Below are 222,776 nucleotides of genomic sequence, written 5' to 3'. Positions count from 1 at the left end.
ACCTCAACAACCAAAGCCGCGGCCGCATCCCGACGCCGGGCTGGATCGCGGCAAACCGCTGGCAGGGGCGTCTGCCCTATTCCGACAACCCCGAATTCGTGGCCCCCGCCGGCGGCGTTCTGGGCAACACCAACAACAAGATCATCGACCGGCCCTTCCCCCTGCATGTGTCCTATGAATGGGGCGATACGCAGCGCGTCCATCGCTGGGAATTCCTGATGCAATCCCGCGAGGTGCACACCCGCGACAGCTTCATCGAGGCGCAGCTGGACACGGTCAGCTTCACCGCGCGGTCGCTGCTACCGTTGATCGGGGCCGACCTGTGGTTCACCGGCGAGGCCGCGCCCGAAGGCACCCCCGAACGCCAGCGCCAGATCGCCCTGACCCTGCTGGCCGAATGGAACGGCGAGATGAACGAGCACCTGCCCGAGCCGCTGATCTACGCGGCCTGGGTCCGCGCGCTGCAAAAACGCCTGATCGCCGATGACCTCGGGCCGCTGGCCAAGGAATTCAAGCATGTCGAGCCCCTGTTCATCGAACGCGTCTTCCGCGACATCGACGGGGCCTCGGCCTGGTGCGACGTCCGGCAGAGCGCACCGGTGGAAACCTGCACCGACATGGCCCGGCTGGCCCTGGACGATGCGCTGGTCTGGATCTCCGAACGTTATGGCAGCCAACTGGAATCCCTGCGCTGGGGCGATGCCCACCAAGCCACCCATGACCACCCGGTGCTGGGCGAGGTTCCGGTGCTGCGCTATTTCGTCAACATCCGCCAATCGACCAGCGGCGGCGACAACACCCTGCAGCGCGGACGCACCTCGGGCGAAGGGCCGGACCCGTTCCAGAACGTGCACGGCGCGGGCTATCGCGGGGTCTATGACTTTGCCGACCCCGACAGTTCGGTCTTCATCACGGCCACCGGGCAATCGGGCCACTTCCTGTCGCGCTATTATGACGATCAGGCGCAACTGTGGCGCCGGGGTGAGTACATTCCCATGTCGCTGGACCTGGATCTGGCCCGCGCCGCCGCCGTCGGGACCACCCATCTGATGCCGCAATAGGCAGGTTTTCGGCGGACCCCCGCCCCTTTTTTGCCGCCCCGTGGACGCGGCCCCGTGGCTTGGCCTACCATTCCGATGCGCCCGGACTGCAGCGCGAGGGGGAAAATCATGGCCAGTTTGCGCGATACCCTGAACAATCTAGCCCGCGACTATGCCATCGCCTGGAGCTCGGGTGACGCCGATGCCGTGGCCGAATTCTTTACGTCGGACGGGCAGATCACGATCAATCGCGGCGACCCCATTGTCGGGCGGGCAGCCATCGCCGACATGGCGCGCGGGTTTCATACCGACTTTCCCGATCTTGAGGTGCGCTGCGACATGCTGCGATGGGCCGGTCCCCACGCCATTTTCGTGTGGACCCTTGAAGGGCACCACGCCCGGACCGGCAATGCGGTGATCACGCGCGGCTGGGAAGAATGGGAGCTGGATGCAGAGTACAAAATCCGGTCGTCGTTGGGCTGGTTCGATGCCGACGACCATCAGCGCCAGATCGAAGGGGCCTGACCGTCAGAGACCCGCGAACTGATTGGCCTGCTTGTCGGTCCACAGAACGGTGATTTCGAACCCGTCCTCGGTCTGTTTTTCGCCGCGCACCACGTCCTGCCGGAATAGCCAGGCGCGTTTGTTGCCGTCGGCAAACCCCAGTTTCAGAATCTCCTCCCGGCGCACGCCCCGCAGGGTCGTGGCGATCTCGGTCAGCAGCAGATCGATGCCCTCACCGGTCACGGCCGAGATCGGGAACACCGCCGGATCGCGCTCGGCCCGGGCCTGCACGGCCTGCCGGTCTTCGTCGGACAGCAGGTCGATCTTGTTCCAGACTTCAAGCTGAGGGCGGGTATCGTCCACACCCAGCGAGGCCATGATCGTGCGCACATCCTCGGCCTGCTCTTCGGTCTCGGCATGACTGATGTCGCGCACATGCACGATCAGGTCGGCGGCCAGAACCTCTTCAAGCGTGGCGCGGAAGGCCGCGACCAGTTCGGTCGGCAGGTTCGAGATGAACCCCACCGTGTCCGACAGGATCACTTCGGGTCCGTCGGGCAGTTCGATCCGGCGCATGGTCGGATCCAGCGTGGCAAACAGCATGTCCTTGGCCATGACTTCAGCCCCGGTCAGGCGATTGAACAGCGTAGATTTGCCCGCGTTGGTGTAGCCGACCAGCGCCACGATCGGATAGGGCACCTTGGCCCGCGCGGCCCGGTGGAGCGTCCGTGTCTTCACGACCTTCTGCAGTTGGCGGCGCAGTCGCACCAGTTGATCGTCGATGGCGCGGCGGTCGGCCTCGATCTGAGTTTCCCCGGGACCGCCGACAAATCCAAGCCCGCCGCGCTGGCGTTCAAGGTGGGTCCAGGCACGCACCAGCCGCGTGCGCTGATAGCTCAGCGCGGCCATCTCGACCTGCAGCACACCCTCGCGCGTGCGGGCGCGGTCCGAGAAGATCTCCAGAATCAACCCCGTCCGGTCGAGGATCTTTACCTTCCAGGCCTTTTCCAGGTTGCGCTGCTGAACCGGGGTGACCGGCCCGTCAATCAATACCAGCTCGATCTCGTTTTCGGCAAAACGCGCGCCCAGTTCCTCGATCTTGCCGCTGCCGAACAGCAGGCCGGGCTGCGCCCGCGGCAGGCGCACGATCTCGGACCCGACCACATCCAGATCGGGCAAGGCGGCAGCCAATGCCACCGCCTCTTCCAACGCCGGAACGGGGTCGCGGCGTTGATCATCTGACTTGATATCGGGATGCAGCACCCAAGCCCGGGTGCGCCTCCGGTCATGTTCCATCAAGAGGCGTCTTCGCCCTCATACAGGTTGATCGGCTGCGACGGCATGATGGTCGAGATCGCGTGCTTGTAGACAAGCTGCGACTGTCCGTCGCGGCGCAACAATACGCAGAAATTGTCGAACCAGGTGATGACACCCTGCAATTTCACGCCGTTGATCAGGAAAATTGTAACGGGAACCTTTGCTTTCCGTACATTGTTCAGGAAGGCATCCTGAAGATTCTGTCTGTCCGAAGCCATATTTTGTTATCTCGCCGTTGTTCTTGCTTACGCGCTGCGGACCAACGCGCTCCCTCCGCGCGAGTATGGAGTGACGCGCAGAGATATTCCAGATGAAAAATCAGGCAGTAACGTGAAGGCCCGAATTGGCGGTTCAATCCCGCCACAGGGCCGGAGTGATCAACGCGATGATCGCCAGAGTCTCCAGCCGGCCGATCACCATGCCGGCGCACATGGTCAGCTTGGCTCCGGCCGACAGATCGATCAGACGGATCGGCAGATCGGTGGCCAGTTCGATCAACGGACCGGTCGTGCTCAGCACCGCGACGCTCAGCACCATGGCGCGTTCGAACCCAACCCCTTCGGCAGCGAGAACGACATCAAGCAACGCAAGCGTCAGCGCGAACATCATCAGAAAGACCCACGCGATGAACGCGCCCTGGCTCTGGATGCGGCGGTTGCCACCGCCTGCCCCGCTTACCGATGACGGGTGGATCAGCCTGTCCAGTTCACGCGCGCCATTCAGGTACAAGGCATAGACCCGCAACAGCTTGACCCCGCCGGCGGTGGTGGCGACCCCGCCCCCGATAAGCGCAAGCCCCATCAACACAAGCCCCGGTGTTCCCAGGCCGGACAACTGTTGCGCGTCGTTCCAATAAGCGCTTTCGAACCCGGCCGTCGTCAGGAACGACATCACCGTGAACAACATGCCCCAGATGACGTTCAGCGTTTGCAGGCCCGTCACCTGCCCGCCGATCTCGGCAACCCCCGCCAGCACTCGGAAGACCAACAGTGCCGCCACGCCGACGACGATCATCAGGCCGATCCGGAATTCTGGATCGTGGTCCAGCCGGGAATAGCCCGTTGTTGCGGTGTCCTTTGAAAACGTCAGGCGGGACAAGGCAAAGAACAGGAACAGAAACAGGATGGCCTCGCCGGTGATCCCGGCGGTGGATCCTTCCAACCCGCCCACTGGCGATATGCCGGACGTGGCCATCACCGACATTGCGTGGCAAATGGCCGTCAGGCCCTTTTCTCCGGCGATCAACAGCAAGACCCAGATTACCGCTGTGAGGCTGGCATAAACCGGGGTCAATGTCGCCGTCACACGGAGCAGTCGCCCCCGCGGGTCGACCCTTTCGCTCTGGGCTACGCCAGAAACCGGGCGGCCCGGTTGTCCGCGCGCGGTAATCTCGAACCCGCCCAACGACAGAGGCGCCAGGATCGCAGCCGCCGAGATCCACATCAGCAGCCCACCCATCCAGCCGACGAGTGCCCGCCACAGGTGAACCGGCGCCGACAGGCGCTCGGGGTCGGGAAACAGGTCCGCTCCGGTGGTGGTGATGGCGCTGACCATGTCAAAATAGGCGTTCAGAAAGGTCGTGTTCCCCAACGCGTCATGGACCGGAACGGCCAGAAACAGCGGCAATACCGTCAACGAGCCCAGCAGGACAGCCAACTGCCCCAAGGTTCCGCGCCGCGGTTGCCGGCTGGCCGTCGCCAGACCTACGATCGTGACCAGAAACAGCCCAACCAAACCCGAATAAAAGAACGACCGCGACGTTGGATGGTCATCCAAGGCAAGGGCGTAGATCGCCGGGACCCACATCGCCAAGGACACAACCGCCGTGATCAACAGAAACAGCGGCAGCCGCCGAATTACGCTGATTTTGGGTGCGCGGGCGACAGCCATCAGAAAAAGTCGATCGAAACCTGCATCAGGCGTTCGACCTCGGGTACATCATTGGCCATTGCGAAAATCGCAACCACGTCCTTTTCGTCAATCCGCAGACTGCCAGTGGGCCGCAGGACCTCGTCGCCCTTGCGCACGGCGCCGACCAAGACGCCTTCGGGAAAGTCGATGTCGCGCAGTTTCTGCCCGGCCATTGGCGAGGTCGACAGCACTTCGGCCTCGATCACTTCGGCCTCGGCATCGCCGATCGAATAGACCTGTCGCACCCGGCCATGCCGGATATGGCGAAGGATCGAACTGACGGTCGTGGCCCGCGGGTTGATATAGGCGTCAATCCCCAATGGCCCCATCAAGGCCACCATGCTGGGGTCGTTGATCAGCGCAATCGCCAGCGGACAACCTTCGGCCTTGGCCCGTACCGCAGCCAGCATGTTGGTCCGATCGTCATCGGTGACGGCCAGCATCGCGTCCGCGCGCTCGATCCCCGCTTCGCTCAACAGCGCGGAATCCAGGCCGTCGCCGTTCAGAACGATCGTACGCTCCAGCGACTCGGCAGCCAGTTCCGCACAGCGCCGGTCACGTTCGATAACCTTTGCACGGATGCGGCCCTCGCGTTCTTCCAGCGTCCGGGCGACTTCAAGGCCGACGTTTCCGCCGCCCACAATTACCACGCGATCCTGCTTCTTCTGTGATTTACCAAAGACCTCCATCGTACGATCAACGTCTTGGACACTGGTAAAGACATAGCATTCGTCACCGACGAACAATTGGTCCTCGGATTCCGGCGCGAACAGCGTTCCGTCCCGGCGAATACCCACCACGATGGCGCTGAGCGTTGAAAACAGGTCTGTCAGTTGGCGCAAGGGCGTGTTGACGATCGGGCAATCCTCGGCGATCCGAATGCCCAGAAGCTGCGCCTTGCCATCCATGAACAGTTCTGTGTCAAAAGCCGCAGGCGCCGACAGGCGGCGCATGGCTGCGGCGGCCACTTCACGTTCGGGGCTGATCACCACGTCGATCGGAAGATGGTCGCGGCGGTACAGGTCGCGATGGATCGCTTCGAGGTAGGATTTCGACCGCAACCGCGCGATCTTGCGCTGGATCGAGAACACCGAATGCGCCATCTGGCAGGTGACCATGTTCACCTCGTCAGAATGGGTCGCGGCGATGATCATGTCGGCGTCACGGGCTCCGGCCCGCTCGAGCACGTCGGGATAGCTGGCAAAGCCGGCGATGCCCTGAACGTCCAGCGTCTCGGTCGCCCGGCGTACCAGGTCAGGGTTGTTGTCCACAACGGTGACGTCATTCAACTCGCCCGAAAGGTGCCGAGCAATCTGCCAGCCCACCTGGCCGGCGCCACAAATGATGACCTTCATGCCTTTGGCCTTTCTGCCTGAGCGTTTTGAATGACAGATGCCCACAGAGCGGTCAATCGAATTGTCATGACGGCCTGTGTGATGCAAGATAAGCGAATGAAAACAGTGCTTCGATTGCTTGTTCCCCTTGCCCTGCTGGCCGGATGCGGGCCGTTGTCGATGTATTATCGCGAAGGCGAAAGCGTCTCGCGGATGCAGGCAGAAACGACCGAATGCCAAGTGCAGGCGCTGAAGGATGCACCGGTTGCAAACCAGGTGCGCCAAAGCCCGCCCACCTATTGGCCGGGCCGCACCTATTGCGACGGGCGCGGGCGATGCTACCGCACCGGAGGATGGTGGGAGCCGGGCCGCGTTTACACCGTAGATGTAAATCAGGGGCTGCGAAACACGGTCGAGGCGCAGTGCATGGCCAAGAAGGGCTACCGCCCCATCAGCCTGCCGCCCTGCAAACAGTCGGTCAAGTCGGGCGTTCCACCGACCCGAACAACCGTACTGCCGCCATTGGGCACGGCCTCTTGTTTCGTCAAATTCGACGACGGCTCATTCCAGATCATCACGCCGGGGTTGCCGGGATGACCGGCTGACTTCAGGCCAGATCGCCAGGCGACGATCGCCGGCGGAGTGACAGGAACAGATGTGCTGCGATGGCGGCTGCATAGAATACAAGTACGGCCACGAACATCGAGCTCTCTCCGGCGCGCCAAAGGATAGCAAGCAGAACAGGTGTGCCCAGCAGGTTGCCCGCATTTCCCATCTGCGCCATCGCCCCATAGCTCAGCGCCTGATCCCGGACCGAGCCATTCAGTTGAGGAACCGCCGCGAAACTGCCGCCCTGTACCAGGCCCAACACCGCAAACAGCGCAATGCCGACAACGGGCAGAGGCGCTCCGAAAAACAGCAGGGCAAGGGCAGCCATCCCGGCCGCAAAACCAAGATTTACAACCGTGACCGCGGTCAGGAAAGTCAAGAGCACGGGCACCGCGACCCACGACAGCACGATTCCTGCCAGCGGCATCAGACTGGCTACAAGAACCGACTGATCCTCGGGCATACGGCCGGGCAGGATCGCCAGCAACGACACGAAGGTCAGAGTGTAGAAGAACCATCCGATCGCCGGTGCTGCCATGCGGGGCGAGCGGTAGGTTTCAAGATGCGTCTTCAGGATGGACCCCAGCCCCCACCCCTGCCGTTCCGTCGCGATGGGCGGAACCTTTGGCGGAAACACGGCGACCAGTCCTGCAATCAGCGCCATCAGGAACCCGTGGCCCATGAAGAAATCCGCCAATCCAAAACGCTGGATCATCGGCAGACCGAACCAAGCGTTCAGCGCAAAGGCAACTCCAAAGAAAGAACTCCACAAAACCATGGCGGCATTGCGCGCGGCTCCGCGTGTGATCTGTGCGATCAGCGTCGGAGCGGCAACCACGATCGCCAGATGCGAAACGCCCTCGATGATCCGGCTGGCCAGCATCACTTGAAAGCTAGGCACGGTGGACTGGAACACCGATACAACGCCGCCCAGCAGCAAACCGAACACCAGCAGGCGGACCGGTCCGAACTGCGCGGTAATGGCGCCTGACATGGCCCCCAGAACGGCGCCCATCAAACTGATGATCGACAACAACCAGCCGATCGAATCCCCATAGCCTGGGTACAATGCACCGACCGCGTCGAAGGCAACGGCGATCTTGGCGAACTGCGTGGCCGCGCCCAGTCCAGCCACCCATAACAGGATCACCTGCAGGAATATGCGAAAAGATTGAGTCACACCCGCGTTCTACCCTCGGCCTCTGGCGAGGTGAACGCATATATTATGCGGCGCGTACGCGCGTGCCGCTGACAAGGCGCACTGGGGTTCCATCGGCCAGATACAGCCGCTCCCATACAATTTGGCCTGCGCTGATGGTGATCTGGTCGTGCACGGCCTGAGAAGTAATGAAAGCCTTGGGATTTGGCACTTGCAGGTCCCACCAACCCTCGTCCGTCAGCTCCATTTCGGCCTGGCGGATCTCGTCGGTCGCAAACTGCCACAGCGACACCCCCAACAACGAGTGCTGGCTGGCTGACCAATCCCGTGCGCGGCTGGGTGAATAGGCCAGACAAACATGGCTCGCTTCGTCCACCAGATGGAGACAGGCTTGCGAACTGCCGACAAGCCGCTTCAGTGCTGCATCGTCGGCGCGGTGATACGAAAGCGCCGTGAAAACCGCAGCTTGTTGTTCAGGGCTTGGGGTCTGGACCCCGTTTTCCCAGCGCGACACCGTGGCCTGATCGACCCGCATCACATGTGCAAGCGCCGACTGCTTCATCCCGGTGGCCCGCCGAAGCCGTTTGACACGACGACCAAAGGCGGGAAATCCCTGCTGGATCATCGATAGCGTCATAGCCGGGCGCCTCCCGTTGACCTGCCCCGGCCCCTATTCCGCCGGTTCAGGCTCGTCTAGTTGCGCCACCCGCGCGCCCGACTTGTTCGACGTGACTACACCCAGCGATTTCAGCTTGCGGTGCAGGGCGCTGCGTTCCATTCCAACGAAACTGGCCGTGCGGCTGATATTGCCGCCAAAGCGATTGATCTGGGTCAGCAGATACTCACGCTCGAACGCCTCTCGTGCCTCGCGGAGTGGCAGCGTTGCCAAAGCGCCCGACAGCACGACCCGGCCGGAATCGTCGGCCTTTTCCTCTTCATTCGGCAATTCCCGCGCTTCGATCGGTCCGGTGCCATCACCAAGGATCAAAACCCGCTCGACCAGGTTCTTCAACTGGCGCACGTTGCCGGGCCAACTCATGGTCTGCAGCAGAGCGACGGCCTCTTCCGACAACTCGCGCACGGGGAGGCCTTGGGTTTCGTTGCACATCTCGATGAAATGCTTGGCGAGGACAGGAATATCCTCGCGCCGTTCTTCCAAAGACGGCACCGCAATCGGGACGACGTTGAGGCGGTGATACAGCTCTTCGCGGAACCGGTCCGCGGCAATCTCGGTTTCAAGGTCGCGGTTAGTGGAAGAGATCACACGCAGATCGACACGGACGTTGTCCGAGCCACCCACCCGCTGAAACTGCTGATCGACGAGGACACGCAGGATCTTGGACTGCGTGCCCAACGGCATGTCGGCAACCTCGTCGAAATAGACCACACCGCCATGGGCCTGTTCGAGCAGACCGGACTCAACGCCACGCTCGGCGGATTCACGGCCGAACAGCACTTCTTCCATGCGTTCGGGCTCGACCCCTGCGCAGTTGACCGTGACAAAGGGCGCGTTCGCCCGGTTCGAGTGCGCATGAATGTAGCGCGCGGCGATTTCCTTGCCCGATCCAGCAGGACCACGCAGCATCACCCGACCGTTGGATTTGGTCACCTTGTCCAACTGGCTCAGCATCGCGCGGAACGCAGCCGACTTGCCGATCATGTCGGAATTGCTGACTTCCTTGCGCTTGAGCGAGGCATTCTCGCGACGAAGGCGCGAAGTTTCCATCGCGCGGCGGATCACCACCATCAACTGGTCGATGTTGAAGGGCTTCTCGATGAAATCATATGCCCCCTGCTTGATCGCCGCGACGGCGATTTCGATATTTCCGTGCCCCGATATGATCACCACCGGAACATCCGGATTGTCGCGTTTGACCGCCTTCAGAATGTCGATTCCATCCATGCGGCTGTCCTTGAGCCAAATATCCAGGATCAGCAGCCCGGGTGGTTCTGCGTTGATCGCGGCCATGCACTCGTCCGAGTTGCCGGCCAGCCGGGTGGAATATCCTTCGTCCTCCAGAATGTCGGACACCAGTTCGCGAATATCGCGCTCGTCATCTACGATCAGAATGTCACTCATCTTTGGCCTGCTTTCAGTGTTTTGGTTTTAATTGCCTGCTTTTGCGGCGCTGCGACCGGGGCCGTGTTGGCCTTCGGCAACCGGATCACGGCCATTGCGCCAAAATGGTCCTGTCCGTCGAACACGGGCGCATCCTCAAGGGTCAGCGTACCGCCGTGTTCTTCAATGATTTTCTTGACGATGGGCAGGCCCAGGCCAGTCCCTTCGTCGCGCGTGGTCACATATGGCTCGAACAGCCGCGCCCGGTCTTCGGGCAGCCCGATGCCGTTGTCCGCGATGGTAATCAGTGTTCCGTCGTCATCCGTGGACAGGCGCACCTTTATCTGCGGGCTGAGGTTGTCGGGCGGACCCTTCTTTTTCAGGGTTTCGATGGCTTCGCCGGCGTTCTTGATCAGATTTGTGAGCGCCTGGTTCAGCATCGTCGCGTCCACATCGGCCAATACTGGCTGGTCCGGGATCTCCGCGTCGATCTGAACGTCTGGCTGACCGGCCTGCTGCAGCAGAACCGCCTCGCGCACCAGGCCCGCGATATCTTCCTCGTGCCGGTCGGGCTCGGGCATTCGGGCAAACTTCGAGAATTCGTCGACGATCCGGCGCAGATCGCTGGTCTGGCGAACGATCACGTCGGTCATGGATTCAAGGCTGGCGCTGTCCTCTTCATCCAGTTTCCGCGCGAACTTCCGCCGGATGCGTTCGGCGCTCAGCTGAATGGGGGTCAGCGGGTTCTTGATCTCATGCGCGATGCGGCGGGCCACATCACCCCATGCCGCCATACGCTGGGCGCTGACCAGATCGGTCACGTCGTCAAAGGCGACCACGTAACCTTCCAGCCTGCCGTCCTCGCCGCGCCGGGTTGCCATCCGGACCAGCAGGTTTTCCAGCTGTCCCTTGCGGGTGACCTTGATTTCGTCCTGAATTGCTTCCTGGTTGCCTTCTTTCAGCGCTTCGAACAAAGGCAGGAACTCGGGCACGGCGATGCCGATTGCCAATTGTTGCTCATGGCCCTTCCAGTCCAGCAAGCGCTCGGCCGATCGGTTGACGAATGTCACCTGACCATCCGGATCCACCCCGACAACGCCAGAAGTCACCGAGCTGAGCACCGAGTCGAACAGTCGGCGGCGGCTTTCGATCTGGCGGGTGTTTTCAAGCAGCGTACCCCGCTGCGCCTTCAATTGCCGGGTCATCTGGTTGAAATAGCGCCCCAGCATGGCGATTTCGTCGTCGCTGGCCTCCTCGATGACCTGCACGTCCAGATCACCGGCCCCGACCCGCTGCGCGGCGGTGGTCAGACGACCAACCGGGCGCGAGAGCCGCTCGGCGAACCACATACCCAGCGAAACGGCCGCCAAGATGAGGATTACCGCAAACCCCAGATACAGCAGCCCGAACTCGAACAGCACCCTGCCCCGTTCGTTTTCCAACTGTTGATAGAACTGCGCGGTTTCCTTGGTGTCATCCAAAAGGGTCAACAACTGGCCATCTACGGCGCGACTGACATACAGGTATCGGTCCAGATAGGCGCGCAGCGGCACCAGAGCGCGAAATTCGTTGTTGGGCCAGTCCGCGATGATCAACAGACCCTCTTCTCGGGCCTGCTCCAACTGCTCGGGTGTCGGCGGTTCGTAGTTGAACAGATAAGACCTGTCTCCGCGGGCCCGGATTTCACCACTGCCGTCAATCACGTAGGCTTCGCGCAGTCCGCGCTGAATCTGTGCCTGCCCCTGGGCCAGCACCTCGCGCAGCTCGGCATCCGAGATGTAGAAGTCCAGCTTGCGTGCATTGTCAAGAAACCGCGCAAGAACCGTGGCATCCTGCGTCAGACCCTGTTCGTGCTCTTGTTCATAGGCCTCGGCGGCCGTCAGCGAAGATCCGACCACCTGCCTGACCCGGTCCGAGAACCATCCCTCAAGCCCGATATTCACGGTCAGACCGGCAAAAATCGCAACCGTCACCGTGGGCACCAGCGCCAACAGCGTGAACGCACCGATCAGCCTCAGGTGTAGGCGAGAGCCCGCCGATTTGGCCCGGCGCGCCGCAATAAGATTGCCCAACTGCCCCAGAACCAGGGCCGCCACGACCAGAATGTAGACAAGGTCTGCCAGCAGAATCAGCCGAAGCGTGGGGGCATTCGCACCCAGGTCAAACGGCCCGATTACAAGGTAGGTCGCAAGGGTCAGGACCGGCCCCAACACAACCAGCCCCAAGGTGCCGAAATTGCGCAGTTTCCGGGACTTACGCCACCGATTCAGGGATAATGCCGGCCGTTTCTGTGCCCGGGATACCACCGTCTGCCCTCATCCTGATGTGCCGCTTTCGCGGCGTACCGCCATATGTCGTGGTCTTTTCCGGGGCTGTGCCCGGATGCCACGGTTTGTGTGGCGAGATTACATCAGTTTGCGCCGACGTGTCACCTGAATATCGAGATCAGTGATTTTTTTGCGCAGCGTATTCCGATTTATCCCCAGCAAATCGGCACATTTTGCCTGATTTCCTCCGGTCGCATCCAGCGCGATTTCGATCAGCGGAGCCTCGACCTCGCGCAGAATGCGCTGGTACAGACCCGGTGGCGGCAGCATGTTTCCATGAAGGTCGAAGTAACGACGTAGATGCCGCGCAACCGACGAAGACAGCTTCTCTCGTTCGCTCCCGCTCAGCAGTGGTTCGGCCTCGGGCTGACTGCCCAAGACGGCCTCGACCTCGGACTTGGTGATTTCGTCGGATCGGCTGGTCAGGCTCAGCCGCCGGATAGCGTTTTCCAGTTGCCGCACGTTGCCGGGCCAGGAATACCGGCGCACAAGTTCGATCGCGTCAGGGCCCAACCGCCGCTTTGTGCCGTTTTCGCGTTCTTCGCGGGCCAGAAAATGCTCGGCCAGCAACAGGATGTCGTCGACCCGCTCGCGTAGGGCTGGCACATGGATGGTGGCACCGCAGAGGCGGTAGTAAAGGTCCTGCCGCACCCGCCCGCTTTCCATCGCCTCGGTCAAGTCCGACTGGCTGGTCGCCATGAAGCGCGGAACGTGGTCGCCGGGCGTGTCCATCATCCGCACGATCCGAGCCTGGATTTCATCGTCCAGGTCTGCAATTTCGTCGATCAGCAACGTACCGCCGCGCACCCGTGCCATGACCCGGGCCGGACCCTCCAGGTCGCGCAGGTCTGCTGCAGTAGCAGTCACAAAGGGCAGTGTCCGCCGGTCTGAGAAATCGTGAATTGCCCGCGCAATCAGAGACTTGCCCGTTCCACTTTCACCTGAAATCATTACCGAAAGATCGGTGTTCATGACCCGGGCGACCAATCTGTACAGGGCTTGCATCACCGGGGTCCGGCCGACCAATGGCAGCTCGTCGGGGCGGTCTTCGGATGTGTCCGCGGGTTCGATCTGAACACGTTGCTTGCGGTCCAGAGCCCGGGCGGTGCGCTTCATCAGATCCGGCAGGTCGAACGGCTTGGGCAGATAGTCATAGGCATCCGCCTCGGCCGCCTGGATCGCCGTCATGATCGTGTTCTGGGCCGAGATCACGATCACCGGCAGGCCCGGCCGGTCCTGCGCGATTTTGGGCAGCATTTCCAACCCGTTGCCATCGGGCATGACCACGTCCGAAATCACCACGTCGCCCTTGCCCTCGCCGACCCAACGCATCAGCGTCGTCAGGGACGAGGTCGCATGCACCTTGCAGCCCGCCCGCGTCAGGGCTTGGGTCAGAACCGTCCGGATCGTTCTGTCATCATCTGCAACCAGTACCGTGCCATCCATCTGGTGTTCTCCTTGATTATTCTTTGTCCTGCCCTGCCTCGCGCGGCGCGCGGCGCAGCGACAGCCGGAAGACTGTCCGCCCCGGTACCGACTCGGCCGTGATCCAACCGTCGTGGTCGGACACGATTTTGCTGACCAGCGCCAAGCCAAGGCCGGTGCCGTTTTCCTTGCCGGAAACGAATGGGTCGAAAATATCGCCGCGGATATCCTCGGGCAGGCCCGGGCCATCGTCGATGATCTCGATCTGCAGCGGCAACGAGTGGCCCGAACCGTCACTGCGCCGCAGACGGAAGGAATGTTCAAAATAGGTGTGCAGGCGGATCGTTCCGCCCTCGGGGCCAGCGGCCTCGGACGCGTTCTTGAGCAGGTTCAGAACCACCTGCAACAGCTGATCCGGGTCACCATAGGCCAGTGGCAGCGAGGGGTCGTAATCCTCGATGATGGTCATGTCCGCGCCAAAGCCCAGCAGAGCCGAGCGGCGCGCACGGTCCAGAACATCGTGGATGTTGACCGGCTTGAACTCGGGCCGCGAGAGGTTCCCGAACTGCTCGACCTGCTCGAGCAGCTTCACGATCCGGCGGCTTTCGGCCACGATAAGATCTGTCAACTCAAGGTCTTGCGGGCCGATATTCATGCTCAGCAACTGCGCGGCACCGGTGATCCCGGCCAGCGGGTTCTTGATTTCATGCGCCAGCATCTCGGCCATGCCGATCGCCGATTGCGCCGCCGATTTGACCGTGTTGCCGCGGGTCATGCGGCTGGCCAGTTCGCGCGGCGAGACGATCATGATCATCGACCCCGGATGCCCCAGCAGCGGCGCGATCTGCAGCGCGCATTGCAGCGGCGCGCGATTGCCCGAGCCCACGTCCACGTCATTAACGAACAGCGGCGTTCCCTGCTCGCGGGCGCGCGTGAACGCCTCTTCCAACGGCGCGTCCACGGCGATCTGGTCCCAGACCGGATGCCCGACCACCGATTTGCGTGAGGCGTTCAGGAACCCCTCACCCGAGGAATTGACGTCGGCGATGCGATCCTCGGGGTCGATGATGAAGGCGGGAACCGGTAGCGATGCCCAGATGACCTGATCCGAAATCATGCTGCCACCTCGGCATTTTCCGTCAAAGCGTCGCCGATCAGCCGCAGAACTTCGGCCGGATCGCGCGAGGTCAGGACAGCGCGGCGCAGCGACGCAGGCGTTCCGGCCTCGTCCATGTACCAGCCCAGATGCTTGCGTGCGACACGCAGCCCCAGATCGGTGCCATAGAACCCCAGCATCGCTTCGTAATGCGCCCGCACCATGTCGGCCAGATCGTCGCCCTCGGGAACCTCCGGCGCTGGCGTCCCCCACAGCTCGTGCGCGATCTGCGCAAGCAGCCACGGTTTGCCCTGCGCGCCGCGGCCCACCATGACGCCTTCCGCGCCCGACTGCTCCAGCGCTGTCTGCGCACGCCCGGGGCTGGTGATGTCGCCATTGGCCACGACCGGAATGCTGACGGCATCCTTGACGGCGCGGATCGCGGCCCAGTCCGCCTCGCCCTTGTAGAACTGACAGCGCGTGCGCCCGTGGATCGTCACCATCTGAATGCCGGCCTCCTGCGCCCGCCGCGCCACGTCCGGCGCGTTCAGCAGCGTGTCGTCCCACCCCAGCCGGGTCTTGAGCGTCACCGGCACCTCCACCGCGTCCACGACCGCCTCGATCAGGGTGAGGGCGTGATCGGGCGTCTTCAGCAGGGCCGAGCCGGAATAACCGTTCGTCACCTTCTTGGCCGGGCAGCCCATGTTGATGTCGATCACCCGCGCGCCCCGGTCGGCAACCTGCCGCGCGGCCTCGGCCATCCAATAGGCGTCGCGCCCGGCCAGTTGTACGGCGGTGTTTTCCACATCCGCCGACAGCTCGGCCCGTTCGCGCACGCCGGGCTTGGCCTGCACCATTTCCTGGCTGGCGACCATCTCGCTGACCACCATCCCGGCGCCGAACCGCATGACGAGGTCACGAAAGGGTCGGTCGGTGATTCCGGCCATCGGCGCCAGCAGAACCGGCGGGGTCAAAGTTTTCTCGGCAATGCGCAGCGTCAACGTGCCTAATCCTTGAGCAATTGCGGTTTTCATATCGAATCCGGGGCATATGAACAACAAATCCGCGACCAACAAGCCCGCAAAATCATCATATGCCTATTTTTTAATCAGCTTACCGCGAGTGATTGCCTCTGCTTTCACCGCCGCCTAAACACGGAAGCCAAACGAAGGTCGGAAATTCAAACATGACAACCGCCGCCATCATCGTCGCCGCCGGGCGCGGCCTGCGCGCCGGAGGGGGCCAGCCCAAGCAGTGGCGCCCCTTGGCCGGGCGGCGTGTGGCCGACTGGACGATCGAGCGGATCAAGGCGCAGGTGCCACTGGTTGTGCTGGTCCTGTCCCCCGACGACCCCGAGGCTTGGGCGGAATTCGCCGACAGCGGCCTGATTCTTGCGCCCGGCGGCGCCGACCGCGCAGAGTCCGTGCGCAACGGGCTGCAGGCGCTGGCCGATCGCGGCGTCAGCAAGGTTGTGATCCATGACGTGGCTCGGCCCTGTGTCAGCGCGCGGATCATTGGTGACGTGCTGGCGGCCCTCGACACCCACGCCGCCGCGGCGCCGGGGCTGCCGGTCACCGATGCGCTGTGGACCGGGGCCGAGGATCGGGTAACCGGCACCCGAGATCGCGCGGGCCTGTTTGCCGCGCAGACGCCGCAGGGGTTCCGCTATGACGCCATCGTCGCCGCGCATGCGGCGCATCCCGGCGGGGCCGCCGATGATGTCGAGGTTGCGCGCGCCGCCGGACTTGACGTGGCCATCGTGCCGGGCGACGCGGACAATCTGAAAATCACACGGCCCGAGGATTTTGTCCGGGCCGAAAGGATATTGAGGTCAGACATGGATGTAAGGCTGGGCAACGGATATGACGTGCACCGGTTCGGGCCGGGCGATCACGTGATCCTGTGCGGCGTCGAGGTCCCGCATGATCGGGGGCTGCAGGGCCATTCCGACGCGGATGTGGGCATGCACGCCGTCACCGACGCGATCTATGGCGCGCTGGCGCAGGGCGATATCGGTCAGCACTTCCCCCCGTCCGACCCGCAGTGGAAAGGCGCCACCAGCGAGATCTTTTTGCGCCATGCGGTGGATCTGGCCGCGCGCATGGGCTTTCGCATCTCGAACGTCGACTGCACGCTGGTCTGCGAGTACCCCAAGATCGGCCCGCACGCTGCGGCGATGCGGCAGAAAATGAGCGAAATCATGGGGCTGGAGGCCGACCGCGTGTCGATCAAGGCCACCACGTCCGAACGTCTGGGCTTTACCGGCCGCAAGGAAGGCATCGCCGCTATCGCGACCGCCTGCTTGGTGAAACCATGACCCTGGCGCGCCTGATCGGAACCGTCGGCGGGGTCGGATATCTGCGCCCTGCCCCCGGCACTTGGGGTTCGCTGGCCGCACTGCCTTTGGCCTTGGTGCTGCACCTGCTGGGCGGCTTCCCGCTGCTGGCCGTCGCAACCGTCGCCGTATTTGCGGCCGGCACTTGGGCCACGGGCGTCATGACTGCCGGGCAGGACGATCACGACCCTTCAGAGATCGTCATCGACGAGGTCGCGGGCCAATTCATCGCTATCTGGGCCGTGTCTTATCCGGCCTGGGCGCATGACATCGCGGTCACCGCCCTGTGGCCGGGCTGGATCGCCGGGTTTTTGCTGTTCCGCTTGTTCGACATCTCCAAGCCAGGCCCCGTCGGCTGGGCCGACCGTCGTGGCGACCCCTTGGGCGTGATGCTGGATGACGTGATCGCGGGCTTGTTCGCGGCCGTGGGCGTTCTGATCCTGGCCGGGATCTCACATGGAGTACTGGGCTTATGACCGTCGCCGAACTGCTCGACCGCGCCAAGGCGCTGAACGTCATGATCGCCACAGCAGAAAGTTGCACGGGCGGCATGGTCGCCGCCGCGCTGACCGACATTCCCGGCAGCTCGGCCGTGGTTGACCGAGGCTTCGTCACCTATACCAACGCCGCCAAGCAGGACATGCTGGGCGTGCGTGCCGAGACGCTGGAGGCCCATGGTGCCGTTTCTGAAGAGGTCGCCCGCGAAATGGCCGAGGGTGCGCTGGCGCATTCCCAGGCGCAGCTAGCGGTCTCGATCACCGGCATCGCGGGGCCCGGCGGGTCCGAGTTCAAGCCCGAGGGCCGGGTCTGTTTCGGCCTCGCCGTCACAGGCCACCCCACCCTGACCGAAACCGTCGAGTTCGGCGCCGCGGGCCGCGCCAACGTCCGACGCGCGGCGCGGGATCATGCGCTGAAACTGCTGGAAAACGGCCTTTCCGAACTCGCCTAAATTTTTGGCAACCGCCCGGATACGGCGCACTTTTTGTCACCAATTGGAAAAAGGACGCCAAAACAGGCACCTTTTTCGCACCCTGCCTCTTTTTTCCTCGGCCGCCGTTCAGTTGAACCCTCGGCACGTCACTCACACCGCGCCCCTTGGCGCAGCTTCAGGAAAGAGGAGAACGGCCCAATGAACGGAGCCGATACCGCCTGGATCATCGTCGCGACGGCGCTGGTCCTGTTCATGACCTTGCCGGGCTTGGCCCTGTTCTATGGCGGGCTGGTGCGCGCCCGCAACGTGCTGAGCGTTTTCATGCACTGCTTCGCGATCGCCTGTCTGATGAGCATCCTGTGGCTGGTCGCCGGGTATTCGATCGCCTTCGGTGACGGCGGTTCCGGCCTGTGGGGCGGGTTGGGCAAGGCGTTTTTGAACGGCGTCGATGTCGACAGTCTGTCGGGCACCCTGCCCGAGGTGCTGTTCTTTGCCTTCCAGATGACCTTTGCCATCATCACCCCGGCCCTGATCGTCGGCGCCTATGTGGAACGCGTGGGCTTTGGTTTCGTGCTGGTCTTCTCGGGCCTTTGGATGCTGCTGTGCTATGCGCCGGTGGTACATTGGATCTGGGGCGGCGGCATCCTGACCGATGGCGGCATCCTGGGCGAGGTTGGCGTGCGCGACTTTGCCGGTGGCATCGTGGTGCATGAAACCGCCGGTCTGGCCGCTCTGATCATCGCGTGGGTCCTGGGGCCGCGCAAGAACCGCACCACCCCGCCGCACAACCCCGGATACGTCATGATCGGGGCCGCGATGCTGTGGGTCGGCTGGTTCGGCTTCAACGGCGGCTCGCAGCTGGCCGCGGATGGCGGCGCGGCCATGGCGCTGACGGTCACGCATATCTCGGCCGCCACCGCATCGCTCAGCTGGGCGCTGTGGGAGCGGATCAAATACGGCAAGGCCTCGCTGGTCGGTCTGGTCACCGGGACCATCGCGGGTCTGGCCTCGATCACGCCGGCCTCGGGCTATGTCGATCCGGTTCAGGCGCTGATCATCGGCGCGGTTGCCGGCATCCTGTGCCAGGAGGCGGTGAACGTGGTCCGCAACGTGCTGAACATCGACGATACGCTGGACGTGTTCGCCGTGCATGGCGTGGGCGGCATTTTCGGCACCATCATGATCGCCGTCTTCGGCTTGGGCGCCTGGACCACGCAGTTGGGCGGGCTGGTGATCGTGGGTGTCTTTACGTCAGTTGTCACGTTTGTGCTGATCAAGGTGGTTGCGCTTGTCACCCCGCTTCGCGTAGACGCCGAGACCGAAACGAACGGGCTCGACCTGTCGGTCCACGGCGAACGGGCCTATGACATGAGCAGCTAAGCCCACCTTGGCTGGCTCGACTGCCCATCCGGGCATCAAGCGGACCTCTTGGGAGGTCCGCTTTTCTTTTGCGCCAACCCCTCTCGACATCGGGCCGGTCGGCAGGCTATCAGCCCGCAACGTCATTTCAGCACCGAGGTCCCGCCATGATCCCCAGTTCCTTTCCCGACAGCACGGAAATCGCCCGCCTGACCGCGCGGATGCTGCTGGAGATCAAGGCGGTGCATTTCAACGCGCGCGAGCCGTTCACGCTGGCCAGTGGCCTGCCCAGCCCCACCTATATCGATTGCCGCAGGCTGATCTCGTACCCGCGCATCCGGTCGACCCTTATGGACTTCCTGACGGTCACCGTCATGCGGAATGCCGGGTTCGAAGCCTTCGACAACATCGCCGGTGGTGAGACCGCGGGCATCCCCTTCGCCGCTATGGTGGCCGAGCGCATGGCCCTGCCGATGACCTATGTGCGCAAAAAACCCAAGGGCTATGGCCGCAACGCCCGGATCGAAGGGGCCATGACCGAAGGCCAGCGCGTGCTGCTGATCGAGGACCTGACCACCGACGGCGGCTCGAAACTGTCCTTCGTGGACGCGATCCGCGAAACGGGCGCCACCTGCGGACATACGGCGGTGATCTTCTATTATGGCATCTTCCCCGAAACCGAAAAGACGCTGGGCGATCATGGCGTGCAGTTGCACCACCTGTGCACCTGGTGGGACGTTCTGGCCGAGGCCAAGGCACAGGGCACGTTCGACGCCGAAACGCTGGACGGGGTCGAGGCCTTCCTGAACGACCCGCGCGGCTGGCAGGACGCCAACAAGAGCTGACTGTCGAGCCATTGTTGCCGGCCAGGAAACACTGGCCGTCAGCCTTGCTACCTATCCACAAGATGTTGACGAATGACCGATCCCTGCGGCAAGATGCAGGAGCGGAAGATATGCACAGCATATCCCCAGAAAACATACAATTTGCCCCGACTCACGGGGCCGCGATATGACCTTTGTCCCATGGGGACAGCGAGAGCAGCAATGAACGAGATCAGCAGTATCGAGCAGGCAGCGGCGCAGATTCAGAACGCCGAGACCATGCCGCATTCCATCGAAGCCGAACAGCAGCTTCTGGGCGCGATCCTGACCAACAACGACCTGTATGACCGGGTCGCCTCGATCATCGGGCCCGAGCATTTCTATGACCCGGTCCATGCCCGCATCTACGAGGTCGCCGCCGCGCGCATCGCCAAGAACGCGCTGGCATCGCCGGTGACGCTGAAATCCTTCATGGCCGAGGACGAGGGTTTGAAGGAACTCGGCGGCCCGGCCTATCTGGTCAAGCTGGCCGGGGCCTCGATCAGCGCCTTCGCCGTGCATGACTATGCCCAGATGATCTATGATCTGGCGATCCGGCGCGAACTGATCCGGCTTGGTCGCGACATCTCGGACAAGGCCGCGCGGGTCGAAGTGGCCAGTGAGCCCAAGGAACAGATCGTCGAGGCCGAGCAAAAGCTCTACAAGCTGTCCGAACAGGGCCAGACCGAACAGGGGTTCAAATCCTTCCTCAAGGCCGTGACCGAGGCGGTGAATGTCACCAACGAGGCCTATCAGCGCGGCGGCGGCATGGCCGGGATTTCGACCGGGCTGGTCGATCTGGACAAACAGCTGGGCGGGTTGCACCCGTCGGACCTGATCATCCTTGCCGGGCGTCCGTCGATGGGTAAGACCTCGCTGGCGACCAACATCGCGTTCAACGTGGCCAAAGCCTATAAGCGGGGTCAGCGCGCCGATGGCACCGAGGGTGCGGTGGACGGCGGCGTCGTCGGATTCTTCTCGCTGGAAATGAGCGCCGAGCAGCTGGCCGGACGGGTTCTGGCCGAGGCGTCCGAAATTTCCAGCCACAAGATCCGTCAAGGCGACATGACCGAGGACGAGTTCCGCCGTTTCGTCGATGCGGCCAAAGCGCTGGAAGCCTGTCCGCTTTACATCGACGACACACCGGCTCTACCGATCTCACAATTGGCGGCCCGGGCGCGGCGGCTCAAGCGGACGCATGGGCTGGACCTGCTGGTCATCGACTATCTGCAGCTGTGCCGCGGCATGTCCGACAACCGCGTGAACGAGATCGCCGAGATCTCGATGGGCATGAAGGCCATCGCGAAAGAGCTGAATATTCCCGTCATCGCCCTGTCGCAGTTGTCGCGTCAGGTGGAAAACCGCGACGATAAGCGCCCGCAGCTGTCCGACCTGCGCGAATCCGGCTCGATCGAGCAGGACGCCGACGTGGTGATGTTCGTGTTCCGCGAGGAATACTACAAAGAGCGCGAAAAGCCCGGCGATCACGAGTTGGAGAAGATGGAAGAGTGGAAGCAGGCGATGGAGCGCCTGCACGGCAAGGCCGAAGTCATCGTCGGCAAGCAGCGCCACGGCCCCATCGGCACGGTCGAACTGTCCTTCGAGGCGCAGTTCACCCGATTTGGCAACCTTGTCAAACCCTGGCAGCAGGGTGGCCAGATCGAAGGCTACTAAGCCCATCAGGCCCGAATCCATGTGCCGCGGCCCAATGCGCCGGATGAACGATCTGGATCAGCCAACGGTTTTGGCCCGGATATTCGGACAATGCTGGCAGGCTGTCTTGCCCGCGTTCAAGCCCGCACGGACCTGCGCAACCCGGCTACAAGCCGCCCATGGCAAGGACTTTACGCGCGTTTGCAGCGCATTCCCCCTTGACCTCGTGCGGCGCAATGTCATGAACGGGTCATGAGTACTGCACGTTTGACGATCAACCTTCATGCGCTGGCCAGTAACTGGCGGGCGCTGGACGCAAAAACCGATGTCGAGACCGGAGCCGTGGTCAAGGCCGACGCCTATGGTCTGGGCGCCGGACCAGTTGCCAACACGCTGGCCGAAGAAGGCGTCCGCAAGTTCTTTGTCGCCGTTGCCGAGGAAGGTGCAGCCGTCCGTCAGGCGATTGGCCCCGGCCCGCTGATCTGCGTCTTTTCAGGCCATATGGAGGGCGACGCCGACCTGTTGCGCGATCACGACCTTGTGCCGCTGATCAACTCGCCCGAGCAATTCCAACGCCACCTGCAGGCGCTGCCGGTCCATCCGTTCGGGATTCAGTTGGACAGTGGCATGAACCGCCTCGGGCTGGAGCCTTCCGACTGGGCCGCTCTGCGCAGCCGGACCGAGGCGCTGAACCCTGTCGTGGTCATGTCGCACCTAGCCTGTTCGGACGAACCGGACCATCCCATGAACCGGCAACAGCTGAAAACCTTCCGCGAGATGACCGATGGCGTATCGGCTCCGCGTTCGTTGGCGGCCACCGGTGGCCTGCTGCTGGGGCCGGAATTCCACTTTGATTTCTGTCGGCCCGGCATCGGCCTGTATGGCGGCTTGCCCTTTGCGGGCGCCAAACCTGTGGTCACCGTCGATCTGCCGGTGATACAGGTGCGCGACCTAGCAGTCGGAGAAACCGTCGGCTACGGCAACACGTGGAAAGCCCGGCGCCCCTCGCGGATCGCAACCGTGGCCGCGGGTTATGCCGACGGGCTGCACCGCGCCATCGGTGGCGGCATCGACACCTTCGCCGGCGACCTGCCCTGCCCCGTCGTCGGACGTATCTCGATGGATCTGATCACCGTCGACGTCACCGACCTACCGCACACGCCCGAACGTCTGCGAATTCTGAACGGCCATCAGACGGTGGACGACCTGGCCGAGGCCGCAGGCACCATCGGGTACGAGATCCTGACCTCACTCGGCAGCCGCTACTCGCGGGGCTATGTCGAATGAATCCACTCGCATGGCTTGGCGAACTGGGCCGCGCGGTCCTGAACCTGCTGGCGGCGTTCGGCCGCGTGGCGCTGTTTGCATTGGATGCTCTGTCACACATCTTTCGACCGCCGTTCTACCCGCGTGAACTGGGCATGGCTCTGCTGAACATCGGCTGGCTGTCGTTGCCGGTGGTGGGGCTGACCACCATTTTCACCGGCGGGGCGCTGGCGCTTCAGATCTACGCCGGCGGCGCGCGTTTCAACGCCGAGGCCGTGGTGCCCCAGATCGTCGCCATCGGCATGGTGCGCGAGCTGGGTCCCGTCATGGTTGGCCTGATGATCGCAGCCCGCGTCACCTCGTCGATCGCGGCTGAAATCGCCACCATGAAAGTGACCGAGCAGATCGACGCGCTGGTCACCCTGTCGACCCACCCGATGAAATACCTGGCGGCCCCGCGCGTTCTGGCCGCATTGATCACCGTCCCTGTTCTGGTTGCCGTGGGCGACATCATCGGCATCGCGGGCGGCTACGCCGTGGCGACGCAGAACCTCGGCTTCAACCCGGCAGCCTATCTGAAAAACACGGTCGATTTCCTCGAGCCGCTCGACATCCTGTCCTCGCTGGTCAAAGGAGCGGCGTTCGGCATGATCGCGGCCATCATGGGCTGCTATTTCGGCATGCATTCGGGGCGCGGCGCGCAAGGCGTGGGCCGCGCAACCAAGGGCTCGGTCGAGGCCGCCGCTGTCCTGATCCTTGCCGCCAACTTCGTTCTTACAGGGGTGTTCTTCTCGCTATGATCCGGATGGAGAACGTACACAAGGCCTTCGGCGACAACCACGTGCTCAGGGGCATGAACCTCGAGATTGCAAAAGGCACGTCCATGGTGATCATCGGTGGCTCGGGCACCGGAAAATCCGTGGCGCTGAAATGCATCCTTGGCCTGATCAAACCCGACAGCGGCAAGATTTTTGTCGATGGGCAGGACGCCCAGACCGGTGACCGAGACGCCTTTCTGGCCAGGTTCGGGATGCTGTTTCAAGGCGCGGCCCTGTTTGACTCGTTGCCCGTCTGGCAGAACGTGGCCTTCCGCCTGCTGCGCGGCTCGCTGAAACGACCGACGGACGAGGCACGTGAAATCGCGATCGAGAAACTACGCCGCGTGGGCCTGCGCGCCAAGGTGGCAGATCTCTACCCGTCCGAACTGTCGGGCGGCATGCAGAAACGCGTAGGTCTGGCCCGCGCCATCGCCGCCGAACCCGAGATCATTTTCTTCGACGAACCCACTACGGGGCTGGACCCGATCATGTCCGGCGTCATCAATGACCTGATCCGCGAGATCGTGACCGAAATGGGCGCCACCGCGATGACCATCACGCACGACATGAGCTCGGTCCGCGCGATTGCCGACAATGTGGCGATGCTGCATGACGGGGTGATCCAGTGGACCGGGCCCGTCAGCCAGATGGATTCCTCGGGTGATCCCTATGTGGAGCAGTTCATCAGTGGGAGTGCGGAAGGGCCGATTGAGGCGGTGCGGTGAACCAACCTTTCTTAAGTTACACAATTCTTTACGGATGGCCTGCTTTTTGGTTGTACGCGTTGTGTTTGATTATCGTTTGCTTCAAGAAAATGCCCGTGCACTCTGTAAGCATAATTCTGGCTGGCTTAACGATATTTGTTTCCCTGCTCGCACAGTCGGCAATAGTCTTTTTTCTAGGCAACGTTTGGGCGTTGGTGTCTGTCGTAATCATCGCGAGCTTTCCAACAGTCAAAAGTGAATTGCCCGGTTGGGCGCGGGTACTCGGTTTTGCCTTTGTTCCGGTAGCGTTAGTAACTGGAATTGGTTTCTATCAGGTGCTCCAAGCATTCGGATATTGATTTTTGGGCTGCTTTTGACTTCGCTTTTTTCTGCAAGGCTCAACGATTTCTACAATGAAAGAAGATATCTGATAGTTTTGGGAACTCATGACCCTACGCCTCGCCACGTTGTCCCTACTGATCCTTTACCCCATCGCGTGGTTCGCCCCGTTGATGCGCGCTGGCCTGCTGCCGATCTTCGGCCTCAGCGAGATCAGCGTCATCACCGGCCTCCAATCCCTCTGGAAATCCGACATCTTCCTCGCGCTGGTCGTCACCGTCTTTGCCCTGTTCGCCCCATACATCAAAACCATCGGCACCGCGCTGGTCCAATGGGACCTGCTGGACCCGCGTGTCCAACCCGCGCTGAACATCATGGGCAAGCTGGCCATGGCAGATATCTTCCTCATCGCGCTCTACATCACTTTGGCCAAGGGTATCTCATACGCAACGATCGAAACAGCGTGGGGCCTGTACCTTTTCACCGGCTGCATCCTTGCGTCGATCGCGCTGGGATACGTTACCGAAGTGAAACTTGGTTCACGAAACCTCCGGACCTGATTGATTGAAAACGCATTTCTGGCTATGATGGCCAGTATTCGAGCAGCCAAGTCATTTTTGTTTCAGGGTCCGACGCGGACCGTCTTGCACGTTTGATGGATACTCCGCCCGGGCCCGGTATTGCCGGTTTCCAAAGGAGTAGGACTGTCATGGCCGCCCTCCATTCGATTTCAATTCATTTCCAGAACGTATTCCTGCGACTGACTTTTTTCCTGATCTGTGCCGCCGCCCTGTTTGCCGTATCCGCCACCCTGCTTGCCGCCGTGAATGTCTGGCCCTGGCTGACGATGCAGGCTGGATTGGGCGGGCAGGACATCCCGAACGCAGGCATCTACATCCAGATCGGTCTGACCGCTCTGGTTCTGATGCTCGCCTTCTATCTGCCCTCCAGCGCGCGCATGATGGCGTTGGAAAACGCACATCGGAAGTTCTCGCTGCAGATGCAGGACGTGGTCGATGCCTACCAGATCGCCCATGCGTCCGACCGCAGCGGCGTGTTCGCGCTGGCCTCGGAGTTTGACGCGGTCAAGGAGCGCATGGCCTTCCTCCGCGATCACCCCGACCTGCAATCGCTGGAGCCCGAGATCCTTGAACTGGCCGCGCAGATGAGCCAGGTCAGCCACGAACTGGCCGAGACCTACGGCGCGGCCAAAGTTGCCCGAGCGCGGGCGTTCCTGCAACAGCGGCAGGAAGAGGTCGAACTATTCCAGCAACGGATCGAAGACGCCCAGACCATACAGCATGAATTGCGCCAGTGGACCCGCGACATCGAGATCGAAGAGTCCATCGCCAAGGCGCAACTGGCCCGCCTGCGCGAAGAATTGTTCGAGCTCTTGCCCGAGCTTTCCGCCCAGTTGCAGACACCGCCGGACGACAGCGACCCGACCGCGTCGAGCGTCATCGCCATGCCACCGCCCCGCGCCGCCGAATAGCCACTCACTCACCAGGTGCGCCAGCACCCGCCGCGAAGGATGGCCCGCCCGGGCCTGACGCCGCGGCCCGTCAGTCCGGATTGAACACCGGAAGGGCTTGAAGAACAGCGCAAGCTCGGGCACGAATTGCGCCATGGCAAAGACGACGACTTTCACCTGCTCGGCCTGTGGCGCCTCGCATTCCCGCTGGTCCGGCCGCTGCGATGGCTGTGGCGAGTGGAACACCATAGTTCAAGAGGCCCCGTTGTCGGCGGGCCCAGCCAAGAAATCACTGGGCGGCAAACGCGGCCAGGCCGTCACCTTGACTGACCTCTCCACCGAGGAGGCCCCGCCCCCCCGCACAGTCTGCGGTGTCGAGGAACTGGACCGTGTCCTAGGCGGCGGGCTGGTCCCGGCCTCGGCCCTGCTGGTGGGCGGCGATCCGGGCATCGGCAAATCCACCCTACTGTTGCAGGCCGCCGCGCGGTTTGCCCGGTCGGGCCTGAAAACCATCTATATCTCGGGCGAGGAAGCCAGCGCCCAGGTTCGCATGCGCGCGCGCCGGCTGGGGCTCGAGGACGCGCCGGTGCAACTGGCGGCCGAGACCAACCTGCGCGACATTCTCACCACGCTCGAGGCCGAGAAACCCGGCCTGGCCATCATCGACTCGATCCAGACCATGTGGGCGGACAATGTCGACAGCGCACCGGGATCAGTCAGTCAGGTCCGCGCCGCCGCGCACGAGCTCACCAGCTTTGCCAAGCGCCACGGCGTATCCATCATCATGGTGGGTCACGTCACCAAGGAAGGCCAGATCGCCGGCCCCCGCGTGGTCGAACACATGGTCGATACCGTCCTCTATTTCGAGGGCGAGCGCGGCCACCAGTTTCGCATCCTGCGCGCGGTCAAGAACCGCTTTGGCCCCGCCGACGAGATCGGCGTGTTCGAGATGACCGGTAAAGGTCTGGCGCAGGTCACCAACCCCTCGGCCCTGTTCCTTTCGGAACGCGGCAAACCCAGCCCCGGCTCGGCCGTTTTCGCAGGCATCGAGGGCACGCGGCCCGTGCTGGTCGAACTGCAGGCGCTGGTCGCGCCCTCGCCCCACTCACAGCCCCGCCGCACGGTCGTCGGGTGGGACAGCGGGCGGCTGGCGATGATCCTCGCCGTGCTCGAAGCGCGCTGCGGCATCCCCTTTGCAGGGCTCGACGTCTATCTGAACGTGGCCGGAGGCCTGAAGATCAGCGAACCCGCAGCCGACCTTGCCGTGGCCGCCGCTCTGCTGAGCGCGCGCGAGGACACCGCCCTGCCCGCCGACACCGTGGTTTTCGGAGAAATCTCGCTATCCGGGGCACTTAGACCAGCGCCGCAGACCGAAAACAGGTTGAAAGAAGCGCAAAAACTTGGTTTCACAGCAGCAATTGCTCCGGCAGGCGGCAAAACCGGTACTGTGGCAGGTCTGACACTCACCCGACCCTCTGATTTGGTTGGGTTTGTTGGCGAAACCTTCGGAGCAGGTTAAAGTCGCGCCTCGAGGGGCAGAAAAAGAACAGGCGAGGACCATGGAAGGTTTTACAATAATTGACGGGCTCGTTGCCCTGATCATCGTGCTGTCGGGGATTCTGGCCTATTCGCGCGGCTTCATGCGCGAGGTCATGGCCATTGCAGGTTGGGTCGCCGCCGCAGTCTTGGCCTTCATCTTTGCTCCGCAAGCCGTGCCGCTGGTCAAGGAAATCCCTGTGGTCGGAGACTTCTTGCGTGACAGCTGCGAATTGTCAGTGGTTACGGGCTTTGCCGCAGTGTTTGCCATTGCGCTCATCGTGGTCAGCATCTTCACCCCGTTGTTCTCGTCCCTGGTACAGCGCTCGGCGCTGGGTGGGCTGGATCAGGCGCTGGGTTTCTTCTTCGGCATTGCCCGCGGCATTCTGCTGGTTGCCATCGCCTTCTTTGTCTACGACACCGTGATGACCGGCCAGTCCTACACGATCGTCGACGAAAGCCGATCGGCCAAGGTATTCGAGCAGTTCAGCGACAGGATCGAAGAACAGAACCCCGAGGCTGCCCTGGGTTGGGTGACCACCCAGTACGAAGAGCTTGTTGCATCCTGCACAGCGGATTCTCAGGGCCAGTAACAGCTACCAGCCAAGCAAAACGAACCAGCCCGGCTGCCAGCCGGGCTTTTCTTTTGTCAGAGGGTCAGACGAACCCTTCGCCCCCACAAACCGAGCAGCGGTTGGTTTTCAGGCCAAAGCATCCGTCACACCGGCTGAACTGGGGCTTGCCCAAGTGGTCTCGGCCCTTCAGGACTTCGCCCTTCCCGTTGCATATCTGGCAAGGGGCACGCCCCATTCCGCGGCACCGATGGCACCGGCGTTTGACGTGCTCGTCTTTTTTCTGGCCCGGTCGTCCCTGCCACATACCTGTTTTGCCCTCGGTCAAATGCTGCCGGCATCATTCCACGCAGCGCCTTCAAAACACGGGAAACACTCATGTTCGCGGCCCCATAAAACCAGAAACCCAGCCTGCGGCAAAACGAATTATGATCCTTTGGTGACATGGGGGGCATTAGGCATTATGTGAGGGCCAACTCGCCATGGAATCGGAGCTGCCTGTCTTGCATAGCCCGCAGATGCCCCCCGCCCACCCGTTCGATGATGACAAGCTCCGCGAGGAATGCGGGATTTTCGGGGTCGTCGGCGTCAAGGATGCCGCCAATTTCGTTGCTCTTGGTCTGCATGCCCTGCAGCACCGCGGGCAGGAAGCGGGCGGGATCGTCACCCATGATCCCGAACTCGGTTTCAACTCGGCCCGTCGATTTGGCTATGTGCGCGACAATTTCACCTCGTCCGACGTGATGGAAAGCCTGCCCGGACCGATCGGGATCGGCCATGTGCGCTATTCCACGGCCGGGTCCAAGGGCCAAACCGCCATCCGTGACGTCCAGCCGTTTTTTGGCGAGTTTTCGATGGGCGGGGCCGCGATTGCGCACAATGGCAACATCACGAACGCCAATGCTCTGCGGCGCGAGCTGATCGAGCGCGGCTCGATCTTCCAAAGCTCGTCCGACAGCGAATGCATCATCCACCTGATGGCACGCTCGCTACAACGCAACATCCCGGAACGGATGGAGGACGCGCTGCGCCGGGTCGAGGGCGCCTTCTCGGTGGTCGCCATGACCCGTACCAAGCTGATCGGCGTCCGCGACCCGTTGGGCGTACGCCCGCTGGTCTTGGGCAAAATCGGCGATGGCTGGTGCCTGGCCTCGGAAACTTGTGCCCTGGACATCATCGGTGCCGAATTCCTGCGCGAGATCGAGCCCGGCGAAATGGTGGTGATCAATGCCAAGAACGGTGTTGAAAGCCACTTCCCGTTCCGCCGACAACCCAGCAAATTCTGTATCTTCGAGCATGTCTACTTCTCGCGCCCCGACTCGATTCTGGGTGGACGCTCGGTCTATGAGACACGCGAAGCCATCGGGCGCGAGTTGGCCAAGGAAAGCCCCGTCGAGGCGGATCTGGTCTGCCCCGTGCCCGACAGCGGCACGCCCGCGGCGATTGGGTACTCGCTGGAGTCGGGCATCCCCTATGCGATGGGGATAATCCGCAACCAATACATGGGCCGCACCTTCATCGAACCCACCGAACAGATCCGCAACATGGGCGTGCGGCTCAAGCTGAACGTGAACCGTGCCCTGATCGAGGGCAAGCGGGTGATATTGGTTGACGACTCGGTGGTGCGCGGTACGACCAGCCGCAAGATCAAGGAAATGATCCTGGATGCCGGCGCGAAAGAGGTGCATTTCCGCATCGCCTCGCCGCCCACGGCCTGGCCTTGTTTCTACGGCGTGGACACGCCACAGCGCGAAAAGCTGCTGGCCGCCACGATGACCGAGGAAGAAATGACCAAGCATCTGGCGGTCGACAGCCTCAAGTTCATCTCGCTGGACGGGCTGTACCGGGCGGTCGGCGAATCGCAGGGCCGCAGCAAGGACTGCCCGCAATACTGCGATGCATGCTTCTCGGGCGAGTATCCCGTCACTCCGGCGGACATGGTTGAACAAGGGTTCAAGATGCAACCGGCGGCCGAATAAGGCCGAAATTCAGAGACTTCGCAAAGGGGCCGCATGGCCCCTTTTTTCATGGTCCGGATCAGCGTGGCGAAACATGGCCGAAACCTGCTGCATCGGCTTTTCCTTCCCCTTTGGCTCTGCTAGCCAACCGGCTGCTCACTCACGCAATCACACGGAGGCCGGGCCACCGGGCCGGCCAGTTTACATGGCAAATCCCAGAGTCGACAGCGCGGCCACCCAAAAGGGCGCGCTCAGCAAGAATGGTACGACCGTCCTGGGCGTCTTTGGCCCGCAGAACGACATGCGCGCCCTGATGCGCTCATCGTCTGGACGGGTGAAAGAGGTCAAGACAGGCAGCCGCTTTGGTTCGGGCACGATCGTGGCCATCGACAAAGACGGCATCATGCTGCGACAAAGCGGCCGGACCCAGCGCATCGCCATCCCCGGAAGCTGATCCGGGCTTGACGGGCTGCGCGCTTGGGTTCAAACCCCGCGCATGACCGATCAGACCAAAATCGCACTTGTCACCGGCGCCTCACGCGGCCTTGGTGCCTCTCTGGCCGAGGCGCTGGCGCCCGAGTATCACATCGTCGCCGTTGCCCGTACCACCGGCGGGCTGGAAGACCTGGATGACCGCATCAAGACCAAAGGGGGCGCGGCCACCCTGGCGCCGATGGACATCGCCGACCCCAACGCCATGGCCACGCTGTGCCGCGGCATCCATGACCGCTGGGGCAAGCTGGATCTGTGGCTGCATACGGCCATCCACGCCGCACCGCTGACGCCCGCAAATTTCATCGACCCCAAGGATTGGCAGAAATCCGTGGACGTGAACGCCTCAGCAACTTCGGTGCTGATCCCCTATGTCGCGCCCTTGCTGGGTGAGGCTGGACAGGCCGTGTTCTTTGACGACCCGCGTGCCGGCGAGAAGTTCTGCGCCACCTACGGCGCAACCAAGGCCGCGCAGATCGCCATGGCGCGCAGCTGGGCCGCCGAAACCGTTCGCACCGGGCCGAAGGTTCATGTGTTGCATCCCAAGCCGATGGCCACAGCCCTGCGCGCGCGTTTCTTCCCCGGTGAGAACCGGTCGAAGCTGGCCAGTCCCTCGGACGAGGCAGCGCGCCTGCTGTCCATGCTGGGCTGAGACCTTTCGGTCAGATCGACGGGAAAGATGCTGCGGCGCCCCAAGCGAGCGCCGTTTTCATTCGATGTGAACGCCCTTTCGGCCCGCCAGATCGACAAAGAACTGCCACGCCACGCGGCCCGAACGCGCGCCGCGCGTGGCCTGCCATTCGATCGCCTCGGCCCGCAGAACGTCGGCATCGACGCTGACGCCATAAGCCGCGCAATACCGGTCGATCATCGCAAGGTATTCGTCCTGATCGCAGGGGTGGAACCCCAGCCACAGGCCGAACCGGTCGGACAGCGAAACCTTTTCCTCGACCGCCTCGGACGGGTTGATCGCGCTCGAGCGCTCGTTCTCGATCATGTCACGCGGCATCAGGTGGCGGCGGTTTGACGTGGCATAGAACACCACGTTTTCGGGCCGGCCCTCGATCCCGCCGTCCAGCACGGCCTTCAGCGATTTGTAGTGCTGGTCGTCATGGCTGAACGACAGGTCATCGCAGAACAGGATGAACCGGTACGGTGCGGCGCGCAGGTGGTTCAGCAGCCGCGCGACCGAGCCCATGTCCTCGCGCTGAAGTTCGACCAGCTTCAGGTCGGGAAACTCGGGCTGAAGGGTCCCATGCACCGCCTTGACCAGGCTGGACTTGCCCATGCCGCGGGCACCCCACAACAGCGCGTTGTTGGCCTTGTACCCGGCAGCGAAGCGGCGCGTGTTGTCCAGCAGCGTATCGCGCGACCGGTTGATGCCCACCAGCAGATCCAGATCGACGCGGTTGACATTGTGCACCGGCTCAAGCCGGTCGGGCCCGATGTGCCAGACAAAGGCGGGCGCGGCCGAGAAATCGGGCGCGGCCAACGGCGCCGGGGCCATGCGCTCCAAGGCGTCGGCGATGCGGTTCAGGGCTTGGTCGTCCATGGGTCCTCCGAAGTCTTGCGGCCGATTTCAACCACGTTCACGGGCCGCCAACAAGACCCGGATGAAGAAAGGGCGCACCCGCCAAGGCACGCCCTTCCCCATTTACTGCTCAAGTTTATTTGCCGTCTTCTGCGTCAAACTCGTCCATCATCGCATCATCGGCGGCTTCTTCATCGTCATAGTAGCCTTCGGCCCGCAGCTGTTCTTCACGCTTTCTCTCGACCCGGGCCACTAGGAAGATCGAGATCTCGTACAGGCCATAGACCACGACGAACAGGATGATCTGGGTGATCACGTCCGGCGGGGTCACGATGGCGGCCAGAACCAGAATGCCCACCACGGCATATTTGCGCACCGCGCCCAAGCCTTCGGCGCTGACCAGCCCGGCCTTGCCCATCAGGGTCAACAGAACCGGCAGCTGGAAACACAGGCCAAAGGCCACGATGAACTTGATCGTCAGGTTCAGGTATTCCTGTGCCGAACCTTGGAAAACCACGCTCAGCGGCGCAGTGGCACCATCCGCTAAGGCCTCACCCTCGGCCCCGAATTGCTGGAACCCAAGGAAGAAGTCATAGGCCAGCGGCGTGACCACGTAAAAGGCAAAGCTCGCGCCCAGCAGGAACATGAAGGGCGAGGCCAGCAGGAACGGCAGGAAGGCGTTCTTCTCGGATCGATAGAGCCCCGGCGCCACGAACCGCCACATCTGCATACCGATATACGGAAAGGCCAGAATGAACCCACCCAAGAGCGAGACCTTGATCGCCACGAAGAAGCCCTCCTGCGGCGAAATGAAGATCAGGTCGCAGTCCTGTCCCCGCTCGGACAGAACATCGCACAGGGGCTGGGTCAGAAAGTTGAAGATCGGCGTGGCTACCGTGAAACAGATGATCATACCGATCAAAAATGCCACGACGCTGTGGATCAGCCGCGTGCGCAGCTCGGCCAGATGCTCGATCAGGGGGGCCGAGGTATCTTCGATCTCGTCGGTATTGCTCATGACTTGCCTTCGGTTTTCAGCGCGGCTTCGGCCTCTTCGGCCTTGGCCAGGGCCTCGGCGGCTTCTTTCGCTTTGCGCTCGGCGGCGGCACGGGCGGTTGAGGCCTGGATCTTCTTGGCCTGCTCGGCCCGCTCAGCGGCCAGTTTGCCGGTTTCGCTGTCGGGGTCGAACTTGGTCGGGTCCATGCTCTTGGCCATGTCCTGGGCCGCCTGCTTGACGCCGTCCATCGCACTGCCCACCGGGTTGGTGGCCGCGTCCAGACCTTTCTTGATGTCGTTCACGCCCGCCTGGTCGGCCGCCTCGTTCATGGCGCTTGAGAACTCGCGCGCCATACCGCGGGCCTTGCCGACGAACCGTCCGACATTGCGGAACAGAACCGGCAGGTCCTTGGGCCCCACGACGATCAGGGCAACGATGCCGATGACCAGAAGTTCGGTCCAGCCCAGATCAAACATGGGCGATTAGACCTTGTCTTTGTCGGACTCGGGCGTGACATCCTTGGCCAGCTCGGACGCGTCTTGTTCGATCTCTTCGGTACCGTCCTTGACGCCTTTCTTGAATGCGGTGATGCCCTTGCCCACTTCACCCATCAACGAGCTGATCTTGCCGCGGCCGAACAGCACCAGCACCACGACGGCGATCAGCAGCAGGCCGGGAAGGCCGATATTGTTGAGCATGTCTCTTCTCCTTCTACGTCGGCGCGTCGCGCCGGGAATGTGATCTGGAAGCCTGTCTACGCCCACCGGGCAGCCGAAAAAAGTGACGCAAGTCAAATCCGCGTTCAAATCCGGGCCGCTCGGGCGCTTTTTGCGGGCTGGCAATTCTCTACTGACAGGTTTATGTCAGTTGCAGGCGACTAGGAACAGGGCATCGAAACCTGGTCAACGGAGACTCACATGACCCATGTTGCTGAAATCGTCACCTTCACCCTCGCCGATGGCACCACGCCGGAAGAGTTCGTCAGGCTCAGCCAGACGACCGAGGCGTTTGTGCGCGCGGCCCCGGGCTTTGCCCACCGACAGCTGAGCCAGGGCGAGGATGGCAGCTGGACTGATTATGTCATCTGGACCGACATGAAGGCCGCACAGGACGCCGCCGCGCAGTTCCCGCAGCAGGATTTTGCCGCCGGTCTGATGGCGGCCATCGACCCCGCCAGCATCCAGATGCGTCACGAGAAAGTGCTATGGAACATGACTGCCTGATGGCGGTCCGGACGGCGTGTCATGCGCCGCACTGACCGCCTGTTCGACATCATCCAGATCCTGCGCGACGGCAAACTGCACCGCGCGCAGGACATCGCGGACCGGCTCGAGGTTTCGGTTCGCACCATCTATCGCGACATGGACACGCTGGTGGCGTCGGGCATCCCGGTCGAGGGCGAACGCGGTGTCGGTTACATGGTGCGCGAGCAGATCACCCTGCCCCCGCTGAACCTCACCCCGGCCGAGCTTGAGGCCCTGAACCTCGGCATGGCGATCGTGGCCGAGGCCGCCGACCCCGACCTGAAAGCCGCCGCCGAGTCGCTGGCCGCCAAGATCGACGCGGTACTGCCCACCCAGGTGGTAGCCGAGGCGGATGCGTGGAAATTCGCCGTCTACCCCTTTGCCGATGCCGCGCGCGGGCTGGCGCATATGGCTCCGATCCGGGCGGCCATCAAATCGCGCCAGAAGCTGCGGCTGACCTACCGGCGAATCGACGGAACCCTGACCGAACGCACGATCCGCCCCCTGCACATGGAATACTGGGGCCGGGTCTGGACCCTGACCGCCTGGTGCGAGCTGCGCGACGCCTTCCGCGTGTTCCGCATCGACCTGATCGAAAGCGTCACACCGCTGCCCGAGATATTTGCGGACGAACCCGGAAAGCGGTTGGCTGACTACAACCCGACCGCCTGATCCCGTTTTTCGCGCAAGGCTACTTGGAACGGCGCTCAGACCCTCAGCGCAGATAGGTTTCGGGGTCGACGGACTCGAACCCTTTGCGTACCTCGAAGTGCACATAGGCGTTCTCACCCCCGCGCAACTTGGCAATGCTCTGGCCGCGGTTGACCCGGTCGCCCTTCTTGACCGAGATGTTCTCGACATTCGCGTAGACCGTCAGCAAATCGTTGGTGTGCTTGACGACGATGATCGGGATCTGATCCGCATCCGCCGTAATGGCCGCCACGGTACCGGCTTCGGCCGCCTTGACCGATGCACCGGGCGAACCGGCGATGTCGATCCCTTCGTTCTTACCCTTGGCATAAGGGCGAATGATCTTGCCAGTTACCGGCAGAGCCAAGGCTGACGAGCTGGAATTCGTCGGGGCCTCGGCCGTCACGTCCGGAGCGGGCGTCAACGGCGCAACTTTTTCGTCCGGCAACGGCTGCGTTGCACTGGGCGGCGTCGGGGTGGGCGATCCCTGCCCCGGTTCGGTGGTCGCCGTGGGCGCTGCGGCGGCAGCTTGGCGCGGTGCAGCCTGATTCTTGACGGGGATCAGCAGAAACTGCCCTTCGCGCACGGCGAAGTCCGAACCCAAACCGTTCCATTCAGCAAGCGCATCGACCGGAACCTGATACAGGCGCGAAATGGTATAGGCCGTCTCACCCCGCTTGACCTTGTGCCGGATCGGCTCGTCCGTCGAGGTGACGGGTGCCGGTTTGGCCGGCTCAAGGTTCGTGACCCGCACGCCGCCCGTGTCCGGCGCCTGATCAATCGCGGTCGTGGCAATCGAGGCGATATCGACGTTCCCCGCTCCGGCGCCGACGGACCGTGGCAAGGCCAGCACCTCGCCCTCGCGCAGCTGGTCGGTGGGCTTGAGACCGTTGAACCGGGCCAGCTCGGCCTCGGGCAGACCGACCCGCGCAGCCACGGCGGCGACGTTGTCACCCCGTTGCGCGACGGCAACCTGATATGTCGGATAGGTGATCACGCCACGGCTGTCCGGCGCCGGTCGGTTCGTGGTGGCTGATTGTGCGGCCGGAGTGGTCGAAAAACCGCCGACCTGACCGCGCAGGTCGTAATCCAGCGGGCCTTCGCAACCGGCAAGCACCAGCGCGGCAACCATCGCCGTTGTTCCACGACCCAAGACTGACTTGGAAACTGCTCTCATATCACTGTCCTCAACACCTGCCCCTGTTTGCCGGGGTTCTGGCGCCCAATTCCTAAACCTACGTTACGCCTCGTCCTTTCCAAGCCCTTCCAGCAAGGGCACGAACCGAACAGGCAACAGTTCGTCATATTCCAGCCCGGTCTCGGTTCTGGTGACCCGTATCAGGGTCTGAACCGCATCCGACTGCCCAACGGGCAAGACCATGATACCGCCGATTTTGAGCTGCGCCAAGAGCGGGCCCGGTGGGTCCTCGGCCGCGGCGGTGACGATGATGCGGTCAAAAGGAGCCTGTTCGGGCAACCCGAAAGATCCATCCGACAGCATCGCCGTGATATTCGTCAGACCCAACTCGCGAAACAGCTCACCGGTTTCGCGCACCAGACGCTTGTGGCGTTCCACGGTGTAGACCCGCCGCGCCAGCTTGGACAGCACTGCAGCCTGATACCCCGAACCCGTCCCCACCTCGAGCACCTTGTCGCGCGGCGTGACCTGCAGCGCCTGCGTCATCAGACCCACGACCGAGGGCTGGCTGATCGTCTGGCCGCATGCAATCGGCAGCGGCGTGTCCTCGTAGGCACGCTCGGCGAACAGGCCGCGCACGAACTTGCCGCGGTCGATCTGCTCCATCGCGTCCAGAACACGCGCATCCGTCACCCCGCGAGACCGCAGGGCGAACAGGAACTGCATCTTGGTTTCGGGGTCCAGTCCGGTCATTCGATCGTCTTCAACGCCTCCAGCGCATCATCGGCGGTCAGGTCGGCCCGCATCGGCGTGACCGAGATATAGCCGTCCAGATTCGCCGCCGCATCCGTTCCCGGAGCCGTCGGGTTGTGCTGATAGCCCCCCTTGATCCACAGGAAACGGCGGCCCGAGGGCGAGCTGTGCGGTTCCACCCCAAAATGCGTGTCGCGTCGGAATCCCTGACGCACGACGCGGGTACCAAGAACTTCATCGGCAGGCACCGGAGGGAAATTCACGTTGTAAAACAGGCGGTAGTCTTCCTGCGCGGGCGGATCGGCCTCAAGAATGCGTCGTACCAGGTCCGCTCCGAACCGCGTGGCGGCCTCGAACGGGTCTTCCAGCCCAAGATTGCGCGGGCCAAAGTACTGCGACAAGGCGATCGCCGGAATGCCCTGAAGTGCGGCCTCCATCGCGCCGCCGATCGTGCCTGAGTACAAAGTGTTCTCGGCCGAATTGTTGCCCCGGTTCACGCCTGAAAGAACCAGATCAGGTCGCGCGTCCTTCATCACGTCATGAAGCCCGGCCAGTACGCAGTCGGCCGGCGACCCTTCGGCCGCGAAACGACGCTCGCCCAGTTTGGCCACCATCATGGGATGGGTATAGCTGATGCAATGCCCGACCCCCGACTGTTCGAAAGCCGGAGCCACGATCCAGACCTCTCCATCCGGGCCGGCCACATCCGCGGCAATCGCCTCGAGCGCGATTAGGCCCGGGGCGTTGATCCCGTCGTCATTTGTCAGAAGTATGCGCATTGCCTGCCTGTGCCCCCGCGTTTCGCCCTTGATAGACGGCCCCAAAGGATGCGGCAAGCGATGCCCCGGCGCATTCTGCGGCATTCGCGCACCACTCGCCGGGAAATCGACCGGTTGCGGCGTCTAGGCTGGAAAAACGAAGCAGCGATCCCGCCGGATGGTCAACCACATCACCCGGCCCGGATTGGGCACGAACACGTTCGGGACGGTCGCCTTGAGGATCGAGCCGTCATAGTCCATCCGAAACTCGATCAGGCTTTCGTTGCCCAGAAAGCGAGCGCGCTCGACCACGCCGCGGGCCGCAACGCCATCGGTCGCCGTCGGCAGCGGTCCCTTGCCGTTGCGATCAAAGTCCAGCCGCACATGCTGAGGGCGGAAAACGATTTCGACGTCCGTGCCATCGGGAACGCCCGGCGCCAGGAATTGACCAAATGGCGTTTGCGCCAATGCTCCATTCACCTGGGATTGCAACACATTGACATCACTAAAAAATGCCACGGCAGCCTTGTCTACGGGTCGGGTGTAGACATTGTAGGGCGCGCCCTGCTGCACGATCTTGCCGCGGCGCATCAGTGCAATCTCGTCGGCCATGCGCATCGCTTCTTCGGGCTCGTGCGTGACCAGCAGCACGGCGGCGTCCTCTTCCTTGAGGATGGCGAGGGTCTCGTCGCGGATGCCGTCGCGCAGACGGTTGTCGAGGCCAGAAAACGGCTCGTCCATCAGCATGATCCGCGGACGCGGCGCCAACGCTCGGGCCAGCGCGACCCGCTGCTGCTCGCCCCCTGACAGTTGATGCGGAAACCCGTCGATATGGCGGATCAGGTCGACCTTTCTCAGCAACTCTTCGACACGTTCCCGTTTTTGCTCTTTGGCCCCCTTCAGGCCAAAAGCCACGTTGTCGGCCACGCTGAGGTGCGGAAACAAAGCGAAATCTTGGAACATCAGTCCGATCTCGCGACGTTCCGGCGGCACCCTGAACACCGTGTCACAGACCAGCTTGCCATCGACGTAGATTTCGCCCGAGTCCTGCATTTCGACGCCAGCAATCATCCGCAACGTCGTGGATTTGCCGCAGCCCGACGGGCCCAGCAGACAGGTCACCTGCCCCGCCTGAACGGTCAGCGAAACATCATCCACCACCGTGCGCCCGCCGAACCGGCAGACCAGATTGCGGATTTCCAATCGCGGAGGAGCTGTGTTGATTGCCACCGACGGACCCCAGTTGCCTTTTCCCGATCAAATTCATCGGGCTTGCGCCGGGATAACAACCCCGCCCATCGGGCGCAAGAGAGGCGCTAGGCCAGCAATTCGAACGGCACGCCCGCGCGGACCTTGCCGTTGACCTGAATCTCAAGCCGATGCGGCCCCGGCACCAACCGAAACGTCGTGGCGTCGCCCTTGAGTTTGTGCCGCTTGCTCAGCCGCAGGCAGCCATCTGAAAGATTGGCTTGCTTGAGCTTGTGAACCTTGGGTGAGATTTTCCCTCCAGGCCGCTGAAAATGCACAATATAGTCTATCAAGACCGGCTGATCATCGGGCCCTGAAACCGACACGGTGAACTCCAGAACCCCGCCGATGCGGGCCTCGCCAATCACCGCAACGTCCACCTCAAGCGGTGCGTCAGAGTCATAGCCCAGCAGCGCCATCGCCCCGCCATGGCCGGACTTGACCAGCCCGCGCAGCGCATGTGCGGTGATCCACCGCATCTCGTCGCTGTCTTGCGCGCCCGAGGCATGCCACGCCTTCAGGCGTTTCAATGCCAAGTCGGGGTCTTTCTTGGTGATGTCGTTGAGATGGTTCGCCACCGACCGCGTGACATAACGCGTCGGATCCGAGTGCAACCGATCCAGCAGCGGCAGCGGGTCCGTCAGGTCCAGCCCGACCGCCTGCCCCCAAGGCAGCCGTGGGCGCGTGCCTTCGGAGACCAGCCGCCGGACGTGATAGCTGGAATGCCCGCACCAGTCCTTCATCCGGTCCAGCACCAGATCGGGATGGCTGTTCAAAAATGGCCGGATCGCCCATTCCATCGAAAACCGCTGAGTGATCTCTGCAAGCACATCCAGCGCCAAGTCGGGGCGGTCCGCGCCGACCTGCGCCACCCACTCGCCCAATGGGGCAAAGATGAAGTCACCGAAATCGTCATCACTCAAGGACGGGTCCAGAGGCGGCGGCAAGGCCCGCAGGATCACCGGGGCCACATCGGGCAGCGCGCCGGGAAAGGCCGTCTGCAAACAATCGGCAAACCACGCGATCCGCTGCTTCAGCTCCAGCTCCGGCAGGCGCGACATGACCCGCGCTTGGAACGCCTCTCCGTCAAAACCGGCGTCGGCCTGCGCGAACAGGCCGGCTAGGTAACGGGTCTTTTCCGCGTTGAAAAGCTGATCCTTCAGCGAAAACCCCTGCGCCACGGTCACATCGTCAGGTTGGTCGCGCCGCCATCCAGCAGGATGTTCTGCCCAACGATGAACCCGGCATGTTGCGAGCACAGAAACGCACAGGTCGCGCCGAATTCCTGCCGCGTGCCATAGCGCCGCGCCGGGATCGTGGTTGCGCGCTCGGCCCGTGCCTCGTCCAACGAGATGCCCTTCTGCGCCGAAACTCCGGCATCCAGCGAGTCCGCCCGGTCGGTGGCATGAATGCCGGGCAACAGGTTGTTGATGGTCACGCCGTAGGGCGCCACCTGCCGCGCGGTTCCGGCGACATAGCCGGTCAGCCCGGTGCGCGCCGCGTTCGACAGGCCCAGTACCGCGATGGGCGCCCGCACGGATTGCGAGGTGATGTTCACCACCCGGCCCCAACCCTTGTCCATCATCGACGGCAACAGCGCCTTCATGAAGGCGATCGGCGTCAGCATGTTGGCATCCAGCGCCTTGATGAAATCCTCGCGGTCCCAGTCGGACCACAGACCCGGCGGCGGGCCACCGGCGTTTGTTATAAGGATATCAACGCCCTGCGCGACCTCGATCACCTGCGCTTGGCCTTCGGGCGTGGTCACGTCGCAAGCGACTGTCTGCACCTCGACACCGTAATCGGCGCGCAACCGGTCGGCCTGCGCCTCCAGCGCGTCAGGCCCACGTGCGTTCATCACCAAATCGACACCTTCGGCGGCCAGCGCCTCGGCGCAGCCCAGCCCCAAGCCCTTACTGCTGGCGCAAACCAGCGCGCGTTTTCCTTGTAGTCCCAGATCCATGTGATCCCCCCTGTCAGTTGTTACCCGCATGTCTAGCACCGGCCAGACAGGGAAGACCAGATTGGCGTCGGCAAATCAGTAGAAGAACTCTTCCCGCACGATCTTGCCGTTGACCACGTGATAGACTCCGACCTCGCGCATGTCGAAAGCTTCACCGCTTTCCTTCACCTTGCCCTGCACTTCAAAAATCACGGCAAAGCTGTTTTCACCATGCAGGAACGGGTCGCTGACCGACGCGCCCGAAACCTCGTGCGCGCTTTCCCACCAATCATGTTTGCCGCGGATGCCCTCGATGCCGTGGGTCTCGCGGCCCATGCCCTGCATGTCCATCGCCTCGACCGAGACGGCATCGGCTGCATACAACTTGTCCAGATTCTCCTTGGCGCGGTTTTCGCGGCAACCCGCCACCAGTTCCTGGGCGATTTCTTTCAAATTCATTGATCCACTCCATTATTTGTTCACTATATGTTCTTATTGGCATATCCACCTGATTCGAACCACCCCCTTTGTCTTGCCTCGGCAGGATTCCCCGCCTATACGCGCCTTCATGCTTGATACCGCCTCGAACCAACCCACCCTGCCGCCCGAGATCGCGCGGCGCCGGACCTTTGCCATCATCTCGCACCCGGATGCGGGCAAGACGACCCTGACCGAAAAGTTCCTTCTGTATGGGGGTGCTATCCAGATGGCCGGACAGGTGCGCGCCAAGGGCGAGGCACGGCGTACGCGCTCGGACTTCATGCAAATGGAAAAGGACCGAGGGATCTCGGTCTCGGCCTCGGCCATGTCGTTTGACTATGGCCCCTACCGGTTCAACCTGGTGGACACGCCCGGCCACTCGGACTTTTCCGAGGACACCTATCGCACGCTGACCGCCGTGGACGCGGCCGTCATGGTGATCGACGGGGCCAAAGGCGTGGAAAGCCAGACGCAGAAGCTGTTCGAGGTCTGCCGCCTGCGCGACCTGCCGATCCTGACCTTCTGTAACAAGATGGACCGTGAGAGCCGCGATACGTTCGAAATCATCGACGAGATCCAGGAAATGCTGGCCATCGACGTGACCCCGGCCAGCTGGCCCATCGGCGTGGGGCGCGATTTCATCGGCTGCTACGACATGCTGCGTGACCGGTTGGAACTCATGGACCGCGCCGACCGCAACAAGGTGGCCGAAAGCATCGAGATCAACGGGCTGGACGACCCCAAACTGGCCGAGCATGTGCCCGCAGAACTGCTGGACAAGCTTCTGGAAGAGGTCGAGATGGCGCGCGAATTGCTGCCTGCGCTGGACCCGCAGGCGGTGCTTGAAGGCCACATGACCCCGATCTGGTTCGGCTCGGCCATCAACTCGTTCGGCGTCAAGGAACTGATGGAAGGTATCGGTGCCTTTGGACCGCAACCGCAGGTGCAATCGGCCGAACCGCGCCAGATTTCGCCGGACGAGAAAAAGGTGGCGGGCTTTGTCTTCAAGGTGCAGGCCAACATGGACCCCAAGCACCGCGACCGGGTGGCCTTTGTCCGCATGGCCAGCGGCCACTTCAAGCGCGGCATGAAGCTGACCCATGTGCGCAGCAAGAAGCCCATGGCGATCACGAACCCGGTGCTGTTCCTTGCATCCGACCGCGAACTCGCCGACGAAGCCTGGGCCGGCGACATCATCGGCATCCCCAACCACGGCCAGCTGCGCATCGGCGACACCCTGACCGAGGGCGAGGCGATCCGCGTGACCGGCATCCCGTCCTTCGCGCCCGAACTGCTGCAGGGCGTGCGCGCGGGCGATCCGATGAAGGCCAAGCACCTGGAAAAAGCGCTGATGCAGTTTGCCGAGGAAGGTGCGGCCAAGGTGTTCAAACCTTCAATCGGCTCGGGCTTTATCGTCGGCGTGGTGGGCGCGCTGCAGTTCGAGGTTCTGGCCAGCCGGATCGAGTTGGAATACGGCCTGCCGGTGCGGTTCGAGGCCTCGCAATTCACCAGTGCGCGCTGGGTGTCGGGCGACAAGGCTGAGGTCGAGAAGTTCGTAAATGCGAACAAGCAGCACATTGCCCTCGATCACGATGGCGACATCGTCTATCTCACCCGCCTGCAATGGGACATCGACCGCGTGGTGCGCGATTATCCCAAACTGACGCTTACCGCGACCAAGGAAATGATGACCTGATGCTGACCCCGCCCCCCGCCAAAGCAACAGAGGCCGTCATCGCATGACCGCAGCCGGGCCGAGCTGGGGCATCGTCTCGACGGTGCGTGGATCGGCCCGCGACATTCTGAGTTTTGCGGCCTACCACCTGGATCTGGGCGCGGATCACCTCTACCTCTACCTTGATGAGCCCAACCGTCGGGCTTTTCGCCCCCTGCGCCGCCACCCCAAGGTGACCGTCCGCATCTGCGACGATGCGTTCTGGGCAGCGCGCAAACGGGACAAGCCCGAGCGCCACCAGGTCCGCCAGACCGTTCATGCGACCTTTACCTATCGCCACACCGATCTCGATTGGCTGGCGCATATAGATGTGGACGAGTTCCTGTGGCCCACGGCCCCCATCGCGGACTTGCTGGGCGAAGTGCCCGAAACGGTGCACGCGGTTCGGGTTCGTCCGATCGAGGCCCTGGCCTGCGGCAACGATCTCTACAAAGCGTTCATCCCCCAGGGCCCCGAACGCGAAGCGCTTGTCGAAACGATCTATCCAAACTACGGCGCCTTCGTTCTGGGCGGCTTTCTGAGTCACGTACAGGGCAAGCTGTTCGTGCGCACAGGGATGGAGAACCTCAATTACCGCATCCACAATCTGTTTCAGAACAAGGTCATCTTGCCCTGCAAGACCGAGATGCCGCAGATCGACCTGTGCCACCGCCACGCCCCGGATTGGGAGCATTGGTGGTCACACTATCGGTTTCGACTGGAACGCGGCTCGTACCAGCCCGGCATGGCTCCGAACGTACATCGCGATCGGGGCGGGTTGAACATGAACGAACTGCTCAGTTGGATCGAAGCCGAAGAAGGCGAGAAAGGTCTGCGCAAGTTCTTTGACGAACTCAGCGCCACCGACCCGCAGGTTCGCGCGCGCCTGCAGGAACGGGGCCTCATCAAGCACCGACCGCTTGATCTTGAGGAAAAGCTGAAGAAACACTTTCCCGGAAGCTGCTGAATTGTTGCACGAAATCGCCAGTGACGCGATGTAGCGGTATAGATGAAACTGTCTTCATTTGACCCTGCCACACCTTTTTGTTATGTCCGCATCCAAGCCGAAACGCGCATGGTGCGCATGGCCATCCGGGCCCGGCATTTTTCATACGCGCGGGCCAGGTCAGTGTCCGCATGAACCGGACATACATGACGAAATTCAACGATCTGAACCTGAACCCCAAGGTCCTCAAAGCTATTGAGGAAGCCGGCTACGAAACCCCGACCCCGATCCAGGAAGGCGCCATCCCACCGGCGCTGGAAGGGCGAGACGTTCTGGGCATCGCCCAGACCGGCACTGGCAAGACCGCCAGCTTTACCCTGCCGATGATCACTCTGCTGGCGCGCGGCCGCGCCCGGGCGCGGATGCCGCGTTCGCTGGTGTTGTGCCCGACGCGGGAACTGGCGGCGCAGGTGGCGGAAAACTTCGACACCTACACTAAGCATCTGAAGCTGACCAAAGCGCTGCTGATCGGCGGCGTCAGCTTCAAGGAACAAGAGGCCCTGATCGACCGCGGCGTCGACGTGCTGATCGCCACGCCCGGCCGTCTGCTGGACCATTTCGAACGTGGCAAGCTGCTGCTGACCGGCGTGCAGATCATGGTCGTGGACGAGGCTGACCGGATGCTGGACATGGGGTTCATTCCCGATATCGAACGCATCTTCTCGCTGACGCCCTTTACCCGGCAGACGCTATTCTTCTCGGCCACCATGGCGCCCGAAATCGAGCGGATCACCGACACGTTCCTGTCGGCCCCGGCCCGGATCGAAGTGGCCCGTCAGGCCACCGCGTCCGAGACCATCGAACAGGGCGTCGTAATGGTCAAAGGCGGCCGCCGTGACCGTGAGGGCAGCACCAAGCGCAAGGTCCTGCGCGCACTGATCGATGCCGAAGGTGACAAATGCACCAACGCCATCATCTTCTGCAACCGCAAAACCGACGTGGATATCACCGCGAAATCGCTGAAGAAATACGGCTATGACGCGGCCGCGATCCACGGCGATCTGGACCAGTCCGTGCGCACCAGGACCCTTGAGGGCTTCCGCGAAGGAACGCTGCGTTTCCTGGTGGCGTCCGATGTCGCCGCGCGGGGACTGGACGTTCCGTCGGTCAGCCATGTGTTCAACTTCGATGTGCCCAGCCACCCCGAGGATTACGTGCACCGCATCGGCCGTACCGGCCGCGCCGGGCGCGAAGGCAAGGCCATCACTCTGTGCACGGCCCGCGATGAAAAGGCGCTGGACGCGATCCAGAAGCTGATCCAGAAGGAAATCTCACGTCTGGACAACCCGGTTCAGGCCGAACCGGCCGGGGACGAGGACAAAAAGCCAGAGAAGAGATCGCGCGCGTCGACCCGCAAGGGCGAGGGCAAATCCGAGGCCAAGGACACCGGGAAGGACAAGCCCGCCAAGGACGCTACGCCCAGGGAAACAGCCCCCAAGGACAAGCCGGCACGAGAAAAGGGCCAACGGGGCAAAAGCCGTGGACGCCGCGAAGATGGCGGACCAGCCGTCGTCGGCATGGGCGATCACCTGCCCAGCTTTATCGCTCTCAGCTTTGACGAACGCCGCGCGGGCTGACCCGCCTGCATGGCAAAAAGATCAGAAGGCGCACGGACCTCCGCGCGCCTTTTTGCATCTCAGATCGCGGCGACCAGGATCAGGATCGAGAGACCCAGCAGGACCATCCCCATAATCTCGCGCCGCGTCACCGTCTCGCGGAAGACTAGGACCGAGGCCATGAGGCTGAAAATCAGCTCCACCTGCCCCAGCGCCTTGACGTAGGCCGCGTTCTGCAGGCTGAAGGCCCAGAACCAGCAGAACGACCCGCCCAGACTGGTCAGCCCGACGAAGACGCCGGTGCGCCGCGTGTCCCACACCGCGCGCAGCTCGGCCCGGTCGCGCCAAACCAGCCACAGCGCCATCGACAGGAACTGGATCGAGACCACGACCGCCAGCGTCACCAGCGCCCGAAACCAGGCCTCGCCATCGCCCAGTTGCAGCGACGCGCCGCGATAGCTGACCGCGGAAAAGGCGAACAAGACGCCCGATCCCAGCCCCAGTTGCGAGGCGCGGTTGGTCAGGTGACGCCACCACGCCCCACTGCCGCCCGGCGTCTTCGACAACAGCAGAACCGCCAGCAGCCCCAGCAGGATGGCCGCGAACGCACCGGTTGAAACCCGGTCACCCAGCACGACAAAGCCGACGATTGCGGTCTGGATCACCTCGGTTTTCTTGAAGGTGATGCCGACGGCAAAGTTGCGCTGCTTGAACAAAGCCACGACGCAGATCGTGGCAAGTATCTGGGACAGCCCTCCGATGGCGGCATAAAGCCAGAACAGAGGCGGCAGCGTCGGCAGCGGCAGACCGCTGAGACACATCGCCCCCACCAACCCCAACAACACCAGAGGCATCGAGTAGGCAAAGCGCGCAAAGGTCGCGCCGGTCGCCGACAGCTTCACGCTGCTCAGCGACTTCTGCAGCATGAAGCGCACCGTCTGAAAGGTGGCGGCGGCCAAGGTTACGGGAATCCACATACTCATGGATCCCCTTCTGTCGTCAAATCAGGGTTTTGGCCAGAGCGGATGCGCCACCGGATCCTTGGCACGCCAGAAATACTGCCGGAAAACCTGCCCGTACGAGCGATAGACATAGGCCTCGTTGCAGGCCAGATAGCGCTCTTTCCCTCGGCGATAGAGCGCGGGCAACCGATACCATGGCGCCGCCGGGTTCATGTGATGAACGACGTGCAAGTTGTTGTTCAGAAACAGAAAGGCAAGCGGCCCTCGTTCTTCGACAATCACCGTGCGGGCGCGCGACTCTTCGTGCGCGCGGTGTTCCAGAAAAGTGCGGATCTTGACCAGCGCCAGTCCCAGATAGGCCGAAAGGACAAAGGCCCAGACCGGCATCGCTGATTGCGCCGCGATCCACAGAACCACCGCCACGCCCGGCAGATGGAAAGCCCAGGCCAGCCAGATGTCGCGGTCCCCGCGCACCGCACCGCGCCAGTCGTCGCGCAGAAAAGCCAACTGGCCGATGATCGGACCCAGCGCCATGCGCCCCAACAGCGTGTTGTTCGCCTGATAGACCCACCGCTGCCACCGCGGCAGCCTGACCCAGACCGCCGGGTCCAGATAGTTGGTTTCCGGATCGTCATAGGGGTCGGTCAGGTTGGCATCCTGATGGTGCGCCAGATGCAGATCGCGAAAGCGGATGTAGGGGATGAACAGGGTCAGCGGCAGAGCCATCAGCGCCTCGTTCAACCACTTTGCACGGAACGGGTGGCCGTGCAGCGCTTCATGCGTCAGCGAAGAATGCAGCGCCGCGACGACACCCATCATCGGCACCGCCAGCCACAGCGACCACGCCGCGACGCCGAAAATTGCAATCAGCCAAAGGGCATAGCAGGCAATGATCAGGGCAAAGGTCGGCCATTCGGGAGATTTGGGGGTGGTCGCCTCAGCCATGTCGCCCCCAGGAGATTCCGGCCCAGATGCGTTCGTAAATCACGTAGAGCGTCAGCCCGATGGCCGTGTTCACCACCGCCAATGCGCCTCCGATAGCGGCCGAGCCGGTGGCGACCAGCCCCACCACGGTCATGACCGCAAGGCCCATCGCATTCCAAATGATTGCCTTCACGACAGATCTTCGCCGCGTTTCCATTCCGGTCCCCAGTCTTTTTTGCTTTTCAAACAAGCGTTACCTGCCGCCGGCCTTGTCGAGAATTCCGAATATGATTAACAAATCTTAGCGACCGTGATATTTATCATCACATGCAGGAAAATTTCGACAAGCGAGACCGCGCCGCGCAGTTCCGCCTGCGCCTGGCCCGTGCGATGGACCAACGGAAGATGAGCCAAAGCGCACTGGCGCGCACCATCGGGGTCGATCGCTCGACCGTGTCCCAGTTGCTGACCGATACGGGCGCGCGCCTACCCAACGCCCATGTGGTGGGCAGCTGCGCCTCGGCTCTGGGAGTGTCGGCGGATTGGCTGCTCAGCCTCTCGGATCGCCCCGAGAGCGCGGCCGAGCTGCTGGCCAGTTCGCTGACCATGACCGAGGCCCCCCGCGCGCTGGTCGACGAACGCATCTTTGAATGGCACCAGCAGGCCGCGGGCTACAAGATCCGCTATGTTCCGGCCACCCTGCCCGACATGCTGAAAACCCGCGCCGTGCTGGAATGGGAATACGCGCCGCATCTGGGCCGAACCGCCGACCAGGCCATCGGCGCCTCCGAGGACCGACTGACCTGGATGCGCGGTGCCCAGTCGGACTATGAAATCGCCATGCCGCTGTACGAGATTCACAGCTTTGCCCATGGCACCGGCTACTATGACGGGCTGCCCCTGCAGGTGCGGCTGGACCAGATCGAACACATGCTGGAGCTGTGCGAACAGCTGTATCCGCGCATGCGCATCTACCTGTTCGATGCCAAGCGACTCTATTCCGCGCCGGTCACCATCTTTGGGCCGCTGCTCTGCGTGTTCTATGCCGGCAGCCACTACATGGCCTTTCGCGACCGGGACCGGATCGAGGTTTTTACGCGCCATTTCGATACTTTGGTCCGCGAAGCTGATCTGACCGCCCGGCATTTCCCGACCCATCTGCGCCAGCTGCGCACGGCCATTTCGGTAGGGTGACATCAGCGCACGGGTGCAATTTCCCGCCCGATCGCCTATATTGAGTTGCGCGAAAATCCGAACGATCCGACCCAAAGGAGGATATCAGGAATGGACGCTCTCAAAACCGCTCAATACGCGCGCGCCCTGTATTCGGCGCATGGCGACAAGGCCGAGGCCGAAGCCGCCCAGAAAGCCCGCGAATTCGAAGCCGCAGGAAACGTGGAAGAGGCACAGAACTGGCAGGCCGTCCGCGCCTCGATCCGCCAGATGCGCGGCCCAAACCAGGGCTAAAGCTTGGGGTCGGGGTTAACGGTATGCCCATCGACGGCGATGACCTGCCCCGACACCAACCGTGCCGCATCCGAGGCCAGGAACACCGCCATGGCGGCAATGTCATGCGCTTCGACGAAGCGGCCCATTGAAGTACCCGCCGCATAGCCCCGATAGACCTGATCGCGGGTCATGCCCTTGGCGGCCGCTTCGCGCTGCAGCACGCCCTCCATCCGAGGGCCTTCCACCGCGCCGGGGCAGATGACGTTGCAGCGCACGCCGTGCGGCCCCAGCTCCATCGCCAGGGTCTTGCCCAACCCGATCACCGCCCATTTCGCCGCCGCATAGGGCGCGCGGTTGGGATAGCCGTACTGCCCGGCGGTCGAGGATGTGATCAGCACCACGCCGCGCCCCTGCCGTTTGAGCATCGGCGCCGCGTATTTCGCGCACAGAAACGCCCCGTCCAGATTGACGGAAATACATTTTTGCCAATCGCTTAGCGCCACATCTTCGACCAATGCGGTCGGCCCCGCGACCCCCGCATTCGCGCACAGAACGTCCAAACCGCCCCACTGCACCGCGATCTCGCCGAACAGCTCTGCGACGGCAGCCTCATCCGACACATCTACCTGCGACCACCCCCAGTGATCCGGGCAGGCCCGTAACGCCTCGGCGTCCACATCCGCCACCCAGACCTGCGCGCCGGCGGCGTCGAACGCTTCGGCCATCGCGCGCCCCACGCCCGAGGCCCCGGCGGTGATCAGAACCCGACCGGTCATGACGGTTTGCGGATCGCCGCCCCTGCGCCCTCGGGATAGGGCAACCCGGCCTGCGCTTCGGCGATGCGGGCCATTGCGGCTTCGATCTGCGGCGACGGCGCACAGGGCCGACGGGTTTCCAGGCTGACATGCAGCAGAAAGCTCTCGCCCGTGGCCAGCAGTTTGCCGCCCTCGTACATGCTGTGGAACAGGTGCAGCTTCTTGCCCTGCCCCAACAGCATCTGCGTGCGCACCTCGATTTTCGCCCCGGCATGGGCCTCGTCCAGATACCGGATGTGGTTTTCAGCCGTGAAATAGCTGCCGCCCGAGGCGATGTAGTCGGCATCGCAGCCGATGATCTCCATGAAACGGTCGGTCGCTGCGGCAAAGGCCTCGAGATACCGCGCCTCGTTCATGTGACCGTTGTAGTCGGTCCAGTCCAGCGGCACCGCGCGGGCCAGCGTCAGGATCGGCTGGCTCAGATCGGCCTGATCCAGCGTCGGCAGGGCACCCGGCTTCAGCAGCGCGTCATGCCGGTTCAGCACTGCGCCCGCGCCCCAGTCGCGCGCCTTCAACGCCCGCATCATGCCCACCAGATTGTTGTCGCGAATGCGCTCCAACTCGCGGATCGAGTGCATCCCCGATTGCGCGTCCGACTGGTCGGCGATCATGTCGACCAAATCGTCGGTGAAGTCAGGCACATCCATCAGCTTGGTCCAGGGCCATTTCAACGCCGGGCCGAACTGGGCCATGAAGTGCCGCATCCCGGCCTCGCCCCCGGCCACGCGATAGGTCTCGAACAGGCCCATCTGCGCCCAGCGGATGCCAAAGCCCATCCGGATCGCCTCGTCCACCTCCTCGGTCGTGGCCACGCCGTCCTTGACCAGCCACAGCGCCTCGCGCCAGACGGCCTCGAGGAACCGGTCGGCGATATGCGCGTCGATCTCCTTGCGGACCTGCAGCGGGAAAAAACCGACCGAGCGCAACACGTCCTTGGCCTGCCCGACCTGTTCAGGCGGGTTGACGGCCGAGGGCACCAATTCGACCAGCGGCAGCAGATAGACCGGGTTGAACGGGTGCGTCACCACGATCTGTTCGGGCCGCAGCGCGCCTTCCTGCAGCTCGGATGGTTTGAACCCGCTGGTCGAGGACCCGATGATCGCCCCCGAATCACAGGCCTCCTGTAGCCCCTTGTAGACCTTCCGCTTCAGATCCAGACGCTCGGGCACGCTCTCCTGTATCCAAGTGGCCCCCTGCACCGCGTCGGCCATGTCGCCATGAAAGCTCAGCGCGCCTTCGGGCGGCAGCGGCACATCGCTCAGCCCGGGCAACGACCGCCGCGCGTTGTCCAGGACCTCGCCGATCTTGCGCTCGGCCTCGGGGTCCGGGTCGAACACCCGCACGTTCCAACCATTCAGCAGAAACCGCGCGGCCCATCCGCCGCCGATCACGCCGCCACCGATGATCGCTGCCGTCTTCATCTTCTCTCCTTCGCCCCGAACGTTCACGCCGCACCGGGGGCCATCGTTGTTCGACAGAATTTCCGAGGGTCGCCCCGCCGTCAGGTCGCCACAGGCGCCCGTTTGACCAATCCCAGTTTATCGCGCACCTCAGCCGGCCCGATCACCCGCGCGCCCATGTTCTCGATGATCGTTCCGGCGCGTTCGACCAGTTGCCAGTTTTCGGCCAGCACCCCCTTGTCCAGCCATAGATTGTCCTCGAGCCCCACGCGCACGTTGCCGCCCGCCAGAACCGAGGCCGCCACATAGGCCATCTGATGCCGCCCCAGCGAGAACGCGCTGAAGGTCCAGTCGTCGGGCACGTTGTTCACCATCGCCATGAAGGTGTTCAGGTCGTCCGGCGCGCCCCACGGCACGCCCATGCACAGCTGCACCAGCGCATTCGGGGCCAGAACGCCCTCTTTCACCAGTTGCTTGGCAAACCACAGATGGCCAGTGTCAAAGGCCTCGATCTCGGGCTTCACGCCCAGATCGGTCATCATCTGCCCCATCGCCCGCAACGCGCCCGGCGTGTTGGTCATCACATAGTCGGCCTCGGCAAAGTTCATGGTGCCGCAATCCAGCGTGCAGATTTCGGGCAGACACTCGGCCACATGGGCCACGCGTTCCGAGGCACCGATCATGTCGGTCCCCTCGGCCACGGGAAAAGGGGCTTCGACTCCGCCGAACACGATGTCACCGCCCATGCCGGCGGTCAGGTTCAGAACCACGTCCACCTCGGCGTCGCGGATGCGGTCCGTCACCTCGCGATACAGGTCAAGACGGCGGCTGGGCGCGCCGGTTTCGGGGTCGCGCACATGGCAATGAACCACCGCCGCCCCGGCCTTGGCGGCCGCGATCGCACTGTCGGCGATCTGCTTGGGCGAACGCGGCACATGCGGGCTGCGATCCTGCGTCCCACCCGAGCCGGTCACGGCACAAGTGATGAATACTTCGCGGTTCATTTCCAAAGGCATGGTGTTATCCCCAAGTTATACACGGCTTCGCCATGGGTTTTCCCCAGGCTTCTCCCCGGATTCCGATTTGCGTCTGGCCCCGACTCTGGCGCAGCCTTGACCAGACAACTTGCCAGAATGCGAATCAGACTTGATGAAATCCGCAAAAAACATCCTCCAGCCCGAGCACCGCGCGCTGAAAACCGCCGTTCTGGTGCTGGACGAGTGCAACACGCTCAGCTTCGCCTCGGCGGTGGACCCGATGCGCGCCGCCAACCGGCTGGCCGACCGCCCGGCCTTCGACTGGGACTACGTGACCGCCACGCCCGAGCCGGCGATGCTGACCAGCGCGTTGCAAGTGCCGGGCATCCCGCTGGCGCGTCTCGACCACTGCGACCTGATGATCGTGATCGCGGGGTTCAACCTGGTGCGCCACGCCACCCCCAGCCTTCTGGCCGGGCTGCGCCGCATCGCCAATACCGGCGCCACGATGGCGGGCATCGACGGAGGCCCCTGGCTGTTGGCCGAAGCGGGGCTGCTTGACGGTCACGCCGCCACCACCCATTGGGAAGATCTCGAGACCTTCGCCAGCCGCTTCCCCGAAGTCGACGTGCGCCCCGACCGGTTCACCGTGTCGGGCAACCGCCTGACCTCGGGCGGCGCGATCCCCGCGGTCGAGATGATGCTGCAAATCATCGCGGCACGCCACGGCGCCGGCTTCGCGGCCCGTGTCTCGGGCCTGTTCCTCTACGAAGGCGCCCCCGAACCCGGCAGACCACAGAGCCGTACTGGGGCGCCACACCGCCACAGTGCCCTGACCGCCCGCGCCAACGTGATCATGCAGGCCGCGCTGGACGACCCGCTGCCCCTGGCCGAGATCGCAAAGGCCCTGGGAACCAGCCCGCGCACCCTGCAGCAGCAATTCCGCCTGCGGCTGAACACCACGCCACAGGACCACTACCTGCAACTGCGCCTGGCCGAGGCCCGCCGCCTGGTCACCGACACCGACATGCCGCTGATGGATGTGGCACTGGCCACGGGGTTCACGTCACAATCCAGCTTTGCGCGCGCTTTCCGTACGGCGCATGGACTATCCGCCCGCGACCTCAGGCAGGACCGCACCCAGCCCACCCATCACTGACGGGCGAGCTTGATTTGGTCATAGATTGGGGGAGTTGGCTGCGACGACGGGGGCAGCGCCCCCATCCCTCAATACGGCATCGGATGCGCGCGATGGGCCGCGTTGATCTCGGCCAAAATCTCATCCGACAGCACGACATCCCGCCCCTCCAGGATCCGCTCCAGCTGCGCCTGCGTGGTCGCGCCGAAGATGACCGAGGTCATGAACGGCCGCGTCTGGCACCAGGCCAGCGCCATGTGCACCGGGTCCAGCCCGTGTTCCGCGGCAATCGCCAGATAGGCCTCGACCGCGTCGAAAACCCGGTCGCCCTTGCGCCCGCCCATCTGCGGCACGATCGACATGCGCGATCCTTCGGGCACCGCCCCGCTCTGATACTTGCCGGTCAGAAATCCGGCGGCCAGCGGCGAGAAGGCCAGCAGACCCACATCCTCATAGGCGCTCAACTCGGCCATGTCGGTGTCATACAGGCGGCACAGCAGGGAATACTCGTTCTGGCCCGACGCCACCCGCGGCGCACCCATCTCTTCCGACAAGCGCAGCCACTGGGCAGTGCCCCAGGCGCTTTCGTTCGACAGGCCGAAGGCGCGGATATTGCCCTTGTCCACCTGCGACTGCAGCGCCTCGAGGCATTCGCGCATGTTGTCCAGAACCGCCTGCCTGTCGCCGCCCGACGGGTCGTAGTCCCAATTCTGTCGGAACATGTAACTGCCGCGGTTGGGCCAGTGAAACTGATACAGGTCGATGTAGTCGGTCTGCAGACGCCGCAACGATCCCTCGATGGCCCCGGGGATCGTGCTGGCCGAGATCGGTGCTCCGTCCCGCGCATGGGCAAAGCCGGCGCCCGAATGCTTGGTCGCCAGAACATAGCTGCCGCGGCGGGCCGGATGTGCCGCATTCCAGTTGCCGATGATCTGCTCGGTCTTGCCCACGGTCTCCTTGGTGATCGGGTTGACCGGATACATCTCGGCGGCATCGAGAAAATTGATCCCGGCCGCCAGCGCCGTGTCGATCTGACGATGCGCATCCGCCTCGGGGGTCTGCGTGCCGAATGTCATGGTTCCGAGGCACAGGTCCGAGACCTGGATGCCCGTGCGGCCCAACGGTTTCATTTTCATCAATCAATCTCCTGTCGCGCGGATCGCCACGCCTGCAATCTGATTTCGGTCCCGTGTCAGCCGGATTCGGCCTTTTTCTCCCAGCGGCCGGATTCCTCCGACCAATACTGCGCCGCGCAACCCGCCGCGGTCAGCGTCTTCCATTGACCACGCGCATGATCCACCGCGCTTGGATCGTTGCCGTCGAACAGGATGCAAACCCGCTCCGAGGCGGTCACCTCATCCGGCGTCACCTCGGCCCCGTCCACCGCCATCAGGCAAGACGGGTTGTTCGCAGCGTCAGCCTCGGTGGTCAGCAGAATCGGCTGAACCGCGTCATGCGGCCCACCTGCCTGCCCATGCGGCAGAAACGCGTCTTCGGGGCCCAGCCAAAGCCTTTCGTCCAGCCAGTCCATCCGCGCAGGGTCAGTGCCCCGCACCGCAATCCGCCACCCGGCCTGCCGTGCCTTGTCCAGCAACACCGGCAAGGTCTGCTCAAGTGGATGGCGGGTCAGGTGGTAGAAGTAGACGGCGCCCATCGACCTACTCGAAATTGTCCTGCACGAAACGGCTGAGCGCACGAACGCCCCAACCCGTGGCGCCCTTGGGCGCATAGGACGTTTCCGCCGCGACCGAGGCCACGCCCGCGATGTCCAGATGGATCCAGGGTGTTTCTTCCTTGACGAAACGCTGCAGAAACTGCGCTGCGGTGATCGAACCGGCCGGCCGGCCGCCTACGTTCTTCATGTCTGCGATGCGCGACTTCAGCAGATCGTCATAAGCCTGCCCCAGCGGCATACGCCACGCGCCTTCATCCTCGGCCCGGGCCGCCTTCAGGAACGCGTCACAGAAGGTGTCGTTGTTGGAAAACACGCCTGCGTTTTCATGCCCCAGCCCGATGATGATCGCGCCGGTCAAGGTGGCCAGATCGATCATGCCGACCGGATTGAACCGCTCCTGCGCGTACCACATGACGTCACACAGCACCAAACGTCCCTCGGCATCGGTGTTGATGATCTCGACCGTATCGCCCTTCATCGACTTGACGACGTCGCCCGGCCGCGTGGCACTGCCCGAGGGCATGTTCTCGACGAGCCCGACCAGGCCCACGACATTGGCCTTGGCCTTACGCTTGGCCAATGCACGCATGGTGCCCGCAACGACGCCTGCGCCGCCCATGTCCATGGTCATCTCTTCCATGCCCGCGGCCGGTTTGATCGAGATACCGCCAGTATCGAAAACGACCCCCTTGCCGACCAGAGCCAGCGGCGCGTCATCGGCATCGCCGCCATTCCACTGCATCACGACGACTTTCGAGGGGCTGTCCGAGCCTTGCCCGACGCTCAGCAGGGTCCTCATGCCCAACTCGGCCAGTTTGTCTTCGTCCAGCACCTCGACCTTCAGGCCCAACTCCTGCATCTCTTTCAGACGGTTGGCAAATTCGGTCGTCGTCAGGATGTTGGCCGGTTCGTTCGTCAGGTCGCGTGTCATGCGCACACCATCAGCAACCGCATAGAGCGGCACGAAGGCGGCCTCGGCGTCGTCGGGCTTGGCGTGGCAGATGGTCACCGCGCCCTTTGCGTCATCGTCCTTGGTTTTGTGCGCGTCGAAATCATAGCTGCGCAAGGCAATGCCCAGGGCCAGTTCCTCGGTCCGTACCTGGTTGCCCGCCATGACCAGCAGGTCCTTGCCACCTGCCAGCTTGGCCAGCGCGGCTCCGCCCTTGCGGGCTTCGTCCGGTTCGGGGCGGCGTGGCAGGACGAGAATGTCCAATGCCTCTGCCTCCATCCCGCCGGGCCAAGCCAACGAGATCACGTCGCCAGTCTTGACCTTGGCGAAACGGTCGCTTTCCACCAGCCGGGCCACGGCACCACGGGTCAGTCGGTTTGCGCGGCGCGCGGCGGGGTTCATCTTGCCATCAGCGGGAATGAGAATGGCCACCCGGCCTTGGGCCTGCGCCATCAGGTCCAGTTCGAAGGTTTGAAAACGGATCGGTACCAGACTGCTCATTTCTTGCTCCTGAAAAACTCTGCCCACAGACCTAGCCCGCGCCGCCGCCATTGACCAGATAGCAGTTTTCCCCGCCCGCCAATTGCATTAAGGTCGCGCCAAAATGACCGGCAGGCTCGGGGGAGAAAACTTGGCATCATTCGGCAGGCATAGGCCGTCGCGCATGTTTTTGTGCCTTGGCGATTCTGGCAACAGGCCTGCTGGACGCCCCGTACCGGGGATGCGGCCGTGATTCTGGACCGGTACTTCGCCCGCCGCTTTTTGCAGAGCTTTCTGGTGATTGGGGCCATCTTCTTGACACTGATGATCCTGATCGACCTGATCGAACAGGCCCGTCGGTTCAATGACGCCGACCTGTCATTTGGCCAGGTTCTGCAGCTGACGCTGTTGAACACACCCGCTGCGATCAGCGAGATGCTGCCGCTGTTGATGATCCTGTCGACCATTGCCCTGTTTGTCGGCCTCGCCCGCAGCTCGGAGTTGGTGGTGACCCGAGCGATCGGCCGCTCGGGTATCCGCGCGCTGGTGGCACCGGTCCTTCTGGCGCTGATAATCGGAACTCTGGCGGTGGCCCTGCTGAACCCGATTGCGGCGGCCACGTCCGAGCAGTACCGGCATTTCTCGGATCTATACAAAAACGGTGGCAGTTCCGCTCTCTCGATCAGCCGCGATGGGCTTTGGCTGCGTCAGGGCTCGCCGCAGGGCCAATCGGTGATCCATGCCCGCGCATCGACCAACGACGCCGAGCTTGAATTGATCGACGTGACCATCATCACGTTTTCGCCCGAAGGTCTACCGACCCGTCAAATCATCGCCGACGGCGCTCGCCTCGACGACGGGGCCTGGATCCTGCGCAACACCAAGGAATGGCCCCTGTCCAGCGACACCAACCCCGAGACCCACGCCGTCACGCATGAGACCCTGCGGCTGCCCACTTCGCTGACCCGTCAGCGCATCTTGGAAACCTTGGGTCAACAGGACAGCGTCTCGGTCTATGACCTGCCCCAACTGATCCGCGACCTGCGCGAGGCGGGCTTTTCAACCAAGCAATACGAGGTTTGGCTGCAGGTGCAGCTGGCGCGCCCATTCTTCTTGATTTCGATGGTGTTGATCGGCGCGGCCTTCACCATGCGGCACGTGCGGTTCGGCGGCACCGGCGTCGCCGTGCTGACTGCTGTTTTGCTGGGGTTCGGCGTATACTTCGTGCGCAATTTCGCTCAGATTTTGGGAGAGAACGGCCAATTGCCGATTGTGATTGCGGCCTGGGCACCACCGTTTGCGGCCATATTGCTGTCGCTCGGCCTTCTGCTGCACGCGGAGGACGGCTGATGCGGCGCCTTCTGCCCCTTCTTTTGTCCAGTGCCGTGTTCTTTTCCGGTCCGGGGCTGGCATTGGCCCAGACCTCGGAGACCAGTACGCCCGCGTCTGACACGGCACAACAACAGGATCAGCCTGCCCTGCTGGTCGCCGACAGGATCTTCATCACCCCGGATCGCAAACTGGTGGCCGAGGGCAACGTCGAAGCTTTTCAGGGCGACGTCAAACTGTCCGCACAGCGCGTGGTGTTCGACCGCGAGTCGGGCGAGCTGACGCTGGAAGGTCCGATCCGGATGGATCAGGGCGGACGCTCGACCGTCCTCGCGGACTCAGCGCAACTGGATGACGGCATCCAGAACGGGTTGCTGACCGGCGCACGGCTGGTGTTCGATCAGCAGGTACAGATCGCGTCGGTTCAGGCGACCCGTGCGGCAGGACGCTACACGCAGTTCAGCAAGGTCTCGGCCACGTCCTGCCATGTGTGCGCCGACGGTCGGCCGCCCCTCTGGCAGATCCGGGCGCGCAAGGTCACGCATGATCAGCTCGAACGGCAGTTGTATTTCGAGGGCGCCCAGTTCCGCATTCTGGATGTGCCGGTTTTCTACTTTCCAACCCTGCGGCTGCCGGACCCGACACTGGATCGGGCAACCGGATTTCTGGTGCCGTCAATCCGCACGACCTCTCAGTTGGGTACCGGCGTCAAGACGCCGTATTTCTTCAAACTGGGCGATCACAGGGATCTGACGCTGACCCCCTACCTGTCGTCCAAGACCACGACGCTTGGCTATCGCTACCGGCAGGCCTTCAAGAACGGCCGCATCCAGTTTGAAGGGGCCTATACCCGCGACGATGTCCAGCAGGAGCAGGATCGGGGCTATTTCTTTGCAAATGGCTGGTTCAATCTTCCGAACGACTTCCGGCTGACCTTCGACCTCCAGACCGCATCGGACGACTCATACCTGGCGGACTACGGGCTGCCTGACTATGACCGCTTGCGCAGCGAGATCGCACTCGAGCGCATCAAACGCGACACGGCGTTCCGGACCAGCTTCATTCACTACAAGACCCTGCGCGACAGCGAGGAACAGGATGAAATCCCGTCGCAGGTCTTCGATCTGTTCTACCAGAAACGCTATTTTCCCGCGTCCGCTGTCGGCGGCGAGGTTCGGTTGGGCTTCGTCACCCACACCCACACCCGGACCAGCGACGAGGATATCATCGGGCGCGATGTGGCCCGCGCCACATTCGACGCCCAGTGGCTGCGCAGCTGGACCTTTGCCTCCGGGCTGCGCGCGGATGCGGAACTGGGGGCTTCGGTCGACACGTTCGACATTCGCAACGACAGCGCCTACCCCGACCAGATCACCCGGTCGACCCCGCGTGCGGCTTTGACACTGCGCTATCCGATGACCCGGCGCGAAGCCTCTGGCGCGACCCAGTTTCTGGAGCCGATCGCGCAGTTTGGCTGGACCCATGTTTCGGACACCGATGTGCCCGATGACGAAAGCACCTTCCAGGAATTTGACCAGGGCAACCTGTTGTCCCTGTCGCGCTTTCCGGCCGAGGATCGACGCGAAGACGGCACGACGGCGGTCGTGGGCGTGAACTGGGCTCGGTATGCCCCGGGCGGTTGGCGGGCATTGGCCACGGTCGGCCAGGTCTTCCGCTCGACCGCCGATCCGAACTTCACCGCTACGTCCGGCCTGCAGGGAACTTCCTCCGACCTGCTGCTGGCAGGGCAGATCAAGACGAACAATGGCCTGACGCTGGCCGCACGTGGATTGATGGATGGCGATTTCAGCTTTACCAAGGCTGAATTGCGCGGAACCTGGGCCAACGAGGGGACCCAACTGGGCGGAAGCTATATCTGGCAGCAGCCGGACCCGGCCGAAAACCTTGACATGGAAACATCCGAGATACGGTTGACCGCACGTCAACGACTGGATGAAAACTGGAGAGCCAACGCCCTGGCCCGCTATGATCTGGCAGAATCCGAACCGCTGCGGCTGGGCTTGGGTGTGACGTATGAAAATGAATGTGTGCAGGTTAACATGTCCGTCAGCCGGCGATATACTTCGACATCAAGTATTGAGCCTTCGACGGAATTCGGCTTTACCGTTGCACTGACAGGATACGCCGTTGAAGGCGGGGGCAAGAAGTATAAAAGAAAATGCAGCTGATTTCAGGTTTTTCCAGGTTCTTTCGTTCCCGTTGGCTGACGGCATTTGCGCCCGGCCTCGCGGTCGCCATGCTGTCAGTTGCGCCTCAGCAAGCCCCTGCGCAAAGCTTGTTTTCACCGGCGATCCGCGTGAATCAGGACATCGTCACCTGGTACGAACTGGATCAGCGCCAGCGGTTTCTTGAGATTCTGGGTATCCCCGGCAGCTCGGAGGCCGAAGTCCGCAAGGCGCTGATCGACGAACGCCTGCGCAAACAGGCGATGCGCGAAGCCGGTATCCAGCCCACACCCGAAGACATTCAGGTTGCGATCGACGAATTCGCTTCGCGTGGTCAGCTGACCCCGGATCAATTCCTGAAGGCGCTGGCTGACGCGGGTATCGACCGGGAAACCGTGCGGGATTACGTATCCAGTCAGCTGGCATGGCGCGACTATGTCAGCGCCCGCTTTATCTCTCAGGCCCGTCCGACGGACGACGAAATTGACCGTGCAATGGGTCAGACCGGCGGTGGCGGTCTCCAGGTTTTGCTGTCCGAAATCATCATCCCCGTGAATGCGCAAACCTTGGCACAGGCCGAAGCCTTGGCCGACGAGATCGCCCGTGTCGAAACCATCGATGCATTTTCGGCCGCCGCCACGCAGTACTCGGCAGCGCCGACACGCGAAAATGGCGGACGCCTGGACTGGTTGAACGTCAGCAACCTGCCTCCGGCGCTGCAACCGGTTATCCTTGGCCTGAAGAATGGCGAGGTCACGGCCCCGCTGAGCCTGCCCAACGCCGTAGCCCTGTTCCAGATGCGCGGCCTGCGAGAAGTGGCCGCCAGCACGCCGCGGTTCTCCAAGATCGACTATGCGGCCTATTACCTGCCTGGCGGGCTCAGCCCCGAAACACTGCAAAGAGCCGCCGAACTGAAGGAAACGGTGGATACCTGCGACGACCTGTACGGCATCGCCAAGGGGCAACCGCCCGAGGCACTCGACCGGGTCTCGGCAAGTCCGTCCGAAATCCCGCGCGACATCGCGCTGGAACTCGCCAAGCTGGACCCAAACGAGGTGTCGACCTCTCTGACCCGAAACAACGGCCAGACGCTGGTGTTCCTCATGCTGTGCAATCGGACGCGCGATCTGGGTGAGGACACGTCGCGCGAGGACGTGGCCAACGCGCTGACGCAGCAACGCCTGCAGGCATTCGCCAACAGCCTCGTCGAACAGCTGCGCGCCGACGCCACCATCATCGAGCAATGACCGCGCCCATCGCGCTCAGCTGCGGAGAACCTTCGGGCATCGGTCCGGAGATCGCCGCCAAGGCTTGGACCGCATTGCGCGACAGCTGCCCATTCTTTTACATCGGCGACGCCGGTCACCTGCCCGACGACATCCCCACGACCGAGATCGTAGACCCCGCCCAGGTGGCTGACATCTGCGCAGGGGCGCTGCCGGTGTTGCCGCTGACCTTTCCGGCCCCGAACCTGCCCGGCCACCCCGATCCAGCCAATGCGCCTTCGGTGATAGACGCCATCGAAACCGGCGTGTCACTGGTGCAATCGGGCGCGGCCTCGGCCCTCTGCACGGCACCGATCCACAAGAAGGCCCTGATCGACGGCGCCGATTTCGCCTATCCTGGCCATACCGAATTTCTGGCGGCGCTGGCAGGCCGTTCCCGCGTGGTGATGATGCTAGCCAGCGAGCAACTCCGCGTGGTACCCGCCACGATCCACATCCCACTGTCGCAGGTGCCCTCGCGCCTCACGCCCGACCTGCTGCGCGACACGATCGCAATCACCGCCGACGGCCTGCGCCGCCAATTCGGCATCCCGCATCCTCGCATCGCGGTGGCCGGGCTCAACCCCCATGCCGGCGAGGGTGGCAAGATGGGCCGCGAGGAACTGGACTGGATTGCCCCTCTGCTGGCCGATCTCACCCCCGAGGGCTACACCGTCACCGGCCCGCATCCGGCAGACACGATGTTCCACGCCGCCGCACGCGCCCGATACGATGCCGCGATCGCCATGTATCACGATCAGGCGCTGATCCCGATCAAGACGCTCGATTTCGACCGTGGCGTGAACGTGACCCTGGGCCTGCCCTTCATCCGCACCTCTCCCGACCATGGCACCGCGCTCGACATCTCCGGGAAAGGCGTCGCCAACCCCACCAGCTTGATCGAGGCGCTGAAACTCGCCCAACGCATGGCACAAAGCACTTGATCCTTCATCTGGCGCCAAATATCCCCGCCGGAGGCAAAAATTCTCTGGCGCACCGCCTGCCCCTCGCGCCACGGTAACCGGATCATGAGCGCAATCGACACCCTCCCCCCGCTGCGCGAGGTCATCGCCAAGCACCAGCTCTCGGCGCGCAAGTCGCTGGGTCAGAACTTCCTGCTCGATCTCAACCTGACGGCCAAGATCGCCCGGCAGGCCGGCGACCTGAGCCAATGCGACGTGCTGGAGATCGGCCCCGGCCCCGGAGGCCTGACCCGCGGTTTGCTGGCCGAAGGTGCGCGCAAGGTGGTGGCGGTGGAAAAAGATACCCGCTGCATCGCCGCGCTTCAGGAAATCGCCGCTGCCTATCCCGGGCGGCTCGAGTTCATCAATGGCGACGCTCTTGAAATCGATCCGCTTGAACATCTGAACCCGCCCATCCGCGTGGCGGCCAATCTGCCCTACAATGTGGGCACGGAACTGCTGGTGCGCTGGCTGACCCCGCCGGAATGGCCACCCTTCTGGCAGAGCCTGACCCTGATGTTCCAGCGCGAGGTGGCCGAGCGCATCGTGGCGCAGCCCGGCACCAAGGCTTATGGGCGGCTGGCGATCCTGGCCCAGTGGCGGGCCGAGGCGCGCATCGCCATGTCCCTGCCCCCCGGTGCGTTCACGCCGCCGCCCAAGGTCAGCAGCGCCGTGGTCCACCTGACCGCCCTGCCCGAACCCCGCTTTCCGGCCGATGCCGGTATTCTGTCACGTGTCGTGGCCGCTGCGTTCAATCAACGCCGCAAGATGCTGCGCGCGTCGCTCAAGGGGATGGCCCCCGATATCGAGGACCGCCTGAACGCCGCCGACATCAAGCCCACCGACCGTGCCGAGCAGATATCACTCGAAGCGTTCTGCGCGCTGGCGCGTGAGATACAAAAAACCTGATCCCGAACGAAAACGGCCCCGGACATCTCTGACCGGGGCCTTTGAACTCTGTGCGCAACCGCTATGGCTTATTCGGCAGCCTCTGGTGCATCACCGCCGCCTTGGGGGGCCTGCTCTTCTACGGCCTTAGGCTTGCGTGCGCGCGGTCTCCGGGCAGGTTTGTCCTTGCGCTCGGCCGCTTCGGCCTTGGCGCCCGCGCTTTCGGGCGTCTCGACAAGCCCGGATTCAGGAGTATCCGAATCGGCGTTCAGATCAACGATGTCCGGCTGCGGAGCCTCCGCCGGGTCCGCCTGGCGTGCGGCTTCACGTTCCTGCCGTTCCGCCCGCTCCCGATCGCGCTCGGCCTGACGCTCGCGGTTCTGGCGTTCCTGCTCTTCCCGACGCGCTTCCATTTCGCGTTGCGCCTCGCTCAGCAGGCGCAGGTAATGCTCGGCATGTTGCTGAAAGTTTTCGGCAGCGACGCGATCATTGGCCAGCTGTGCATCGCGCGCCAGCTGGTTGTACTTGTCAATGATCTGCTGCGGCGTGCCGCGCACCTTGCCCTCGGGCCCCGAGCTGTCGAAAACCCGGTTAACGACGTTTCCACCAGAGGGACGATTGCGGTTGTTCTTTGCCCGCGAGCGGGATTTGGAGGATCTCATCTTACTGTACGTCAGCCTTGTCTTGCACTGTCGATCCACCCGTATTCTGCGCTGCTCTGTGGCCTGTGCCGTCACGGGATGTCGACTTTTTTGGGCTTGGCGTCAGGGGTGCGCCGAAGGGGCGTCAACCGCGCTGACTACTCTGAGTAAGCATGTCCTGACGGCGCAGACAAGGGGTTAATACACCAAATGCCGGGTTTTTTACCCCGACCGGCGTAAATCGGCCTCAGAATCCGCGGTTAGCCCGGCATTCTGGCGCCCACCACCCGGTCCCGCCCGTCCAGATCAGGAACGACACGGATATCCGCCAGCCCCGCCGCGTCGAACAACGCGCCGACCGCCTGCGCCTGTGTCGGACCGATTTCCACCAGAAGCCGTCCGTCGGGCACAAGGTGATCAGGGGCGCCGGCCGCAATCCGGCGATAGGCGTCCAGCCCGTCCGCTTCATCCGTCAAAGCCAGACGCGGCTCGTGCTCGCGCACTTCGGGCGACAGGCCATCCATCTCGTCGAGCGCGATATAGGGCGGATTGGAAACGATCAGGTCGAAATGGCCACCAATGTTCTCAAACCAGTCCGAGCGCTGGATTTCCGCCCGGTCCTGCACCCCATGGGCCACTGCATTCGCACTTGCCTGCAGACAGGCGGCCTCGCTCAGATCGACGCCCAGCCCGGTTGCGCTGGTGCGTTCTGCCAGCAGGGTGATCAGGATGCAGCCCGAACCGACGCCCAGGTCCAGCACGCGGTCGAACGGCTGGCTCAGGGCCGCTTCGATCAGCGCCTCGGTTTCGGGGCGCGGGTCCAGTACGTCGCGGCTGACGCGGAAGCGTCGGCCGTAGAATTCGCGCTCGCCCAGAAGATGGGAAACCGGCACCCGGATCGCGCGCAGCGACACCAGTTGCTCATACCGTTCGGCGATCTCGGGCGAGAGCTCTTCGGGCGCGATCAGGGTCACGCGGCTGGCCTCGATCCGGGCGGCATGGGCCAGCAGAACACGCGCGTCCCGCGCCGGGTCGTCCACACCTGCGGCCCGCAAGCGCGCGGTGGCGGCCACCATGGCCTGTGCCGCTGTCAGCGCCGCGATCATTGCGCCATCTCCGCCAACAGGCGCGCCTGATCATCGGCGGTCAGCGCGTCGATCACCTCGTCCAGATCGCCCTGCATGATCTGGTCGAGCTTGTAGAGCGTCAGGTTGATCCGGTGATCTGTCATCCGGCCCTGCGGGAAATTGTAGGTACGGATGCGCTCGGAGCGGTCGCCCGACCCCACCTGGCTGGCCCGGTCGGCCGAGCGCTCACTGTCGATCCGCTGACGTTCGAGGTCATAGAGACGCGTCTTGAGCACCTGCATCGCGATCTCGCGGTTGCGGTGCTGTGACTTCTCGGAACTGGTCACCACGATCCCCGTCGGCAGGTGGGTGATCCGTACCGCCGAGTCGGTGGTGTTCACGTGCTGCCCACCCGCGCCCGAGCTGCGCATCGTGTCGATGCGAATGTCATTCGGGTCGATCTGGATGTCCACGTCCTCGGCCTCGGGCAGAACCGCCACAGTCGCCGCCGAGGTGTGGATGCGCCCGCCGCTTTCGGTTTCGGGTACACGCTGCACGCGGTGCACGCCGGATTCGTATTTCAGCCGGGCAAAGACGTTGTCGCCCTTGATATGGGACACCACTTCCTTGATGCCGCCCAGTTCGGTCTGCTGTTCTTCGATGATCTCGAACTGCCAGCCGCGCGCCTCGGCATAGCGCTGATACATGCGCAGCAGGTCGCCCGCGAACAACGCCGCCTCGTCGCCGCCGGTGCCGGGGCGGATCTCCAGCATCGCCGGCCGCGCATCGGCCGCGTCCTTGGGCAGCAGCGCCAGTTGCAGCGCATGCTCGGCCTCGGGGATGCGCGCCTTGAGCTGCGGGATCTCCTCCTCGGCCAGCTCTTTCATGTCGGGGTCGTCCAGCATCGCCTCGGCCTCGGCCAGATCGGCCCGCAGCTGGCGCCAGGCTGCGATCTGTTCGACCACCGGCTTGAGGTCGGAATATTCCTTGGCCAAAGCCGCGATATCCCCGCCCGAGGCGCCATCGGACATGGCCGCTTCGAGGTACTGGAATCGCTGGGTGATCTGTTCAAGACGTTCTTCGGGGATCATTGGGGCGGTGTCTATCATCCGACGGCTTTGGTCAAGGCCCCGGCTTGTGCTAAGCTGCGTCCATGAAACGGATCATTGCCCTGCTGATCGTCTGCGCAACGCCCGGTCTGGCCGATGTCATCGGCCCCGGTGGGAAGGTGCAGGATTGCTATTGCACCGACACCTCCGGCGCGCGGGTGGAACTGGGCGAGATGGTCTGCCTGCAGGTCGATGGCCGCATGTTCATGGCCCAGTGCCAGATGTCGCTGAACGTGCCGATGTGGCGCGAGGTGTCCGAGGGGTGCCTGTCTTCAGGACTGCAGAGCCGCCAACCAACCGTCGACCCGGGTGCGGTTGACGTCGAAATCCCGTCGGCCAAATCGTAACCGTCCATAGATGCGCAACGAGTCGCCGTCCTGCTGGGCGGTGGTGTAGTCGGGAAAGCCGAACACCCGGCTGCGGGACACATAGGTGATCAGGCCCTCATCCACCGATCCGGCCAGCACCGTCGTACGCGGCGTCGCCCGCGCCATCTTGTCCAGCCGCGCGAGGCCGTCCGGCCCGGTCTGCACCACGCGGATCACGCCTCCGGGCAGGTCACGATCTGCCTCGGCCACGACTGGCACATGCCAGCGCGCGGGATCGGCCGGTGCCAGCCGCACATAGAGGCCAAGCCCGACAACCGCGGCGACGATCAACCAAAGAACCATGCGTTTCATTCCAATCAGACCTTCCGGCAGAACCCTAGCCGCCCGCCGGGACGGGGCAAGACCTGTCGGCCCCGCCTACCGTGGCGTCACACCGGGCAGGATGCACAGCAGCTCGAACAGAAGGTTGGCCGCCGTCAGCGCAGTGTTGCCCGACGGATCATAGGGCGGTGAGACCTCGACCAGGTCGCAGCCCACCACGTTCATGCCCCCAAGCGCGTGGATCAGCTGCAGCGCCTGCGGCGTGGTCAGTCCGCCGATCTCGGGCGTGCCGGTGCCGGGGGCATAGGCCGGGTCCAGGCTGTCGATGTCGTAGGTGACATAAACCGGATGCTTGCCGATTTCCTTGCGGATCAACGCCCCGATCTGGGTCAGGTTTTGTTGCCACAACTCCCACGCAGGAAACTGCCGGAACCCCCAACCCTTGGCCTCGGTGAAATCGCTGGCCGCATAGCCCGAGCCGCGGATACCGACCTGAAAAGTCTTGTCGGGCACGATCAGCCCCTCTTCATACGCGCGGCGGAAGACGGTTCCGTGGGTTTCGCGCTCGCCGAACATCTCATCATTGACGTCGGCATGGGCGTCCACATGCACCAGGGCAACGGGCCCGTGTTTCGCGGCAACCGCCCGCAGAATCGGCAGGGTGATCGAATGATCGCCCCCCATCGCCACCGGGATCACGCCCTGCGCCAGGATCGCGTCATAGCTTTCCTTGATGATCCGAAGGCTGTCGGCCAGCGAGAAGGTGTTGATCGCCAGATCTCCGATATCGGCGATCTGGAGGCTGTCGAAAGGCGCGGCGAAGGTGGCCATGTTGTAGGGCCGGATCATCGCGCTTTCGGCGCGGATCTGCTTGGGGCCGAACCGGGTACCCGACCGCCATGAGGTTCCGATGTCCATCGGCACGCCCAGCACCGCCACGTCCAGCCCCGCCAGCGTATCGGCCGCGGGCAACCGCATGAAGGTGTTCGGCCCGGAAAACCGCGCCAGATCATTGCCGCTGATGGGTTGGTTGTATTGGCTCATGGCGTGCGCGCCCCCTGTCCCGTTGGTTCACCTGATACCGGCCATAGCAAAACCATGGCTAACCAATGGTTAAAGCCGCCCGTCTTTCGCCAGCTTGGTCCATCCCAGCAGGCAGATGATCTGGGTCGCCACATGCGCCCCCGCGATCGCCGTTGCACCGGACGTATCATACGGCGGAGACACCTCGACCACGTCGCCGCCCTTGATGTTGATCCCGGAGATGTCGCGCAGGATGATCTGCGCCTGGATCGAGCTGAGTCCACCCCAGACCGGCGTGCCGGTGCCGGGGGCAAAGGCCGGGTCCAGCCCGTCGATGTCAAAGCTCAGATAGACAGGACTGTCGCCCAAAATGCCCTTGATCTTCTGCGCCACGGCGGCGGGGCCGGATTCATAGACCTCGCGCGCGTCGATGATGTTGACGCCCAGCGTGTCCTCGTTGGTGGTGCGGATCCCCACCTGGACAGAGCGTTTCGGATCCACGATCCCCGACTTCACCGCCTTGTAGAACATGGTGCCGTGGTCCACCCGGCTCATGTCGTCATCGGCCCAGGTGTCGGTATGGGCGTCGAACTGCAACAGCGACATCGGGCCGTATTTCTCAGCATAGGCCTTGAGGATCGGAAAGCTGATATAGTGGTCGCCCCCCAGCGTGACCGAGGCCACATCCGCCGCCAGAATGGTGCGGATATGATTGGTCAGCGTGTCGGGAAAGGCGGGAATGTTGGCATAATCATAGGCCATGTCGCCATAGTCGATGATCGCCAGCTCGCTGAGCGCATCGAAGGGCCAGCCATAGGGCGCATCGGGCGATTGCAGGGCGCTGGCCTCACGGATCGCGCGCGGGCCCAGACGGGTTCCGGGGCGGTTGGTCACCGCCTGATCGAACGGCACGCCGGTTACCGCGATATCGGCACCGGTCAGGTCCTTGGTGTACAGCCGCCGCAGAAAGGACGTGGCTCCGCCAAAGGTGTTTTCATAGCTCAACCCCTTCAGGTCGGGGTTGGTAAAGGCCTCATCGACCTGATTTTTTGCGTCTTCCAATGCCATTTTGGCCCGTTTCCTCCCTGATATCGACCGGACCGTCAGGTCAACGGCTGCGCCTTTTCGACGATGCGCGCAAAGAACGAGGCACCCACCGGTGCGATCTCGTCGTTGAAATTGTACTTGGGGTGATGCAGCCCCGGCCCGTCGCCCTGCCCCAGGAACAGATAGGCGCCCGGACGTTCCTGCAGCATGTACGAGAAATCTTCGGCCCCCATCTCGCGCCCGGCTTCGGCGATCACCCGATCGGCGCCCGAGACTTCGCGCGCCACCTCAGCGGCGAAACCGGTCTTGTCCGCATCGTTGACCGTGGCCGGATAGCCGACGACATAATCCAGCGTCGCCGTGACCCCGTAGGAAGCCGCCTGCCCCTGCACGATTTCCTCAAGCCGGGTCATCACCATCTTCTGCACCGCCGGATCGAAAGTGCGGACGGTGCCGTTCAGATAGGCGGTGTCGGGGATCACGTTGTTCACGGTCCCGGTGTGGATCTGGGTGACCGAGATCACCAGGTCGTCCAGCGCATAGTGGTTGCGGCTGACGATGGTCTGGATCGCCTGGGCGATTCCGCAGGCGGCCATGACCGGGTCGCGCGTCTCGTGCGGCATGGCGCCGTGGCCACCCACGCCCTGAATGTGGATGTCGAACGTATCGACCGCCGCCATGATCGGCCCGGGCGTGGTATAGAACGCGCCCTCGGCAAAGCCCGGCGCATTGTGCAGCGCATAGACTTCGGCGATGTCGAACCGGTCCATCACGCCCTCTTTGACCATGATATCGGCGCCGCCGCCCTCTTCCTCGGCGGGTTGGAACAGCAACGCCACCCGGCCGCGGAAATTCCGCGTCTCGGCCAGGTACCGCGCCGCGCCCAGCAGCATGGTCGTGTGCCCGTCATGCCCGCAGGCATGCATCATGCCGGGAGTTTTCGAGGCATAGTCCACACCCGTTTCCTCAGCGATCGGCAGCGCATCCATGTCGGCGCGCAGCCCGATCGTGGGGCCATCGCTCTGCCCGTTGATGATCGCCACGATCCCTGTCTGTGCGATGCCTTCGTGCAATTCGTCCACGCTGAACTCGCGCAGCCGCTCGGCCACGAAGGCGGCGGTCTGGTGGCAGTCGAACTCCAGTTCCGGGATCGTGTGCAGGTGCTGGCGCCATTCGGCCATGTCGGCGGCGTAGTCGGCGATACGGTTGACGACGGGCATCGGGGGTGGACTCCTGATCCAAGCTGCGGGATGGATGCATCTGACACCGGAACAAGGGGCTTCGCAATGGCTGAAAATCCACTGATCCACGATACCGACGCCGGAATCGAGCGGCTGCTGGAAATCATGCGCCGCCTGCGCGACCCGGAAACCGGCTGCCCGTGGGATATCGAACAGGATTTCGCCACCATTGCCCCCTACACGATCGAAGAGGCTTACGAGGTCGCCGACGCCATCGAACGTGAGGCTTGGGACGAGCTGAAGGGCGAGTTGGGAGACCTGCTGTTTCAATCCGTCTTTCACGCGCAAATGGCTGAAGAGGCTGGGCATTTCACCTTTCAGGACGTGGTGCGCACCATGTCGGACAAGATGGTCGACCGCCACCCGCATGTGTTCGGCGACGAGTCCCGCGACAAGTCCGCCGAACAGCAGACCCGCGACTGGGAAGCGATCAAGGCCGCCGAGCGCGCGGGCAAGGAACAGAAAGGCGCTCTGGACGGGGTGGCCGCCAACCTGCCCGCCCTGCTGCGCGCCTACAAGCTGCAGAAACGCGCCGCGCGGGTGGGCTTCGACTGGCCACATGCCGGCCATGTACTGGACAAGATCACCGAAGAAGCCGCCGAACTGACCGAGGCGCGCGACCAGATGGACGCCGACGCGCTCGAGGATGAATTCGGCGACCTGCTCTTCGTGATCGTCAATCTCGGTCGCCATCTGGGCGTCGAGCCCGAGGCCGCGCTGCGCCGCACCAACGCCAAGTTCACCCGCCGGTTCGAACAGGTCGAAGCCCGGCTGGCCGCTCGTGGCAAGACGCCGTCAGACAGCACGCTGGAAGAGATGGACGCCCTGTGGGACGCGGTGAAAACCGAAGAACACCGGGCAAATGGCAAACTCCCGCCGGGGGCCACCGGAACGGGGGCCTGAAACCGCTGGACAAGCCGGGCCGCGCTTGCCAGTGTCCGCCATTCAAGACCCCGGAGGCCCCATGACCGCGCGCAAGATCATCATCGACACCGACCCCGGACAGGACGACGCCGTCGCCATCCTGCTGGCGCTGGCCAGCCCAGACGAAATCGAGGTGCTGGGCATCACCGCCGTCGCCGGGAACGTGCCGCTGGAGCTGACTGCAAAGAATGCGCGCATCGTCTGCGAACTGGCCGGGCGCACCGACATTCCGGTCTTTGCCGGGTGCGACCGCCCGTTGAAACGTCCTCTGATCACCGCCGAGCACGTGCATGGCAAGACTGGGCTGGACGGCCCCATCCTGCCTGACCCGCAGATGCCGTTGGCCGAGGGGCATGGCGTCGATTTCATTATCGACACTCTGCGCGCGCAGGATCCCGGCACCGTAACACTCTGCCCGCTGGGGCCGCTGACAAACATCGCCACGGCCTTTCAGAAGGCGCCCGGCATCATCGGGCGCGTACAGGAAATCGTGCTGATGGGTGGCGCTTACTTCGAAGTCGGAAACATCACACCCACCGCCGAATTCAACATTCATGTCGACCCCGAGGCCGCTGATATCGTGTTCAAATCCGGCGTTCCGATCGTGGTGATGCCGCTGGACGTGACGCACAAGGCGCTGGTTACCAAACCGCGCAACGACGCCTTCCGCGCCCTTGGCACCAAGGTTGGAATCGCAGTGGCCGAGATGACCGATTTCTTCGAACGTTTTGACAAGGAAAAATACGGAAGCGAGGGCGCGCCCCTGCACGATCCCTGCGTGACCGCCTATCTGATCCGCCCCGAATTGTTCTCGGGCCGCCATGTGAACGTCGAGATCGAAACCCAGTCGGACCTCACGCTCGGCATGACCGTCGCCGACTGGTGGGGCGTCACCGACCGCAAGCCCAACGCGCTGTTCATCGGCGACGTGGACGCCGACGGGTTCTTTGCCTTGCTGACCGAACGGCTGGCGCGGCTATGAGTGCCGCTCTGCGCCTTGCCCGTCCCGAGGACCTTGATCGCCTGATGGGCCTGGTCGCCGCCTTTCACGCTGAGGCCGGGATCGAACAGGACCCCGACCAAAGGCGCGATGCGCTGACGCCGCTGCTGGAAGGCATCCCGCATGGCTGTATTTATCTGATCGGCCCGTCGCGCGCACCGTTGGGCTACATCATCCTGACCTTCGGTTGGTCGGTCGAGTTCGGGGGGATGGACGGGTTCGTCGATGAAATCTACATCCGGCCCGCCATTCGCGGCCGCGGAATCGCCACCGAGGTTCTATTGGACTTGCCCAAAGCGCTGGCGGGTGCCGGCCTGACGGCCCTGCATCTGGAAGTGGATCGAACCAACGAGGCCGCGCAGAAACTCTACCTTAGGACCGGTTTCAAACCGCGCGACCGTTACATGTTGATGAGCAAAAAGCTCTAGCGTGACTCACCGCGGAAGATCAGCCCGGGATTGTAGTACATCTCTTGCACCGGATCGTTCTGCGACACCGGCTCGCCGGTGATCGGGTAGGTGTCAGGCCCTGCGCAGGCCGCCAGAACCCCGACGGAAAGCACGGAAATAACGAGAAGGATTCTTGAAGCGGACATCACGTTCTCCTTTTCTGCTGTACCGTCAAGCTACGCCCGACAACGTCGCACTTGTAGGAACAAGTTCACACATAATCACATTTATGTTTGCATTTTTTCTCCCTGCCTGCCCTAAACTCGGGGGAAAAGGGAGATTACCCTGCAATTCCATCGGGTTCGGCAGAGTCGTCCGCCAGTGACATTTCGAAGAACAACAGCTGACCTTGGGCGATCTCGGGTATATCCGAATAGGCATCGCGCAGCTTGAACCCCAGAGACAGATACAGCCGAGTCGCCGCTTCCAGCGGTTTTCCGGTGTCCATCCGGATCATCTCAAACCCGTCCTTGCGGCACTGAGCGATCAGCGCCTGCATGATCGCACACCCCGCACCAGTGCCCCGAGCGTCATCGATCACGAACACGCGCTTGATCTCAGCGATACCCGGACCGATCGTCTGAAACATCCCGCAGCCCACCGCCTGCCCGTCCAGCATCGCCAGCCGCGTCCCGCCCTTGGGCGGCATATGCTCGACCTCGATGGCGGACAGAACGGCTGCATATTTCTCGGGTGGATAGAACGTGTTCACGACCTGTCGCGACCGTTCATCCAGCGTCAGCAGATAGGCGTGATATTCCCAACACAAACGCCGGACAGCATCGAACTGGTCCGGCGTTTCTGGTTCAACGATAATTAGCATGACGGACCCCCGGCCAATGTCGGGGGCCAGCCTAACAGCTTGCGGCCTACTTGCGAAGGATCGAACGCCCCGCGTATTCCGCGACCTCGCCCAGCGTTTCCTCGATGCGGATCAGCTGGTTGTACTTGGCCAGCCGGTCCGACCGCGCCAGCGAGCCGGTTTTGATCTGACCGCAGTTGGTCGCCACAGCCAGATCGGCGATGGTGGCGTCCTCGGTCTCGCCCGAGCGGTGCGACATCACGTTGGTATAGCCGGCCCGGTGGGCCATATCCACGGCGCGCAGGGTCTCGGTCAGCGAACCGATCTGGTTCACCTTGACCAGCATCGAGTTGGCGCAGCCCTTCTCGATCCCTTCGGCCAGACGCGCGGGGTTGGTCACGAACAGGTCGTCACCTACCAGCTGCACCTTGCCGTCCAGCTCGTCGGTCAGCGCCTTCCAGCCGTCCCAGTCATCCTCGGACATGCCATCCTCGATCGAGATGATCGGATAGTCGTTCACCAGGGCTGCCAGATAGGCCACGTTCTCGTCGCTGCTGAGGGTCTTGCCCTCGCCCGACAGGACGTATTTGCCGTCCTTGTAATACTCGGTGGCGGCGCAATCGAGCGCCAGGTAGATCTCGTCACCCGGCTTGTAGCCCGCCTTCTCGATCGACTTGAGGATGAAATCCAGTGCCTCGCGGGTCGAGGCGATGTTGGGGGCAAACCCGCCCTCGTCGCCGACACCGGTGGCCAGCCCGGCGGCCGACAGTTCCTTTTTCAGAGTGTGGAACACTTCCGACCCCATGCGCACCGCCTCGCGGATGTTGCTGGCGGCCACGGGCATGATCATGAATTCCTGGATGTCGATCGGGTTGTCGGCATGTTCGCCGCCATTGATGATGTTCATCATCGGCACCGGCAGAACCCGCGCCGAGGTGCCCCCCACGTAGCGATAGAGCGGCTGGGTGGTGAAATCCGCCGCCGCCTTGGCCACGGCCAGCGACACGCCCAGAATGGCGTTGGCGCCCAGGCGGCCCTTGTTCGGGGTGCCGTCCAGCTCGATCATGGCGGCGTCGATCGCCACCTGCTCGGTCGCGTCAAAGCCCACCAGCTCTTCGGCGATCTCGCCGTTCACGGCGGCCACGGCTTCGAGCACGCCCTTGCCCATGTAACGGGACTTGTCGCCATCGCGCTTTTCCACCGCCTCATAGGCGCCGGTCGATGCGCCCGAAGGCACGGCGGCCCGGCCCATGGTGCCGTCTTCCAGAACCACGTCCACCTCGACGGTGGGGTTGCCCCGGCTGTCCAGGATTTCGCGTGCGTGGATGTCGATGATGGTGCTCATGATACCGGTCCCTGAAAATGCGTTCGGTTGCATGCCTCATACCAGCACGCGGGGAAAAGTAAACCGGGTCCGTTATCGCTAACACGCATATTTTCCGGCCTTTAGCGCCAACAGCGGCGTGTTTGCGCCAACAGGTCAGCAGACCGCCGGAGCCATGGCCCGCGCAATGCGCCGTTCGCGGATGAACGTGTACATGCCCGACCCGATGATCAGCGACGCGCCGATCATGGTCATCAGGTCCGGCCGTTCGCCGAACATCCACATCCCTGCCAAGATCGAAAACAGCAGCCGCGTATAGCGGAACGGCGTCAGGGCCGAGGCCTCGCCCACGCGCATTGCGGTCACGATCCCCAGATAGCCTAGAACACCAAAACCAACGGCACCGAAATAGGGTCCGATCTGCCCCATCTGCAGCGGCGCCAGAGGCTGCGCCGAGGTCAGCATCAGCACGCCGCCGGCAATTGCGACCGCCGCGTAGGCCTGCAGCGCCACCACGGCCGAGGCCACCCGCGCGTCCAGCCGACGGGTGATCAGGTCCCGCGCGGCAATGGCGATGACGCTGGCCACCACGAACAGAGCCTCGGGCCGAAACCCGTCCAGACCGGGGCGGATGATCATCAGAACGCCGATAAACCCGACACCGATTGCGCTCCAACGGCGCCAGCCGACCTGTTCGCGCAGGAAAAGCGCGGCCCCCATCGTGACCACTAGCGGCATCGCCTGGAACACGGCCGCAACGGTCGACAGGTCGACAAGGGACAAGGCGGTAACAAAACTCAGCGCCCCGACCGCCTCGGTGCACGCCCGGATCACGAACAGCGGTTGCCAAGCGGCCGAGTCAAAGATCGGTTTGCGTGTCACGATGGCCATAGCGGCAAAGACTAGCGCGCAGAACAGCCCCAACAAGATCATGACCTGACCGGTCGGCACGGTGACCGACAAATGCTTGATGAACATGTCCTCAAGCGTGAAGGCGGCCATAGCGCCGATGACCAGCAGGATACCGTTCGCGTTGTTCATGTCGTTGCCTATTGATTTCGGAGGGCCTAATTGCCGCGTCGCAACTCAGAAGACCCGGATCGCGCCGCCGTGGCAAGCGCGAAGAGGGCTTGGAATCATGAATAGATTTTAGATGACCAATCGCTTTTGGTGATGTGTCCCGGCCGGATCAATCCTTGTCCAGCGGAACTCCGTACAACTCCAGCCGATGACCTTTCAGGCGATAGCCCAGCTTCGAGGCGATCTTTTCCTGCAGGGCTTCGATCTCGGGGTCCACGAATTCAATCACCTCGCCCGAGTTCATGTCGATCAGGTGATCGTGGTGGTCGCGCTCGGCGTCCTCATAGCGCGCACGCCCGTCGCCGAATTCCAGCCGTTCGAGAATCCCGGCCTCTTCGAACAGTTTGACGGTGCGATAGACGGTTGCGATCGAAATGCCCGCATCCAGAGCCGAGGCGCGGGCGTACAGTTCCTCGACATCGGGATGATCATCACTGTCCTGCAGTACCTGCGCGATGGTCCGACGCTGGCCGGTCATGCGCAGGCCTTTGGCTTCGCAACGCGCGATGATCGTGTCCGCCATGTCATCCCCCAGAATCCGTTCGGGTTTCTGTCTTAGTACGTCCGCGCGGATTTCGCCACTGTGATTTGCGCCCGCTGCGCCTTAGCCCGCCAGCCGCAGATCGGCCCAGACCGGCAGGTGGTCCGAGGCGATATGCGCGGGCCGTTCCCCATGCACGCCGTGGGCCAGCGCCTCGAGCCCGCCGCCCAGCGCGATCCGGTCGAGCGCGCCCAGAGGTTGCGCGGCGGGAAAGCTGGGTACTGGCGGCAGGAACCGCATGTCGGGGGCCAGACGGTCAAGGATCGGCTGGCGCGACCATTCGTTGAAATCCCCTGCCCAGACGGTTGGCATCCGGTCCAGCGCGCGGCCGTCCTGCCGCAGGTGGATGATCTGCTGACGGCGCCACGCCGAGAACAGACCCAGATGCATTCCCATCACCCGCAAAGGCCCGATATGGGTGTCGAACTCGACCCGGACCGCCCCGCGCGGCTCTAGCCCCGGCAGATCGTGATGCGCGGCGCGGCGCACCTGAATGTGGTCGCCCCGCCAGATCACCGCGTTGCCATGCCAGCCCAGACTGCCCGCCCCCCCCAGATCAACGATCTTCCACCCGGCCTCGTCCAGCATGAAATGCGGCAGCGCCGCCGGCCGCGGCGGCAAGCGTTTGTCGGCCTCTTGCAGCACCACGATATCGGCGCCCAGCCGATCCAGCACCTGCAGGATGCGCTGCGGCTGGCGTCGCAGATCCAGTCCGACGCATTTCTGGATGTTGTAGCTGGCAAGGCGCAGCTTGGGCAAAGTGGTCATCGGTTTTCTACGGTTGTACTCCGTCAGGATTCGCAGGATCGCGCCCGGACGCAAGCCGATAGTTCAGCACAGATGCCGAAACCCGCTCAGGTGCCGCAAAAGGTGGCATGCACCACCTCGTCCTGCGTGGGCGGGCGCCTCAGGTCGGCGGCGTCGGGCTGGTCGTCATAGGGCCGGGCCAACACTGCGTTCAGCCGGTGGAACGGGGCATAGTCGCCCCGAACGGCGGCCTGGATCATCTGTTCGACCCGGTGGTTGCGCGGGATGAAGGCGGGGTTGGCCGCGTGCATCACCGCGGCCGGGTCCGCCTCGCGCGTCAGTCGCGCGCGCCACCCCTCGGCCCAGCTGTCAAAAGCCGCCGGATCGGTGAATTGGTCCCGCGCCGCATCGCCGCCCAGCGCGCGGAAGGTATTGGTGAAATCGGCCTGATTCTGCGCCATCCGCGTCAGCAGGTCCGAGATCAGCGCAAGGTCGCCGTCCTCCTCGGTGGTCAGGCCGATCTTGGCCCGGAACCGCCGCAGCCAGTGCTGCTGCATCAAATCGGGCATCGCATGGACTATCTCGGTCGCCTCTTCCACGGCGGCCTGCTTGTCCTCGATCTGCTGGATCAGCGCCGTCGCAAGCTGTGCAAGGTTCCACACCGCAATCTCGGGCTGGTTGGAATAGGCATAGCGCCCCATCCGGTCGATCGAGCTGTAGACGGTGTTCGGGTGATAGCTGTCCATGAAGGCGCAGGGGCCATAGTCGATGGTTTCGCCCGAAATGGCGCAGTTGTCGGTGTTCATCACCCCGTGGATGAAGCCCACCGCCATCCACTGCGCGATCAGCGCGGACTGCGTGTCACGCACGGCGCGTAGCAGGCCCATCGGCCCGACGGCGCCCGGGTAGTGGCGCGCGATGGCATAGTCGGTCAGCCGCTGCAGGTCGGCGATCTGGCCGCGTGCGGCGAACACCTGGAACGTGCCCACCCGCAGATGGCTTTGCGCAACGCGCGTCAGCACCGCGCCGGGCATCGGGCCCTCGCGCAGCACGACCTCGCCAGTTTCTACCGCCGCCAAGGCGCGCGTGGTGGGAATGCCCAGCGCATGCATCGCCTCGGACACGACATATTCGCGCAGAACCGGCCCCAGCCAGGCCCGCCCGTCCCCCTGTCGCGAAAACGGCGTGCGCCCCGAGCCCTTGAGCTGAATGTCGCGGCGAATCCCGTCCGTGCCCACCACCTCGCCCAACAGCACCGCGCGCCCGTCGCCCAGCTGCGGGTTGTAGTTGCCGAACTGGTGGCCGGAATACAGCTGCGCCAGCGGCTCGGCCCCGTCCGGCAGGGCATTGCCCGCAAACACTTGGGCCATGTCCTGCGCGTCACCGGGCGAAATGCCCAGCACCTGCGCCAGATCGTCATTGAAAGCCACTAGCCGCGGCGCGCGCACAGGTTCGGGCGACTGGCGCGCATAAAAGGCGCTGGGCAGCCGGGCATAGGAATTGTCAAAGGGGATCGTCAGGGTCATGGCGCAAACATATGATCTGTGCGCAGTATTGCCAGCACCAAATCCCATCGCCGTGAAAGGCCCGCCATGACCGCCGACCAGATCATCGACCACCTGCAACTGCAGCCCCACCCCGAAGGCGGCTGGTATGCCGAGACCTGGCGCGCAGACAACACAGGCCGCCCCACCGCGACTTGCATCTATTTCCTTCTGAAACGGGACGAGGCCAGCCACTGGCACCGGGTCGATGCAACCGAGATCTGGCTGTTTCACGCCGGCGCGCCGCTGATCCTGTCGATCAGCGAAACCGATACTGGACCGGCAAGCGATCACATGCTGTCCCCTGACCTGAGCGCGGGCGCGCCGCAGGTCATCGTACCCGCCGGGCATTGGCAGGCTGCCCGCAGCACCGGGGACTACACGCTGGTCAGCTGCGTCGTCTCGCCCGGGTTCCAGTTCGACGGGTTCGAATTGGCGCCGCCGGAGTTCGACATTCCCAGGAACTAAACCTCAAGCCCCTGCCGAACCATGCTTGAACTTGCCCTGCCCGATGCGGCAAGGTTCGCGTGTGTATGATTGGGCAAAGACGAGGGCGCGATGCGGCTGATCAAGACTTTGGTGACCGTGGCTGTGATCCTCGGCCTGGGCGTGCTTGGGATGCGGTTGGCTTTTCCGCTGCCCGAGACCAATTTCTCGGAGCGGACATACCGCCAACCCGCGGATTGGACTGGTCCGCTGGGCCAAGCCATCGAGCCGGCGATGCAGCGCAACCCCGGACTGGACGGCGTCCGCCCCCTTGGTCAGGGGCATACCGCATTTGCTGCCCGCGCCATTCTCGCGCGTGAGGCGGTCTCGTCCATAGATGCCCAATACTACATCTGGCAGGATGACGTGACCGGCCTGATGTTGCTGGACGAATTGCGTGCGGCGGCGGAACGCGGCGTGCGCGTGCGCCTTCTGGTCGATGACAACGGCATCTCGGGGCTGGACCCGCTTCTGGCTGAACTGGATGCCATGCCAACGGCCCATGTCCGCATCTTCAACCCGTTCACGCTGCGCAATCCCAAGCTGCTGTCCTATGTGTTCGATTTCGGCCGGTTGAACCGCCGCATGCATAACAAGTCCATGACGGTGGATGGTGTGGCCACGATTGTCGGGGGCCGAAACATCGGCGACATTTATTTCGACTACGGGGCCGGGACGCATTATCTGGATGTCGATACCATCGCGATCGGTCCGATCGTGGACGAGGTGGCCGAGTCGTTCGATGCCTACTGGAACAGCGGATCAGCCTATGATGCCGCGTTGTTCCTGCCCGCTGCGACCGACCCAAGCCTGAAAGTACTGGCCGAGGCCGCGCGTCAGACCGCGGCCGGGGCCGGATACCAAAAGGCAATCCGCGACAATGAACTGGCCGACCGCATCGCCGCCCGCGATCTGCCGTTCGAATGGAGCGCGGTCGAACTTTTTGTCGATGACCCGGCCAAGGGGCTTGGAGAGGTCGAGGACGAGAACCTCATGGTCGAGCGTCTCATCACCTTTGCCGAAAGCTCGGAGACTTCGCTCGATCTGGTCTCAGCCTATTTCATTCCCGGTCCCCGCGGGGCCGAGCTGCTCGAACGGCTGGCGTCATCCGGGGTCAAAGTCCGGGTCCTGACCAATTCACTGGACGCGACCGATGTGATGCCGGTTCATGCAGCCTACATGGCCTATCGCGACGACCTGCTGGCAAGCGGGGTTCAGTTGCTGGAGCTGCGCGCGTTGCGCGACGAGCACAAGGAACGCAGCCTGCCCGAAATTCTTGCGGGCTCCGCCTCGGGCCTGCATGCAAAGGTGTTTGGCTCGGATGGCAAACGGATCTTCATCGGCTCATACAATCTGGACCCGCGTTCGGCCCGGCTGAACACCGAGATGGGGCTGCTGATCGAGAGCCCCACGATCGCGACAGATCTGGCCCGGCAACTGGACAAGCCGGAATTTGCCTATCGCGTCGAGATGGATGATGACGGTGGGCTGGTCTGGGTTCAGCAGACCAAGGACGGGACGACCACGACCTTTGAGACCGACCCGAACACCTCTCGGTTCCAGCGCGGCCTAGCCGCCGTCGTCAGATGGCTGCCGGTCGAGTGGATGCTCTGACCACCGCTGGCGTCAGTTCAGGACCGCGATCGACAGGTTCAGAACGGTCGCAAACGCCACCCATGCCAGATAGGGCACGAACGCCCAAGCCGAAACGCGATCCACCGGGCGGACACGTGTGATGAACAGAACAATCACCACCAGAAGCGCCAGGATCACTACCAATGCCAGCCAGGGTTGGTGCAGCACGAAGAAGGCGGGCGACCACAGGAAGTTCAGGCCAAGCTGCGCCCACCACAGGCGCATTGCGGGCGATCCCCGGTCGCGTTCGAACTGCCGCCATCCCGCCATCGCGATCAGCACGTACAGAACCGTCCAGACCGGGCCGAATACCCAGCCCGGGGGGTTGAAGACCGGTTTGTTCAGGTTCGCGTACCACTCACCCGGCCCCGTCAGAGTGCCGATCAGTATGCCGCCACCCAGTACCAGAACCAGAAATGCGATACGTGTCAGGGTCTTGGTCATGCCGGTTCCATCCGCAGGTGCACTGCCGCTCAGCAGGTCCCGACCGGTATAGCCGCGCGGGCCGCCGAGGAAAAGACGCCACGCGGCGGGTTCTGCGCGCCTTCCAAAGAGACCGTCGCACCCTGTATCTCGGCCCCCGAAACGGTGATCTCTCGTCCGCCGCCTGTGTCATCCACATCGATCGTGAAGGCGATTTCCGCACCGGGCGGCATGGCGCGAATGTCCAGATCGACCATCGACTGCCCGTCCTGAACCTGAGGCAGCCCGTTCAGATACTCGGACCCCGAAACCATTTCAAAGGGCTGAAACACTTCAACCCCTGCCCCCGCGCCGGTGACATCAAAGATCAGCCCGCCCTGCGACGAGGACAAATCCAGACGCACCGTTGCAGCAGACAGGCTGCAATCGCTGGCGTTGCGAAGCACGAAGCGGTCCTTTGGCGCTCCCTCGACGAACTCAACCTGCACATCAGCCATGGCGGGCACTGCGAGCATGAACGCGGCGGCACAACCGGCCGCATTTTTGACAAGGGAACCGATCATCTTCATCTCCGGCATTGTTGTGGCTACTGCTACAATTACGCCCGAGCGCCTTGGCAGGATCATTTTTCGCCGCGTTTCAGCGCGGTGCGCCCTGCGACACCCGGCTGACCGTTCCCCCGCCAACCAACGCCTTGACCCCGGTGGTGCCCGGGCAAGAGGTCGGCATTCCCCGCGCGACACGCACCGCCAAATAGGCAAAAGCCTGCGCCTCGAGCATGTCGCCATCCAGCCCCACGGCCTCGACCGGATCGACCGGGCAGTCCAGCGCCACGCGCAACATCTCCATCAAGACCGGGTTCTTACGCCCGCCGCCGGTGACCAGCACCTGCGCGGGCTGTTTGGGACAATGCTCCATCCCCTGCACCACCCCGGCGGCGCTCATTCCTGTCAGGGTGGCGACGGCGTCAGCGTCGCTCAATTCCTTCACCAGTCCGATCATCTCGGCGAAATCGTTGCGGTCCAGAGATTTGGGCGGCAGACGGTTGAAATAGGGCTCGGCCAGAAACAGCTCCAGCGCTCCGGTCTCGACTGTGCCCTGCCGGGCCAGCGCGCCGTCGCGGTCCATGGGCAGGCCCAGCCGCGCCTGCACCAGATCGTCGATCGGCGCATTGGCCGGGCCGGTGTCAAAGGCCAGCAGCGCACCGGGCGCCTCGGGCCCGTCAAAGGACGGGTCCACATACGTCAGGTTGCCGACACCGCCCAGGTTCAGAAAGCACAAGGGCGCCGTCGCCCCGACATATTTTGCGCAGGCAAAGTGGAAGAACGGCGCCAGTGGCGCGCCCTCGCCGCCCATGGCCACGTCATCGCTGCGGAAATCCCAGACCACGGGCACACCCAGCGCGACCGCCAGCCCTTCGCCATCGCCCACCTGCAACGTGCCCTTTCCCCGCGGCTCATGCGCAAGGGTCTGGCCGTGAAAGCCGATCAGCTCCACGTCCTCGAATTCCGACAGCAACTCGGCATGGGCGCGGGTCACCAGGTCTTCGGCGGCGTGCACCTCGGGGCCGCTCCATTTTCCCAGCGCGGCGCGCAGCAGCTTGCGCTCGTCCTCGGTATAGGGCCGGTAGGCACTGTCGCCGAACCGCAGGATCTGCCGCCCGTCGGTTTCCACCACCGCCGCGTCGACCCCATCGAGCGAGGTGCCCGACATGGCCCCCAGTGCCCGCACTGCCCCAACTTTGCCTCGGGCCTTATTCATGGCCTTTTCCTTCCCTCGTTCGCCGCCTATAACGTGCCCCGCAATTCAACCCCGAGGCAAGACATGACGTATCACCCCAAATCGGATTTCATCGCCACGATGATCGAGCGCGGCTTTCTGGCCGATTGCACCGATTATCAGGGCCTTGACGATGCTCTGACAAGCGGGGTGCAGACAGCCTATATCGGGTATGACGCCACCGCCCAGTCCCTGCATGTCGGGCATCTGATGAACATCATGGTTCTGCGCTGGTTCCAGAAGCTGGGGCACAAGCCGATCACCCTGATGGGGGGCGGCACCACCAAGGTGGGCGATCCGTCTTTCCGCTCGGACGAACGCCCCCTGCTGGGCCCCGAGCAAATCGACGCCAACATCGCCGGCATGCAGAAGGTGTTCGACAAGTACCTGTCTTATGACGACAGCGGCACCGGCGCGCTGATGCTGAACAATGCCGAATGGCTGGACGACCTGAACTACCTCGATTTCCTGCGGGACATCGGGCGGCATTTCTCGGTCAACCGGATGCTATCCTTTGAATCGGTGAAATCGCGGCTGGACCGGGAGCAATCCCTGTCGTTCCTCGAGTTCAACTACATGATCCTGCAGGCCTATGACTTTCTGGAGCTGAACCGTCGTTACAGCTGCATCCTGCAGATGGGTGGATCGGACCAGTGGGGCAACATCGTCAATGGCATCGACCTGACCCGACGCGTGCTGGATCATGAGATCTATGGCCTGACCACGCCCCTGCTGACCACCAGCGACGGGCGCAAGATGGGCAAAAGCCAGGGCGGCGCCATCTGGCTGAACGGCGACATGCTGTCGCCTTACGAGTTCTGGCAGTTCTGGCGCAACACCACCGACGCCGACGTGGGCCGTTTCCTGAAGATCTTCACCGAGCTTCCCGTAGACGAATGCGACCGCATGGGCGCGCTGCAAGGGTCCGAGATCAACGAGGCCAAGATCCGTCTGGCCAACGAGGTGACGACCCTGCTGCACGGGGCCGAGGCCGCGGCCAAGGCGGAGGCCACCGCGCGCGAGGTGTTCGAAAAGGGCGGCGTGGGCGACGACCTGCCCACCCTGACCCTGACCGCCGAGGATCTGGGCGACGGCATCTCGGTCGTGCAGCTGATCGTGAAGTCGGGCCTGGCGAAATCGGGCAAGGAGGCCAAGCGCCTGATTTCGGAAAACGGCGCCCGTCTGGACGACGCGCCGCTGACCGATGCGGGGCTGATGATCGACGCGGCGGCCTTGTCCTCGCCCATCAAGCTGAGCGCGGGCAAGAAGCGGCACGCGCTGGTGCAGCTGGCCTGAACCGCCTGACACCGTACACGACGGCCGCCTTCGGGCGGCCGTTTTTCTATCCGCGTTCGACCGAGCCCAGCGGCAGGTCCAGACCGGCCGGCGTCACGAACAGCTCGATCTGATCGCGCGACAGCGCCCAGTGATCGGCCGCCAACTGCCCTGCCGCCGCCTCGTCACGCGCCTCGATCGCGGCGATGATGGCGTCATGCTGGGCGCAGGCCAGATCGAGGCTTTCGCCCATCCCGGCCTGACCCGGGCGGTAGAAGGTCATGCCGATGCGCGCATGGTCGATCAGCAGCCGCTGAAACGACGGCAGCAGGTAGACATTCGCCGCCATCTCACCGGTGATTTCGTGGAACTGGTTGTTGGCCAGCGCGCGATCTTCGGCCGAGCCCGCCCGCAAGGTTTCCCGAAACGCCGCCTGCGCCGCTTTCAACCGGTCGATCTGGTCGCCCGTGGCGTTCTGCGCCGCCAGCCGCAGCACCGCGCCATAGATCATCGGCGCCACCAGAAAGAAATCGCGCAGCGTGGCGTAGGACATCTGCGACACCCGCGCGCCCCGGTTTTCTCGCAGTTCAAGATAGCCCAGCCCGGCCAGATGCCGGAACACTTCGCGCAGGGGCGTGCGCGACAGGCCGAACGCCTCGGACAGCTGCGCCTCGTCCAGGTCATCGCCGGGGCGCAGTTTCAGCGTCATCACCGCCGCCTTCAGATGCGCGGCCAGCGCCGCCTTGCGGCTTTTCGTGTCGTCTTTCATCCCCAACTTTCGCTTTGGTCGAATCGCGACACCCAGGATGTCGCCTCTGCTCTTGCCCGATAAAATGCAAATTGTACACAATCAGTCTGACCGCCCATGATGGACTGAGCGCATGACCCGCCCGCAACACTTCTGTTTCATCCTCGTTCCCGAGTTCTCGCACCTGGCCTTCTCCTGCGCGGTCGAGCCGCTGCGGATCGCCAACTGGGTCAACGGCGCGGAGCTGTACCGCTGGTCCTTCGCCTCGGAGGACGGCGCGCAGGCGGTGTGTTCGAACGGGTCCGTGACACTGGTGCATGGCGGGTTGGCGGACCTGCCGAAATGCGACCAGATCTTCGTTTTGTCGGGCATTCACATGCGCGATCACGTCAGCCGCCCCCTGCTGGCCGCGCTGCGCCGCGAACGGGCGCGCGGTACGGCCATCGGGGCGCTGTGTTCGGGCGCATGGCTGCTGGCCGAGGCCGGGTTCCTGAACGGGATGCAGGCGGCGATCCACTGGGAATATCACGACGCCTTTATGGAGGCTTTCCCGGACGTTAACCTCGTGCGCAGCGTCTTCGTGGCCGATGAAAAGCACATGACCGCCTCGGGCGGCACGGCGACGGCCGACCTGATGCTGCACCTGATCGAGCGCGACCACGGGCAGGACCTGTCGATCGCGGTGGCCGACCAGATGGTCTACAACGCCGTGCGCAACGCGACCGCCGATCAGCGAGTGTCGCTGCAATCGCGCAACGGCATGCGCAACGCGCATCTGGCCAAGGCGATCCAGATCATGGCCGACCGCATCAACGACCCGATCTCGCCGGCGGTGATCGCCGAACAGATCGGCATCTCGACCCGCCAGCTGGAACGGCTCTTCGGCAAATACCTCAACGCCTCGCCCAAGAAATACTTCATGGAACTGCGGCTGGACCGCGCGCGCAACCTGTTGTTGCAGACCGAATCCTCGGTCACCGACGTAGCCTTTGCCTGCGGCTTTGAAAGCCCGGGCCATTTTTCACGCGTGTACCGCGCCGCCTTTGGCGTCACCCCGATGCAGCAGCGCAGCCGGCTGGACTGAGTCACTGCCGACTGGACAGGACGGGCCATCTCGGATTATTTGAACGAACGTTCAGATCACTGGGGAGGAGCCCGCCATGCAATTGTCCACCACCGCCGCCGTCATCACCGGCGGCGCCTCGGGCCTCGGAGAGGCCACCGCACGTTACTTTGCCGAGAACGGCGCGCAGGTCACCATCCTCGACCGCGATGCCGAGCGTGGCGCGCAGGTCGCGACCGAGATCGGCGGACATTTCGCCCAGACCGACGTGACGGACGAGAACTCGGTGGCCGCGGCCATTGCGCTGGCGATGGACAAGATGGGCAAGATCACCGCCTGCGTGAACTGTGCCGGCATCGCCTATGGCATCAAGACCGTCGGCAAGGACGGCCCGCACCCGCTGGACGCCTTTCAGCGCACCATCGACATCAACCTGGTGGGCACCTTCAACGTGTCGCGCCTGGCCGCCGCCGAGATGGCCAAGAACGCGCCCGAGTCGGATGGCGCGCGTGGTGTGATCATCAACACCGCCTCGATTGCCGCGTTTGACGGGCAAAAGGGTCAGGCGGCCTATGCGGCGTCCAAGGGCGGTGTCGTGGGCATGACCCTGCCGATGGCGCGCGATCTGGCATCGACCGGTATCCGGGTGATGACCATCGCGCCCGGCATCTTCATGACGCCGATGCTGGCCGGCCTGCCCGAAGAGGTGCAGCAGCAGCTGGCCGCCGACGTGCCCAACCCCGCCCGCTTGGGCGACCCGCGCGAATACGGCCGGCTGGCCGGGTTCATCGTCGAGATGGGCTATCTGAACGGCGAAGTCATCCGCATCGACGGCGCCCTGCGCATGCGCTGACATGACCGCATGGCGTGGGCAGAGCCGATCTGCCCGCGCCTTGGGTCGAGCCTGGCTAGGCCCCGGCCTCGGCCTTTTCTTCCAGTTCCAGCCATTCCTCCTCGGCGGCGGCCAGCTTCTCCTGCCGCTCGACAAGGGCCTCAGTCGCCTTCTGGAACTTCACCGGCTCGCGGGTGAACAGCTCGGGGTCCGACATCAGCTCCTCCAGCTTGGCGATCTCGGCTTCCAGCCGCGCGATCTCGGCGGGCAGCTTCTCGAGCCGGTGCTTTTCGGAAAAGGACAGGCCGGCTTTCGGCTTGGCTTCCTGCTTGACCTTCGGCTTGTTCTCTTTTGATTTCTCAGTCTTTTTCTCGACCATATCGCCGCGCTGCGCGACATAGTCCGACCAGCCGCCTGCATAGACCGTCGCGCGGCCGTTGCCCTCCATGGCGATCGTAGTGGTCGCCACACGATCCAGGAAATCCCGGTCGTGACTGACCAGCAGCACGGTGCCGTCATAGTCGTCCAGCAACTCCTGCAACAGGTCCAGTGTCTCGACATCCAGGTCGTTGGTCGGTTCGTCCAGCACCAGCAGGTTCGACGGTTTCGCCATAAGCTTGGCCAGCAGCAACCGCGCTTTTTCGCCGCCCGACAAGGACTTGACGGCCGCTCTTGCCTGCCGCTCGTCGAACAGGAATTCCTTGAGGTACCCCACCACATGCTTGGGCTGGCCGCGCACCATCACCTGATCGGCCTTGCCCGAGACTCGCATCTCGGGGTCGCCGGTCAGGCTGTCCCACAGGGTCATCTCGGGGTCCAGCTGCGCGCGGGTCTGGTCGAAGACCGCGATTTCCAGATTGGTGCCCAGGCTCACGGCGCCTTCATCCGGCGCGACCTCGCCCAGAAGCATCTTCAGAACGGTGGTCTTGCCCACGCCGTTCGGGCCAACAAAGGCCACGCGATCGCCGCGCTGTACCAGCAGGTCCAGGTTGCGCACGATGGGCTTGCCGTCGAACGCCTTGCTGACGCCACGCGCCTCGATCACCTTGCGCCCGGATTTCGGACCAGACTCCAAGGACATGGCCGCCGAGCCCTGACGCTTGATCTGCGCCGCGCGTTCGGCCCGCAAGGCCTGCAGCGCCCGCACCCGGCCCTGGTTGCGCTTGCGGCGGGCGCTGATCCCTTCGACCGCCCAACGCCCCTCGGATTTGATCAGCCGGTCCAGCTTGTGGCGTTGCTGATCTTCCTCTTCCCAGATCTTGTCGCGCCAGGCCTCGAAGGCCTCGAACCCCTGCTCCTGCCGGCGAACCACACCGCGGTCGATCCACAGTGTTGCCCGGGTCAGCGCCCGCAGGAACGCGCGGTCATGCGAGATCAGGACAAAGGCCGCCCGTGTCGCGCCCAGTTCACGTTCAAGCCAGCCGATGGCCTCGATGTCCAGATGGTTGGTCGGCTCGTCCAGCAGCATCAGGTCGGGGGCCTCGGCCATCAGCTTGGCCAGCGCCGCGCGCCGCCTTTCACCGCCCGAGGCGGTCTGAACCGCGCGCGAGGGGTCGAATTTCAACCCTTCCCCGGCCCGTTCCACCTTGTACAGCTCGCCGGGTTCAAGCCCGCTGGCCGCATAGTCGCCCAGCGTGGCAAAACCCTCCATCGTCGGGTCCTGCTCCATGTAGCCGACGGATTTGCCGGGCGGCACCACGATCTCGCCCCGGTCCGGTTCGACCAGACCGGCCATGACCTTCATCAGGGTGGATTTGCCCGAGCCGTTCCGCCCGACCAGCGCAACGCGGTCGCCGGGCTGAACCACCAGGTCCAGGTCGGAAAACACCGGCTCGCCCCCGAAGGTCAGCGAGATACCGGACATCTGCAACAAAGGAATACGTGCCATACGCGCCAGCTAAACCGGCAGGCATTGGGCGTCAACGCCCCAGCCTCACCTTTTGACAGCAGCGCGGCTTCAGCCCGCGATCATCCGCAAGAGGCGCTTCCGCGCCGCGGGAATCGCGCCGATCTCAACGCCGGTGAAGACATGCAGGGTGTTCAGTTGGCGGTCCACCACCGCATGATCGCTGACCCAACCACCCATCATAAGATAGGTGCGCAGCAACGGCGGCATCCGCAGCATGGCCTTTCTGGCATCCGGGCGTCGCCGCAGCCGCGCGGCAAAGCGGAACACGTCCGGCGCCTTGACCCGCGGCAACCAGCGCTTGGGCGCAAGGTGGCGATGTTTGAGCATCGCGAAAGCATCCAGATATTCCGCAGTCTCAGTCCCCGCGAAGGACGAGCATCCGAACAGCATCTGGACGCCGTTTCGGTCGACGAAGGCCGTCATCGCGCCCCAGGCCACCCTCAGGATATCGGGGTCCGTCCAATCGGGATGGATGCAGAACCGCCCCATTTCCACCATGCGCCCATCAAAGCTCTGCAACGCGGAAAGGTCGTAGAACTGGGCCGAATAACTGCGGCTGATTTCGCTGCCGCTGTCCATGACCAGCATCCGGAAACAGCAGACCAACTGGCCGCCTGCCTGCGAATCCTCGACCAGAACATGGGCGCAGGTAACGTCGAAGTCGTCCCGATCCGTCTCGGCTGTTCGGAATGCAAGAGTACGAAGATTCTGGGCCGCCCGCACGTCCTCGGGACACCGCGCCAGGCGCGCGCGGTAGCGGCCCTTGTCCAGCAAAATATCATCGGCCATGGTCGCATCCTCCACGGTTTGTCACCGATTGCGATCTGCCTGATCCCATGCACCAATAGTGTGACCGCCGTGTGAAGCTTTCAACCGGCGGCCGGAAATTAGCTGGCCCCCGGGATGTTCGACGGGCTGAATTGGCCGATGTTGCCCAGCAGCTGCCGCAGGAATCCTTTGTCCTGAACACTGGAGTCCGTCACACGGCGATCCAGCACGATGACATAGCCGTCTTCGAGACCGAATTTCTCGATATTGCGGACGACGCCACGCTGGTCAAAGCTGATCGCCACCAATTCGCGCGAGACGACCTCGGGGCGTTTGGGGCCATAGTGGCGAACGCGCGACGCCACATAATAGAAACCCGAATCCTTCAACACACCTGACGAGCTGGGCGCGCCAGCCTTTTCCAGAACCGTGTCGCGGGTATCGACGCCAACCTTGATCTCGGCCAGCTCTTCCGGGGTGGGGATATAGCCGTGTTTCTTGTAGACCGGGGTACAGGCAACAGCGGTGGCCAGAACAAGCGTGCAGGCAACCGCCCTGGACGCCGGTTTCAGCCTGTTCAGTACTTTCAACATGTTCACCCTCTTGCCTTGGTCCCTTGCGGCTTCTATCCGATTACAGAAACCCATGCCCCGGTTCAACACAGGAAAGGGTCACAATGTCCGACCTCTCAACATTGCGCGTCGCCGATCTGCCGCAAAACAGCCCGACCGCGTTCGAATTGCGCCCCCCTGCCCGGCAACTCGAGGAAATTCGTGATGCGTTGGGCCTGCTCGGGCTGCGCAAGCTGAGTTTTGTCGGCGAGCTGCGCGCGAAGGGCAAGCGTGATTGGGTGTTGACCGCCAAGCTGGGCGCAACCGTCATTCAGCCCTGCGTGGTGACGCTGGACCCGGTCACGACCCGGATCGAGGCTCCGGTGCGGCGCATTTTCCTGGCCAATTGGATCGAACCGGACGAACCCGAGTTCGAAATGCCCGAAGATGACGAGACCGAAGCCTTGGGCCCGGAAATCGATCTGGACCAGGTGATGCGCGAGGCATTGTCCCTTGCGTTGCCCCAATACCCCCGGAAAGACGGTGCACATTTGGGCGACGCGAACTATACCGAACCGGGCAAACAGGCGATGACCGACGACGATGCCAAACCCTTTGCCGGGCTGGCGTCCCTGCGTGACGCACTGAAAAAAGACGAGTGACAGGGGATCGATTTCCTGTCATAGCAGGCGCTCAGAAAAATCGCTTGAACATGTCGAGAATCGCAGTATTTTCGCGCGCTCATCGGAATTTGGGTTGGACATCGCGGGGCTTGTTCCCTAAACGCACGTCACACCACGAGAAAACGAAGAATGAAACCCGGCCTGCAGCGAATCTGCTGGCCCTTAGTAGACAAAGGTTGAGACCATGGCCGTCCAACAGAACAAAGTTTCCAAGTCGCGTCGCAACAACCGCCGCGCACACGACGCTCTGGTTGCTGCAAACCCGAACGAATGCGCGAACTGCGGCGAGCTGAAGCGCCCGCACCACGTTTGCGCAGCCTGCGGCCACTATGACGATCGTGAAGTCGTCGCTCAGGCCGACGACATCGACCTGGACGAAGACGCGGCCTAAGCCTGATTGAACGCAGGTTCTGGCATGACAGCGCAGCCCACGCAGACCGGAAAGATCATCATCTCGGTTGACGCAATGGGCGGGGATTCAGGTCCCGGCGTGGTCGTGGCTGGAATCGCGAAGTCAGCAAAGAAGAACCCCGAGATCGGATTTCTTCTGCACGGCCCGGAAGATGTGCTGAGCAAGCTTGTATCGAAACGGCGTGTCCTCGACGGACGCGTCGTTTTTCGTGATTGCCCGGACGTGGTCACGATGCAGGACAAGCCCAGCCAGGTCGTGCGCAGCGGCAAGAACACCTCGATGTGGTCGGCGCTGGAATCCGTGCGTCAGGGCAAGGCCCATGGTGCCGTGTCCTGCGGCAATACCGGCGCGCTGATGGCGCTGTCGATGATGCGACTGCGCAAACTGCCCGGGGTAAACCGCCCCGCCATCGCGATTCTGTGGCCATCCCGCAACCCTCAGGGCTTCAACGTCATGCTGGACGTGGGCGCGGATGTGCGGGCCGACGCCAAGGATCTGCTGCAGTTTGCACTGATGGGCGCTTCTTATGCGCGCAACGGCATGGAACTGACCCGCCCGCGTATCGGGCTGCTGAACGTTGGCACCGAAGAGCACAAAGGCCGCGCCGAACTCAAGGAAGCCCATGCCCTGATCACCGAATTCGCGGATCAGGCAAACTTTGATTTCGTGGGCTTCGTGGAAGGCAGCGACATTCCAGGCGACAAGGCGGATGTCATTGTTACGGATGGGTTTACCGGAAACGTCGCCATCAAGACCGGAGAAGGCACGGCCAGCCTGATCGGTGACCTGCTCCGCGAGGCCTTCAAGTATTCGCCCCTATCTCGCCTGGCCTCGGTTCTGGCCATCACCTCTCTGCAGCGATTGAAGAAACGCATCGACCCGCGCCGCGTCAACGGCGGGGTCTTTCTTGGCCTGAACGGCACTGTCATCAAATCCCACGGAGGCGCCGACGCCACCGGCGTGTCGGCCGCGATCAAGCTGGCTTTCACCCTGGCCAAGTCCGGCTTTGCGGAAAAATTGGCAGCACGGGTTGCATCCACGGCTGAGCTTGAACAAGATGCAGCGCAATCTGCGCTGCAGACCAAATAAGAACAAAGAAGGCAGTACCCCAGATGGCAGGCCGTTCAGTCGTTGTAGGTGTCGGGCATTACCTGCCCAAGCGGGTGGTTCCGAACTCCGAATTCGAAAAGACGCTTGATACGACCGATGAATGGATTCGCACCCGTTCCGGTATCGAACGTCGGCACTTTGCGGCCGAAGATGAAACCACGTCCGATCTGGCAACCTATGCGGCCAAAGCCGCTTTGCAGGACGCCGGCCTTACAGCTGATGACATTGACGCAATCGTACTGGCGACCTCGACCGCGGATCTGACGTTCCCGTCGGCCGCAACCATGGTTCAAGCCAATCTGGGCATGACCCGGGGGTTTGCCTTTGATGTTCAGGCCGTCTGCGCCGGTTTCGTGTTTGCGCTGAGCAACGCCAACGCCCTGATCCTTTCGGGTCAGGCCAAGCGGGTGCTGGTGATCGGCGCCGAAACTTTTTCGCGGATCATGGACTGGACCGACAGATCGACTTGCGTGTTGTTCGGGGATGGGGCCGGTGCTCTCGTGCTCGAGGCGCAGGACGGTGCCGGAACAAGCGATGATCGAGGTATCCTGTCCACGGATCTGCATTCGGATGGACGTTACAAGGACCTTCTGTACGTGGACGGCGGGGTGTCGACGCAATCGACGGGCCATCTTCGGATGCAGGGCAACCAGGTGTTCCGCCATGCGGTCGAAAAGCTCACCGCCACGGCCGAAACCGCCCTGGAACGCGCCGGACTGAACAGCCAGGACGTCGACTGGATCGTGCCGCATCAGGCCAATATCCGCATCATTCAGGGCACCGCAAAGAAGATGGGCCTGCCCATGAATCACGTTGTGGTGACCGTTCAGGACCACGGAAACACATCGGCCGCCTCGATTCCCCTGGCCCTGTCGGTGGGCAAGGAACGGGGCCAGATCAAGCAAGGTGATTTGATCGTGACCGAGGCGATTGGCGGCGGTTTGGCATGGGGCTCGGTGGTCCTGCGCTGGTAACCGGCGCAATCCGGCTTACACAGCCGCCCGCAATTCATTGATATTGACAGCGAATTTGCGCTACCCCTATGCTCGAAAATCAATAGGGGAAATGTCATGGGCGATAATACACTGACGCGAATGGATCTGAGCGAAGCCGTGTTTCGCGAAGTTGGGCTGTCACGCAACGAAAGTGCACAGCTTGTCGAAAGCATTCTGAACCACATGTCGGACGCGCTGGTGCGTGGCGAACAGGTCAAGATTTCGTCCTTCGGCACTTTCAGCGTTCGTGACAAATCAGCCCGTATTGGACGCAACCCGAAAACCGGTGAAGAGGTTCCGATCCAGCCGCGCCGCGTGCTGACTTTCCGCCCGTCGCATCTGATGAAGGATCGCGTCGCCGCCGGGAATCGCAAGTAAACCCGGGGCCAGGAGGATATGAGCAAGTCACCCGACGCGTTTCGCACCATCAGTGAAGTTGCGGATTGGCTCGGTGTTCAGGCCCATGTCCTGCGATTCTGGGAAAGCCGGTTTGCACAGGTCAAACCGGTTAAACGGGCTGGCGGTCGCCGTTACTACCGCCCCAACGACATGCGCCTGCTGGGCGGCATCAAGAAGCTGCTGCATGAGGACGGCATCACGATAAAAGGCGTTCAACGCATCCTGAGGGAACAGGGCGTGGCCCATGTGGCGGCGCTGTCACCAGACATCGATGTCAGCGCAGAATCACCACAGACGCCACAGGACGTGGTGGTGTCCTTTCCGCCCAAATCGACCAGTCAGCAAATCGACCTCGATCTTCAGGCCGACACTGATGGTCCCGGGTCGCCAGAGCCTCAGGAAACACCCAGTTCCCCAGACCCCGAGCCGGCGCCCGCGCCCACTGCGGTCAACGGGGACGACGGCATCAGCCCTGCCCCGCTGTTCGGCGGCATCGCCTCCAAAGCTTGGCAGACTACGGATTTTGACGCTGAGGCGCTGCGCCAGATCGCCCCGATCGCGAGGGACCTCAGGGCATGGCTCAGCCGGGTCGAAGGTCAAAAGGCGGGATAAGAAGAAAGGCAATGTTTTCCTCTTGCCCCTGCCGGGAAAATCATTATGAACAGCCCAACGTCGGGCTATGGCGCAGCCTGGTAGCGCGTCCGTCTGGGGGACGGAAGGTCGCAGGTTCGAGTCCTGCTAGCCCGACCAAATCACACCGACGTTTATGGCAGACAGGCCAGATCCCGCTCTGGCACCAGGGGGGATCGGAATGACAGGTGTATGCCCGAACCAGCAAATCGAGGCGATGATCGCGCGCGGTGAGATCTCCGCCGAGCCGGCCATTCTGCCCGCTCAGATCCAGCCCGCCAGCCTTGATCTTCGTTTGGGAACAGTTGCTTACCGCGTCCGTGCGTCATTTCTGGCGGGCGAAAGCCGTTCGGTGTCCGAACGGCTGGCCGAGTTCGAAATGCACCGGATCGACATCACCGACGGCGCCGTTCTCGAAAAAGGTTGCGTCTACCTTGTGCCCCTGATGGAAGCGTTGTCCCTGCCCGGTGACGTGACCGCTGTCGCCAACGCCAAAAGCTCGACCGGGCGTCTGGACCTTCTGACCCGTACCATCACCGACGGCGGAACCGAGTTCGACCGGGTGCCCGCAGGCTATTCTGGGCCCCTCTACGCCGAAATCTGCCCGCGGTCCTTTTCTGTTCTGGTGCGTCCGGGGATGCGGCTGAACCAGATCCGTTTCCGGCAAGGCCAGGCGGTTTTGTCCGATGCGGACCTGACCGCTCTGCATGCGGAATCACCATTGGTCGATGGTCCGGCCGTCATTCAGGACGGTCTGGGGTTTTCGGTCGACCTGCGCCTGCCCAACACTGACCTTGTTGGCTATCGCGCGAAACCGCATACCGGCGTGATCGACCTTGACCGGATCGGCGAATACGACCCACAGGAATACTGGGAAGAGGTGCGTACCAAGGACGGGCGGATCATTCTGGATCCGGGCGCATTCTATATCCTGGTCAGCCGAGAGGCGGTTCACATCCCACCGATGTACGCGGCCGAAATGGCGCCCTATCTGGCGATGGTGGGCGAATTCCGGGTGCACTACGCGGGCTTTTTCGATCCGGGCTTCGGTCATGCCGAAGCCGGAGGCGCCGGGTCACGTGGAGTTCTGGAAGTTCGCTGTCACGAAGCGCCCTTCGTACTGGAGCATGGACAGGTCGTCGGGCGGCTGGTCTATGAGCGTATGGCCGAGATGCCGACACAGCTGTACGGCGCAGGAATTGCTTCGAACTATCAGGGCCAAGGCCTGAAATTGTCGAAGCATTTCAAGTCCGCACAGTAAACCTCAGAACCGCATGAACCGCCGCATCTGGCGGGTCAGCTGCTTGGCCTGTTTCATGCTGGGACTCTGTCCGCCCGCACTTTGCGCCATGCGCCGGTCGGTCTGAGGACCGCGCGGCTGGCTCTGTTGGCCCGACTTGCGGGTCGCACGATCGGCAAGGTCAAAACCTTTGTCGACACCGCGCGTGACCAGCCTGCGCATGACTTGCCGAACGATCATGTCGATGATGCGGTTTGCGTTCATTTCGGTCTCCGTTCCTCTGCGCCGAACCTAACGGCGATATGCGCCGACAAAAGGGCGACGCAATCAATCTTCCTCGAACAGTTCGGACTGATCTTCGTCACCCGTTTCATCTTCGTTGGCCTCGCCGATCGGCATCGCCCCCGGCGGTGGCCGGTTTTCCAGCAAGCCAGCAGCGCGCAGTTCCTTAAGGCCCGGCAAGTCACGCGCGCTTTCCAGACCGAAATGGTCCAGGAACTGAGGCGTTACGACAAATGTCACCGGACGGCCCGGCGTCATGCGGCGACGGCCCAGCCGAATCCACTCCATCTCCAGCAACTGGTCGATGGTGCCCCGCGACACGGACACGCCGCGGATTTCTTCGATCTCGGCGCGGGTGCAGGGCTGATGATAGGCCACGATCGCCAGGGTCTCGATGGCGGCGCGGCTCAGCTTGCGGGTCTCGACCGTTTCCTTCTGCATCAGGAAGCCCAGATCGGGGGCCGTGCGGATGGCCCACGCCTCGCCCACTTTGACCACGCGGACCCCGCGCCCTTCATAACGTTTCTGCAGCAGTTCCAGCGCTTGCGCGGCGTCGCAGCCATGCGGCATCCGCGCCTCAAGATCGGCCACTGTCACCGGCTCAGCGCTGGCGAACATTACCGCCTCGACCATACGCTCCTGCTCAGCCAGCGGAGGCGCTTCGAACAGGGTGCCGGTGCCGTCGTCTTCGGGGGCGTCAGTCACGTTTGTCAGTCCTTCTGCGCAGTTGGATCGGAGCAAAGGTTTCGCTTTGCTTGATCTCCATATGTCCTTCCTTGACCAGTTCCAGCGAGGCCGCAAACGTCGCCGCCGTGGCCGAGCGCCGCCGCACCGGGTCAATGTCCCATCCGTCGGGCAGGTAAGTTTCCATGTCGGTCCAGGTTCCGGCAAATCCGATCAGCGGGCGCATCCGTTCCAGCGCCTGTTCCATCGTAAAAACGGCGTCGCGGTCCATCACGAAGGGCCGGAACTCGTCTCGGGTGCGGATGCGGGCATAGCCCTGCATCAAGTCCAGCAAGGTGGCGGAATAGGTGACCGTGCGGATGCGGGTGACATCCTCGCCCTGCCCGCGCCTGAAGAAATCGCGCCCCAGCTGGTCGCGCGCCATCAGGCGGGCGGCCGCGTCGCGCATCGCCTGCAAGCGTTCCAGCTGAAAGGCCAGGTGCGCGGCCAGTTCTTCGCCCGTCGGCCCCTCTTCATCGGGGTCGGGCGGCAGCAGCAGGCGCGATTTCAGAAAGGCCAGCCACGCGGCCATCACCAAGTAGTCGGCGGCCAGTTCGATCCGGAGGGCGCGGGCCCGTTCGACAAAGGCCAGATATTGCTGCGCCAGCGCCAGAACCGAGATCTTGCGCAGATCGACCTTTTGCGTCCGCGACAGGGTCAGCAGAACGTCCAGCGGGCCTTCAAACCCGTCGACGTCCACGATCAGCGCCTCGGCGGCCAGCCGATCGGCGACCGAAACCGGGTCTTCGCTGAAAAGGTTATCCGTCATATACCTGCCCGCCCATCAGACGGGATAGTTCCGTCTCGGCGGCACGGATGTCAAGTTCCTCGGGCGATTGCCGCTGTGCCAGCGCCTTGTCTGCGCGGGCTTGTGCCGCCACGGACATCTCGCCCGCAGCTTCCATGACCGCCGCCCTGTCGGCAAGCGAGCCGTTGCAGTGCAGCACAACATCGCATCCTGCGGCCAGCGCCTGACGTGACAGGTCGGCCAAAGACCCGCTGAGCGCCTTCATCGAGATGTCGTCGGTCATGATCAGGCCATCAAACCCGATCTGATCTCGGATCACAGCCATCATCTGCGGAGAGATCGTTGCCGGTCGTTCATCGAGCTGCTCAAAGACCAAATGGGCTGTCATGCCCATCGGCAGGTCGTTCAAGGCGCGAAACGGGGCAAAATCGGTCTGCAACAGATCGACCAACGGCGCATTGACGTGTGGCAGATCGAAATGGCTGTCCAAGGTCGCCCGCCCGTGGCCGGGAATATGCTTGACGATGGGCAACACGCCACCGTCCAAATGACCCTGCGCAACGGCCCGGCCGATTTTTGCGACCGTAGCAGCATCGCCACCGTAGCACCGGTTGCGCAAAAACGCGTGGGTGTCTGGACGCGCCAGATCCACCATCGGTGCGCAGTTGCTGTCGATCCCCATGGAATACAGTTCATGCGCGATCAGGCGGTACCGCAGGTACATGGCCCGCTCGGCATGGTCGCCGGCACGTTCCGCATGATCCAATGGGGGCATCCATTGCCGGGCAAGTGGCGCGCGCAAACGTTGGACCCGTCCGCCTTCTTGATCGATGGTGATCGGACAGTTTCGGCCGACAGCCTCGCGAAAGTCGCCACACAAGGCACGGACCTGATCCGCGGTTTCGATGTTGCGGGCAAACAGAATGAACCCGAACGGGTTCATTTGGCGAAACAAGGCCTTTTCTTCGGGTGTCAATCGCAGCCCGGCCGCATCCGTGATCGTGGCGCCAAACCTCACCGCACGGCAACCGGGATACAGTCAGCGTCCTGTGCGACAAGGGCGGCGCAGAACTGGCGCGAGTCGCTCAGGTCATCGAACCCCAGGACCCGCAGACGGTAAAACGTGCGGCCTCCGCTTGAGGTTTTCTGGATAACCCTCTGCTTTCCATCCATATATTCGCCAAACCGACGATACAGCCTGTCCCATTCGGCCTGCGCGACCTCGGGGCTTTCAAACGCACCCAGCTGCGCCAGCCGGGTACCCTTGGTCAAGGTGTTCGGGTCGACATCCAACCCTACAGCAGCCTTGACCGCGGCGTTGATCGCGTCTTCGTTGACCGCAGGGCGCACAGCGGAAGCCGCGCGCGCCGGGCGGCGGATCGGACGCAGGGACCGGCGCACGCCCGGCAGGGCCGCGATTTCGGGATCCGGCAACTGAGCGGCGAGATCGGCCGGATCAATGGCTGGCTCGTCATCGGCCAAGTTCAGGGATGCAAGCTGCACACCCGCTTCGGTCTGCGGTGTCTCAACGGCAGGCGCGCCGGACAGTTCGGCCACCACGGCGTCAACTGCGCCTTGACGCAGTTCGGCCGCTTCCTGGTTCGAGATTTCTTGTTCGACAACATGCACGGCAGGGGTCGGCTTCAGCTCACCCATCGCCACGTCTTCATCCGTCAGAGAAACGGGGCGCGGCGCAAGGATCAGCCGGTCGGCCGGAGGCGCGGCGGTCCCGACCGCCGCAACGGCATTGACCGCAAGTCCCTGGTGATCGGCGGGGGTGCCGCCCGGAGTTTCCGGCTGCACCCGCATCGGCCCCTCGGCCGCGCGTACGACCGGTACGCCGCTCACATCGCGCATGACCAGCTTGTACCCCCAGATCGCGACACCGGCGACAAGCGCCAGAGACGCGGCAGCGCCCAGCAGGTTGACCACCCGCCCAAGGCCCGCTCCAGCCGGCGCACCCTCAGCCTGATCCATCATATCGTCGGGATATTCATACCCATCTTCGGGGTGGAACTGATTCGAGTAATGCGCGTGCTCGGGGCTGGTCTGCCCCGAGAAATCGTAACTGGTCATATCCGCCTCACTGCCCGTTTCGCGCCTGAAATTGGGGCGCGCGGGTCATTTCTTGCCTACCTCGGGCCGGCGGTTCGGGCAGTGTTGGTTACCGCATCTCCTGCGCCGGCGTGACACCAAGAATACCCAAGCCTGCTGAAATCACAACAGAAACGGCCCGGGCCAGCGCGATTTTTGCCTGGCTTGTTGCCGCGTCACCATCTTGCAGGAAGCGCAGCGACAATTCTTCGTTGCCCTTGTTCCACAACGCATGAAAATCCCCTGCAAGTTCATATAGATAGAAGGCAACCCGATGTGGTTCATTGGTACGCGCAGCGATCTCGACCAGCCGTGGCCATTCGGCCAGCTTTTTGGCAACAACCAACTCAGCCGCGTGGTCGATCTTGCTCAGATCGGCAGCTTTGAGGGTCGCGTCGTCCGCGGCAATGCCCGCTTCGGCGGCACGGCGCAGCACGCTCATGACCCGGGCATGGGCGTATTGCACGTAGAACACGGGGTTCTCGCGGCTTTGCTCAAGCACCTTGTCGAAATCGAAGTCCAGCGGCGCATCGTTCTTGCGGGTCAGCATCACGAACCGGGTTACGTCCGGGCCAACCTGGTCGACCACATCACGCAGCGTGACGAAATTGCCGGCCCGCTTGGACATCTTGAACGGCTCACCGTTTTTCCACAGTTTCACCAACTGGGTCAGCTTGATGTCCAGCGGCACCTTGCCGTCTGACAGGGCCGAAACGGCGGCCTTCATCCGCTTGACGTAACCACCGTGATCTGCGCCGAATACGTCGATCAGAGCGTCAAATCCGCGGCTCACCTTGTCGTAGTGATAAGCGATGTCCGGAGCAAAATAGGTCCAGCTGCCGTCGGATTTCTTGACAGGGCGATCCACATCGTCGCCATGCGCGGTGGACTTGAACAGGGTCTGCTCGCGCGGCTCCCAGTCTTCGGGGGTTTTGCCCTTGGGCGGCTCAAGAACGCCTTCATAGATAAGACCCTTGTCGCTGAGCGACTTCAGTGCGGCCTCAATCTTGCCGGTTCCGTACAGCGACTTCTCCGAGAAGAACACGTCCATCTCGACGCCCAGCGCCTTCAGATCGGCGCGGATCAGATCCATCATCGCATCGGTTGCGAAAACGCGGACCTCGGCCAGCCATTCGCTTTCAGGCTTGTCCAGCAAGCTGTCGCCGTATTTTTCCTTCAGCGCCTCACCGATCGGGATCAGGTAGTCGCCCGGGTAAAGGCCTTCGGCGATCTCCGGGCTCAGGCCGTTGGCCTCGCGGTACCGCTCGAACGCGGACCGGGCCAATACATCCACCTGCGCACCGCCATCGTTGATGTAGTATTCACGGGTCACGTCGTGGCCGGAATAGGCCAACAGGCTGGCCAGCGCGTCGCCGAACACCGCGCCACGCGTGTGGCCCACATGCAGCGGTCCCGTGGGGTTGGCCGAGACGTATTCCACGTTCACCTTCAACCCCTGCCCCATGGTCGAGCGACCATAGTCCGTGCCCTGTTCCAACACCGCACCCAGAACGCCCTGCCAGACCGACGGAGCGAGCCGCAGGTTGAGAAAGCCCGGACCTGCAACCTCGGCACTCGTGATCCGCTCATCGGCGGCCAGTTTCGCGGCCAGCGCATCGGCAATGTCACGCGGCTTCATCTTGGCCGGCTTGGCCAACACCATCGCGGCATTGGTCGCCATGTCTCCATGGGCGGCGTCGCGCGGGGGTTCGACCGCAACGTTGTCAAAGCTCAGCCCCTCGGGCAGCGCGCCTTCGGACTGCATCTGCGTCAGCGCGTCCAGAACAAGGCCGCGGATCTCGGAGAACAGGTTCATTTCGGATGTCCTTTTGCTTGCGCAGCGGTTTACCACGCAAGGCGGCAAGGTCAATGCGGGCAAGCGGTCCAAACCAGCATTCGCAGCATGCAGCCCTAAACCTGCGGGGGCTGCGTGCCGGTCAGGCGGGCATGATCCTGCAAGGCAAACCGATCGGTCATGCCCGCAATATAGTCTGATACGATCCGGGCCAGCGCGGTCTCGTCCGGCGCCGCTTCGATATCCGAATGCCAATGCCGAGGCATCTGGCGCGGGTCGCTCAGATAGATCGGGAACAACTCCTCGACTACGCGACTGACCTTGGCGCGCACCTCCATGACGCTGGGCGCCCGGTACATGCGGGTGAACAGAAACGCCCGGATATCGTTGAGCTGCGCCCAAAGATCATCCGAGAAGCGGATGACAGGAGCCCCGAGGTGACGAACATCTTCGACTGTTTGCGCGCCCGATCTCTCCAAAACCTCGCGCGAGGTGTCGATTACATCCGAAACCATCACGCCGAACACCCGCCTCAGCGCCTCGTGACGACGCCGGTAGAAATCCAACCCGGGATACTTGCGATCCACCTCGGCATAACACTCCCGGACAATCGGCAATTGGGCGATCTCGTCGTCGGTAAAAAGTCCGGCCCGCAGGCCGTCGAACAGGTCATGATTGTTGTAGGCGATGTCGTCGGACAGTGCCGCAACCTGCGCCTCTGCGCTGGCATGGGTGTGCAGTTCAAGGTCAAAATCGGCATTGCACTCGGCCAGCGCCCAGGGCAGCTCGCCCGTAACCGGGCCGTTGTGCTTGGCGATGCCCTCAAGGCATTCCCATGTCAGGTTGCACCCGTCGAAATCCGCGTAATGCTGTTCCAGCTTGGTGACGATGCGGATCGCCTGGGCGTTGTGGTCGAAGCCCCCGTAGGGCGCCATCAGCGCATGCAGAGCGTCCTCGCCGGTATGGCCAAACGGCGTGTGGCCCAGATCATGCGCCAGGGCCACGGCCTCGGTCAGTTCGGGGTTCAGCCCCAATGCCCCCGAGATCGTGCGCGCGACCTGCGCCACCTCGATCGAATGGGTCAGGCGCGTGCGATAGCTGTCGCCCTCATGCTCGACAAAAACCTGTGTCTTGTGCTTAAGACGTCGGAACGCGCTGGCGTGTATGATCCTGTCCCGGTCCCGCTGAAAGCACGACCGGAAACTGCTTTCTTCCTCTGGCACCAGCCGCCCGCGCGCCCGGCCCGGATCGGCAGCAAATCCTGCTCGCTCCAATGGTCTTGTCCTTGTCGCCTGTCTCCGGGGTTTCTATATTGTAGACCAACGAGGAAATAAACCTTTGGAGCATGGCATGAATCTGCCTCCGAGAGTCACAGAACGCGCCTTCGAGAGGCTTGCCGAGATCGGCGCCGCCGACAACGGCAAGGCCCTGCGCATCGCCGTTGAAGGCGGAGGGTGTTCAGGCTTTCAGTACGAAATCGCATTGGACGAGCCCAAGGACGATGATCTGGTACTGGAAGGCAAAGGCCAGAAGGTTGTCGTCGACGAAATATCTTTGCCGTTCCTGGAAAATGCGACGATTGATTTCACTCAGGAACTGATCGGCGCCCGGTTCGTGATCGACAACCCCAACGCAACCTCTTCCTGTGGGTGCGGCACGTCTTTTTCGATGTGATCAATCGTGGGGGCGTTGCGCCCCCGTCCTCTGAATATCTCTATGATCTGCAGGAGCGCCCGCTGTCCCGCGATCAGGCCTTAGGGCGCGGTTGACCGATTTTGGTCCCGCGCCCACTGGGCCAGTTCGTCATCGCGTCATCCGTCCCCAAACGCCCCCGGTGCCCGCGGCAGGCCTGACTGACACCTTGTGATGGCCTCCGTTCTGGGCGATAGGTTTCGGCAGAGCTTCGGAGGGACCGGGATGAAAATCGCAACATTCAACATCAACGGCATCAAGGCGCGGGCCGAGGCTCTGCCCCGCTGGTTGGACGAAGCCCAGCCCGATGTGGTCCTGCTGCAGGAAATCAAATCCGTCGACGAAAACTTTCCCCGCGAGATCTTTGAGGAACGCGGCTACAACGTCGAAACCCATGGCCAGAAAAGCTTCAACGGCGTGGCGATACTTTCGAAATATCCGCTGGAAGACGTCTCGCGCGGGCTGCCCGGGGATGAAGAGGACGAGCAGGCGCGATGGATCGAGGCAACCGTCATCGGCAAGCGGGCGCTGCGGATTTGCGGGCTTTATCTTCCCAACGGGAACCCTGCTCCGGGGCCGAAATTCGACTACAAGCTTGCGTGGATGGAGCGGCTGTACGAGCGCGCCCGTGATCTTCTAGCCACGGAAGAGCCGGCCCTCATGGCCGGGGACTACAACATCATTCCGCAAGCCGAGGACGCGAAACGCCCGGAGGCCTGGCGCGAAGACGCCCTGTTTCGGCCGGAAAGCCGCGCGGCGTTTCGCAAGGTGCTGAACCTTGGCTTCACCGAAGCGTTCCGCGCGCGGACACAAGGCCCGGGCCACTATTCGTTCTGGGATTATCAGGCCGGCGCGTGGAACCGGAATGACGGCATTCGCATTGACCATTTCCTTCTGACACCACAAGCGGCGGACCTGATGCGCGATTGCCAGATCGACGCCGCAGTGCGCGGACATGAAAAACCGTCCGATCACGTCCCTGTCTGGGTGGACCTCGACATCTGACCCGTCAGGCCGTCGGATCGTAGTCGTAGATCCAGTCGTATCGACGCGTCAGGCGAGGACCAATCAGGGCCAAGGCCGCCTGCGCCGCCAGTCGTGCGGGACCGCGCAAATGAAAGTTCCGCGCGTTGGCACCGGCAGCTGCGACCACCTTGCGCGCGCGGGGTTTCCTCGTGCTTTCATAGGCTTCGAGTGCGCGGCGGACACCCGACTGTTCGTCAAAAGATCGGGCCAGGATCCAAGCATCCTCAAGCGCGAGGCACGCCCCTTGAGCCATAAACGGCAATGTGGGATGCGCGGCGTCCCCCAGAAGGACAACGCGACCATTCTGCCATTTCTGTGCCACCGGGCGCAGAAACAAAGCCCACAGATGGACATCCTGCACCTGCGCAAGCGCGGCGCCGGCCGGACCGCCGAAATCGGAAAAACGCGCCCGCAGGTCCTCGGGGTCACCGCGCAGGCGCCAGTCCTCTTCCCGCCAGTCGGACCGCTCTTCTACCGCCACGATGTTCAACATGGACTGCTTTCGCAGCGGATAGGTCACGACATGACGCCCGGGGCCCATCGTCAGCGATGCCATGGGCTCGGCTTCGTGGTTGATCCAGGGCACCGTTGCCCGCCAGGCCACCTGATGCGTGAACGCGGGCGCTTCGGTTCCGTTCAGGATGGGCCGGATACCGCTGCGCCCGCCATCCGCTGCAACGGCGAATTCCGCGCGTAGCCGGGTGCCATCCTGCAGCGCAATCTCGGCGTCGGCTGGATGCTTCCGAACATTGGAGACGCGGGCATTCAGCCTGATCGACACCCCTGCGCGCTCGGCCGCCATTTGCAACGTTTCCAGAAGATCAGCACGGTGGAAATACCACGTGGGTCCGGCCGAGGGTGCCGGAAGACGGCTGACGACGCGGCCCCGCCGATAATCGCGCAGAACAGTGCCGTGAGAGAGTTGTGCGACCCGACCGGGATCATCCACAACACCCAGCGCACGCAGGACCGCCATGCCGTTGGCGCTGATTTGCAGGCCGGCCCCGACCTCGGTCAAGGCCTCGGCCTGCTCGAGCACGGTCACCCGTGCACCGCGTTGCTGCAAGGCCAGCGCAGCGGCCATTCCGCCGATCCCGCCGCCGATGACACAGATTTGCAAACCGTCGATCTTCATGGCACCGGCCTAACGCAAAAAGGCCGGAGCCACAGGCCCCGGCGCATGTCTCTTTTGAAAGAACCCAGCGATCAATCGTCGCGGTGAACTTTTTCGCGACGCTCGTGACGCTCTTGCGCTTCCAGCGTCATGGTCGCGATCGGACGCGCATCCAGACGCTTGAGCGAGATCGGGTCGCCGGTTTTTTCGCAGTAACCGTATTCGCCCTCGTCGATCCGGCGCAGAGCCGCGTCGATCTTGGCAACCAGTTTGCGCTGACGGTCCCGGGTGCGCAGCTCCAGCGCACGGTCGGTTTCCTCGCTGGCGCGGTCTGCAACGTCGGGAATGTTACGGGTGCTGTCCTGCAGCCCCTCGATCGTGTCCCGGCTGCCTGCCAAAAGTTCGTGTTTCCAGTTCAGCAGCTTGCGGCGGAAATACTCAAGCTGGCGTTCATTCATGAAAGGTTCATCTTCGGCCGGACGATAGTCCTCCGGCAGAAAAACTTCCTGCTTCATATTGGCTCCCTCGGTATGGCCAGAAACGTCTTTTGCGGTCGTGTCGCCTGACATTTGGCACCCCCTTCTGCGCAGCGTTTAACTGACGGGACGGGGAATGTCACTATCCAAACGCAACCCCGACGCGCCGTTATGAGAACCGGTATAAATATGAGACTTTGGGCACCAAATCGTTGCCATTCTGTGAAAGCGAAAGGACCATTTTGCGGCAGAACACCCGCGAGCGGATGATGGAATCGGTGCGATTCGTCCCTCGCGCCGGTCGTTGGCAGCCCGCGACGCTGCGGCCCGGCTTGTCATTCGGCCCCGCCCTAGGTAACCCGGTTCCCGTCTCCTGTTGCTGCGACCATCATACGAGGGCCCCATGACCGCACGTTTCAAAGGCACAGCCGAATACGTTGCCACCGACGACCTGACCATTGCCGTAAACGCAGCCGTCACGCTGGAACGACCGCTGCTGGTCAAGGGTGAACCTGGCACGGGCAAAACCGAACTGGCCAAACAGGTCGCCGGCGCACTGGGTCTCAGGATGATCGAGTGGAACGTCAAGTCGACCACCCGCGCGCAGCAGGGTCTTTACGAATATGACGCCGTCAGCCGTCTGCGCGACAGCCAGCTGGGCGACGAACGTGTGCACGACGTGTCGAACTATATCCGCAAAGGCAAGCTGTGGCAGGCCTTCGACGCCGATGAAAAGGTCGTGCTGCTGATCGACGAGATCGACAAAGCCGATATCGAGTTCCCCAACGACCTGCTGCAGGAGCTCGACAAGATGGAGTTCCATGTCTACGAGACCGGCGAAACGATCCGGGCCAAACACCGCCCAATCGTGATCATCACCTCGAACAATGAAAAGGAACTGCCAGACGCTTTCCTGCGCCGATGTTTCTTCCACTACATCCGCTTCCCCGACGAGGCTACGATGCGTCGCATCGTCGAAGTGCATCACCCCGGCATCAAAGAGGCGTTGCTGACCACCGCCCTGACCCAGTTCTACGAAATTCGCGAGACGCAGGGGCTGAAGAAAAAACCCTCGACCTCCGAGGTGCTGGACTGGCTCAAGCTGCTCCTGGCTGAGGATCTGGATGCCGAGGACCTGAAACGCGACGGGGTAAATGCCCTGCCCAAGCTGCACGGAGCACTGCTGAAGAACGAGCAGGACGTGCATCTGTTCGAACGGCTGGCCTTCATGGCGCGCGCCAAGCGCTGAAGCCCGCCCATTCATGAATACTTGGTGATCACGGCTTGCCTTGCGGCAAGCCTGATGCCAGCATTGCTGCAACAAAGATCAAAGAACACGACACCGAGCACGCTGAAGAGCAGGACCGCCCGAATTGACCCAAGCGCCGCGCATTCGCCCCCTCAAGCCCGAAGACCGGCCGAGCTGGGACTTGTTGTGGCGGGCATATCTTGAATTCTACGAAACGGTCTTGCCCGACGAGGTCTACGACAGCACGTTTGCGCGCCTGCTGGGGGATGATCCGCAGGACTTTTCATGCCTTGTGGCCGAGTTGGACGGCGAATTGATCGGGCTGACCCACTTCCTGTTTCACCGCCATGCCTGGAAGATCGAAAACGTCTGTTATCTGCAGGATCTCTATGCCAGCCCGCATGTACGCGGCACCGGTGTCGGTCGGGCGTTGATCGAGGCCGTCTATGCCGAAGCCGATCGAAAAAGCGCGCCCGATGTCTATTGGTTGACGCAAGAGTTCAACCATACGGCGCGCCAGCTTTATGACCGCGTCGGCCAACTGACGCCTTTCCTCAAGTATCGGCGTCCATGAAACGTCTTGCTGGCATATTTCTTGGCTTTGTCCTTGCCGGCTGCAGTTCGGTCGACCGGATTGAGCTGCCCGATGAAATCAAAGTGACCGAGGCCGCGGCACCGGTGACTCAGGCTTTCGGCACGCCACGTCCTTTCCCGCCGGCCCGGTCGAATACGAACATCGCGGCGGATTTCGTGGACCTGCATTTCTCGCTGGAAAGCGGCACTGCCCTGCCCGTGTTCACGCGGTTCGAGGGTCCGATCACAGTTCGGCTGACGGGCGCCCCTGCCCCCACGATGCAATCCGACCTGACGCGTCTGCTGACCAGACTGCAGCGCGAAGCCCGGATCGACATCCGCCAGGTCAACGATGGGCAGGCCAACATCACGATCGAAGCAGTGACCCAGCGCCAGATCCAGCGGCTGCTGCCGCAGGCCGCGTGTTTCGTCGTGCCCAACGCGTCCAGCCTCGAGGAATACAATCGCGACAAGCGCAAGACCAAAAGCAGTTGGCGCGCACTGCGCAGCCGCGAGCGATTGGCGATCTTCATTCCCAACGATGTCAGCCCCCAGGAAATGCGGGATTGCCTTCACGAAGAACTTGCACAGGCGATCGGGCCTCTGAACGACATGTACCGCCTGCCGGATTCGGTCTTCAACGACGATAATTTCCACACTGTCCTGACCGGGTTCGACATGCTGATCCTGCGCGCAACCTATGTGCCGGAGCTTCAGACCGGCATGACCCGGGAACAGGTGGCGCAGGTCATACCCGGGGTCATCGCCCGCCTGAACCCGCGCGGCGCCAATCTGCCCGTCCAGCCAATCTCGGAGACCCCGCGTGAATGGATCGACGCCGTGCAACTGGCGGTCGGCAAGGGCCGGGCCTCGCCGCGGCAAATGCGGGCCATCGACCGCGCGATGCGGATCGGCCGAGAGCAAGGTTGGACCGATCACCGCCGGGCGTACCCCCATTATCTGAAGGCCCGTTTGGGTGAATTCGACGCCCCCGAGGAAGCGCAGCGCGAATATGCCATCGCTCTGCAATACCTGCGCGCGACCCCCGGAACCGAGCTTCAGCGCGCGCATATCTCGGTTCAGACGGCGGCCTATGCCCTGACCCAAGGGCGCGGCCCCGCAGCCCTGCAGGACCTCGACCGGGCCATCGCGACGATGACGCGGGCCGAAAACGCCTCGATGTTGGCGACGCTGCTGCTGCTGAAGGCCGAGGCCCTAAAGCAGGCCGGCAAACCCGAACAGGCACGCTCCGTCAGACTGGACAGTCTGGGGTGGGCGCGCTACGGGTTTGGCTCGGAATTGGTGGTCAGCTCGTTGATGCAGGACGTCGCGCTGGGGGCCCCGTAACATCGCAAAAGGCGGATGACGAACACATGCTAGTGGTTGTGGGAATGGCGGTCCTGGGGGCGGCTCTGGGCGCGCTGACGGCACGAAAACGCAAAGGCAGCGGCGCGGATATCGCCCAGTATGCGGCCGGCTACGGCATTGCATTTGCATTGGCGGGACTGGCCATTTCGCTTGTTCTGGTGCGGGTGATAGGCTGAGCCGATGTTCATCCCCTTTTTCGAAAACCTCAGAAAAGCAGGCATCCCCGTCTCGTTGCGGGAATACCTGACTTTTCTGGAGGGGATGAAAAAGGGGCTGGCCACCTACGACATCGAGGCGTTCTACTACCTCGCCCGTGTCTCGATGGTGAAGGACGAGCGCAACATCGACAAGTTCGATCGCGCCTTTGCCGCCAGCTTCGAAGGGCTGTCCGAGATCACCTTCGATCAGGTGCTCGAGGCCGTGGACATCCCGGCCGAGTGGCTGGCCAAGATGGCCGAGAAGCACCTGTCAGACGAGGAAAAGGCTGAGATCGAAGCGCTTGGCGGTTTCGACAAGCTGATGGAGACGCTGCGCGAGCGGCTGAAGGATCAGCAAGGCCGCCACCAGGGCGGCAACAAGTGGATCGGAACGGCGGGCACCTCGCCCTTCGGCGCTTACGGCTACAATCCCGAGGGCGTGCGCATCGGCCAGAAGGAAAGCCGCCACCAGCGTGCGGTCAAGGTCTGGGATAAGCGCGAGTTCCGCAATCTGGACGACACGGTCGAACTTGGCACCCGCAACATCAAGGTCGCGCTGAAACGCCTGCGCCGCTGGGCCCGTGAGGGCGCCGCCGAAGAACTGGACCTCGACGGCACCATCCGCGCCACGGCCGAGCACGGATACCTGGACGTCAAGACCCGGCCCGAACGGCACAATGCGGTCAAGGTGCTGCTGTTTCTCGATGTGGGCGGCTCGATGGACCCGCATATCAAGGTGGTCGAGGAATTGTTCTCGGCCGCGCGGTCCGAGTTCAAGCACCTGGAATATTTCTATTTCCACAACTGCCTGTACGAAGGCGTCTGGCGCGACAATCGCCGCCGGTGGGATGCGCAGACCCCCACGCATGAGGTGCTGCGGACCTACGGCCCCGACTACAAGTGCATCTTCGTGGGTGATGCGTCGATGTCGCCTTACGAGATCGCCTATCCCGGCGGCGCCAACGAGCACTGGAACGCCGAGGCCGGGCAGGTCTGGCTGCAGCGCGCGCGCGAACAGTGGACGTCGAACCTGTGGATCAACCCGGTGCCCGAGAAATACTGGGAATACACCCATTCCATCGGCATGATCCGCGAGATCTTCGAAGACCGGATGGTGCCGATGACGCTGGCCGGGCTGGAACGCGGCATGCGCGAGCTGACGCGATAGCGCCAGCCCGGCTTTGCTTTTATCCGGCGATTGCCTGAATTCCCAGGAACAGCAGACCTGACAGCAGGGCCGCCGCGGGCACGGTGATCACCCAGGCCGCGATGATCGTCAGGAAATGCGACCGGCGCACCAGCTTGCGGCGGCGGCGCTCTTCGGGGGCCAACACCGGGCGTTCCGGCACAGCGCCGCGCGCCTTGATCAGGCGCCGCTCGGCGTCCCATTCCCGGAAGAACCCGACACCGAACACTGCGCCCACGGCGATGTGGGTCGAACTGACCGGCAGGCCAAGCCAGCTGGCCACGATCACGGTGATCGCCGCCGACAGCGCCACACAATAGGCGCGCATCGGGTTCAGCTTGGTGATCTGGCTGCCGACCACCCGGATCAGCTTGGGCCCGAACAAGAACAGACCGAACGAAATGCCGAAGGCGCCGATGATCATGACCCAGGGCGGAATGTTCACCGCATGGGTGAAATCACCCACCGCCGAAGCCTGAACGATGGCGGCCAGAGGTCCGACGGCATTTGCCACGTCATTGGCCCCATGCGCAAAGCTGAGCAGCGCCGCCGAAATGATCAGCGGGATGCCGAACAGGATCTTCAGCGACTTGTTGCGGTTCTCCAGCCCTTCGGCCTGACGGCGAATGACAGGAATCGTCGCCATCCAGATCAGCACTCCGCTGACCAGACCGATCACCAGGGCCGTCTGCAGGTTGATCTTGAACAGATGTTTCAGGCCTTTCAGCGCAAGGTACGAGGCAAACGCCCCGGCCATGATGCCGACCAGAACTGGAACCCATTTGCGCGCAGCGGCGATCTTGTCGTCCTGGTAGATGATCCGCGCCTTGATGAACCACAGGAATCCGGCAGCGATGATGCCGCCCAGAAGCGGCGAGATGACCCAGCTTGCAGCGATCTGGCTCATCTTGACCCAGCTGACCGCGCCGAACCCCGCCGCCGCGATCCCTGCCCCCATGACGCCCCCCACGACCGAATGCGTGGTCGAGACCGGAGCGCCAACCCAGGTGGCCAGGTTGATCCAAAGCGCAGCAGACAACAGCGCGGCCATCATGGCCCAGATGAAGACGGTTGCCGTTCCCATGCTTTCGGTATTGATGATGCCCTTGGCGATGGTCGAGACCACGTCTCCACCCGCGATCAGGGCGCCGGCGCTTTCGAAAACTGCGGCAATCGCGATGGCGCCGCCCATGGTCAGGGTGTTCGCGCCCACCGCCGGGGCCATGTTGTTGGCCACATCGTTCGCCCCGATGTTGAGCGCCATGTAGGCTCCGAACATGGCCGCAATCACGACGATCATCGTGTTGCTGGCCTGTCCGAACAACAAAGCAGCCGTGATCCCGGCGATCACGATGAACACGAAGGCGATGCCCGATCCGACGAACGGCCGCCCGACCTGCGCCGTTGCAACCTCGAGGCGGGAAAACCGCCGCAGGTCACGATCCAGTGTTTCAAGGTGCCGGGCTTCTAAATCATTGTTGGCCATTTGTCCCTCTTGCAAAGCGCGCGCTCGCACAGCGTGCGCCGTGCCCTAGAAGGCTTTTGCCTTCATTTCAACCTTTGAAATATGGAAACTGCGATCTGACGCCGCGCGATTTCCGTCTCACGAACTGCCCCAGGTCGCCCATGTTGCCCGAAAGTGATGAGGAACGACTTGCCCCCGCATCCCGATCCGCCCATATCTGAGATATGTTGCGTCTGACCCCAATTCTGCTGGCGATCGCCTATGCCATTGTGATGTATCGGATTTCCGTCTGGCGCACCCATCGCGAGCTGGATGCGAAGTCGACCGAACTGGCTGATCCCGAGTTGAAGCGTATGACCGACCGCCTGGCCGCCGCCTTGGATGTGGCGCGCGTGCCGGTCTATATCTATGAAATCGACCCGGTGAACGGGCTGGCCGCACCGGACGGGCGCATTTTCATCACCCGAGGCTTCTATCGCAAGTTCCGCAACGGCGAGGTCTCAGCCGAGGAGATGGCCAGCGTCCTCGCGCACGAGCTGGGACATGTTGCGCTGGGCCACGCCCGGCGGCGGATGATCGATTTTTCCGGTCAGAACGCGATGCGGGCGGCGCTGATGATGCTGCTCAACCGGTTCATTCCCTTCATCGGCGCGTGGATCGCAAATGCGCTGACCGCGCTGCTGGCCTCGCGCCTGTCGCGGGCGGACGAATACGAGGCGGACGAATACGCAGCCGCCCTGCTGACCAAGGCCGGAATCGGGATCGGGCCGCAGAAATCCCTGTTTCACAAGCTTGAGGATCTGACCCAGCAGCGGGCGGGCGTGGTTCCGGCCTGGCTGATGAGCCATCCCAAGACGGACGAGCGGATTGCCGCGCTGGAGGCCCTTGAACAACGTTGGGAGCGTGGCTGAGGGTCAGAGTGCGAGAGGCCACACTCTCGCGATATTTGGAGCCAGGGGAAGAGGTCAGGCCGCCAAAGCCTTGCCGAGACGCGGCAGGCGGGCTTTTTTCATCAATGCGCGCAGAGTCCATCTGTCGCCCGACAGACGGTTGGCTTCGGTTAGGACCGATTGAGCCACCTCTTCGACACTGCTCGGGTCACTCTGCCAGATGCCGTGAAGGAAGCTGTCGGGGTCGATACGCGCAAGGCCCTCTTCCGCCAGAATATTCCTTGGAAAGTCTTTGGCATTCACGGTGATGATCGTGTCGGCCGAAGCGGCGACCGCGGTGGCCAGCACATGCGTATCGGCCGGATCGGGAAGCCAGAGGCGCTGTTCGAGGCCGGGTGCCTCGGGGCGTACGGCCTGCGGCCAATTTGCCTGCACCAAGGCGATTTCGGCCCGGGCCTGCGCCTCGCCCTCGGGACCGAGTTTGCGGGCGGCGCGGGCCCATTCTTCGAGGATGCGAGCCGACCAGAGCGGGGTGAAATGGCCCCGCGCGGCCACGCCCAGCAGCATCTCGCGCATCACCGTCGGGTAGATGACGCAGGTGTCGAGAACCGCCTTCACAGCCGGTAGAACACGGATTTCAGATAGCCGCTCTCGGCCAGCTGCGGCAGTTGCGGATGGTCGGGTCCGGCAAAGCCGGTGTGAATCATCTGCGCCTGACGCCCGGCCCGGCCGATACCGCGGGCGCAGGCCTCGCGAAAACGGGTCAGGTCGGCGGCATGCGAGCAGGAACACAGGCCCAGATACCCCCCCGGTTTGACAAGCGGCGCGGCCAGGCGGGCGATCCGCTCATAGGCCCGCAGCCCGGCATCCAGCGCCTGTTTCGACGGCGCAAAGGCCGGCGGATCGCAGATGACCACGTCGAACTGCGCACCGTCCTCACCCAGCTGGGTCAGAACTTCGAAGGCATCGCCCTGTCGGGTTTCAAAGCGGTCGCCAAAGTCCGATGCGGCGGCGCCCTGCTCGGCCAGAGTCAACGCGGCGGCCGAGCCATCGACCGACAGCGCATGATCTGCCCCACCGGCCAGCATGGCCAGGCCAAATCCGCCCACGTGGCTGAACACGTCCAGCACATGCGCGCCGGGGCCCGCCAGCCGGGCGGCAAGAGCGTGGTTGGGGCGCTGGTCGTAGAACAGCCCGGTTTTCTGGCCCCCGGTCAGGTCGGCCATGTAGGTCGCGCCATTCATCGGGACGGGCAGAGGGGCATCGGGCGCGGTGCCGCGCAGTGTCTGGTTCACGTCATCCAGACCTTCCAGCCCGCGGGTGCGGCCCGAGGCGTTCTTGAGCACGGTCGTCACCCCCGTCACCGAGACCAGCGCGTCGGTCAGAAGGTCCAGATGCGCCTCAGCCCAGGCGGCGTTGGGCTGGATCACGCAGGCATCGCCAAAGCGGTCGATGATGACACCGGGAAAACCGTCGGCCTCGGCATGGACCAGCCGGTAGAAGGGCGCATCGAACAGCCGTTCGCGCAGGTCGAGCGCGCGGCGCAGGCGGGTTTCGAACCAGCCGGCGTCCAGCTGTGCCGACAGGTCACGATCCAACACCCGGCACATGATCTTGGAATCAGGGTTCACTGCCACCAACGCGATCGGGGCGCGTTTGTCATCCTCTAGCACGGCCAGCGCACCAGGCGCGATCTTGCGGGTGCGCCGGTCGGTAACGATGTCATTGGCATAGACCCAAGGAAAGCCGTGGCGCAGACCGCGCGCATTGGCTTTGGGTTTCAAACGGATTCTGGGGCGGTCGGGCATGTCGGCATGGGTCATGGCGCCCTCATAGTCGCGATTGCGCGGGCAGAAAAGCCCCTCTGGCGATCCGTCAGCGTTGGCGCGCCCGCCAGCCGCCGCGCCGGCGCGGAGCCTGCGCGGTGTCCAGCCCTTCGCGCAGAACCTGTGTCATGGGATGGTCGGCATCCTGTGCGGTATAGACAGCATGCAACTCGGTCAGCGCCTGCTTCTGGTCGCGCCCGTCCGGCAGGCTGAGCGCCCAGTCCAAAAAGATGCTGCGACACTCGGGCAGCGTGATTCCGTCGATGCGATAGGCCTCGCGAATCAGGCCCTTGGGGTCGTTCGGGTCGTCACTGCGCGCCATCCGCACTCTCCTCGATCACCGCGCCGATCACTTCGGCTGCGGCAGCATAGCTGTCCTGCAAGGCGGACTGTAACTGCTCGACCTGCTCGAACCCGGTCGCCCGGCACAGAAAGGCCGTGCCCCCCTGCCCGATCTTGTCGGCCTCGATCACCTTGCCAGACAGTAGCCGCGCCGCGCATTGCACCGACCAGCATAGGTCATATGCGTCCTTCAACACCTGCGCCTGAGCGACATACAAAAGACCCGCAGCGACCGCTCCGTCCAAGCCCGAGTCGACGTCGCGCTGTGGCGCTCCGGACAACAGTGCGCCGGTTTCGGCCATCAGTTCGATATCCAGCAGACGGCCGGGGCCGTTCTTGACATCCCAGACACCGGCGGGAGATTTCGCGGCCGCGAGGCGTGCGCGCATGTCGGACACTTCGCGCAGGGCCTGATCCTTGTCGCGCGGGCGAGACAGGAACTGCGTTCGGAAAGCTTCGAAATCGTCTGCCAGATCCGTGTTGCCTGCAACTGCACGCGCGCGGGTCAAGGCCAGATGCTCCCAAACCCAGGCTTCCTCCTGTTGGTAATGAGTGAAGCTGGCCCAGCTTGTGGCGACTGGCCCCTGATTGCCGGACGGCCGCAGTCGCATGTCGACCTCGTACAAACGTCCTTGCGCCATCGGTGCCGATAGGGCGGTAATCAGCGCCTGTGTAAAGCGCGCATAGTAGGTGCGCGTGGCCAGTGGCTTGGGGCCGTCGGACATGTCCACCGCTTGCGGGTCGTAGATCACGATCATGTCCAGATCGGATTGCGAGTTCAGCCGAGCGGCCCCCAACGACCCCATGCCCAGCACCACAGCGCCACGCCCTGGGGGGGAGCCGTGCTTCTGCGAAAACTGCCGCTCTACGCAGGGTAAGATCGCGGCGATGACAACCTGCGCGAGGTCCGCGTATTGCCGCCCGGCCTGCAACCCGTCGATCAGACCGCGCAGGTGGTGCACACCGATACGGAAATGCCATTCCTTGCACCAGCGCCGCGCCAGATCCAGCTGCGTTTCATAGTCCGACTCAGCCGCCAGCGCGTGGGACAGTTCAGCCTGCAAGGCGGACTGACCGGGCCAATCGGCAAAGAAGCTGCCACCGATCACCGCGTCGAACACCTGCGCATTGCGCGACAGGTGCGCGGCCAGTGCATGCGAGGTTCCGACGATGTCGACCAGCAGGTCGATCAGATGCGGGTTGGCTTCGAACAGCGAAAACAGCTGCACACCAGCGGGCAATCCGGCCAGAAACCCATCCAGCGCCAGCAGCGCCTCGTCGGGACGGGCGGTCTTGGCCAGCCGGGCCAGCAATTCGGGTTTGAGCCGCTCGAAAATGCGCGCGCCCCGTTGCGAACGCAGCGCGGGATAGGTTGTCCACCGGGCCAGAACGCCGGCGTCGAACTCGACCGGGGGAGCTGCGGTCGGCGCGGGGCCGGCGCCGGGCGCGAAAAAGCCCTCGGTCAGCTCGTGCACCTCGGTCAGGCGGCGTGTCAGATCGGCTGTCAGGTCGGCGCTGGTGGTGCCCATCAGGCAGGCGATGCGCTCGATCCCGTCGGACGACTGCGGCACCTTGTGGGTCTGCGCGTCATGCACCATCTGGATGCGGTGCTCGACCTCGCGATGTGCGCGGTAATGGTCGGTCAACTTGTCGGCCACGTCCTGCGGTACCCAGTCCTTGGCTGCCAGCGCGGCCAGTCCCGGCACCGTGCCGCGCACGCGCAGGTCGGGGTCGCGGCCCCCGGCAATCAACTGCCGCGTCTGGGTAAAGAACTCGATTTCGCGAATGCCGCCCTGCCCCAGCTTCATGTCATGGCCGGGGATCGTCAGAGCCCCCCCGGTGCCCTTGTTCTCGCGGATGCGCAGGCGCATGTCGTGAGCGTCCTGGATGGCGGCGAAATCCAGATGGCGGCGCCAGACAAAGGGCCGCAGGGTCTCCAGAAACCGCTGCCCGGCGGCGATGTCACCGGCGCAAGGGCGGGCCTTGATATAGGCTGCACGCTCCCATGTGCGGCCCAGGCTTTCGTAATAGCGCTCGGCCGCCTCGGTCGCCATGCAGACGGGGGTGACCGCAGGATCGGGGCGCAGGCGCAGATCGGTGCGGAACACGTACCCATCGGCCGTCTTGTCGCTGAGCGTAGCGCAGAAATTGCGCGTGGCCCGCACCATGCCCTGCCGCGCCTCATAGAAATCGTCGGGATCGTACCGGGTTTCGTCGAACAGCACGATCAGGTCGATATCCGAGCTGTAGTTCAGTTCGTGCGCGCCCATCTTGCCCATCGACAGGATCACCATCCCGGCGGCGGTCTCGACGTCGTCTTCGGTCATGCCGGGCAGCTTCTTGCGCCGGATCAGCGCCGCGATCTCGGCCTTGGCCGCGATATCCACGGCAAGCGCCGCAAAGTCGGTCAGCGCCGTCGTGACCTGCTCGAGGTTCCAGGCTCCGGAAAGGTCGGCCAGGGCCGTCAGCAAGGCAAGCCGATGCTTGGCCTGCCTCAAGCCCGGTTTCAACTGGTCAGGAGCCAACGCGCGCGCGTCGTCCATGATCTGCGCAAGGGCGTGCTGCGGCCGATCCAGCGCCGGGGCCAGCCAATTGCGCTCACGGTCGATCAAGCTCTTGAGGTACGGGCTGCTGCCTGCGGCACCGGTCACCAGTTCGGACTGATCAGCGGTCAGATCCGGCACTGCGGCGCAGGCTTCTCGCCCCAGTTCGGGGTCGTAGGGGCGCGGGACGCGGCGAATGGTAAGATTGTCGGTCATGGGCGAATTCCGGTCAGGTAACCTCGACCGGAGTGTCCTGGCTGAAGGTATTGATCCAGCCATCATCCCGGCGTTGCCACAACGAAGAAATTAGCATCGCCTCGCGCGCGGACGCGCCCGGCCGCTGATAGTCCGCCCGGTAGGACAACAGGACGATATCCGCGGTCAGAACGCGCAATTGCGCCGCGCTCAACTCATATGACTCCATGGTCGGGCTGTCTGCGAACTGACCCACATGATCGTCGCGATTGGCGAAACCGGATGGGTAGACGCCCAGAAAATCGGCGCTCAGCAACGCCCAGTCCGCCTGCGCATCACCCTCGACCAAAGCGGTCCAGACCTGCTGCTCCAGGTTCAGGATTTCTTCAAGCGTCGGGACGGCCTTGTCGTTGTGCGTGTTCATGCCCGCACGTTGCGCAGGATCAGAACTGCCGTCAACCGGGGCACTAAATGTAAATCTTTTTCACATCGCCCCTTGCATCCGGGCCGGGCCACCCCATCTAGACCAATGTGAACACAATTTACATCAACCTGGAGAGCCCAAATGACCGCATTGTCCGAACACGCCGTCCCCCGCAACCCGGGATGGTTGCACCGTGCAGAGGCCTGGCTTGACGACAAGGGTAAAGGCGCCTGGATCGCTGCCATGGTCCTTGGTTTCATCTTCTTCTGGCCCGTCGGCCTGGCCCTTCTGGCCTATATGATCTGGAGCAAACGCATGTTCAGCAAATCCTGCAGCCGCCGCCATTCCTGGCACAGCCACATGAGCGCGATGAAGCCCTCGGGCAACAGCGCATTCGACGCCTACAAGGCCGACACGCTGGCCCGCCTGGAACGGGAACAACAGGATTTCGAAGCCTTCCTGCACCGCCTGCGCGAAGCCAAGGACAAGGCCGAGTTCGACCAGTTCATGAACGAACGCGCTCAGGAGAATACGGCGGACGACAAGGACGAAACCGCCTGATACCCTACCGCCCTGCCCCCTCTCTGTGGGACAGGGCAAACCTCAACAACCGACTGGAAATTCCTTCATGTCTCATCTGCCCGACCCGGATCGTCAGCCGGACTTCTACAAATCCGTGGCGATCAAACGCTTTTTTGCGTGGCTGTTCGATATCGCCTTCATTTCGCTGCTGTGCACGGTTGCCATTCTGCTGACCTTCGGCATGGGCCTGTTCGTCATCGCGCTGATCTATGCGGTCGTCAGTTTCATCTACCGAGTCGTCACCATCGCAAACGGGTCTGCCACGCTGGGCATGCGCTTTATGGGGATTGAGCTGCGCGACGCATTTGGCGAACGTATGGATACCGGCAAGGCCGTCGCGCATACAGCCGGTTACTTTGTCAGCATGGCGTTTCCGATCCTGCAGATCATCTCGGTCATCATGATGCTGACCAGTGCCCGCAACCAGGGCCTGACCGATGCCTTCCTCGGCACCGTAATGCTGAACCAGCGCGCCTGACACGGCCCGTTTCTGGGACTTGGCGACCCCAGAAACGGTTGCTATCATCGGCCCCGAGGAAACACGGGGCCTTCATGCGACACACGCTGCCGATTGCGCCGCAGTTCTATGTGACTGCACCACAGCCCTGCCCTTATCTCGAGGGCAGGATCGAGCGTAAGCTGTTCACCGCCCTTCAGGGCGAAGGCGCGGATCAGCTGAACAACTCTCTGTCGCAGCAGGGTTTTCGCCGGTCTCAAAACGTACTTTATAGGCCTTCCTGCACCGATTGTGCGGCCTGCCTGTCGGCCCGGATCGACGTCTCGGCATTTTCTCCGACCAAAAGCCAGAAACGCGCGGCGCGGCGCAATGCGCATCTTCAGCGACGCGCGACCTCACCTTGGGCCACCGACGACCAGTACGAACTGTTTCGGCGGTACCTGGACACACGGCACGCCGATGGCGGCATGGCGGATATGGACGTGTTCGAATTCGCCGCGATGATCGAAGAGACCCCGATCCGCAGCCGCGTCGTTGAATATGCCGACCCCAAAACCGGAAACCTGATCGCCGTCAGCCTGACCGATGTTCTGGATGACGGGTTGAGCATGGTCTATTCCTTCTATGACCCGAACCAGCCGCAAAGCTCGCTGGGGACCTATATGATCCTCGATCATATCGACATCGCGCGCGAGGCCGGGCTGCCATATGTATATCTGGGCTATTGGGTCCCCGGCAGCCCCAAGATGGGCTACAAGGTGAAATTCGCCGGGCTCGAGGTCTATGTCAAAGGCGGGTGGCAGCGTGTGGACGACCCGGAGGCGTTCACCGACTCAACGCATCACCCGCTTTCGACGGCTCCGATTGCCGAGCAGGTCGCGAATATCCAACTTCCCGATCGCCACCCTACCAAAGGTTGAATTCCGATGCAGCAAGGTTTGCACGCCGTCACCTTGGTGGTGCCGGACTATGATGACGCGATCGCGTTCTACACCAAGACGCTTAGGTTCCGGCTGACCCAGGACATCGATCTGGGCGAAGGCAAACGATGGGTTTTGGTTACGCCCCCCGGCAGCGATGGGGCTGCTCTGCTGTTGGCCAAGGCTGACGGAGACAGCCAACGGGCCGCAATCGGTAATCAGACCGGAGGTCGTGTCGGGTTTTTCCTCAGAACCGATGATTTCGCCCGCGATCACGCAGACATGCTGGCCAACGGGGTCCGGTTCGAGGAAGAGCCCCGCCATGAACCCTATGGCATCGTTGCCGTCTGGCAGGATCCGTTCGGGAACCGTTGGGACCTGATCCAGTTCACCTGACAACCGGCGTCAGCCGGGACCAAAGCAAAGGGGGCCTCGCGGCCCCCTTTTCACTTTGATAACGCCATCACCGATCAGTTCGGGATCAGGTCCGGCACGATCGTCACGATCGACGGGAAGAACCACAGGATTCCGATGCCAACCACCTGGATCAGCACGAAGGGGATGATCCCGCGGTAGATATGGCCCGTCGTCACTTCTTTCGGCGCCACGCCGCGCAGATAGAACAGCGCAAAGCCAAATGGCGGCGTCAGGAACGAGGTCTGCAGGTTCACCGCCACCATGATCGTCACCCATTTCGGGTCGAACGACCCGCCATAGATCACCGGACCCACGATCGGGATCACGATGTAGATGATCTCGAGGAAGTCCAGCACGAAGCCCAGGATGAACAGCACCAGCATCACGATCAGGAAGACCGTGAACTCGTTGTCAAAGCTCTTGAGGAACTGCTGGATATAGTGTTCCCCGCCGAACGAGATCACCACTAGGTTCAGCAGCTGCGATCCGATCAGGATGGTGAACACCATCGAGGTCACCTTGGCGGTTTCCCGCACCACCGGTGTCAGAACACCGCTGGCATACAGCACCCAGCAGGCGAACAGCAGGCCGAACAGCGCATAGAGGTAGGTGGCATAGGCCAGGATGAACGCAATCCAGGTCTCGACGCTTACATCGCCTTGGTTCACGCGGAGGTCAAAGTTGACACCCAGCAGAAGGCAGATGATGACAGCGAAGGTGGACCAGATGATCACTTTGCCCGACCGTCCCTGATCCTGCAGTTTGCGATAGGCCGCCAGCATGATGGCCCCGCCTGCCCCCAGCGCTGCTGCCGGAGTCGGGTTGGTCACACCACCCAGGATCGATCCAAGTACCGCGATGATCAGAACCAGCGGCGGGAATACCACGCGGATCAGATCATTGGTCGCACAGCGCGCCGCCGCTTCCTTGCAGCCATACATGGCAAGCCCGAAAGGCAGCGCCAGCAGCAGGAAGGTGGCCCCCGACGAGGTGGTCGGCGCAATCAGCAGCACATCGACCAGCAGCATCAGGATCAGCCCGATTGCACCCACGATCAGCGGCTGCGGCGATTGCGAAGGCGCAATGCCGCGACCCAGAACCAGCGTCAGACCCAGCAGTACGACCATGACCGCGACACCGGTGCCGATCGGGGCGGCAGCCGCAATCTTGGCTTCACGGGCCGAAGCCAGTTCTTCTTCGCTCAGTCGTTGCGCTTCGGTTGCGCCGCCGGCAGCATCGATGGCTTCCTGCTCGGCCACGGCCTTGTCCCAGGCCGCCTGACCATGCAGGTCGATCATCGAGGCCTTGCACTCCTCGGATACGTTGGTGCGCAACGAGGCCGCCTCACCGATATCCGAGAAGCCGGAAACCGTGATGTTCTGGCTTCCGATGACACCGGCGCTTCCCAGCAGAACCGCGCCCACGATCAGTGCGACCGGGGCACCCAGCAGCCAGGTCAGGCCTTCCGAGCGGGTGATGGTCTCGCCGCTGCCCCCTGACAGTTCGACCGCAGGTGCCTTGTGCGGGTTGAGCAGCGCGTATCCAAAGGCATAAAGCGCATAGAGCAGCGCTAGCATGATCCCCGGCAGCAGCGCCGCCTGGAACAGCGTCCCCACCGAAACCACGGCAGGCTCGCCCAGATAGGTCAGCGCGTCGGTACAGCCCGCTTCGACCGCGCGTGTCTCCTGCGCCGTCGAATACAGGTCACCCGCCAGCGTGCCCAGCAGAACGATCACGATCGAGGGCGGAATGATCTGCCCCAGCGTGCCCGAGGCTGCGATCACACCCGTCGCCAGTTCTGGCGAGTAGTTGTTGCGCAGCATGGTCGGCAGGGCCAGCAGGCCCATCGTCACCACGGTCGCGCCCACGATACCGGTCGAGGCCGCAAGGAATGCCCCCACAACCACGATCGACACCGCCAGACCACCCGGCAACGGGCCAAAGACGCGCGCCATCGTGGTCAGCAGATCGTTGGCGATTTTCGAGCGTTCCAGCGTGATGCCCATCAACACGAACATCAGCACCGCCAGCAGAGTCTCGATCGACTGACCGGCCAGAACTCGTTCGTTGATACGGTTCACGATGAAGGACACGTTGCGGTCCAACGCGGTTTCCCAACCCTGAACAAAGACCGGCTCGGCGATCCTTGGCAGGTCCGGGTATCGGAACACGGATATCACATCGGGTTTCACACCCGAATTCACGATGTCCCGATAGGCTTGCGAGCTTGTGTCGATCGCCTGGTGGATCAGCAACCCGGCGCTGTCCAGCGCGGCGATGATCCCGAAAGAGATGATACCGGCCCCGCCGATGGCAAACGCCACCGGAAAGCCGCTGAGAATCCCGCCAAACAGGCAGAGGAATACGATAATGAGGCCTATCTCGACGCCATCAAGTCCGAATAGCATTGTCTTGGTCTCCGTCCTTAATGTGTGCCTTCGTAGGCTTCTTCACCCTCGCCAAGGCTGTCCTTGTCGAGGTATTTTCCAGCGCTTTCCGGGCCTTCGACATATTCGAGATAGGACCGGTAGAAGAACGCGATCGCGTGCAGGAACACCATCGCGGCAAAGGCCACAAGCAGGATCTTGAACAGGAAGTAGGCATTGAAGCCGTTGGGGCTGAAGCCGATGGTTTCGACGTTCCAGCGCAGCGCGCGGGATTTCATCACCAGCCGATCCAGCGTGTCGCTGGCCGAGGGCTTCGGCACGATCAGGTGACGCCACATGAAGTACCAGCCATACATCCAGGTCAGCACGGCGATGGGCATCATGAACAGGATCGAGCCCAGCATGTCGACCACGCGCTTGGCCCGGTGCGAGATGCCGGCATAAACAAGGTCCACACGGACGTGGCCGCCCTGCACGAATGTGTACGTGCAGCACAGGCAAACGACGAGCGCGTTGTACAGCTTCAGCTCTTCGGCATACCAGCTGATATCCATCTGGAACGGGATACCCAGACCAAACGCCATGTCAGGCCGCGCGAACACACGCTGCATGAATACGATGACGATTTGCTGGATCACCATCAGCAGGCCCGCCCAGGCAAAGAAGCGCCCGGTCGTGTTGGCGAACCCTTCCAAAACGCGCACCATGCCCCACATGAAGCCGCGGAAGTAAAGCCCGATCGCGGTCAGCACGAGGAAGATCGTGAAGACCACGAAAAAGAACTCGACCGACCCGCCGTAGTAGACAAAGCGCATGATTGCTTCTTTGTCCGACCAGTTCAGCCACAGCTGCGGATGCGTGATGGCGTATCCGAAATTATAGAAGGCTTCGGCGATGCTCTGAACGAACCAGACCAGTCCGTTCCACAGGGCGCCGAAGAACGAGATACCGTTTTCGTCCTGCATAATGTCCCCAGGTCCCGTTGGTTGCGACGCTGATTATAGCGGAAAACCGTGCGATCCGCGCATCTGCAACAGGAAAGGTTTCCCCGCACGTGGCGGGGAAACCGTTTGATTGCCAGACGGCCAGTTAGCCCAGAACGCGGTCGCGCTGCGCGGTGTAGACGCCCGACGACATGTTCAGCCACGACGACGAGGCTTTCATCGATGCCATCGCGCTGTCGTGGATCTTCTTGAACAGCTCGTCGCTCATGTTCTCGGCCAGAACTTCCTGGCTGGCTTGTCCGAAGGCATCCCAGACACTGTCGGGGAATTCCATGACCTTCACGCCACCGGCCTGCAGACGCTGCAGCGCCGCGCCGTTGTTGGCCAGGAACTGTGCCAGGTTCCACTGGTGCGCTTCGCCGGCAGCGATTTCGATGATCTTCTGGTGCGCCGGCGAGAGGCTTTCGAACACGTCGCGGTTGGTGGCAAGCGACAGGCCTGCGCCCGGCTCGTGGAAACCGGCGGTGTAGTAGATCTTTGTGATCTCCTGGAAACCGGCCTTTTCGTCGGCCCAGGGACCGATCCACTCGGTGCCGTCGATGGCACCCGAGGACAGTGCCTGATACACTTCCGAACCCGGAATGTTCTGAACCGATGCGCCCAGTTTACCCAGAGCCTTGCCGCCCAGACCCGGCATACGGAACTTCAGGCCATTGAAGTCTTCGGGGCTGTTGATCTCTTTCGAGTACCAGCCGCCGGCCTGCGCACCGGTGTTGCCTGCCAGGAACGATTTCAGGCCGAAGATCTGGCCCAGTTCGTCATGCAGCTCCATGCCGCCATCGAAATAGTACCAGTTCACCAGTTCCTGCGCGGTCATGCCGAACGGAACGGCCGTGAAGAACGCGTAGCCCGGGTGCTGACCGACAAAGTAATAGTCGGCGGCGTGATACATGTCAGCCTGACCCGACGAAACGGCGTCGAACACTTCGAACGCACCCACCAGCTCGCCCGCTGCCTTGATGTCAACGGTCAGGTTGCCGTCGGACATTGCGGTGATGCTGTCGGCGCAACGCTGCGCGCTGTCGAACACGCCAGCCAGACCGCGGCCCCACGAGGTAACCATGGTCAGCGTGCGCTTGCCCTGCGCATAGGCGGGTGCCGCCAGTGCGGTTGCCGCTGCGGCCGAGCCGCCCAGTGCCGACGTTTTTAGAAACTTACGACGATCCATAAGAGTAATCCTCCCCTTCATAGTCACGACTCGGGCAGCGCCCGAGCCAGTCGTTTACGGTAGCGTCACCCTAATGAAGGCCGTTTGAAAAGGAATACCTATTACTACGTAGATCAGATGGTTTTTTCTGCGGAACGCGCAATTGAGGGGCTCATTTTGACCCGCAAACCGCGAGTCCTGGGCGTTTCAAGCGCCGGAATGCCCAATCTCTTTGCAATTTCACCCCCGCTTGCGTATCGATTCGACCATGGGGAAACTCCGCGCTCTGCTTTCACTGACCTACGCTCAGAAGCTGTCGCTGGTGGCGGCCATTCCGCTGGTCGTGGCCGTGGCCGCAATCGCGGTCATGGTGGCCTACGAATCCCGCGCGACTGCTGAACGCGAGATCAAGGCGTTGGAGCGTCGGCTGATTGAGGCCAAGAAGGAAGAGCTGCGCAATTACGTGACACAGGCCCGAAACGGGTTCGCTTATATCTACGGACGCGCGTCTCCGGATGACAAGGTCGCCCAGAATCTGGTGACCCAGATCCTGTCGGCGATGATCTACGGAAAGGACGGGTTCTTCTTCGTATACGATTATGACGGCAACAACCTTGTCAGCCCGCGACAGACCGAGTTCATCAATCAGAACTGGGAGGGCCTGACGGACAGCAAGGGCGTTCCGGTCGTCGACGAGTTCATCCGCTTGGCCCGGCAGGGTGCCGGGTGGCACAGTTTCATGTGGCAGAAGCCCTCGACCGGGGAAGAGGCGATGATGATCGCCTATGTCGTCGGCCTGCAGGATTGGCGCTGGGCCGTGGGAACCGGTGTATTCATCGACGACATCGTGGCCACCGTTGCAAATGCCCGCGCCGAAGTCGAAGCGCGGGTGCAACGCACGTTCCTGTACATCGGCGGAATCGTTCTGGCGGCGGTTCTGATCGTCTTCGCCTCGGGGATGCTGTTGAACATCCGCGAACGCCGGCTTGCGGATGCCAAGCTGAAGGAACTGACCAAACGGGTCATCGACGCGCAGGAGGAGGAGCGCGGCCGGGTGGCGCGTGAGCTGCATGACGGGATCAGCCAGATCCTGGTCGGGGTACGCTATGCGCTGGACAATGCCCGGCGGCGCCTGTCCAAGGGAGATCACGACGGCGCACGTGCGCCGCTGGACAAGGGCATCGACAACCTGGGCACCGCGATTACCGAAGTGCGCCGCATTAGCCGCGATCTGCGGCCCGGCGTTCTGGATGACTTGGGACTTGGCCCGGCCCTGAAGGCGCTGACCGACGATTTCCGCGAACGGACCGGGATCGAGACAGAATTCTCGACCGTCGTGTTCCGCAATCGTCTGGACCAGGACAGCAAGATCGCCCTTTATCGTATCGCGCAAGAGGCCCTGACGAATATCGAACGCCATTCTGGCGCAACCCGCGTCACGATCGACCTGCGCGGCCACAAGAAGGGCGCGACCATGCGCATTACCGACAACGGCCGTGGCCTTCGGTCACGACCGGGCCGGGTCAGCACCGGGATCGGGCTGCGCAACATGCAAGAGCGCATAGAACAGCTTGACGGATCCTTGCGTATCCTGTCATCACGCGGCGCACAAAGTGGTACAGTGATCGAAGTCAGCCTGCCGCTGAGCCACCTGTTGCCGCCGCAGGAAGACGCGACACCCAAAGGAAAGGCCGGTTCCTGATGACCGAAACGATCCGAGTCCTTATCGTCGACGATCACCCCATGGTCGCCGAGGGCATCCAGTCGATCCTCGAGAGTTTTGACGACATCAAGGTCGTCGGCACGTTGGGCAATGGCCGAGACGCGGTGGATCAGGCCGCGCGCCTGCAGCCCGATGTCATCCTGATGGATCTGAACATGCCGGGGCTCGGGGGGCTCAGCGCCACGGAGCTGATCCTCGAACGGCTGCCCGACACCCGCATTCTCATTCTGTCGATGCATGACAGCCCGGAATACATCTCGACCGCATTGAGCCACGGGGCCAAGGGCTATGTTCTCAAGGATGTGCCGACGGACGAAATCAAGCAGGCCATAGACGCAGTCATGCGTGGAGAGCGCTATCTGTGCACCGGGGCGATCGGATCGCTGGAACCGAAAGAGGATGCGGCGCGCGAAGCACTCACCGGACGCGAGCAGACGATCCTTCTGGAATTGGCGCAGGGCAAGTCGAACAAGGAAGTCGCGCTGGCGCTGGATATTTCGGTTCGCACGGTCGAAACTCATCGCAAAAACATCAAGCGCAAGCTGGGCATCTCATCGACTGCCGGCCTGACCCGATATGCGCTGGAACATGGCGTTCTGCAAGGAACCGGCGTGGCCTTCTGACGGCCGCGCCATCAGCGCAGCTTCCGCGCTTCAGCGGATTCCCTCGCCGAAAAAGACCAGCGTGCCGTCCTCATCCAGAACGTGAAACTCTCGCTGTTGATATGGCTGATCGAATGGCGCACGAACCCGCCCTTCGGGGAGATCTTCGAGTTCGGGACGCAGGCTTTCATACAAGTCGTCTATATCCTCGACATCGATATAGAAGGATTGCTCGTGACCCAGCGGCAGGCCATCCGCGCGCGGCGGGCATTCCAGCAGGCGAATTGCAACCGGGCCAAGCCTGAGAAAAGCATAGTTGTCTTGCGTGAACCCACACGCGAAACCCAGACGATCGCAGTAGAATGCAATTTGCCGGCTCAGCGAGGAACACAGGACAAAAGGGGTCAGCTGAAGAATACGTGGCACCTTGCACTCCCTGGCAGGATCTGACTGCTCCACCCTAGCACGGGTCAGTCCAGAAGCTCATCGTTTCGCAACCCCTCCCTGTCGTGATGACACGGCAGCACACGACCATAGAGCTGCCGGGTACGCTCGACCCCGCCACACATGCCTTCGGCCTCGACAAAGGAGAATATCCCCACGTAGCGCGGCCGTGCACCCGACACCGGCGCCACGCGATGCAAGGAATAGCGCCCCCGAAAGATCTGCAGATCACCGGGATTGAGCTCCAACTGGCGTACCATTCCCATATTGCCGTCTAAAACCATCGCCACCTTGTCAAAGTTCTCCTCCTCGGCGGTGCGCAGGTTCGGCGCGTATTCGAAGGCGCCGCCTTGCTCGCCATTCTGGATCGCCAGAGTAACCGTGTAGTTGTTCGTATCGAAGTGCCACGGAAAGCCCTGCCCCTCTTCGACCACGTTGATGATCACATCCGCCAATGGATCATCGTAGCGAAAGAACCGATCCTCGGGTTCATTCAGCGCTTCGCGGATGAAGGGCAGAAAACCTTCGAACTCGTAAATTCTGCGCAGGGGACCGGTTGACGGGAAATTGTCGGCCGGAACAAAGGCGTTCGACCGGTCATAGAACCGACGGATCGGGTGGGCGATACCAAAGCGGGGATCGTCCTTGGTGAAATAGGCGTTGGTCCGGTTGAAACTGCGATGCGCGCTCGGCGCGACGGCTTCGGCTTCGGTCAGCAACTGGCTCAACCCGTCTTCGTGGACAAATCCGGGCAAAACTGCGCAACCATCTTTGTCGAGGTCACGACGAATGTCATCGATCAACCGATCATAGGCCGCCGAATTCGGACGATCTATCGGATAGCGCCCGAGGTCCACCAGATCCACCAGCATGCCGTCCTCCCTGACTTGTTCGCAGCTCCAGCCTGTCCCACCCCGGACCCCGCATCATGCCCGTTTCAGACATCGCTCTGACGCATTCTGACCTCGACCACCGCTGGGAACTCGGTAAAACTCGGCCAGTATTTCCGGAAATTTCTCGACATGCGGCAATCTGCGCAACAAAATGTCGCAAAATTCGACATCAGAGTCAGGAAATTGGCCAGATTGCCTGTTGACGCCCCTTCGCGCCGCCCATAATGTCTGCCCCACGCAAAAAGGAGCCTCTGGCGATGAGAGCGCTAGTCGTAATCGTAGGAAACACGCGCATGGGCCGGTAACGGTAAGCCATAATCGAACCCATGCGCCTCCGAAACTTCGGGGGCTTTTTTTTGTCAAACGCAAGACACATGTCGCGAACGGAGCAAAGCAGATGACACGTGAGATGACCGGCGCAAAGATGGTGGTCCAGGCCCTCAAGGATCAGGGCGTGGACACGGTATTCGGATACCCCGGCGGCGCCGTGCTACCGATCTATGACGAGATCTTTCTGCAAAATGACATCCGTCACATCCTGGTGCGGCATGAACAGGGCGCGATACATGCCGCCGAAGGCTACGCCCGTTCAACCGGCAAACCCGGTGTTGCACTGGTGACCTCGGGGCCCGGCGCGACCAACGCGGTGACCGGCCTGACCGACGCGCTTCTGGATTCGATCCCGATCGTGGTTCTGACCGGTCAGGTGCCGACGTTCATGATCGGCTCGGATGCGTTCCAAGAGGCGGATACGGTGGGCATCACCCGGCCCTGCACCAAGCACAATTGGCTGGTCAAAGACACCAACTCGCTGGCGGAAACCATGCACGAGGCGTTTCACGTCGCCACCGCGGGCCGTCCCGGTCCTGTGTTGATCGACATCCCCAAAGACGTTCAGTTTGCCACCGGCAAATACACCGCGCCGAAACCATCGACCTCGCATTATCAACCGGCGCTCAAGGGCGACATCGAAGAGATCACCGAACTGGTCGCCGCCATCGAAACCGCCAAGCGGCCCGTGTTCTACACCGGCGGCGGCGTGATCAACTCAGGCCCCGCTGCCAGCCAACTGCTGCGCGAGCTGGTCGACGCGACCGGGTTCCCCATCACCTCGACCCTGATGGGCCTGGGCGCCTATCCGGCATCGGGCAAGAACTGGGTCGGGATGCTGGGCATGCACGGTCTGTACGAGGCGAACATGGCCATGCATGACTGTGATCTGATGATCAATGTCGGCGCCAGGTTCGACGATCGGATCACGGGGCGTATCGACGCCTTCTCGCCCAAGTCGAAAAAGGCGCATATCGACATCGACCCGTCCTCGATCAACAAGGTGATCCGGGTGGACATCCCCATCGTGGGGGACGTGGCGCATGTTCTGGAAGACGTGCTGAAGGTCTGGAAGGCGCGTGGTCGCAAAACCAACACCGAAGCGATCGCCAAGTGGCAGGCCCAGATCTCGGACTGGCGCAAGGTCAACTGCCTTGCCTACACCAACAGCGAAAAGGCGATCAAACCCCAATACGCGCTGGAACGGCTCGAGGCGCTGACCAAGGATCACGATCGCTATGTCTGTACCGAGGTAGGCCAGCACCAGATGTGGGCCGCGCAATTCCTTGGGTTCGAAGACCCCAACCGCTGGATGACCTCGGGCGGGCTGGGCACCATGGGCTATGGCTTCCCGGCTTCGATCGGGGTGCAGATGGCACACCCGGACGCGCTGGTGATCAACGTCGCGGGCGAGGCCAGTTGGCTGATGAACATGCAGGAGATGGGCACCGCCGTCCAATACCGCCTGCCGGTGAAACAGTTTATCCTGAACAACGAACGCCTGGGCATGGTGCGCCAGTGGCAGGAACTGCTGCACGGCGAACGCTACTCGCATTCGTGGTCCGAGGCCCTGCCCGATTTCGTCAAGCTGGCCGAGGCCTTCGGGGCCAAGGGGATCATCTGCAAAGACCCCGCCGATCTGGATGACGCGATCATGGAGATGATCAATTACGACGGTCCGGTGATCTTTGACTGTCTGGTGGAAAAGCACGAGAACTGCTTCCCCATGATCCCGTCGGGCAAGGCCCATAACGAGATGCTGCTGGGCGAGGCCGAAACGAAGGGTGTCATTCAGGCTGGCGGCGCGGTGCTGGTTTGATATTGCTTGCGGACACAGGGCCACGCTGTTGGCCCTGATGGACGCTCACAGGACAGGACGGAACATGCCCGGCATCCCCACTCAGACATCTCCACGCGAGAACCTGCAGATTTTTGCGGGGCGTCGCGGCTGGCAGTTGGGCATTCTTGTCCCTGCGCTGGTGCTTGGGGTCTTTGTCATCTGGCTCGGCCTCAGCTGGAGCGAGATCGCGGCCAATGGCAGCGCCGGCTTTCCGATCGACTTTCGGGTCTTCTGGGCCGCCGGACGTCTGGCCCATCTGGGTGAGCCTCTGTCGGCTTTCAGTGTCGACAGCCTGACCGCCATGCACAACGTCATCAAGGAAGATGATTGGATGCCCTGGTCTTACCCGCCCGCGTTTCTTGCAACGCTTCAACCCTTGGGCGCCCTTCCCTTCCCCATTGCCTGGCTGGTCTTCTCGATCGCGTCGATCGTCGCGATGATATTCGCCGCCCGGCCGTTCGCGGAAGGCATCACACCGGTCTGGTTCGCATTTGCGCTACCACCCGCGATATTGCCGACCCTGTTCATGGGGCAGACCGCAGCCTTGTGGATGGCCGGTTTGCTGGCGGCACTTGCAGCGCTCAAGAACCAACGTTTGGTTCTTGCCGGCTTTTTTATCGGCCTTCTGACGCTCAAACCTCAGCTGGGCATCCTGATCCCCTTTGCTTTGCTGGCGTGCCGGGCGTGGCCGACCATCATTTCGGCCGGCGTCACGACCCTGGTTATCTCGGGATTGGCGACCGCGCTCTACGGTCCGGAATACTGGCTGGAAATGCGCAACATGATGGCGGTCCACTTTTCGGTGGTGCGTGAAACCATCGTCGAAAACAATCTGATGCTTAGCCCCTATTCGACGCTCGCCAGCTTTGGGCTGCCCGAGCCTGTCGCCTTGGCCGTTCAGTGGACGATCACAGCCTGCGCGGCCATCATGGTCACGATCACATGGCGCAGCCCCCGGATCGGTTTTGACCTGCGAGCCGCGGTGCTGGCGCTGGCGGTTATGCTGTCCACCCCATACCTGTGGTTCTACGAATCTGCTCTGATCTCCGCTGCGGGACTATTCCTCTTGCGCGCAGGTGTATTGACGAACAGCCCATGGGGCCTGGCGCTGGCCGGAGCGATGTGGCTGGGTGCCGCCCCCGCTTTCTTCGCCTTTCTGTTCCGCGGCGAGGCCGACATCTCGATCCGCCTGCTTTTTGCACCGCTTTTGTATCTTTCCTGTCTGGTTTGCATCGGTGCCGTTGTTCAACGGCTGCGGGCGCCAGACTATTCCTCTGCCAACGATGAGGTCTTCCAATGACTGCACTCAAGATCCGAAAAGGTTCCACCCGCCACTCGGCTTACAACCTGCGCCCGACCTTCTCGGACGTGCAGGAACGCCACACGATTGCTGTTTTGGTCGAAAACGAACCGGGGGTTCTAGCCCGGGTCATCGGGCTGTTCTCGGGGCGCGGCTACAACATCGAAAGCCTGACCGTGGCCGAGGTTGACCATACCGGACACCTCAGCCGCATCACGATCGTCACCACCGGTACACCGCAGGTGATCGAACAGATCAAGGCTCAGCTGGGCCGTATCGTCCCGGTGCATGACGTGCATGACCTGACAGTCGAAGGCCCTTCGGTCGAACGGGAACTGGCGATCATCAAGGTCGTTGGCGAAGGCGACAAGCGGGTCGAAGCGTTGCGCCTTGCCGACATTTTCCGGGCCAATGTCGTGGACAGCACGTTGAATTCGTTCATCTTCGAAATCACCGGCGCGCCGGACAAGATCGATGCATTCGCCGACCTGATGCGCCCGCTGGGCTCTGTCGAGGTTGCACGAACAGGTGTCGCGGCCCTGCTGCGCGGCAACTGATTTTTCGCGAACCCATCAAAACGCCCCGTCGCCCTCGTTGACGGGGCGTTTTGCGTTGTCGGATCGTTTCCTGCAGGTGCGCAACTGAGCACTGACAGGAAAAAGACCATACAAATGGGCTTAATGCCTATTGCGTTCGCGCCTGAGCGCGTTACGCTTGGACCAGAACAAGCAAACTGCGTGTTCCATGGGGTCAATTTTACGATTTCTTGACTGGCGACCGGCCTTTCTGGCCGCTCCGGTCGTGTTTCCCGAACCGTTGCAAACCAGAGTGAGACATGGCCGTAGACACTCGCACGCCCGCCGAGCTGCGCAGCATGCTGGGGGCGAATCTCAGGCAACTTGCCGACCGCTATCCTTCGGTCGCCGAACTGTGCAGACAGCTGGGTGTCAACCGCACGCAGTTCAACCGGTATCTTTCTGGCGAGAGTTTTCCACGCCCGGACGTTCTGGACCGGATCTGCCGGTTCTTTGACGTGGACGCCCGCATTCTGCTGAAACCGCTTGAGGAAATCCCCGCGCCCCGGCGCTGTGACCTGCCCGAAAGCGTGGTCCAGTTCCTTCGGCCCGGACTGGCAGCCTTGACCGAGGACACGTTTCCAAGCGGCGTCTATCTTGTGACGCAACATGGCGGCGAAGCCGATCCACGCGCCCATCATTGGCTGGTTCAAACCCGGCACCTGCATCAGTGTGCTGTCCTGCGCGGCTTCCTGCCGCCGGCCATGGCCGGTACGCGTTCCGCCACGGGCCGTGAACTTCGTGGCTTCGCCGCCTGCGCCGGACCCAATATCTACGCAGTCTTGTCGCGCGAGGCTGGTCGTGACAGCAAGACGATGGTGATCCGCAAGGACATGACCGATGGCAACGGCGTCTGGATCGGTTCGTGCATGGAGCACTCTGCGGCTACTCCGCACATCTACAGATTGGAAATCCGCCATCTGGGCCACGATTTCCGGGCAACGCTGGAGGCAGCAAGACTGGCACGCAGGACATAGGAAACCGCCCAAACTCCCGTGCATGTCGTTGTGAGAAAAGCCGGAGTCGCAGAAGTGTAAGCGAGGGCTGGCCCCGGATGCCTAGGCTGGTGGAGAAGCGAGGAGAACCAGATGGCCAGCACCCCAACCGAACTGTCGGCTGTTCGTCAGAGCATTGAAACCGCTCTGGGCCTGCCCAACGCACATTATACGGACCCTGCCCTGCACGCCGAAGAAACTCGCGCCCTGCTGCTGGATGGCTGGGCCGGTCTCGCGGTCACCGCCGATGTCCCCGAGCCCGGTGACGCGGTTCCGCTGGAGTTCATGGGTATTCCGCTCCTGTTGCTGCGTGACCGTTCCGGTACGGTCCGTGTGTTTCAGAATATCTGCCGTCACCGCGGCATGATCCTGGTCGGAGAGCCCCGCAAGATCGAAGGCGCCATTCGCTGCCCCTATCACAGCTGGTGCTATTCCACCGAAGGCCGGCTGGTCGCCACGCCGCATGTGGGCGGCCCGGGCCAGAACGCACATGACGCGGTCAGCAAATCGGAACTCGGCCTGATCGAGGTGCGTAGCCATATATGGCGCGACGTGGTTTGGATCAACGTCTCGGGCGACGCGCCGACGTTCGAGGATGCCAACGCCAGGCTGATCGAGCGTTGGGCCGAGTTCGACAAGCCGCTGTACCACGGCGGCCCGGAAAGTTCCTTTCGGTTGGACGTCAATTGCAACTGGAAACTGGCGGTCGAGAACTACTGTGAAAGCTATCACCTGCCGTGGGTGCATCCCGGGTTGAACAGTTACTCGCGGCTTGAGGATCACTATCACATCCAGGAGCCCGGCCTTTATTCCGGTCAGGGAACCTTGGTCTATCGGCAACTGAAAACTGAGGACGGTCGGGTTTTTCCCGATTTCGAAGGTCTCAGCGAGAAATGGGACACCGCAGCCGAATACATTGCCGCCTTCCCCAACGTGCTGCTGGGCGTGCACCGGGACCACGCCTTCGCCATCATTCTGCGGCCCGAGGCCCAAAACCGGACCTCGGAGCACATCCACCTGTTCTATTCGGCGCCGGATACCGATGCGGATCTGCGCGCCCGCAATGCCGAGCAGTGGAAAGTGGTCTTTGAAGAGGATGTGTTCGTCGTAGAAGGGATGCAGCGTGGCCGCGCGGCGCCGGGGTTTGACGGCGGACATTTCTCGCCGGCGATGGACGGGCCGACCCATCTGTTCCACGACTGGGTGGCGCAGCGTCTGATGGCACATCGCAACGAACTGGCCGCTGAATGACCGACCTGCACACCCGCCTTCTGCAGGCGCATGCGGCGGGTGACATCACGGCTTTGGCTGAATTGTACGAATTGGCCGCCGCCAGCCAGCAGGACGACGACGCCCGGAGCTTTTTTTTGACCCACGCCTATGTCCATGCGCTTGAAGCCAACCTGCCCGGCGCGGGACGTCTGCGTCAGATGCTGGTCGACATGGGCCGCGAAGTGCCCGATTCCTGACCCCGAGAACCTAGGCTTGGGCCGGCTCGGCGACCGGCCCCGCCGCTGCATCGTCTTCGGTGATCTGCCGATACAGGTGCCAGCTGGCATGACCGAACAGAGGCAACACGATCAGCAATCCCAAAAACCAGGGCACCATGGCGACAAAGGTCGTGACCGCAATGAAGGCACCCCAGCCCAACATGACCCGCTTGTTCACGCTGACATAGGCATAGCTCGAGATCATGGCAGTGACGAAGTCGAGTTCCCGGTCCAGCAGCATCGGGATCGACAACACGGTGATCATGTAAAGCAGGATGGCAAAGATCGCGCCTACAGCAGTGCCGACAGCCAGCATGGCCAGACCGTTGGGTGTCAGAAATACCTCAAGCGATGACGACACGTTTGTCATTGTCGACAGCCCCATGAACAGCGCAAAGATCATGTGGCCGAGAAAGAACCAGAACAGAAACATCACGACGATGATCGCGCAGATCGACGGCAACTGACGGCGGCTCTGCTGGATCACGACACCGAAGATGGCGCCATAGTCCAAAGGCTCATTCCGCTCGAGCCGGTGCGATACCTCGTACAAACCCACGGCGGCGAATGGCCCGATCAGCGGAAAGCCGATGGCAGCCAGCACCAGCCAGAACGAGGTGCCCGTTTGCACGGTTACCCAGGCCATCAACCACCCGACCAGAACGTAGAAGCCGCCGAACAGCAGGCCAAAGACCGGTGCGCGGCGATAATCCTGCCAGGCGCGATGCAGCGCCGTGCGCAACATGCCGATATCCGCCGGTTTCAGCGTTGGCACTCCGAATGGCTTTTCCATGTTCGGTTTCTCCTCCCCTTGCCCTCAGGCCATGGCCGGGCGTTTTTGCGGCCAATGCGTCACGGCGTGATAGGCGGCCCCCAAAGCCAGCAGTTGCGCGTCGCTGCCGCGCGGCCCGAACAGTTGCATTCCCATCGGCAGTCCTCCGGGGCCAAACCCCGCCGGTATCGAAAGGCAGGGCAGACCAATCAGGCTGACCGGTGTGACCACCTGCATCCAGCGATGATAGGTGTCCATCGCGACCCCACCAATGCTGCGCGGATACGGCTGATTCACAGGGAACGGCCACACCTGAGCTGCCGGCAACACCAGCGCATCATACTCGGCGAACAGTTCAACCGCCCGACGGTACCAATCCGAACGGGTGACGCTGGCTGCATGGACCTCCATCGCTGTCAGGGCCAGACCTCGCTCCAGCTCCCATTGCGCGGTGTCCTTCAGGGCGTCGTTTCGGTCGGCCAAGGGCAGCAGACTTGCTGCTACGCTCCACGACCGCAGGGTGATCCAGCTGTTCCACAGGCGTTCGGCATCGAAGGGCGGCGGTACGTCCTCGACGGTTGCGCCAAGTCCCTCAAAAATCGCCAACTCGTTGCTGCATTGGGTCAAAATCCCTTCCTCAGTCGGGAATGCGCCGCCCCAATCGCCCAGCCATCCGATCCGCATCCCCTCCAGGCTTTCGACAGACAATGGGGTGACGGGTTCGCAGGGAACGCTCAAAGGCTGCCTCGGATCGGGGCCAGAGATCACATCCAGCAATAGTCCGATATCCTGCGGGCTGCGGGCCATCGGTCCCAAGGTCGAGAGCTGGTGCAGGAACAAATCACCCTGTGGTTCCGAGGGAACCCGGCCCCAGCTGGGCCGGAAACCGTACACGTTGTTCCACGCGGCCGGATTGCGCAGGCTGCCCATCATGTCCGACCCATCCGCCAGCGCGACCATCCCAGTGGCCAAGGCCACCGCTGCGCCACCCGACGACCCACCGCAGGATCGGGCCGGATCGTATGGGTTCCGGGTTGCGCCATAGACCGGATTGAAGGTGTGCGAGCCCAACCCGAACTCCGGTGTGTTCGTCTTTCCGATCAGGATAGCCCCGGCAGCCCGCAACCGTGCTGCGATCAGGTCGTCGACGGCTGGGACGTGATTGCGAAAAACCGGCGACCCCTGGGTCGACGCGATGCCAGCCACATTGACCAGGTCTTTGACGGCAATCGGAAGCCCATGCAGCGGCCCGCGGCCCGACTTGTCGTCGGCGGCCCGGGCTTGTGCCATAAGCACATCCTCGTCCTGCAACGCGACGATTGCATTGACCTGCCCGTTCACCTGGGCAATCCGGTCGAGCGTCGCGCGCATCAACTCGACGGCTGACAAATGCCCTGTCGCGAGTTTCTCGAGAAGATCAGCGGCTGAAGTATCGCTTAGGTTCATGGGGTTACGTCCGAGCTTTGCATGCGCTCAGCCTAGCGACCCCATGTGTGCATTTAAACCCGGTGTTTTGGATATATCTTTTCCACGCGGATCAACCGCGCGGCATCAGTCGTCCGACTGCGCCTCGGCCCGGCTTTTGCCCGAGACCTTGAGGGCCAGAGTGGCCGCCATGAATCCATCCAGATCACCGTCCAGAACCCCTTTGGTGTCCGATGTCTCGTAGCTGGTGCGCAAGTCTTTGACCATCTGATAGGGCTGCAGAACATAGGACCGGATCTGGTTGCCCCAGCCGGCATCGCCCTTGGCTTCGTGCGCGGCGTTGATCTCGGCGTTGCGGCGGTCCAGTTCCATCTGGTACAGGCGCGATTTCAGAGCCTTCATGGCGATGTCGCGGTTCTGGTGCTGCGATTTTTCCGAACTGGTCACCACGATGCCGGTCGGGATGTGGGTGATCCGCACCGCCGAGTCTGTGGTGTTTACGTGCTGACCGCCCGCCCCCGAAGACCGATAGGTATCGACGCGGATGTCAGCCGGGTTCACTTCGATCTCGATATTGTCGTCCACCACCGGATAGACCCAGACCGAGCTGAACGACGTGTGCCGCTTGGCCGCCGAGTCATAGGGCGAGATGCGCACCAGCCGGTGCACGCCGCTTTCGGACTTCAGCCAGCCATAGGCGTTATGGCCCGAGATCTTGTACGAGGCCGACTTGATCCCCGCCTCTTCGCCCGGGGTTTCCGACTGCAACTCGACCTTGTAACCCTTCTTCTCGGCCCAGCGGACATACATCCGCGCCAACATCGAGGCCCAGTCGCAGCTTTCGGTGCCCCCGGCGCCCGCGTTGATTTCCAGGAAGGTGTCGTTGGCGTCGGCCTCGCCGTCCAGCAGCGCCTCGAGCTCTTTTTCGGCCGCCTTGTCGCGCAGCTTCTTCAGGGCCTCTTCGGCATCCTTGATGACCTCTTCATCGCCCTCCATCTCGCCCAGTTCGATCAGTTCGACGTTGTCGTTCAGATCGGTCTTGATCGACTCGTAGGTCTCGATGGCATCGACCAGAACCTGCCGTTCGCGCATCAGCTTCTGCGCGTTTTCGGGGTTGTCCCACAGGTTGGGGTCCTCGACGCGGGCGTTGAATTCCTCCAGCCGGTGCGGCGCGGTTTCATAGTCCATACGCTGGGCCAGCAGCTCCAGCGATTTTTGGATCTCGGCCACGATGTTCTGGATTTCGGCGCGCATGGTCAGGTCCCAACTTGCTCAATCAGGCCTGCGTGATAGCAAGAGGTTCAGGCCACCACAAGATGACCCGAAAGGCAAATGCAGCACGGACCGGAGCAGTTCCTGAAGAAATGGCATCTGGCCGACCCGCGGCTGGCGGCGGATACCGGCGCGGCGCGTGTCTGGCGGGCCAAACGTGAGGACGGGTCTGAAGTCGCGCTCAAACTCTATCGCCGCGCCGATCGCGGCAACGAGGCGCCGGGATGCCGCCTGCTGGCTGCCTGGCGCGACCGGGGCGCCGTCGCGATCCTGGCCGAAGACCGCCGGGCGGTCATGATGGAGTGGCTCGAGGGTCCGACCCTCGGCGATCATGCACGGGCGGGCAACGTGGCCGACGCCCTGACACTACTGGCTGAAACGGCGCGGAACCTGCAGACTGATCCGATTGTCGAAGTGAGCGGGTTGAGGCCTTTGGAGCAAGTGTTTGCACCGCTTTTCGGCGTCGGATTTACCGATCAGTGTACGCGGCCCCTGAAAACCGATATGAGGCGCGCCATAGCTTTGGCTCAGGATCTGCTGCAGATGCAACCCGTGCATCTCCCCCTGCATGGAGACCTGCACCCCGACAATGTCATCTTGACTGCGTCCGGCCCGCGCGTGATCGATGCCAAGGGTTATGTCGGGGATCCGGCGTTCGAACTGGCAAATGCGCTGCGGCACCCAAAAGGCATGCCGGACCTTGTGCGCGAAGTCGGGCAGATTTCCGCGTGCCTGGATCTATACGCCGCGGCGATGAATGTTTCGCGGGCGCGTCTGGCCCGATGGGCGGCGGCCAAATGCGCCCTGTCCATATGCTGGCGGTCCGGCGGATCGGTCGAGAGTGACCCGGAGGCCGATCTGCTGCGCCTGTTTCTAAGCGCTGCAGATCAGTAAAGTCCGCCGCCCTGAAGATCGCCCTGGCTGGCCTTGGGCCCCACGATGATGGTCTGCCCGGTCGAGGTCTGGACCTGGCGCCCACCATTGGTCACCTCTTCGAACAACGGCAGATCGGACCCCATCGCAAAACCACCGTCATAGACACGGTCGATGAACCCGTCGACGCCATCACGGAAGTACTCGGCCACCACATAATCACCCGATGCGTCATCCGGCAGACGGGCACCGCTGAACCGGTCGATCTTGATGAAGTGCCCACCCGGCGGCACTTCGAACGGACCGCCACCGTATTTCTCGACGGCCTTTTCCATAAAGCTCTGGAAGACCGGACCGCACAGCGTGCCGCCGTAAGCACCCCGCCCCATCGGGCGCGGGCGATCATACCCGATATAGCACCCGGCGACGATGTTCGAGGTGAACCCGATGAACCAGGCGTCCTTGGATTCGTTGGTCGTACCGGTCTTGCCAGCCGTCGGAACCGGCAGGTTGACCACGCGAGAGGCGGTGCCGCGATCGACCACGCCCTTCATCATCGACGTCAGCTGATATGCCGTAATTGCATCCATAACCTGCTCTCGGTCGGTCACGATCGTGGGTGAGGCATCGGGCTCCAGCCAACTGGAGTTGCAATCCAGGCACTGCCGGTCATCATGCCGATAGATCGTTTTGCCGAACCGGTCCTGAATCCGGTCGACCAAGGTCGGTTCGACCCGCTCGCCGCCGTTGGCGAACATCGCATAGGCCGCCACCATCTTGTAGAGCGTCGTCTCCTCGGCCCCCAGCGCATTGGCCAGGTAGGGACCCATGTTGTCATACACACCGAACCGCTCCGCGTATCCCGCAACCACCGGCATCGAGACCTCTTGCGCCAGTCGAATGGTCATCAGGTTCCGCGACTGCTCGATCCCTGTGCGCAGGGGCGTCGGCCCGTAGAATTTGTTGGTCGAGTTCTTGGGGGTCCACAGGCCCTGCGGTGTGTTCACTTCGATCGGGGCGTCCACGACGATGGTCGCGGGGCTGTAGCCACTGTCCAGTGCTGCCGCATAGACGAAAGGCTTGAAGGCCGATCCCGGTTGGCGCTGCGCCTGGGTTGCCCGGTTGAACACCGAGTCCTGGTACGAGAACCCGCCCTGCATCGCCAGAACGCGGCCCGAGTTCACATCCATCGCCACGAAGCCGCCTTGGACCTCGGGAACTTGACGGGCGGACCACTGGCCCTCTTCCCCGGCAACGACCAGGATCACGTCGCCGCGTTTGAAGTTTGCCTTGAAGTCACCCTGCATCCATTTGATGTCGCTGCGCGGGATGATGCCGTCAGCCGGACCGTTCTCGATCCCTACCGTCAACTGCTGATCGGCCACATCCAGCACCACCGCGGGGTACCATTGCGTGGGCAGCACCACGTCCCGCGGAATTTCCATGATCGCCAGAGCTTCGCGCCACTGCGCTTCGTCTGCCAGTTTTTCCTCGGGGATGGTTTCACCCGTGCCGCGCCACTTGCCGCGCGACTGGTCATATTTCTGAAGCGCCTCGCGCAGGGCGCGTGCGGCTTCAACCTGCATCTCCTCGTCAACCGAGGCCCGGACGGTGAAACCACCGGTAAAGAACTCACCCTCGCCGAAGTCCTCGCTCAGCTGGCGGCGGATTTCGTCGGTGAAATAGTCGCGCGGTGGCAGTGCGGTGCGGAAGCTTTCGAAATCATCGTTCTGAACCGAACGCAGCGGTTGCGCCACTTCAGTCTCATAGGTTGCCTGATCGATATATCCGTTCTGATACATCTCGCGCAGCACGTAGTTGCGGCGATCCAACAGACGCTGTTTCTGGCGCACCGGGTGATAGTCCGAAGGCGCCTTGGGCATCGCAGCCAGCGTCGCGGCTTCATGCGGGGCCAGTTCCTGCAAAGTCTTGTTGAAATACGTCTGTGCAGCGGCGGTCACGCCGTAGGAGTTTTGGCCAAGGAAGATCTCGTTGAGATACAGCTCAAGGATCTGTTCCTTGTTCAGCGTTTTTTCCAATCTGGTCGCGAGGATGATTTCCTGAATCTTGCGTTCGACCCGCCGGTCGCCGGACAGCAGGAAATTCTTCATCACCTGCTGGGTGATGGTCGACGCGCCGCGCAGCGTCTCGCCCTTGGATTGGACCGCCTCGATTCCGGCTGCGATGATCCCGCGTGGGTCGTACCCCTGATGGGAATAGAAGTTCTTGTCTTCCGCCGAGATAAACGCGTGCTTCACTAGGTCCGGGATTTCTTCGGACGGGGTGAACAGACGGCGCTCCTGCGCGAATTCGTCGATCAGTTGACCCTTGCCCGAATAGATACGGCTGATGGTGGGCGGCTTGTACTGGGCCAGCGACTCGTGGCTGGGCAGGTCGCGGCCATACATCCAGAAGACCGCGCCAATCACCAGCGCGACCATGAAAATACCCAAAGTGACGAGGCTGAAAACCGCCCCGAAAATCGAAAGAATGAACCGGATCACGTTGCTGCCTTTTGTTCGCGGTGACGCCTATATAGTGTCGCTGCACCCAAGGGTCAAAACACACGGGCGCATTCTAGCCACTTTGCGCCGCAGGGTCACTGCCCAATCAAGCCGCGGCGGATCAGATCCTGCTGGCGCCAGGCTTCAAGACCTTGGTGGATTCCCTGCGCCATTCCGATGCGCCACTCGGGATTTACAAGGTTTTTCAGGTCTCTGGGGCTGGAGATGAATCCGATCTCGACCAGAACCGAGGGAATGTCGGCTGCCTTGAGGACGGAAAACGACGCACTGCGGATCGGGCGCCGATTCATGGGGCCGCCCTGCTGCCCCATGCCGTGCGCCAGCGCATGGGCCAAAGCTTCCGAGCGCGGCTGGGTCTCCTGCCGTGCCATGTCCAGCAAAACGTCAGCGATCTGGTCGTCCGAGCCGCTCAGGTCGATACCCGCGATCAGGTCGCTGCGGTCGTGCCGCTCGGCCAGTTTCTGGCTGGCCACGTCCGAGGCCTCATCGGAGAGGAAATAGACAGTGGCCCCATGAGCCTGCCCCTCGGACAATGCATCCGCGTGCAACGAAATGAACACATCGGCGCTGGCCCGATGGGCCAGAGATATTCGGCGTTCGAGCGACACGAAGTGATCGTCCACCCGGGTCATCACGACCTCGTATCCGCCAGCGCGCAGCAAGTGTTCCCGCAGTTCGCGCGCAAACGTGAGCATCAGGGTTTTTTCGTTAACGCCACCCGATTCCGCGCCGGGGTCGATGCCACCATGCCCCGGGTCCAGCATCACGCGCAGCGGTCGTTCGCCATCTCGCGGCACAACCGGGGGCAAGACAGCAGGCGCAGGCAAATCCCAGCCCGGATTGCGCGGCGCACCCGCGCTGGCGGCAAAACTGTCGAAATCCGTACCTTTCAGGTTCAGCGTCAGAACCGCGGCCCCGCTGTCGGGGTCCACGCGCATAGCCGCCGTATCGACGGCCAAGGGCGCCCCCAGATCCAGCACCATCCGGGACCAACCGGGCACATAGGCGCCGAACTGGACCCCGCTGATCCGACGGGTCTGCAACAGCTTGGCCCGGTCAAGACCGCTCCAGTCGACCTCCTGGAAATCGATGACCATACGGTACGGGTCTTGAAGTGTGAAAACGCGATACGGGACGCCCTGACTGAGCCCCAGCTCAAGCGTCACCCCCGCCCCCTTGCCGTCTGTGATCCGGCTCTGCTCGGGCAGTACCCGCGCCAAGGCGTTGAACTCCTGCGCCAAAACGGCACCGGCCAGCGCCCAAATCAGCGCACATACGAAAAATATCCTGCTCATGGCCTCAAGTTTTTTCGAGATCGTTTGGCAGGAGCCTATCGCAGCGTGGCCGGTTTGTGAACGCCTCAGGTCGACTTCTGCGCGGTCCGGCGATCCGCCATGAAGCTGAGCAGCCGTTCAAGGCCCTGCTCGATGTCTTCGGTCGACCGCGCGTAGGAAAAGCGCAGGGTCGTATGGCCGCGCACCGGGTCGAAATCCTGCCCCGGCGTCACGGCGACGCCGGCCTTGTCCAGTATCTCGGTGGCAAAGGCGCGGCTGTCATCGGTCAGGTCCGAGACATCGGCATAGACATAGAACGCCCCGTCGGGTGGCGCGATGTTGGTGAACCCGGCCTCGGGCAGGCCCTTCAGCATCAGGTCGCGGTTGCGGCGATAGACGGCCAGGTTGCCCTGCAGTTCGTCTTCGCAATCCATCGCGGCCAGCGCGGCGACCTGGCTGGCATGGGGCGCGCAGATGAACATGTTCTGGGCGATGCGCTCAACCACGCGCACCTGATCCTCGGGCACCACCATCCAGCCGACCCGCCAGCCGGTCATCGAGAAATACTTGGAAAACGAGTTGATGACAAAACACTCGTCGGTCAGTTCCAGCGCGGTCACGGCCTTGGCATCGTATTCCAGCCCGTGATAGATCTCGTCGCTGATGAACGAGGCCCCCTGCCCCCGAGCCGCCTCGATCAGCGCACCCATGGCGGCGTGGTCCAGCATGGTTCCGGTCGGGTTCGCGGGCGAGGCCACCATCAGCCCCTGCAGGTCGAGCCCGGCAAAGTCCTGTGGTACCGGCTGCAGGCGGTTTTCCGGTGCGGTCGGCAGATCGACCGGCACCAGACCCAGCGCCCGCAGAATCTGCCGATAGGACGGATAGCCCGGCGCGCCGATTCCCACCCGGTCGCCGCTGTCGAACAGCGCGGTGAAGGCCAGCAGGAATCCGCCCGAGGATCCGGGCGTGATGACCACCCGTTCGGGGTTCAGGTCGACGTCGTACCACTCGCCATACATCCGGGCGATGCGTTGCCGCAGCGCCGGCAGACCCAGCGCGACGGTATAGCCCAGCGGGCCTTGCCGCATCGCGTCGGTCAGCGCCTCCAGCGCGCCTTGCGGGGCGCCGGTTCCGGGCTGGCCGACCTCCATGTGAATGATGTGGCGCCCGGCCTCTTCAGCGCGGCGCGCGGCCTCCATCACGTCCATCACGATGAAGGGATCAACGCCCGACCGGGTTGAGTTTCGCATGCCCATCTCCCATGTTGCGACCATGGCTTTTGAACGCGGATCCCGGCTGGCGTCAATCCCGGCAATTCTGCTGGCGGTGGCGCTGTGGATCGCAACCGTCGCACAAAGCCACGCGCAAAGCCTGATCCGCGACCCCGATATCGAACACGGGTTGCGAGAACTGGCCTTTCCGATCTTGCGCGCTGCCGGCTTGAACACCAACCGCGTGCGGGTGATGGTCGTCAAGGACGGCACGTTCAACGCATTCGTCATCGACTACAACACGATCTACCTGAACCACGGACTGATCCTGACGGTCGACAGCCCCGAGATGCTGCAGGCCGTGATCGCCCATGAGGCGGCCCATATCGCCAACGGGCACCTTGCCCGCCGGGCCGAGAACCTTCGGGCGGCTCAACGCGCGGCCGGTTTCGGTACCGCGCTGGCTCTGATTGCCGCCGTTGCGGGCGGCGGAGAGGCCGCCGCGGGCATTGCCGCCGGCACCCAAGGGGCCGCAATCCGCAGTTTTCTGGGCCACACGCGGGCCGAAGAATCCTCGGCGGATCGCAGCGCCGCCAGCTACCTGCGTTGGGCCGAGATTTCCCCCATCGGCATGGTCGAACTGCACCGCAAATTCGCAGGCCAGGAATTGCTGAGCGAGATCAATCAGGACCCCTATATGCGCTCGCACCCGACCAGCCGTGAACGCCTGCGCGCTGCCGAGGAATTTCTGTACCAATTCGGGGATCGGGCGAAATCTAACCCCAATGCCGGCTACTGGTTTGCGCGGGTCAAGGGCAAGCTGTCCGCGTTTCTGCGCTCTCCCGACTGGACCCTGCGGCGGGCCAAGGAAGAAACGGCGCAGGATATTCGCCTGATGCGCGAGGCCGCCGCCCATCATCAGAACCGAAACCTTTCGGCTGCGCGGGCAGCCATCGATGGTGCGCTGGCAATCCGCACTGACGATCCGTTCTATCACGAACTGAAGGGGCAGATCCTTTTGGAGAACCTTCGGGTCTCGGAGGCGGTCACGGCCTATGCCAGGGCGTCCGAACTGGCTCCGACCGATGCATTGATCATGGCAGGCTACGGGCGCGCCCTGCTTGCTGACGGACAGACGAAAAAGGCTCTGCAGGTGTTGGAAAGCGCACGCGCCCGCGACTACCGGAACGGCCGCCTGATGCAGGATCTGGGAATGGCCTATTCCAAGGTCGGCAACAACGGTATGGCATCCGCCGTCACTGCCGAACGTTTCGCTCTTGAGGGGCGCCTACTGGATGCCGGAATTCACGCAAGACGAGCCATCGGTCAGTTGCCAGAAGGCTCGACGGGTTGGCAACGGGCACAGGATGTGCTGATTGCCGCAGAACAAGCTGAGAAATCGAAAAGGAACCGGAAATGATCCTCAGACACGCAGCACCTGCCCTTCTGGGGCTTTCCCTGATTGCCGGTCCGGCCAATGCGCTGGATCTGTCCTCGATGACTGAATCCGAAAGAGCAGAGTTCGGCGCGCAAGTGCGGGAATACCTCCTGGAAAATCCCGAAGTCATTCTCGAGGCGATCAACATCCTTGAGCAACGCAACGCCGCAGCCGAAGCACAGGCCGACCAGCAATTGATCGCTGAAAACGCCGACGAGCTGTTCAATGACGGCTATAGCTGGGTCGGTGGCAACCCGGACGGCGACATCACCCTCGTCGAGTTCATGGATTACCGTTGCGGATACTGTCGCCGCGCGGTCCCCGAAGTGGACGCGCTGCTGGCCGAGGATGGCAACATCCGCCTGATCATCAAGGAGTTCCCAATTCTGGGCGATGCGTCGGTACTTTCGTCCCGCTTTGCCGTCGCCACCAAGCAGGTCGCCGGGGATGACGCGTACAAGCAAGTCCATGACGCCCTGCTGGAATTCACGGGCGAGCCTTCGGAAGTGACGCTGCGCCGCATCTCGGACGGGCTGGGACTGGACAGTGACGCCATCCTTGCGGCGATGGACAGCGACGAAGTAACCGAAGAAATTGCCAAGACGCGGGCACTGGCGCAGCGCATGCGGATTTCGGGCACCCCATCCTTTGTTCTGGGCACCGAGATGCTGCGGGGCTTCCTGCCAGCAGATCAGATGAAACAGATCGCCGACGGTGTGCGGGCTGAACGCGGCTGAAGCAGCTGGGGCGGCTTGATCGCCGCCCCGTTGAAACGACGCCCTAGTCGTTTGGATACGGGGCGTCGCATTTCATCGACACGACCCATGTCGGAGTTCCAGTTTTTCTAAATTGGGTCGCGGGTACGGATTTGCCCCGAATTCCCGATGGAATGACGTCACGCCCCTGCCGTTTGCTTTCAGCCAGAATTGCCTGCAGGTCCTGGGGATTGTCGTACTTGCGAATACCGGTGTTTTCAGAAATTGGGCCGGTTGGGCAGTAGGTCGCCCTGGCGATCTGTTTCGCCAAAGCATAGGCCGCCTGGGCATCCTGACCGGTTTTGAACGATACCGCGACCCGAGACGCCAGCTGCGGGTCGACATTCATGATCTGGGTCAAACGGCCCCGCGGTTTGCCGGTCCCGCCCGGGCTGAGCCGGACGTCTGCGCGCGTTGTCACTCCGTCATTTCCGAAACCGGACACATGCACCGACATATACCCAAGTTGCGTCCCCGGTGCAGACTGCGGAACTGGAACACTGAAGAAACCGGGGCGTTTGTCCGACCCGGTAGAGGGGCTGCTGCACGCAGAAAGAAGGACGACGGCAAGGGCCGTCACGAAAGGCATTGGTTTCAAAGAATCGAACTCCGGTCCAGACAGTCGATATCGCGATTGATACCGCAAAAATGGGCCTAAAAATGGCTTATGATGAATTAGTTCCGGATCGAAGTTAAAGTACTACTCCGCCGCCTCGGCCGCGGCTTCCAGCTCGGCCGCCTTCTTTTCCACCTGCTCGACGATGTGGTCGATCATCTGTTCGTTCGACATCTTGTGGCTGGCCTTGCCCGCCAGATACACCATGCCCGAGCCTGCGCCGCCGCCGGTAAAACCGACATCGGTCATCAACGCCTCGCCCGGGCCGTTGACGACGCAGCCGATGATCGACAGGCTCATCGGCGTCTTGATATGCTCCAGCCGATGTTCCAGCGTCTCGACGGTTTTGATCACGTCGAACCCCTGCCGCGCGCAGGACGGGCACGAGATGATGTTCACGCCCCGATGGCGCAGGCCAAGAGACTTGAGGATCTCGAACCCGACCTTCACCTCTTCGACCGGATCGGCGGACAGGCTGACGCGGATCGTGTCGCCGATGCCCATCCACAGCAGGTTGCCCAGCCCGATGGCCGACTTGATCGTGCCGCTGACCAGCCCACCGGCCTCGGTGATGCCCAGATGGATCGGGGCGTCGGTGGCCTCGGCGATGCCCTGATAGGCCGCGGCCGACAGGAACACGTCGCTGGCCTTCACGCTGATCTTGAATTCGTGGAAATCGTTATCCTGCAGAATACGGATATGCTCCAACCCGCTTTCCACCATCGCTTCAGGGCACGGCTCGCCATATTTCTCCAGCAGGTGCTTTTCCAGGCTGCCCGCGTTCACGCCGATGCGGATCGAGCAATTGTGGTCGCGTGCGGCCTTGATGACCTCTTTCACCCGCGCCTCGTCACCGATATTGCCCGGATTGATGCGCAGGCAGGCGGCACCGGCCTCGGCGGCCTCGATCCCGCGGCGATAGTGGAAATGGATATCCGCCACGATCGGCACCGGGCTTTCGCGCACGATCTCCTTCAACGCTTTCGACGACGCCTCGTCCGGGACCGAAACGCGTACGATATCAGCCCCCGCCTCTGCCGCAGCTTGTACCTGCGCCACGGTCGCGGCGACATCGGTCGTCAGCGTGTTGGTCATGGTCTGAACGGCAATCGGCGCGTCGCCACCTACCGGGACATTGCCCACCATGATCTGGCGGGATTTGCGGCGATAGATGTCGCGCCAAGGGCGCACATGGTTCAGAGACATGAAAACGGATCCGCGTCAGCCTGGGGTCTGGCCTTTAGATAGTCCGGGGGCAAGCCCGCCGCAATGGCAAGATCACTCTGCCGGCGTCTCAGCGGATTGTGTCTGAAGCTCGGCCACCAGTTGTTTGAGCGCAATGTTTTGCTCAGCCTCAAGATCCGCCACGGCATAAGTCTCGGCCACAGCGTCCTTGGACAGAACCACACCCTTGGCGACGGTTCCCGGTGCACCGGCCGGCCCATAGAGCTCGCCGTTCATCGAGAAATACACGTTGCCCGACGCACCGGCCCGCAGTTGCGGCGGCTCTTCCGTCAAGGGAACTTCAAAGCTCTTGCCGTTTTCGACGGTTCCCAACGTGCCTTCGAAGATCACGCTGCCATCCGCTGCGGTGACCCGCATCCAGGCCGGTTCGACCGCGACGATTTTCAGCGACGTGTCGACCTTTTCAACCACCTGTGGAAGGGTCGCGGCAGTTCTTTCGACGGTATGAATTTCAGCCAGCGCGATTTCCGGGACTTCCGGCGGACGGAACGTGCCTACGGTCCGAGGATCGAGTGTGGAAATCGGGGCATCCCGTGCAACCATCACCGGTACATCCAGTGCTTGGGGGCGGTAGAGACGGTCCAGCGCTTCGGGGCTGGGAATTTCAGCGGCCGCAACCTCGGTCGTTCCGGACTCGGTCCGGATGGCCGACAGCGGGTCAAGATCGGACAGCACGACCGGGGCCTGTTCGACGGGCGAGACCTGAACCTGCTGGATCTTGTTCAGAACCGACCAGCCGCCATATCCGATCCCGGCAATCAGCGCGAGGAGGACAAGCGACGAGCCTACGGCACGCGGCTCGATCTGGCTGAACACGGACTCGCGGCCGGGAATGTAGGGCGTGTTCGGCGAAATGAACGGATCGCGCCCCATCGGGCCACGGTTCGGAAGGTCCCCGACCGATTTTTTGACGACCGATGCCTGTGCGGACATTCCATGGGCCACTTCGAACCCGCTTTCCTTGCAGAACGCAGCAAAAGTGTCGTCAGGGTTCATCCCCAGATAACGGGCGTAAGAACGCACATACCCGGCGATGAAGCCGGGTGTGTCGAATGCGTCGGGATCGGCATTCTCGATGGCAGCGATGTAGTTGGCCTTGATCCGCAGTTCGCGCTGTACGTCGAGAAGAGACTTGCCCATCGTTGCGCGCTCACCGCGCATCACGTCGCCAAGCCGTACTTCGTAGTCGTCGAACCCCTTGGGCCTGACGTCCACGTCTTCTTCGGAATTGCGCTGTGTCCTGCGCCCAATCATTCCTGCTGCCCCATTCTGCCCATCGCGTGTTTCACGCTAACGGCGAATCATCCCCATAACGATTCGTCCGCTACTTTTGTTAGCGTAAGCTTAACACGCGGCAAACAAGTTGCACATGTCGGCGTTAGGTTAACCAGCAAGTTCGGCGCGATTTAGCGCACAATGTGACCAAAGTTCGTCCATGGCCTGGACCAGACGGTTCATTTCGTTGGGTCCATGGACCGGCGAAGGCGTAAAGCGCAGACGCTCGGTTCCCCGAGGAACGGTCGGGAAATTGATCGGCTGCACGTAGATCCCGTAGTCATCCAGCAGCATGTCGCTGAGCTTTTTGGTGTGCACCGGGTTGCCCACGATCACCGGAACGATGTGGCTGCCGTGATCGATCAGCGGCAAGCCCAGACCCTTCAGTCGCAGCTTGAGGATCTTGGCTTGGGTCTGATGCTGCTCACGCAGTTCGGGCGCTGTCTTGAGATACGCCACCGAGGCCGCAGCACCGGCCGCGACCGATGGTGGCAGCGATGTGGTGAAGATGAAGCCCGGGGCATATGAACGGACCGCATCGCACATCTTCGCGCTTGCTGCGATATACCCACCCATCACGCCGTAGGCTTTGGCCAAAGTGCCATTGATGATGTCGATCCGATGCGCCAGGCGGTCTCTCTCGGTCACACCGCCGCCGCGCGGGCCGTACATCCCAACCGCGTGCACTTCGTCGATATAGGTCAGCGCGCCGAATTCGTCGGCCAGGTCGCAGATCTGTTCGATCGGACCGAAGTCGCCATCCATCGAGTAGACCGACTCGAACGCGATCAGCTTCGGCGCCGCCGGATCGTCGGCTTGCAGCAGCTCGCGCAGGTGCTCAACGTCATTGTGACGGAAGATCCGCTTGGCCCCGCCATTTCGGCGGACACCTTCGATCATCGACGCGTGGTTCAGCTCGTCGGAATAGATGATCAGCCCGGGAAACAGCTTGGGCAGCGTGCTGAGCGTGGCGTCATTGGCGATGTAGGCGCTGGTGAACAGCAGCGCCGCCTCCTTGCCGTGCAGATCGGCCAGTTCGGCCTCGAGCCGCTTGTGGTAGACGGTCGTACCCGAGATGTTGCGCGTCCCGCCAGAGCCCGCTCCGGCTGCGCCGATCGCCTCGTGCATCGCCTCCAGCACGACGGGGTGCTGCCCCATGCCAAGGTAGTCGTTGCCGCACCAGACGGTGATGTTCTGCTGTGACCCGTCGGGACGCGTACGCACGGCATGGGGAAAATGTCCGTTGCGGCGTTCGATGTCGATGAAGGTCCGGTAACGGCCTTCGTCGTGCAGCCTGGCAATCGCTGAGTCGAGCTGAGCAGTGTAGTCCAAAGGACCCTCCTTCGTGACCCCGCCGCAGGGTGATTGCACGGCAAGGCTGTGTTCCGATGCGTATCATAACCGATTTTTCGGCCGCATCCGCGCCTATTTTCAGGTTTCCTGCCTAACGCCCAGACAGGGGTCGCAACTTTGATTTGCATCAATTATCGCCTTGAACCCGCAGCGACAAGTAAAGTTGAGACCATAAGGCGCGAGGAAACGACGCAGGTTACGTGCCGTTTCGCGCAGAATGTTTCCGATCAGACGCGCGTTTTCCCGCCGCTACGGGCTGGACGGCGCTGCCAGCGCTGTTAGGGTCCGCCGCAATATCTCATCCATTCAGGAGTACACCCATGTCGCTTGACGCCACTCTGAGCAAAATCGACTCTGACCTCTCAGCCTCCATCGAGCGGCTGATGGAGTTTCTGCGAATCCCGTCGATTTCCACCGATCCGGCCTTCAAGAAAGACGTGGACAAGGCGGCTGACTGGTTGGTCGACGACCTCAAAAGCATCGGGATCGATGCGAAAAAGCACCCGACCCCGGGCCACCCGATGGTCGTAGGCCATGTCGGCGACGATGCGGACGCCCCGCACGTGCTGTTCTACGGCCATTATGATGTGCAGCCCGTTGATCCCTTGGACCTGTGGAACCGTGACCCGTTCGACCCGGCGCTGGAAGAGACAGAACACGGTCAGGTCATCCGCGGACGGGGCTCTTCGGATGACAAGGGCCAGTTGATGACATTTGTCGAAGCTTGCCGCGCCTGGAAGGCGGTCAACGGCAAGCTGCCTTGCCGCATCACATTTTTCTTCGAAGGCGAAGAGGAATCCGGTTCACCTTCGCTGGTCCCATTTCTCGAGGCCAACAAGGAAGAGTTGAAGGCCGATCTGGCGCTGGTCTGCGACACCTCGATGGTCTCACGCGGTGTGCCCTCGATCGCATCGCAACTGCGCGGCATGCTCAAGGACGAATTCACCATCATCGGTCCGCGCATCGACCTGCATTCCGGCCATTACGGCGGCCCCGGCTTGAACCCGCTGCGGGAAATCTCGCGGATCGTTGCCTCGTTCTACGATGAGGAAACCGGACGGGTCGCTGTGGAAGGTTTCTACGAAGGGGTCCACGAAGTCTCCGCCGAGCAGCTGCGCCAGTGGGAGAACTGTGGTTTCGACGAGGCCGAGTACCTCAACTCGGTAGGCTACACGCGACCTCATGGTGAGAAAGGGTACTCGACCCTGGAACAGCAGTGGGCGCGCCCGACGCTGGAGATCAACGGGCTGTGGGGCGGCTACAACGGCGCCGGTTCGAAAACGGTGATCCCCAGCCAGGCGCACTGCAAGATCACCTGTCGCCTGGTCGGTGAAATGGACCCGGACAAACTGCGCGACAAGATCCGGAAGCATGTTGAAGACCGGCTCTCGCCTGACGCCAAAGTCGTCTGGGACAATGATCTCGAAGGCTCCCCCGCATCCGTGATGAACCTGGATCGCCCGGAATTCGAAGCGGCACGCGCCGCACTGTCCGACGAATGGGGGCGCGAAGCCGTTTTCACCGGCATGGGAGGATCGATCCCGGTGGTGGGATATTTCAATACGGTCCTGGGTCTGGATTCAATGTTGGTCGGCTATGCCAACGACGATGACGCAATCCATTCGCCCAATGAAAAATACGACGTGAAGAGCTTTCACAAAGGGATCCGCTCGTGGGCCCGAATTCTGGACGCTCTGAGCCGATAGCCGCGAATATCGCAAGGCGCTGCCTTGCGCTCCGGGATACTCCGAGCCGGGTGAAGCGCGGATGCGAACTTCATCTGGCCGGCAGTATCCCGAGGGTGTCGCGGGCAACGCGGCCGGGGGCACCGCCCCCATAAGCCGCAGCCCGCGGACAGACCGTTTTACATGTGGATCACGCGCCCGTAGGCGTCCAAAACCGATTCATGCATCATTTCCGACAAGGTCGGGTGCGGGAAGACTGTATTCATCAGGTCTTCTTCGGTAGTCTCCAACTGGCGACCGACGACATAGCCCTGAATCAGTTCGGTCACTTCCGCACCAACCATATGGGCGCCCAGCAACTCGCCGGTTTTCGCGTCGAATACGGTTTTTATCATGCCTTCCGGCTCGCCCAATGCAATTGCCTTGCCATTGCCGATGAACGGGAAGCGGCCCACCTTGACATCAAAGCCAAGCTCCTTGGCCTTGGCCTCGGTATAGCCAACCGACGCGACCTGGGGATGACAATAGGTACATCCAGCGATGCTCTCCGGTTTCACGGGATGGGCATGTTTGCCAGCGATGAGTTCTGCGACCATCACGCCTTCGTGGCTGGCCTTGTGCGCAAGCCAAGGCGCCCCGGCGATGTCGCCGATTGCATAGAGGCCATCGACCCCGGTCCGGCAGTATGCATCCGTCACCACATGGGTGCGGTCAATTTTGACGCCCAGCGCCTCAAGCCCGAGGTTCTCGACATTTCCGACGATCCCAACGGCAGAGATGACAGTATCGAAATCGTGCTTTTCGACCTTGCCGCCGGTTTCGATATGAGCCGTCACCTTGCCTTTGCCGCGATCCAGCTGCTTGACGATGGATTTCTCCATGATCTTCATGCCCTGTTTGACAAACGATTTCTTGGCGAACGCGCTGATCTCGGCATCTTCGACCGGCAAGACCCGATCCATCACTTCGACCACGGTCGTGTCTGCGCCCAACGTATTGTAGAAGCTGGCAAACTCGATCCCGATCGCTCCGGACCCGATAACAAGCAGCTTTTTCGGCATCCGGGCCGGTTGCAGCGCATGTTTGTAGGTCCAGACCAGATCGCCATCTGCTTCCAGGCCCGGCAACTCGCGCGCACGGGCACCGGTGGCCAAGATGATGTTCTTCGCCGTCAGATCCTCGGTGCCCTTGTCGGTCTTGACCGTCACTTTGCCTTTCGACGGGATTTTCGCCTCGCCCATCACGACGGTGACTTGGTTCTTCTTCAGCAGATGACCGACGCCGCTGGTCAGTTGCTTGGCAACCCCGCGCGAGCGTTTGACGACCGCGTCCAGATCGTAACCGATCTTGTCGGCACTCAGACCGAAGTCCTTTGCGCGCTCCATCAGGTGGAACACTTCGGCCGACCGCAGCAAGGCCTTGGTCGGGATGCAGCCCCAGTTCAGGCAGATGCCGCCCAGATGCTCGCGCTCGACCACGGCGGTCTTGAGGCCCAGTTGGGCCGCACGAATGGCAGCCACATAGCCGCCGGGGCCCGCACCGATTACGATCAGATCAAAGGATTGTGCAGCCATGTTTACCTCTCGGCGCAGGTCGATTGAAAACTAGTTTACCGTTAAACTATTTTTTTGAACGCATCAATATGCTGCCCCGCGACATATGTGACGCAGGGTCATCAAAACAGGAGCGCGCGGTATTCAGCCTATACCCCGCGTCCCTTGAAGGCTAGAAAAGACCTGCAACCATGTTCGAATTTCGGATCTGCAGATTTTAGGGAAACCAATCATGGCCAAGACTCTCAAAGATTTGTTGCTTGCCCTTTTGAACGCCACACTGATCCTTGTGGCTCTGTGTCTGTTCCTTGGTTGGAAGCTGGCGCGAAGCGTCGAGAATATTCAGGACAACTTCAGAGAAAGCCTGCAAATCGTTCAGCCGCTGCGTGAACAGGCGCAGGGCGTCCGAGAGGATCTTGCAAGTCTGCGCGCTGATCTGTCCGGTATTCGCATCCTGGGAGATGATGAGCCGGAGTTGAAGCAGAAGCTTCAGCAGGCGCTGGTGCGATTGGACGAGGTCCAGGCCAAGCTGGAAACCACGCAGGCCCGCCTCAACGAACTGGTCGAAAACCCTCAGCTACTGATTGATTACGCAATCACCACGGCCGTCGATGCCACAACGGCCAGGCTGATCGAATTGCGCGGATGTGGAGAGGCGGCTTAACCCGCCGCCTGCAACTCACGCACCGTTGTGCCGTATCCGCCGCCGCTGACATATGCGGCTTCGGGTGCCGTGGTCTCACGGGCAAGCGCCGCGTTGCGGTATGGGAAACGCCCAAACTTGCGGATCACCTCGCGATGGGCGCGGGCATGCAGCAGATTGCTTGCACCATGTTCCGGCATGCGCTGGCACATCAGGCGCACACAGCGCTCCTGATCGCACAGGTTCTCTGAGTGCATCATCGGCAGGTAGAAGAACTGTCGGGCGGGCTCGTCGATCTTCAGATCCCATTCCTTGTCGACGGCACATTTCGCTGCTGCCAGTGCCGCCTTGTCGGATGAGAAGGCTTTGCCGCTGCCTCGGAACATGTTGCGCGGAAACTGGTCCATGAGGATGATGTAGGCCAGCGATCCGCTGGGATATGTCAACCACAGAGAGAACTTACCCTCGCACGCGGCTTGCCATGTCTCAAGGAAGCGGTCCCGTATCTGCGCATCCAGCGCTTCATCTTCGCGGTACCACCCCTCGGGGCCTACTTCATCCAACCAGAAACTCAGTACTTCTTCAGGACCAACCATTGCCCTTGACTCCGTCTGTTCCCCCCCGAGGGACGTAACGTCATATAAGTCGGTTTTGCAGACTTGTTACAGTAACATATTGCAACATTGACGACATAAATCCGGCGGTCAGGCAGGTTGGTGTTCTTCCTCTTCGTCCTGCGCCGCTTCGATCGCGACTTCTTGCGCAACTTCCAGTGCGACCGGCGATGCCGTCGGGTACAGCGGCGACATGGTGCCGGTTTCGTCCACGGGCACCGAGGCCCGCTGGGTCATCCGGTAGACCGCATAGCCCGCCATGGCAAACAGTAGTGCGGCAATGAACAGGAAGAAGCCGGACGGCCCGAACACGGCATCCCCCATCAACCAGCCGGTGATCAGCGGGCCGGCAATTGCGCCGAGCCCGTTGATGAAAATCAGCCCGCCGGACGCGGCCGCCATATCTTCGTGCTCGAGGTAGTCGTTGGTGTAGGCGATCAGCAGGGAATACAGTGGATTGGACATGCCGCCGATGACAAAGGCCGCAGCCAGCAAAACCGGGAAGTCGACCCCGAAAACCATGCCCACCGCCGCACTGATGCCGCCAACGACCGACACCAGCAGGATCAACAGGCGCCGGTCCATACGGTCCGAAAACCAGCCCAACGGGTACTGCAGAACCAATGCGCCGATGTAGAATGACGCCACAAAGGTTGAAATCTCGACCAGTGTCAGCCCTGCCCGCGCGCCATAAACCGCGGCCATGCCGAACTGAGCCGAGAAGATACCACCCAACAGGAACATGCCGACACAGCCCAAGGGCGACGTGTCCATCAACTGCCTGAGCGTCATCGGCTTGGTCGTATCAAAAGCCGGGGTCGGAGAAATCGACAACAGGATCGGAGCAAAGGAAACGGAAACCAGAATCGAGGCAATCACAAAGGTTTCGTACCCAGCCGGGTCACCCGCAAGCATCAGTGCCTGCGCGCTGACAATACCGATCATCTGGACGATCATGTAAAGCGACAAAGCCTGGCCACGGTTTTCGTTGCTCGCGGCGTTGTTCAGCCAGCTTTCGGCGGTCACGTACACGCCGGAAAAGCAGAACCCGATCACAACACGGCCCAGCGACCACGCGATTGGATCGGTCAGCATCGGATAGCTGATCATCACGGCAGAGATGAAGGACGCCAGCGCCGCGAAGACCCGCACGTGCCCGACCCGCCGTATCATCTCGGGTGCAAGACGGGATCCGCCCAGAAAGCCCACAAAATACGCGGACATGACAAATGACATCTGCAGGGTCGAAAACCCTTCGATCTCGCCCCGGACACCCAACAGGGTGCCCTGCAGGCCGTTGCCGATCATCAGCAGACCCATTCCGAGTAGAAGCGCCCACGCGCTGGCAAGTACCTGAAGCATGTTTGCACTCCAAATCCGCTGAACAATGGCTTTCGTTAAAGGATCAAACGATGTCCCGGTCGCGCTTGTCTACGACATTCACCAGATTCGATCCCGCGAACCCGCCCTCTAAGGGATCAAAAGCGACGCGTCACCATAGGAAAAGAAGCGATAGCCACTTTTGATCGCATGATCATAGACCCGCAGCATCCTGTCCCGTCCCATCAGCGCCGAAACCAGCATCAGAAGCGTCGATTTCGGCAGATGGAAATTGGTCATCAGCGCGTCGGTGACCTGAAACTGGAAGCCGGGGTAGATGAAGATGTCGGTCTCCCCCTCCCAGGGCTGGATCGATCCATCGCGCGCGGCACTTTCGATCAGTCGCAAGGCGGTGGTGCCAACCGGGATGACACGGCCACCCGAGGCTTTGGTCGCCTGAATCTCGGCTGCGGCCTGCGGGCTGACCTGTCCCCATTCGGCGTGCATCTTGTGGGTCGTCACATCCTCGACCTTGACCGGCAGGAACGTTCCGGCCCCGACGTGCAGGGTAACATGGGTGAACTCGACACCTCGATCCGCAAGGGCCTGCAACAATGGCTCGTCAAAGTGCAGCGAGGCGGTCGGTGCCGCCACAGCCCCGGCCTGCCGCGCCCAAACGGTCTGATAATCGGTCTTGTCACGCTCGTCCGCCGGCCGCTTGGCCGCGATGTAAGGGGGCAAAGGCATTGCTCCGGCCTGCTCGAGCGCCCGGTCGAAATCATCGCCCTTCAGATTGAAGCGCAGATTGGCCTGGCCGTCGGCGACCCCTTCCAGAACCGCGCTGAGGTCGTCGGAGAACACAATTTCTTCGCCCACCCGGATCTTCTTGAGCGGTTTCAGCAATGCACCCCAGGTCCCGTCGGCGCGGGGCTCCAGCAAGGTGGCCTCGATCGCGGCCGAGACCGGACCCTGGGCGCTGTCGCGATGACGCCGGCCGCTCAGCCGGGCCGGGATGACGCGCGTGTCGTTAAGCACCAGCCGATCACCGGGGCTAAGCCAGTCGGGCAGGTTGAACACCCGATCATCCGAGATCGCGTCACCCTGTGCCACCAGCAGGCGCGCCGAAGACCGCGGACTGGCGGGCCGCGTGGCAATCAGGTCATCAGGCAGGTAGAAATCGAAATCACTCAGCTTCATGGCCGCGCCATACATCGCCCGAACAGATTCGGCCACACTCTGCGTCAGCGGTCCTCGCCCCGGCTTCCCACCGACGGGCTGGGTCCGTCCGGTGCGACAGGCGTTGCGTTGGGGCCGTCGGAAACGGTTGGGGCAGGTTCTCGTAGCAAGTTGCGCAGAAACAGTGGCGCCAGACCGGACAGCGGGTTCACGGACACTTGCGGGTCCGAGATCGGGCCTACCAGCGAATAGTTGAACGCGAATACGCCCTCGCCCTTCTTGGTCAGGACGCTGCCAATCGCGTTCACCATATAGATCGGAGAGATCGCGCCGCGCAGGTTCAGGAACTTTCGTTCGGTATCCACCGTCCCGTCGAAGGACAGCCCCATCGACGGTCCGACCGCACTGCCGCTGAGAATCTTGACCTCGGTCGGCGTGATCCGCATCTCGCTGTCGATTGATGAGAAGTAGATCCCCTGCCCGGCCATCTCGGTCAGTAGACCGACAAGGCTGATGGCATTCAGCAACGCCGCCATGGCCGGAGCATCCTGAATCCTCGTGTCCGTGATTTTCAGGGTCAGATCGTAGTTGCCCGGGCCAGCCACCGGATTCAACCGGAGTTGCAGCTTTCCTCCTCTGGCCTGGGTCAACAAACCGGCAGACCGCAATACCGCACCGGCGTCCACGGATTGCAGGCTGACCGCACTGCGCGATCCGCTGGGCACAACCTGCCCCTGGACCGGGGCGCCTCCGTTGACCTGAGCGGAAAATCCACCCTTCAAACCTCCGGTCGTTTCGAAATTGCCCTTCAAACCGGTCAGGGCCACTTCCTCGGTCACCTGCAGCCGGTCCAGCGCCACGTCAAGGTTCGGGCCTCGACCGGATGACGCGCCGCCGCCGCTGCCGCTGCCGAACGTCGCTTTGCCCAGGTTGAGAACGCCGCCCAGAACGCGGATATCCGGCGCTGCTGCGCCACGGCCGATCAACTCGGCCGGAACAGCCAACCAATCGCCCAGTTCAAAAGAACTGAACTGAACCCGATCCAAAGCGCCATTTGCGATCGAGATCGAAGCCACCGCGCGCAATCCGGCGGCATCAATCCGCAGGCTGTCCACCCGCAGTTGATCGCCCAGCGTCGCCTCGGTGGCCAGCGTGCCGGCAGTGGCTGCGGATTTTTGCCAACCCAGTTCGGGAATTGCCATTCCGACGCCGACCAGATCAGAGGTCGCGGTCAGCTTTGTCGGCTCTCCCCCACCAATTCCGAGACTGATCTCAGCCACGCCTTGCCCGGTCAGCATACCGGACGGCAATCCGGCCTTCAGTTCATCCATCAGCCGCGGGGACAGTTCGATCTGCCCGCTGAGTGTGCTGCGTTGCGCTGTCTTGCCACCGATCGGTTGTCGCCAAGTTGCCTGTATCGGCACCTCTCCGAACAGACCGTCTCCGTCGATGGCCACCTGGGTCTGATCCCCGCTCAGGCGCAGTTTGGCGGCGCTGATGCGGAAGCCCGGAACCAGTTTTTCCGTATCCAGATCAATCAATTCTCCCAGAAAGTGAAATTGCGTGTCCTCGAATTTCAACCCCTTGATCAAGGGCAGAGACAGAGTGCCGCCCAGTCGCACGCTGCCCGAAGCCAGATCAACCGGAAGGTTTGCCTTGGTCAGCAATTGCAGCGGCGCCCGGTCAAGCAACGACAAGGCCGAGGTCACACTGCCACTGGCCTGAACACGCACAATGCCCGGTGTATTCTTTTTGATGTCTGTATCCGGGATGATGAACGACGTCCCAGAGGCATCAACCGCGCCACCGTCATCGGCGATCACCACGCCCTTGCGGGCGGTCACCGTGAATCGACGGCCAATCAGCGTGGCCTGCCCACGCCCGCCTTGGATCGGCGGCAAGGTCTTGGCAAACCGAACCAGCGCATCATCGAAATCGAAATCAAGATACAGTTCGGGCTTGGAATCTCCGGGCCGCAGCCTCAGAACGAAGTCCATGTCCGACAGATTGCCTTCGTACAGGTTCTCGGTCACCCATTTGCGCGGCTTCGGAGCCAATCGGGGCGGCCAGTAATGCAGCAGCTTGTCTGATGCCATGTGCCCCAGCCGCGCGTTCAGATCCACGCTCCACCCCTCCGGCAGGCCCACAAGCTCGCCCGAAGCGCGCAATAGGTCTTCGCCATCCTCGACCACGACCTGCCCCAGCTGCAGCCGGAAGGGGTTCAGGCGCACTTGAAAGTCCAGATCGGCCTGCTTGACCTCTAGCGCATCAACGAACAGGTCGGCTGGGTTCACCCGGATACCGTTCAAACGGAACTGCACCGCCATGCTTTCCAGCGCGCCGGCCTCTACACCCTTCAGATAGGCTTTGCCCTCGCCCTGCACGCTGCCCCAGCCCGACACCACGGAAACCTCGTTGAAATCCAGAACCTGCTGCGCCGGGTCATAGGTGAAATACGTGCGGGCCGAGTCGAACGGAACCGGTCGGGTCTCGGGGTTGGGCTGAACGGCCCCGGCCCCAAGGTTCAAGGTCGCAAATACCGGCCCGAGCGCGCCGGCCCCGTCGATACTGCCGCGCAATGCGCCCGAGATCGGCGTGTCCAATACCTGCAACCAGGCCAGTGCCGGGGATTGCGCCGCCACGTCGGTCGCCGGAAGATCGGTGATCGAAATCCCGAACTGCGCCTCGGGTGAGCCGAGCGTGCTGGTGTAGTTCGCTTCGATCATGCTGACATAGTCACGGCCCGCCAACACCGAGAACCCGGTCGCCAAGCGCAGGGCGCCTTCGCTCCGCGTCGCCAGAATATGCCCGCCGTCCAGAACCCAGGACCGCCCAAGGCGCAAGTCGCGGTAATCCAGCGTAATGGCGTCAAGCTCGACCGAGGTCAGAGACGACAGGACCGGTGACAGGAACACCTGATCGGACTGTTCGATCAATTCGGCCAAGGTTGGCGCATTCTGCACGGGCGCGCTGCCGGAACCGACGGTCAGCGAGAGCGATCCGTCCTCGGCTCGGGTCAATGCGATCTGCGCGCCGTTGAGGGTGATCCGCTTGGGCCGGACATGGCCGCGCAGCAGCGGGCGCATCGCCAGGCTGGCCTGCATGTTTGAGACCTGAGCGATTTGGCGCCCCTCGGCGTCGCTGATCGAAACATCGCTGAGCCGCAGACGCGGGCGCCATTCCTGATTGATGATAAAGCTGACATCGCCGAACCGGATCTGCAGGCCGCCCAAAGCGTTTTCCAGACGCGTTTCGCCCCGGTCGCGCAGCCATTCCGGCGCGTGGATCCGATGGCCAAACACCATGACCCCGGACAGGACGGCCAGAAACACCAGCAGGAACACCCCGCGCAAGGCCCACAGCCCGGCTGTCCGCCGACGGGATCGGCGGCGCAGCGGTTTCCCGCCCTTCTCAGCCTCGTCCTGTTCGTCTTGCGCCAATTTGCCGTCCACGTCTTTCAACCTGCCCGAGCCGCCCTATGATACGCGGCATCACCTACAAATCCTGACCGGAGTTCAAAATGCCTGACGTTGCAGACATCGCCCCCGATTTCACCTTGCCCCGCGATGGCGGCGGCACGGTAACCCTGTCGGACCTGCGCGGTCGTCCCGTTGTTCTGTTCTTTTATCCCCGCGATGATACGCCGGGCTGCACCAAGGAATCCATCGGTTTCTCGGAGCAGCTTCAATCCTTTGCCGACGCCGGTGCACAGGTTTTCGGCATCTCTCGCGACAGCGTTGCCAAGCACGACAAGTTCGTCGCCAAGCACGGGCTGACCACTCCGCTGCTGTCCGACGAAGGTTCGACCGTGTGCGAGGATTACGGCGTCTGGGTCGAAAAAAACATGTATGGCAAGAAGTCGATGGGGATCGAGCGCTCAACCTTCCTGATCGACGCCGACGGAAAGATCGCCCGCGTCTGGCGCAAGGTCAAAGTTCCCGGCCATGTGGATGAGGTGCTGGAGGCCGTACGCGCGCTTTGACGCTGCGAGCCATCCGGTCTAAGAGGCGGCAGTTTTCATCCAACCCGAGGATTACCGTGGCCAAAACCCTGACCCAGATGGCAACCGAGGTTCTGACCACTGCGGATGGGCGGTCCAAGACCGCCCTTTCCAAACGCTATGCCGCCGACTGGTTTGCGGCGCGCAACGGCGACGCCTCCGCGATCGAAGTCGGGACAGCCACGCCACCGTTGCATCCGTCGCGTCCTGACAAGCCCGAACTGCTGTCGCCGCGCGACGTGCCGCGCCGTCGCCCCGGCTCGGAGGCTGGGCGCATCGCGCTGCTGCACGCTGTGGCCCATATCGAGTTGAACGCAGTAGATCTGCACTGGGACATCATCGCCCGGTTCGGGCATGTGCCGATGCCGATCGGATTCTACGACGACTGGGTCAAATGCGCCGAGGAGGAGTCGCGCCATTTCGAGATGGTCTGCGACTGCCTGGAAGCAATGGGCAGCCACTACGGCGCCCTCCCGGCCCATGCCGGGATGTGGCGTGCGGCCGAGGACACCGCGGAAGACCTGATGGGCCGGCTGGCGGTGGTGCCGATGGTGCTCGAGGCGCGCGGCCTCGACGTGACACCGGGCATGATCGACATCTTCCGCAAGGCCAAGGCCGATCAGGCCGTGGCCGCGCTTGAAGTGATCTATGCCGAAGAAGTCGGGCATGTAGCCTATGGCTCGAAATGGTTCCACTTTCTGTGCGGCCGCGAGAATGCCGACCCCAAGGACGTGTTCCACCAACTGGTCCGGCGCTATTTCCATGGCGCGCTCAAGCCGCCCTTCAACGAGGAAAAGCGGGCCGAAGCCGGCCTGCCGCCCGATTTCTACTGGCCTTTGACCGAGGATCTGCCGCCCCCGGGAGACGGGAAGCGCTGACGGAAACGCGCCGATTTCGGCAATTTTCTGCCGATGACGTGCGGGAAAACACCGTAATTGTCGACCAATCGGTTAACAAACTTGCCCAACCGGGACCGGCCCTTTAAGCAATCGGCCCAAGGGGCGGCGATCCACTCACGACCGTTCCCGACATTGGGGATGAGAGGTAAGGCGCGTGAGAACACGTCTGGCAATCAAACTACACTCACTGCTCGAACGGCACTTCCCGGAACGCCGGGTCTTCCTGAAATCCGACAATGACACACGCTTCATCCGGCTCAGCTCGGAGACGCAGATCGTGGCGGCGCTTGGCGTTTCGATCATGGTCGGCTGGACGGCGGTTGCCACGGCGATCCTGCTGATGGACAGCATCGGGTCGGGCAATTTCCGTGAACAGGCCAAACGCGATCAGGCAACATATCAGGAGCGGCTGAACATCCTGTCGCAGGAACGCGACGCGCGGGCCCAGGAAGCACTGGCCGCACATGCCCGGTTCAACTCGGCGCTTCGGCAGATCTCGGCGATGCAGTCGGAACTGCTGGAATCCGAAAACCGTCGACGCGAGCTGGAAACCGGCATCGAGGTCATTCAGACCACCCTGCGGTCGACCATGAAGCAGCGTGAGGAAGCCCGGGCCCAACTCGCCGAGCTTCAGGAGAAATCCGATGGCGCATCGGTTGCGATGTTCGCCTCTGCCGCTCCGGCACAGATCGAATTCATGGCCGACGCCCTGACCCGGACAGCAAAGCAGCGGGACCAGATCGCCACGGATGCACAGGCGGCACTGGACCAGCGCGATGAGCTTGAGCTGGAAATCCTGCTGATGCAGGAACGCAATGACGAGATATTCCGCCAGCTGGAAGAAGCCATGGTGATCTCGGTCGAACCGCTGGACAAGATGTTCCGCGAGGCCGGAATGCCCACCGACCGGATGCTTGACGAAGTGCGGCGCGGTTACAGCGGCATGGGCGGCCCGCTGACGCCGATTTCGTTCAGTACCCGCGGCGAAGAGCTTTCAGCAGACGAGGTGCGCGCAAATCAGCTTCTGCAGCAGATGGACCAGCTGAACCTGTATCGCATAGCGGCCGAAAAGGCCCCGTTTGCCACGCCGGTCAAATCGGCCTTCCGGTTCACCAGCGGCTATGGTTATCGCCGCGACCCCAAAACCGGCGGGCGCCGGATGCACAAGGGCACAGACTTTGCTGCCCCGACGGGCACGGATATCTTCGCCACCGCCGACGGTGTCGTGGCCCATGCGGGCTGGCAATCCGGCTATGGCCGTCTGGTCAAGATCAAGCACGCCTTCGGGGTTGAGACACTTTATGCCCATAACTCGAAGATCCGCGTGAAGGTCGGCCAAAGGGTCTCGCGCGGGGATCACATTGCTGATATGGGTAATTCCGGACGGTCGACCGGAACGCATCTGCACTACGAGGTGCGCGTGAACGGAAAACCTGTAAACCCAATGGACTTCATCAAGGCTGCGAACAATGTTTTCTAAAAGCAAAATCAACGAGCCCGCACCCAAGGCATCCGAAACGGCCAAGCCGGCAGCCCCGGCGCCTCAGGCGACCCCTGCCCCGACCGAACAGAAGGCCGCAAGCACCGCGCCCAAGCCCAAGCCTCCGGCATCGGTTCTGTCGTCGGACCTGCACATCACCGGCAACATCAAGACCACCGGTGACATCCAGGTCGAAGGCACCATCGAAGGCGATATCCGCGCGCATCTGCTGACCATCGGCGAAACCGCGACCATCAAAGGCGAAGTCACCGCGGACGACGTGGTCGTGAACGGCCGCATCGTGGGTCGCGTGCGGGGTCTGAAAGTACGTCTGACCTCGACCGCTCGGGTTGAGGGCGACATCATCCACAAGACCATCGCCATCGAAAGCGGCGCGCATTTCGAAGGCTCGGTTCAGCGTCAGGACGATCCGCTGAACCCAGGACGCAGCGGCAAAACCGGAGCCAATCCGGCGGCTGAAGTCAGCCAGTAAACCGCTTCGAGTACCGGGTTCCAAGAACGCCGCGGCCACTGTCCGCGGCGTTTTTCTATGCCCATCAGGCAACAATCCGGACCCCTATCAGGGCCGCAAAGCCCTGCGCGCGCGATACATTTTCACAAAAGGTGTTTTTTGAATTAAACTTCACCTCGTTGAAATTGGGAGGTTTTATCATGCGAGCAAAACTGATGGCCGAATTTTTCGGCACGTTCTGGCTGGTTCTCGGCGGTTGTGGCAGCGCGGTGCTGGCTGCCGGGGTCGCCGATGTGGGCATCGGATGGCTGGGCGTGTCGTTCGCCTTCGGCCTGACGGTCCTGACCATGGCCTTTGCGGTCGGCCACATATCGGGTGGTCACTTCAACCCCGCCGTCAGCCTCGGGCTGATGATCGGTGGGCGTTTCCCGTCCAAGGATCTGCTGCCCTACTGGGCTGCGCAGGTGCTTGGAGCGATGCTGGCCGCAGCCGTTCTGTACGTGATCGTCAGCGGCGCACCCGGCTTCGAAGGCGTTGGCAGCTTTGCCTCGAACGGGTATGGCGAGGCCTCGCCCGAAGGATACTCGATGATGTCGGCGCTGGTGATCGAGATCGTTTTGACCGCCTTCTTCCTTATCATCATTCTGGGCGCGACGTCCGAAAAGGCTCCGGCCGGGTTCGCGCCCATTGCCATCGGTCTTGGGCTGACGCTGATCCACCTGATTTCGATCCCGGTCACCAATACGTCGGTGAACCCGGCCCGCTCGACAGGGGTGGCGCTGTTTGCCGATGGCCCCGCCTTGGCGCAGCTGTGGCTGTTCTGGGTCGCCCCGCTGATCGGTGGCGCTTTGGGAGCCGCGATCTGGAAAATGATGGCCTCGGACGAATAGAAACCCGTCCTACTAATGCAAACCCCCTCCCGGCCTACGCCGGGAGGTGACTCTGTTATACGGTTGCGTGGGCCACACCCGCGGCAAGAATTCGACCGGTCGGATCAGGGTGGTTGAATTTCCGGAACGAACCGCCAGAATTCGCAGAACTCTGTGAAAGACCTGATCATGATTTCCTGGCCAAAGTTCCGGCGCCCCGCTTCCGCAATTCCCGCATCCACCGCATGGATTGCGATGGCCAGTATTCCGCTGGTTCATTATTTCTGGCCAGACCTCGGCGCGGTCTCTGATCGGGATCAGACTGTTCTGTTCGCTCTGACGATCTTCGCCATTCTGGCCCTATCCGAGATTTTCATCGCCAGAATCCATCGCAAGCCGGGCAGCGGTTTGGTCTACAACCCGGAAAACTTCAAAAACCCGGCGTATCTGGCTGATTTCTGGATCAAACTTATTGGTCTGGCGGCCAGTCTTGCGCTGCTTGCGCTGTTCTACTCCACCGCCGACCTCTACCGGGATGAATGGTATCAGCCGTTCTTTTCGCTGTTCGGCGACTACTGGCCGCTGATCCTTGCGATTGTCCTTTCCGTTGTCACGGCGGTTCATTTCTCGATGCGACATCCTCGCGACGGCATGTGGCATCTGGGACGTGTGGTTTTGTCTTTTGGTCGCCAATCCACCGGGGCCCGAGAGTTGAAATCCTTTCTTCTTGGGCTGGGCGTCAAAGGGTTCTTTCTGCCACTGATGTTCTGCTATCTGGTCTATGACTGGAGCTTTCTGCAGACCCGTTCGCTGTGGGATGCGCAGGACTTTCAGCAGGTCTATGCATATCTCTACCGCTTTGCCTTCTTTCTGGACCTGACAATCGTCACCATCGGCTATGCCACCGCCACCCGGCTTCTGACCTCTCATATCCGCTGGACCGAGACGACGGTGAGCGGGTGGCTGGTTTGCGTGATCTGCTATGCCCCGTTCTGGCAACTGCTGTCTCGCAGCTATTTCAACTATGTCGAGGATGGGTTCGCCTGGGGTGTCTGGCTGTGGGACTACCCTGTCCTCTACGGATTGTGGGGCGGCGCCATCCTGTTCTTCCTGGCGGTCTATTGCCTGACCGCCGCACGGATGGGTCTGCGGTTCTCGAACCTGACCTATCGCGGGCTGGCCTGCGACTTTCCCTACAACATCAGCAAACACCCGTCCTACATCAGCAAGAACATCACCTGGTGGATGATTTCGATCCCGTTCATCGCGGTCGACTTCTGGGCAGGCCTGGCCAACTGTCTGGCCCTGCTGGGTGTGAACCTGATCTATTTCGCACGGGCCTGGCACGAAGAGCGCTGCCTGTCACGCGCGCCGTCCTACCGAGCCTACAAAAAGCACGTGAACGAATACGGTCTTCTGGCCCGCATCCGACGCGGCCTGAGCGGCTGGACCCGGAGCGTTGCCAGACAGGTGAATTGATCGCGCGGCGTGCGGGTCAACGCCCTGTCATCCAGATACCGTCGGGCCAGAAGGCGTGGAAGGCAAACGCGAACATCACATCATGCACGACATCCCGTCCGGCACCATCCGTGACGCGGATCGATCCTATTTCGCGTCCCTTGTCGACGCGCCCGGCGTCCAGAGCCGAAGCCTGCCCCGCCGACCAAACGATGACAACGCCTGCTTCTAACAATCGCCCAGCCGCACGCAATCGCGTCAGAGGCCAGGCCCGCTCACCGACACGCACCACCCGTTCGAGCGGTTGAATACCATGCGGAGGCAGCGCGCCGTCATACAGGAACGGTCTGCGCGCGCTGTCATACCCTCGGTAAGGGTTGCGCCCGTAGTCCCGCGCAAAATTCGGCTCGGCCATCACCAGACCGTCGGGATTGCGCTTGCGGAACTGATCCCACCCTTCCATCCACGCTGGCAGTGCTGTCAGCTGAGTACCGGTCAACTTGCCCACGATCGCTTCGCCGGTGGCTTGCTGCCACCAGCTTTCGGTTTCGCGGTCATACATGATCATGTCCGAATTTCGCAGCTTGCCGGACACGCCAAAACTGAGAACCCGTCCCGGGATACGCCGATCAAATACCAGCCCCGAATTGCACAGTGGACAATAGGTAACCGCGACTGGGCGGTTGCCGATGCGATCATTCACGATCTCATGCCAGATCAGGTAACGCAGGGGATAGGCGCGCGGGCGCGTACCGGGCAGTTCCACCGTGATCACGGCCTCGGTCAGCCCCAGCCCGGTTTCCGCCGAAGCTGGGACAAACTCGGGTTTGTCGATGGCAGGGATGCCGTCTTTCGGCGGCCCGCCGGACCGGACCTCGGACCAGTCACCGATCGAGGTGACCGCAAAATCGGTTTTGGGCCATTCGTCGCGCCACAGGTTCGGGTCCGCGGACACCGCGGTTGCGCAGAACAGCAGAAGGGCAAACAGACGGCATCGCATGAGGCACCTTTGGCTACCTGCCATCGTGCGTCAGGCCGTGCGGCCGGGCCAAGCCCCTTACACAAGGACGTGAAGCGCCGTGCGCGGACAACCCGGCGCGCAATCCGCGCCGGGTCTAGGGATCATTCGGTGACGGTCACCTTGGTCATGACGTCCGGTTGGCCGACCACCGCGCCGTTCGGGCCTGTGCCGCGTTTGATCGCATCAACAACGTCCATGCCGTCGGTCACCTTGCCCACCACCGTGTACTGGCCATTCAGGGTCGGGGCCGGTTCGAACATAATGAAGAACTGCGAATTTGCGCTGTTTGGATTGCTGGCGCGAGCCATTCCGACAGTGCCGCGCTCGTACGGAACTTCGGAAAACTCGGCTGGCAGGTCCGGACGGCTTGAACCGCCGGTGCCGGCGCGACGCATGTCGCTGCCCAGTTTACCGTATTCCACGTCCCCGGTCTGTGCCATGAACCCCTCGATCACGCGGTGGAAAACCACCCCGTCATACTTGCCTTCGGCGGCCAGAGCGGTGATCTGCTCGACATGCTTGGGCGCGACGTCTTCGAACAGGTCGATGGTGATCGTGCCGTTGGCCTCACCCTCGACTTCGATCTGCAGGCCTGCGGCCAGCGCGGGGCTGGCCAACAGGGCAAAAACGGCGGCCAGCTTATACATCGGCGGCCACCTTGACGCTGATCATACGGTCGGGGTTCGCAGGCGGCTCACCACGGGTGATGGCATCGACATGCTCCATCCCCTCGATCACGCGGCCATAGACGGTGTATTGGCCGTTCAGGAAATGGTTGTCCTTGAAGTTGATGAAGAACTGCGAGTTGGCCGAGTTCGGGTTGGCCGAACGAGCGGCACCCAGCGTGCCCCGGTCATGCGGCAGCTTGGAAAACTCGGCTGGAAGGTTCGGCAAGGACGACCCGCCAGTGCCTGCCATGCGGATGTTGAAGCCGTCTTCCATATCGCCGTGCTGCACGTCGCCGGTCTGCGCCATGAAGCCGTCGATCACCCGGTGAAAGGCCACGTTGTCATACTCGCCCGCGCGCGCCAGTTCCTTCATGCGCTCGCTGTGCTGAGGCGCCACGTCTGGCAGCAGCTCGATGACGACGTTGCCGTCCTTCAGCTCGATGATGATGGTGTTTTCGGGATCCTTGATCTCGGCCATGGGGCCCTCCTGTGGAATTGATTTGCGCAAATACCTATGCGCCGGACGCGCGAAAGCCAAGTGACGCATTGACCTGAGGGCAAAATGCAGGAAAAGAACCGCTTACGCGTGGTGACAACGGCGAGGATGACACGATGGGCTGGAAAACTCTGGACGACATGGATTTGCAGGGCAAACGCGTTCTTGTGCGCGTGGACATCAACGTCCCGGTTTTGGATGGCGCCGTGACCGATGACACCCGGATCCAGCGGATCGTGCCCACGGTGCGCGACATTCTGGCCGCTGGCGGCAAACCCATCCTGCTGGCCCATTTCGGCCGGCCCGGCGGTGAGCGTCGGCAGAACCTGTCGCTGAAACAGCTGGTGCCCGCGCTGGAAGCCGCCTTTGGAACCAAGGTCCGCTTCGGAGAGGATTGCGTCGGATACGAGGCTGAAATCGCTGCCGCAAACCAGGGTGACGGCGAGGTCTTGCTGCTGGAGAACACCCGCTTTCACGCCGAAGAGACCCAGAACAGCATGACCTTGGCCGAAGGTATGGCCAAGATGGGAGACATCTACTGCAACGACGCTTTCTCGGCGGCTCATCGGGCGCATAGTTCGACCGAGGCACTGGCGCGCCTTCTGCCCTCCTGCGCCGGGCGCCTGATGCAGGCAGAGCTCAGCGCACTCGAAGCCGCTCTGGGCAACCCTCAGCGTCCGGTGACCGCCGTGGTCGGTGGGGCCAAGGTATCAACCAAGCTGGATCTGCTGGGCAACCTGATCGAGAAGGTCGACAACCTGATCATCGGCGGCGGCATGGCCAACACCTTTCTGCTGGCCAAAGGGCTGGACGTTGGTAAATCGTTGGCCGAGCACGCGATGACCGATACCGCAGCCGAAATCATGGCAAAAGCAGACAAGGCAGGCTGCCGGATCGTCCTGCCCAGCGATGTTGTCGTTGCCGAGAAATTCGAAGCACACGCCCCACACAGGGTCGTCCCAGCGAACAAGTGCCCCGCAGATTCGATGATCCTGGACGCCGGGCCGGACAGCGTCGCCGCGATCTGCACCATCTTCGAACAGAGCAAGACTCTGATCTGGAACGGCCCATTGGGGGCATTCGAACTGGAACCCTTCGATGCGGCGACAAATGCCGCTGCATTGAAAGCCGCAGAACTGACGCGGGCGGGCAAACTTGTGTCGGTCGCCGGTGGCGGCGATACGGTTGCAGCCCTCAACGCCTCGGGTGCCGCGCAGGACTTCACCTACATCTCGACCGCCGGCGGTGCGTTCCTGGAATGGATGGAGGGCAAAACCCTGCCCGGTGTGGCAGCGCTGGCCCAATAACCCAATTCTAGTTGGCGATCGGCATTCGTGGTATTCTCTCACAGACCGGGAGATGGGCCATGAAAGCCGTTGCCACGTTTGCTGTTATCCTCTTGCCCAGTGTTTCTGGCGCGCAGTCCCATTGCGCCGGGCAAACTCAGATCGACGCCACTTTCTGTGCCAAAGAGAAATGGGAAATCGCTGATAAAGAACTGAACCGCCTCTGGAAAGAGGTCAAATCAGCGGCGGATAGGCGCGGAAACGGTGAGGCTTTGTTGAACGAACAGCGCGCTTGGTTGAAACGCAGGGACGCAACTTGTGACCCCGAACTCAAAAGCGATGGCAGTGCCGCGCAAATGTTCTATTGGTCTTGCATGGAAGAACAGACCCTGAATCGAAATCAGGAACTGTCCGCTTTGCGTTGAGCGGATACCTACGCGGTCATGGCTCTTCGAGCATCACTTTTTTCGTCGAATTAAAAAAAGTGCGAATCGGGGGATTCACAACCCGAATCACCTGTGACATAGTGCCGACAGATGCCCGCAAAGGGCACGTTTTTGAGGCAGTATTCATACGGCGGTCAACAGAGTGTCCCGTTCCAATCGGCCCGGTCTGGGCGCAGTCGCATTCTTTTCGGTGGCCTTCATGCTGGGTGTCTATTTCACCTTTGCTGCCGTTCAGGGCGACTACGGCCTGTTCCGACGGATCGAGATTTCAGCGGAACGGGACGCTCTGTCACGCGACCTTGCGGCGCTGAACGCCGACATAGCTCGGATGGAAAACCTGACCCGACGCCTTTCAGACACCTACCTGGATCTCGACCTTCTGGATCAGCAGGCCCGAACCGTTTTGGGAATGATCCGGGCTGATGAAATCGTCATCCGCTAACTAGCTGTTTGCCCAACCGCCCCGGGTTCCTCTGCAGTTGGCAACTGATACCCGAAAGCATCGATTTCCCTTCGGAACAGGTCAGCCACCAGGTCCACGGCTTCGCCGTCCCAGTTTTCACCGTAGAAGACATCGAACTGCTTTGATTTCCGAATGCCGGAATTCAAACGCTTGTCGCCGAGACTGACATCGCCAAGGCCGAAGTCATCCAACACCTGCGCCAAATCGCTGTCCAGGCTTTCGTATCGCAACACCCGATCAACCGCGATCTCCCCGCCCTCAGAATAAAGACGGAAGTCAGAGAAGAACTTCAGGCGAGTCCTGCAAAAGCTCAGGAACAGTGCATTTGCGTCGTTGATCTGTGTTCCGCGCTGATGCATCCAGAAATAGAACGCTGAGACAGCCTTGTCCCAAGGGTTTCTCTCAACGCAAATGCTGCTGCAGCCCTCCGCAATATCAGACAGATACCGATTGGCCACGCCGATCCCATTGTGGGGATACCGAGCATGGACTTCGCCCTTGGCTCGGTCTGTTAACTGCCTATCTGAAAGGCGAAAACCTGCCGGATTTCGGGTGGAAACAGATACTCCCATCCGGTCCAGGACGCTGCGTCACATTTCCGCTCGCCAGAAAGCACGAAATGCTTTATGAGATAGTTTAACGCTAAACTATCTTGCCGGAAGGGAGAGGTCGCCACGATGGCTGCGCGAAAAACCACAAAGAAACCAAATGTTTCTGCGGAAGAACTCAAAACCTACTACCGCGAGATGCTGTTGATCCGCCGATTCGAGGAAAAGGCAGGTCAACTGTACGGCATGGGTCTGATCGGCGGTTTTTGCCACCTTTACATCGGTCAGGAAGCCGTCGTCGTGGGGCTCGAAGCTGCGGCCGAGGATGGCGACAAGCGCATCACCTCCTACCGCGACCACGGCCATATGCTGGCCTGCGGCATGGATCCGGGCGGCGTCATGGCTGAATTGACCGGACGCGAAGGCGGTTTGTCCAAGGGCAAGGGCGGCTCGATGCACATGTTCTCAAAAGAAAAGCATTTCTATGGTGGCCATGGAATCGTCGGCGCACAGGTTCCGCTGGGTGCGGGCCTTGCCTTTGCAGACAAGTACAAAGACAACGGCCGCGTGACCTTTACCTATTTCGGTGACGGCGCAGCGAACCAGGGTCAAGTCTATGAAACCTTCAACATGGCGGCCATTTGGCAATTGCCGGTGGTCTTCGTGATCGAGAACAACCAATACGCGATGGGCACGGCGCAATCGCGCTCAACCTCGACCAAGGACATCTATCACCGCGGTGAGGCGTTCGGCATCCCGGGCGAAATCGTCAACGGAATGGACGTGCTGGCAGTGAAAGAGGCCGGCGAAAAGGCCGTGGCGCACTGCCGGGCTGGGAAGGGCCCTTACATCCTCGAGGTCAAGACCTACCGTTACCGCGGACACTCGATGTCGGATCCCGCCAAGTACCGCACCCGCGAAGAGGTGCAGAAGGTGCGCGAGCAGAGCGACCCGATCGAACACGTGCGCGAGCTGCTGCTGACCGGCAAGCACGCCACCGAGGATGACCTGAAGGCGATCGACAAGGAAATCAAGGAGGTCGTCAACCAGGCCGCCGAGTTCGCCAAGGAAAGCCCCGAGCCGTCGCTGGACGAGCTCTGGACCGACATTTACGCCTGAGAGGACGAATAAGACATGGCAACCGAAATTCTCATGCCCGCCCTTTCGCCGACCATGGAGGAAGGCACACTGGCCAAGTGGCTGGTCAAGGAAGGCGACACCGTAAGCTCTGGCGACATTCTGGCCGAGATCGAAACCGACAAGGCCACGATGGAGTTCGAAGCCGTCGATGAAGGCATCGTCGGCAAAATCCTGATTGCCGAGGGCACCGAAGGCGTGAAGGTCAACACGCCGATCGCGATCCTGGTCGAAGAGGGCGAAGACGCCTCGGCCGTGACCGCGGCTGCCCCCGCAGCCGCAGCGGAGGCCGAAGCCGCCCCGGCGGCGGTTGAGGCCCCCGCTCCTGCCCCTGCTGCACCGGCCGCGCCAACCGTGGACCTGTCGCCGGACTGGCCAGCAGATGCCGAGATGAAATCGATGACGGTCCGCGAGGCTCTGCGCGACGCGATGGCCGAGGAAATGCGCTCGGACGAAGACGTCTACCTGATGGGCGAAGAAGTCGGTGAATACCAAGGCGCCTACAAGGTGAGCCAAGGCCTGCTGGACGAATTCGGCGCAAAACGCGTGATCGACACCCCGATCACCGAGCATGGTTTTACCGGCATTGCCGTGGGTTCCGCCTTTGGCGGGCTGAGGCCGATCGTCGAGTTCATGACTTTCAACTTCGCCATGCAGGCGATCGACCAGATCATCAACTCTGCTGCCAAAACGCTGTATATGTCCGGCGGTCAGATGGGCTGTCCGATCGTGTTCCGCGGCCCCAACGGCGCCGCCGCGCGCGTGGCGGCCCAGCACTCTCAGGACTATGCCGCCTGGTACATGCAGATCCCGGGCCTGAAGGTGGTGATGCCCTTTTCGGCAGCCGACGCAAAAGGTCTGCTGAAATCGGCGATCCGCGACCCCAACCCGGTCGTGTTCCTCGAAAACGAAATCCTCTATGGCCGCTCGTTCGACGTGCCACAGGTCGATGATCTGACCGTGCCGCTGGGCAAGGCCCGCATCTGGCGCGAAGGCACCGATGTGACCATCGTCAGCTTTGGGATCGGTATGCAATACGCATTGGAAGCCGCCGACAAGCTGGCTGAGGATGGCATCAGCGCCGAGGTGATCGACCTGCGCACCATCCGCCCGATGGACACCGGTGCGATCATCAACTCGGTGATGAAAACCAACCGTCTGGTCACCGTGGAAGAAGGCTGGCCGCAAGGCTCGGTCGGCAGCTACATCAGTTCCGTGGTCATGCAGGAAGCGTTCGACTATCTGGACGCGCCCGTCATCACGCTGACCGGCAAGGATGTGCCCATGCCCTATGCGGCGAATCTGGAAAAGCTGGCGCTGATTACCACCGACGAGGTGATCGCCGCCGTCAAACAAGTGACCTATCGGTAAGGAGCGACTGACAGATGCCCACCGAAATTCTGATGCCCGCCCTTTCGCCGACCATGGAGGAAGGCACGCTTGCCAAATGGCTGGTCAAGGAAGGCGACACCGTCTCCTCGGGCGACCTGCTGGCCGAGATCGAAACCGACAAGGCCACGATGGAATTCGAAGCTGTCGACGAAGGCGTCGTTGGCAAGATCCTGGTTCCTGAAGGCACCGAGGGGGTCAAGGTGAACACCCCCATCGCCGTGCTGCTGGAAGAAGGCGAAAGCGCCGATGACATCGCCGAAGCCCCGACCAAGGCACCCGAGGCTGCGCCCGCAGCCGACGCGGGCAACGAGGCTGCCGCCCCTGCGGCATCCGAGGCGCCCGCCCCTGCCCCGGCACCGGCGGCCCCGGTCAAAGCCGATGGCGGACGCATCTTTGCCTCGCCGCTGGCCCGTCGCATTGCCGCCCAAAAGGGTCTGGACCTGGCGCAGATCAAGGGCTCGGGCCCGCATGGCCGCATAGTCAAAGCGGATGTCGAAGGCGCAACCGCTCCGACAGCGGCACCGGCTGCTTCGGCAAGCGCGGCGCCCGCCCCTGCTGCTGCTCCTGCAGGCCCCTCGGCCGACATGGTGGCCCGCATGTACGAAGGCCGCGAGTACGAAGAGGTCAAGCTGGACGGCATGCGCAAGACCATCGCCGCCCGTCTGGCCGAGGCCAAGCAGACCATCCCGCATTTCTACCTGCGCCGCGACATCAAGCTGGACGCGCTGCTGAAATTCCGCAGCCAGCTGAACAAGCAGTTGGAAGCCCGCGGCGTTAAGCTGAGCGTCAACGACTTCATCATCAAGGCCGTCGCCAACGCGCTGCAGCAGGTGCCCGAGTGCAACGCCGTATGGGCGGGCGACCGGGTTCTGCAGTTGAAACCTTCGGACGTGGCCGTGGCCGTGGCGATCGAAGGCGGGTTGTTCACCCCGGTCCTGCAGGACGCCGACACCAAATCTTTGTCGGCCCTTTCGACCGAGATGAAGGACCTGGCCGCGCGTGCGCGCGAACGCAAGCTGGCCCCGCATGAGTATCAGGGCGGCACCTTCGCGGTTTCGAACCTGGGCATGTTTGGCATCGACAATTTCGACGCCATCGTGAACCCGCCGCACGCAGGCATCCTGGCCGTCGGTACCGGCGCCAAGAAGCCGGTCGTGGGCGAGGACGGGGAACTGACCGTGGCGACCGTGATGTCGGTCACCATGTCGGTGGATCACCGCGTGATCGACGGCGCGCTTGGAGCACAGCTCCTGCAGGCCATCGTGGACAACCTGGAAAATCCGATGGTCATGCTGGCCTGATCCACGCCACAAGAATCAAAAAGCCGCCTCGGACCCCGAGGCGGCCTTTTTCGTACCTGAGAACAGGCTTACTGATCCTTGCCCAGCATGTGATCCATCGAGATCGAGGGCTGGTCACATCCCGCCTCACCCACGATCTTGGCTGGGATACCCGCCACGGTCTTGCAGGGCGGCACGTCCTGCAGCACCACCGAACCGGCGGCGATGCGGCTGCAATGACCGACGCGGATATTGCCAAGAACCTTGGCCCCGGCCCCGATCAGAACGCCATCCTCAATTTTGGGATGGCGGTCCTCTTCTTCCTTGCCCGTCCCGCCCAGGGTCACCGAATGCAGCATCGAGACATTGTCACCCACAACCGCAGTTTCACCGATCACGATGGAATGCGCGTGGTCGATCATGATGCCCTTGCCGATCTTCGCGGCGGGATGAATGTCGATCCCGAAGATTTCCGAACTGCGCATCTGGAAGAAATAGGCCAGATCGTGCCGGCCCTTCTGCCAAAGCCAGTGGGCCACGCGATAGGCCTGCATGGCTTGGTAGCCTTTGAAATACAGAATTGGCTGCAGCAGACGGTGGCAGGCCGGGTCGCGCTCGTACACGGCCATCAGGTCCGCGCGGGCGGCATTCATCAGCGCCTTGTCATCGGCATAGGCCTCTTCGACGATTTCACGCAGAACCATCATCGACATCTCGTTCGAGCACAGCTTGGCAGAGATGCGATAGGACAACGCACGTTCCAGAGACTTGTGGTGCAGGATACAGGCATGCACCAGTCCGCCCATCAAAGGCTCTTTTTCGACGGCGGCCTGTGCTTCGGCCGTGATCCGGTCCCAGACGGGGTCAACTGACGTAACTTGGGTGCGCGTTTCAAACATGGCTTTTGATCCTCTGCTGCGCCTAGAATAGCCATCTAGGCCCAAAAAGGCCAAACGCAAACCCTTGATGTGCAACACAACAGAAAATGAACCGGTCCGAACTCAGGGAATTTGAAACACTTATCCTGTCCCGGCTGGAGGAATTGGAACGCAATTCCCTCGCCGGTCAGGACGCTCAATCCGTGGTCGAGCTTGACCAGCAGGCGGTCGGGCGGCTCAGCCGAATGGATGCGTTGCAGAATCAGGCCATGGCCAAGGCGCAACAAACGCGACGAGATCTCGAAGTCCGACGGCTGAGAGCCGCCCTCGACCGGATGGCCGAGGGCGAATTCGGGTATTGCGAGGATTGCGGTGACGACATTCCGCGCAGACGGCTGGACCTGGACCCGGCCGCCAGCAAGTGCGTCAGCTGCGCGGCCGGTTGAGTTGAAACCGGATAAGATGGCGCAGTACCGTCTCGAAACACCGGCAATACTCGGTGTCGCTGAAACTTGGCTCGTCTGCCAACGGGCGGCTGCGTGCAGCTGCCATCAATGCTCCGTTCCCGTAAACAGGATGCAAACGACCCGTCGCGGCCACGGACGGTCAGCCAACTCGGCCTCGGCGATCATGCGCGCGCACAGCCGCTCACGCTGGGCTTGCGGCACGGTCAGCAAAACCCGCGCCGCAGAACTGACATCGCCGTGCAAAACAGGGCGCATGATCCCTCTACCCCACACTCAGACTCGCGGCCGCGCCCGGCCCGTAGCTGGCCGAAACCTGCGCCACCTCGACCTCGTAGAGGCCCGCGACGCCGTCCGAAGACTGTGCCGCCGCGGAATAGGTCCAAATTGGCGTCGTGGCGATCTCTTCTCGAACAAGGGCGCCACCTGACCGAATGCGGATCAGATAGGTCTCGGACTCCTCGCCCAGCGGCACGTCCAGCACGTCCCAATCGTCGCCGTCGATCCGGGTTCGGCGTACCCAGGTGAACAGGTCATCGCCCCCGTGCCTTTCGACCTTCAGATGAACTGGCGCGTAGGGGCGCAGACCGTTTCCATCAAAGGCCTCAACCTTATGGACATAGGAATCGTCGTCGTATCCGCGAGTTGCGGGCCCGATCCGGTAGTGCCGCGCAATTCGGCGTTCGGTCCGCAGCAGACTGGTCTGAAGAACCCTCTCGTCAAGCAACACGAACACGGAACCCTCCGGCCAGATTTCGGGCATGACTGCGTCCGTACCCAATTGGCCACGCAGGCGGCCAGACAGGGCATAGACCCCGGGTTCCTGCAAGACGGCATCCGCGAATTGAAACACTTCCCAATTTCCGGGCGTGCCGTCTCCGATCGCGGCCAAGTTGGCGCCGGTCAGAAGTGAGTCACGCGACCGCGACTGCAAGACGCCATCGACAAAGCGCACGCGCAGCGGCTCACCTTCATCCCAAACCCCTGCGCTCGCGGAAGGCAAGGAGGATTCGGTGAACCCGATCACAGCCCGACCAGTCACCAGATCGCGCAGCGCGTAGCCCTCGTCACTGTCCGAGGAATAGACGGCGACGCTGCCTTGCCAGGGATCGGCCGTGACGGCCAGATAAGGGGCGTGCGGCTCTTCGGCGCCGGTAATGAGTGGCAGGTCCAGAAAAATCGGCAGAACCGGGACTGGGGCCACAAAGGGTTGTGAGACATACCCATCATCCGCCATGTCAGACGGGGAATAGACCCCGGGCTCGATCCGCACGGCATCTGCCAGCTGGATGTCAGCCTGTTCCAACCTGTCTATGCGATACAGCGCACCGGCTCCCCCATTCCAGGATGGAAGTCGAACAATGTCGCCGGCGCCCAGATTCATCTGCGACGGCGGCAGCGCAAAGCGAGCGGTATTGCGCGCGACGCGGGCCTCGGCCAGCCAACGTTCGACCGTCTGCCTCCCTTCGGCGCGGGTCATCGACAGAGGCATTTCGTTCACGGCAACATAATGTGTCCGATCATCGGGCAGCACGGCCTCCTCTGATACCACATCGTGGTCCGCATCCGACTGCACGAAGCGCAGACGCACGCGGCCAGCCATTTCGGCCTCGGCTTCGCGCTGGTACTGGACCCTGCCATCGACCTCGGGGCTTTCCGCGACCTGATCCAGCGACAGATCGAATGCCCGGCGCCCGACCCTCATGCGGAATGTCAGAACACCGTCCCGCTCGATCGCATCAAACCCGTAGCGTAGCATCAGCGGCTGCAGGGCCGCCCGCGCGTCCGAAACATCTTCGATCACGTATCCACGGACAACTCCGTCAAGCGCAGACACATCAAAGTCGGCAACGCCTGCAGCCTGACAAATCTCGGCCACCACCGAGGCCAGTGTCCTGGCACCTGAACGCCCGTTCAACCAATGACCACGGGCGTAGTTTTCGCCGTCACTCCACTGCGAACGCAGGTTCGGGAATGTCGGGTAAGGTCTCGCGTCCCACGCCCATACATAGGCATTCGAAACGTCCACCATCGGACCATCGTAGATGTCCGAAACCGGGTTGATCTGCGGATCGGCCCAATATCCAAGAACTGCCTTCAAATACTGAACCTGAATGAAATCGTCGCGTTGACCGTTTGAGTATTTGGGCAGATCGGATTCCGAGGATTTCGGATCCAAGAACTTGTTGGGTTGGTTCGTTCCCTTGTCTATGGCCGCACAGCCCAGTTCCGTGAACCAGATCGGCTTTGATCCCGGAACCCAATCGGTCGGGTCAGCTTGGCGCACTCCTCCGATCCGTTCGTGGTGCAAGTTCGACCACCAGTTGCGGATGTCCTTATATCTCCACACCCATGGCTCTGCGTGTTCGCCGTCCTCGATCGGATACCTTATCTGCGCGTCCTGCTCCTCGGGCGTTGGATAGTACCAGTCGTATCCTTCACCGCCTTCGATGTTGCCGCGCAAATAATCCAGGTCGTAGATTGACCGGGCACCATTCATCGCATCACGATGATCGTTGCCATCCCGCCAGTCCGAGACCGGCATGTAGTTGTCGATCCCGACGAAATCGATGTTTTCGTCTGCCCACAGAGGGTCCAGATGGAAGTATCGGTCACCGCTGCCATCGGCAGGCTGGTACCCGAAATATTCCGTCCAATCCGCGGCGTAGCCTATTTTGGTGTCTGGCCCCAGTATCTGCCGCGCTTCCGCCGCCAATGCCTTCAGCTGAGCAACGGCCGCGAACCCGGACGCGCCGCGTATCTGGGTAAGGCCACGCATTTCCGAGCCGATGCAGAACGCCTCGACCCCGCCTGCTGCCTTGCACAACGCCGCGTAGTGAAGAATGAAACGGCGCATGCTCCATTCTTCCGGTCCGGTATAGGTGACAGTGCCATTACCGATGATGAAATCCGAGGCTTGGGCTGCACCAAAAAAGCTTGCCACCTGAGCGTCCGCACCTGCGGTTCCGTCCAACGACCCCGGACGCCCCGGAGCCACGTCCAGCGTGATCCGGCCGCGCCACGGCAGATGCGGCTGATCGCCGGCATCCGACCATGGGTCTGGAAGACCATTACCCTGCATCTGATCCATCAGGATGAAAGGATAGAACATTACCCGGCTGCCGGAGCCCTTGAGGTGTTGAATGGCTTGAACCACCGACGCATCGGCCGGGGTACCGCCATAGACGGGTCGCCCGTCCACATGTTGCACGACCTGGGCCGATTTGCGCTTTAGCCCAGAGACTTTCCACGGCATGTTGGCGCCGTCCACGTCGTCGCGGATCACCTTGGGTCGAACGCTGCAAGCGCCGCAACGCAAGTCATCTCCGAACCAAGAGACCACCAGCGACGCAGCCTTGCAGCCCGGAAGTTCTTTGTTCAGGGCACGCACCGAGGCCACCAGATCGGGCTCGCCCGAGGGCGAATTGACGTTGGCGGCCCAGCTTTGGCCCGACCCTTTGGAATAGTTTACCTGCGTGCTGGCCAGCGTGTATTCCCCGGTGCCAGGCATCAGGGCCACGGCCCGGACAATCTGTTGCAATTCGGATTCGTAGTCTGGTGCGGATTTCTGATCAGGCCGAACAACCTCGAAAGAGAACTGGGGAACGCGATTGCCAAATTGCGCCAGCGGCAGGTCTTCAATCACAACATACGCAGTGCCGCGATAGGCCGGAACCGTTCCGGCACCTTCGATCGTTTCGATCAATGGATCCGGCAGCTGATCCTGGCTACCGGTATAAACCCGCATGTTCAGACTGTTGCGCTCAAGCTCTTCCCCATCGGCCCATATCCGCGCGATGTCCGCGATCTCTCCGACGCCGACAGCAATCGCCAGTGATATCGAGTAGCTGTAGCTATGGGTGGTCGTGGTGACTTCGGCTGGTTTTGGCGTTCCTTTGCCGCCAGCAGACTGCGTAGACGTCGTGGTTTTGCGGGTCTCAAGGAAATTCGACGCCCAGATCACCTGCCCACCGACCCGCATTCGGCCGAACACGGTGGACAACGGCGCGCCCTCGCCTGTTTCCGTAAGTCTGAACCGGTCCAGCCGGCCAGACTCGACCACCTCGCTTCCAGCACCCATGACCGACTGGCTAATCAATCGCTGGTCGATAACCCGCCCGAGCGTCGCGCCGACTGCCCGCCCCACGATGGCCGTTGACAGCCCGGCAACGGTTCCACCGATGGACCCGCCCAGCGCAGCCCCCGCCGCAGATAAAACTATCGTCGCCATCAGTTGCCCTCCAAAGGAAATTCAAAGCAGGCGACCACCCGGCGGCGCCAGGGGTCGCTCAGTGCGTTTTCGACAACGCCATGTCCGGAATAGGCATGGATGAAGCGTGGCACGGCGCCCGCTTCACTCACGATACCAAGGTGTTTGGCCACACCGGCATCGCGCATCCGGAACAGCAGCACGCATCCAGGGGCCAGAAAGTTGCGCGGGCGTTCGACCAGATTGCGCCGCGCAGCCGCCCACATGCGCTCTTCGCCCTGCGGTTCGGACCAGTCCATGCTGTAGGTAGGCACCGCCTCGGGCTCGCGGCCGATGACGGATCGCCAGACACCGCGCAGCAATCCCAAGCAATCGGTTCCCGCTCCCTTGACCGAGGCCTGATGCACATAGGGCGTTCCCAGCCAGCCTCGCGCTTCGTCCACGATATCCTGCGCCGTCACCATGACCGCCTGCTGCCTCCATTGTTCGCGTTGCCCTGTTTCGGCACGGCCATCACCCAGTCTTCGCTCGGCAGATCCGGAAAACCCTGGAAATTTATGATGTTGTTGAATTTCAACCGACAGGTCTCCATCCGCTTGTCGCAGCCCGCCAGCACCCGCACACGGTCACCGGCGGCCAGACCCGAGCCCAGAGCGGTCCAAAGGTGCAATTCCCGCCCGATCTTGATGCTTCGGTCCGTCTTCACCGAAGCCCAAAGACCCTGAGAGCGGCCGGTCAGCACATCGACGCGGCCACGTTCGAACCAGCCGTCCTCAAACGCCTCCGCCCCCTGCAGTCTGAGGATCGGACCCTCGTCGATCTCGGCAATCTCGGCCTCGGCCCAGTAGCCGGGCGTCAACCTGTCGAAGCCGCAGGCTTTGTCACCCAAAACGGCCGTACAGGGTTTTTGGTAGATCCGCCCCAAGGGTCGGTTCAGCAGATCGGTCAGCCCGCGCAATTCGGCGTGAAACGCGCCCCCTGCGCGGCGCAGCTCGCCGATTGAGCCACGGAACTGCAACATGCGCTGTTCCGGCGCGGCCCAGTTGACCAGCCATGCTCGGACATCGGCACCGTCAAAGCGGCCGTCTTCGATATCCTCGTCGCGCACGGCCGCATCAGACAGCGCCCCCATGGCCTCGGAATTGTCGATCGACAGGCCCGTCGCCTGTTCGATGGCCGAGGCTGTGAGACCGGTGCTTGCCTTGAAAACCAGCCCGTCAAAGGCCAGTTCGCGGTCATGGTCGGTGAACCCGAAGGACATGCCATCGGTTCGGGTGATCGCCCAACAGCGGCAGACCGTAGTCATGCCGGACTGAAGATGGGTCAGCAATGCCTGCTTGTCGCCGCTCATCAGACCCGCACCTCCACCACCGGAACATTGGGTACGTCGCCTGCCTGAAAGCTGGCCACGCTGACTTGGATCCTGTCGGTGTCAAACCGCACCGGCACATCGAATTCAAACCCGGCGGTCACGTCGACCCCCTCGGATGGCGGGACGACGAATTGGATCAGACCGCTATTCAGGTCCACCTCGAAATCGACGCCTTCTCGGGCCTCATCCTGATCCAGCCCAATCTTGACCGTACCCAGCACCGGCTTGACGATGGGCCTGACATAGCTGACCCCGCCCGAGGCATAGGTCTTGACCAACTGGAACTCGGTCGTGACCCCGTCGCCTTGCCCGATCACCTGGTCGCCCTTGTCGACCTCGGCGGATGCTGCGCAGGACTTGTAGTCCGACCAGTCCTTCCATCGGAACCCGTACATCTGCCCCTGGCGCGCCTCGAAAAAGGCGATCAACGTCTGGATATCGTCCAGCGACCGCATTCCCAATCCGGCGTCATAGCGCCGCCGTGAATGCGCCCAGGGCGTGTTGCGCTCCTCGAACCCGTTGGCCAGCGTCACGATATCCGTGCGCCGCTCGGGTCCGCCGACCGAGCCGAAACTCAGGCTGGCGGGAAATCTGACTTCGTGGAAATTCATGCCTGCTCCCCAATCTACCGGTTGCGATTGCCGCGCCCCAGCGCGCGGCTCATCTGGGCTGCGATCTGGCCCTGGCTGCGACGAAAGCCCTGAACGTCGGGTGTGGTGATGTTCATCACCACGTTCACCGCCCGTCCGCCGCCCGAGTTGCGCACCCCCAGTTTGCCGTCGGGTCCGCGCGCCAGCGGCATGATCGCCTCGGGGCCGGCCTCGCCCATCAACCCGGTCGCACCGCGCATCGGAAAGGTGGTGGGCCCAGTAACCACGCCGCCATTGGCAAAAGGCATGACGCGCCCCTGCGCGAAACTGCCGCCATCGGCAAAAGGCAGAAGCCCCTGCACCAGGCCGCCGACCGTATTGGCCAGCATGCCGCCGAAATGATCCGTCACTGGTTTGATCGCCGCCGAATAAGCTGTGCGGATCATCGAGTTCTTCAGCACGTCCAGCGCATCCGACAGGTTCATGCCGTCCAGCACCACACCGTCGAAGGCCTTTCGCAGCCCGCTCGACATGCCGCGTTCCAGGGTGGCGACATCCTTGCCGGTCTCCTCAAAAGCGGCGCTGATCCGCTTCATCTGGGCGTCGAAGGCCGCCGCCATCGTGGCGGCATCGCCCAGGGCGTCGCCCAGCGCCTCGCCGCGCTCCTGCAGGTCGTCAAACCCGTCCCGATCCGTCATCACGCTCTCCTTGTATCTTGTCCGGCCAGGCGGCCAGCAACTTGTCCAGCCGCGCCCGGTTCATCGCCGGCATCCCGCGGCCCTGCCCCAGCATCAGCCGCAGTTCGGCCGGGGTCAGACGCCAGAACTGATCCGGCGTCAGCCGCAGCCCGTGCAGCCCGGCCCGCATCAGGCCGGGCCAGTCAAAGCCGCTCATGACTCACCCGGCACCATGAAGGCCCGCGCCAGCAGTTCGGCCGCCGCCCGCGCCGCGGCCATCGGGCCGCCCTCGATCTCGGCCCGCAACATGTCGGCGCGGGTCACATCCGTGCCGCCTCCGCGCAGCCCCGCAACGATCAGCCCCAGCACGTCGCCACTCGAATAAGCGCCGCTCTCGAACCGCTGCACCAGTTCGACCAGTGACCCGGCACCCAGCTCCTGCTCCAGCTCGGCCAACGCGCCCAGCGTCAGCTTCAGCACCCGGCGCTGGCCATCGACCACCAGCGCCACCTCGCCTGTCCACGGATTGACCATCACAGCGCCGTAAAGGTCAGGGCGCCGGCGCTGGCCAGGCTCATCTCATAGGTCGCCTCGCCATTGTGCGAGCCCGAATACTCGATCCCGGTCACCTGGAACGGTCCTTCGACGATGCCGAAATCGGGAATGATCACCTGGAAGGCGGGCGTTTCACCGTCAAAGAACAGCTGCCGCGCGCGTTCATCCGTGCCGGCGTCCTTGAACACGCCCGATCCGGAAATCGAGGCCGACTTGACCCCCGCCCCCGATAGCAGCTCGCGCCAGCCGCCCTGGCTTTCCAACGAAGTGACATCCACGCTTTCTGCGTTGAAACTGATCCGCGTGGCCCGCAGCCCCGCGATGGTCTGGAACAGACCCGTGCCGTTCATGTCCACTTTGACCAGCAGGTCCTTACCGTTCTGGGCACCCATTTTCTCTCTCCATTGATTGCTTAGTTGTCTTCCACGCGGGCGCGGAATCTCAGGTCGATCTGCCGGATCGCGCCACCGGTCCCGGTGCGCCGGGCCGAGGCCCGCTCGAACCACAGCCCCACCAGCCGCCCCCGATCCAACGTCAGCGGGGCGCCGTCCAGCGCGTCGCACACGGCCCCGGCCAGGGTCTTGGCCGCGCCGAACCCGGCGGCCTCCGAGACCACCGATACGGTGAACCGATGCAAAGTGCCCTGCCCGGTCTTGTCCGAGGCGTCGCGCACCACTTCCGGACCCAGGGTGATGTAGGTCTGCGGCAATGTCCCCGAAGGCACCGCGTCATAAACCGCATCGCCCACTTGGGCCAAAATGCCCCTGTCATTGACAAGTTGCTGGAACATGGCCGCCTGCAGCGCCGCCGAAACGCCATAGCTCATGCCGCCACCTCCTCATCCGCGAAACAGGTCAGATAGCGCCCGGCCGCGTCGTATTCGGCCACCGCGCGGATCACGAAGCGCCGCTCACCCTCCCGGAACCTCTGATCGGGCGCCGGACGCATCGACGACCCCTCGGATGCGCCACGCACCACGATGCGGTAACTCACGCGCGATACCGGAACATTCGCGACCGCGCGCTCGGTCCCGGTCCGGGCAGACACCTCGGCCCACAGCGTGCCCAGCGGCGCCCAGGTCTCGGCATAGCCGCCCGCACCGTCGGCCACCCGCACAGGGGCCTCCAGCACCAGTTGCCGGTTCAGACGGGGCGCGTTCATTGCATCACCCCCGCGCCAAAGCGCACCATGCGATAGCGCTGGATCAGACTGGTCACACCGAAGGGCATGCAACCGTCGCCCAGGCTGGTCTCGTCGCGATACTCATAGTAATGCGCCGCCAGCAGCAGCACCGCCTGCCCCAGATCCGCCGGCAGCCCGCCCCAATCCGCCGCCATCCCGGCCGTCAGCGCGATGGTCACCTCTCCACCGGTGGGAATGGAGGGCAGGCAAGCCCCCATTGGCCTCAGGCAAGGGCGCTGGCTGTCCCGCTCCAGGCGGTAGGTCCCGGGCGCCACCACCTGCTGGGTGCCCTGCGCGTCGGTCAGCGTCACTGCGTCGATGCGCGTCACCGGCGCGACCGGCAGAACCTCGCCCGCGTCGTTGCGCCAGCGGCTCAGCGTCCAGGTGAAACTGCGCGATATCAGCACCTTGCCAGTGCGCGCCTCGATCGCGGCCATCGCCGCCCTCAGGAACCCTTTCAACACGTCATCCTGCAGGCTGGTCTCGGCAAATCCCGTGCCCAGCCGCAGATGCGCCTTGAACTGATCCACCGGCAGCGCCGCATCCGCGATGGCGGTTTCTTCGATCAACATCATCCATTCACTCCGCAATCTCGGACCCCTCCGGGGGCCGCATCCTTGGAAAATGGCGGGCACGTGCCGCCCCACGTTGCTCGGACGGAGGGGAGCAGCTAGACAACGCGGGGGATCTCACCCCGGCCCGCGCCCGCCGCCCGAGGGACCGGCCCACCGGCCCCCCGGATCCGTCACCGCTCAGGCGGTGCCGAATTTCACCAGCTTGATCGCGGCAAAATCGCTGATGTCGCCGCCCACGCGCTTGGTGGCATAGAACAGGACATGCGGCTTGGCGCTGAACGGATCGCGTAGCACGCGCAGGTCGGGGCGCTCGGCGATGGTGTAGCCGGCCGAGAAGTCACCGAAAGCGATCGAGAAACTGTCGGTGCCCGGATCGGGCATGTCCTCGGCGATCAGCACCGGATAGCCCATCAGGCGCGCGGGCTCACCCGCGGCCAGGCCGTCCGACCACAGGAAGCGGCCGTCGGCATCCTTCAGCTTGCGGATTACACCCGCGGTTTTTGAGTTCATCACGAAGGTGCCGTTCACGCGGTACTGCGCGCCCAGCGCATAGACCACGTCCACGATCGCATCCGCGTCGATGCCGCCCGCGACACCGGTGGGCGCATAGCCCAGGTTGCCCCAGGTCCAGACGTCGTTGTCCACCGCCGGATGGCTCAGGATGCCCTTGGGTTTGTCGATGCCGTCGCCGTTGATGAAAGCCGCCGCCTCGGCGCGGGCGAACTTGTCGGCGATACGGCCAGCCAGCCAGCCCTCGACGTCGAATGCGCTGTCATCCAGCAGCCGCTGCGAGGCCTTGGGCAGCGCGCTCAGCTCGTGCAGCGGGATCGAGATGCGGTCGATCGACGGGGTGCCTGTCTCGGCGGCGGTGGCGTTCTCGGCAGCCCAGCCCGCGCCCACATCGGTATGATCGATCAGCACGTCGAACGAATTCGCCTCGACATTCACGACCGACGCGATCGAACGGATCGACGCGGTGGATTTCAGCACCGACTTGATCATCTCGGCGGTCTGCGGATCGACAAGGTAGCCGCCATCGCTGTTGACGGCCGTCGACAGCGACTTGACCTCGATCTCCAGCCCGCGCAGGGCATCGTCATCGCCCGAGCGCACATAGGCATCAAAGGCCTTCTGGTGCGGCGCCTCCTCCAGGGTCGAGGCCGCAAGATGCGGGCGCGCCGCGATGGTTGATTTACGATCCAGCATGGTCAGTCGCTCTTCTGTCTGTTGCAGTTTGTGTTGAACTTCAGCCTTCAGGCCCCTGAATTCTCTTACGAAGCCAGCCATCGCCTGCTTCACCTCCTGAACCAGGGGCACACCCTCTCCGGTCAAGGCCGCGGTCTCGGTCTTGCTCATCAACACTTCCTTTCTGGGTGGGGGTTGAGGCGCGCTAGGGTCGCGCCAGCTCCTGCCGGGCGTTCTCGAACACCTCGGCGATACTGCGCCAGGTGTCCTCGGCATCGGGGTCCGTCCCCTTTGCCGCCACCCGCGCACTGGGCAGCATCGGGAAGGTCACCAGCGACACCTCCCACAGCTCCAGTTCCGTCAAGAGCCGCCGGCCCTTGTCATCCTTCACGGCCCGCTTGGTGCGATAGCCGATCGACAGCCCGTCCAGCGCACCCGCGCGGATCAGCTCGGCCGCTTCGCGCCCCTTCTGGGTGCTCTCCAGCAACCGCCCCTTGACCCACAGGCCGCGCTCATCCTCGCGCACCTCGTCCCACACGCCGATGGGCTGGGCCGGGTCGTGCTGCCACAACATCTTGACCCGCTGACCGGCCGCCTTAAGCCCGGCCAGCGACGCGGCATAGGCACCTTTCTGCACCACGTCGCGGCCCTGATCGACCTGGCCGAACAGGCTGGCATAGCCCTCGATCACCGCGTCTTCGGTCACCGACAGCCCATCGCCGAACCGCGCGAACTTGCGTTCCAAATCCATGAACAACTCCTCGTAAGCCACTGAATTCATGGCGCCACCGTCAGGAAAGACTGGAACGCCTGCGCCAGGATCACCGCCGCCACGCCATAGACCGTCAGCCACAACCGCCGCTCCAGCCGTTCCATCATTTCCTCGATCTGATCCAGTCGCCTGCACAGATGCGCATGCTGGATCTCGGCCACCCTCTCGTGCGCGGCCAGACGCAGGCCCGGCGCGCAGTCAAAGGGCGGGTATCCCGGCGTGTCAGCCATCCGCCGTCTCCGCCAGCGCCGGCAGGCCCAGCAGAGCACGCTTTTCGGCATCCGTCAGGAAATCGGCATTGGCCACCCGCGCCCATTGCGCGTCACGCTCCGTCGCCAGCGCCGGCACCTGGTCCAGATCGGGCTTCAGCACCAGATCTTCGCCGGTAAAGCCCGACAACCAGTCCGACAACGCCGCCGCCACCCGCGTCACCAGGGGCAGAACGGTCAGGCGATAGAACGCCCGGTTGGCCTCCTGATAGTTCGAATAGGTCGCGTCCCCCTGGATCCCCAGCAGCATCGGCGGGACACCGAAGGCCAGCGCGATCTCGCGGGCGGCGGCTTCCTTGGTCTTCTGAAACTCCATGTCCGAGGGGGAAAAGCCCATCGGCTTCCAATCCAGCCCCCCTTCCAGAACCATCGGACGCCCGGCGTTGCGCGCCCCGCGATAGTTCGCCTCGATCTCGTCGCTCAGGCGGCGGAACTGTTCCTCGGCCATCGCGCCCTGCCCGTCGCCGCCCTTCCACACCAGCGCGCCCGAAGGCCGCGCGGCATTGTCCAGCAGCGATTTCGACCAGCGCGAGGCGCTGTTGTGCACGTCGATCGCCATCGCCGCCGCCTGCATGGGCGAAAAGCCGTAATGGTCATCCTGCGGATGGAACGACTTGATATGGCAGATGGCCTCGGCCGGGAACCGGTGCGTCTTGCCCCCGGCGGTATAGTCATAGGCTCTGGGCCAGCCATCTGCCCCCGGCACCACGCTCATCCTGTCGGATCGCAGCACATGCAGCTCGACCGGCAGTCCGCCCTCGGCCTGCACCGCCTCGACATAGGCGTTGCCCGACAGCAGCAGCTGCCCGAACAGCGCCTCCAGCAGCTCGGCCTTGCCCTGCGCCGCGTTCGGCCGGCGCATCAGGCGCAGAACCGGGTGGGTCTCGTACCGCTGCGCGTCGTCCTGCAGAACCAGGGGCAGCGCCGCCGCGGCCTCGGCAATCAGCTTGACCGACCGGAACCCCACCGGGTTGCCCGAAAACCCCGTGCGCGTCAGAGAGGCGGTGTCGCGCGGGCTCCAGGCGACTCGCCCGCCGGTCTGCCAGGCCACCACCGGCCCGGCTGCGCTTGCTTTTGCCTCGGGGGCTTTCTCAGCCGATCCACGACGCAAGAAATCGAATACCATGTCCAGATGCTCCTTTCTGCCGCCGCTCTGCCCGGCTTGTTGAAAGGAGTTATGACGGAAAGATCTTTAAGCCTCGGGAATGGGGCGTACGGCCGTTGTGCAACGGCTGGGGAAAATGTGCCCGCAGGATAAACCTCGGCATCCGACAGAAATGCGCTACCCTCTGCATATGAGCATCACGAGGGACCAGCCATGTATGAAAGCGCAGTGAAAACCGGAGGGATCGCCGTCGTGACCGGCGCCGCCAGCGGAGTCGGGCGCGTCGCGGCACAACGTTTTGCCCAAGCCGGGCTGGACGTAATACTGGCCGATCTTCCGGGACAGGCGCTCGACGCAACAACGGAAGACCTGAAGGCAGGCTTTGACGTGGTCAACATCACCGCGGTGCCGACGGATGTCACCTCTCAAGCCGACATGGAAAACCTGGCCGACACAGCTTTCGCCGCCGGGCAGGTTGCCGTCTTGATGAACAATGCAGGGATCAGCCTGCCTACAAAAACATGGGAGTCATTCGACAACTGGCGGAAGCTTCTCGACGTGAACTTTCTGGGGGTCCTGCGCGGCATCCACGCCTTCCTGCCTCGCATGATCGAGGCTGACCGCCCGGCGGTCGTCGTCAACACCGGGTCAAAGCAGGGGATCACCTCCCCGCCGGGCAATCCCGGCTACAACGTGTCCAAGGCCGCCGTCAAAACGCTGACCGAACAGCTCGCGCACGAGCTGCGCGAGGCCGGCGCACCGATCACCGCGCATCTCTTTGTTCCGGGCTTCACCTATACCGGCATGATCGCGTCATTCCTGCCGGAAAAACCAGCCGCAGCCTGGACCAGCGAGCAGACCGTTGACTATTTCCTCGACCGCATGTCCCAAGGCGATTTCTACATCCTCTGCCCCGACAACGACGTCGATGCCGAACGCGACCGCCGTCGCGTTCAATGGGCCGCCGAGGACATCATCCACAACCGCCCCGCCCTCTCGCGCTGGCACCCCGACTACGCCGAGGCCTTCGCCAAGTTCGAAAAGCCCGAGGGCTGATCACAAAACCCGCACCCTCGGCCGCCGGTATGCCGCTGCCGGCGCCACCACCAGCTCATGCAACGCCCAGACCAGCGCATCGACCCGGTCGGGCGAGCCCTGCCCCTCGAACCCCCGTGCGGTCATCTGGCACATCTGCTCCTCCAGCGCGTCCAGCCCGGCCACATGGAACACCCGTCCCTGTTCATACAGCGCCGCCACAGGTTCGGCCCGCGCCACCTTCCCGCGCGAGGCCCGCACCGCCCGGAACGGGACCAGAGGGTCCACCTGCCGCACCACCTCTTCGACCAACTGCCCGCCCTGGTTGACCTCGGCCACCAGCCGCTCGGCCCCGAATCCGTCCATCGCGTCAATCGCCGCGCGCGCCCAGCCTGCCGGGCCAACGCCCTGCACCGTCCGGTCGGCCAGCACATAGGCGCGCCACTCCTCGGGCGGCCCCTGCACCTGCGCGCCGACCACCACAATCCCGCAGGCATCCGCGCCCGACCCGCCCGTCACCGCCGGGTCCAGCGCCACCACCACGCGGCCCAGCTCGGGCACCGCCCCGACCCGCGCCGCATCCAGCATCGAACCGGTCCACAGCGCCCCCTCGGCATCGGCCAGCAGCACCCCGTCCAGTTCCTGCCGCCCCAGCCGTGTGCCCGCATAACGCGCGCGCACCTCCTCCAGAAATGACTCCGCCAGGTTGGCCCGGTTCGCCTCGGTCGGCGCATGGGTCATCACCGTCGACGGCGCCGCCAGCAGATCCTTCAAAGCCTTCACATTGCGCGGCGTCGTAGTCACGCAGACCCGAGGCCGCTCGCCCAGCCGCAGCGCGAATTGCAGCATGTCCCAGGTCTCGCCCGCCTTTTTCCACTTGGCCAGTTCATCCACCCAAGCCGCATCGAACTGCGGCCCTCGCAACCCCTCGGGATCATGCGCCGAAAAGGCCTGCGCTTCGGCCCCGTTGGGCCAGACCAGCTTGCGTTCCGACGCCTTCCACTGCGGCCGCCGGTCGGGCGGAGAGCACTGCATGATCCCGCTGTCGCCAAAGATCATCACGTCGCGCACCTGGTCAAAGGTCTCGCCCACCAGCGCCACGCGCCGGGCCTCGCCCTGATCAAACGGCTTGGCCCCCTCGACCATCGACCGCACCCATTCGGCCCCGGCCCGCGTCTTGCCCGCGCCGCGCCCGCCCATGATCACCCAGGACCGCCAGTCGCCCTCGGGCGGCAACTGATGCGGCAACGCCCAGAACTCGAACAGGATAGGGAGGGCACACAGCCCCCCCTCCCCGATTTCACTCAAAAATCTGTCCCGCACCGCAGCAGGCGCGGAGGCGAGCCAATCGGCACCCGACCTCAGATCGGGCCCGCTCCAGGTCGAGCGCATAGCCGCCTTGGGCAATTCCTGCTTGTCTGTGACATTGTTCGACAAAGCTTGTCTCCACTTTCTGGCAACTTCGGATCAGCCCCTCTAGCTGTCCGAGTTGTCTGGCTGAACTCGCCAGGTCTGCATCCTCCCCGGTCTCGATCCGCTTGCGCAGGTCTTCCGCCGCTTGCCGCAAACCGCGAATGGACACCTCCAACGACTGCAACAGCTCGGCCGTCCGGGACATCCGCTCTTCCGGGGTAATCAAAGTCATGTTTGCCTGTGACCTCATGCGTGAGTGATCTCCGCACGAGAGAAATGAAAAACGGCCGCCGGGTCGCCCCGGGGCCGTTGCCCACTTCTTCTAGCATGACACAACTTATACGCGAAACCGGGCGCTCAGTCAAGCTCCGGCGCAACAGCGCGCAACAAGTAACGCACTGCCAGTTTTAACAAAATCCTAATTCAGCTCAGGGACCGCAACCAATTCTGTGATCGGCAAGATTTCCGCGACGGAGTAATTCCCGTCGTGCGTTTCAAAAACGGATTGCACACGCAATCTGCACCAACACCAAGAACCGCAAGCATACGAAAAATTACTGAAGGACAAAAAATGTACCATCCCCTTAGCTATGTCTCGGTAATCTGTTTGGGAGGCCTGATGCTCTTCGGCACAGTTGCGCAGGCTCAGACAGGGCCGCGTGGGCCTGATCTTGGCAAGATCGCCAGCGAGATTGGCGTTCCGCAATCTGCGCTCCAAAGCTGCCTGGGCGATCGTCCCAAGCCCGGCAAGCGCCCCGAGCGCCCTGACGCGGGTACAATTGCTTCGTGCCTGTCCAAGGCCGGTCACCCCTCCACCGCACAGGCAGTCGAAAAGGCGCTGGCGGCCGCCGCCCCGACGCCTCGTCGTTGACCATCCATTTGCAACGGATAGGACACCGGCAGCATTGACTACCGGTGTCGGCTTGACATTCGCCTCAGCAGCGCTCATCTACGCCACAGCGCTGCCGCGTGAGCACGCGGACCGAACCGAGGTCCGAGATAGCGCCCATTTTTCCCAGTTCCCATTCACGCAGGGTTCTTGACGCAAAAGCCGGATTTTGCGGGACTCGCCCGCAAATCCTGAGGCTGCGCACACTCCCTGCCGGTCGTGCAATCCGCACGGCCAGCTACTCTTGTTCGCGCACGGCCAATGCCGGCGCGGATCACAAAGGAAGACGACTTGTTCGATTTCGACATGCTCGGCCTCGCGCCGGCACTGAACGACGCGCTTGAGCGCGCAAATTTCACTCAACCCACACCGATCCAGAACCAGGCCATCCCGTTGGCCTTGGAAGGACATGACATTCTGGGCCTTGCACAGACCGGCACCGGCAAGACGCTGGCCTTTGGCCTGCCGCTGATCGACCACCTTCTGGCGCAACCCGGCAAACCGGCACCCAAAACCGCCAAGGCGCTGATCCTAGCCCCAACCCGCGAACTGGTGAACCAGATAGCTGACAGCCTCCGCACGCTTACCAAAAAGACGAAACTGCGCGTGGCCACAGTTGTCGGCGGACAGTCGATCAACAAACAGATCATGTTCCTGTCGCGTGGGACCGATATTCTTGTCGCGACCCCCGGTCGTTTGATCGACCTGATGGAACGTGGCGCGGTCGATCTCGGCTCGGTTCGGCACCTCGTTCTGGATGAGGCCGACCAGATGCTGGACCTTGGCTTCATCCACGCTCTGCGCAAAATCGCGCCGCAACTGGGCACTCCGCGCCAGACCATGCTGTTCTCGGCCACCATGCCGAAACAGATGGAGGAACTCAGCCGCGCCTACCTGACCAACCCGCAACGGGTACAGGTCTCGCCTCCGGGCAAGGCGGCCGACAAGATCACCCAGTCGGTGCATTTCGTTGAAAAGCCGGGAAAACCCGCCAAGCTGCGCGAGATCCTTTCGCGTGATACCGACGCCCTGACGCTTGTGTTCTCCCGGACCAAGCATGGTGCGGAAAAGCTGATGAAAGGGTTGGTGGCTGACGGCTACAACGCAGCATCGATCCATGGCAACAAAAGCCAGGGCCAGCGGGACCGCGCGATCAAGGCCTTCCGCGCCGGCGAGATCACAGTCCTGGTTGCTACAGATGTGGCGGCCCGTGGCATCGATATTCCCGGGGTGGCCTATGTCATCAACTATGACTTGCCGGACGTTCCTGACAACTATGTGCACCGCATTGGCCGCACCGCTCGGGCCGGTCGCGAAGGCGAGGCCATCGCCTTCTGTGCACCGGATGAATTTGATCTGCTGCGTCAGATTCAGAAATTGATGAAGATCGAGATCCCGGTGGCCAGCGGAGCGGCACCCGAAGCCGCAGAGGCCGCCAAGCCCGGCAATCGCCAGCGCAATCGACGACGTGGCCCGAAACCGCAGGGCACAAATGGCCCCGCCAACCGTCGGCGCCGTCCGCGCCGCAAATCGGCCGCATAAAAAAACTGCGCGCATGTCTCCTTGCGCGCAGTCTTTTTCCAGGATTTTGACTTTTCATTTCTCAGGCGGGTTGTCCGCCTGATTTATGCTGGCCCTGCTCTCGACCAACGAGCGGATCAGTTACCCGAATTGTTCCGCTCGGCTTCGATCTCACGCCATTTGGCAACGTTTCGGTTGTGTTCCTGCAGCGTCTTGGCGAAGGCATGGCCGCCAGTTCCATCTGCGACGAAGAACACGAAGTCGGTTTCGTCTGGAGCCACGGCAGCTTGCAAGCTGGCCAGTCCCGGGTTGGCAATCGGCGTGGGCGGCAAACCGTCTATCAAATAGGTGTTCCAGGGCGTGTTCCGCCGAAGCTCGCTGCGGCGAAGGCCTCGGCCCAGCGGACCCTGACCCTTGGTCACGCCGTAGATCACTGTGGGATCCGTCTGCAGCTTCATGCCTTGCTTCAGGCGGTTCACAAAGACACTGGCAACCTGACCGCGCTCTTCCGGAATGCCTGTCTCCTTCTCGATGATCGAGGCGAGGATCAGCATTTCTTCGGGGCTGGACAGGGGCAACCCGTCTTGACGCGTCTCCCAAACCCGGGCAATCCGCTCTTGCTGTCGGTCCTGCATCTTTTGCAGCAAAGCCGTTCGCTCATCACCCGGTGAGATTTCGTAGCTGTCCGGGGCCAACATGCCTTCAGGCGGAATTTCCGAGACCTCTCCGGTCAGGGCATCCACGGCCTTCAGCCCCTCAACGACCTGCCAACTGGTGACACCTTCTGCCAAGGAAACGCGGTATCGCGTATCGGCTTGGTTCCGCTTTTCCTGATAGACTTCAGGGACTTCGTCCTCACCAACGACAAAAGATGCGACCTCGACGAAATTCAATGTTGCAGGGTCCAGCTCGCGAACCCGTGTCTGAGTGCGGGTCACACCGATGCGGTACTCGACCTCGGTTCCACAGGTGCTGGCGCCGCTGCGGGTGACTTCGTCGATGATTTCCGCCATCGAAGCGCCTTCGGAGATCAGGAAACTACCCGCTTTCAGCTGCTGCGACTTGTCGGTGTAGTCTGCCGCCATACGAAAGATCGTTGCGCTGCTGATCGCGCCCTGATCCTCCAGGTCTCGGCTGACCTTGTTCATGTTCGAACCACCCTTCACCCGAAGGCAAATGGCGGTATCGAGCGGGCCCTCGGCCTTGTACTGCGACTGCCCCCAAAGGATCAGACCGCCAAGAAGAAACATGGCGACCACAAGAAAGGTCAGCGCATTGGATGCCAGAGCCCGCCACATTTACGATGCTTTCCCGAAAATCACGCTGGCATTGGTGCCACCGAAGCCGAACGAATTCGACAGCGCCACGTTGATTTCCCGCTCGCGCTTGGCATTCGGCGCAAGGTCGATCGGCGTTTCCACGGCTGGGTTGTCTAGGTTGATCGTCGGCGGGGCGACCTGATCGCGGATCGCGAGTATCGAGAAGATCGCCTCGATCGCACCTGCAGCCCCCAGCAGGTGACCGGTGGCCGATTTGGTCGAGCTCATCGTCGCCTTGCTGGCATGTTCGCCGAGCAGCCGTTCAACGGCCCCCAGTTCGATCGTGTCGGCCATGGTCGAGGTGCCATGCGCGTTTATATAGTCCAGATCCTTCGGTTCGAGCCCTGCGCTGCGTAGCGCTGCCTTCATCGAACGTTCCGCCCCGTCGCCATCCTCGGCCGGCGCCGTGATGTGATAGGCATCGCCCGACATGCCATAGCCCAGAACCTCGGCATAGATCTTGGCGCCGCGGGCCACGGCATGCTCGTATTCTTCCAGAACCACGATCCCGGCGCCCTCGCCCATCACGAAACCGTCGCGGTCGACGTCATAGGGGCGGCTCGCGGCCTTGGGGTTGTCGGCATATTTGGTCGACAGCGCCTTGCAGGCGTTGAAACCGGCAATCCCGATCTCGCAGATGCAGCCTTCGCCGCCGCCGGCGATCATCACGTCGGCATCGCCCGACCGTATGATCCGGCTAGCATCGCCGATCGCGTGAGCACCGGTCGAACAGGCGGTCACTACTGAGTGGTTCGGCCCTTTGAAGCCAAAGCGGATCGAGACCTGACCCGAGGCCAGGTTGATCAGCGCGCCCGGGATGAAGAACGGCGACACGCGGCGCGGACCCTTGTCACGGATCAGGTTGGCGGTTTCCGCGATCGACCCCAGACCACCGATACCCGACCCGATCAGAACGCCGGTGCGCAGACGTTCTTCCTCGTCCTCGGGCAGCCAGTTCGCGTCCTTGCAGGCCATCTCGGCAGCAGCGATCGAATACAGGATGAAATCCTCGATCTTGCGCTGTTCCTTGGGCGGCATCCAGTCATCGGGATTGAAGGTCCCGTTGGTCCCGTCACCGCGGGGCACCTCGCAGGCATAGGTCGTGGTGACCCCTGCGGCTTCGGCATCGAACAAGGTGATCGGGCCGGCACCTGACTCTCCGGCCAGCAGCCGCGACCAGGTTTCCTCGACCCCACTGGCCAGTGGAGTGACCAATCCCAGACCGGTTACAACGACTCTGCGCATGAAATGCCTCTTGCCTGCTTCCTGTTTGAGAAACGCTCATACCCCGGCCCGGGGTCCGGGGGCAAGAGCAACAGCGTATTCCGCACCGGCAGCTTGCCGCCTGCCTCCGCGCTGCACACGGCGCGCGGCCAAAGCAGAACCACACGAGCCGCCCCCGACGACCTGTCAGGGGCGGCTCGGACGGATTAGGCCGCGTTACTGGAACTGTGCCACTGGTTCATGGGCGGTTTTGGCTACCGCCAATGCCTCGGACAGGTCGACCGTCTTGCGGAACAGCGCCCGTCCGACCAACACACCCGAGATATTGGGAATGTAGGCCAGACGCGAGATGTCGTCGCTGCTGCGCACGACGCCGCTGGCGATCACCGGTGTGCGCGAATGCGCGGCCAGCCCCGAAATCAGGCCCAGCTGCGCCTCGACATCCACCATGTCGCTGTCGATATCGGTGACCAGAATGGCAGCCAGCGGAGCATCGGCAAACGCTTCGATGAAAGCCTCCGGGGTGAACGCGCTTTGGGTGCGCCAGCCGTCCGTCATCACGTAGCCCTGCCACACGTCCACCGCCAACACGATCTGGTCTGGGTATAGCTTGGCCAACTCTTTGAACAGATGGGGATCACGCGCCGCCAGGGTGCCGATCACGATGCGGCCTGCCCCTTTGTCGATCCAACGCTCGACCTGCTCGCGCGAGCGGAACCCGCCCGCCAGTTGAACAGGCAGCTCGGCGCTGCGGATGATCTGTTCGACCAGCGCAGAGTTCGTGTCCCGCCCCTCGATCGCATCGAAATCGGTCAGGTGCATCCACTCGGCACCTGCGGCGGCCCAGCCTTGGGCCGTTTCCACCGGATCGACATGCCAGATCATCGGTTCGTCCAGACGGCCCTTGTCCAGCGTGACACAGCGGCCGCTCTGCAATTCCATTGTAGGATAAACCCTCATGAGCACACTCCTCCGCTCAATCGTTCCGGATATCCATGATAGCATACTGGTCGCGCGCAGGTTCGCGTTTCTCAGTTTCGGCAAACGACGATCCGTTTGCGGCACCGCAAAAAAAGAAGCGTTTCAGTTCCGGGCCGGAGGGCCGTCGCGTCGAAACAGTTTCACCGGGCTGTCCCGATACTCTGTCTCCCGCAGCAATTTATATCCAAGCTTGGCCGCCAGCTTTTGCGAGGCCTTATGATCCGTGTCAATCATCGACACCAAGGGCCCGGGCATGATCCGGTCGAACCAGTCATGCGCGGCCTGAACGGCCTCGTGCCCGTATCCCAGGCCATGCGCCTCGGGCGCCAACACCCAACCGGCCTCGGGGAAGGTGTCGAAATCCTCTCCCAGACAGCGGTTGCCGTAAAAGAACCCGGCCTGACCTATCAATTTGCGATTCGCCTGCAAGAACACGGCCCATTGCCCGAACCCAGCCATCTGCCAGTGTCCCGCATTGCGCAGGAACGCGTCCCACGCCTCGCCACGGGTACGGGGTTTGCCGCCGATATGGCGCACCACGCAGGGGTCGCGCCAAATCTCCGCGAACCTTTCAAAGTCCTCGGGACGCATTGCGCACATCATCAGGCGCGCGGTGTTGATCATCGGGGCGGATCTTTTCATGCCCTTACCCGGTGCTTTGTTGCCTCATCGCAAACAGTGCAAACCGATTTTCCACGAGGCAAGCGGGAATTCGAGCGGGCAAAAAAAAACGGCGCTTCCGTTGCCCGGAAGCGCCGTTTTCGGTCAAATTCAAAGCGATCAGGAAGCTTCGCTGATGAACTTCACGGCGTCGCCGAAGGTTTGGATGGTCTCGGCTGCATCATCGGGGATCTCGATGCCGAACTCTTCTTCGAAAGCCATGACCAGCTCAACGGTGTCCAGGCTGTCCGCGCCCAGATCGTCGATGAAGGACGCGTTCTCGGTGACTTTGTCCTCTTCAACACCCAGGTGCTCAACAACGATCTTTTTAACGCGATCTGCGACGTCGCTCATGTCTATTCCTCATTCCATTTCAGGGCGGTCTGCCCGGTTCTGCCCTTGCCCGCTCGGGGTGGCCTTGGTTTGCCCGATCCGGGCGGTTTGGGTCCCGGGTCTCCGGGAAAGTAGAAGGCCGACCTGAACGACCGGCCCCTGATTACATGCGCCGCCTATAGCACAGACGACGCAAGAGGCAAACGCTTTCGCATCTGCCTCTGGCTGCGCCTACAACATGGCCATGCCGCCGTTCACATGCAAGGTGGTTCCGGTAACATAGCCCGCTTCGGGGCTTGCAAGGTACAGAACGGCCGCCGCAATTTCAGATGGCTCGCCCATCCGACCGGCGGGAACTTGCGTCAGGATGCCGGATTTCTGCTCATCGGTCAGCTTGTCGGTCATCGCGGTCGTAATGAAACCCGGCGCGACGGCATTGGCGGTGATGCCACGGCTCGCGACCTCGTAGGCCAGCGACTTGGTCATGCCGACCATGCCCGCCTTGGACGCGGCATAGTTCACCTGACCCGGGTTGCCGGTTGCACCAACAACGGACGAGATGTTGATGATGCGGCCCCAGCGCGCCTTCATCATGCCCCGCAGCACACCCTTGCACAGCTTGGCGGTAGCGGTCAGGTTCACGTCGATCACGCTCTGCCATTCCTCGTCGGACATGCGCATGAAGATGTTGTCGCGGGTGATGCCTGCATTGTTGACCAGAATATCAACGGACCCCATGGCATCGGCGGCCTGTTTCGGCAACGCGGCCACGGCCTCGGGATCACCCAGATTGCACGGCAGGACATGAGCGCGCTCGCCCAGTTCATCCGCCAGCTTCTGCAGCGGTTCGACGCGCGTGCCGGACAGACCAACAGTAGCCCCTGCGGCGTGCAAGGTGCGTGCAATCTCGCCCCCGATCCCGCCCGAAGCCCCGGTGATAAGGGCGCATTTTCCAGTCAAATCAAACATACCGGTATCCTTTTCGAGTGTCCTGTCGGACCAGCTTTGAGTTAATCGCCTGCCTGCAGCGCTTTTTGAACGTCTTCCGGCGTACCAACGGCGGAGCAGGCAATGGACCGGTCGATTTTGCGGATCATGCCCGACAGAGCCTTGCCCGCACCGATCTCCCACGCTTCGGTCACACCCTGCGCCACCATGTACTGAACGGATTCGCGCCACCGGACCGAACCGGTGACCTGTTCGACCAGCAATTGCCGGATCAGGTCGGGATCGGTGACCGCCTCGGCGCGAACATTGGCAACCAGTGGAACCGCCGGCGCCTTGATTTCGACCCCCGCCAGAGCTTCGGCCATCACGTCGGCGGCAGGCTGCATCAGGGCACAATGGAACGGAGCGCTGACCGGCAGCATCACAGCGCGCTTCGCGCCCTTTTCCTTGGCGATTTCAGCGGCGCGTTCAACGGCAGCTTTGGCACCCGAAACCACGACCTGCGTGGGGTCATTGTCATTGGCAGCCTGGCACACCTCGCCCTGTGCGGCCTCTTCGGCCACGGCGCGAACGGCGTCGAGATCCAGTCCCAGGATCGCGGCCATCGCGCCCTCGCCCACTGGAACGGCGCTCTGCATGGCTTGACCGCGAGTGCGTAGCAGGCGGGCCGTATCGGCCACGCTCAGCGCGCCAGCTGCGGCAAGGGCCGAGTATTCGCCCAGCGAATGACCGGCCACGAAGGCGGCCCGTGTCACATCGACCCCTTCGGCCTCAAGCGCGCGCATCGCCGCCATCGATGTGGCCATCAACGCCGGCTGCGCGTTCTGCGTCAAAGTCAGGGTCTCGATATCGCCATCCCAGATCAGGCTGCTGAGGCTTTCGCCCAGCGCTTCGTCCACCTCGTCAAACACGGCCTTGGCGGCCGGATAAGCGTCGGCCAGCGCCTTGCCCATGCCGATGGTCTGGGCGCCCTGCCCCGGAAAAACGAACGCAAGTGTCATTGCAACCTCTTGGATGACGTTAGGTTGCGCCGGGGTGTAAACCGAGTGAGGGTCCGGCACAAGCACTGCCTGCACTCTGCGTGACGGCACCGGGTCTGTGCGCCACACGCTATTGTCTATGTGCGTCACACGGTTACCTTGGCCACAGCAGAAAACCCGGAGCGCAAGATCGATGTCCCTAACCAACACCAATGTCAGCTATGGCAGCGTGACCAAGACATTCCACTGGCTGACCGCATTGTTGATCTTCACCGCCTTGCCCTTGGGGTGGTTCGCCAACAACCTGGCCCATGCAATCTATGACCCGACCATCCCCACCACCGAGGCCGATCTTGCCCAAGCCGCACGGCTGTTTTCCCTGCACAAAACCGTTGGGATCACCGTCTTCTTCGTTGCGCTGGCACGCATTCTCTGGTCGCTCACCCAAACCAAGCCTGGACTGCTGAACGCCGACAACAAGCCCGAGGCCTTTGCGGCCGAGACGGTCCATTGGCTGCTGTACGGGTCCTTGGTTTTGGTTCCGCTGTCTGGTTGGATCGACCACGCTGCCACCGAAGGCTTCGCGCCCATCCTTTGGCCATTTGGGCAGAACCTGCCACTGGTGCCGAAGTCCGAGCATCTGGCCGAGGTGATGGCAACGCTGCACTGGCTTTTCATGCTGGTTCTCGTCGCAGCTTTGACCCTGCACATCGCCGGAGCACTGAAACACCACGTCATCGACAAGGACAGTACTTTGCGGCGAATGTTGCCCGGGGCGTCCTCTGCGCCGGTTCCGCCGGAACAGAAGCACTCGATGGTTCCCGCCGCAGCTGCTGGGCTTGTCTGGGTTGGCGTTCTGTCAGCCGGCCTGCTGACCGGCAGTTTTTCAGACAAGCCTGATGCCGAGGTTGCAACGGCCGAGTTGGCGGCCGTTCAATCGGATTGGCAGGTGGAAGAAGGCACGCTTGCCATCACGATCACACAACTGGGCAACCCGGTTACCGGTCAGTTTTCAGACTGGACCGCCGCAATCACCTTTGACGACCCCGTCGAACCCGGTCCGGCCGGGTCGGCAGAGGTCACGGTCTCCATCGGATCTTTGAGCCTGGGTACCGTGACCGATCAGGCCATGGGGGCTGATTTCTTCGACAAGGCGCAATTCCCGACGGCCAAGTTCGATGCCGAGATCTACAAAACCGAAACGGGGTATGAAGCAAGGGGACCGCTGACCATCCGCGATCAAACGCTGGACGTTGTATTGCCCTTCTCTTTGGACATCCAAGGCGAGACTGCCAAAATGTCCGGCACGGTGGACCTCAACCGCCTCGACTTCGGGGTTGGCCAATCGATGCCGAAAGAGGATTCGCTGGCCTTCGCCGTCACCGTTTCGGTCGAGTTGACGGCAACACGCAACGCTCAGTAAGCCGACGACACGAAAAAACCGCCGGGGCATCGGCCACCGGCGGTTTCTGTAGTTCTGAAGTCCGGCTCAGTCGGCCTTCTGCGCCTCGATCGAAATCGCGATGGCAACTTCGTCTCCGACGAAAGGCGCGAACTTGCCCAGTTCGAAATCGCTGCGCACCAGGGTGGTGGTGGCATCGAACCCGGCCCAAGGCTTGCCCGCCATCGGATGCTCGCCGACCTGATTCAGCTTGGCGTCCAGAACCACTGGCTTGGTCACACCATTCAAGGTCAGGTCCCCGGTGATCTTTGCGGTGTTCTCACCCGTCACCTCGATCGAGGTCGAGGTAAATGTCACCGTTTCCTCGGCAGTCGCCGCGAAGAAATCTTCGGACATGAAATGATCTTCACGGGGTTTCCAGCCGGTGATCATCTCGACCACGGGCATCGAAACCGTCACGCTCGACGCTGCTGGATCTTCCTGATCAAACATGATTTCGCCCTCGAAACCCGAGAACATGCCGGTGGTGGTCGAAAAGCCAAGATGGTTGTAGCTGAAAACAACCTGGCTGTGGCTTGGGTCCAGAACGTATTTTTCCGGGGCCGCGATGGCCGAGGTCGCCGCCGTGGCAATTGCTGCTGCAATAAGGGTGGATTTCATGACAATCTCCGAAAGTTTTCAAAGCGCAAACCGGTTGGGTTGCTCCAAAACAAAGATGTGCCGCCCATGGGCGGCACACAACCTTCATTCTCTCACAAATTCTGTTCCTCAATGAACAGAATAAAATTCAGGCGAAAATTGTTACGCTTCCGCTGAGTTGCCCTTTCAGCGCTCGGCTGACATCCGCCGATTCCAGCGGCAGCTTCATCAGAAGGCTGCCATCGACTTCAAAGAGTTCAACCTGGTCGTCCACGAACCGGGCTCCGCCCAACGTATCGTAGCTGCGGCGCAGTACGGTCTGCGGACGCCCGTTTTCGTTCTTCTGCAGCACCCGAACTTCGCGGCGGATCGGGTCGAAATATGCGTCGGGACGCGGATCCAGAACCTCGATGGTCAGCAGGCTCACCCCGAGGATCAGGAACATCAGCGATGCGACCAGCTTGATGGTCCAGACGTCGGCCCCGATGACCGAACCCGGCATCAGCCACATCGAAAAGGCCGATACGATCAGAAATGCACCCAGCACACGGAACAGGACCAACCGGGCCTTCCAATTCGGTGCAAAGGAAATAAGCACGGGCACGGATTTGTCGTATGCTGCGCCGGCTGCGGACTGTTGAAATGTGTTCGTGTTCATGACGGCCATCGCTTTTGCCCTGTCCAAGTTTCTTTAGACCCCCCGGGTAACGCCGGGCTTGCAAACAACCTCAAGCCGAAAAGCGTCAGGATTTGGGCAGCCCAAAGGTAATTGGGCGGCGTGAGAAAGGCATTCATGGCAGGGCTTGCCCCCCATCCAGAAACGTGTATACGGGGCCATCCTTCGCAATACGCATAAACCGCGCAGCCTCTCGTGGCAGGGTCGCGAAGGGTTGCTGGCCCCGCCTATGAAATGCGCCTTGATATAAACAGGAGTGAACATGCCACTGTATGAGCATGTAATGATCGCGCGTCAGGATCTGTCCAACGCGCAGGCCGAGGGCCTGATCGAACACTTTGGCACCGTATTGGCTGACAACGGCGGCAAGATCGTCGACAGCGAGTACTGGGGCGTCAAAACGATGGCCTACAAGATCAACAAAAACCGCAAGGGCCACTATGCCTTCCTGAAGACCGACGCACCGTCGGGCGCCGTTCAGGAAATGGAGCGCCTGATGCGCCTGCATGAAGACGTGATGCGCGTTCTGACCATCAAGGTCGACGAACATCCCGAGGGCCCCTCGGTCCAGATGCAGAAGCGCGATGAGCGCGATGGCCGCCGCGAGCGCCGTTGATCAACGCCTGAGGAAAGGACACCAAATCATGGCCGCAAAACCGTTTTTCCGCCGCCGCAAGGTCTGCCCGTTCTCGGGCGAAAACGCGCCGAAGATCGACTACAAAGACACCCGTCTGCTGCAGCGCTACATTTCCGAGCGTGGCAAGATCGTGCCTTCGCGCATCACCGCCGTTTCGGCAAAGAAGCAGCGTGAACTGGCCCGCGCCATCAAGCGCGCCCGCTTCCTCGCCCTGCTGCCCTACGCCGTGAAGTAAGGAGAGACTGATATGCAAGTTATCCTTCTGGAACGCGTTGCGAAACTGGGTCAGATGGGCGATGTCGTCGACGTCAAGCCCGGATACGCCCGCAACTTCCTGCTGCCGCAAGGCAAAGCGCTGAGCGCGTCCGAGGCCAACATCGCCTCGTTCGAAGCCCAGAAAGCACAGCTGGAAGCCCGCAACCTGGAAACCAAGAAAGAAGCTGAAGCTCTGGCTGAAAAGCTGGACGGTCAGCAGTTCATCGTGATTCGCTCGGCATCGGACGCCGGTGCGCTGTACGGCTCGGTCACCCCGCGTGACGCAGCCGATGCCGCGACCGCTGCTGGCTTCACTGTTGACAAGAAGCAGGTCGTTCTGGTCTCGCCGATCAAAGAGCTGGGTCTGCACACGGTTTCCGTCAAGCTGCACCCCGAAGTCGAAGTCGAAATAAAACTGAACGTTGCCCGCTCGGAAGAAGAAGCCGAACTTCAGGCATCGGGCAAGTCGATCCAGGAACTGGCCGCTGAAGAAGAGGCCGCCGCCGATTTTGAAATCGCGGAACTGTTCGACGACATCGGCTCGGCCGCTTCGGAAGACGAAGAACTGGTTGCCGCCGATGCTACGACCGAGGAAGACGAACCCAAAGCCTGATCCGATCAGGTCGGTTTATCTTAAAGGCCGCGCTGCATTGCGCGGCCTTTTTCTTTCTACTGGCAATTTATGGCCACCGCAGCGCGCCGGACTTGCGACCCGGGGCCACTTTCGTATCATCCAGCCGCGTAACAACCCGGAGAAGTTGCATGGCAAAGGTCCTGCGTCGAATATTGCTTTCAGTGCTTCTGGCTGCCCCGATTGCCGCCTGCAGCGACCCATCTGGCAAAGCGACGAAGGAACAGGCATTCGAGCCGCCGCTTTTCCCTAACGAAACGCCTGAATTGCGCGAGTCGATCAACAAATGGGCTGATCACTATGAACTGCCGCGGGAACTGGTCCATAAGCTGGCGATCCGCGAAAGCACGCATCGCCCCTGGGCGACGAACCGGCCATATTACGGCCTGCTGCAGATCCTTCCCGCCACCGCTCGTTCGATGGGCTACAAGGGCGACGCCAAGGGGCTTCTGGATGCGGACACCAATCTGGAATACGCGGGCAAGTATCTTCGCGGGGCCTGGATGCTGGCCGACGGCGACCAGCAGCGCGCGATCTTCCTCTATGCAAAGGGGTACTACCCCGAAGCCAAGGCTCGCGGAATGCTGGTTGAAACCGGCTTGCGGTCCGAATAGCGTAAATGGGGCAATCGACATCGGTCTATACAGCGTTCAATTTGACCGCGAATACCTCACAGGACGAAATAATCCGGAGGTTGTCTGTTGCCATTAGCACTCAATAACTCCATGTGATATGTACAAATGGGTTGCGCAATCTGTTCAGATTGACGCAACGTAGGCTGTGATACGGGCAGATACGGCATTTTTCGGGGGAAATGCCGTAGGGACAGAGGTTGGACGAGTGAAACTTATTGACTTGGCCACAATTGATCATGATGAACGGTCGGCTTACGACATCATCAATTCTGTCTGCAACGAACTTGGGTTCGACTATGCGTCCTATGCGACGACCCATCCCGTGAATGGTGACGTCCAAGGTTACGCGAACTACCCGGACGAGTGGAAGATCCACTACGCCACGCAAGGCTACCATCACCTTGATCCCACCCTATATCAGTCGGCGCTCAGCATCGCGCCGGTGGACTGGGGCCGCTTCAATCACGACGACAAGTTCAACGCGGTGTTCCGTGACGCTCATGATTTCGGGATCACCGACCGCGGCCTGACGGTTCCGGTTCGGGGACCTTATGGCGAAACTGGCTTGCTCAGCGTGACCAAGGATTGCACGGACGAGGAATGGAAAAAGCTTAAAAAGCACGTGATGGGTGACCTGCAGATGGCCGCGGTTCACGCACATGACACCGTCATGCAATCTGGCCTGCTGGCCAAGGCTCTATACCTTCCGACCCTATCCTCGCGCGAAAAAGAAATCCTGCAATGGGTCGCCGAGGGCAAGTCCCAGCAGGATATCGGAGATATTCTGTGCATTTCGCACCGGACGGTCGAGGTGCACATGCGTTCCGGACGAGAGAAACTGGGCGCACTTACGACCGCCCAGGCGATCGGCCGTGCCATTGGTCTGGGGTTAATTTACCCCGGTTAACAATTAAGGCAGAAAAATACGGGATATCCCCAATAGTCTTGTTTCGAAACTTGGTTAATCTGCTCCTTACGGTAACCAAACTGTAGGGGGATGGAATGATCATCGTTATTGATGGCATCAACCAGCATAAGTTCAAAGACGTCTTGGATGAGATGTTCAAGCTGCGAGCACGCGTGTTCGGGGATCGCTTGGGCTGGGAAGTGAACATCCAGGACGGGCGCGAATTCGATCAATTCGACTCGCTCAATCCTGCACACGTGGTCAGCATCAACGACGAGGGGGACGTCGTTGGGTGCATGCGCCTCTTGCAGACGACCGGCCCGCACATGCTGGCCGATGTGTTCAGCTCGATCCTTGATGACGAGCCGCCAATCCGCAGCGCCCAAGTCTGGGAAGCTACGCGGTTCTGTGTCGACACGAAACGGCTCGGCCGGGGACGTGGCAAGAATTCAGTATCCTACGTGACCAGTGAGGTCATGATTGGGTCATTCGAATACGCCCAGGAAGCTGGAGTGCTCGACTCGGTCGCGGTCATTGATCCGGTTATGAACCGGGTGCTGCAACGGTCCGGAAATGCTCCGTACGACTATGTCGGAACGGCCAAGCCGATGGGCAAAGTGGTCGCAATGGCCGCCCTGATGGATTGTTCGGACGAGCGTATCCAATCGATCCGCGAGTATTCGAGCATCGACTACGACGTGTTCCTGACCGACGATCAGGCGCTCGAACTGTTCAATTCGGGTCAGCAAGCCAAGCTTGCACAGGCCGGTGCCGCCAATCTTGACCACCAGCCACTGACCGATCTTGAGAAATACTTCGTCGAGCAGATGCACGCTGCGACGACGAAAGAAGAAGTCCAGGCCGTACTCAAATTGATCGAGAGCCTGTCGGACCGCTTCACCCCAGAGCAGAAAACCGCTCTGTTGCAAACCCCCCGTGCTTTTGCTCATGAGGCCTGACCCCCTCACCTCATAAGTCCAAAAGCCACCCATGCGGAGCCGTCCCATTACAGGCGGCTCCGCTCTAATTTTTGCAACCGATCCGCCGCTGACGCCATACGTTCCGGTTCTTGGCAGCAACAAAAAAGGCCCTCCGAAGAGGACCTGATTTCATTTCTTTCTGTCCGGACAATCGCCGTTTGACCGGCCCGGGTGCAGCGGCACCCGGACCGACCTGAAAACGCGGCTTATTCCTCTTCGAGGGCTTCGATTGCCTTCTGCAGCTCTTCCTTGCTGACTTCCTTTTCGGTCACTTTGGCCAGCTCGACCACGTAGTCTACAACCTTGTCCTCAAAGATCGGCGCGCGCAGTTGCTGCTGCATCTGAGCGTTCTGCTGAACGAACTCGAAGAACTGACGCTCCTGACCCGGGTACTGGCGAGCCTGGTTCATGATCGCCTGGGTCATCTCGGCGTCGGTGACTTCGACTTCAGCCTTCTGGCCCAGCTCGGCCAGCAACAGGCCCAGACGCACGCGGCGCTCAGCCAGTTTGTTGTGCTCTTCGGTCGGCTCGATCTCATCGTGGTTGTGATCGGTCACCTCGGGGTTTTCTTCGTGCCACAGCTGATGTGCGATCTGCTTGGCTTCGGCTTCGACCAGGGTCGGCGGCAGGTCGAACGACACTTTCTCGTCCAGCGCGTCCAGTAGAGCGCGCTTCATCACCGCGCGCGACGCACCTGCGTATTCGGCTTCCAGACGTTCGGCAATCTGTGCCTTCAACGCAGCCAGATCCTCAGCGCCGAACTTCTGTGCCAGTTCGTCGTTGATCTCGGCGGCAACAGGTTCCTTCACCTCTTTGATCGTGCAGGTAAACACGGCCTCTTTGCCGGCCAGGTGCTCGGCGCCGTATTCTTCGGGGAAGGTAACGGTGACGTCTTTGACTTCCTCGGCTTTCACGCCAACCAGCTGATCCTCGAAACCGGGGATGAAGCTGTTCGAGCCCAGCACCAGCGGGTAATCCTCGGCCGAACCGCCTTCGAAGGCCTCGCCGTCAACCTTGCCGACGAAATCGATGACGACCTGATCGCCTTCCTTCGCCTTTGATCCCTTGCGGCGGGCTTTGAAATCCTGAGCGGTTTCAGCCAGGTTCTGCAGGGCTTCTTCCACGGCTGCGTCGTCCGCCTTGACGACCAGCTTTTCCAGCTCGACCGATTTCAGGTCAACTTCGGGGATTTTCGGCAGGGCTTCATAGGACATTTCTACGTGAACGTCGTCGCCTTCTTTCCAGTCTTCGTTGGTCATCTTGACCTGGGGCTGCAGCGCCGGACGATCACCACTGTCTTCGAAGTGCTTGTTCATCGCACCGTCGATGGTTTCTTGCATTGCTTCGCCCAACAGGCGCTGGCCAAACTGCTTTTTCAGCAGTGCCATGGGAACCTTGCCCTTGCGGAAGCCTTTCATCTCGATTTCCGGCTGAGCTTCGATCAGTTTCTCATTGACCTTCTCGTCCAGCTCGGCGGCGGTGACAACAATGTTGTAGCCGCGTTTCAGACCCTCGTTCAGCGTCTCGGTAACCTGCATTCTGGTAGTCCCCATAGGATTCGGGGCGCGCAAAACGGGCGCGCCGGGCAAATTTGACGCCTTCTATTTGCCTAGCCGCCGAAGGGCAAGGGGCAAGGTGCCAGATTGGCCTTGTTTTGCCACCCTGCCCCACAAAAAACGCCCCGGACAGAGCCGGGGCGCCATGAATTCACAACAACATCAGGATCAGAACTTCCAGCGGGCCCCCAGGACCCAAGCTTCGTTCTTGTCAAAAGACGTTCCGTCGTTGAAGTCGTGGTTGCGATATTTCAGGTAGGCATCGGTGTTGATGCTGTCGATGCGCTGCACCACTGCGATACCCCAGGACTCGGTGCTGGACCCGTCCGTGTTGAAATCGGAACCATCATAGTAGTCGATGCCGATACCGGTCTTGCCCCAGGACACCCAATTATCCTCGTAGGCGATCTTGGTGTACCAAAAGTTGGGATCGCTTTCGCCCGACACGTTGTTTCGGGTACCGGCAGCAGCGGTGAAGCTGAAGCCGCTGGGCAGCAGTACCGATGCCGAGCCGATCGTGTCTTCACGGTCGCCGGAACCATCGTCAAAATCACGCACCGCATAGGCCACGCTTGCCGCGAACTCGACTCCACCGGCAAAGGTGTTGTTGTAGTTCAGTGCAACGTCGTAATAGTCGTCGTCATCACTGCTGGACAGGATGTTCTGACCATAGGCGAAGCTTGCCGAAAAGCCGCTGAAATCCGGCGTGTCATACCGCACGCGGCCACGACGCGCGCCGTCAAAGTTGCTGCTGGAGTCGCCAACGGTGATGTCGCTGAGGGTTCCGTCGGTTCCGCGGTAGAAGAAGCCCGAGTTTTCATCGTTGGTGAACGAATAAAGCGCGGTGCCGACATAAGACAGGTCAGTTTCCGCTGCACCGTCAGACGCCATGCTGCCCTGACCGGCCGAGAATTTACCCCAGCCACCTTTCAGCGCAAAATCCACGTGACGAATGTCTTCCCGGGTCCAGCCGCTGAAATCGGTACCCAGCTGGTTCCACTCACTGGAGTTCGGCAGACCCAGCGCGGTTTCAAAGCGGAAGGTGAATTCGTTCTGGCCAAACGGCTGCATCAGGCTCAGGCCGACGCGGCTGTTGGACAAGTCGTTGTCCAGCAGGCGGGTATCGGTCTCTTGGCCGTCGTCAACCGAGATAATTGCCGGGTTGAACTGCCCATATAGCAGAACATAGCCACCGCTGTTGTTCTCGTATTTCAACTCTGCCGCGGCGGGGATGGCCGTGGTGGCCGCAAGAACAGCGGCGACTGAGGAGAGTTTGATATTCAATGTCATAGCACTCACCATGAAAGGTTCGGGTTTCAGGTACTGCCCAGATGTTCAGTGGAACTGTCCGGTTCCAGAGGCCCCTACGCCATTCAGCTCGATCATTGCAAATCCGCCACAAAGACAGAGTGGCAGCAAAGCAAAATTTCCGTGTTATCAATATTTTAACAACAAACGCATGCAGGCTTCAGACGGCCCGCAAGAGAATTCTGCCATCCGGCCATGCGTTTGGCAAACACTCGCTATGCATTTGCGCAGTCTTGACAGCAAAATCCTGCCGATATTCTAGCCTTGCGCCTTGGGAACACGCAAGAACTTCATATCTGAAGACGTTTGAGCACACCGGGCAGTTGCTCGGGAAGGTCTTCCGCGATCAATCCCGGGCCAAAAGCGCGCGCGCATTCCACGTGAAGCCAGACGGCGGTTTCGGCGGCATTCAGCGGGTGCAATCCACGTGCCAGCAGCCCGGTCAAAAAACCCGCCAACACGTCGCCCGCTCCTGCGGTCGCCAGCCACGGCGCGGCCCGATCATAGTGAGCCGAATGGATCGAGCACCGACCGTCCGGACCCGCAATCACAGTGTCCGGTCCCTTCAAAAGTACCACGCAACCTGCCCTGCCGGCCGCCTCGCGCACGGCATCAACCTTTGAGAAAGCTGGGCCATCCTTGGGGTGCAAGGAAAGCTTGGCCGAGATATCGGGGAACAGGCGGGCGAATTCGCCGCCGTGCGGTGTCAGGACGCAGTTTTCATGCAGGATCGCCATCAGTGACGCTTGATCTTCAGCAAATGCCGAAAGAGCGTCGGCATCCAGCACGGTTGCCCTTCCGGACTCCAATGCCACGGGGACCAGCGATCGGGCCTTGTCCAGGCCCAATCCGGGCCCGAGGCACAGCGCGTTCAGGCGTTGGTCCCGCAATGCAATGGCCAGCCCATCCGCGCCTGCGATCTGCTCAATCATGACCGCGGTGACTTGGCTGGCGACTTCCTGCAATGCGACGGGAGGGACGCCCAGTGTGACAAGACCGGCGCCCACGCGCAACGCTCCGCGGGCAGCCAATCGCGCGGCACCTGTTCTACCTGTGTCGCCTGTCAGGATCAGCGCATGACCGTGACCGTATTTGTGATCGAAAGCCGATTTCCGCAGATCAGGCAGATTTTCGGGGTCCAGCAACACACTCGGCCGATCATCTGGCGTTTCTTCAACTGACAGAGCCGGCAGACCGATGTCGACAACGGACATCCTGCCACAGCACTCTGGTCCCTCGGCCAGATAATGGCCCGGCTTTGCGGTATGAAACGTCACCGTCAGGTTGGCCGACACGGCGCAGTCTTCGGGGGCAAATCCCTCTGACACCAGACGCCGACCACTGTCCGCGCATAGGCCGCTGGGAATGTCCACACAAACGACACGGGGGCAACCACCTTCCGACTGTGACGCTTTCCACTGGCCCAATTTACGCATTGTCCGTGGCAGCCCGGCTACCGGTCTCGTCAGCCCGGTTCCGAACAAGGCATCAACCGCCAGAACAGTATCCGAACAGGCCGCGCCGTAGGCATCGAGCGCGTCATCAGACAGCACATGGCACGAACCCATCGCGCACCAACGCTTGTAGTTCGCCCGCGCGTCTGCAGGCAACTTCTCGGGGTCGCCCAACAGGAAAAGGTCCACGGTCCACCCCCACTCTTTCAGAATGCGCGCCACTACAAAACCGTCGCCGCCATTGTTGCCCGGCCCGCAGAACACAACGGCCCGGCCGGACCCGGCCGCGAGGTCAGGCCAGGTTTCAAAGACGGCCTCCACCACACCACGACCTGCGCGCTCCATCAGTTCCAGGCCGGTGACAAGGCCGGATTCGATTGCGGCGCGTTCAGCCGCCCTCATCTGGGACGAACTCAGCAGTTTTGGCATCCGAAACCCTCACGCGATTCAAATCTGATTACTTTTTGTGCAACTTGCCTAAAAATTGGCCCGCTGCCCAGAATCCCTTCACCAGCAGACGGTCAATTCGGCAATCGCATTGCCGCCCGATCTTAGACGTGATCACTGCCATTCTGACAACCATGCGAGGTGAGCCCGGATGAAAAAGATCGAAGCGATCATCAAGCCGTTCAAATTGGACGAAGTGAAAGAGGCCCTGCAGGACGTTGGTGTCCAGGGCCTCAGCGTGATCGAAGTCAAGGGCTTCGGACGCCAGAAAGGACACACCGAACTGTACCGCGGCGCGGAATATGTGGTGGACTTTCTGCCCAAGGTCAAAGTCGAGGTCGTTTTGGATGCCGATCAGGTCGATGCGGCCATCGAAGCCATCGTTTCGGCCGCCAAGACCGACAAGATCGGGGACGGCAAGATCTTTGTCTCGTCCGTTGAACAAGCCATTCGCATCCGGACCGGCGAGACCGGCTCGGACGCGCTGTAAAACCAATTCTGCAATCTAGAGGAACATAGTAATGAGCAAGGACGCAGTTCTTCAGCTGATCAAAGACGAGGGTGCCGAGTATGTCGACATCCGCTTCACCGATCCGCGTGGCAAGCTTCAGCACGTGACCGTCATGGCCGACCAGGTCGACGAAGACTTCCTTGAGGAAGGCTTCATGTTCGACGGTTCGTCCATCGCCGGCTGGAAGTCGATCGAAGCATCGGACATGAAACTGATGCCCGATACCCAAAGCGCGTATGTCGATCCCTTCTATGCAGAAAAGACTATCTGCCTGCACTGCTCGGTCGTGGAACCCGATACCGGCGAAGCCTATGAGCGTGACCCCCGCGGCACCGCGCAGAAGGCCGAAGCCTACCTGAAGTCTTCGGGCGTTGGCGACGTGGCTTACATGGGCCCCGAGGCCGAGTTCTTCCTGTTCGACGACGTGCGCTTCTCGAACAGCATCAACAAGGTATCCTACGAAGTTGATGCAACCGATGCGTCCTGGAACACCGACACCGAATACGAGATGGGCAACATGGGCCATCGTCCGGGCGTCAAGGGCGGCTACTTCCCGGTCAACCCGATCGACGAGGCACAGGACCTGCGTTCGGAAATGCTGTCGACCATGAAGCGTCTGGGCATGAAGGTCGACAAGCACCACCACGAAGTGGCCTCGTGCCAGCACGAGCTGGGCCTGATCTTCGACAGCCTGACCAAGCAGGCCGACGAGCTGCAGAAATACAAGTACGTCATCCACAACGTCGCGCACGCCTACGGCAAGTCGGCCACTTTCATGCCGAAGCCGATTGCAGGCGACAATGGCACCGGTATGCACGTCAACATGTCGATCTGGAAGGACGGCAAGCCGCTGTTTGCAGGCGACAAATATGCCGATCTGTCGGACGAAGCCCTGTGGTTCATTGGCGGTATCCTCAAGCACGCCAAGACCCTGAACGCTTTCACCAACCCGTCGACCAACAGCTACAAGCGCCTGATCCCGGGCTTCGAAGCCCCCGTTCTGCGCGCCTACTCGGCCCGCAACCGTTCGGGTTGCGTCCGTATCCCGTGGACTGAATCACCGAAGGCCAAGCGCGTCGAGGCCCGCTTCCCCGATCCGTCGGCAAACCCCTACCTGGCGTTTGCGGCACTGCTGATGGCCGGCCTGGACGGCATCAAGAACAAGATCGATCCGGGCGAAGCCATGGACAAGAACCTGTACGATCTGCCCGCCGAAGAACTGGCCGGTATCCCGACCGTCTGCGGCAGCCTGCGCGAGGCGCTGGAATGTCTGGCGGCCGATCACGACTTCCTGCTGCAGGGCGACGTGTTCACCAAAGACCAGATCGACGGCTACATCGCACTGAAGATGGAAGAGGTCGAAACCTACGAGCACACTCCGCACCCGGTCGAATACGGCATGTACTACAGCTGCTGACCCCGGTCGGAAGTCCAATCAAAAGACCTTGGGGGCGTCCTGTCGGGCGCCCCTTTTCAGTGGTGCAGGGCCCCCATATTTCCCTTTGTGACAGGCGCCTTTGCCGCTAGGCTGAAGATCAATTCAATTATCAGGATTATTCATGCGCCTTCTCGCCCTGACCCTCTCCGCTGCACTTCTTGTTTCAGGCGCTGCTGCGCAGACGATCGACCGGATCAAAGAAACGCGCGAAATCCGGTTTGGGTTTCGTACAGATGCCGCCCCACTTTCTTACATCAACGACCAGGAGCGACCCGACGGGTTGTCCGTGATGGTCTGCGATCAGGTTGCCCGAGCCATCGCCAGCCGACTGGGTGCGGATGACCTCACCGCACAGTTCATTCCGGTGCAGTCGGATACACGCTTTGACATGGTCGCCTCTGGCCAGATCGACCTGTTGTGCGGCGCGGCGACAATCACCCTGTCGCGGCGGGAAACCGTTGATTTCTCGATCCCGATCTTCGTGGACGGAACATCCGTTTTGCTGCCGATAGATGCGGAAGTCACGATGGCGTCGCTTTCCGGCAAGAAAGTCGGCATGCGCAGCAGCACGACCACAGAAGAAGCCGTGTTCAACTCATTCGGATCAGCGGGGATCGAGGCAAAGCTCGTTCGGTTCGCCTCTCATCCCGACGGGATCAAGGCTTTGAGGGACGGAGAGATCGACGCCTATTTCGCCGACCAATCCATTCTTTTGGTCAACTATTTGGCAGCCGGATTGAAGGACGACTTCAAAATCTCGCAAGAGATTCTGACGATTGAAAAGCAAGGTCTGGCCCTTGCGCGCGGCGACGATGACTTTCGCCTGATGGTCGATGAGATCCTGTCGCAGATGTATGCCCAAGGCACGATGGAAGAGATCTTTCGCGCCGCACTGCCCGGGATTGAACCCAGCGAGGCCCTGAAAGCCCTGTACGTTATCGCACCCACCCTGCCCTGATTTCCAGGAGGTCCCCATGCGCCTTACGGTCCTGTCCGTTTTCATTGCACTGAGTGCCCCCGTGGCGGCGCAGTCCGCTCCCTGCGGGAACACAGGCGCTGGTTTTGAAGCCTGGAAGGCCGATTTTGCCAAGCAGGCGCGCAAAGCCGGAGTAAAGAAAAAAGGGCTGCAGGCTCTGGCGCAAACCCAATACGCCACACGGACCATCGCCGCGGATCGGGGGCAGAAAAGCTTCAAATACTCCCTCGACAAGTTCATGAAGGTTCGAGGGGCGGATACGATCGTGGCCCAGGGGCGCAAGCGCAAGGCCCGAAACCCGGAATTCTACGCGGCGCTGGAGCGTCAGTACGGTGTCCCGGCCGGCGTTCTGATTGCCATTCACGGCATGGAAACCGGGTTCGGAAACTTCATGGGCGACAGCCAGGTTGTTTCCGCAATCACAACATTGGCCTACGATTGTCGACGGTCCGACTTCTTTGTTCCCCATGCCATCGGAGCGCTGAAACTGGTCGATCAGGGGGCGATCACGGTGGCAACAAAAGGGGCAAAACATGGCGAGTTGGGCCACACCCAGTTTCTGCCCGGCAATGCTCTGACCTATGGCGTGGACGCCACGGGTGACGGGCGCGTGGACTTCTACAACATGACGGATGCGTTGGCCTCAACCGCAAATTTTCTTCGGCAGAAAGGGTGGAAACCCGGCCGGGGCTATCAACCCGGCGAAGCGAATTTTGCGGTGATCCAGCAATGGAACGCCGCCTCGGTTTACCAAAAATCGATAGCGATCATGGCAGCTCGAATCGACAACTGAGGCTTTGTCGGCAACCGGACCACCGCACTCAATTCCGCCACATTGCTGCCACAGTGTCAGGCGGAACGCTCTAATTTCTTGGTTTCCAAAGCGTAATCAATCGTCGCAAAAATTCATTTTTTTGCAATATGGTCAAAATTTGACCCTCATCACCGACTAAAGTGTTGGTTCAGTATTCGTACGGCAGAGGTCAAGACTGTGACCACGAAGCACAGATACCACGGTGGCCTGCAATTCAACGGCGACACGAACGGCGCGTTGGAGCGGTTCGGCCATATCGTGGTGGCAACTCTTGAGGACTACGGGCATCTTGTGGAACGCAAGACCCTGCTGAGCCAGACCGAGGCAACCATCGTGTCCAGCCAGTACCTTGTCCGTTTGACCCTCGAGTCCGAGCCCCGGGAGACCAGCGACCGCTTTGGGCGTCTGGACCGTACGGTTGGTCTGAAGACCATGGTGCGCCCCTCGGCGACACGCCCGCGCAACCGATTGGTGATTTCGGTCTCGCCTGTTTCAGGCCTGATGGATGACCCTGAGATTTCCGAGTTGATGCTTGTCGTCATGCTGTATCGGATGGTCGACATCTGCTCGACGCAACGAGTGGAATGGCTGTCGCCGAAAACCGTTTTGACGATCGAACAGTTCATGGGCGCGTTTGACTCGTTGATGCCACGCAAGCAGCGGAACCGCCGCGAGGCGTTCGAGGCGGTCAGCGGACCTTTTGCGGGCCTTGAGCCCGCAGCAACTGATGACCACGAGGCCGTCAAAGCACCGGCAAAGCCGCCTCGCCCGATTCAATTGACCGATGAGCAATTGCTCAGCATCGCCTTCCGTTCCGACGAGGCCGACGCACCCGTTTCTGATGCATCGGCCGCGACGGATAACGATGACGACCGCCCCAGTGACGCGTTGCGCCTGACCAGCTGGGCCCTGACCGGTGCCGTTGCCAGCCTGTCGGCGCCGATCGCTCTGTCGATGGCCGCTGTGAACCTCATCCGGGGCGAAGACTTTCGCCTGAACACTCAGGTCTTGGCCTATACGGTCGCCATCGTGTCGCTGAACTCAAGTGGTGCGTTTGCCGATGTGGCCAATGCGATCGGACTGTAACTGAATTACCAGAAGACCCTCCTTGGAGGCCCCGCCATCAGGCGGGGTTTTCCATTTCTGGCAGGTGCTCGACCGGCACGACATAGGTGTGGATCGAGAACACCACGGCCCGTGTCTCGGGCAACCGCAAAAGCGTTTGTCGCTCGCTGCGCAGATACCGGGTGGTACCACGGTCACGGATCTCGCGCGGGGCGCTGGCGCTTCGGGGCTGGTGCAGTTCGGGGTCGTCGTACCACAGCGCGTTGAAGCGCCACAAAGGCCGGTCGACCTGAATCCCGTCGAACAGGCGCTGAACCCGGCGCGCGATGTTGGGGTCATAGCTGTCGACCGGCTCGTGAATGGCAATCAGCGGGCGCATGAATTTCTCGGACAGACGCCAGCTGGCGGGAAAGCACAGGATGGCACCGGTCAGTACATGCTCGTCGCCCTGTTTCTGCAGGATGCAGAAATCCTCCTGCGCCAGAAGGCAAAGCGTATCCAAAGGGGTGTCGCGGTCAATCGGCACAGCGACCCCGTCCGGGCGCCGCGCGGTGTCGGTCGCCTCGGGATAGGCCTGCGCCAAGACCAGATCCAGCAGTTCGACGGCGGCCGGGTGCGCCTGCGCGTCCAGCGCCAGAACGTCGTCCCGGCGGGTTTCAAGCAGTTGTTGGCGGTGGCGCATCTGCGCGGAAAAGGCATCATCGCGATGCAGCCAGTCCTCCATCGTGGTCGGCGCGATCCCCGGCAGCGGGCGCTGTTGGGTCGGATCGTAGGGCAGAGTCTGTTGCAGAATGACTGTCATGGCGTTGGGTTAGCACTCAAAACAGGCCATGTCGGTCAAAAAGCGACTGGCAAATCGTCGCAATTCACCCAGACGGGGCCGCCCTGCCCCTTCAGGCTGAACCGGCAAGCAGGGAGGCGCGCCGTGAACCACCACTACCGAGACACCCGCAAGATCGACCCCAGCCGCGGCGCGAAGCTGGGCGACGGCACGCCGAACGACAATGACCGGATCGAGATCGGCCCCACCCAACTTGCATTCAGCGAATGGGCCGCCGCCGGGTTGCAACTGCCCAACCTGAACCGCATGCGCGACTATCGCTGGAAGCGGCTGACCCAGGCGATCGTCGACCGGGGCTATGGCGGGCTGCTGATGTTCGACCCGCTCAACATCCGCTATGCGACCGACAGCACCAACATGCAGCTTTGGAACACGCACAACCCGTTCCGAGCGGTGCTGCTGTGCGCCGATGGCTACATGGTGATCTGGGACTACAAGAACTCGCCCTTCCTGTCGAAATTCAACCCGCTGGTGCGCGAGCAGCGCTCGGGCGCGGACCTGTTCTATTTCGACCGGGGCGACAAGGTGGATGTACAGGCGGACGTGTTCGCCAACGAGGTGCGCGTGCTGATGCAGGACCACGCCCCCGGCCACACCCGGTTGGCGGTGGACAAGATCATGCTGCACGGCCTCCGCGCGCTCGAGGCGCAGGGCTTCGAGATCATGGAGGGCGAGGAGGTCACCGAAAAGACCCGTGCCATCAAGGGCCCTGACGAGATTCTGGCCATGCGCTGCGCCAGCCACGCCTGCGAAACCGCCGTGGCCGAGATGGAAAAATTCGCCCGCGCCCATGTGGGCGACGGCAAGACCTCCGAAGATGACATCTGGGCCGTTCTGCACGCCGAGAACATCAAGCGCGGCGGCGAGTGGATCGAAACCCGCCTGCTGGCCTCGGGGCAGCGCACCAACCCGTGGTTTCAGGAATGCGGGCCGCGGATTACTCAGAAGAATGAAATCATCGCCTTTGATACCGATCTGATCGGCAGCTACGGCATCTGCGTCGACATCTCGCGCACCTGGTGGATCGGGGATGAAAAACCCCGCCCCGACATGGTCTATGCCATGCAGCACGCGCACGAGCACATCATGGCCAATATGGAGATGCTGAAACCCGGCGTGATGATCCCCGACCTGACCGCCAACTGCCACAGGCTGGACGACAAGTTCCAGGCGCAGAAATACGGCTGCCTGATGCATGGCGTGGGCCTGTGCGACGAGTGGCCTTTGGTGGCCTATCCGGACAAGGCAGTGCCAGGCTCATATGATTATCCGCTGGAACCCGGCATGGTTCTGTGCGTCGAGGCCGCCGTGGGCGAAGTCGGCGGCGATTTCTCGATCAAGCTGGAAGATCAGGTTCTGATCACCGAAGACGGCTACGAGAACCTGACCCGCTATCCGTTCGATTCCGCGCTCATGGGGCTCGACTAGGTCTCAATCCGCCCAGTGAGAGCGACGCACATTTCCGTGCCAGTCCTCAAGCACCGGCTCTGCCGATGCGCCCGGCGAAAACGCGTCTTGGGGCCAGTGCAGTCCGGCGGCAAATCCGATGGCCGTGGCCAGAAAGACGGCAACCGCCGTACCGACCTGTGCAACTTCGAAATGCGCTGCGTTTGTCGAGTGTGTCATCTCCGGGCTCCTTGATCTTTTTGTTTCGGTTAGGCCGAACATGGGATCTCCTGACTCATAATTAAAAAGAATTGTTGTTCGCTTAGACTTCACAAATTGTGATCAACGCCCTTACAAAGGGCGGCTCACGATCACCGCCTGCGCCCTCACCTTCCCGTGACGGTCCTGTCACAAGGGTTGAGACTGCACTGCCTTGTTCACAGTATTGCGCCTAGCATCACAGCCTGAGGACCCGACATGCCCACAGAACGCGTCACATTTTCCGGTCACGATGGTGGCCAACTGGCTGCTCGGCTGGATCTCCCCGATGGGCCGGTGCTGGCAACTGCGTTGTTTGCGCATTGCTTTACCTGCTCCAAGGACATTCCCGCGGCCCGGCGCATCAGCGCGCGGCTTGCAGCGATGGGATTTGCCGTTCTACGGTTCGACTTCACGGGCCTTGGCCATTCCGAAGGCGAGTTCGCCAACACGACGTTCACTTCGAACGTTGAGGATCTGATCGCCGCTGCGCAGTTTCTTGCGGGTCGGAACATGGCGCCCGACCTGCTTGTCGGGCATTCATTGGGCGGGGCCGCGGTCTTGCGGGCGCGGGCCGGTATACCCTCGGTAAAGGCGGTGGTCACGATCGGCGCCCCGGCCGACCCCGGCCATGTGGCTCATCACTTCGAAGACGCGCGGGGCCAGATCGAACAGGATGGCAGCGCCGAGGTTCTGCTGGGTGGGCGTCCCATCCGCATCGGCCGAGAGTTTGTGCGCGACATCTCTGAATCCGAACTGACGCCCTCGATTGCCGAGTTGAAGGCCGCGCTGCTGATCCTGCATGCGCCGCGTGACGAAACAGTCAGCATCGACAATGCCAGCACGATCTTTCTGGCTGCCAAGCACCCCAAAAGCTTTGTCACGCTGGACGACGCAGACCACCTGATCACCCGTCCGAAGGATGCAGAATACGCCGCCGATGTCATCGCCGCCTGGGTATCTCGCTATGTGCCGCTGTCGCCGCCCGCCCCGCCGCCGGGCGCGCCCGAAGGCGTTGTGCGCGTGACCGAAGTGGACCCGGGCGGTTTTCTTCAGGACATTCAATCAGGTCCAAGCCATCATGCCGTGGCGGATGAGCCGGCCTCTTACGGCGGGACTGATCGCGGCATGTCGCCTTATGGCTTCGTTTCTGCCGGGCTTGGGGCGTGCACTTCAATGACCATCCGCATGTATGCGCGACGCAAGCAATGGCCCCTGACCGGGATCAGCGTGGATGTCTGTCACAACAAGGTGCACGCGCAGGACGCGGGGTTGGCGGGGGATGGAAAGGTCGACCAGTTCCGCCGCAAGATCCGACTGGACGGACCGCTGAACAATGACCAGAGGACCAAGCTTCTTGAGATCGCCGACAAATGCCCGGTGCACCGCACGCTTGAAAATTCGGCGCATATCACCACCGAACTGCTGCCGCCGGAACCTGTTACGGCTCCGGCTTGAACCGATACCCGTTCCGGATGGCCTATCGCCGAGGCGCAGGCCTGTGGATCGGGGGCCGTGCCGCTGGTGGGCGGGCGACGGGCGGTCGAGGACGCGCCGGCGGCTTGGCGATCGGAGGTTTCGGCCGCGCAGGCGGTTTCGCAATTGGCGGCTTGGGTTTGGGCGGCGGTTTTCCACCCGGCGGTTTACCCGGCGGCGGAGGACGGTCCACGTCAATGTCGACATTCACGTTGCGGTAATAGTCGTTCCACAGCATCGAGTCATAGAACGGGTCATATCCGTATCCTACACCGACCGTGACGCCTTCACAGCCCGAGAGGGTGAATCCCCCGGCCCCAAGCCCCAGAACGATGACGGATCGCTTCAATAGTGTTCCTGCCATTTTCACGCCCTCACTGTACTGACCGGAATGACGCGAAGATGGCATTCAGATCCTCGACAAAGCCAGGATCTGCACCGTCGCGCAGGATGGTCACCACAACCGCAACACGGTTGCGCGGCAGGTCGATCACCGTCGCGGTGAAGTTGATCCCGCGCCCGTCACGGGTGCCGGTGCCGCGAATGACCCGGGCCGGCAAACCGCCGATGCGCATGTTCGCATCACTTGTCACCTCTGGGTTTTTGACCAGAAACTTGTCGACATCCTGCAAGTAACGGATCCCGTCCTCGATGCTGGCAACGCCTAACGGCGAAACGAACCCGATCCAGACCGAGTCATCTGTGACCGGGCGCGCAGCCATCACCCGGCTTACGGACCGGGTATCGCCCAGTTGTGTATCCTCAAGATCGCGTGGGCCGCCCGTGCGCAGCATCCAGAAATCCGGGACATCGAACTGAAACAGCGCACGCCCCCCTTCGGTGTAGGTGACCGGCGTATCGCTCAGCCCCGCACCCGTCATGCCGACCCAAAAAGCCGCGCCGATGGCAAAAAGGTTTTTCTTAAACAAGCTGATATCTCTATTTGTTGGTGTCATCGTCCCGAGGATGAGCGATGCAACCCGCGCTTGTCCAGTTTTTAAAGAGTTTTGCTCAGGGGCCCGCCCGACCTGCATTGCCGCCTAGTCTGCATATACGCCGACTGTCACATCGCCGGCCTCTCCCACAAATCGGATCCGCGTACCGTCCGACTGAACATCGTAGCAGGCCCAAAAGTCAGACGGTGGCCAGATCGAACAATATCGGTCATCCCGCACGGCCCAGCGCCCCGAGCTGGGTCGACCCGAGAAATACTGCGTGGCCATAAATGGCTCGAAGACCTGTGTGGCTCCGTTGTCATAAGCCAGCGTCCGGCCCGACAGGGCGTCGAGAATCTGCGCGCCCGTCAGCGGTAGGAACGTGTCGGCCGCCAGAATTCCCGGCCAAACCAACAAAATCAGGGCAAACCGTCTCATCCCGCGTCTCCTGCCTTGTCCCAAAGGTCCGGCGAGTCTATCACCCGCGCCAACACCCA

231 protein-coding genes and 1 tRNA gene (1 of these 232 only partly in view) are annotated in these 222,776 nt (G+C 62.3%); 104 read left to right on the top strand and 128 right to left on the bottom strand.

The annotated features are described in order from the left end of the window. On the top strand, positions 1–1,061 hold the 3' end of the coding sequence (locus ACR0NB_RS03930) for a penicillin acylase family protein (RefSeq protein ID WP_480774990.1). 1,402 nt of this gene lie to the left of the window's left edge; the window shows 1,061 of its 2,463 coding nt (coding positions 1,403–2,463); its start codon lies off the left edge, out of view; its stop codon occupies positions 1,059–1,061. Between the two features lie 108 nt (positions 1,062–1,169). Beyond that, positions 1,170–1,565: a nuclear transport factor 2 family protein gene (locus tag ACR0NB_RS03925; RefSeq protein ID WP_170390307.1), complete on the top strand. Its 396-nt coding sequence runs from the start codon at positions 1,170–1,172 to the stop codon at positions 1,563–1,565. A 3-nt stretch (positions 1,566–1,568) separates the two neighbouring features. Here ACR0NB_RS03925 and hflX read toward each other — a convergent pair whose 3' ends face one another. The 4 genes from hflX to trkA form a co-directional block, all read right to left on the bottom strand. After that, a complete protein-coding gene (hflX, locus tag ACR0NB_RS03920) occupies positions 1,569–2,840 on the bottom strand; it encodes a GTPase HflX (protein WP_480774989.1) in 1,272 nt (423 codons plus the stop codon). Next, positions 2,840–3,079, bottom strand: coding sequence for an RNA chaperone Hfq (hfq, locus tag ACR0NB_RS03915; protein WP_005982826.1), 240 nt, complete (start codon positions 3,077–3,079; stop codon positions 2,840–2,842). Before hfq ends, hflX begins: the two co-directional genes overlap by 1 nt. Before the next feature lie 133 nt (positions 3,080–3,212). Next, positions 3,213–4,751, bottom strand: a complete 1,539-nt coding sequence (locus ACR0NB_RS03910; protein ID WP_170338373.1) for a TrkH family potassium uptake protein — start codon at positions 4,749–4,751, stop codon at positions 3,213–3,215. Beyond that, complete coding sequence (trkA, locus tag ACR0NB_RS03905) at positions 4,751–6,127, bottom strand: Trk system potassium transporter TrkA (RefSeq protein WP_093962234.1); 1,377 nt, start codon at positions 6,125–6,127, stop codon at positions 4,751–4,753. Before trkA ends, ACR0NB_RS03910 begins: the two co-directional genes overlap by 1 nt. A gap of 96 nt (positions 6,128–6,223) precedes the next feature. Between trkA and ACR0NB_RS03900 the strand changes: the two genes are divergently transcribed. Further along, positions 6,224–6,703 (top strand): hypothetical protein, encoded by a 480-nt coding sequence (locus ACR0NB_RS03900; RefSeq protein WP_093962235.1) that lies wholly within the window; start codon positions 6,224–6,226, stop codon positions 6,701–6,703. Positions 6,704–6,713: 10 nt separating this feature from the next. Here the strand turns inward: ACR0NB_RS03900 and ACR0NB_RS03895 are convergent, their stop codons facing one another. The 7 genes from ACR0NB_RS03895 to dusB form a co-directional block, all read right to left on the bottom strand. Beyond that, positions 6,714–7,895, bottom strand: coding sequence for an MFS transporter (locus tag ACR0NB_RS03895; protein ID WP_480774988.1), 1,182 nt, complete (start codon positions 7,893–7,895; stop codon positions 6,714–6,716). 43 nt (positions 7,896–7,938) lie between these two features. After that, a complete protein-coding gene (locus ACR0NB_RS03890) occupies positions 7,939–8,511 on the bottom strand; it encodes a helix-turn-helix domain-containing protein (RefSeq protein ID WP_480774987.1) in 573 nt (190 codons plus the stop codon). A gap of 33 nt (positions 8,512–8,544) precedes the next feature. After that, a complete protein-coding gene (gene ntrX / locus ACR0NB_RS03885; protein WP_170338876.1) occupies positions 8,545–9,954 on the bottom strand; it encodes a nitrogen assimilation response regulator NtrX in 1,410 nt (469 codons plus the stop codon). Next, on the bottom strand, positions 9,951–12,239 hold the full coding sequence (locus ACR0NB_RS03880; protein ID WP_480774986.1) for a sensor histidine kinase NtrY-like: 2,289 nt from the start codon (positions 12,237–12,239) through the stop codon (positions 9,951–9,953). Before ACR0NB_RS03880 ends, ntrX begins: the two co-directional genes overlap by 4 nt. Positions 12,240–12,338: 99 nt before the next feature. After that, positions 12,339–13,706, bottom strand: coding sequence for a response regulator (locus ACR0NB_RS03875; protein ID WP_170338872.1), 1,368 nt, complete (start codon positions 13,704–13,706; stop codon positions 12,339–12,341). A 16-nt stretch (positions 13,707–13,722) separates the two neighbouring features. Next, on the bottom strand, positions 13,723–14,802 hold the full coding sequence (locus tag ACR0NB_RS03870) for a two-component system sensor histidine kinase NtrB (RefSeq protein ID WP_480694466.1): 1,080 nt from the start codon (positions 14,800–14,802) through the stop codon (positions 13,723–13,725). After that, entirely contained in the window at positions 14,799–15,815 is a 1,017-nt protein-coding gene (gene dusB / locus ACR0NB_RS03865) for a tRNA dihydrouridine synthase DusB (protein ID WP_480774985.1), read from the bottom strand. The genes ACR0NB_RS03870 and dusB overlap by 4 nt, the downstream gene beginning before the upstream one ends. A 152-nt stretch (positions 15,816–15,967) precedes the next feature. Here dusB and ACR0NB_RS03860 point away from each other — a divergent pair, with 152 nt between their 5' ends. The 16 genes from ACR0NB_RS03860 (at position 15,968) to ACR0NB_RS03785 (ending at position 31,730) form a co-directional block, all read left to right on the top strand. Then, the gene (locus ACR0NB_RS03860) at positions 15,968–17,098 is read left to right on the top strand and encodes a bifunctional 2-C-methyl-D-erythritol 4-phosphate cytidylyltransferase/2-C-methyl-D-erythritol 2,4-cyclodiphosphate synthase (RefSeq protein WP_480774984.1); all 1,131 of its coding nucleotides are present in this window, start codon (positions 15,968–15,970) and stop codon (positions 17,096–17,098) included. Then, positions 17,095–17,592: a phosphatidylglycerophosphatase A family protein gene (locus ACR0NB_RS03855; RefSeq protein WP_480774983.1), complete on the top strand. Its 498-nt coding sequence runs from the start codon at positions 17,095–17,097 to the stop codon at positions 17,590–17,592. The genes ACR0NB_RS03860 and ACR0NB_RS03855 overlap by 4 nt, the downstream gene beginning before the upstream one ends. After that, complete coding sequence (locus ACR0NB_RS03850; RefSeq protein WP_170338862.1) at positions 17,589–18,065, top strand: CinA family protein; 477 nt, start codon at positions 17,589–17,591, stop codon at positions 18,063–18,065. Before ACR0NB_RS03855 ends, ACR0NB_RS03850 begins: the two co-directional genes overlap by 4 nt. A 180-nt stretch (positions 18,066–18,245) precedes the next feature. Continuing rightward, on the top strand, positions 18,246–19,427 hold the full coding sequence (locus tag ACR0NB_RS03845) for an ammonium transporter (RefSeq protein WP_480774982.1): 1,182 nt from the start codon (positions 18,246–18,248) through the stop codon (positions 19,425–19,427). Positions 19,428–19,573: 146 nt separating this feature from the next. Beyond that, on the top strand, positions 19,574–20,251 hold the full coding sequence (locus ACR0NB_RS03840) for an orotate phosphoribosyltransferase (protein WP_480774981.1): 678 nt from the start codon (positions 19,574–19,576) through the stop codon (positions 20,249–20,251). Between the two features lie 201 nt (positions 20,252–20,452). Further along, positions 20,453–21,943 (top strand): replicative DNA helicase, encoded by a 1,491-nt coding sequence (locus tag ACR0NB_RS03835; protein WP_170338856.1) that lies wholly within the window; start codon positions 20,453–20,455, stop codon positions 21,941–21,943. 231 nt (positions 21,944–22,174) lie between these two features. Next, positions 22,175–23,209: an alanine racemase gene (alr, locus tag ACR0NB_RS03830; RefSeq protein WP_480633166.1), complete on the top strand. Its 1,035-nt coding sequence runs from the start codon at positions 22,175–22,177 to the stop codon at positions 23,207–23,209. Then, a complete protein-coding gene (locus tag ACR0NB_RS03825) occupies positions 23,206–23,988 on the top strand; it encodes an MlaE family ABC transporter permease (RefSeq protein ID WP_170338351.1) in 783 nt (260 codons plus the stop codon). The genes alr and ACR0NB_RS03825 overlap by 4 nt, the downstream gene beginning before the upstream one ends. Then, positions 23,985–24,731: an ABC transporter ATP-binding protein gene (locus ACR0NB_RS03820; protein ID WP_170338853.1), complete on the top strand. Its 747-nt coding sequence runs from the start codon at positions 23,985–23,987 to the stop codon at positions 24,729–24,731. Before ACR0NB_RS03825 ends, ACR0NB_RS03820 begins: the two co-directional genes overlap by 4 nt. A gap of 425 nt (positions 24,732–25,156) precedes the next feature. Beyond that, positions 25,157–25,609: a paraquat-inducible protein A gene (locus ACR0NB_RS03815; protein WP_170338849.1), complete on the top strand. Its 453-nt coding sequence runs from the start codon at positions 25,157–25,159 to the stop codon at positions 25,607–25,609. Positions 25,610–25,758: 149 nt separating this feature from the next. Next, a complete protein-coding gene (locus ACR0NB_RS03810; protein ID WP_480774980.1) occupies positions 25,759–26,541 on the top strand; it encodes a DNA repair protein in 783 nt (260 codons plus the stop codon). A gap of 133 nt (positions 26,542–26,674) precedes the next feature. After that, complete coding sequence (radA, locus tag ACR0NB_RS03805; protein WP_480774979.1) at positions 26,675–28,039, top strand: DNA repair protein RadA; 1,365 nt, start codon at positions 26,675–26,677, stop codon at positions 28,037–28,039. A gap of 40 nt (positions 28,040–28,079) precedes the next feature. Continuing rightward, entirely contained in the window at positions 28,080–28,649 is a 570-nt protein-coding gene (locus ACR0NB_RS03800; RefSeq protein ID WP_480774978.1) for a CvpA family protein, read from the top strand. A 497-nt stretch (positions 28,650–29,146) separates the two neighbouring features. Beyond that, the gene (gene purF / locus ACR0NB_RS03795) at positions 29,147–30,607 is read left to right on the top strand and encodes an amidophosphoribosyltransferase (RefSeq protein WP_480774977.1); all 1,461 of its coding nucleotides are present in this window, start codon (positions 29,147–29,149) and stop codon (positions 30,605–30,607) included. A gap of 184 nt (positions 30,608–30,791) precedes the next feature. Beyond that, positions 30,792–31,040 (top strand): hypothetical protein, encoded by a 249-nt coding sequence (locus ACR0NB_RS03790; RefSeq protein WP_093962257.1) that lies wholly within the window; start codon positions 30,792–30,794, stop codon positions 31,038–31,040. A 42-nt stretch (positions 31,041–31,082) separates the two neighbouring features. Further along, the gene (locus ACR0NB_RS03785) at positions 31,083–31,730 is read left to right on the top strand and encodes an SDR family NAD(P)-dependent oxidoreductase (protein WP_480774976.1); all 648 of its coding nucleotides are present in this window, start codon (positions 31,083–31,085) and stop codon (positions 31,728–31,730) included. A gap of 57 nt (positions 31,731–31,787) precedes the next feature. Here ACR0NB_RS03785 and ACR0NB_RS03780 read toward each other — a convergent pair whose 3' ends face one another. From ACR0NB_RS03780 to ACR0NB_RS03765, 4 genes are all read right to left on the bottom strand, one after another. Next, positions 31,788–32,630: an ATP-binding protein gene (locus tag ACR0NB_RS03780; RefSeq protein ID WP_480774975.1), complete on the bottom strand. Its 843-nt coding sequence runs from the start codon at positions 32,628–32,630 to the stop codon at positions 31,788–31,790. 115 nt (positions 32,631–32,745) lie between these two features. Continuing rightward, the gene (gene tatC / locus ACR0NB_RS03775; RefSeq protein ID WP_170338837.1) at positions 32,746–33,627 is read right to left on the bottom strand and encodes a twin-arginine translocase subunit TatC; all 882 of its coding nucleotides are present in this window, start codon (positions 33,625–33,627) and stop codon (positions 32,746–32,748) included. Beyond that, positions 33,624–34,082 (bottom strand): Sec-independent protein translocase protein TatB, encoded by a 459-nt coding sequence (gene tatB, locus ACR0NB_RS03770; RefSeq protein WP_170338835.1) that lies wholly within the window; start codon positions 34,080–34,082, stop codon positions 33,624–33,626. Before tatB ends, tatC begins: the two co-directional genes overlap by 4 nt. Positions 34,083–34,088: 6 nt before the next feature. Continuing rightward, on the bottom strand, positions 34,089–34,304 hold the full coding sequence (locus ACR0NB_RS03765; protein ID WP_170338833.1) for a twin-arginine translocase TatA/TatE family subunit: 216 nt from the start codon (positions 34,302–34,304) through the stop codon (positions 34,089–34,091). A 219-nt stretch (positions 34,305–34,523) separates the two neighbouring features. On the opposite strand from ACR0NB_RS03765, the gene ACR0NB_RS03760 reads away from it, so the two are divergent. Together ACR0NB_RS03760 and ACR0NB_RS03755 are read left to right on the top strand one after the other, a co-directional pair. Further along, positions 34,524–34,829, top strand: a complete 306-nt coding sequence (locus tag ACR0NB_RS03760) for a hypothetical protein (protein WP_170446339.1) — start codon at positions 34,524–34,526, stop codon at positions 34,827–34,829. A gap of 21 nt (positions 34,830–34,850) precedes the next feature. Then, on the top strand, positions 34,851–35,522 hold the full coding sequence (locus tag ACR0NB_RS03755; protein ID WP_480774974.1) for a helix-turn-helix transcriptional regulator: 672 nt from the start codon (positions 34,851–34,853) through the stop codon (positions 35,520–35,522). 43 nt (positions 35,523–35,565) lie between these two features. On the opposite strand, the gene ACR0NB_RS03750 is transcribed toward ACR0NB_RS03755, so the two are convergent. From ACR0NB_RS03750 to ACR0NB_RS03720, 7 genes are all read right to left on the bottom strand, one after another. Beyond that, positions 35,566–36,717 carry a LysM peptidoglycan-binding domain-containing protein gene (locus tag ACR0NB_RS03750; RefSeq protein ID WP_480694488.1) on the bottom strand — a complete coding sequence of 384 codons (1,152 nt, stop codon included), beginning with the start codon at positions 36,715–36,717 and terminating at the stop codon, positions 35,566–35,568. A gap of 63 nt (positions 36,718–36,780) precedes the next feature. Next, positions 36,781–37,431 (bottom strand): protein-L-isoaspartate(D-aspartate) O-methyltransferase, encoded by a 651-nt coding sequence (locus ACR0NB_RS03745; protein WP_170338827.1) that lies wholly within the window; start codon positions 37,429–37,431, stop codon positions 36,781–36,783. Next, positions 37,428–38,210 (bottom strand): 5'/3'-nucleotidase SurE, encoded by a 783-nt coding sequence (gene surE, locus ACR0NB_RS03740; protein WP_170446343.1) that lies wholly within the window; start codon positions 38,208–38,210, stop codon positions 37,428–37,430. The genes ACR0NB_RS03745 and surE overlap by 4 nt, the downstream gene beginning before the upstream one ends. Before the next feature lie 123 nt (positions 38,211–38,333). Next, entirely contained in the window at positions 38,334–39,419 is a 1,086-nt protein-coding gene (locus tag ACR0NB_RS03735) for an ABC transporter ATP-binding protein (protein ID WP_170338320.1), read from the bottom strand. A gap of 86 nt (positions 39,420–39,505) precedes the next feature. Beyond that, positions 39,506–40,618: a hypothetical protein gene (locus ACR0NB_RS03730; RefSeq protein ID WP_480774973.1), complete on the bottom strand. Its 1,113-nt coding sequence runs from the start codon at positions 40,616–40,618 to the stop codon at positions 39,506–39,508. Positions 40,619–40,620: 2 nt separating this feature from the next. Beyond that, positions 40,621–41,400 (bottom strand): SDR family oxidoreductase, encoded by a 780-nt coding sequence (locus tag ACR0NB_RS03725; protein ID WP_480774972.1) that lies wholly within the window; start codon positions 41,398–41,400, stop codon positions 40,621–40,623. Positions 41,401–41,475: 75 nt separating this feature from the next. Then, on the bottom strand, positions 41,476–41,838 hold the full coding sequence (locus tag ACR0NB_RS03720) for a nuclear transport factor 2 family protein (RefSeq protein WP_093962268.1): 363 nt from the start codon (positions 41,836–41,838) through the stop codon (positions 41,476–41,478). Between the two features lie 109 nt (positions 41,839–41,947). On the opposite strand from ACR0NB_RS03720, the gene ACR0NB_RS03715 reads away from it, so the two are divergent. The 3 genes from ACR0NB_RS03715 to ACR0NB_RS03705 all read left to right on the top strand — a co-directional run bounded on the left by ACR0NB_RS03715 (position 41,948) and on the right by ACR0NB_RS03705 (position 46,156). Next, positions 41,948–43,555, top strand: a complete 1,608-nt coding sequence (locus ACR0NB_RS03715) for a peptide chain release factor 3 (RefSeq protein ID WP_170449811.1) — start codon at positions 41,948–41,950, stop codon at positions 43,553–43,555. Positions 43,556–43,598: 43 nt separating this feature from the next. After that, a complete protein-coding gene (locus tag ACR0NB_RS03710; RefSeq protein WP_170370584.1) occupies positions 43,599–44,540 on the top strand; it encodes a glycosyltransferase family 2 protein in 942 nt (313 codons plus the stop codon). A gap of 185 nt (positions 44,541–44,725) precedes the next feature. Next, positions 44,726–46,156, top strand: coding sequence for a DEAD/DEAH box helicase (locus ACR0NB_RS03705; RefSeq protein WP_170595746.1), 1,431 nt, complete (start codon positions 44,726–44,728; stop codon positions 46,154–46,156). Positions 46,157–46,215: 59 nt separating this feature from the next. Here the strand turns inward: ACR0NB_RS03705 and ACR0NB_RS03700 are convergent, their stop codons facing one another. Genes ACR0NB_RS03700 through ACR0NB_RS03690 form a run of 3 tightly spaced genes read right to left on the bottom strand, consistent with a single transcriptional unit; the run spans position 46,216 to position 48,238 of the window. Beyond that, positions 46,216–47,118 carry an EamA family transporter gene (locus tag ACR0NB_RS03700; protein WP_480774971.1) on the bottom strand — a complete coding sequence of 301 codons (903 nt, stop codon included), beginning with the start codon at positions 47,116–47,118 and terminating at the stop codon, positions 46,216–46,218. 21 nt (positions 47,119–47,139) lie between these two features. Further along, positions 47,140–48,042, bottom strand: a complete 903-nt coding sequence (locus tag ACR0NB_RS03695; protein WP_480774970.1) for a fatty acid desaturase — start codon at positions 48,040–48,042, stop codon at positions 47,140–47,142. Then, positions 48,035–48,238 carry a DUF2061 domain-containing protein gene (locus ACR0NB_RS03690; protein ID WP_170366137.1) on the bottom strand — a complete coding sequence of 68 codons (204 nt, stop codon included), beginning with the start codon at positions 48,236–48,238 and terminating at the stop codon, positions 48,035–48,037. The genes ACR0NB_RS03695 and ACR0NB_RS03690 overlap by 8 nt, the downstream gene beginning before the upstream one ends. 110 nt (positions 48,239–48,348) lie before the next feature. Between ACR0NB_RS03690 and ACR0NB_RS03685 the strand changes: the two genes are divergently transcribed. Continuing rightward, a complete protein-coding gene (locus ACR0NB_RS03685) occupies positions 48,349–49,215 on the top strand; it encodes a helix-turn-helix domain-containing protein (protein WP_480774969.1) in 867 nt (288 codons plus the stop codon). A 90-nt stretch (positions 49,216–49,305) separates the two neighbouring features. Next, the gene (locus ACR0NB_RS03680) at positions 49,306–49,488 is read left to right on the top strand and encodes a hypothetical protein (protein WP_093962276.1); all 183 of its coding nucleotides are present in this window, start codon (positions 49,306–49,308) and stop codon (positions 49,486–49,488) included. Here ACR0NB_RS03680 and ACR0NB_RS03675 read toward each other — a convergent pair. The 3 genes from ACR0NB_RS03675 to bcoG all read right to left on the bottom strand — a co-directional run bounded on the left by ACR0NB_RS03675 (position 49,485) and on the right by bcoG (position 52,701). Beyond that, positions 49,485–50,246: an SDR family oxidoreductase gene (locus ACR0NB_RS03675; protein ID WP_260063093.1), complete on the bottom strand. Its 762-nt coding sequence runs from the start codon at positions 50,244–50,246 to the stop codon at positions 49,485–49,487. The genes ACR0NB_RS03680 and ACR0NB_RS03675 overlap by 4 nt on opposite strands. Continuing rightward, entirely contained in the window at positions 50,243–51,706 is a 1,464-nt protein-coding gene (locus ACR0NB_RS03670; protein WP_480774968.1) for a carnitine 3-dehydrogenase, read from the bottom strand. The genes ACR0NB_RS03675 and ACR0NB_RS03670 overlap by 4 nt, the downstream gene beginning before the upstream one ends. An 80-nt stretch (positions 51,707–51,786) precedes the next feature. Then, positions 51,787–52,701: a 3-dehydrocarnitine:acetyl-CoA trimethylamine transferase BcoG gene (bcoG, locus tag ACR0NB_RS03665; protein ID WP_170528766.1), complete on the bottom strand. Its 915-nt coding sequence runs from the start codon at positions 52,699–52,701 to the stop codon at positions 51,787–51,789. Positions 52,702–52,834: 133 nt separating this feature from the next. Between bcoG and ACR0NB_RS03660 the strand changes: the two genes are divergently transcribed. Continuing rightward, the gene (locus ACR0NB_RS03660; RefSeq protein WP_480774967.1) at positions 52,835–53,821 is read left to right on the top strand and encodes a GlxA family transcriptional regulator; all 987 of its coding nucleotides are present in this window, start codon (positions 52,835–52,837) and stop codon (positions 53,819–53,821) included. Positions 53,822–53,889: 68 nt separating this feature from the next. Here the strand turns inward: ACR0NB_RS03660 and ACR0NB_RS03655 are convergent, their stop codons facing one another. The 3 genes from ACR0NB_RS03655 to ACR0NB_RS03645 are packed head-to-tail and all read right to left on the bottom strand — an operon-like array spanning position 53,890 to position 56,925. Beyond that, entirely contained in the window at positions 53,890–54,936 is a 1,047-nt protein-coding gene (locus ACR0NB_RS03655) for an aldo/keto reductase (protein ID WP_480774966.1), read from the bottom strand. 56 nt (positions 54,937–54,992) lie between these two features. Beyond that, positions 54,993–55,454: a DNA polymerase III subunit chi gene (locus ACR0NB_RS03650; RefSeq protein WP_170358951.1), complete on the bottom strand. Its 462-nt coding sequence runs from the start codon at positions 55,452–55,454 to the stop codon at positions 54,993–54,995. 4 nt (positions 55,455–55,458) lie between these two features. Then, positions 55,459–56,925, bottom strand: coding sequence for a leucyl aminopeptidase (locus tag ACR0NB_RS03645; RefSeq protein WP_480774965.1), 1,467 nt, complete (start codon positions 56,923–56,925; stop codon positions 55,459–55,461). A 228-nt stretch (positions 56,926–57,153) separates the two neighbouring features. Between ACR0NB_RS03645 and lptG the strand changes: the two genes are divergently transcribed. The 5 genes from lptG to rsmA all read left to right on the top strand — a co-directional run bounded on the left by lptG (position 57,154) and on the right by rsmA (position 63,555). Then, the gene (gene lptG / locus ACR0NB_RS03640; RefSeq protein ID WP_170580707.1) at positions 57,154–58,254 is read left to right on the top strand and encodes an LPS export ABC transporter permease LptG; all 1,101 of its coding nucleotides are present in this window, start codon (positions 57,154–57,156) and stop codon (positions 58,252–58,254) included. Then, a complete protein-coding gene (locus ACR0NB_RS03635) occupies positions 58,254–60,422 on the top strand; it encodes an LPS-assembly protein LptD (protein ID WP_480774964.1) in 2,169 nt (722 codons plus the stop codon). Before lptG ends, ACR0NB_RS03635 begins: the two co-directional genes overlap by 1 nt. 128 nt (positions 60,423–60,550) lie before the next feature. After that, positions 60,551–61,666 (top strand): peptidylprolyl isomerase, encoded by a 1,116-nt coding sequence (locus ACR0NB_RS03630; RefSeq protein WP_480774963.1) that lies wholly within the window; start codon positions 60,551–60,553, stop codon positions 61,664–61,666. Beyond that, positions 61,663–62,628, top strand: coding sequence for a 4-hydroxythreonine-4-phosphate dehydrogenase PdxA (pdxA, locus tag ACR0NB_RS03625; RefSeq protein WP_480774962.1), 966 nt, complete (start codon positions 61,663–61,665; stop codon positions 62,626–62,628). Before ACR0NB_RS03630 ends, pdxA begins: the two co-directional genes overlap by 4 nt. Positions 62,629–62,712: 84 nt before the next feature. Next, positions 62,713–63,555 (top strand): 16S rRNA (adenine(1518)-N(6)/adenine(1519)-N(6))-dimethyltransferase RsmA, encoded by an 843-nt coding sequence (rsmA, locus tag ACR0NB_RS03620; RefSeq protein ID WP_480774961.1) that lies wholly within the window; start codon positions 62,713–62,715, stop codon positions 63,553–63,555. A gap of 68 nt (positions 63,556–63,623) precedes the next feature. On the opposite strand, the gene ACR0NB_RS03615 is transcribed toward rsmA, so the two are convergent. From ACR0NB_RS03615 to prfA, 3 genes are all read right to left on the bottom strand, one after another. Then, positions 63,624–64,196, bottom strand: coding sequence for a DUF4167 domain-containing protein (locus tag ACR0NB_RS03615; RefSeq protein WP_170338278.1), 573 nt, complete (start codon positions 64,194–64,196; stop codon positions 63,624–63,626). 239 nt (positions 64,197–64,435) lie between these two features. Continuing rightward, the gene (prmC, locus tag ACR0NB_RS03610; RefSeq protein WP_480774960.1) at positions 64,436–65,281 is read right to left on the bottom strand and encodes a peptide chain release factor N(5)-glutamine methyltransferase; all 846 of its coding nucleotides are present in this window, start codon (positions 65,279–65,281) and stop codon (positions 64,436–64,438) included. Next, the gene (gene prfA / locus ACR0NB_RS03605; RefSeq protein WP_480775620.1) at positions 65,278–66,333 is read right to left on the bottom strand and encodes a peptide chain release factor 1; all 1,056 of its coding nucleotides are present in this window, start codon (positions 66,331–66,333) and stop codon (positions 65,278–65,280) included. The genes prmC and prfA overlap by 4 nt, the downstream gene beginning before the upstream one ends. 62 nt (positions 66,334–66,395) lie before the next feature. On the opposite strand from prfA, the gene ACR0NB_RS03600 reads away from it, so the two are divergent. Then, positions 66,396–66,698, top strand: coding sequence for a hypothetical protein (locus ACR0NB_RS03600; RefSeq protein ID WP_170370601.1), 303 nt, complete (start codon positions 66,396–66,398; stop codon positions 66,696–66,698). Here the strand turns inward: ACR0NB_RS03600 and ACR0NB_RS03595 are convergent. From ACR0NB_RS03595 to ACR0NB_RS03580, 4 genes are all read right to left on the bottom strand, one after another. Next, a complete protein-coding gene (locus tag ACR0NB_RS03595) occupies positions 66,624–67,031 on the bottom strand; it encodes a DUF1499 domain-containing protein (protein ID WP_480633189.1) in 408 nt (135 codons plus the stop codon). The two genes, ACR0NB_RS03600 and ACR0NB_RS03595, sit on opposite strands and share 75 nt — an antisense overlap. Before the next feature lie 66 nt (positions 67,032–67,097). Next, positions 67,098–68,045: an agmatinase gene (gene speB / locus ACR0NB_RS03590; RefSeq protein ID WP_480774959.1), complete on the bottom strand. Its 948-nt coding sequence runs from the start codon at positions 68,043–68,045 to the stop codon at positions 67,098–67,100. 69 nt (positions 68,046–68,114) lie between these two features. Then, complete coding sequence (gene speB, locus ACR0NB_RS03585; protein WP_480774958.1) at positions 68,115–69,092, bottom strand: agmatinase; 978 nt, start codon at positions 69,090–69,092, stop codon at positions 68,115–68,117. Between the two features lie 35 nt (positions 69,093–69,127). Further along, on the bottom strand, positions 69,128–70,291 hold the full coding sequence (locus tag ACR0NB_RS03580) for a M20 aminoacylase family protein (RefSeq protein ID WP_480774957.1): 1,164 nt from the start codon (positions 70,289–70,291) through the stop codon (positions 69,128–69,130). 66 nt (positions 70,292–70,357) lie between these two features. Between ACR0NB_RS03580 and mazG the strand changes: the two genes are divergently transcribed. The 3 genes from mazG (at position 70,358) to ACR0NB_RS03565 (ending at position 72,664) form a co-directional block, all read left to right on the top strand. Continuing rightward, positions 70,358–71,215 carry a nucleoside triphosphate pyrophosphohydrolase gene (gene mazG / locus ACR0NB_RS03575; protein ID WP_480774956.1) on the top strand — a complete coding sequence of 286 codons (858 nt, stop codon included), beginning with the start codon at positions 70,358–70,360 and terminating at the stop codon, positions 71,213–71,215. Between the two features lie 61 nt (positions 71,216–71,276). Beyond that, positions 71,277–72,218 (top strand): nucleoside hydrolase, encoded by a 942-nt coding sequence (locus tag ACR0NB_RS03570; RefSeq protein WP_480774955.1) that lies wholly within the window; start codon positions 71,277–71,279, stop codon positions 72,216–72,218. Further along, on the top strand, positions 72,215–72,664 hold the full coding sequence (locus ACR0NB_RS03565) for a GNAT family N-acetyltransferase (RefSeq protein WP_170358922.1): 450 nt from the start codon (positions 72,215–72,217) through the stop codon (positions 72,662–72,664). The genes ACR0NB_RS03570 and ACR0NB_RS03565 overlap by 4 nt, the downstream gene beginning before the upstream one ends. On the opposite strand, the gene ACR0NB_RS03560 is transcribed toward ACR0NB_RS03565, so the two are convergent. From ACR0NB_RS03560 to ACR0NB_RS03530, 7 genes are all read right to left on the bottom strand, one after another. Continuing rightward, positions 72,661–72,831: a hypothetical protein gene (locus tag ACR0NB_RS03560; protein ID WP_170338259.1), complete on the bottom strand. Its 171-nt coding sequence runs from the start codon at positions 72,829–72,831 to the stop codon at positions 72,661–72,663. The two genes, ACR0NB_RS03565 and ACR0NB_RS03560, sit on opposite strands and share 4 nt — an antisense overlap. 134 nt (positions 72,832–72,965) lie before the next feature. Then, positions 72,966–73,508 (bottom strand): GNAT family N-acetyltransferase, encoded by a 543-nt coding sequence (locus tag ACR0NB_RS03555; protein ID WP_480774954.1) that lies wholly within the window; start codon positions 73,506–73,508, stop codon positions 72,966–72,968. 46 nt (positions 73,509–73,554) lie between these two features. Continuing rightward, positions 73,555–74,832, bottom strand: a complete 1,278-nt coding sequence (gene eno / locus ACR0NB_RS03550) for a phosphopyruvate hydratase (RefSeq protein WP_170449767.1) — start codon at positions 74,830–74,832, stop codon at positions 73,555–73,557. A gap of 135 nt (positions 74,833–74,967) precedes the next feature. Continuing rightward, entirely contained in the window at positions 74,968–75,852 is an 885-nt protein-coding gene (locus ACR0NB_RS03545) for a DMT family transporter (RefSeq protein WP_480774953.1), read from the bottom strand. Between the two features lie 148 nt (positions 75,853–76,000). Beyond that, positions 76,001–76,414: a Fur family transcriptional regulator gene (locus ACR0NB_RS03540; RefSeq protein WP_093962302.1), complete on the bottom strand. Its 414-nt coding sequence runs from the start codon at positions 76,412–76,414 to the stop codon at positions 76,001–76,003. An 81-nt stretch (positions 76,415–76,495) separates the two neighbouring features. Continuing rightward, positions 76,496–77,200 carry an endonuclease/exonuclease/phosphatase family protein gene (locus ACR0NB_RS03535; RefSeq protein WP_170363302.1) on the bottom strand — a complete coding sequence of 235 codons (705 nt, stop codon included), beginning with the start codon at positions 77,198–77,200 and terminating at the stop codon, positions 76,496–76,498. An 86-nt stretch (positions 77,201–77,286) separates the two neighbouring features. After that, the gene (locus ACR0NB_RS03530) at positions 77,287–78,705 is read right to left on the bottom strand and encodes a protein adenylyltransferase SelO (protein ID WP_480774952.1); all 1,419 of its coding nucleotides are present in this window, start codon (positions 78,703–78,705) and stop codon (positions 77,287–77,289) included. A gap of 66 nt (positions 78,706–78,771) precedes the next feature. Here ACR0NB_RS03530 and ACR0NB_RS03525 point away from each other — a divergent pair, with 66 nt between their 5' ends. Beyond that, positions 78,772–79,191 carry a cupin domain-containing protein gene (locus ACR0NB_RS03525; protein WP_170358910.1) on the top strand — a complete coding sequence of 140 codons (420 nt, stop codon included), beginning with the start codon at positions 78,772–78,774 and terminating at the stop codon, positions 79,189–79,191. 90 nt (positions 79,192–79,281) lie between these two features. Continuing rightward, positions 79,282–80,823 carry a phospholipase D family protein gene (locus ACR0NB_RS03520; RefSeq protein ID WP_480753416.1) on the top strand — a complete coding sequence of 514 codons (1,542 nt, stop codon included), beginning with the start codon at positions 79,282–79,284 and terminating at the stop codon, positions 80,821–80,823. Positions 80,824–80,835: 12 nt separating this feature from the next. Here the strand turns inward: ACR0NB_RS03520 and ACR0NB_RS03515 are convergent, their stop codons facing one another. The 3 genes from ACR0NB_RS03515 to ACR0NB_RS03505 all read right to left on the bottom strand — a co-directional run bounded on the left by ACR0NB_RS03515 (position 80,836) and on the right by ACR0NB_RS03505 (position 83,028). Then, positions 80,836–81,288, bottom strand: coding sequence for a TspO/MBR family protein (locus ACR0NB_RS03515; protein ID WP_170402610.1), 453 nt, complete (start codon positions 81,286–81,288; stop codon positions 80,836–80,838). A gap of 29 nt (positions 81,289–81,317) precedes the next feature. After that, positions 81,318–81,830 (bottom strand): aggregation factor core, encoded by a 513-nt coding sequence (locus ACR0NB_RS03510; protein WP_480774951.1) that lies wholly within the window; start codon positions 81,828–81,830, stop codon positions 81,318–81,320. A 76-nt stretch (positions 81,831–81,906) separates the two neighbouring features. Beyond that, the gene (locus ACR0NB_RS03505; RefSeq protein ID WP_480774950.1) at positions 81,907–83,028 is read right to left on the bottom strand and encodes an anhydro-N-acetylmuramic acid kinase; all 1,122 of its coding nucleotides are present in this window, start codon (positions 83,026–83,028) and stop codon (positions 81,907–81,909) included. Between the two features lie 63 nt (positions 83,029–83,091). Here ACR0NB_RS03505 and tyrS point away from each other — a divergent pair, with 63 nt between their 5' ends. Continuing rightward, positions 83,092–84,342, top strand: coding sequence for a tyrosine--tRNA ligase (tyrS, locus tag ACR0NB_RS03500; RefSeq protein ID WP_480774949.1), 1,251 nt, complete (start codon positions 83,092–83,094; stop codon positions 84,340–84,342). A 46-nt stretch (positions 84,343–84,388) separates the two neighbouring features. On the opposite strand, the gene ACR0NB_RS03495 is transcribed toward tyrS, so the two are convergent. Beyond that, positions 84,389–85,090: a GntR family transcriptional regulator gene (locus tag ACR0NB_RS03495; protein WP_480774948.1), complete on the bottom strand. Its 702-nt coding sequence runs from the start codon at positions 85,088–85,090 to the stop codon at positions 84,389–84,391. Positions 85,091–85,202: 112 nt separating this feature from the next. On the opposite strand from ACR0NB_RS03495, the gene ACR0NB_RS03490 reads away from it, so the two are divergent. Both ACR0NB_RS03490 and ACR0NB_RS03485 read left to right on the top strand, forming a co-directional pair. Then, positions 85,203–86,153: a GlxA family transcriptional regulator gene (locus ACR0NB_RS03490; protein ID WP_480774947.1), complete on the top strand. Its 951-nt coding sequence runs from the start codon at positions 85,203–85,205 to the stop codon at positions 86,151–86,153. Between the two features lie 76 nt (positions 86,154–86,229). Then, the gene (locus ACR0NB_RS03485; protein WP_480774946.1) at positions 86,230–86,985 is read left to right on the top strand and encodes a 3-hydroxyacyl-CoA dehydrogenase; all 756 of its coding nucleotides are present in this window, start codon (positions 86,230–86,232) and stop codon (positions 86,983–86,985) included. A 55-nt stretch (positions 86,986–87,040) separates the two neighbouring features. On the opposite strand, the gene ACR0NB_RS03480 is transcribed toward ACR0NB_RS03485, so the two are convergent. The 3 genes from ACR0NB_RS03480 to ACR0NB_RS03470 all read right to left on the bottom strand — a co-directional run bounded on the left by ACR0NB_RS03480 (position 87,041) and on the right by ACR0NB_RS03470 (position 90,234). Further along, positions 87,041–88,852: an ABC-F family ATP-binding cassette domain-containing protein gene (locus ACR0NB_RS03480; RefSeq protein WP_480774945.1), complete on the bottom strand. Its 1,812-nt coding sequence runs from the start codon at positions 88,850–88,852 to the stop codon at positions 87,041–87,043. 69 nt (positions 88,853–88,921) lie between these two features. Further along, a complete protein-coding gene (locus ACR0NB_RS03475; RefSeq protein ID WP_480774944.1) occupies positions 88,922–89,662 on the bottom strand; it encodes a GNAT family N-acetyltransferase in 741 nt (246 codons plus the stop codon). Positions 89,663–89,760: 98 nt separating this feature from the next. Beyond that, positions 89,761–90,234 carry an outer membrane protein assembly factor BamE gene (locus ACR0NB_RS03470; protein ID WP_093962985.1) on the bottom strand — a complete coding sequence of 158 codons (474 nt, stop codon included), beginning with the start codon at positions 90,232–90,234 and terminating at the stop codon, positions 89,761–89,763. Positions 90,235–90,317: 83 nt separating this feature from the next. Here ACR0NB_RS03470 and ACR0NB_RS03465 point away from each other — a divergent pair, with 83 nt between their 5' ends. The 8 genes from ACR0NB_RS03465 (at position 90,318) to ACR0NB_RS03430 (ending at position 95,682) form a co-directional block, all read left to right on the top strand. Continuing rightward, positions 90,318–90,854 carry a YceD family protein gene (locus tag ACR0NB_RS03465; protein ID WP_480774943.1) on the top strand — a complete coding sequence of 179 codons (537 nt, stop codon included), beginning with the start codon at positions 90,318–90,320 and terminating at the stop codon, positions 90,852–90,854. Positions 90,855–91,059: 205 nt separating this feature from the next. Beyond that, complete coding sequence (gene rpmF / locus ACR0NB_RS03460; protein ID WP_093962313.1) at positions 91,060–91,266, top strand: 50S ribosomal protein L32; 207 nt, start codon at positions 91,060–91,062, stop codon at positions 91,264–91,266. A gap of 24 nt (positions 91,267–91,290) precedes the next feature. After that, complete coding sequence (gene plsX, locus ACR0NB_RS03455; protein WP_480774942.1) at positions 91,291–92,376, top strand: phosphate acyltransferase PlsX; 1,086 nt, start codon at positions 91,291–91,293, stop codon at positions 92,374–92,376. 23 nt (positions 92,377–92,399) lie between these two features. Next, on the top strand, positions 92,400–93,371 hold the full coding sequence (locus ACR0NB_RS03450) for a beta-ketoacyl-ACP synthase III (RefSeq protein ID WP_480774941.1): 972 nt from the start codon (positions 92,400–92,402) through the stop codon (positions 93,369–93,371). A 96-nt stretch (positions 93,372–93,467) separates the two neighbouring features. Beyond that, positions 93,468–93,770: an integration host factor subunit alpha gene (ihfA, locus tag ACR0NB_RS03445; RefSeq protein WP_093962316.1), complete on the top strand. Its 303-nt coding sequence runs from the start codon at positions 93,468–93,470 to the stop codon at positions 93,768–93,770. Between the two features lie 18 nt (positions 93,771–93,788). Continuing rightward, the gene (locus ACR0NB_RS03440) at positions 93,789–94,403 is read left to right on the top strand and encodes a MerR family transcriptional regulator (RefSeq protein ID WP_480774940.1); all 615 of its coding nucleotides are present in this window, start codon (positions 93,789–93,791) and stop codon (positions 94,401–94,403) included. 61 nt (positions 94,404–94,464) lie between these two features. Further along, positions 94,465–94,541: transfer RNA gene (locus ACR0NB_RS03435), tRNA-Pro, on the top strand. A gap of 61 nt (positions 94,542–94,602) precedes the next feature. Then, a complete protein-coding gene (locus ACR0NB_RS03430) occupies positions 94,603–95,682 on the top strand; it encodes a 2'-deoxycytidine 5'-triphosphate deaminase (protein ID WP_170390378.1) in 1,080 nt (359 codons plus the stop codon). 3 nt (positions 95,683–95,685) lie between these two features. Here the strand turns inward: ACR0NB_RS03430 and ACR0NB_RS03425 are convergent, their stop codons facing one another. From ACR0NB_RS03425 to ACR0NB_RS03395, 7 genes are all read right to left on the bottom strand, one after another. Further along, positions 95,686–95,925 (bottom strand): hypothetical protein, encoded by a 240-nt coding sequence (locus ACR0NB_RS03425; protein WP_170587063.1) that lies wholly within the window; start codon positions 95,923–95,925, stop codon positions 95,686–95,688. Between the two features lie 63 nt (positions 95,926–95,988). Continuing rightward, entirely contained in the window at positions 95,989–96,648 is a 660-nt protein-coding gene (scpB, locus tag ACR0NB_RS03420) for an SMC-Scp complex subunit ScpB (RefSeq protein ID WP_170370616.1), read from the bottom strand. Next, a complete protein-coding gene (locus tag ACR0NB_RS03415; RefSeq protein ID WP_480774939.1) occupies positions 96,641–97,435 on the bottom strand; it encodes a segregation and condensation protein A in 795 nt (264 codons plus the stop codon). The genes scpB and ACR0NB_RS03415 overlap by 8 nt, the downstream gene beginning before the upstream one ends. Beyond that, positions 97,425–98,432: a beta-N-acetylhexosaminidase gene (gene nagZ, locus ACR0NB_RS03410; RefSeq protein WP_170390379.1), complete on the bottom strand. Its 1,008-nt coding sequence runs from the start codon at positions 98,430–98,432 to the stop codon at positions 97,425–97,427. Before nagZ ends, ACR0NB_RS03415 begins: the two co-directional genes overlap by 11 nt. Further along, complete coding sequence (locus tag ACR0NB_RS03405) at positions 98,429–99,490, bottom strand: SPOR domain-containing protein (protein WP_480774938.1); 1,062 nt, start codon at positions 99,488–99,490, stop codon at positions 98,429–98,431. Before ACR0NB_RS03405 ends, nagZ begins: the two co-directional genes overlap by 4 nt. Before the next feature lie 88 nt (positions 99,491–99,578). Continuing rightward, a complete protein-coding gene (gene argS / locus ACR0NB_RS03400) occupies positions 99,579–101,324 on the bottom strand; it encodes an arginine--tRNA ligase (protein WP_480774937.1) in 1,746 nt (581 codons plus the stop codon). Between the two features lie 95 nt (positions 101,325–101,419). Beyond that, positions 101,420–102,577 (bottom strand): deoxyguanosinetriphosphate triphosphohydrolase, encoded by a 1,158-nt coding sequence (locus ACR0NB_RS03395; protein ID WP_170338720.1) that lies wholly within the window; start codon positions 102,575–102,577, stop codon positions 101,420–101,422. 76 nt (positions 102,578–102,653) lie between these two features. On the opposite strand from ACR0NB_RS03395, the gene ACR0NB_RS03390 reads away from it, so the two are divergent. Then, complete coding sequence (locus ACR0NB_RS03390) at positions 102,654–102,977, top strand: HesB/IscA family protein (RefSeq protein ID WP_093962326.1); 324 nt, start codon at positions 102,654–102,656, stop codon at positions 102,975–102,977. A 243-nt stretch (positions 102,978–103,220) separates the two neighbouring features. Next, positions 103,221–104,000 carry an exodeoxyribonuclease III gene (gene xth, locus ACR0NB_RS03385; RefSeq protein WP_170338208.1) on the top strand — a complete coding sequence of 260 codons (780 nt, stop codon included), beginning with the start codon at positions 103,221–103,223 and terminating at the stop codon, positions 103,998–104,000. A gap of 4 nt (positions 104,001–104,004) precedes the next feature. On the opposite strand, the gene ACR0NB_RS03380 is transcribed toward xth, so the two are convergent. Then, a complete protein-coding gene (locus tag ACR0NB_RS03380) occupies positions 104,005–105,156 on the bottom strand; it encodes an FAD-dependent oxidoreductase (RefSeq protein WP_480774936.1) in 1,152 nt (383 codons plus the stop codon). A 71-nt stretch (positions 105,157–105,227) separates the two neighbouring features. Further along, on the bottom strand, positions 105,228–105,650 hold the full coding sequence (dksA, locus tag ACR0NB_RS03375; protein WP_170358872.1) for an RNA polymerase-binding protein DksA: 423 nt from the start codon (positions 105,648–105,650) through the stop codon (positions 105,228–105,230). 364 nt (positions 105,651–106,014) lie between these two features. On the opposite strand from dksA, the gene ACR0NB_RS03370 reads away from it, so the two are divergent. From ACR0NB_RS03370 to ACR0NB_RS03350, 5 genes are all read left to right on the top strand, one after another. Further along, a complete protein-coding gene (locus tag ACR0NB_RS03370; protein ID WP_093962329.1) occupies positions 106,015–106,860 on the top strand; it encodes an AAA family ATPase in 846 nt (281 codons plus the stop codon). 124 nt (positions 106,861–106,984) lie between these two features. Beyond that, on the top strand, positions 106,985–107,434 hold the full coding sequence (locus ACR0NB_RS03365) for a GNAT family N-acetyltransferase (RefSeq protein WP_480774935.1): 450 nt from the start codon (positions 106,985–106,987) through the stop codon (positions 107,432–107,434). Then, positions 107,431–108,780: a DUF2927 domain-containing protein gene (locus ACR0NB_RS03360; RefSeq protein ID WP_480774934.1), complete on the top strand. Its 1,350-nt coding sequence runs from the start codon at positions 107,431–107,433 to the stop codon at positions 108,778–108,780. The genes ACR0NB_RS03365 and ACR0NB_RS03360 overlap by 4 nt, the downstream gene beginning before the upstream one ends. 26 nt (positions 108,781–108,806) lie before the next feature. Next, on the top strand, positions 108,807–108,977 hold the full coding sequence (locus ACR0NB_RS03355) for a hypothetical protein (RefSeq protein WP_170338198.1): 171 nt from the start codon (positions 108,807–108,809) through the stop codon (positions 108,975–108,977). Positions 108,978–108,981: 4 nt separating this feature from the next. Next, entirely contained in the window at positions 108,982–110,166 is a 1,185-nt protein-coding gene (locus tag ACR0NB_RS03350) for a vWA domain-containing protein (protein ID WP_170432190.1), read from the top strand. A 19-nt stretch (positions 110,167–110,185) separates the two neighbouring features. Here the strand turns inward: ACR0NB_RS03350 and ACR0NB_RS03345 are convergent, their stop codons facing one another. Continuing rightward, positions 110,186–111,670, bottom strand: a complete 1,485-nt coding sequence (locus ACR0NB_RS03345) for an inorganic phosphate transporter (protein WP_480774933.1) — start codon at positions 111,668–111,670, stop codon at positions 110,186–110,188. A 203-nt stretch (positions 111,671–111,873) separates the two neighbouring features. On the opposite strand from ACR0NB_RS03345, the gene ACR0NB_RS03340 reads away from it, so the two are divergent. Then, positions 111,874–112,560, top strand: coding sequence for a M48 family metallopeptidase (locus ACR0NB_RS03340; RefSeq protein ID WP_480774932.1), 687 nt, complete (start codon positions 111,874–111,876; stop codon positions 112,558–112,560). A 54-nt stretch (positions 112,561–112,614) separates the two neighbouring features. Here the strand turns inward: ACR0NB_RS03340 and ACR0NB_RS03335 are convergent, their stop codons facing one another. The 5 genes from ACR0NB_RS03335 to ACR0NB_RS03315 are packed head-to-tail and all read right to left on the bottom strand — an operon-like array spanning position 112,615 to position 117,869. Next, positions 112,615–113,157: an RSP_2648 family PIN domain-containing protein gene (locus tag ACR0NB_RS03335; RefSeq protein ID WP_480774931.1), complete on the bottom strand. Its 543-nt coding sequence runs from the start codon at positions 113,155–113,157 to the stop codon at positions 112,615–112,617. Next, entirely contained in the window at positions 113,154–114,362 is a 1,209-nt protein-coding gene (locus tag ACR0NB_RS03330; RefSeq protein ID WP_480774930.1) for an RSP_2647 family RNA methyltransferase, read from the bottom strand. Before ACR0NB_RS03330 ends, ACR0NB_RS03335 begins: the two co-directional genes overlap by 4 nt. A 52-nt stretch (positions 114,363–114,414) precedes the next feature. Further along, positions 114,415–114,687, bottom strand: a complete 273-nt coding sequence (locus ACR0NB_RS03325; RefSeq protein ID WP_170338699.1) for a hypothetical protein — start codon at positions 114,685–114,687, stop codon at positions 114,415–114,417. Next, positions 114,674–117,466, bottom strand: a complete 2,793-nt coding sequence (locus tag ACR0NB_RS03320; protein WP_480774929.1) for a [protein-PII] uridylyltransferase family protein — start codon at positions 117,464–117,466, stop codon at positions 114,674–114,676. The genes ACR0NB_RS03325 and ACR0NB_RS03320 overlap by 14 nt, the downstream gene beginning before the upstream one ends. A gap of 13 nt (positions 117,467–117,479) precedes the next feature. Continuing rightward, on the bottom strand, positions 117,480–117,869 hold the full coding sequence (locus ACR0NB_RS03315; protein WP_480774928.1) for a DUF4440 domain-containing protein: 390 nt from the start codon (positions 117,867–117,869) through the stop codon (positions 117,480–117,482). 141 nt (positions 117,870–118,010) lie between these two features. Between ACR0NB_RS03315 and ACR0NB_RS03310 the strand changes: the two genes are divergently transcribed. The 4 genes from ACR0NB_RS03310 to ACR0NB_RS03295 all read left to right on the top strand — a co-directional run bounded on the left by ACR0NB_RS03310 (position 118,011) and on the right by ACR0NB_RS03295 (position 120,224). Continuing rightward, positions 118,011–118,430: a DUF2852 domain-containing protein gene (locus ACR0NB_RS03310; RefSeq protein ID WP_170338185.1), complete on the top strand. Its 420-nt coding sequence runs from the start codon at positions 118,011–118,013 to the stop codon at positions 118,428–118,430. Positions 118,431–118,497: 67 nt separating this feature from the next. After that, positions 118,498–118,929 (top strand): RDD family protein, encoded by a 432-nt coding sequence (locus ACR0NB_RS03305; protein WP_093962341.1) that lies wholly within the window; start codon positions 118,498–118,500, stop codon positions 118,927–118,929. Between the two features lie 74 nt (positions 118,930–119,003). Beyond that, positions 119,004–119,828 carry an arginyltransferase gene (locus ACR0NB_RS03300; RefSeq protein ID WP_093962342.1) on the top strand — a complete coding sequence of 275 codons (825 nt, stop codon included), beginning with the start codon at positions 119,004–119,006 and terminating at the stop codon, positions 119,826–119,828. Positions 119,829–119,834: 6 nt separating this feature from the next. Then, the gene (locus ACR0NB_RS03295) at positions 119,835–120,224 is read left to right on the top strand and encodes a VOC family protein (RefSeq protein ID WP_170338689.1); all 390 of its coding nucleotides are present in this window, start codon (positions 119,835–119,837) and stop codon (positions 120,222–120,224) included. A 74-nt stretch (positions 120,225–120,298) separates the two neighbouring features. Here the strand turns inward: ACR0NB_RS03295 and ACR0NB_RS03290 are convergent, their stop codons facing one another. The 3 genes from ACR0NB_RS03290 to ACR0NB_RS03280 form a co-directional block, all read right to left on the bottom strand. After that, the gene (locus ACR0NB_RS03290) at positions 120,299–122,653 is read right to left on the bottom strand and encodes a TRAP transporter large permease (protein WP_170366234.1); all 2,355 of its coding nucleotides are present in this window, start codon (positions 122,651–122,653) and stop codon (positions 120,299–120,301) included. Positions 122,654–122,670: 17 nt separating this feature from the next. Then, positions 122,671–123,597: a TRAP transporter small permease subunit gene (locus ACR0NB_RS03285; protein ID WP_170338177.1), complete on the bottom strand. Its 927-nt coding sequence runs from the start codon at positions 123,595–123,597 to the stop codon at positions 122,671–122,673. A 124-nt stretch (positions 123,598–123,721) separates the two neighbouring features. Then, positions 123,722–124,804: a TRAP transporter substrate-binding protein gene (locus tag ACR0NB_RS03280; RefSeq protein ID WP_170338175.1), complete on the bottom strand. Its 1,083-nt coding sequence runs from the start codon at positions 124,802–124,804 to the stop codon at positions 123,722–123,724. Between the two features lie 247 nt (positions 124,805–125,051). Between ACR0NB_RS03280 and ACR0NB_RS03275 the strand changes: the two genes are divergently transcribed. Both ACR0NB_RS03275 and ACR0NB_RS03270 read left to right on the top strand, forming a co-directional pair. Further along, positions 125,052–126,485 carry a cache domain-containing protein gene (locus ACR0NB_RS03275; protein ID WP_480774927.1) on the top strand — a complete coding sequence of 478 codons (1,434 nt, stop codon included), beginning with the start codon at positions 125,052–125,054 and terminating at the stop codon, positions 126,483–126,485. Beyond that, a complete protein-coding gene (locus ACR0NB_RS03270; protein ID WP_170338171.1) occupies positions 126,485–127,129 on the top strand; it encodes a response regulator transcription factor in 645 nt (214 codons plus the stop codon). Before ACR0NB_RS03275 ends, ACR0NB_RS03270 begins: the two co-directional genes overlap by 1 nt. A gap of 30 nt (positions 127,130–127,159) precedes the next feature. Here ACR0NB_RS03270 and ACR0NB_RS03265 read toward each other — a convergent pair whose 3' ends face one another. Beyond that, the gene (locus tag ACR0NB_RS03265; protein WP_480774926.1) at positions 127,160–127,534 is read right to left on the bottom strand and encodes a bleomycin resistance protein; all 375 of its coding nucleotides are present in this window, start codon (positions 127,532–127,534) and stop codon (positions 127,160–127,162) included. Between the two features lie 44 nt (positions 127,535–127,578). After that, complete coding sequence (locus ACR0NB_RS03260; RefSeq protein ID WP_480774925.1) at positions 127,579–128,424, bottom strand: HalD/BesD family halogenase; 846 nt, start codon at positions 128,422–128,424, stop codon at positions 127,579–127,581. Positions 128,425–128,842: 418 nt separating this feature from the next. On the opposite strand from ACR0NB_RS03260, the gene ACR0NB_RS03255 reads away from it, so the two are divergent. The 6 genes from ACR0NB_RS03255 (at position 128,843) to ACR0NB_RS03230 (ending at position 134,954) form a co-directional block, all read left to right on the top strand. Further along, a complete protein-coding gene (locus ACR0NB_RS03255) occupies positions 128,843–130,594 on the top strand; it encodes an acetolactate synthase 3 large subunit (protein ID WP_170338679.1) in 1,752 nt (583 codons plus the stop codon). A gap of 64 nt (positions 130,595–130,658) precedes the next feature. Further along, positions 130,659–131,915: a glycosyltransferase family 87 protein gene (locus ACR0NB_RS03250; RefSeq protein ID WP_170443027.1), complete on the top strand. Its 1,257-nt coding sequence runs from the start codon at positions 130,659–130,661 to the stop codon at positions 131,913–131,915. Beyond that, positions 131,912–132,472, top strand: a complete 561-nt coding sequence (ilvN, locus tag ACR0NB_RS03245; RefSeq protein ID WP_093962354.1) for an acetolactate synthase small subunit — start codon at positions 131,912–131,914, stop codon at positions 132,470–132,472. The genes ACR0NB_RS03250 and ilvN overlap by 4 nt, the downstream gene beginning before the upstream one ends. Before the next feature lie 278 nt (positions 132,473–132,750). Beyond that, positions 132,751–133,467, top strand: coding sequence for a helix-turn-helix domain-containing protein (locus ACR0NB_RS03240; protein WP_254429924.1), 717 nt, complete (start codon positions 132,751–132,753; stop codon positions 133,465–133,467). A 111-nt stretch (positions 133,468–133,578) separates the two neighbouring features. Further along, the gene (locus tag ACR0NB_RS03235) at positions 133,579–134,736 is read left to right on the top strand and encodes an aromatic ring-hydroxylating oxygenase subunit alpha (protein ID WP_170528837.1); all 1,158 of its coding nucleotides are present in this window, start codon (positions 133,579–133,581) and stop codon (positions 134,734–134,736) included. Beyond that, the gene (locus ACR0NB_RS03230; RefSeq protein ID WP_170338672.1) at positions 134,733–134,954 is read left to right on the top strand and encodes a hypothetical protein; all 222 of its coding nucleotides are present in this window, start codon (positions 134,733–134,735) and stop codon (positions 134,952–134,954) included. Before ACR0NB_RS03235 ends, ACR0NB_RS03230 begins: the two co-directional genes overlap by 4 nt. A gap of 10 nt (positions 134,955–134,964) precedes the next feature. On the opposite strand, the gene ACR0NB_RS03225 is transcribed toward ACR0NB_RS03230, so the two are convergent. The 3 genes from ACR0NB_RS03225 to prfB all read right to left on the bottom strand — a co-directional run bounded on the left by ACR0NB_RS03225 (position 134,965) and on the right by prfB (position 138,426). Then, a complete protein-coding gene (locus ACR0NB_RS03225) occupies positions 134,965–135,768 on the bottom strand; it encodes a DUF2189 domain-containing protein (protein WP_170338670.1) in 804 nt (267 codons plus the stop codon). Between the two features lie 24 nt (positions 135,769–135,792). Then, entirely contained in the window at positions 135,793–137,193 is a 1,401-nt protein-coding gene (locus tag ACR0NB_RS03220) for an amidase (protein ID WP_480774924.1), read from the bottom strand. Positions 137,194–137,298: 105 nt separating this feature from the next. Beyond that, a complete protein-coding gene (gene prfB, locus ACR0NB_RS03215) occupies positions 137,299–138,426 on the bottom strand; it encodes a peptide chain release factor 2 (RefSeq protein ID WP_480774923.1) in 1,128 nt (375 codons plus the stop codon). Between the two features lie 78 nt (positions 138,427–138,504). On the opposite strand from prfB, the gene ACR0NB_RS03210 reads away from it, so the two are divergent. Continuing rightward, positions 138,505–139,338: an aminoglycoside phosphotransferase family protein gene (locus tag ACR0NB_RS03210; protein ID WP_480774922.1), complete on the top strand. Its 834-nt coding sequence runs from the start codon at positions 138,505–138,507 to the stop codon at positions 139,336–139,338. On the opposite strand, the gene ACR0NB_RS03205 is transcribed toward ACR0NB_RS03210, so the two are convergent. The 3 genes from ACR0NB_RS03205 to ACR0NB_RS03195 all read right to left on the bottom strand — a co-directional run bounded on the left by ACR0NB_RS03205 (position 139,332) and on the right by ACR0NB_RS03195 (position 144,366). Next, positions 139,332–141,821, bottom strand: coding sequence for a penicillin-binding protein 1A (locus ACR0NB_RS03205; RefSeq protein ID WP_480774921.1), 2,490 nt, complete (start codon positions 141,819–141,821; stop codon positions 139,332–139,334). The genes ACR0NB_RS03210 and ACR0NB_RS03205 overlap by 7 nt on opposite strands. Before the next feature lie 95 nt (positions 141,822–141,916). Further along, the gene (locus ACR0NB_RS03200; protein ID WP_480774920.1) at positions 141,917–143,137 is read right to left on the bottom strand and encodes an N-acetylmuramoyl-L-alanine amidase; all 1,221 of its coding nucleotides are present in this window, start codon (positions 143,135–143,137) and stop codon (positions 141,917–141,919) included. Positions 143,138–143,202: 65 nt separating this feature from the next. Further along, entirely contained in the window at positions 143,203–144,366 is a 1,164-nt protein-coding gene (locus tag ACR0NB_RS03195) for a pyridoxal phosphate-dependent aminotransferase (protein WP_480774919.1), read from the bottom strand. Between ACR0NB_RS03195 and ACR0NB_RS03190 the strand changes: the two genes are divergently transcribed. Both ACR0NB_RS03190 and ACR0NB_RS03185 read left to right on the top strand, forming a co-directional pair. After that, positions 144,365–145,747, top strand: a complete 1,383-nt coding sequence (locus ACR0NB_RS03190; RefSeq protein ID WP_480774918.1) for a M48 family metalloprotease — start codon at positions 144,365–144,367, stop codon at positions 145,745–145,747. The genes ACR0NB_RS03195 and ACR0NB_RS03190 overlap by 2 nt on opposite strands. Then, the gene (locus ACR0NB_RS03185; protein ID WP_170418345.1) at positions 145,744–146,502 is read left to right on the top strand and encodes a DsbA family protein; all 759 of its coding nucleotides are present in this window, start codon (positions 145,744–145,746) and stop codon (positions 146,500–146,502) included. The genes ACR0NB_RS03190 and ACR0NB_RS03185 overlap by 4 nt, the downstream gene beginning before the upstream one ends. A 43-nt stretch (positions 146,503–146,545) precedes the next feature. Here the strand turns inward: ACR0NB_RS03185 and ACR0NB_RS03180 are convergent, their stop codons facing one another. The 4 genes from ACR0NB_RS03180 to hemA form a co-directional block, all read right to left on the bottom strand. Further along, positions 146,546–146,941: a hypothetical protein gene (locus tag ACR0NB_RS03180; protein ID WP_480774917.1), complete on the bottom strand. Its 396-nt coding sequence runs from the start codon at positions 146,939–146,941 to the stop codon at positions 146,546–146,548. Positions 146,942–147,220: 279 nt separating this feature from the next. After that, complete coding sequence (gene ispG, locus ACR0NB_RS03175) at positions 147,221–148,342, bottom strand: flavodoxin-dependent (E)-4-hydroxy-3-methylbut-2-enyl-diphosphate synthase (RefSeq protein ID WP_170358814.1); 1,122 nt, start codon at positions 148,340–148,342, stop codon at positions 147,221–147,223. A gap of 72 nt (positions 148,343–148,414) precedes the next feature. Beyond that, a complete protein-coding gene (locus tag ACR0NB_RS03170) occupies positions 148,415–149,635 on the bottom strand; it encodes a helix-turn-helix domain-containing protein (protein ID WP_170418340.1) in 1,221 nt (406 codons plus the stop codon). Between the two features lie 129 nt (positions 149,636–149,764). Then, positions 149,765–150,988 carry a 5-aminolevulinate synthase gene (hemA, locus tag ACR0NB_RS03165; RefSeq protein WP_170390403.1) on the bottom strand — a complete coding sequence of 408 codons (1,224 nt, stop codon included), beginning with the start codon at positions 150,986–150,988 and terminating at the stop codon, positions 149,765–149,767. Positions 150,989–151,329: 341 nt separating this feature from the next. Here hemA and ACR0NB_RS03160 point away from each other — a divergent pair, with 341 nt between their 5' ends. Then, positions 151,330–152,715, top strand: a complete 1,386-nt coding sequence (locus tag ACR0NB_RS03160; protein WP_480726160.1) for a dipeptidase — start codon at positions 151,330–151,332, stop codon at positions 152,713–152,715. Positions 152,716–152,873: 158 nt separating this feature from the next. Here ACR0NB_RS03160 and lpdA read toward each other — a convergent pair whose 3' ends face one another. Then, positions 152,874–154,268, bottom strand: a complete 1,395-nt coding sequence (gene lpdA, locus ACR0NB_RS03155) for a dihydrolipoyl dehydrogenase (RefSeq protein ID WP_480774916.1) — start codon at positions 154,266–154,268, stop codon at positions 152,874–152,876. 211 nt (positions 154,269–154,479) lie between these two features. Here lpdA and ACR0NB_RS03150 point away from each other — a divergent pair, with 211 nt between their 5' ends. Next, positions 154,480–154,911 (top strand): hypothetical protein, encoded by a 432-nt coding sequence (locus tag ACR0NB_RS03150; protein WP_170338134.1) that lies wholly within the window; start codon positions 154,480–154,482, stop codon positions 154,909–154,911. Here ACR0NB_RS03150 and ACR0NB_RS03145 read toward each other — a convergent pair. The 4 genes from ACR0NB_RS03145 to ACR0NB_RS03130 all read right to left on the bottom strand — a co-directional run bounded on the left by ACR0NB_RS03145 (position 154,908) and on the right by ACR0NB_RS03130 (position 161,452). Further along, complete coding sequence (locus ACR0NB_RS03145; RefSeq protein ID WP_170338132.1) at positions 154,908–155,486, bottom strand: DUF924 family protein; 579 nt, start codon at positions 155,484–155,486, stop codon at positions 154,908–154,910. The genes ACR0NB_RS03150 and ACR0NB_RS03145 overlap by 4 nt on opposite strands. Positions 155,487–155,594: 108 nt before the next feature. Further along, positions 155,595–156,866 carry an MFS transporter gene (locus ACR0NB_RS03140; protein ID WP_475144259.1) on the bottom strand — a complete coding sequence of 424 codons (1,272 nt, stop codon included), beginning with the start codon at positions 156,864–156,866 and terminating at the stop codon, positions 155,595–155,597. Positions 156,867–156,974: 108 nt separating this feature from the next. Further along, the gene (gene queA / locus ACR0NB_RS03135; protein ID WP_480775619.1) at positions 156,975–158,021 is read right to left on the bottom strand and encodes a tRNA preQ1(34) S-adenosylmethionine ribosyltransferase-isomerase QueA; all 1,047 of its coding nucleotides are present in this window, start codon (positions 158,019–158,021) and stop codon (positions 156,975–156,977) included. Between the two features lie 44 nt (positions 158,022–158,065). Next, positions 158,066–161,452, bottom strand: coding sequence for a YhdP family protein (locus tag ACR0NB_RS03130; protein WP_480774915.1), 3,387 nt, complete (start codon positions 161,450–161,452; stop codon positions 158,066–158,068). A gap of 68 nt (positions 161,453–161,520) precedes the next feature. Here ACR0NB_RS03130 and ACR0NB_RS03125 point away from each other — a divergent pair, with 68 nt between their 5' ends. From ACR0NB_RS03125 to ACR0NB_RS03100, 6 genes are all read left to right on the top strand, one after another. Next, positions 161,521–161,982 (top strand): peroxiredoxin, encoded by a 462-nt coding sequence (locus ACR0NB_RS03125; RefSeq protein WP_170338632.1) that lies wholly within the window; start codon positions 161,521–161,523, stop codon positions 161,980–161,982. A 77-nt stretch (positions 161,983–162,059) separates the two neighbouring features. Further along, positions 162,060–162,878 (top strand): ferritin-like domain-containing protein, encoded by an 819-nt coding sequence (locus ACR0NB_RS03120; RefSeq protein WP_480775618.1) that lies wholly within the window; start codon positions 162,060–162,062, stop codon positions 162,876–162,878. A gap of 175 nt (positions 162,879–163,053) precedes the next feature. Further along, a complete protein-coding gene (locus ACR0NB_RS03115) occupies positions 163,054–164,379 on the top strand; it encodes a DUF5930 domain-containing protein (protein ID WP_480774914.1) in 1,326 nt (441 codons plus the stop codon). Then, entirely contained in the window at positions 164,369–164,872 is a 504-nt protein-coding gene (locus ACR0NB_RS03110; RefSeq protein ID WP_093962377.1) for a bactofilin family protein, read from the top strand. The genes ACR0NB_RS03115 and ACR0NB_RS03110 overlap by 11 nt, the downstream gene beginning before the upstream one ends. 179 nt (positions 164,873–165,051) lie before the next feature. Further along, positions 165,052–165,741 carry an aquaporin Z gene (gene aqpZ / locus ACR0NB_RS03105; RefSeq protein ID WP_480774913.1) on the top strand — a complete coding sequence of 230 codons (690 nt, stop codon included), beginning with the start codon at positions 165,052–165,054 and terminating at the stop codon, positions 165,739–165,741. 234 nt (positions 165,742–165,975) lie between these two features. Further along, positions 165,976–167,199 (top strand): hypothetical protein, encoded by a 1,224-nt coding sequence (locus ACR0NB_RS03100; RefSeq protein ID WP_480774912.1) that lies wholly within the window; start codon positions 165,976–165,978, stop codon positions 167,197–167,199. A gap of 16 nt (positions 167,200–167,215) precedes the next feature. On the opposite strand, the gene ACR0NB_RS03095 is transcribed toward ACR0NB_RS03100, so the two are convergent. The 3 genes from ACR0NB_RS03095 to ACR0NB_RS03085 all read right to left on the bottom strand — a co-directional run bounded on the left by ACR0NB_RS03095 (position 167,216) and on the right by ACR0NB_RS03085 (position 169,345). Continuing rightward, positions 167,216–168,178 carry a DUF3179 domain-containing protein gene (locus ACR0NB_RS03095; RefSeq protein WP_480774911.1) on the bottom strand — a complete coding sequence of 321 codons (963 nt, stop codon included), beginning with the start codon at positions 168,176–168,178 and terminating at the stop codon, positions 167,216–167,218. Between the two features lie 122 nt (positions 168,179–168,300). After that, entirely contained in the window at positions 168,301–168,846 is a 546-nt protein-coding gene (locus tag ACR0NB_RS03090) for a peptidylprolyl isomerase (protein WP_480774910.1), read from the bottom strand. Continuing rightward, a complete protein-coding gene (locus tag ACR0NB_RS03085; protein WP_093962382.1) occupies positions 168,839–169,345 on the bottom strand; it encodes a peptidylprolyl isomerase in 507 nt (168 codons plus the stop codon). Before ACR0NB_RS03085 ends, ACR0NB_RS03090 begins: the two co-directional genes overlap by 8 nt. Before the next feature lie 134 nt (positions 169,346–169,479). Between ACR0NB_RS03085 and ACR0NB_RS03080 the strand changes: the two genes are divergently transcribed. The 3 genes from ACR0NB_RS03080 to ACR0NB_RS03070 all read left to right on the top strand — a co-directional run bounded on the left by ACR0NB_RS03080 (position 169,480) and on the right by ACR0NB_RS03070 (position 171,537). Then, on the top strand, positions 169,480–170,670 hold the full coding sequence (locus ACR0NB_RS03080; protein ID WP_222456825.1) for a phosphoglycerate kinase: 1,191 nt from the start codon (positions 169,480–169,482) through the stop codon (positions 170,668–170,670). A gap of 59 nt (positions 170,671–170,729) precedes the next feature. Then, complete coding sequence (locus ACR0NB_RS03075; protein ID WP_170338113.1) at positions 170,730–171,074, top strand: lysozyme inhibitor LprI family protein; 345 nt, start codon at positions 170,730–170,732, stop codon at positions 171,072–171,074. Positions 171,075–171,237: 163 nt separating this feature from the next. Then, the gene (locus tag ACR0NB_RS03070; RefSeq protein ID WP_170338112.1) at positions 171,238–171,537 is read left to right on the top strand and encodes an FtsB family cell division protein; all 300 of its coding nucleotides are present in this window, start codon (positions 171,238–171,240) and stop codon (positions 171,535–171,537) included. Here the strand turns inward: ACR0NB_RS03070 and ACR0NB_RS03065 are convergent. After that, the gene (locus ACR0NB_RS03065; protein ID WP_480774909.1) at positions 171,534–172,016 is read right to left on the bottom strand and encodes a hypothetical protein; all 483 of its coding nucleotides are present in this window, start codon (positions 172,014–172,016) and stop codon (positions 171,534–171,536) included. The genes ACR0NB_RS03070 and ACR0NB_RS03065 overlap by 4 nt on opposite strands. A gap of 219 nt (positions 172,017–172,235) precedes the next feature. Here ACR0NB_RS03065 and pdhA point away from each other — a divergent pair, with 219 nt between their 5' ends. The 3 genes from pdhA to ACR0NB_RS03050 are packed head-to-tail and all read left to right on the top strand — an operon-like array spanning position 172,236 to position 175,936. After that, entirely contained in the window at positions 172,236–173,225 is a 990-nt protein-coding gene (gene pdhA / locus ACR0NB_RS03060) for a pyruvate dehydrogenase (acetyl-transferring) E1 component subunit alpha (protein ID WP_093962386.1), read from the top strand. Positions 173,226–173,240: 15 nt separating this feature from the next. Next, the gene (locus ACR0NB_RS03055; protein ID WP_480774908.1) at positions 173,241–174,614 is read left to right on the top strand and encodes a pyruvate dehydrogenase complex E1 component subunit beta; all 1,374 of its coding nucleotides are present in this window, start codon (positions 173,241–173,243) and stop codon (positions 174,612–174,614) included. Between the two features lie 14 nt (positions 174,615–174,628). Continuing rightward, complete coding sequence (locus ACR0NB_RS03050; protein ID WP_170455658.1) at positions 174,629–175,936, top strand: pyruvate dehydrogenase complex dihydrolipoamide acetyltransferase; 1,308 nt, start codon at positions 174,629–174,631, stop codon at positions 175,934–175,936. Positions 175,937–176,004: 68 nt separating this feature from the next. Here ACR0NB_RS03050 and cysE read toward each other — a convergent pair whose 3' ends face one another. Further along, a complete protein-coding gene (gene cysE, locus ACR0NB_RS03045; RefSeq protein ID WP_093962389.1) occupies positions 176,005–176,814 on the bottom strand; it encodes a serine O-acetyltransferase in 810 nt (269 codons plus the stop codon). An 86-nt stretch (positions 176,815–176,900) separates the two neighbouring features. Between cysE and ACR0NB_RS03040 the strand changes: the two genes are divergently transcribed. Then, complete coding sequence (locus ACR0NB_RS03040; protein ID WP_170358783.1) at positions 176,901–177,239, top strand: TraR/DksA family transcriptional regulator; 339 nt, start codon at positions 176,901–176,903, stop codon at positions 177,237–177,239. On the opposite strand, the gene ACR0NB_RS03035 is transcribed toward ACR0NB_RS03040, so the two are convergent. From ACR0NB_RS03035 to ACR0NB_RS02955, 17 genes are all read right to left on the bottom strand, one after another. Further along, positions 177,220–177,345 (bottom strand): DUF7742 family protein, encoded by a 126-nt coding sequence (locus ACR0NB_RS03035; RefSeq protein WP_480774907.1) that lies wholly within the window; start codon positions 177,343–177,345, stop codon positions 177,220–177,222. The genes ACR0NB_RS03040 and ACR0NB_RS03035 overlap by 20 nt on opposite strands. Next, a complete protein-coding gene (locus tag ACR0NB_RS03030; protein WP_480774906.1) occupies positions 177,345–177,515 on the bottom strand; it encodes a DUF7742 family protein in 171 nt (56 codons plus the stop codon). Before ACR0NB_RS03030 ends, ACR0NB_RS03035 begins: the two co-directional genes overlap by 1 nt. Positions 177,516–177,522: 7 nt before the next feature. Next, positions 177,523–181,488 carry a baseplate multidomain protein megatron gene (locus ACR0NB_RS03025; protein ID WP_480774905.1) on the bottom strand — a complete coding sequence of 1,322 codons (3,966 nt, stop codon included), beginning with the start codon at positions 181,486–181,488 and terminating at the stop codon, positions 177,523–177,525. Beyond that, positions 181,488–181,931, bottom strand: a complete 444-nt coding sequence (locus tag ACR0NB_RS03020) for a C40 family peptidase (RefSeq protein ID WP_170358778.1) — start codon at positions 181,929–181,931, stop codon at positions 181,488–181,490. Before ACR0NB_RS03020 ends, ACR0NB_RS03025 begins: the two co-directional genes overlap by 1 nt. Next, positions 181,925–182,818: a DUF2163 domain-containing protein gene (locus ACR0NB_RS03015; RefSeq protein ID WP_170446499.1), complete on the bottom strand. Its 894-nt coding sequence runs from the start codon at positions 182,816–182,818 to the stop codon at positions 181,925–181,927. Before ACR0NB_RS03015 ends, ACR0NB_RS03020 begins: the two co-directional genes overlap by 7 nt. Further along, entirely contained in the window at positions 182,818–183,450 is a 633-nt protein-coding gene (locus ACR0NB_RS03010; RefSeq protein ID WP_480774904.1) for a phage distal tail protein, Rcc01695 family, read from the bottom strand. Before ACR0NB_RS03010 ends, ACR0NB_RS03015 begins: the two co-directional genes overlap by 1 nt. Before the next feature lie 14 nt (positions 183,451–183,464). Beyond that, entirely contained in the window at positions 183,465–184,127 is a 663-nt protein-coding gene (locus ACR0NB_RS03005) for a phage tail tape measure protein (protein WP_005982489.1), read from the bottom strand. Continuing rightward, the gene (locus tag ACR0NB_RS03000; RefSeq protein ID WP_005982488.1) at positions 184,105–184,323 is read right to left on the bottom strand and encodes a rcc01693 family protein; all 219 of its coding nucleotides are present in this window, start codon (positions 184,321–184,323) and stop codon (positions 184,105–184,107) included. The genes ACR0NB_RS03005 and ACR0NB_RS03000 overlap by 23 nt, the downstream gene beginning before the upstream one ends. Next, positions 184,320–184,640 (bottom strand): gene transfer agent family protein, encoded by a 321-nt coding sequence (locus ACR0NB_RS02995; RefSeq protein WP_170523288.1) that lies wholly within the window; start codon positions 184,638–184,640, stop codon positions 184,320–184,322. Before ACR0NB_RS02995 ends, ACR0NB_RS03000 begins: the two co-directional genes overlap by 4 nt. Beyond that, complete coding sequence (locus tag ACR0NB_RS02990; protein ID WP_170363235.1) at positions 184,640–185,053, bottom strand: phage major tail protein, TP901-1 family; 414 nt, start codon at positions 185,051–185,053, stop codon at positions 184,640–184,642. Before ACR0NB_RS02990 ends, ACR0NB_RS02995 begins: the two co-directional genes overlap by 1 nt. Positions 185,054–185,073: 20 nt before the next feature. Next, complete coding sequence (locus tag ACR0NB_RS02985) at positions 185,074–185,487, bottom strand: DUF3168 domain-containing protein (protein ID WP_480774903.1); 414 nt, start codon at positions 185,485–185,487, stop codon at positions 185,074–185,076. Next, entirely contained in the window at positions 185,484–185,822 is a 339-nt protein-coding gene (locus tag ACR0NB_RS02980; protein ID WP_480774902.1) for a phage head closure protein, read from the bottom strand. The genes ACR0NB_RS02985 and ACR0NB_RS02980 overlap by 4 nt, the downstream gene beginning before the upstream one ends. After that, entirely contained in the window at positions 185,819–186,418 is a 600-nt protein-coding gene (locus ACR0NB_RS02975; RefSeq protein WP_480774901.1) for a head-tail connector protein, read from the bottom strand. The genes ACR0NB_RS02980 and ACR0NB_RS02975 overlap by 4 nt, the downstream gene beginning before the upstream one ends. A 177-nt stretch (positions 186,419–186,595) precedes the next feature. Then, a complete protein-coding gene (locus tag ACR0NB_RS02970) occupies positions 186,596–187,774 on the bottom strand; it encodes a phage major capsid protein (RefSeq protein ID WP_480774900.1) in 1,179 nt (392 codons plus the stop codon). Positions 187,775–187,808: 34 nt separating this feature from the next. Next, positions 187,809–188,354 (bottom strand): HK97 family phage prohead protease, encoded by a 546-nt coding sequence (locus tag ACR0NB_RS02965; RefSeq protein ID WP_170338585.1) that lies wholly within the window; start codon positions 188,352–188,354, stop codon positions 187,809–187,811. 26 nt (positions 188,355–188,380) lie between these two features. Next, positions 188,381–188,605 carry a GTA head formation protein, RCAP_rcc01685 family gene (locus tag ACR0NB_RS02960; protein ID WP_093962401.1) on the bottom strand — a complete coding sequence of 75 codons (225 nt, stop codon included), beginning with the start codon at positions 188,603–188,605 and terminating at the stop codon, positions 188,381–188,383. Then, positions 188,598–189,770 carry a phage portal protein gene (locus ACR0NB_RS02955; RefSeq protein WP_480774899.1) on the bottom strand — a complete coding sequence of 391 codons (1,173 nt, stop codon included), beginning with the start codon at positions 189,768–189,770 and terminating at the stop codon, positions 188,598–188,600. Before ACR0NB_RS02955 ends, ACR0NB_RS02960 begins: the two co-directional genes overlap by 8 nt. Positions 189,771–189,962: 192 nt before the next feature. Between ACR0NB_RS02955 and ACR0NB_RS02950 the strand changes: the two genes are divergently transcribed. Beyond that, positions 189,963–190,805, top strand: a complete 843-nt coding sequence (locus tag ACR0NB_RS02950; protein ID WP_480774898.1) for an SDR family NAD(P)-dependent oxidoreductase — start codon at positions 189,963–189,965, stop codon at positions 190,803–190,805. On the opposite strand, the gene ACR0NB_RS02945 is transcribed toward ACR0NB_RS02950, so the two are convergent. Together ACR0NB_RS02945 and ACR0NB_RS02940 are read right to left on the bottom strand one after the other, a co-directional pair. Continuing rightward, entirely contained in the window at positions 190,806–192,176 is a 1,371-nt protein-coding gene (locus tag ACR0NB_RS02945; protein WP_480774897.1) for a DNA-packaging protein, read from the bottom strand. Further along, the gene (locus tag ACR0NB_RS02940; protein ID WP_480774896.1) at positions 192,085–192,429 is read right to left on the bottom strand and encodes a hypothetical protein; all 345 of its coding nucleotides are present in this window, start codon (positions 192,427–192,429) and stop codon (positions 192,085–192,087) included. The genes ACR0NB_RS02945 and ACR0NB_RS02940 overlap by 92 nt, the downstream gene beginning before the upstream one ends. A gap of 339 nt (positions 192,430–192,768) precedes the next feature. Here ACR0NB_RS02940 and ACR0NB_RS02935 point away from each other — a divergent pair, with 339 nt between their 5' ends. Beyond that, the gene (locus ACR0NB_RS02935) at positions 192,769–193,068 is read left to right on the top strand and encodes a hypothetical protein (protein WP_222456838.1); all 300 of its coding nucleotides are present in this window, start codon (positions 192,769–192,771) and stop codon (positions 193,066–193,068) included. A gap of 309 nt (positions 193,069–193,377) precedes the next feature. Beyond that, a complete protein-coding gene (locus tag ACR0NB_RS02930; protein WP_170443093.1) occupies positions 193,378–194,628 on the top strand; it encodes a DEAD/DEAH box helicase in 1,251 nt (416 codons plus the stop codon). 116 nt (positions 194,629–194,744) lie between these two features. On the opposite strand, the gene mltG is transcribed toward ACR0NB_RS02930, so the two are convergent. The 7 genes from mltG to fabD all read right to left on the bottom strand — a co-directional run bounded on the left by mltG (position 194,745) and on the right by fabD (position 201,073). Beyond that, on the bottom strand, positions 194,745–195,905 hold the full coding sequence (gene mltG, locus ACR0NB_RS02925; RefSeq protein ID WP_480774895.1) for an endolytic transglycosylase MltG: 1,161 nt from the start codon (positions 195,903–195,905) through the stop codon (positions 194,745–194,747). Then, positions 195,906–197,171: a beta-ketoacyl-ACP synthase II gene (gene fabF / locus ACR0NB_RS02920; protein ID WP_170338075.1), complete on the bottom strand. Its 1,266-nt coding sequence runs from the start codon at positions 197,169–197,171 to the stop codon at positions 195,906–195,908. A 195-nt stretch (positions 197,172–197,366) separates the two neighbouring features. Then, a complete protein-coding gene (locus ACR0NB_RS02915; RefSeq protein WP_480774894.1) occupies positions 197,367–198,110 on the bottom strand; it encodes a 1-(5-phosphoribosyl)-5-[(5-phosphoribosylamino)methylideneamino]imidazole-4-carboxamide isomerase in 744 nt (247 codons plus the stop codon). Between the two features lie 123 nt (positions 198,111–198,233). Further along, entirely contained in the window at positions 198,234–198,773 is a 540-nt protein-coding gene (locus ACR0NB_RS02910) for a GNAT family N-acetyltransferase (protein WP_170366317.1), read from the bottom strand. Between the two features lie 138 nt (positions 198,774–198,911). Beyond that, positions 198,912–199,145, bottom strand: coding sequence for an acyl carrier protein (locus tag ACR0NB_RS02905; protein WP_005982462.1), 234 nt, complete (start codon positions 199,143–199,145; stop codon positions 198,912–198,914). 210 nt (positions 199,146–199,355) lie between these two features. After that, positions 199,356–200,093, bottom strand: coding sequence for a 3-oxoacyl-[acyl-carrier-protein] reductase (gene fabG / locus ACR0NB_RS02900; RefSeq protein WP_170338567.1), 738 nt, complete (start codon positions 200,091–200,093; stop codon positions 199,356–199,358). Positions 200,094–200,134: 41 nt separating this feature from the next. Next, a complete protein-coding gene (fabD, locus tag ACR0NB_RS02895; protein ID WP_480726143.1) occupies positions 200,135–201,073 on the bottom strand; it encodes an ACP S-malonyltransferase in 939 nt (312 codons plus the stop codon). A gap of 172 nt (positions 201,074–201,245) precedes the next feature. Between fabD and ACR0NB_RS02890 the strand changes: the two genes are divergently transcribed. Beyond that, the gene (locus ACR0NB_RS02890) at positions 201,246–202,475 is read left to right on the top strand and encodes a cytochrome b/b6 domain-containing protein (RefSeq protein ID WP_170338065.1); all 1,230 of its coding nucleotides are present in this window, start codon (positions 201,246–201,248) and stop codon (positions 202,473–202,475) included. A 66-nt stretch (positions 202,476–202,541) separates the two neighbouring features. Here ACR0NB_RS02890 and ACR0NB_RS02885 read toward each other — a convergent pair whose 3' ends face one another. Next, positions 202,542–203,114 carry a YceI family protein gene (locus ACR0NB_RS02885; RefSeq protein WP_480774893.1) on the bottom strand — a complete coding sequence of 191 codons (573 nt, stop codon included), beginning with the start codon at positions 203,112–203,114 and terminating at the stop codon, positions 202,542–202,544. A 127-nt stretch (positions 203,115–203,241) separates the two neighbouring features. Then, positions 203,242–203,751 (bottom strand): hypothetical protein, encoded by a 510-nt coding sequence (locus ACR0NB_RS02880; RefSeq protein ID WP_244952357.1) that lies wholly within the window; start codon positions 203,749–203,751, stop codon positions 203,242–203,244. Between the two features lie 280 nt (positions 203,752–204,031). Between ACR0NB_RS02880 and rpsF the strand changes: the two genes are divergently transcribed. From rpsF to ACR0NB_RS02850, 6 genes are all read left to right on the top strand, one after another. Continuing rightward, complete coding sequence (gene rpsF / locus ACR0NB_RS02875; RefSeq protein ID WP_093962413.1) at positions 204,032–204,385, top strand: 30S ribosomal protein S6; 354 nt, start codon at positions 204,032–204,034, stop codon at positions 204,383–204,385. A 28-nt stretch (positions 204,386–204,413) separates the two neighbouring features. Then, positions 204,414–204,641, top strand: coding sequence for a 30S ribosomal protein S18 (gene rpsR, locus ACR0NB_RS02870; protein ID WP_005608650.1), 228 nt, complete (start codon positions 204,414–204,416; stop codon positions 204,639–204,641). Positions 204,642–204,653: 12 nt separating this feature from the next. Next, positions 204,654–205,274: a 50S ribosomal protein L9 gene (rplI, locus tag ACR0NB_RS02865; RefSeq protein ID WP_170338059.1), complete on the top strand. Its 621-nt coding sequence runs from the start codon at positions 204,654–204,656 to the stop codon at positions 205,272–205,274. A 149-nt stretch (positions 205,275–205,423) separates the two neighbouring features. Further along, positions 205,424–205,906 (top strand): transglycosylase SLT domain-containing protein, encoded by a 483-nt coding sequence (locus ACR0NB_RS02860; RefSeq protein ID WP_480774892.1) that lies wholly within the window; start codon positions 205,424–205,426, stop codon positions 205,904–205,906. Between the two features lie 226 nt (positions 205,907–206,132). Continuing rightward, positions 206,133–206,834: a helix-turn-helix transcriptional regulator gene (locus ACR0NB_RS02855; RefSeq protein ID WP_170338055.1), complete on the top strand. Its 702-nt coding sequence runs from the start codon at positions 206,133–206,135 to the stop codon at positions 206,832–206,834. Positions 206,835–206,929: 95 nt separating this feature from the next. Then, complete coding sequence (locus tag ACR0NB_RS02850; RefSeq protein ID WP_170358734.1) at positions 206,930–207,793, top strand: acyl-homoserine-lactone synthase; 864 nt, start codon at positions 206,930–206,932, stop codon at positions 207,791–207,793. A 227-nt stretch (positions 207,794–208,020) separates the two neighbouring features. On the opposite strand, the gene tig is transcribed toward ACR0NB_RS02850, so the two are convergent. The 3 genes from tig to ACR0NB_RS02835 all read right to left on the bottom strand — a co-directional run bounded on the left by tig (position 208,021) and on the right by ACR0NB_RS02835 (position 212,561). Beyond that, a complete protein-coding gene (gene tig / locus ACR0NB_RS02845) occupies positions 208,021–209,352 on the bottom strand; it encodes a trigger factor (RefSeq protein WP_170509249.1) in 1,332 nt (443 codons plus the stop codon). A gap of 186 nt (positions 209,353–209,538) precedes the next feature. Continuing rightward, positions 209,539–210,660: a porin gene (locus ACR0NB_RS02840; protein WP_093962418.1), complete on the bottom strand. Its 1,122-nt coding sequence runs from the start codon at positions 210,658–210,660 to the stop codon at positions 209,539–209,541. 308 nt (positions 210,661–210,968) lie between these two features. Then, the gene (locus tag ACR0NB_RS02835) at positions 210,969–212,561 is read right to left on the bottom strand and encodes an NAD(P)H-hydrate dehydratase (protein ID WP_480774891.1); all 1,593 of its coding nucleotides are present in this window, start codon (positions 212,559–212,561) and stop codon (positions 210,969–210,971) included. 169 nt (positions 212,562–212,730) lie between these two features. Here ACR0NB_RS02835 and ACR0NB_RS02830 point away from each other — a divergent pair, with 169 nt between their 5' ends. From ACR0NB_RS02830 to ACR0NB_RS02810, 5 genes are all read left to right on the top strand, one after another. Then, entirely contained in the window at positions 212,731–213,069 is a 339-nt protein-coding gene (locus ACR0NB_RS02830) for a P-II family nitrogen regulator (protein ID WP_093962420.1), read from the top strand. A gap of 31 nt (positions 213,070–213,100) precedes the next feature. After that, the gene (gene glnA / locus ACR0NB_RS02825; RefSeq protein WP_260063175.1) at positions 213,101–214,507 is read left to right on the top strand and encodes a type I glutamate--ammonia ligase; all 1,407 of its coding nucleotides are present in this window, start codon (positions 213,101–213,103) and stop codon (positions 214,505–214,507) included. Positions 214,508–214,649: 142 nt separating this feature from the next. After that, complete coding sequence (locus ACR0NB_RS02820; protein WP_480774890.1) at positions 214,650–215,486, top strand: amino acid ABC transporter substrate-binding protein; 837 nt, start codon at positions 214,650–214,652, stop codon at positions 215,484–215,486. 16 nt (positions 215,487–215,502) lie between these two features. Continuing rightward, complete coding sequence (locus ACR0NB_RS02815) at positions 215,503–216,297, top strand: lytic murein transglycosylase (protein WP_480774889.1); 795 nt, start codon at positions 215,503–215,505, stop codon at positions 216,295–216,297. Positions 216,298–216,495: 198 nt separating this feature from the next. Further along, positions 216,496–217,404 (top strand): hypothetical protein, encoded by a 909-nt coding sequence (locus ACR0NB_RS02810; RefSeq protein WP_480774888.1) that lies wholly within the window; start codon positions 216,496–216,498, stop codon positions 217,402–217,404. Positions 217,405–217,441: 37 nt separating this feature from the next. Here ACR0NB_RS02810 and ACR0NB_RS02805 read toward each other — a convergent pair whose 3' ends face one another. Continuing rightward, positions 217,442–218,185, bottom strand: coding sequence for a heme-dependent oxidative N-demethylase family protein (locus ACR0NB_RS02805; protein WP_480774887.1), 744 nt, complete (start codon positions 218,183–218,185; stop codon positions 217,442–217,444). Positions 218,186–218,308: 123 nt separating this feature from the next. Here ACR0NB_RS02805 and dddP point away from each other — a divergent pair, with 123 nt between their 5' ends. Further along, positions 218,309–219,652: a dimethylsulfonioproprionate lyase DddP gene (gene dddP, locus ACR0NB_RS02800; RefSeq protein ID WP_480774886.1), complete on the top strand. Its 1,344-nt coding sequence runs from the start codon at positions 218,309–218,311 to the stop codon at positions 219,650–219,652. Between the two features lie 3 nt (positions 219,653–219,655). Here dddP and ACR0NB_RS02795 read toward each other — a convergent pair whose 3' ends face one another. Next, positions 219,656–219,850: a hypothetical protein gene (locus ACR0NB_RS02795; protein ID WP_170363210.1), complete on the bottom strand. Its 195-nt coding sequence runs from the start codon at positions 219,848–219,850 to the stop codon at positions 219,656–219,658. A gap of 237 nt (positions 219,851–220,087) precedes the next feature. Here ACR0NB_RS02795 and ACR0NB_RS02790 point away from each other — a divergent pair, with 237 nt between their 5' ends. Next, on the top strand, positions 220,088–221,326 hold the full coding sequence (locus ACR0NB_RS02790) for a bifunctional alpha/beta hydrolase/OsmC family protein (protein ID WP_480774885.1): 1,239 nt from the start codon (positions 220,088–220,090) through the stop codon (positions 221,324–221,326). Positions 221,327–221,348: 22 nt separating this feature from the next. On the opposite strand, the gene ACR0NB_RS02785 is transcribed toward ACR0NB_RS02790, so the two are convergent. The 3 genes from ACR0NB_RS02785 to ACR0NB_RS02775 all read right to left on the bottom strand — a co-directional run bounded on the left by ACR0NB_RS02785 (position 221,349) and on the right by ACR0NB_RS02775 (position 222,717). Next, a complete protein-coding gene (locus ACR0NB_RS02785) occupies positions 221,349–221,708 on the bottom strand; it encodes a hypothetical protein (protein ID WP_170432044.1) in 360 nt (119 codons plus the stop codon). Positions 221,709–221,718: 10 nt separating this feature from the next. Further along, positions 221,719–222,273 carry a hypothetical protein gene (locus tag ACR0NB_RS02780; protein ID WP_480774884.1) on the bottom strand — a complete coding sequence of 185 codons (555 nt, stop codon included), beginning with the start codon at positions 222,271–222,273 and terminating at the stop codon, positions 221,719–221,721. A gap of 111 nt (positions 222,274–222,384) precedes the next feature. Further along, the gene (locus tag ACR0NB_RS02775) at positions 222,385–222,717 is read right to left on the bottom strand and encodes a hypothetical protein (RefSeq protein WP_480774883.1); all 333 of its coding nucleotides are present in this window, start codon (positions 222,715–222,717) and stop codon (positions 222,385–222,387) included. Between the last annotated feature and the right edge of the window lie 59 nt (positions 222,718–222,776).

The sequence above is a fragment of the Ruegeria sp. CG3 genome, assembly GCF_056537205.1.
This window is presented reverse-complemented; position numbering and strand designations above follow the sequence as displayed.

Excerpts from the sequence above, each read along its gene's own strand:
- ACR0NB_RS03925 (WP_170390307.1), top strand. The coding sequence starts at position 1,170 with ATGGCCAGTTTGCGCGATACCCTGAACAATCTAGCCCGCGACTATGCC.
- hflX (WP_480774989.1), bottom strand. The coding sequence starts at position 2,840 with ATGGAACATGACCGGAGGCGCACCCGGGCTTGGGTGCTGCATCCCGAT.
- hfq (WP_005982826.1), bottom strand. The coding sequence starts at position 3,079 with ATGGCTTCGGACAGACAGAATCTTCAGGATGCCTTCCTGAACAATGTA.
- ACR0NB_RS03910 (WP_170338373.1), bottom strand. The coding sequence starts at position 4,751 with ATGGCTGTCGCCCGCGCACCCAAAATCAGCGTAATTCGGCGGCTGCCG.
- trkA (WP_093962234.1), bottom strand. The coding sequence starts at position 6,127 with ATGAAGGTCATCATTTGTGGCGCCGGCCAGGTGGGCTGGCAGATTGCT.
- ACR0NB_RS03900 (WP_093962235.1), top strand. The coding sequence starts at position 6,224 with ATGAAAACAGTGCTTCGATTGCTTGTTCCCCTTGCCCTGCTGGCCGGA.
- ACR0NB_RS03890 (WP_480774987.1), bottom strand. The coding sequence starts at position 8,511 with ATGACGCTATCGATGATCCAGCAGGGATTTCCCGCCTTTGGTCGTCGT.
- ntrX (WP_170338876.1), bottom strand. The coding sequence starts at position 9,954 with ATGAGTGACATTCTGATCGTAGATGACGAGCGCGATATTCGCGAACTG.
- ACR0NB_RS03875 (WP_170338872.1), bottom strand. The coding sequence starts at position 13,706 with ATGGATGGCACGGTACTGGTTGCAGATGATGACAGAACGATCCGGACG.
- ACR0NB_RS03870 (WP_480694466.1), bottom strand. The coding sequence starts at position 14,802 with ATGATTTCGGATCAGGTCATCTGGGCATCGCTACCGGTTCCCGCCTTC.
- dusB (WP_480774985.1), bottom strand. The coding sequence starts at position 15,815 with ATGAAAACCGCAATTGCTCAAGGATTAGGCACGTTGACGCTGCGCATT.
- ACR0NB_RS03860 (WP_480774984.1), top strand. The coding sequence starts at position 15,968 with ATGACAACCGCCGCCATCATCGTCGCCGCCGGGCGCGGCCTGCGCGCC.
- ACR0NB_RS03855 (WP_480774983.1), top strand. The coding sequence starts at position 17,095 with ATGACCCTGGCGCGCCTGATCGGAACCGTCGGCGGGGTCGGATATCTG.
- ACR0NB_RS03850 (WP_170338862.1), top strand. The coding sequence starts at position 17,589 with ATGACCGTCGCCGAACTGCTCGACCGCGCCAAGGCGCTGAACGTCATG.
- ACR0NB_RS03845 (WP_480774982.1), top strand. The coding sequence starts at position 18,246 with ATGAACGGAGCCGATACCGCCTGGATCATCGTCGCGACGGCGCTGGTC.
- ACR0NB_RS03840 (WP_480774981.1), top strand. The coding sequence starts at position 19,574 with ATGATCCCCAGTTCCTTTCCCGACAGCACGGAAATCGCCCGCCTGACC.
- ACR0NB_RS03835 (WP_170338856.1), top strand. The coding sequence starts at position 20,453 with ATGAACGAGATCAGCAGTATCGAGCAGGCAGCGGCGCAGATTCAGAAC.
- alr (WP_480633166.1), top strand. The coding sequence starts at position 22,175 with ATGAGTACTGCACGTTTGACGATCAACCTTCATGCGCTGGCCAGTAAC.
- ACR0NB_RS03825 (WP_170338351.1), top strand. The coding sequence starts at position 23,206 with ATGAATCCACTCGCATGGCTTGGCGAACTGGGCCGCGCGGTCCTGAAC.
- ACR0NB_RS03820 (WP_170338853.1), top strand. The coding sequence starts at position 23,985 with ATGATCCGGATGGAGAACGTACACAAGGCCTTCGGCGACAACCACGTG.
- ACR0NB_RS03815 (WP_170338849.1), top strand. The coding sequence starts at position 25,157 with ATGACCCTACGCCTCGCCACGTTGTCCCTACTGATCCTTTACCCCATC.
- ACR0NB_RS03810 (WP_480774980.1), top strand. The coding sequence starts at position 25,759 with ATGGCCGCCCTCCATTCGATTTCAATTCATTTCCAGAACGTATTCCTG.
- radA (WP_480774979.1), top strand. The coding sequence starts at position 26,675 with ATGGCAAAGACGACGACTTTCACCTGCTCGGCCTGTGGCGCCTCGCAT.
- ACR0NB_RS03800 (WP_480774978.1), top strand. The coding sequence starts at position 28,080 with ATGGAAGGTTTTACAATAATTGACGGGCTCGTTGCCCTGATCATCGTG.
- purF (WP_480774977.1), top strand. The coding sequence starts at position 29,147 with ATGCCCCCCGCCCACCCGTTCGATGATGACAAGCTCCGCGAGGAATGC.
- ACR0NB_RS03790 (WP_093962257.1), top strand. The coding sequence starts at position 30,792 with ATGGCAAATCCCAGAGTCGACAGCGCGGCCACCCAAAAGGGCGCGCTC.
- ACR0NB_RS03785 (WP_480774976.1), top strand. The coding sequence starts at position 31,083 with ATGACCGATCAGACCAAAATCGCACTTGTCACCGGCGCCTCACGCGGC.
- ACR0NB_RS03780 (WP_480774975.1), bottom strand. The coding sequence starts at position 32,630 with ATGGACGACCAAGCCCTGAACCGCATCGCCGACGCCTTGGAGCGCATG.
- tatC (WP_170338837.1), bottom strand. The coding sequence starts at position 33,627 with ATGAGCAATACCGACGAGATCGAAGATACCTCGGCCCCCCTGATCGAG.
- tatB (WP_170338835.1), bottom strand. The coding sequence starts at position 34,082 with ATGTTTGATCTGGGCTGGACCGAACTTCTGGTCATCGGCATCGTTGCC.
- ACR0NB_RS03765 (WP_170338833.1), bottom strand. The coding sequence starts at position 34,304 with ATGCTCAACAATATCGGCCTTCCCGGCCTGCTGCTGATCGCCGTCGTG.
- ACR0NB_RS03760 (WP_170446339.1), top strand. The coding sequence starts at position 34,524 with ATGACCCATGTTGCTGAAATCGTCACCTTCACCCTCGCCGATGGCACC.
- ACR0NB_RS03755 (WP_480774974.1), top strand. The coding sequence starts at position 34,851 with ATGCGCCGCACTGACCGCCTGTTCGACATCATCCAGATCCTGCGCGAC.
- ACR0NB_RS03750 (WP_480694488.1), bottom strand. The coding sequence starts at position 36,717 with ATGAGAGCAGTTTCCAAGTCAGTCTTGGGTCGTGGAACAACGGCGATG.
- ACR0NB_RS03745 (WP_170338827.1), bottom strand. The coding sequence starts at position 37,431 with ATGACCGGACTGGACCCCGAAACCAAGATGCAGTTCCTGTTCGCCCTG.
- surE (WP_170446343.1), bottom strand. The coding sequence starts at position 38,210 with ATGCGCATACTTCTGACAAATGACGACGGGATCAACGCCCCGGGCCTA.
- ACR0NB_RS03725 (WP_480774972.1), bottom strand. The coding sequence starts at position 41,400 with ATGGATCTGGGACTACAAGGAAAACGCGCGCTGGTTTGCGCCAGCAGT.
- ACR0NB_RS03720 (WP_093962268.1), bottom strand. The coding sequence starts at position 41,838 with ATGAATTTGAAAGAAATCGCCCAGGAACTGGTGGCGGGTTGCCGCGAA.
- ACR0NB_RS03715 (WP_170449811.1), top strand. The coding sequence starts at position 41,948 with ATGCTTGATACCGCCTCGAACCAACCCACCCTGCCGCCCGAGATCGCG.
- ACR0NB_RS03710 (WP_170370584.1), top strand. The coding sequence starts at position 43,599 with ATGACCGCAGCCGGGCCGAGCTGGGGCATCGTCTCGACGGTGCGTGGA.
- ACR0NB_RS03705 (WP_170595746.1), top strand. The coding sequence starts at position 44,726 with ATGACGAAATTCAACGATCTGAACCTGAACCCCAAGGTCCTCAAAGCT.
- ACR0NB_RS03700 (WP_480774971.1), bottom strand. The coding sequence starts at position 47,118 with ATGAGTATGTGGATTCCCGTAACCTTGGCCGCCGCCACCTTTCAGACG.
- ACR0NB_RS03695 (WP_480774970.1), bottom strand. The coding sequence starts at position 48,042 with ATGGCTGAGGCGACCACCCCCAAATCTCCCGAATGGCCGACCTTTGCC.
- ACR0NB_RS03690 (WP_170366137.1), bottom strand. The coding sequence starts at position 48,238 with ATGGAAACGCGGCGAAGATCTGTCGTGAAGGCAATCATTTGGAATGCG.
- ACR0NB_RS03685 (WP_480774969.1), top strand. The coding sequence starts at position 48,349 with ATGCAGGAAAATTTCGACAAGCGAGACCGCGCCGCGCAGTTCCGCCTG.
- ACR0NB_RS03680 (WP_093962276.1), top strand. The coding sequence starts at position 49,306 with ATGGACGCTCTCAAAACCGCTCAATACGCGCGCGCCCTGTATTCGGCG.
- ACR0NB_RS03675 (WP_260063093.1), bottom strand. The coding sequence starts at position 50,246 with ATGACCGGTCGGGTTCTGATCACCGCCGGGGCCTCGGGCGTGGGGCGC.
- ACR0NB_RS03670 (WP_480774968.1), bottom strand. The coding sequence starts at position 51,706 with ATGAAGACGGCAGCGATCATCGGTGGCGGCGTGATCGGCGGCGGATGG.
- bcoG (WP_170528766.1), bottom strand. The coding sequence starts at position 52,701 with ATGCCTTTGGAAATGAACCGCGAAGTATTCATCACTTGTGCCGTGACC.
- ACR0NB_RS03660 (WP_480774967.1), top strand. The coding sequence starts at position 52,835 with ATGAAATCCGCAAAAAACATCCTCCAGCCCGAGCACCGCGCGCTGAAA.
- ACR0NB_RS03655 (WP_480774966.1), bottom strand. The coding sequence starts at position 54,936 with ATGAAAATGAAACCGTTGGGCCGCACGGGCATCCAGGTCTCGGACCTG.
- ACR0NB_RS03650 (WP_170358951.1), bottom strand. The coding sequence starts at position 55,454 with ATGGGCGCCGTCTACTTCTACCACCTGACCCGCCATCCACTTGAGCAG.
- ACR0NB_RS03645 (WP_480774965.1), bottom strand. The coding sequence starts at position 56,925 with ATGAGCAGTCTGGTACCGATCCGTTTTCAAACCTTCGAACTGGACCTG.
- ACR0NB_RS03635 (WP_480774964.1), top strand. The coding sequence starts at position 58,254 with ATGCGGCGCCTTCTGCCCCTTCTTTTGTCCAGTGCCGTGTTCTTTTCC.
- pdxA (WP_480774962.1), top strand. The coding sequence starts at position 61,663 with ATGACCGCGCCCATCGCGCTCAGCTGCGGAGAACCTTCGGGCATCGGT.
- rsmA (WP_480774961.1), top strand. The coding sequence starts at position 62,713 with ATGAGCGCAATCGACACCCTCCCCCCGCTGCGCGAGGTCATCGCCAAG.
- ACR0NB_RS03615 (WP_170338278.1), bottom strand. The coding sequence starts at position 64,196 with ATGAGATCCTCCAAATCCCGCTCGCGGGCAAAGAACAACCGCAATCGT.
- prmC (WP_480774960.1), bottom strand. The coding sequence starts at position 65,281 with ATGATCGCGGCGCTGACAGCGGCACAGGCCATGGTGGCCGCCACCGCG.
- prfA (WP_480775620.1), bottom strand. The coding sequence starts at position 66,333 with ATGATCCCCGAAGAACGTCTTGAACAGATCACCCAGCGATTCCAGTAC.
- ACR0NB_RS03600 (WP_170370601.1), top strand. The coding sequence starts at position 66,396 with ATGAAACGGATCATTGCCCTGCTGATCGTCTGCGCAACGCCCGGTCTG.
- ACR0NB_RS03595 (WP_480633189.1), bottom strand. The coding sequence starts at position 67,031 with ATGAAACGCATGGTTCTTTGGTTGATCGTCGCCGCGGTTGTCGGGCTT.
- speB (WP_480774959.1), bottom strand. The coding sequence starts at position 68,045 with ATGAGCCAATACAACCAACCCATCAGCGGCAATGATCTGGCGCGGTTT.
- speB (WP_480774958.1), bottom strand. The coding sequence starts at position 69,092 with ATGGCATTGGAAGACGCAAAAAATCAGGTCGATGAGGCCTTTACCAAC.
- ACR0NB_RS03580 (WP_480774957.1), bottom strand. The coding sequence starts at position 70,291 with ATGCCCGTCGTCAACCGTATCGCCGACTACGCCGCCGACATGGCCGAA.
- mazG (WP_480774956.1), top strand. The coding sequence starts at position 70,358 with ATGGCTGAAAATCCACTGATCCACGATACCGACGCCGGAATCGAGCGG.
- ACR0NB_RS03570 (WP_480774955.1), top strand. The coding sequence starts at position 71,277 with ATGACCGCGCGCAAGATCATCATCGACACCGACCCCGGACAGGACGAC.
- ACR0NB_RS03565 (WP_170358922.1), top strand. The coding sequence starts at position 72,215 with ATGAGTGCCGCTCTGCGCCTTGCCCGTCCCGAGGACCTTGATCGCCTG.
- ACR0NB_RS03560 (WP_170338259.1), bottom strand. The coding sequence starts at position 72,831 with ATGTCCGCTTCAAGAATCCTTCTCGTTATTTCCGTGCTTTCCGTCGGG.
- ACR0NB_RS03555 (WP_480774954.1), bottom strand. The coding sequence starts at position 73,508 with ATGCTAATTATCGTTGAACCAGAAACGCCGGACCAGTTCGATGCTGTC.
- eno (WP_170449767.1), bottom strand. The coding sequence starts at position 74,832 with ATGAGCACCATCATCGACATCCACGCACGCGAAATCCTGGACAGCCGG.
- ACR0NB_RS03545 (WP_480774953.1), bottom strand. The coding sequence starts at position 75,852 with ATGAACAACGCGAACGGTATCCTGCTGGTCATCGGCGCTATGGCCGCC.
- ACR0NB_RS03540 (WP_093962302.1), bottom strand. The coding sequence starts at position 76,414 with ATGGCGGACACGATCATCGCGCGTTGCGAAGCCAAAGGCCTGCGCATG.
- ACR0NB_RS03535 (WP_170363302.1), bottom strand. The coding sequence starts at position 77,200 with ATGACCACTTTGCCCAAGCTGCGCCTTGCCAGCTACAACATCCAGAAA.
- ACR0NB_RS03530 (WP_480774952.1), bottom strand. The coding sequence starts at position 78,705 with ATGACCCTGACGATCCCCTTTGACAATTCCTATGCCCGGCTGCCCAGC.
- ACR0NB_RS03525 (WP_170358910.1), top strand. The coding sequence starts at position 78,772 with ATGACCGCCGACCAGATCATCGACCACCTGCAACTGCAGCCCCACCCC.
- ACR0NB_RS03520 (WP_480753416.1), top strand. The coding sequence starts at position 79,282 with ATGCGGCTGATCAAGACTTTGGTGACCGTGGCTGTGATCCTCGGCCTG.
- ACR0NB_RS03515 (WP_170402610.1), bottom strand. The coding sequence starts at position 81,288 with ATGACCAAGACCCTGACACGTATCGCATTTCTGGTTCTGGTACTGGGT.
- ACR0NB_RS03510 (WP_480774951.1), bottom strand. The coding sequence starts at position 81,830 with ATGATCGGTTCCCTTGTCAAAAATGCGGCCGGTTGTGCCGCCGCGTTC.
- ACR0NB_RS03505 (WP_480774950.1), bottom strand. The coding sequence starts at position 83,028 with ATGAATAAGGCCCGAGGCAAAGTTGGGGCAGTGCGGGCACTGGGGGCC.
- tyrS (WP_480774949.1), top strand. The coding sequence starts at position 83,092 with ATGACGTATCACCCCAAATCGGATTTCATCGCCACGATGATCGAGCGC.
- ACR0NB_RS03495 (WP_480774948.1), bottom strand. The coding sequence starts at position 85,090 with ATGAAAGACGACACGAAAAGCCGCAAGGCGGCGCTGGCCGCGCATCTG.
- ACR0NB_RS03490 (WP_480774947.1), top strand. The coding sequence starts at position 85,203 with ATGACCCGCCCGCAACACTTCTGTTTCATCCTCGTTCCCGAGTTCTCG.
- ACR0NB_RS03485 (WP_480774946.1), top strand. The coding sequence starts at position 86,230 with ATGCAATTGTCCACCACCGCCGCCGTCATCACCGGCGGCGCCTCGGGC.
- ACR0NB_RS03480 (WP_480774945.1), bottom strand. The coding sequence starts at position 88,852 with ATGGCACGTATTCCTTTGTTGCAGATGTCCGGTATCTCGCTGACCTTC.
- ACR0NB_RS03475 (WP_480774944.1), bottom strand. The coding sequence starts at position 89,662 with ATGGCCGATGATATTTTGCTGGACAAGGGCCGCTACCGCGCGCGCCTG.
- ACR0NB_RS03470 (WP_093962985.1), bottom strand. The coding sequence starts at position 90,234 with ATGTTGAAAGTACTGAACAGGCTGAAACCGGCGTCCAGGGCGGTTGCC.
- ACR0NB_RS03465 (WP_480774943.1), top strand. The coding sequence starts at position 90,318 with ATGTCCGACCTCTCAACATTGCGCGTCGCCGATCTGCCGCAAAACAGC.
- rpmF (WP_093962313.1), top strand. The coding sequence starts at position 91,060 with ATGGCCGTCCAACAGAACAAAGTTTCCAAGTCGCGTCGCAACAACCGC.
- plsX (WP_480774942.1), top strand. The coding sequence starts at position 91,291 with ATGACAGCGCAGCCCACGCAGACCGGAAAGATCATCATCTCGGTTGAC.
- ACR0NB_RS03450 (WP_480774941.1), top strand. The coding sequence starts at position 92,400 with ATGGCAGGCCGTTCAGTCGTTGTAGGTGTCGGGCATTACCTGCCCAAG.
- ihfA (WP_093962316.1), top strand. The coding sequence starts at position 93,468 with ATGGGCGATAATACACTGACGCGAATGGATCTGAGCGAAGCCGTGTTT.
- ACR0NB_RS03440 (WP_480774940.1), top strand. The coding sequence starts at position 93,789 with ATGAGCAAGTCACCCGACGCGTTTCGCACCATCAGTGAAGTTGCGGAT.
- ACR0NB_RS03430 (WP_170390378.1), top strand. The coding sequence starts at position 94,603 with ATGACAGGTGTATGCCCGAACCAGCAAATCGAGGCGATGATCGCGCGC.
- ACR0NB_RS03425 (WP_170587063.1), bottom strand. The coding sequence starts at position 95,925 with ATGAACGCAAACCGCATCATCGACATGATCGTTCGGCAAGTCATGCGC.
- ACR0NB_RS03415 (WP_480774939.1), bottom strand. The coding sequence starts at position 97,435 with ATGACGGATAACCTTTTCAGCGAAGACCCGGTTTCGGTCGCCGATCGG.
- ACR0NB_RS03405 (WP_480774938.1), bottom strand. The coding sequence starts at position 99,490 with ATGACCAGTTACGATTTCTCGGGGCAGACCAGCCCCGAGCACGCGCAT.
- argS (WP_480774937.1), bottom strand. The coding sequence starts at position 101,324 with ATGAACCTGTTCTCCGAGATCCGCGGCCTTGTTCTGGACGCGCTGACG.
- ACR0NB_RS03390 (WP_093962326.1), top strand. The coding sequence starts at position 102,654 with ATGAATCTGCCTCCGAGAGTCACAGAACGCGCCTTCGAGAGGCTTGCC.
- xth (WP_170338208.1), top strand. The coding sequence starts at position 103,221 with ATGAAAATCGCAACATTCAACATCAACGGCATCAAGGCGCGGGCCGAG.
- ACR0NB_RS03380 (WP_480774936.1), bottom strand. The coding sequence starts at position 105,156 with ATGAAGATCGACGGTTTGCAAATCTGTGTCATCGGCGGCGGGATCGGC.
- dksA (WP_170358872.1), bottom strand. The coding sequence starts at position 105,650 with ATGAAGCAGGAAGTTTTTCTGCCGGAGGACTATCGTCCGGCCGAAGAT.
- ACR0NB_RS03370 (WP_093962329.1), top strand. The coding sequence starts at position 106,015 with ATGACCGCACGTTTCAAAGGCACAGCCGAATACGTTGCCACCGACGAC.
- ACR0NB_RS03360 (WP_480774934.1), top strand. The coding sequence starts at position 107,431 with ATGAAACGTCTTGCTGGCATATTTCTTGGCTTTGTCCTTGCCGGCTGC.
- ACR0NB_RS03355 (WP_170338198.1), top strand. The coding sequence starts at position 108,807 with ATGCTAGTGGTTGTGGGAATGGCGGTCCTGGGGGCGGCTCTGGGCGCG.
- ACR0NB_RS03350 (WP_170432190.1), top strand. The coding sequence starts at position 108,982 with ATGTTCATCCCCTTTTTCGAAAACCTCAGAAAAGCAGGCATCCCCGTC.
- ACR0NB_RS03345 (WP_480774933.1), bottom strand. The coding sequence starts at position 111,670 with ATGGCCAACAATGATTTAGAAGCCCGGCACCTTGAAACACTGGATCGT.
- ACR0NB_RS03340 (WP_480774932.1), top strand. The coding sequence starts at position 111,874 with ATGTTGCGTCTGACCCCAATTCTGCTGGCGATCGCCTATGCCATTGTG.
- ACR0NB_RS03330 (WP_480774930.1), bottom strand. The coding sequence starts at position 114,362 with ATGACCCATGCCGACATGCCCGACCGCCCCAGAATCCGTTTGAAACCC.
- ACR0NB_RS03325 (WP_170338699.1), bottom strand. The coding sequence starts at position 114,687 with ATGGCGCGCAGTGACGACCCGAACGACCCCAAGGGCCTGATTCGCGAG.
- ACR0NB_RS03320 (WP_480774929.1), bottom strand. The coding sequence starts at position 117,466 with ATGACCGACAATCTTACCATTCGCCGCGTCCCGCGCCCCTACGACCCC.
- ACR0NB_RS03315 (WP_480774928.1), bottom strand. The coding sequence starts at position 117,869 with ATGAACACGCACAACGACAAGGCCGTCCCGACGCTTGAAGAAATCCTG.
- ACR0NB_RS03310 (WP_170338185.1), top strand. The coding sequence starts at position 118,011 with ATGACCGCATTGTCCGAACACGCCGTCCCCCGCAACCCGGGATGGTTG.
- ACR0NB_RS03305 (WP_093962341.1), top strand. The coding sequence starts at position 118,498 with ATGTCTCATCTGCCCGACCCGGATCGTCAGCCGGACTTCTACAAATCC.
- ACR0NB_RS03300 (WP_093962342.1), top strand. The coding sequence starts at position 119,004 with ATGCGACACACGCTGCCGATTGCGCCGCAGTTCTATGTGACTGCACCA.
- ACR0NB_RS03295 (WP_170338689.1), top strand. The coding sequence starts at position 119,835 with ATGCAGCAAGGTTTGCACGCCGTCACCTTGGTGGTGCCGGACTATGAT.
- ACR0NB_RS03290 (WP_170366234.1), bottom strand. The coding sequence starts at position 122,653 with ATGCTATTCGGACTTGATGGCGTCGAGATAGGCCTCATTATCGTATTC.
- ACR0NB_RS03285 (WP_170338177.1), bottom strand. The coding sequence starts at position 123,597 with ATGCAGGACGAAAACGGTATCTCGTTCTTCGGCGCCCTGTGGAACGGA.
- ACR0NB_RS03280 (WP_170338175.1), bottom strand. The coding sequence starts at position 124,804 with ATGGATCGTCGTAAGTTTCTAAAAACGTCGGCACTGGGCGGCTCGGCC.
- ACR0NB_RS03275 (WP_480774927.1), top strand. The coding sequence starts at position 125,052 with ATGGGGAAACTCCGCGCTCTGCTTTCACTGACCTACGCTCAGAAGCTG.
- ACR0NB_RS03270 (WP_170338171.1), top strand. The coding sequence starts at position 126,485 with ATGACCGAAACGATCCGAGTCCTTATCGTCGACGATCACCCCATGGTC.
- ACR0NB_RS03260 (WP_480774925.1), bottom strand. The coding sequence starts at position 128,424 with ATGCTGGTGGATCTGGTGGACCTCGGGCGCTATCCGATAGATCGTCCG.
- ACR0NB_RS03255 (WP_170338679.1), top strand. The coding sequence starts at position 128,843 with ATGACACGTGAGATGACCGGCGCAAAGATGGTGGTCCAGGCCCTCAAG.
- ACR0NB_RS03250 (WP_170443027.1), top strand. The coding sequence starts at position 130,659 with ATGCCCGGCATCCCCACTCAGACATCTCCACGCGAGAACCTGCAGATT.
- ilvN (WP_093962354.1), top strand. The coding sequence starts at position 131,912 with ATGACTGCACTCAAGATCCGAAAAGGTTCCACCCGCCACTCGGCTTAC.
- ACR0NB_RS03240 (WP_254429924.1), top strand. The coding sequence starts at position 132,751 with ATGGCCGTAGACACTCGCACGCCCGCCGAGCTGCGCAGCATGCTGGGG.
- ACR0NB_RS03235 (WP_170528837.1), top strand. The coding sequence starts at position 133,579 with ATGGCCAGCACCCCAACCGAACTGTCGGCTGTTCGTCAGAGCATTGAA.
- ACR0NB_RS03230 (WP_170338672.1), top strand. The coding sequence starts at position 134,733 with ATGACCGACCTGCACACCCGCCTTCTGCAGGCGCATGCGGCGGGTGAC.
- ACR0NB_RS03225 (WP_170338670.1), bottom strand. The coding sequence starts at position 135,768 with ATGGAAAAGCCATTCGGAGTGCCAACGCTGAAACCGGCGGATATCGGC.
- ACR0NB_RS03220 (WP_480774924.1), bottom strand. The coding sequence starts at position 137,193 with ATGAACCTAAGCGATACTTCAGCCGCTGATCTTCTCGAGAAACTCGCG.
- prfB (WP_480774923.1), bottom strand. The coding sequence starts at position 138,426 with ATGCGCGCCGAAATCCAGAACATCGTGGCCGAGATCCAAAAATCGCTG.
- ACR0NB_RS03210 (WP_480774922.1), top strand. The coding sequence starts at position 138,505 with ATGCAGCACGGACCGGAGCAGTTCCTGAAGAAATGGCATCTGGCCGAC.
- ACR0NB_RS03200 (WP_480774920.1), bottom strand. The coding sequence starts at position 143,137 with ATGAGCAGGATATTTTTCGTATGTGCGCTGATTTGGGCGCTGGCCGGT.
- ACR0NB_RS03190 (WP_480774918.1), top strand. The coding sequence starts at position 144,365 with ATGCCCATCTCCCATGTTGCGACCATGGCTTTTGAACGCGGATCCCGG.
- ACR0NB_RS03195 (WP_480774919.1), bottom strand. The coding sequence starts at position 144,366 with ATGCGAAACTCAACCCGGTCGGGCGTTGATCCCTTCATCGTGATGGAC.
- ACR0NB_RS03185 (WP_170418345.1), top strand. The coding sequence starts at position 145,744 with ATGATCCTCAGACACGCAGCACCTGCCCTTCTGGGGCTTTCCCTGATT.
- ispG (WP_170358814.1), bottom strand. The coding sequence starts at position 148,342 with ATGTCTCTGAACCATGTGCGCCCTTGGCGCGACATCTATCGCCGCAAA.
- ACR0NB_RS03170 (WP_170418340.1), bottom strand. The coding sequence starts at position 149,635 with ATGATTGGGCGCAGGACACAGCGCAATTCCGAAGAAGACGTGGACGTC.
- ACR0NB_RS03160 (WP_480726160.1), top strand. The coding sequence starts at position 151,330 with ATGTCGCTTGACGCCACTCTGAGCAAAATCGACTCTGACCTCTCAGCC.
- lpdA (WP_480774916.1), bottom strand. The coding sequence starts at position 154,268 with ATGGCTGCACAATCCTTTGATCTGATCGTAATCGGTGCGGGCCCCGGC.
- ACR0NB_RS03150 (WP_170338134.1), top strand. The coding sequence starts at position 154,480 with ATGGCCAAGACTCTCAAAGATTTGTTGCTTGCCCTTTTGAACGCCACA.
- ACR0NB_RS03145 (WP_170338132.1), bottom strand. The coding sequence starts at position 155,486 with ATGGTTGGTCCTGAAGAAGTACTGAGTTTCTGGTTGGATGAAGTAGGC.
- ACR0NB_RS03140 (WP_475144259.1), bottom strand. The coding sequence starts at position 156,866 with ATGCTTCAGGTACTTGCCAGCGCGTGGGCGCTTCTACTCGGAATGGGT.
- queA (WP_480775619.1), bottom strand. The coding sequence starts at position 158,021 with ATGAAGCTGAGTGATTTCGATTTCTACCTGCCTGATGACCTGATTGCC.
- ACR0NB_RS03125 (WP_170338632.1), top strand. The coding sequence starts at position 161,521 with ATGCCTGACGTTGCAGACATCGCCCCCGATTTCACCTTGCCCCGCGAT.
- ACR0NB_RS03120 (WP_480775618.1), top strand. The coding sequence starts at position 162,060 with ATGGCAACCGAGGTTCTGACCACTGCGGATGGGCGGTCCAAGACCGCC.
- ACR0NB_RS03110 (WP_093962377.1), top strand. The coding sequence starts at position 164,369 with ATGTTTTCTAAAAGCAAAATCAACGAGCCCGCACCCAAGGCATCCGAA.
- aqpZ (WP_480774913.1), top strand. The coding sequence starts at position 165,052 with ATGCGAGCAAAACTGATGGCCGAATTTTTCGGCACGTTCTGGCTGGTT.
- ACR0NB_RS03100 (WP_480774912.1), top strand. The coding sequence starts at position 165,976 with ATGGCCAGTATTCCGCTGGTTCATTATTTCTGGCCAGACCTCGGCGCG.
- ACR0NB_RS03095 (WP_480774911.1), bottom strand. The coding sequence starts at position 168,178 with ATGCGATGCCGTCTGTTTGCCCTTCTGCTGTTCTGCGCAACCGCGGTG.
- ACR0NB_RS03090 (WP_480774910.1), bottom strand. The coding sequence starts at position 168,846 with ATGTATAAGCTGGCCGCCGTTTTTGCCCTGTTGGCCAGCCCCGCGCTG.
- ACR0NB_RS03085 (WP_093962382.1), bottom strand. The coding sequence starts at position 169,345 with ATGGCCGAGATCAAGGATCCCGAAAACACCATCATCATCGAGCTGAAG.
- ACR0NB_RS03080 (WP_222456825.1), top strand. The coding sequence starts at position 169,480 with ATGGGCTGGAAAACTCTGGACGACATGGATTTGCAGGGCAAACGCGTT.
- ACR0NB_RS03075 (WP_170338113.1), top strand. The coding sequence starts at position 170,730 with ATGAAAGCCGTTGCCACGTTTGCTGTTATCCTCTTGCCCAGTGTTTCT.
- pdhA (WP_093962386.1), top strand. The coding sequence starts at position 172,236 with ATGGCTGCGCGAAAAACCACAAAGAAACCAAATGTTTCTGCGGAAGAA.
- ACR0NB_RS03055 (WP_480774908.1), top strand. The coding sequence starts at position 173,241 with ATGGCAACCGAAATTCTCATGCCCGCCCTTTCGCCGACCATGGAGGAA.
- ACR0NB_RS03050 (WP_170455658.1), top strand. The coding sequence starts at position 174,629 with ATGCCCACCGAAATTCTGATGCCCGCCCTTTCGCCGACCATGGAGGAA.
- cysE (WP_093962389.1), bottom strand. The coding sequence starts at position 176,814 with ATGTTTGAAACGCGCACCCAAGTTACGTCAGTTGACCCCGTCTGGGAC.
- ACR0NB_RS03040 (WP_170358783.1), top strand. The coding sequence starts at position 176,901 with ATGAACCGGTCCGAACTCAGGGAATTTGAAACACTTATCCTGTCCCGG.
- ACR0NB_RS03035 (WP_480774907.1), bottom strand. The coding sequence starts at position 177,345 with ATGGCAGCTGCACGCAGCCGCCCGTTGGCAGACGAGCCAAGTTTCAGC.
- ACR0NB_RS03030 (WP_480774906.1), bottom strand. The coding sequence starts at position 177,515 with ATGCGCCCTGTTTTGCACGGCGATGTCAGTTCTGCGGCGCGGGTTTTG.
- ACR0NB_RS03025 (WP_480774905.1), bottom strand. The coding sequence starts at position 181,488 with ATGGCGACGATAGTTTTATCTGCGGCGGGGGCTGCGCTGGGCGGGTCC.
- ACR0NB_RS03020 (WP_170358778.1), bottom strand. The coding sequence starts at position 181,931 with ATGGTGACGGCGCAGGATATCGTGGACGAAGCGCGAGGCTGGCTGGGA.
- ACR0NB_RS03015 (WP_170446499.1), bottom strand. The coding sequence starts at position 182,818 with ATGAGCGGCGACAAGCAGGCATTGCTGACCCATCTTCAGTCCGGCATG.
- ACR0NB_RS03010 (WP_480774904.1), bottom strand. The coding sequence starts at position 183,450 with ATGAATTTCCACGAAGTCAGATTTCCCGCCAGCCTGAGTTTCGGCTCG.
- ACR0NB_RS03005 (WP_005982489.1), bottom strand. The coding sequence starts at position 184,127 with ATGACGGATCGGGACGGGTTTGACGACCTGCAGGAGCGCGGCGAGGCG.
- ACR0NB_RS03000 (WP_005982488.1), bottom strand. The coding sequence starts at position 184,323 with ATGAGCGGCTTTGACTGGCCCGGCCTGATGCGGGCCGGGCTGCACGGG.
- ACR0NB_RS02995 (WP_170523288.1), bottom strand. The coding sequence starts at position 184,640 with ATGGTCAATCCGTGGACAGGCGAGGTGGCGCTGGTGGTCGATGGCCAG.
- ACR0NB_RS02990 (WP_170363235.1), bottom strand. The coding sequence starts at position 185,053 with ATGGGTGCCCAGAACGGTAAGGACCTGCTGGTCAAAGTGGACATGAAC.
- ACR0NB_RS02985 (WP_480774903.1), bottom strand. The coding sequence starts at position 185,487 with ATGAGCTATGGCGTTTCGGCGGCGCTGCAGGCGGCCATGTTCCAGCAA.
- ACR0NB_RS02980 (WP_480774902.1), bottom strand. The coding sequence starts at position 185,822 with ATGAACGCGCCCCGTCTGAACCGGCAACTGGTGCTGGAGGCCCCTGTG.
- ACR0NB_RS02975 (WP_480774901.1), bottom strand. The coding sequence starts at position 186,418 with ATGATGTTGATCGAAGAAACCGCCATCGCGGATGCGGCGCTGCCGGTG.
- ACR0NB_RS02970 (WP_480774900.1), bottom strand. The coding sequence starts at position 187,774 with ATGAGCAAGACCGAGACCGCGGCCTTGACCGGAGAGGGTGTGCCCCTG.
- ACR0NB_RS02965 (WP_170338585.1), bottom strand. The coding sequence starts at position 188,354 with ATGGATTTGGAACGCAAGTTCGCGCGGTTCGGCGATGGGCTGTCGGTG.
- ACR0NB_RS02960 (WP_093962401.1), bottom strand. The coding sequence starts at position 188,605 with ATGGCTGACACGCCGGGATACCCGCCCTTTGACTGCGCGCCGGGCCTG.
- ACR0NB_RS02955 (WP_480774899.1), bottom strand. The coding sequence starts at position 189,770 with ATGGTATTCGATTTCTTGCGTCGTGGATCGGCTGAGAAAGCCCCCGAG.
- ACR0NB_RS02950 (WP_480774898.1), top strand. The coding sequence starts at position 189,963 with ATGTATGAAAGCGCAGTGAAAACCGGAGGGATCGCCGTCGTGACCGGC.
- ACR0NB_RS02945 (WP_480774897.1), bottom strand. The coding sequence starts at position 192,176 with ATGCGCTCGACCTGGAGCGGGCCCGATCTGAGGTCGGGTGCCGATTGG.
- ACR0NB_RS02940 (WP_480774896.1), bottom strand. The coding sequence starts at position 192,429 with ATGACTTTGATTACCCCGGAAGAGCGGATGTCCCGGACGGCCGAGCTG.
- ACR0NB_RS02935 (WP_222456838.1), top strand. The coding sequence starts at position 192,769 with ATGTACCATCCCCTTAGCTATGTCTCGGTAATCTGTTTGGGAGGCCTG.
- mltG (WP_480774895.1), bottom strand. The coding sequence starts at position 195,905 with ATGTGGCGGGCTCTGGCATCCAATGCGCTGACCTTTCTTGTGGTCGCC.
- fabF (WP_170338075.1), bottom strand. The coding sequence starts at position 197,171 with ATGCGCAGAGTCGTTGTAACCGGTCTGGGATTGGTCACTCCACTGGCC.
- ACR0NB_RS02915 (WP_480774894.1), bottom strand. The coding sequence starts at position 198,110 with ATGAGGGTTTATCCTACAATGGAATTGCAGAGCGGCCGCTGTGTCACG.
- ACR0NB_RS02910 (WP_170366317.1), bottom strand. The coding sequence starts at position 198,773 with ATGAAAAGATCCGCCCCGATGATCAACACCGCGCGCCTGATGATGTGC.
- ACR0NB_RS02905 (WP_005982462.1), bottom strand. The coding sequence starts at position 199,145 with ATGAGCGACGTCGCAGATCGCGTTAAAAAGATCGTTGTTGAGCACCTG.
- fabG (WP_170338567.1), bottom strand. The coding sequence starts at position 200,093 with ATGTTTGATTTGACTGGAAAATGCGCCCTTATCACCGGGGCTTCGGGC.
- fabD (WP_480726143.1), bottom strand. The coding sequence starts at position 201,073 with ATGACACTTGCGTTCGTTTTTCCGGGGCAGGGCGCCCAGACCATCGGC.
- ACR0NB_RS02890 (WP_170338065.1), top strand. The coding sequence starts at position 201,246 with ATGTCCCTAACCAACACCAATGTCAGCTATGGCAGCGTGACCAAGACA.
- ACR0NB_RS02885 (WP_480774893.1), bottom strand. The coding sequence starts at position 203,114 with ATGAAATCCACCCTTATTGCAGCAGCAATTGCCACGGCGGCGACCTCG.
- ACR0NB_RS02880 (WP_244952357.1), bottom strand. The coding sequence starts at position 203,751 with ATGAACACGAACACATTTCAACAGTCCGCAGCCGGCGCAGCATACGAC.
- rpsF (WP_093962413.1), top strand. The coding sequence starts at position 204,032 with ATGCCACTGTATGAGCATGTAATGATCGCGCGTCAGGATCTGTCCAAC.
- rpsR (WP_005608650.1), top strand. The coding sequence starts at position 204,414 with ATGGCCGCAAAACCGTTTTTCCGCCGCCGCAAGGTCTGCCCGTTCTCG.
- rplI (WP_170338059.1), top strand. The coding sequence starts at position 204,654 with ATGCAAGTTATCCTTCTGGAACGCGTTGCGAAACTGGGTCAGATGGGC.
- ACR0NB_RS02860 (WP_480774892.1), top strand. The coding sequence starts at position 205,424 with ATGGCAAAGGTCCTGCGTCGAATATTGCTTTCAGTGCTTCTGGCTGCC.
- ACR0NB_RS02850 (WP_170358734.1), top strand. The coding sequence starts at position 206,930 with ATGATCATCGTTATTGATGGCATCAACCAGCATAAGTTCAAAGACGTC.
- tig (WP_170509249.1), bottom strand. The coding sequence starts at position 209,352 with ATGCAGGTTACCGAGACGCTGAACGAGGGTCTGAAACGCGGCTACAAC.
- ACR0NB_RS02840 (WP_093962418.1), bottom strand. The coding sequence starts at position 210,660 with ATGACATTGAATATCAAACTCTCCTCAGTCGCCGCTGTTCTTGCGGCC.
- ACR0NB_RS02835 (WP_480774891.1), bottom strand. The coding sequence starts at position 212,561 with ATGCCAAAACTGCTGAGTTCGTCCCAGATGAGGGCGGCTGAACGCGCC.
- ACR0NB_RS02830 (WP_093962420.1), top strand. The coding sequence starts at position 212,731 with ATGAAAAAGATCGAAGCGATCATCAAGCCGTTCAAATTGGACGAAGTG.
- glnA (WP_260063175.1), top strand. The coding sequence starts at position 213,101 with ATGAGCAAGGACGCAGTTCTTCAGCTGATCAAAGACGAGGGTGCCGAG.
- ACR0NB_RS02820 (WP_480774890.1), top strand. The coding sequence starts at position 214,650 with ATGCGCCTTCTCGCCCTGACCCTCTCCGCTGCACTTCTTGTTTCAGGC.
- ACR0NB_RS02815 (WP_480774889.1), top strand. The coding sequence starts at position 215,503 with ATGCGCCTTACGGTCCTGTCCGTTTTCATTGCACTGAGTGCCCCCGTG.
- ACR0NB_RS02805 (WP_480774887.1), bottom strand. The coding sequence starts at position 218,185 with ATGACAGTCATTCTGCAACAGACTCTGCCCTACGATCCGACCCAACAG.
- ACR0NB_RS02795 (WP_170363210.1), bottom strand. The coding sequence starts at position 219,850 with ATGACACACTCGACAAACGCAGCGCATTTCGAAGTTGCACAGGTCGGT.
- ACR0NB_RS02790 (WP_480774885.1), top strand. The coding sequence starts at position 220,088 with ATGCCCACAGAACGCGTCACATTTTCCGGTCACGATGGTGGCCAACTG.
- ACR0NB_RS02785 (WP_170432044.1), bottom strand. The coding sequence starts at position 221,708 with ATGGCAGGAACACTATTGAAGCGATCCGTCATCGTTCTGGGGCTTGGG.
- ACR0NB_RS02775 (WP_480774883.1), bottom strand. The coding sequence starts at position 222,717 with ATGAGACGGTTTGCCCTGATTTTGTTGGTTTGGCCGGGAATTCTGGCG.